General features: G+C 60.1%; 222 protein-coding genes, 5 tRNA genes and 1 pseudogene (2 of these 228 cut by a window edge). 128 read left to right on the forward strand and 100 right to left on the reverse strand.

The annotated features are described in order from the left end of the window. The 3 genes in view from P5689_RS07140 to P5689_RS07150 are tightly spaced (at most 18 nt apart) and all read right to left on the reverse strand, a layout consistent with a single transcriptional unit that may run on beyond the window. A protein-coding gene (locus tag P5689_RS07140; protein ID WP_023978843.1) for an NAD-dependent epimerase/dehydratase family protein crosses the window boundary here: on the reverse strand, positions 1–249 show its start. Its footprint begins 729 nt before the window's first position; 249 of the gene's 978 nt are visible here — the first part of the coding sequence; the start codon lies at positions 247–249; its stop codon lies off the left edge, out of view. Positions 250–254: 5 nt separating this feature from the next. Next, positions 255–782, reverse strand: coding sequence for a DUF192 domain-containing protein (locus P5689_RS07145; RefSeq protein WP_031240885.1), 528 nt, complete (start codon positions 780–782; stop codon positions 255–257). Between the two features lie 18 nt (positions 783–800). Next, on the reverse strand, positions 801–1,475 hold the full coding sequence (locus P5689_RS07150) for an MBL fold metallo-hydrolase (protein ID WP_023978845.1): 675 nt from the start codon (positions 1,473–1,475) through the stop codon (positions 801–803). 232 nt (positions 1,476–1,707) lie between these two features. Between P5689_RS07150 and P5689_RS07155 the strand changes: the two genes are divergently transcribed. Both P5689_RS07155 and P5689_RS07160 read left to right on the forward strand, forming a co-directional pair. Then, on the forward strand, positions 1,708–2,058 hold the full coding sequence (locus P5689_RS07155; RefSeq protein WP_023978846.1) for a RidA family protein: 351 nt from the start codon (positions 1,708–1,710) through the stop codon (positions 2,056–2,058). Positions 2,059–2,207: 149 nt separating this feature from the next. Next, positions 2,208–2,984: a CHAP domain-containing protein gene (locus tag P5689_RS07160; protein WP_369794235.1), complete on the forward strand. Its 777-nt coding sequence runs from the start codon at positions 2,208–2,210 to the stop codon at positions 2,982–2,984. A gap of 123 nt (positions 2,985–3,107) precedes the next feature. Here the strand turns inward: P5689_RS07160 and P5689_RS07165 are convergent, their stop codons facing one another. From P5689_RS07165 to P5689_RS07215, 11 genes are all read right to left on the reverse strand, one after another. Continuing rightward, positions 3,108–3,563: a 23S rRNA (pseudouridine(1915)-N(3))-methyltransferase RlmH gene (locus tag P5689_RS07165; RefSeq protein ID WP_023978848.1), complete on the reverse strand. Its 456-nt coding sequence runs from the start codon at positions 3,561–3,563 to the stop codon at positions 3,108–3,110. Between the two features lie 9 nt (positions 3,564–3,572). Continuing rightward, positions 3,573–4,028, reverse strand: coding sequence for a ribosome silencing factor (gene rsfS, locus P5689_RS07170; protein WP_023978849.1), 456 nt, complete (start codon positions 4,026–4,028; stop codon positions 3,573–3,575). A 128-nt stretch (positions 4,029–4,156) separates the two neighbouring features. Beyond that, on the reverse strand, positions 4,157–4,813 hold the full coding sequence (locus P5689_RS07175; RefSeq protein WP_051395885.1) for a nicotinate-nucleotide adenylyltransferase: 657 nt from the start codon (positions 4,811–4,813) through the stop codon (positions 4,157–4,159). Further along, on the reverse strand, positions 4,779–6,035 hold the full coding sequence (locus P5689_RS07180; protein WP_035439953.1) for a glutamate-5-semialdehyde dehydrogenase: 1,257 nt from the start codon (positions 6,033–6,035) through the stop codon (positions 4,779–4,781). The genes P5689_RS07175 and P5689_RS07180 overlap by 35 nt, the downstream gene beginning before the upstream one ends. Positions 6,036–6,112: 77 nt before the next feature. Further along, positions 6,113–7,267, reverse strand: a complete 1,155-nt coding sequence (locus P5689_RS07185) for a glycerate kinase (protein ID WP_023978852.1) — start codon at positions 7,265–7,267, stop codon at positions 6,113–6,115. 79 nt (positions 7,268–7,346) lie between these two features. Then, positions 7,347–8,441, reverse strand: a complete 1,095-nt coding sequence (gene ychF / locus P5689_RS07190; RefSeq protein ID WP_023978853.1) for a redox-regulated ATPase YchF — start codon at positions 8,439–8,441, stop codon at positions 7,347–7,349. Beyond that, complete coding sequence (gene pth / locus P5689_RS07195; protein WP_023978854.1) at positions 8,441–9,019, reverse strand: aminoacyl-tRNA hydrolase; 579 nt, start codon at positions 9,017–9,019, stop codon at positions 8,441–8,443. Before pth ends, ychF begins: the two co-directional genes overlap by 1 nt. A gap of 20 nt (positions 9,020–9,039) precedes the next feature. Then, positions 9,040–9,678, reverse strand: a complete 639-nt coding sequence (locus P5689_RS07200; RefSeq protein ID WP_023978855.1) for a 50S ribosomal protein L25/general stress protein Ctc — start codon at positions 9,676–9,678, stop codon at positions 9,040–9,042. A gap of 236 nt (positions 9,679–9,914) precedes the next feature. Then, complete coding sequence (locus P5689_RS07205) at positions 9,915–10,499, reverse strand: histidine phosphatase family protein (protein ID WP_031240890.1); 585 nt, start codon at positions 10,497–10,499, stop codon at positions 9,915–9,917. A gap of 12 nt (positions 10,500–10,511) precedes the next feature. Then, the gene (locus P5689_RS07210; protein WP_023978857.1) at positions 10,512–11,444 is read right to left on the reverse strand and encodes a ribose-phosphate pyrophosphokinase; all 933 of its coding nucleotides are present in this window, start codon (positions 11,442–11,444) and stop codon (positions 10,512–10,514) included. Between the two features lie 144 nt (positions 11,445–11,588). Further along, complete coding sequence (locus P5689_RS07215; protein WP_152530204.1) at positions 11,589–12,083, reverse strand: hypothetical protein; 495 nt, start codon at positions 12,081–12,083, stop codon at positions 11,589–11,591. Positions 12,084–12,338: 255 nt separating this feature from the next. On the opposite strand from P5689_RS07215, the gene P5689_RS07220 reads away from it, so the two are divergent. Further along, entirely contained in the window at positions 12,339–13,289 is a 951-nt protein-coding gene (locus P5689_RS07220) for a glycosyltransferase family 61 protein (RefSeq protein WP_285532636.1), read from the forward strand. A 36-nt stretch (positions 13,290–13,325) separates the two neighbouring features. Here the strand turns inward: P5689_RS07220 and P5689_RS07225 are convergent, their stop codons facing one another. From P5689_RS07225 to rfaD, 4 genes are read right to left on the reverse strand one after another with little or no spacing between them, the layout of a single operon-like run. Next, the gene (locus P5689_RS07225) at positions 13,326–14,306 is read right to left on the reverse strand and encodes a hypothetical protein (protein ID WP_285533857.1); all 981 of its coding nucleotides are present in this window, start codon (positions 14,304–14,306) and stop codon (positions 13,326–13,328) included. Continuing rightward, positions 14,306–15,112 carry a peptidoglycan editing factor PgeF gene (gene pgeF / locus P5689_RS07230; protein ID WP_285532637.1) on the reverse strand — a complete coding sequence of 269 codons (807 nt, stop codon included), beginning with the start codon at positions 15,110–15,112 and terminating at the stop codon, positions 14,306–14,308. The genes P5689_RS07225 and pgeF overlap by 1 nt, the downstream gene beginning before the upstream one ends. After that, entirely contained in the window at positions 15,105–15,938 is an 834-nt protein-coding gene (gene lgt, locus P5689_RS07235) for a prolipoprotein diacylglyceryl transferase (protein ID WP_285532638.1), read from the reverse strand. The genes pgeF and lgt overlap by 8 nt, the downstream gene beginning before the upstream one ends. A gap of 8 nt (positions 15,939–15,946) precedes the next feature. Continuing rightward, positions 15,947–16,927 carry an ADP-glyceromanno-heptose 6-epimerase gene (gene rfaD / locus P5689_RS07240; RefSeq protein WP_023978865.1) on the reverse strand — a complete coding sequence of 327 codons (981 nt, stop codon included), beginning with the start codon at positions 16,925–16,927 and terminating at the stop codon, positions 15,947–15,949. A 206-nt stretch (positions 16,928–17,133) separates the two neighbouring features. On the opposite strand from rfaD, the gene P5689_RS07245 reads away from it, so the two are divergent. From P5689_RS07245 to P5689_RS07265, 5 genes are all read left to right on the forward strand, one after another. Next, positions 17,134–17,418, forward strand: a complete 285-nt coding sequence (locus P5689_RS07245) for an accessory factor UbiK family protein (RefSeq protein ID WP_285533858.1) — start codon at positions 17,134–17,136, stop codon at positions 17,416–17,418. 159 nt (positions 17,419–17,577) lie between these two features. After that, on the forward strand, positions 17,578–18,084 hold the full coding sequence (locus tag P5689_RS07250; RefSeq protein WP_023978867.1) for a YbjN domain-containing protein: 507 nt from the start codon (positions 17,578–17,580) through the stop codon (positions 18,082–18,084). Further along, positions 18,081–18,875 (forward strand): pyrroline-5-carboxylate reductase, encoded by a 795-nt coding sequence (gene proC / locus P5689_RS07255; protein WP_285532639.1) that lies wholly within the window; start codon positions 18,081–18,083, stop codon positions 18,873–18,875. Before P5689_RS07250 ends, proC begins: the two co-directional genes overlap by 4 nt. 141 nt (positions 18,876–19,016) lie before the next feature. After that, a complete protein-coding gene (locus P5689_RS07260; RefSeq protein WP_408868568.1) occupies positions 19,017–19,646 on the forward strand; it encodes a TetR family transcriptional regulator in 630 nt (209 codons plus the stop codon). Positions 19,647–19,692: 46 nt separating this feature from the next. Beyond that, positions 19,693–19,767: transfer RNA gene (locus P5689_RS07265), tRNA-Gln, on the forward strand. Between the two features lie 356 nt (positions 19,768–20,123). Here the strand turns inward: P5689_RS07265 and P5689_RS07270 are convergent. From P5689_RS07270 to mnmE, 6 genes are all read right to left on the reverse strand, one after another. Further along, positions 20,124–20,199: transfer RNA gene (locus tag P5689_RS07270), tRNA-Lys, on the reverse strand. A 91-nt stretch (positions 20,200–20,290) separates the two neighbouring features. Continuing rightward, entirely contained in the window at positions 20,291–21,172 is an 882-nt protein-coding gene (locus P5689_RS07275) for a ParB/RepB/Spo0J family partition protein (protein WP_285532641.1), read from the reverse strand. Beyond that, the gene (locus tag P5689_RS07280; RefSeq protein ID WP_023978871.1) at positions 21,169–21,981 is read right to left on the reverse strand and encodes a ParA family protein; all 813 of its coding nucleotides are present in this window, start codon (positions 21,979–21,981) and stop codon (positions 21,169–21,171) included. The genes P5689_RS07275 and P5689_RS07280 overlap by 4 nt, the downstream gene beginning before the upstream one ends. Next, positions 21,971–22,552, reverse strand: a complete 582-nt coding sequence (gene rsmG, locus P5689_RS07285; protein ID WP_285532642.1) for a 16S rRNA (guanine(527)-N(7))-methyltransferase RsmG — start codon at positions 22,550–22,552, stop codon at positions 21,971–21,973. Before rsmG ends, P5689_RS07280 begins: the two co-directional genes overlap by 11 nt. Further along, positions 22,549–24,405: a tRNA uridine-5-carboxymethylaminomethyl(34) synthesis enzyme MnmG gene (gene mnmG / locus P5689_RS07290; RefSeq protein ID WP_285532643.1), complete on the reverse strand. Its 1,857-nt coding sequence runs from the start codon at positions 24,403–24,405 to the stop codon at positions 22,549–22,551. The genes rsmG and mnmG overlap by 4 nt, the downstream gene beginning before the upstream one ends. A 7-nt stretch (positions 24,406–24,412) precedes the next feature. Continuing rightward, the gene (gene mnmE / locus P5689_RS07295) at positions 24,413–25,717 is read right to left on the reverse strand and encodes a tRNA uridine-5-carboxymethylaminomethyl(34) synthesis GTPase MnmE (RefSeq protein WP_285532644.1); all 1,305 of its coding nucleotides are present in this window, start codon (positions 25,715–25,717) and stop codon (positions 24,413–24,415) included. 13 nt (positions 25,718–25,730) lie between these two features. On the opposite strand from mnmE, the gene P5689_RS07300 reads away from it, so the two are divergent. Beyond that, entirely contained in the window at positions 25,731–26,177 is a 447-nt protein-coding gene (locus P5689_RS07300) for a methylated-DNA--[protein]-cysteine S-methyltransferase (RefSeq protein ID WP_285532645.1), read from the forward strand. A 261-nt stretch (positions 26,178–26,438) separates the two neighbouring features. On the opposite strand, the gene rho is transcribed toward P5689_RS07300, so the two are convergent. From rho to P5689_RS07315, 3 genes are all read right to left on the reverse strand, one after another. Then, positions 26,439–27,734 carry a transcription termination factor Rho gene (gene rho / locus P5689_RS07305; RefSeq protein ID WP_023978877.1) on the reverse strand — a complete coding sequence of 432 codons (1,296 nt, stop codon included), beginning with the start codon at positions 27,732–27,734 and terminating at the stop codon, positions 26,439–26,441. Between the two features lie 222 nt (positions 27,735–27,956). Continuing rightward, on the reverse strand, positions 27,957–28,544 hold the full coding sequence (locus tag P5689_RS07310) for a hypothetical protein (protein ID WP_285532646.1): 588 nt from the start codon (positions 28,542–28,544) through the stop codon (positions 27,957–27,959). After that, entirely contained in the window at positions 28,520–29,506 is a 987-nt protein-coding gene (locus tag P5689_RS07315) for a magnesium transporter CorA family protein (RefSeq protein WP_285532647.1), read from the reverse strand. Before P5689_RS07315 ends, P5689_RS07310 begins: the two co-directional genes overlap by 25 nt. A 124-nt stretch (positions 29,507–29,630) precedes the next feature. Here P5689_RS07315 and trpB point away from each other — a divergent pair, with 124 nt between their 5' ends. Both trpB and trpA read left to right on the forward strand, forming a co-directional pair. Then, positions 29,631–30,857, forward strand: coding sequence for a tryptophan synthase subunit beta (trpB, locus tag P5689_RS07320; RefSeq protein ID WP_285532648.1), 1,227 nt, complete (start codon positions 29,631–29,633; stop codon positions 30,855–30,857). Beyond that, positions 30,854–31,669: a tryptophan synthase subunit alpha gene (trpA, locus tag P5689_RS07325; protein ID WP_285532649.1), complete on the forward strand. Its 816-nt coding sequence runs from the start codon at positions 30,854–30,856 to the stop codon at positions 31,667–31,669. The genes trpB and trpA overlap by 4 nt, the downstream gene beginning before the upstream one ends. Positions 31,670–31,758: 89 nt before the next feature. Here trpA and P5689_RS07330 read toward each other — a convergent pair whose 3' ends face one another. Next, positions 31,759–32,433, reverse strand: a complete 675-nt coding sequence (locus P5689_RS07330) for an HdeD family acid-resistance protein (RefSeq protein WP_285532650.1) — start codon at positions 32,431–32,433, stop codon at positions 31,759–31,761. A 365-nt stretch (positions 32,434–32,798) separates the two neighbouring features. Here P5689_RS07330 and P5689_RS07335 point away from each other — a divergent pair, with 365 nt between their 5' ends. Then, on the forward strand, positions 32,799–33,728 hold the full coding sequence (locus P5689_RS07335; RefSeq protein WP_285532651.1) for a lysophospholipid acyltransferase family protein: 930 nt from the start codon (positions 32,799–32,801) through the stop codon (positions 33,726–33,728). A gap of 40 nt (positions 33,729–33,768) precedes the next feature. On the opposite strand, the gene P5689_RS07340 is transcribed toward P5689_RS07335, so the two are convergent. Then, positions 33,769–35,970: a TonB-dependent siderophore receptor gene (locus P5689_RS07340; protein WP_285532652.1), complete on the reverse strand. Its 2,202-nt coding sequence runs from the start codon at positions 35,968–35,970 to the stop codon at positions 33,769–33,771. Positions 35,971–36,069: 99 nt separating this feature from the next. Here P5689_RS07340 and P5689_RS07345 point away from each other — a divergent pair, with 99 nt between their 5' ends. Together P5689_RS07345 and P5689_RS07350 are read left to right on the forward strand one after the other, a co-directional pair. Continuing rightward, positions 36,070–36,231, forward strand: coding sequence for a hypothetical protein (locus tag P5689_RS07345; RefSeq protein ID WP_155996833.1), 162 nt, complete (start codon positions 36,070–36,072; stop codon positions 36,229–36,231). 79 nt (positions 36,232–36,310) lie between these two features. Beyond that, entirely contained in the window at positions 36,311–36,949 is a 639-nt protein-coding gene (locus tag P5689_RS07350) for a hypothetical protein (RefSeq protein WP_035444365.1), read from the forward strand. A 136-nt stretch (positions 36,950–37,085) separates the two neighbouring features. Here the strand turns inward: P5689_RS07350 and P5689_RS07355 are convergent, their stop codons facing one another. Next, positions 37,086–37,256, reverse strand: coding sequence for a hypothetical protein (locus P5689_RS07355; protein ID WP_155996832.1), 171 nt, complete (start codon positions 37,254–37,256; stop codon positions 37,086–37,088). Next, positions 37,253–38,398: an Mrp/NBP35 family ATP-binding protein gene (locus tag P5689_RS07360; protein WP_062165534.1), complete on the reverse strand. Its 1,146-nt coding sequence runs from the start codon at positions 38,396–38,398 to the stop codon at positions 37,253–37,255. The genes P5689_RS07355 and P5689_RS07360 overlap by 4 nt, the downstream gene beginning before the upstream one ends. A 160-nt stretch (positions 38,399–38,558) precedes the next feature. Between P5689_RS07360 and P5689_RS07365 the strand changes: the two genes are divergently transcribed. The 6 genes from P5689_RS07365 (at position 38,559) to mdoH (ending at position 47,828) form a co-directional block, all read left to right on the forward strand. Then, positions 38,559–39,758 carry an OpgC family protein gene (locus P5689_RS07365; protein ID WP_240149234.1) on the forward strand — a complete coding sequence of 400 codons (1,200 nt, stop codon included), beginning with the start codon at positions 38,559–38,561 and terminating at the stop codon, positions 39,756–39,758. A 19-nt stretch (positions 39,759–39,777) separates the two neighbouring features. Further along, complete coding sequence (locus P5689_RS07370) at positions 39,778–41,316, forward strand: Do family serine endopeptidase (protein ID WP_285532653.1); 1,539 nt, start codon at positions 39,778–39,780, stop codon at positions 41,314–41,316. 3 nt (positions 41,317–41,319) lie between these two features. Continuing rightward, positions 41,320–42,375 carry an aromatic acid exporter family protein gene (locus P5689_RS07375; RefSeq protein WP_051757754.1) on the forward strand — a complete coding sequence of 352 codons (1,056 nt, stop codon included), beginning with the start codon at positions 41,320–41,322 and terminating at the stop codon, positions 42,373–42,375. Between the two features lie 177 nt (positions 42,376–42,552). After that, positions 42,553–44,016 carry a mannitol dehydrogenase family protein gene (locus P5689_RS07380; protein WP_285532654.1) on the forward strand — a complete coding sequence of 488 codons (1,464 nt, stop codon included), beginning with the start codon at positions 42,553–42,555 and terminating at the stop codon, positions 44,014–44,016. A gap of 135 nt (positions 44,017–44,151) precedes the next feature. Next, positions 44,152–45,675, forward strand: coding sequence for a glucan biosynthesis protein (locus P5689_RS07385; protein ID WP_035444360.1), 1,524 nt, complete (start codon positions 44,152–44,154; stop codon positions 45,673–45,675). After that, positions 45,651–47,828, forward strand: coding sequence for a glucans biosynthesis glucosyltransferase MdoH (gene mdoH, locus P5689_RS07390; RefSeq protein ID WP_285532655.1), 2,178 nt, complete (start codon positions 45,651–45,653; stop codon positions 47,826–47,828). Before P5689_RS07385 ends, mdoH begins: the two co-directional genes overlap by 25 nt. Positions 47,829–48,049: 221 nt before the next feature. Here mdoH and P5689_RS07395 read toward each other — a convergent pair whose 3' ends face one another. Beyond that, positions 48,050–48,580 carry a hypothetical protein gene (locus tag P5689_RS07395; RefSeq protein ID WP_023978230.1) on the reverse strand — a complete coding sequence of 177 codons (531 nt, stop codon included), beginning with the start codon at positions 48,578–48,580 and terminating at the stop codon, positions 48,050–48,052. A gap of 237 nt (positions 48,581–48,817) precedes the next feature. Between P5689_RS07395 and P5689_RS07400 the strand changes: the two genes are divergently transcribed. After that, positions 48,818–50,947: a S9 family peptidase gene (locus P5689_RS07400; protein ID WP_285532656.1), complete on the forward strand. Its 2,130-nt coding sequence runs from the start codon at positions 48,818–48,820 to the stop codon at positions 50,945–50,947. Positions 50,948–50,987: 40 nt separating this feature from the next. Here the strand turns inward: P5689_RS07400 and P5689_RS07405 are convergent, their stop codons facing one another. Beyond that, positions 50,988–51,380 (reverse strand): hypothetical protein, encoded by a 393-nt coding sequence (locus tag P5689_RS07405; protein ID WP_062165539.1) that lies wholly within the window; start codon positions 51,378–51,380, stop codon positions 50,988–50,990. A gap of 167 nt (positions 51,381–51,547) precedes the next feature. Here P5689_RS07405 and ykgO point away from each other — a divergent pair, with 167 nt between their 5' ends. From ykgO to P5689_RS07420, 3 genes are all read left to right on the forward strand, one after another. Next, positions 51,548–51,673, forward strand: coding sequence for a type B 50S ribosomal protein L36 (gene ykgO / locus P5689_RS07410; RefSeq protein ID WP_023978233.1), 126 nt, complete (start codon positions 51,548–51,550; stop codon positions 51,671–51,673). A gap of 37 nt (positions 51,674–51,710) precedes the next feature. Then, a complete protein-coding gene (locus P5689_RS07415) occupies positions 51,711–52,496 on the forward strand; it encodes a tetratricopeptide repeat protein (RefSeq protein WP_285532657.1) in 786 nt (261 codons plus the stop codon). A 70-nt stretch (positions 52,497–52,566) separates the two neighbouring features. Continuing rightward, positions 52,567–52,821, forward strand: coding sequence for a hypothetical protein (locus P5689_RS07420; protein ID WP_146926680.1), 255 nt, complete (start codon positions 52,567–52,569; stop codon positions 52,819–52,821). Positions 52,822–53,046: 225 nt separating this feature from the next. Here the strand turns inward: P5689_RS07420 and P5689_RS07425 are convergent, their stop codons facing one another. Further along, on the reverse strand, positions 53,047–55,281 hold the full coding sequence (locus P5689_RS07425) for a primosomal protein N' (RefSeq protein ID WP_285532658.1): 2,235 nt from the start codon (positions 55,279–55,281) through the stop codon (positions 53,047–53,049). Between the two features lie 56 nt (positions 55,282–55,337). Between P5689_RS07425 and P5689_RS07430 the strand changes: the two genes are divergently transcribed. Together P5689_RS07430 and P5689_RS07435 are read left to right on the forward strand one after the other, a co-directional pair. Beyond that, positions 55,338–56,273 carry a tyrosine recombinase XerC gene (locus tag P5689_RS07430; RefSeq protein ID WP_285532659.1) on the forward strand — a complete coding sequence of 312 codons (936 nt, stop codon included), beginning with the start codon at positions 55,338–55,340 and terminating at the stop codon, positions 56,271–56,273. 5 nt (positions 56,274–56,278) lie between these two features. After that, entirely contained in the window at positions 56,279–57,205 is a 927-nt protein-coding gene (locus P5689_RS07435) for a retroviral-like aspartic protease family protein (RefSeq protein WP_285532660.1), read from the forward strand. Positions 57,206–57,248: 43 nt separating this feature from the next. On the opposite strand, the gene P5689_RS07440 is transcribed toward P5689_RS07435, so the two are convergent. Next, positions 57,249–57,324: transfer RNA gene (locus P5689_RS07440), tRNA-Ala, on the reverse strand. A 163-nt stretch (positions 57,325–57,487) separates the two neighbouring features. Here P5689_RS07440 and P5689_RS07445 point away from each other — a divergent pair. Continuing rightward, positions 57,488–57,796: a YggT family protein gene (locus P5689_RS07445; RefSeq protein ID WP_307723612.1), complete on the forward strand. Its 309-nt coding sequence runs from the start codon at positions 57,488–57,490 to the stop codon at positions 57,794–57,796. 139 nt (positions 57,797–57,935) lie between these two features. Here P5689_RS07445 and P5689_RS07450 read toward each other — a convergent pair whose 3' ends face one another. The 3 genes from P5689_RS07450 to P5689_RS07460 all read right to left on the reverse strand — a co-directional run bounded on the left by P5689_RS07450 (position 57,936) and on the right by P5689_RS07460 (position 60,490). Further along, entirely contained in the window at positions 57,936–58,712 is a 777-nt protein-coding gene (locus P5689_RS07450) for an IclR family transcriptional regulator (protein ID WP_200863465.1), read from the reverse strand. 195 nt (positions 58,713–58,907) lie between these two features. Beyond that, positions 58,908–59,693 (reverse strand): glutaminyl-peptide cyclotransferase, encoded by a 786-nt coding sequence (locus P5689_RS07455; RefSeq protein ID WP_023978240.1) that lies wholly within the window; start codon positions 59,691–59,693, stop codon positions 58,908–58,910. A 134-nt stretch (positions 59,694–59,827) separates the two neighbouring features. Continuing rightward, on the reverse strand, positions 59,828–60,490 hold the full coding sequence (locus P5689_RS07460) for a TetR/AcrR family transcriptional regulator (protein WP_023978241.1): 663 nt from the start codon (positions 60,488–60,490) through the stop codon (positions 59,828–59,830). A 251-nt stretch (positions 60,491–60,741) separates the two neighbouring features. On the opposite strand from P5689_RS07460, the gene fbaA reads away from it, so the two are divergent. From fbaA to speE, 4 genes are all read left to right on the forward strand, one after another. Beyond that, a complete protein-coding gene (fbaA, locus tag P5689_RS07465; RefSeq protein ID WP_031240430.1) occupies positions 60,742–61,851 on the forward strand; it encodes a class II fructose-bisphosphate aldolase in 1,110 nt (369 codons plus the stop codon). 5 nt (positions 61,852–61,856) lie between these two features. Further along, entirely contained in the window at positions 61,857–62,168 is a 312-nt protein-coding gene (locus tag P5689_RS07470) for a hypothetical protein (protein WP_285532662.1), read from the forward strand. Between the two features lie 206 nt (positions 62,169–62,374). Continuing rightward, positions 62,375–62,851 carry an adenosylmethionine decarboxylase gene (gene speD, locus P5689_RS07475; RefSeq protein ID WP_023978244.1) on the forward strand — a complete coding sequence of 159 codons (477 nt, stop codon included), beginning with the start codon at positions 62,375–62,377 and terminating at the stop codon, positions 62,849–62,851. Positions 62,852–62,934: 83 nt separating this feature from the next. Next, complete coding sequence (gene speE, locus P5689_RS07480; protein WP_023978245.1) at positions 62,935–63,807, forward strand: polyamine aminopropyltransferase; 873 nt, start codon at positions 62,935–62,937, stop codon at positions 63,805–63,807. Positions 63,808–63,983: 176 nt separating this feature from the next. On the opposite strand, the gene P5689_RS07485 is transcribed toward speE, so the two are convergent. From P5689_RS07485 to P5689_RS07495, 3 genes are read right to left on the reverse strand one after another with little or no spacing between them, the layout of a single operon-like run. Further along, complete coding sequence (locus tag P5689_RS07485) at positions 63,984–64,292, reverse strand: hypothetical protein (RefSeq protein ID WP_231944596.1); 309 nt, start codon at positions 64,290–64,292, stop codon at positions 63,984–63,986. After that, positions 64,289–65,236 (reverse strand): SDR family oxidoreductase, encoded by a 948-nt coding sequence (locus P5689_RS07490; protein ID WP_285532663.1) that lies wholly within the window; start codon positions 65,234–65,236, stop codon positions 64,289–64,291. Before P5689_RS07490 ends, P5689_RS07485 begins: the two co-directional genes overlap by 4 nt. Beyond that, positions 65,233–65,817 carry a DedA family protein gene (locus tag P5689_RS07495; RefSeq protein WP_122048565.1) on the reverse strand — a complete coding sequence of 195 codons (585 nt, stop codon included), beginning with the start codon at positions 65,815–65,817 and terminating at the stop codon, positions 65,233–65,235. The genes P5689_RS07490 and P5689_RS07495 overlap by 4 nt, the downstream gene beginning before the upstream one ends. A gap of 168 nt (positions 65,818–65,985) precedes the next feature. Here P5689_RS07495 and P5689_RS07500 point away from each other — a divergent pair, with 168 nt between their 5' ends. Beyond that, positions 65,986–67,914 (forward strand): prolyl oligopeptidase family serine peptidase, encoded by a 1,929-nt coding sequence (locus P5689_RS07500; protein WP_285532664.1) that lies wholly within the window; start codon positions 65,986–65,988, stop codon positions 67,912–67,914. A 60-nt stretch (positions 67,915–67,974) separates the two neighbouring features. Here the strand turns inward: P5689_RS07500 and P5689_RS07505 are convergent, their stop codons facing one another. Continuing rightward, positions 67,975–68,922 carry a S1/P1 nuclease gene (locus tag P5689_RS07505; protein ID WP_285532665.1) on the reverse strand — a complete coding sequence of 316 codons (948 nt, stop codon included), beginning with the start codon at positions 68,920–68,922 and terminating at the stop codon, positions 67,975–67,977. Between the two features lie 157 nt (positions 68,923–69,079). Beyond that, entirely contained in the window at positions 69,080–69,949 is an 870-nt protein-coding gene (locus P5689_RS07510) for an aldose 1-epimerase family protein (RefSeq protein ID WP_285532666.1), read from the reverse strand. Positions 69,950–70,367: 418 nt separating this feature from the next. Between P5689_RS07510 and P5689_RS07515 the strand changes: the two genes are divergently transcribed. The 3 genes from P5689_RS07515 (at position 70,368) to P5689_RS07525 (ending at position 74,327) form a co-directional block, all read left to right on the forward strand. Beyond that, positions 70,368–72,716: a TonB-dependent receptor domain-containing protein gene (locus tag P5689_RS07515; RefSeq protein WP_285532667.1), complete on the forward strand. Its 2,349-nt coding sequence runs from the start codon at positions 70,368–70,370 to the stop codon at positions 72,714–72,716. 353 nt (positions 72,717–73,069) lie between these two features. Further along, positions 73,070–74,002, forward strand: coding sequence for a rhodanese-related sulfurtransferase (locus tag P5689_RS07520; RefSeq protein ID WP_285532668.1), 933 nt, complete (start codon positions 73,070–73,072; stop codon positions 74,000–74,002). A gap of 31 nt (positions 74,003–74,033) precedes the next feature. Beyond that, positions 74,034–74,327, forward strand: coding sequence for a hypothetical protein (locus P5689_RS07525; protein ID WP_285532669.1), 294 nt, complete (start codon positions 74,034–74,036; stop codon positions 74,325–74,327). A 114-nt stretch (positions 74,328–74,441) separates the two neighbouring features. Here P5689_RS07525 and P5689_RS07530 read toward each other — a convergent pair whose 3' ends face one another. Then, positions 74,442–75,527 (reverse strand): CorA family divalent cation transporter, encoded by a 1,086-nt coding sequence (locus P5689_RS07530; RefSeq protein WP_035444349.1) that lies wholly within the window; start codon positions 75,525–75,527, stop codon positions 74,442–74,444. Between the two features lie 209 nt (positions 75,528–75,736). Between P5689_RS07530 and P5689_RS07535 the strand changes: the two genes are divergently transcribed. The 3 genes from P5689_RS07535 to P5689_RS07545 all read left to right on the forward strand — a co-directional run bounded on the left by P5689_RS07535 (position 75,737) and on the right by P5689_RS07545 (position 78,354). Further along, positions 75,737–76,108, forward strand: a complete 372-nt coding sequence (locus tag P5689_RS07535; protein WP_285532670.1) for a hypothetical protein — start codon at positions 75,737–75,739, stop codon at positions 76,106–76,108. A 147-nt stretch (positions 76,109–76,255) separates the two neighbouring features. After that, a complete protein-coding gene (gene ahcY, locus P5689_RS07540; protein ID WP_062165552.1) occupies positions 76,256–77,545 on the forward strand; it encodes an adenosylhomocysteinase in 1,290 nt (429 codons plus the stop codon). Positions 77,546–77,682: 137 nt separating this feature from the next. Further along, positions 77,683–78,354 carry an SCO family protein gene (locus tag P5689_RS07545; RefSeq protein WP_285532671.1) on the forward strand — a complete coding sequence of 224 codons (672 nt, stop codon included), beginning with the start codon at positions 77,683–77,685 and terminating at the stop codon, positions 78,352–78,354. Here the strand turns inward: P5689_RS07545 and P5689_RS07550 are convergent. The 3 genes from P5689_RS07550 to P5689_RS07560 all read right to left on the reverse strand — a co-directional run bounded on the left by P5689_RS07550 (position 78,340) and on the right by P5689_RS07560 (position 82,600). Further along, positions 78,340–79,701, reverse strand: a complete 1,362-nt coding sequence (locus tag P5689_RS07550; protein WP_285532672.1) for a PepSY domain-containing protein — start codon at positions 79,699–79,701, stop codon at positions 78,340–78,342. The genes P5689_RS07545 and P5689_RS07550 overlap by 15 nt on opposite strands. A gap of 9 nt (positions 79,702–79,710) precedes the next feature. Further along, the gene (locus P5689_RS07555) at positions 79,711–81,882 is read right to left on the reverse strand and encodes a TonB-dependent receptor domain-containing protein (protein ID WP_244442080.1); all 2,172 of its coding nucleotides are present in this window, start codon (positions 81,880–81,882) and stop codon (positions 79,711–79,713) included. Between the two features lie 319 nt (positions 81,883–82,201). Next, positions 82,202–82,600: a hypothetical protein gene (locus P5689_RS07560; protein ID WP_035444345.1), complete on the reverse strand. Its 399-nt coding sequence runs from the start codon at positions 82,598–82,600 to the stop codon at positions 82,202–82,204. A 421-nt stretch (positions 82,601–83,021) separates the two neighbouring features. Here P5689_RS07560 and P5689_RS07565 point away from each other — a divergent pair, with 421 nt between their 5' ends. Together P5689_RS07565 and P5689_RS07570 are read left to right on the forward strand one after the other, a co-directional pair. Then, positions 83,022–84,254 carry a hypothetical protein gene (locus tag P5689_RS07565; protein ID WP_023978259.1) on the forward strand — a complete coding sequence of 411 codons (1,233 nt, stop codon included), beginning with the start codon at positions 83,022–83,024 and terminating at the stop codon, positions 84,252–84,254. Positions 84,255–84,469: 215 nt separating this feature from the next. Then, positions 84,470–86,509, forward strand: a complete 2,040-nt coding sequence (locus tag P5689_RS07570) for a M1 family metallopeptidase (protein ID WP_408868536.1) — start codon at positions 84,470–84,472, stop codon at positions 86,507–86,509. 116 nt (positions 86,510–86,625) lie between these two features. Here P5689_RS07570 and P5689_RS07575 read toward each other — a convergent pair whose 3' ends face one another. The 4 genes from P5689_RS07575 to P5689_RS07590 all read right to left on the reverse strand — a co-directional run bounded on the left by P5689_RS07575 (position 86,626) and on the right by P5689_RS07590 (position 90,470). Next, a complete protein-coding gene (locus tag P5689_RS07575) occupies positions 86,626–86,862 on the reverse strand; it encodes a hypothetical protein (RefSeq protein WP_166929388.1) in 237 nt (78 codons plus the stop codon). Positions 86,863–87,053: 191 nt separating this feature from the next. Continuing rightward, positions 87,054–88,223, reverse strand: coding sequence for a GNAT family N-acetyltransferase (locus tag P5689_RS07580; protein ID WP_285533860.1), 1,170 nt, complete (start codon positions 88,221–88,223; stop codon positions 87,054–87,056). A 181-nt stretch (positions 88,224–88,404) separates the two neighbouring features. Then, positions 88,405–88,881 (reverse strand): RidA family protein, encoded by a 477-nt coding sequence (locus P5689_RS07585; RefSeq protein WP_035444343.1) that lies wholly within the window; start codon positions 88,879–88,881, stop codon positions 88,405–88,407. A gap of 38 nt (positions 88,882–88,919) precedes the next feature. Beyond that, complete coding sequence (locus P5689_RS07590) at positions 88,920–90,470, reverse strand: vitamin B12-dependent ribonucleotide reductase (protein ID WP_285532674.1); 1,551 nt, start codon at positions 90,468–90,470, stop codon at positions 88,920–88,922. Between the two features lie 218 nt (positions 90,471–90,688). Between P5689_RS07590 and mlaD the strand changes: the two genes are divergently transcribed. From mlaD to P5689_RS07625, 7 genes are all read left to right on the forward strand, one after another. Next, the gene (mlaD, locus tag P5689_RS07595) at positions 90,689–91,189 is read left to right on the forward strand and encodes an outer membrane lipid asymmetry maintenance protein MlaD (protein WP_023978262.1); all 501 of its coding nucleotides are present in this window, start codon (positions 90,689–90,691) and stop codon (positions 91,187–91,189) included. After that, positions 91,186–91,392, forward strand: coding sequence for a hypothetical protein (locus tag P5689_RS07600; protein ID WP_062165560.1), 207 nt, complete (start codon positions 91,186–91,188; stop codon positions 91,390–91,392). The genes mlaD and P5689_RS07600 overlap by 4 nt, the downstream gene beginning before the upstream one ends. Positions 91,393–91,402: 10 nt before the next feature. Continuing rightward, a complete protein-coding gene (locus P5689_RS07605) occupies positions 91,403–92,305 on the forward strand; it encodes a DUF2155 domain-containing protein (protein WP_285532675.1) in 903 nt (300 codons plus the stop codon). Positions 92,306–92,498: 193 nt separating this feature from the next. Then, positions 92,499–93,242, forward strand: a complete 744-nt coding sequence (otsB, locus tag P5689_RS07610) for a trehalose-phosphatase (RefSeq protein WP_285532676.1) — start codon at positions 92,499–92,501, stop codon at positions 93,240–93,242. Continuing rightward, on the forward strand, positions 93,242–94,585 hold the full coding sequence (locus P5689_RS07615) for a trehalose-6-phosphate synthase (protein ID WP_023978266.1): 1,344 nt from the start codon (positions 93,242–93,244) through the stop codon (positions 94,583–94,585). Before otsB ends, P5689_RS07615 begins: the two co-directional genes overlap by 1 nt. Then, positions 94,582–95,082: a disulfide bond formation protein B gene (locus tag P5689_RS07620; protein ID WP_023978267.1), complete on the forward strand. Its 501-nt coding sequence runs from the start codon at positions 94,582–94,584 to the stop codon at positions 95,080–95,082. The genes P5689_RS07615 and P5689_RS07620 overlap by 4 nt, the downstream gene beginning before the upstream one ends. Positions 95,083–95,520: 438 nt before the next feature. Further along, the gene (locus P5689_RS07625; RefSeq protein WP_023978268.1) at positions 95,521–95,874 is read left to right on the forward strand and encodes a UrcA family protein; all 354 of its coding nucleotides are present in this window, start codon (positions 95,521–95,523) and stop codon (positions 95,872–95,874) included. A gap of 11 nt (positions 95,875–95,885) precedes the next feature. Here P5689_RS07625 and P5689_RS07630 read toward each other — a convergent pair whose 3' ends face one another. Then, complete coding sequence (locus tag P5689_RS07630) at positions 95,886–97,685, reverse strand: ATP-binding protein (protein ID WP_285532678.1); 1,800 nt, start codon at positions 97,683–97,685, stop codon at positions 95,886–95,888. Between the two features lie 6 nt (positions 97,686–97,691). Beyond that, positions 97,692–98,405 (reverse strand): response regulator transcription factor, encoded by a 714-nt coding sequence (locus P5689_RS07635; protein ID WP_023978270.1) that lies wholly within the window; start codon positions 98,403–98,405, stop codon positions 97,692–97,694. A gap of 261 nt (positions 98,406–98,666) precedes the next feature. Between P5689_RS07635 and P5689_RS07640 the strand changes: the two genes are divergently transcribed. The 11 genes from P5689_RS07640 (at position 98,667) to P5689_RS07690 (ending at position 111,691) form a co-directional block, all read left to right on the forward strand. After that, positions 98,667–99,254 carry a nucleotide exchange factor GrpE gene (locus tag P5689_RS07640; protein ID WP_062165566.1) on the forward strand — a complete coding sequence of 196 codons (588 nt, stop codon included), beginning with the start codon at positions 98,667–98,669 and terminating at the stop codon, positions 99,252–99,254. 129 nt (positions 99,255–99,383) lie between these two features. After that, positions 99,384–101,288 (forward strand): molecular chaperone DnaK, encoded by a 1,905-nt coding sequence (gene dnaK, locus P5689_RS07645; protein WP_122048582.1) that lies wholly within the window; start codon positions 99,384–99,386, stop codon positions 101,286–101,288. Between the two features lie 183 nt (positions 101,289–101,471). Then, positions 101,472–102,614 (forward strand): molecular chaperone DnaJ, encoded by a 1,143-nt coding sequence (gene dnaJ, locus P5689_RS07650; RefSeq protein ID WP_023978273.1) that lies wholly within the window; start codon positions 101,472–101,474, stop codon positions 102,612–102,614. A gap of 5 nt (positions 102,615–102,619) precedes the next feature. Continuing rightward, positions 102,620–103,363 carry a 4-hydroxy-tetrahydrodipicolinate reductase gene (dapB, locus tag P5689_RS07655; RefSeq protein ID WP_285532679.1) on the forward strand — a complete coding sequence of 248 codons (744 nt, stop codon included), beginning with the start codon at positions 102,620–102,622 and terminating at the stop codon, positions 103,361–103,363. A 146-nt stretch (positions 103,364–103,509) separates the two neighbouring features. After that, the gene (metK, locus tag P5689_RS07660) at positions 103,510–104,697 is read left to right on the forward strand and encodes a methionine adenosyltransferase (RefSeq protein ID WP_062165570.1); all 1,188 of its coding nucleotides are present in this window, start codon (positions 103,510–103,512) and stop codon (positions 104,695–104,697) included. A gap of 9 nt (positions 104,698–104,706) precedes the next feature. After that, positions 104,707–105,420: a tRNA (guanine(46)-N(7))-methyltransferase TrmB gene (locus P5689_RS07665; protein WP_285533861.1), complete on the forward strand. Its 714-nt coding sequence runs from the start codon at positions 104,707–104,709 to the stop codon at positions 105,418–105,420. 24 nt (positions 105,421–105,444) lie between these two features. Beyond that, the gene (locus P5689_RS07670) at positions 105,445–107,088 is read left to right on the forward strand and encodes an electron transfer flavoprotein-ubiquinone oxidoreductase (protein ID WP_285532682.1); all 1,644 of its coding nucleotides are present in this window, start codon (positions 105,445–105,447) and stop codon (positions 107,086–107,088) included. A gap of 59 nt (positions 107,089–107,147) precedes the next feature. Then, positions 107,148–107,897: an electron transfer flavoprotein subunit beta/FixA family protein gene (locus P5689_RS07675; protein ID WP_062165572.1), complete on the forward strand. Its 750-nt coding sequence runs from the start codon at positions 107,148–107,150 to the stop codon at positions 107,895–107,897. A 2-nt stretch (positions 107,898–107,899) separates the two neighbouring features. Further along, positions 107,900–108,814: an FAD-binding protein gene (locus tag P5689_RS07680; protein ID WP_023978279.1), complete on the forward strand. Its 915-nt coding sequence runs from the start codon at positions 107,900–107,902 to the stop codon at positions 108,812–108,814. Positions 108,815–109,271: 457 nt separating this feature from the next. Then, the gene (locus tag P5689_RS07685) at positions 109,272–110,522 is read left to right on the forward strand and encodes an allantoate amidohydrolase (protein ID WP_285532683.1); all 1,251 of its coding nucleotides are present in this window, start codon (positions 109,272–109,274) and stop codon (positions 110,520–110,522) included. A 41-nt stretch (positions 110,523–110,563) separates the two neighbouring features. Next, entirely contained in the window at positions 110,564–111,691 is a 1,128-nt protein-coding gene (locus tag P5689_RS07690; protein ID WP_285533862.1) for an alanine--glyoxylate aminotransferase family protein, read from the forward strand. Between the two features lie 77 nt (positions 111,692–111,768). On the opposite strand, the gene P5689_RS07695 is transcribed toward P5689_RS07690, so the two are convergent. The 7 genes from P5689_RS07695 to P5689_RS07725 form a co-directional block, all read right to left on the reverse strand. Further along, the gene (locus tag P5689_RS07695) at positions 111,769–112,215 is read right to left on the reverse strand and encodes a MarR family transcriptional regulator (RefSeq protein ID WP_285532684.1); all 447 of its coding nucleotides are present in this window, start codon (positions 112,213–112,215) and stop codon (positions 111,769–111,771) included. After that, positions 112,212–113,789 carry a TolC family protein gene (locus P5689_RS07700; protein WP_285532685.1) on the reverse strand — a complete coding sequence of 526 codons (1,578 nt, stop codon included), beginning with the start codon at positions 113,787–113,789 and terminating at the stop codon, positions 112,212–112,214. Before P5689_RS07700 ends, P5689_RS07695 begins: the two co-directional genes overlap by 4 nt. A 28-nt stretch (positions 113,790–113,817) precedes the next feature. Next, complete coding sequence (locus tag P5689_RS07705; protein ID WP_285532686.1) at positions 113,818–115,995, reverse strand: FUSC family protein; 2,178 nt, start codon at positions 115,993–115,995, stop codon at positions 113,818–113,820. 23 nt (positions 115,996–116,018) lie between these two features. Beyond that, complete coding sequence (locus tag P5689_RS07710; RefSeq protein ID WP_035439556.1) at positions 116,019–117,041, reverse strand: biotin/lipoyl-binding protein; 1,023 nt, start codon at positions 117,039–117,041, stop codon at positions 116,019–116,021. Positions 117,042–117,050: 9 nt separating this feature from the next. Next, entirely contained in the window at positions 117,051–117,344 is a 294-nt protein-coding gene (locus P5689_RS07715; RefSeq protein ID WP_023978287.1) for a YtcA family lipoprotein, read from the reverse strand. 171 nt (positions 117,345–117,515) lie between these two features. Continuing rightward, positions 117,516–117,591 (reverse strand) — tRNA-Ala (locus P5689_RS07720). A gap of 83 nt (positions 117,592–117,674) precedes the next feature. After that, positions 117,675–118,307, reverse strand: a complete 633-nt coding sequence (locus P5689_RS07725) for a nucleoside triphosphate pyrophosphatase (RefSeq protein WP_051757748.1) — start codon at positions 118,305–118,307, stop codon at positions 117,675–117,677. Positions 118,308–118,625: 318 nt separating this feature from the next. Between P5689_RS07725 and hemE the strand changes: the two genes are divergently transcribed. Genes hemE through hemJ form a run of 3 tightly spaced genes read left to right on the forward strand, consistent with a single transcriptional unit; the run spans position 118,626 to position 120,846 of the window. Beyond that, positions 118,626–119,681, forward strand: coding sequence for a uroporphyrinogen decarboxylase (gene hemE / locus P5689_RS07730; protein WP_023978288.1), 1,056 nt, complete (start codon positions 118,626–118,628; stop codon positions 119,679–119,681). 8 nt (positions 119,682–119,689) lie between these two features. Then, entirely contained in the window at positions 119,690–120,397 is a 708-nt protein-coding gene (locus P5689_RS07735) for an HAD family phosphatase (RefSeq protein ID WP_285532687.1), read from the forward strand. Further along, positions 120,394–120,846, forward strand: a complete 453-nt coding sequence (gene hemJ, locus P5689_RS07740; RefSeq protein ID WP_062165582.1) for a protoporphyrinogen oxidase HemJ — start codon at positions 120,394–120,396, stop codon at positions 120,844–120,846. The genes P5689_RS07735 and hemJ overlap by 4 nt, the downstream gene beginning before the upstream one ends. A 104-nt stretch (positions 120,847–120,950) precedes the next feature. Here the strand turns inward: hemJ and pqqE are convergent, their stop codons facing one another. The 5 genes from pqqE to pqqA form a co-directional block, all read right to left on the reverse strand. Further along, on the reverse strand, positions 120,951–122,033 hold the full coding sequence (gene pqqE / locus P5689_RS07745; RefSeq protein WP_285532690.1) for a pyrroloquinoline quinone biosynthesis protein PqqE: 1,083 nt from the start codon (positions 122,031–122,033) through the stop codon (positions 120,951–120,953). Next, positions 122,030–122,338 carry a pyrroloquinoline quinone biosynthesis peptide chaperone PqqD gene (pqqD, locus tag P5689_RS07750; RefSeq protein WP_285532691.1) on the reverse strand — a complete coding sequence of 103 codons (309 nt, stop codon included), beginning with the start codon at positions 122,336–122,338 and terminating at the stop codon, positions 122,030–122,032. Before pqqD ends, pqqE begins: the two co-directional genes overlap by 4 nt. Continuing rightward, the gene (gene pqqC / locus P5689_RS07755; RefSeq protein ID WP_285532693.1) at positions 122,335–123,081 is read right to left on the reverse strand and encodes a pyrroloquinoline-quinone synthase PqqC; all 747 of its coding nucleotides are present in this window, start codon (positions 123,079–123,081) and stop codon (positions 122,335–122,337) included. Before pqqC ends, pqqD begins: the two co-directional genes overlap by 4 nt. After that, positions 123,078–123,989, reverse strand: coding sequence for a pyrroloquinoline quinone biosynthesis protein PqqB (gene pqqB, locus P5689_RS07760; RefSeq protein WP_285532694.1), 912 nt, complete (start codon positions 123,987–123,989; stop codon positions 123,078–123,080). The genes pqqC and pqqB overlap by 4 nt, the downstream gene beginning before the upstream one ends. Positions 123,990–124,103: 114 nt before the next feature. Next, the gene (gene pqqA / locus P5689_RS07765; RefSeq protein ID WP_023978294.1) at positions 124,104–124,184 is read right to left on the reverse strand and encodes a pyrroloquinoline quinone precursor peptide PqqA; all 81 of its coding nucleotides are present in this window, start codon (positions 124,182–124,184) and stop codon (positions 124,104–124,106) included. Positions 124,185–124,551: 367 nt separating this feature from the next. On the opposite strand from pqqA, the gene P5689_RS07770 reads away from it, so the two are divergent. The 12 genes from P5689_RS07770 (at position 124,552) to P5689_RS07825 (ending at position 141,189) form a co-directional block, all read left to right on the forward strand. Then, a complete protein-coding gene (locus P5689_RS07770) occupies positions 124,552–125,712 on the forward strand; it encodes an AI-2E family transporter (protein WP_235075438.1) in 1,161 nt (386 codons plus the stop codon). Positions 125,713–125,963: 251 nt separating this feature from the next. Beyond that, positions 125,964–126,776, forward strand: coding sequence for an SDR family oxidoreductase (locus tag P5689_RS07775; RefSeq protein WP_285532695.1), 813 nt, complete (start codon positions 125,964–125,966; stop codon positions 126,774–126,776). Positions 126,777–127,059: 283 nt separating this feature from the next. Next, entirely contained in the window at positions 127,060–128,205 is a 1,146-nt protein-coding gene (locus tag P5689_RS07780; protein WP_023978297.1) for an efflux RND transporter periplasmic adaptor subunit, read from the forward strand. Positions 128,206–128,239: 34 nt separating this feature from the next. Next, entirely contained in the window at positions 128,240–131,332 is a 3,093-nt protein-coding gene (locus P5689_RS07785; protein ID WP_035444340.1) for an efflux RND transporter permease subunit, read from the forward strand. Next, positions 131,329–132,828 (forward strand): efflux transporter outer membrane subunit, encoded by a 1,500-nt coding sequence (locus P5689_RS07790; protein ID WP_023978299.1) that lies wholly within the window; start codon positions 131,329–131,331, stop codon positions 132,826–132,828. The genes P5689_RS07785 and P5689_RS07790 overlap by 4 nt, the downstream gene beginning before the upstream one ends. Positions 132,829–132,878: 50 nt before the next feature. Beyond that, positions 132,879–134,663 (forward strand): DUF885 family protein, encoded by a 1,785-nt coding sequence (locus P5689_RS07795; RefSeq protein WP_285532696.1) that lies wholly within the window; start codon positions 132,879–132,881, stop codon positions 134,661–134,663. Positions 134,664–134,984: 321 nt separating this feature from the next. Next, positions 134,985–136,262, forward strand: coding sequence for an MATE family efflux transporter (locus tag P5689_RS07800; RefSeq protein WP_035444374.1), 1,278 nt, complete (start codon positions 134,985–134,987; stop codon positions 136,260–136,262). Positions 136,263–136,733: 471 nt separating this feature from the next. Next, positions 136,734–137,789 (forward strand): dTDP-glucose 4,6-dehydratase, encoded by a 1,056-nt coding sequence (gene rfbB, locus P5689_RS07805; RefSeq protein WP_023978300.1) that lies wholly within the window; start codon positions 136,734–136,736, stop codon positions 137,787–137,789. After that, complete coding sequence (gene rfbA / locus P5689_RS07810) at positions 137,786–138,697, forward strand: glucose-1-phosphate thymidylyltransferase RfbA (protein WP_035444338.1); 912 nt, start codon at positions 137,786–137,788, stop codon at positions 138,695–138,697. The genes rfbB and rfbA overlap by 4 nt, the downstream gene beginning before the upstream one ends. Before the next feature lie 10 nt (positions 138,698–138,707). Next, positions 138,708–139,268 (forward strand): dTDP-4-dehydrorhamnose 3,5-epimerase, encoded by a 561-nt coding sequence (gene rfbC, locus P5689_RS07815; RefSeq protein WP_062163628.1) that lies wholly within the window; start codon positions 138,708–138,710, stop codon positions 139,266–139,268. Next, positions 139,265–140,167 carry a dTDP-4-dehydrorhamnose reductase gene (gene rfbD, locus P5689_RS07820; RefSeq protein WP_023978301.1) on the forward strand — a complete coding sequence of 301 codons (903 nt, stop codon included), beginning with the start codon at positions 139,265–139,267 and terminating at the stop codon, positions 140,165–140,167. Before rfbC ends, rfbD begins: the two co-directional genes overlap by 4 nt. A gap of 2 nt (positions 140,168–140,169) precedes the next feature. Further along, a complete protein-coding gene (locus P5689_RS07825) occupies positions 140,170–141,189 on the forward strand; it encodes a glycosyltransferase (RefSeq protein WP_023978302.1) in 1,020 nt (339 codons plus the stop codon). On the opposite strand, the gene P5689_RS07830 is transcribed toward P5689_RS07825, so the two are convergent. The 5 genes from P5689_RS07830 to P5689_RS07850 form a co-directional block, all read right to left on the reverse strand. Beyond that, positions 141,162–141,851: an RNA pseudouridine synthase gene (locus P5689_RS07830; RefSeq protein WP_285532698.1), complete on the reverse strand. Its 690-nt coding sequence runs from the start codon at positions 141,849–141,851 to the stop codon at positions 141,162–141,164. The genes P5689_RS07825 and P5689_RS07830 overlap by 28 nt on opposite strands. A 60-nt stretch (positions 141,852–141,911) precedes the next feature. Then, positions 141,912–144,575: a DNA translocase FtsK gene (locus P5689_RS07835; protein ID WP_023978304.1), complete on the reverse strand. Its 2,664-nt coding sequence runs from the start codon at positions 144,573–144,575 to the stop codon at positions 141,912–141,914. Between the two features lie 406 nt (positions 144,576–144,981). Beyond that, positions 144,982–145,536 (reverse strand): 16S rRNA (guanine(966)-N(2))-methyltransferase RsmD, encoded by a 555-nt coding sequence (rsmD, locus tag P5689_RS07840; RefSeq protein ID WP_035444334.1) that lies wholly within the window; start codon positions 145,534–145,536, stop codon positions 144,982–144,984. Further along, a complete protein-coding gene (locus P5689_RS07845) occupies positions 145,536–146,342 on the reverse strand; it encodes a pseudouridine synthase (protein ID WP_051757741.1) in 807 nt (268 codons plus the stop codon). Before P5689_RS07845 ends, rsmD begins: the two co-directional genes overlap by 1 nt. Then, positions 146,339–147,100 carry a gamma-glutamyl-gamma-aminobutyrate hydrolase family protein gene (locus P5689_RS07850; protein ID WP_023978307.1) on the reverse strand — a complete coding sequence of 254 codons (762 nt, stop codon included), beginning with the start codon at positions 147,098–147,100 and terminating at the stop codon, positions 146,339–146,341. The genes P5689_RS07845 and P5689_RS07850 overlap by 4 nt, the downstream gene beginning before the upstream one ends. A gap of 202 nt (positions 147,101–147,302) precedes the next feature. Here P5689_RS07850 and P5689_RS07855 point away from each other — a divergent pair, with 202 nt between their 5' ends. The 6 genes from P5689_RS07855 to P5689_RS07880 all read left to right on the forward strand — a co-directional run bounded on the left by P5689_RS07855 (position 147,303) and on the right by P5689_RS07880 (position 153,025). Continuing rightward, on the forward strand, positions 147,303–147,749 hold the full coding sequence (locus P5689_RS07855) for a nucleoside deaminase (protein WP_062165591.1): 447 nt from the start codon (positions 147,303–147,305) through the stop codon (positions 147,747–147,749). Positions 147,750–147,856: 107 nt separating this feature from the next. Next, a complete protein-coding gene (locus P5689_RS07860) occupies positions 147,857–149,419 on the forward strand; it encodes a Do family serine endopeptidase (RefSeq protein WP_051395842.1) in 1,563 nt (520 codons plus the stop codon). Positions 149,420–149,592: 173 nt separating this feature from the next. After that, a complete protein-coding gene (locus tag P5689_RS07865) occupies positions 149,593–150,072 on the forward strand; it encodes a YaiI/YqxD family protein (protein WP_023978310.1) in 480 nt (159 codons plus the stop codon). 102 nt (positions 150,073–150,174) lie between these two features. Then, positions 150,175–150,987, forward strand: a complete 813-nt coding sequence (locus tag P5689_RS07870; protein ID WP_285532700.1) for a hypothetical protein — start codon at positions 150,175–150,177, stop codon at positions 150,985–150,987. A gap of 150 nt (positions 150,988–151,137) precedes the next feature. Next, positions 151,138–151,953: a 2-keto-4-pentenoate hydratase gene (locus P5689_RS07875; RefSeq protein WP_285532701.1), complete on the forward strand. Its 816-nt coding sequence runs from the start codon at positions 151,138–151,140 to the stop codon at positions 151,951–151,953. A 136-nt stretch (positions 151,954–152,089) separates the two neighbouring features. Continuing rightward, positions 152,090–153,025: a 2-hydroxyacid dehydrogenase gene (locus P5689_RS07880; RefSeq protein ID WP_023978313.1), complete on the forward strand. Its 936-nt coding sequence runs from the start codon at positions 152,090–152,092 to the stop codon at positions 153,023–153,025. On the opposite strand, the gene P5689_RS07885 is transcribed toward P5689_RS07880, so the two are convergent. From P5689_RS07885 to P5689_RS07895, 3 genes are all read right to left on the reverse strand, one after another. Continuing rightward, entirely contained in the window at positions 152,992–154,107 is a 1,116-nt protein-coding gene (locus P5689_RS07885) for a hypothetical protein (protein WP_285532703.1), read from the reverse strand. The genes P5689_RS07880 and P5689_RS07885 overlap by 34 nt on opposite strands. Next, positions 154,104–154,367, reverse strand: coding sequence for a DksA/TraR family C4-type zinc finger protein (locus P5689_RS07890; RefSeq protein WP_062163636.1), 264 nt, complete (start codon positions 154,365–154,367; stop codon positions 154,104–154,106). Before P5689_RS07890 ends, P5689_RS07885 begins: the two co-directional genes overlap by 4 nt. 176 nt (positions 154,368–154,543) lie before the next feature. Beyond that, positions 154,544–155,590 carry a hypothetical protein gene (locus P5689_RS07895; protein WP_285532704.1) on the reverse strand — a complete coding sequence of 349 codons (1,047 nt, stop codon included), beginning with the start codon at positions 155,588–155,590 and terminating at the stop codon, positions 154,544–154,546. A 365-nt stretch (positions 155,591–155,955) separates the two neighbouring features. Here P5689_RS07895 and P5689_RS07900 point away from each other — a divergent pair, with 365 nt between their 5' ends. After that, a complete protein-coding gene (locus P5689_RS07900; RefSeq protein ID WP_023978317.1) occupies positions 155,956–156,390 on the forward strand; it encodes a hypothetical protein in 435 nt (144 codons plus the stop codon). A 55-nt stretch (positions 156,391–156,445) separates the two neighbouring features. Then, complete coding sequence (locus P5689_RS07905) at positions 156,446–156,886, forward strand: hypothetical protein (protein ID WP_031240483.1); 441 nt, start codon at positions 156,446–156,448, stop codon at positions 156,884–156,886. Between the two features lie 87 nt (positions 156,887–156,973). On the opposite strand, the gene tldD is transcribed toward P5689_RS07905, so the two are convergent. Beyond that, positions 156,974–158,437, reverse strand: a complete 1,464-nt coding sequence (tldD, locus tag P5689_RS07910) for a metalloprotease TldD (RefSeq protein WP_035444367.1) — start codon at positions 158,435–158,437, stop codon at positions 156,974–156,976. Positions 158,438–158,549: 112 nt separating this feature from the next. Then, positions 158,550–159,683, reverse strand: a complete 1,134-nt coding sequence (locus P5689_RS07915) for an MFS transporter (RefSeq protein ID WP_023978319.1) — start codon at positions 159,681–159,683, stop codon at positions 158,550–158,552. A gap of 216 nt (positions 159,684–159,899) precedes the next feature. Here P5689_RS07915 and treF point away from each other — a divergent pair, with 216 nt between their 5' ends. Next, positions 159,900–162,185, forward strand: a complete 2,286-nt coding sequence (gene treF / locus P5689_RS07920) for an alpha,alpha-trehalase TreF (RefSeq protein WP_051757739.1) — start codon at positions 159,900–159,902, stop codon at positions 162,183–162,185. Here treF and P5689_RS07925 read toward each other — a convergent pair. After that, positions 162,173–163,369 (reverse strand): aminotransferase, encoded by a 1,197-nt coding sequence (locus P5689_RS07925; RefSeq protein ID WP_023978321.1) that lies wholly within the window; start codon positions 163,367–163,369, stop codon positions 162,173–162,175. The two genes, treF and P5689_RS07925, sit on opposite strands and share 13 nt — an antisense overlap. 457 nt (positions 163,370–163,826) lie before the next feature. On the opposite strand from P5689_RS07925, the gene glnA reads away from it, so the two are divergent. Then, positions 163,827–165,314 (forward strand): type I glutamate--ammonia ligase, encoded by a 1,488-nt coding sequence (glnA, locus tag P5689_RS07930; protein WP_023978322.1) that lies wholly within the window; start codon positions 163,827–163,829, stop codon positions 165,312–165,314. Positions 165,315–165,371: 57 nt separating this feature from the next. Here the strand turns inward: glnA and P5689_RS07935 are convergent, their stop codons facing one another. Further along, the gene (locus tag P5689_RS07935) at positions 165,372–166,343 is read right to left on the reverse strand and encodes a LysR family transcriptional regulator (protein WP_023978323.1); all 972 of its coding nucleotides are present in this window, start codon (positions 166,341–166,343) and stop codon (positions 165,372–165,374) included. Positions 166,344–166,471: 128 nt separating this feature from the next. Here P5689_RS07935 and P5689_RS07940 point away from each other — a divergent pair, with 128 nt between their 5' ends. Further along, positions 166,472–167,002 carry an SRPBCC domain-containing protein gene (locus P5689_RS07940; protein ID WP_235075434.1) on the forward strand — a complete coding sequence of 177 codons (531 nt, stop codon included), beginning with the start codon at positions 166,472–166,474 and terminating at the stop codon, positions 167,000–167,002. 476 nt (positions 167,003–167,478) lie between these two features. Continuing rightward, a tRNA-Thr gene (locus P5689_RS07945) sits at positions 167,479–167,553 on the forward strand. 164 nt (positions 167,554–167,717) lie between these two features. On the opposite strand, the gene P5689_RS15540 is transcribed toward P5689_RS07945, so the two are convergent. The 6 genes and pseudogenes from P5689_RS15540 to P5689_RS07965 all read right to left on the reverse strand — a co-directional run bounded on the left by P5689_RS15540 (position 167,718) and on the right by P5689_RS07965 (position 170,235). Further along, positions 167,718–167,855: an HNH endonuclease gene (locus P5689_RS15540; RefSeq protein WP_352230624.1), complete on the reverse strand. Its 138-nt coding sequence runs from the start codon at positions 167,853–167,855 to the stop codon at positions 167,718–167,720. A 123-nt stretch (positions 167,856–167,978) separates the two neighbouring features. Further along, positions 167,979–168,974 carry a site-specific integrase gene (locus P5689_RS07950; RefSeq protein WP_285532705.1) on the reverse strand — a complete coding sequence of 332 codons (996 nt, stop codon included), beginning with the start codon at positions 168,972–168,974 and terminating at the stop codon, positions 167,979–167,981. Between the two features lie 29 nt (positions 168,975–169,003). After that, positions 169,004–169,150: pseudogene (locus P5689_RS15545) on the reverse strand (helix-turn-helix domain-containing protein); the annotation flags it as partial. Further along, positions 169,147–169,323 carry a hypothetical protein gene (locus P5689_RS07955; protein ID WP_158625463.1) on the reverse strand — a complete coding sequence of 59 codons (177 nt, stop codon included), beginning with the start codon at positions 169,321–169,323 and terminating at the stop codon, positions 169,147–169,149. The gene P5689_RS07955 and the pseudogene P5689_RS15545, both read right to left, overlap by 4 nt. Then, entirely contained in the window at positions 169,320–169,625 is a 306-nt protein-coding gene (locus tag P5689_RS07960; protein WP_285532707.1) for a hypothetical protein, read from the reverse strand. Before P5689_RS07960 ends, P5689_RS07955 begins: the two co-directional genes overlap by 4 nt. Before the next feature lie 85 nt (positions 169,626–169,710). Continuing rightward, positions 169,711–170,235 carry a helix-turn-helix domain-containing protein gene (locus P5689_RS07965; protein ID WP_285532708.1) on the reverse strand — a complete coding sequence of 175 codons (525 nt, stop codon included), beginning with the start codon at positions 170,233–170,235 and terminating at the stop codon, positions 169,711–169,713. 241 nt (positions 170,236–170,476) lie between these two features. On the opposite strand from P5689_RS07965, the gene P5689_RS07970 reads away from it, so the two are divergent. From P5689_RS07970 to P5689_RS08000, 7 genes are read left to right on the forward strand one after another with little or no spacing between them, the layout of a single operon-like run. Continuing rightward, positions 170,477–170,947 carry a hypothetical protein gene (locus P5689_RS07970; RefSeq protein WP_285532709.1) on the forward strand — a complete coding sequence of 157 codons (471 nt, stop codon included), beginning with the start codon at positions 170,477–170,479 and terminating at the stop codon, positions 170,945–170,947. Further along, positions 170,944–171,537, forward strand: coding sequence for a hypothetical protein (locus tag P5689_RS07975; RefSeq protein ID WP_285532710.1), 594 nt, complete (start codon positions 170,944–170,946; stop codon positions 171,535–171,537). Before P5689_RS07970 ends, P5689_RS07975 begins: the two co-directional genes overlap by 4 nt. Then, positions 171,537–171,731: a hypothetical protein gene (locus tag P5689_RS07980; protein ID WP_285532711.1), complete on the forward strand. Its 195-nt coding sequence runs from the start codon at positions 171,537–171,539 to the stop codon at positions 171,729–171,731. Before P5689_RS07975 ends, P5689_RS07980 begins: the two co-directional genes overlap by 1 nt. Further along, positions 171,724–173,256, forward strand: a complete 1,533-nt coding sequence (locus P5689_RS07985; RefSeq protein ID WP_285532713.1) for a DnaB-like helicase C-terminal domain-containing protein — start codon at positions 171,724–171,726, stop codon at positions 173,254–173,256. The genes P5689_RS07980 and P5689_RS07985 overlap by 8 nt, the downstream gene beginning before the upstream one ends. Continuing rightward, a complete protein-coding gene (locus P5689_RS07990) occupies positions 173,253–173,546 on the forward strand; it encodes a hypothetical protein (RefSeq protein ID WP_285532714.1) in 294 nt (97 codons plus the stop codon). Before P5689_RS07985 ends, P5689_RS07990 begins: the two co-directional genes overlap by 4 nt. A 1-nt stretch (position 173,547) precedes the next feature. Next, on the forward strand, positions 173,548–174,528 hold the full coding sequence (locus P5689_RS07995) for a hypothetical protein (protein ID WP_285532715.1): 981 nt from the start codon (positions 173,548–173,550) through the stop codon (positions 174,526–174,528). After that, positions 174,525–174,974 carry a DUF6362 family protein gene (locus P5689_RS08000; RefSeq protein WP_285532716.1) on the forward strand — a complete coding sequence of 150 codons (450 nt, stop codon included), beginning with the start codon at positions 174,525–174,527 and terminating at the stop codon, positions 174,972–174,974. The genes P5689_RS07995 and P5689_RS08000 overlap by 4 nt, the downstream gene beginning before the upstream one ends. Positions 174,975–175,035: 61 nt before the next feature. Here the strand turns inward: P5689_RS08000 and P5689_RS08005 are convergent, their stop codons facing one another. Beyond that, complete coding sequence (locus tag P5689_RS08005) at positions 175,036–175,503, reverse strand: hypothetical protein (protein ID WP_285532717.1); 468 nt, start codon at positions 175,501–175,503, stop codon at positions 175,036–175,038. Between the two features lie 262 nt (positions 175,504–175,765). Between P5689_RS08005 and P5689_RS08010 the strand changes: the two genes are divergently transcribed. Further along, complete coding sequence (locus P5689_RS08010; protein ID WP_285532718.1) at positions 175,766–176,086, forward strand: HNH endonuclease signature motif containing protein; 321 nt, start codon at positions 175,766–175,768, stop codon at positions 176,084–176,086. A gap of 8 nt (positions 176,087–176,094) precedes the next feature. Here P5689_RS08010 and P5689_RS08015 read toward each other — a convergent pair whose 3' ends face one another. Both P5689_RS08015 and proP read right to left on the reverse strand, forming a co-directional pair. Further along, positions 176,095–177,318 (reverse strand): AI-2E family transporter, encoded by a 1,224-nt coding sequence (locus P5689_RS08015; RefSeq protein WP_285532719.1) that lies wholly within the window; start codon positions 177,316–177,318, stop codon positions 176,095–176,097. A 55-nt stretch (positions 177,319–177,373) separates the two neighbouring features. Then, positions 177,374–178,828 (reverse strand): glycine betaine/L-proline transporter ProP, encoded by a 1,455-nt coding sequence (gene proP, locus P5689_RS08020; protein ID WP_285532720.1) that lies wholly within the window; start codon positions 178,826–178,828, stop codon positions 177,374–177,376. 331 nt (positions 178,829–179,159) lie between these two features. Between proP and P5689_RS08025 the strand changes: the two genes are divergently transcribed. From P5689_RS08025 to P5689_RS08040, 4 genes are read left to right on the forward strand one after another with little or no spacing between them, the layout of a single operon-like run. Next, the gene (locus P5689_RS08025; protein ID WP_285532721.1) at positions 179,160–179,510 is read left to right on the forward strand and encodes a hypothetical protein; all 351 of its coding nucleotides are present in this window, start codon (positions 179,160–179,162) and stop codon (positions 179,508–179,510) included. A 2-nt stretch (positions 179,511–179,512) separates the two neighbouring features. Continuing rightward, positions 179,513–181,213 (forward strand): terminase TerL endonuclease subunit, encoded by a 1,701-nt coding sequence (locus P5689_RS08030; RefSeq protein WP_285532722.1) that lies wholly within the window; start codon positions 179,513–179,515, stop codon positions 181,211–181,213. After that, positions 181,210–182,535, forward strand: a complete 1,326-nt coding sequence (locus tag P5689_RS08035) for a phage portal protein (RefSeq protein ID WP_285532724.1) — start codon at positions 181,210–181,212, stop codon at positions 182,533–182,535. The genes P5689_RS08030 and P5689_RS08035 overlap by 4 nt, the downstream gene beginning before the upstream one ends. Beyond that, complete coding sequence (locus tag P5689_RS08040; protein WP_285532725.1) at positions 182,528–183,136, forward strand: HK97 family phage prohead protease; 609 nt, start codon at positions 182,528–182,530, stop codon at positions 183,134–183,136. The genes P5689_RS08035 and P5689_RS08040 overlap by 8 nt, the downstream gene beginning before the upstream one ends. Before the next feature lie 31 nt (positions 183,137–183,167). Here the strand turns inward: P5689_RS08040 and P5689_RS08045 are convergent, their stop codons facing one another. Beyond that, positions 183,168–183,446, reverse strand: a complete 279-nt coding sequence (locus P5689_RS08045) for a YrhB domain-containing protein (RefSeq protein WP_285532726.1) — start codon at positions 183,444–183,446, stop codon at positions 183,168–183,170. A 137-nt stretch (positions 183,447–183,583) separates the two neighbouring features. On the opposite strand from P5689_RS08045, the gene P5689_RS08050 reads away from it, so the two are divergent. From P5689_RS08050 to P5689_RS08090, 9 genes are all read left to right on the forward strand, one after another. Further along, positions 183,584–184,789 (forward strand): phage major capsid protein, encoded by a 1,206-nt coding sequence (locus P5689_RS08050; protein WP_285532728.1) that lies wholly within the window; start codon positions 183,584–183,586, stop codon positions 184,787–184,789. Positions 184,790–184,802: 13 nt separating this feature from the next. After that, positions 184,803–185,462 (forward strand): hypothetical protein, encoded by a 660-nt coding sequence (locus P5689_RS08055; protein WP_285532730.1) that lies wholly within the window; start codon positions 184,803–184,805, stop codon positions 185,460–185,462. Continuing rightward, on the forward strand, positions 185,459–185,782 hold the full coding sequence (locus P5689_RS08060; protein ID WP_285532731.1) for a hypothetical protein: 324 nt from the start codon (positions 185,459–185,461) through the stop codon (positions 185,780–185,782). The genes P5689_RS08055 and P5689_RS08060 overlap by 4 nt, the downstream gene beginning before the upstream one ends. After that, complete coding sequence (locus P5689_RS08065) at positions 185,782–186,213, forward strand: hypothetical protein (RefSeq protein ID WP_285532732.1); 432 nt, start codon at positions 185,782–185,784, stop codon at positions 186,211–186,213. Before P5689_RS08060 ends, P5689_RS08065 begins: the two co-directional genes overlap by 1 nt. 21 nt (positions 186,214–186,234) lie before the next feature. Next, positions 186,235–186,780: a hypothetical protein gene (locus tag P5689_RS08070; protein ID WP_285532733.1), complete on the forward strand. Its 546-nt coding sequence runs from the start codon at positions 186,235–186,237 to the stop codon at positions 186,778–186,780. A gap of 1 nt (position 186,781) precedes the next feature. Continuing rightward, positions 186,782–187,981, forward strand: coding sequence for a phage tail tube protein (locus P5689_RS08075; RefSeq protein ID WP_285532734.1), 1,200 nt, complete (start codon positions 186,782–186,784; stop codon positions 187,979–187,981). An 81-nt stretch (positions 187,982–188,062) separates the two neighbouring features. Then, positions 188,063–188,500 carry a hypothetical protein gene (locus P5689_RS08080; protein ID WP_285532735.1) on the forward strand — a complete coding sequence of 146 codons (438 nt, stop codon included), beginning with the start codon at positions 188,063–188,065 and terminating at the stop codon, positions 188,498–188,500. Between the two features lie 53 nt (positions 188,501–188,553). Continuing rightward, positions 188,554–188,877: a hypothetical protein gene (locus P5689_RS08085; RefSeq protein ID WP_285532736.1), complete on the forward strand. Its 324-nt coding sequence runs from the start codon at positions 188,554–188,556 to the stop codon at positions 188,875–188,877. 3 nt (positions 188,878–188,880) lie between these two features. After that, positions 188,881–189,519 carry a hypothetical protein gene (locus P5689_RS08090; RefSeq protein ID WP_285532737.1) on the forward strand — a complete coding sequence of 213 codons (639 nt, stop codon included), beginning with the start codon at positions 188,881–188,883 and terminating at the stop codon, positions 189,517–189,519. An 18-nt stretch (positions 189,520–189,537) separates the two neighbouring features. Here P5689_RS08090 and P5689_RS08095 read toward each other — a convergent pair whose 3' ends face one another. After that, positions 189,538–189,906, reverse strand: a complete 369-nt coding sequence (locus P5689_RS08095) for an MliC family protein (protein WP_285533863.1) — start codon at positions 189,904–189,906, stop codon at positions 189,538–189,540. Positions 189,907–190,086: 180 nt separating this feature from the next. Here P5689_RS08095 and P5689_RS08100 point away from each other — a divergent pair, with 180 nt between their 5' ends. The 8 genes from P5689_RS08100 (at position 190,087) to P5689_RS08135 (ending at position 200,877) form a co-directional block, all read left to right on the forward strand. Beyond that, positions 190,087–193,746: a phage tail length tape measure family protein gene (locus P5689_RS08100; RefSeq protein WP_285532738.1), complete on the forward strand. Its 3,660-nt coding sequence runs from the start codon at positions 190,087–190,089 to the stop codon at positions 193,744–193,746. Then, the gene (locus tag P5689_RS08105) at positions 193,743–195,350 is read left to right on the forward strand and encodes a hypothetical protein (RefSeq protein ID WP_285532739.1); all 1,608 of its coding nucleotides are present in this window, start codon (positions 193,743–193,745) and stop codon (positions 195,348–195,350) included. Before P5689_RS08100 ends, P5689_RS08105 begins: the two co-directional genes overlap by 4 nt. 620 nt (positions 195,351–195,970) lie before the next feature. Next, positions 195,971–197,479: a Hint domain-containing protein gene (locus P5689_RS08110; RefSeq protein ID WP_285532740.1), complete on the forward strand. Its 1,509-nt coding sequence runs from the start codon at positions 195,971–195,973 to the stop codon at positions 197,477–197,479. Between the two features lie 333 nt (positions 197,480–197,812). Continuing rightward, entirely contained in the window at positions 197,813–198,583 is a 771-nt protein-coding gene (locus P5689_RS08115) for a hypothetical protein (RefSeq protein WP_285532741.1), read from the forward strand. Next, the gene (locus P5689_RS08120) at positions 198,583–199,305 is read left to right on the forward strand and encodes a hypothetical protein (RefSeq protein WP_285532742.1); all 723 of its coding nucleotides are present in this window, start codon (positions 198,583–198,585) and stop codon (positions 199,303–199,305) included. Before P5689_RS08115 ends, P5689_RS08120 begins: the two co-directional genes overlap by 1 nt. Beyond that, positions 199,290–199,691 (forward strand): hypothetical protein, encoded by a 402-nt coding sequence (locus P5689_RS08125; protein ID WP_285532743.1) that lies wholly within the window; start codon positions 199,290–199,292, stop codon positions 199,689–199,691. The genes P5689_RS08120 and P5689_RS08125 overlap by 16 nt, the downstream gene beginning before the upstream one ends. After that, positions 199,684–199,950 carry a hypothetical protein gene (locus tag P5689_RS08130; RefSeq protein ID WP_285532744.1) on the forward strand — a complete coding sequence of 89 codons (267 nt, stop codon included), beginning with the start codon at positions 199,684–199,686 and terminating at the stop codon, positions 199,948–199,950. The genes P5689_RS08125 and P5689_RS08130 overlap by 8 nt, the downstream gene beginning before the upstream one ends. A gap of 279 nt (positions 199,951–200,229) precedes the next feature. Next, complete coding sequence (locus P5689_RS08135) at positions 200,230–200,877, forward strand: hypothetical protein (RefSeq protein ID WP_285532745.1); 648 nt, start codon at positions 200,230–200,232, stop codon at positions 200,875–200,877. Positions 200,878–201,152: 275 nt separating this feature from the next. On the opposite strand, the gene P5689_RS08140 is transcribed toward P5689_RS08135, so the two are convergent. After that, on the reverse strand, positions 201,153–201,704 hold the full coding sequence (locus P5689_RS08140) for a TetR/AcrR family transcriptional regulator (RefSeq protein ID WP_285532747.1): 552 nt from the start codon (positions 201,702–201,704) through the stop codon (positions 201,153–201,155). Positions 201,705–201,867: 163 nt separating this feature from the next. Here P5689_RS08140 and P5689_RS15550 point away from each other — a divergent pair, with 163 nt between their 5' ends. From P5689_RS15550 to P5689_RS08160, 4 genes are all read left to right on the forward strand, one after another. Then, on the forward strand, positions 201,868–202,260 hold the full coding sequence (locus tag P5689_RS15550) for a phenylacetaldoxime dehydratase family protein (protein WP_352230630.1): 393 nt from the start codon (positions 201,868–201,870) through the stop codon (positions 202,258–202,260). 133 nt (positions 202,261–202,393) lie between these two features. After that, positions 202,394–202,888 carry a lysozyme gene (locus P5689_RS08150; RefSeq protein ID WP_285532749.1) on the forward strand — a complete coding sequence of 165 codons (495 nt, stop codon included), beginning with the start codon at positions 202,394–202,396 and terminating at the stop codon, positions 202,886–202,888. A 612-nt stretch (positions 202,889–203,500) separates the two neighbouring features. Next, complete coding sequence (locus P5689_RS08155) at positions 203,501–203,929, forward strand: hypothetical protein (protein WP_285532750.1); 429 nt, start codon at positions 203,501–203,503, stop codon at positions 203,927–203,929. Beyond that, positions 203,926–204,669, forward strand: a complete 744-nt coding sequence (locus P5689_RS08160) for a phage antirepressor (RefSeq protein ID WP_285532751.1) — start codon at positions 203,926–203,928, stop codon at positions 204,667–204,669. The genes P5689_RS08155 and P5689_RS08160 overlap by 4 nt, the downstream gene beginning before the upstream one ends. A 19-nt stretch (positions 204,670–204,688) precedes the next feature. Here the strand turns inward: P5689_RS08160 and namA are convergent, their stop codons facing one another. Continuing rightward, a complete protein-coding gene (gene namA / locus P5689_RS08165; RefSeq protein WP_285532752.1) occupies positions 204,689–205,765 on the reverse strand; it encodes an NADPH dehydrogenase NamA in 1,077 nt (358 codons plus the stop codon). 128 nt (positions 205,766–205,893) lie between these two features. On the opposite strand from namA, the gene P5689_RS08170 reads away from it, so the two are divergent. Then, on the forward strand, positions 205,894–206,271 hold the full coding sequence (locus tag P5689_RS08170) for a helix-turn-helix domain-containing protein (protein ID WP_285532753.1): 378 nt from the start codon (positions 205,894–205,896) through the stop codon (positions 206,269–206,271). An 830-nt stretch (positions 206,272–207,101) separates the two neighbouring features. Here the strand turns inward: P5689_RS08170 and P5689_RS08175 are convergent. Continuing rightward, the gene (locus tag P5689_RS08175; protein WP_023978215.1) at positions 207,102–207,866 is read right to left on the reverse strand and encodes an EAL domain-containing protein; all 765 of its coding nucleotides are present in this window, start codon (positions 207,864–207,866) and stop codon (positions 207,102–207,104) included. A 283-nt stretch (positions 207,867–208,149) separates the two neighbouring features. Between P5689_RS08175 and P5689_RS08180 the strand changes: the two genes are divergently transcribed. Next, positions 208,150–209,538: a glycosyltransferase 61 family protein gene (locus P5689_RS08180; RefSeq protein ID WP_285532754.1), complete on the forward strand. Its 1,389-nt coding sequence runs from the start codon at positions 208,150–208,152 to the stop codon at positions 209,536–209,538. Between the two features lie 30 nt (positions 209,539–209,568). On the opposite strand, the gene P5689_RS08185 is transcribed toward P5689_RS08180, so the two are convergent. Both P5689_RS08185 and P5689_RS08190 read right to left on the reverse strand, forming a co-directional pair. Then, on the reverse strand, positions 209,569–210,918 hold the full coding sequence (locus P5689_RS08185) for an inorganic phosphate transporter (RefSeq protein WP_285532755.1): 1,350 nt from the start codon (positions 210,916–210,918) through the stop codon (positions 209,569–209,571). 324 nt (positions 210,919–211,242) lie between these two features. After that, positions 211,243–212,361: a zinc-binding alcohol dehydrogenase family protein gene (locus P5689_RS08190; RefSeq protein ID WP_285532757.1), complete on the reverse strand. Its 1,119-nt coding sequence runs from the start codon at positions 212,359–212,361 to the stop codon at positions 211,243–211,245. Positions 212,362–212,421: 60 nt separating this feature from the next. Here P5689_RS08190 and P5689_RS08195 point away from each other — a divergent pair, with 60 nt between their 5' ends. Beyond that, positions 212,422–213,393, forward strand: coding sequence for an AraC family transcriptional regulator (locus tag P5689_RS08195; protein ID WP_285532758.1), 972 nt, complete (start codon positions 212,422–212,424; stop codon positions 213,391–213,393). A gap of 171 nt (positions 213,394–213,564) precedes the next feature. On the opposite strand, the gene P5689_RS08200 is transcribed toward P5689_RS08195, so the two are convergent. Genes P5689_RS08200 through P5689_RS08215 form a run of 4 tightly spaced genes read right to left on the reverse strand, consistent with a single transcriptional unit; the run spans position 213,565 to position 217,045 of the window. After that, positions 213,565–214,980 (reverse strand): sugar porter family MFS transporter, encoded by a 1,416-nt coding sequence (locus P5689_RS08200; protein WP_285532759.1) that lies wholly within the window; start codon positions 214,978–214,980, stop codon positions 213,565–213,567. Between the two features lie 9 nt (positions 214,981–214,989). Further along, positions 214,990–215,997 carry an asparaginase gene (locus tag P5689_RS08205; RefSeq protein WP_285532760.1) on the reverse strand — a complete coding sequence of 336 codons (1,008 nt, stop codon included), beginning with the start codon at positions 215,995–215,997 and terminating at the stop codon, positions 214,990–214,992. A 33-nt stretch (positions 215,998–216,030) separates the two neighbouring features. After that, a complete protein-coding gene (locus tag P5689_RS08210; RefSeq protein WP_285532761.1) occupies positions 216,031–216,525 on the reverse strand; it encodes a hypothetical protein in 495 nt (164 codons plus the stop codon). Between the two features lie 19 nt (positions 216,526–216,544). Further along, on the reverse strand, positions 216,545–217,045 hold the full coding sequence (locus tag P5689_RS08215) for a Fur family transcriptional regulator (RefSeq protein WP_023978207.1): 501 nt from the start codon (positions 217,043–217,045) through the stop codon (positions 216,545–216,547). Between the two features lie 90 nt (positions 217,046–217,135). On the opposite strand from P5689_RS08215, the gene P5689_RS08220 reads away from it, so the two are divergent. From P5689_RS08220 to P5689_RS08230, 3 genes are read left to right on the forward strand one after another with little or no spacing between them, the layout of a single operon-like run. Then, positions 217,136–218,044 carry a metal ABC transporter solute-binding protein, Zn/Mn family gene (locus tag P5689_RS08220; RefSeq protein WP_285532762.1) on the forward strand — a complete coding sequence of 303 codons (909 nt, stop codon included), beginning with the start codon at positions 217,136–217,138 and terminating at the stop codon, positions 218,042–218,044. Positions 218,045–218,050: 6 nt separating this feature from the next. After that, positions 218,051–218,728 (forward strand): metal ABC transporter ATP-binding protein, encoded by a 678-nt coding sequence (locus P5689_RS08225; RefSeq protein ID WP_285532763.1) that lies wholly within the window; start codon positions 218,051–218,053, stop codon positions 218,726–218,728. Then, entirely contained in the window at positions 218,712–219,548 is an 837-nt protein-coding gene (locus tag P5689_RS08230) for a metal ABC transporter permease (RefSeq protein ID WP_336717812.1), read from the forward strand. Before P5689_RS08225 ends, P5689_RS08230 begins: the two co-directional genes overlap by 17 nt. Positions 219,549–219,685: 137 nt before the next feature. Here the strand turns inward: P5689_RS08230 and P5689_RS08235 are convergent, their stop codons facing one another. Further along, entirely contained in the window at positions 219,686–219,811 is a 126-nt protein-coding gene (locus P5689_RS08235) for a hypothetical protein (RefSeq protein WP_023978203.1), read from the reverse strand. 67 nt (positions 219,812–219,878) lie between these two features. On the opposite strand from P5689_RS08235, the gene P5689_RS08240 reads away from it, so the two are divergent. The 3 genes from P5689_RS08240 (at position 219,879) to P5689_RS08250 (ending at position 223,813) form a co-directional block, all read left to right on the forward strand. Next, the gene (locus P5689_RS08240; RefSeq protein WP_285532764.1) at positions 219,879–221,360 is read left to right on the forward strand and encodes a sugar porter family MFS transporter; all 1,482 of its coding nucleotides are present in this window, start codon (positions 219,879–219,881) and stop codon (positions 221,358–221,360) included. A gap of 193 nt (positions 221,361–221,553) precedes the next feature. Next, positions 221,554–222,423, forward strand: coding sequence for an acetyl-CoA carboxylase, carboxyltransferase subunit beta (accD, locus tag P5689_RS08245; RefSeq protein WP_285532766.1), 870 nt, complete (start codon positions 221,554–221,556; stop codon positions 222,421–222,423). A 76-nt stretch (positions 222,424–222,499) separates the two neighbouring features. Then, complete coding sequence (locus P5689_RS08250; RefSeq protein WP_285532768.1) at positions 222,500–223,813, forward strand: folylpolyglutamate synthase/dihydrofolate synthase family protein; 1,314 nt, start codon at positions 222,500–222,502, stop codon at positions 223,811–223,813. Positions 223,814–223,831: 18 nt separating this feature from the next. On the opposite strand, the gene galE is transcribed toward P5689_RS08250, so the two are convergent. Both galE and hydA read right to left on the reverse strand, forming a co-directional pair. Then, positions 223,832–224,821: a UDP-glucose 4-epimerase GalE gene (gene galE / locus P5689_RS08255; protein WP_285532769.1), complete on the reverse strand. Its 990-nt coding sequence runs from the start codon at positions 224,819–224,821 to the stop codon at positions 223,832–223,834. Positions 224,822–225,028: 207 nt separating this feature from the next. Then, on the reverse strand, positions 225,029–226,408 hold the full coding sequence (gene hydA, locus P5689_RS08260; protein WP_285532770.1) for a dihydropyrimidinase: 1,380 nt from the start codon (positions 226,406–226,408) through the stop codon (positions 225,029–225,031). Between the two features lie 226 nt (positions 226,409–226,634). Here hydA and P5689_RS08265 point away from each other — a divergent pair, with 226 nt between their 5' ends. Beyond that, positions 226,635–228,007, forward strand: partial view of an NCS1 family nucleobase:cation symporter-1 gene (locus P5689_RS08265; RefSeq protein ID WP_285532771.1) — the 5' portion only. 82 nt of this gene lie beyond the right edge of the window; 1,373 of the gene's 1,455 nt are visible here — the first part of the coding sequence; the start codon lies at positions 226,635–226,637; its stop codon lies beyond the right edge, outside the window.

Here is a 228,007-nt window from a genome sequence, read left to right on the forward strand (position 1 = left end):
ATGCACGATATGCGTAATGCCCGGATGCGCCGCGAGGACCGCCTCAACATCCTCACGGCAACTGAGATCACCCTGATGGAAAGCAAAACCATCCTGACCAGCAAGCTGCGCCAGACGATCCTGCTTGAGCTGAACACTGTAATAAGCATTCAGCGAGTCGAACCCGATCACCTCGTGTCCCTGGCTCAAGAGCTGCGCGGCCACGTGATAGCCGACAAAGCCTGCTGCCCCGGTCAGGAAAACCCTCATGACGTTCAGTGCGCCACTGGAAGTGCCTTGGACGATACGAGATCGCCCACGACAATATTATTCTTTTCCATTGTGCCTGCCGCCACTTCAAGAACAGCGGCAGAGTCACCCTGCCCGACCAGACGACGTTCGCTGAACGGTACAGTCTTTTCAGTAATGGCCTGAATGCGGCCATCCGTCCCGATAAAGACAATATCGAGCGACGGTGCCGTATCACGCATCCACATGGCAGCCGCCTCGGGGGGGCTGAACAGGAAGAGCATTCCTGTATTTTCCGCGATACTCTGACGCGACGATTCCCCGGCTTCCTTCTGCTTTTCTGTCCGGGCGACCTCAACAGTGAAATCATGGCGGCCGCTATGGCGGTCGATGATTGTCAGGGGTTCCTTGTCGAGAGGCTTTTCGGCACCAGCCTGTGCTTCATGCTGATTGTCCCCCGCGACTGCACTGGACAAGGTTGGCGCGCCAGCCAGTGCCGTGGCAGCAAGGACCAGACCGGTCAGAAGCGCACGGCCCCGCAAATTCCTGTTCATGTCTGCGCTCCCGGTTGTTCAGGCGAGGTAAGGATTATTCTGCCGCTCTTCGCCAATCATCGTTGGCAAACCATGCCCGGGCAGAACAATGAAATCGTCAGGCAGGGAAAGCAATGTGCGCTTGATCCCTGCAATCAGACTCTCATGGTCGCCATAAGCGAAATCCGACCGACCAACAACACCACGGAACAACGTATCGCCCACAATGGCCAATTTGTCGGCTCGACTTATATAGATGACATGACCGGGCGTATGGCCTGGACAATGTGCGACTTCAAACCTGCCCGCCGGAAGGTCGATCACCTCGCCCTCCTCGACAAACCGGTCGGGATGAGCGTTTTGCAGGTCATACAACCCGAAGGCCTGGGCCTGATCCTCCACCGTTTCGAGCAGAAAGGCATCGCGCCGGTCAGGACCTATCATTGCAACCGGGGCTGATTGACGTTTTTCAAGGCCCGCACGCAGCGCATCAGCACCACCAACATGGTCGAAATGCCCGTGCGTCAGCAGAATGGCATCGACAGTCATGCCCTCAAGCAGCTGCAGGAGCTCAGACGCGTCACCTCCCGGATCGATAACAACCGCGCGGCCCGTATCGGGATCTTCGAGCACGGTACAGTTCTGACGCAGTGGCGTTACCTTGACGGTGCGGGCACGCAAATCCGGCTCTTCCTCTTCTTGATCGTGGCGCATTCCGGAAGAATGGGCAGCCCGAGAGGCAGAAAAATTCCGGAAGCGTTGCTGTGCAGACCATGATGCGCAAAGGCTTCATGGCCGCGATACCGCGCAGGGGCCATTCGTTCAAGCAATCATATGACGTGCATAGGGCGAGGCAGGATTGACCGGACCCTCTGGCCGCATCAGAGTCCGCCCAGTCCGGCGCAGCGTAACCTGCCCGGAATTACGAGGTTATCAGGAGACGATCATGAGCCGAATCATTCGCACAGAGCCTAATCCCGTCATGTCCAAAGCCGTCGAATATCACGGCTTCGTTTTCACGCAGGGCGTCGTGGCCCGTAATCTCGATGCCGATTTCGATGCCCAGACCGCCGATGTGCTTGAGCAGCTGGACGTCTTGCTTGAACAGCATGGCACGGATAACACCCGCATTCTGCAGGCGCAGATCTGGCTTAAGGACATCAGCGATCGCGATGCACTCAACAAGCAGTGGACGGCCTGGCTGCCTAAGGATTCAGCCCCGGCGCGGGCCTGCGTTCAGGCGATTCTGGCCGATCCGCGTATGCTCGTGGAAATCATGCTGATCACAACAAAGTAAGGCTTATTGAATTTTCCCCGGGTCGACACATTTTATCTCGGGGAAAGTTCATAAAATCGCCATGACTCCCCCTTACATGGGTTGCCAATCCAAGGTGAACACAGTTACCTAGATGCAACACACAACGGGCGGATATCGAATCAATGAACGTGGGACAGAAAAGTTGCCTCAGACTTCTCCGCAGGCCGTTTTTTTCGTCCCTGACCGCTCTATCCCTTCTAGTTGGGTCGGCGGTTCTGGCCCCAAAAGCTGAAGCGCGCCAGAAGGCTGGTCACAAGGCTGTTATGCATTCCGCGCATAGCGCCCGACACATTTCAGCGCGTCACGTCGCACTTCGCCAGACACGCTTCACAACGCGGCGCCACCATTCCGGTGCTCACGTTATCCAGTGTGTTGCCTATGCCAAAGCCGCTTCCGATGTTGTGTTGAGCGGTAATGCCCGTGACTGGTGGGATAACTCTCGCGGCGTTTATGCCCGTGGCTCTGCCCCCGAACCCGGCTCGGTGCTGAATTTCCGTGCTATCCGCCGTATGCCCTATGGCCACGTGGCGGTCGTCCGTGCTGTAGAAGACAACCGCACGATCGTGATCGATCAGTCTCACTGGGCGCAGAACGGTGTTGCCAAGAATGTGCGCGTCATCGATGTTTCTCCCAATAACGACTGGTCTGCTGTGCGCGTAGCGCTCAACAACAACTCCGGTACCTACGGCAGCATCTACCCGACCTACGGGTTCATCTATGGTCGCCCTGATGACGGGGTGATGATGGCTAATAATACGCCTGCGCCTGCTCATCGTTCCACGCGTTCGCATAACGTGACGACGGCGAGCTTCGCAGCTCTGCAACATCCGATGAACTCGACCGAAGTGGCAGAGGCCCCGGAAGATGCCTTCAGCGTGGAAGGCCCCAGCCGCAATCTGCGCTGATCAGACCCGATCATCTGATTTCCGCCAAGGCGGCCCGGAAACGGGTCGCTTTTTTTATGGCCTGTCGCCCGCCCTGCAATCGTCACTCGGGACGAAGCGCCTGAGCCTATTGGCAGACGGGATTCAGGGGCGTGCTGAACGATGGTAGGGATGGCCCGCGCTGATCGCGCGCGCGCGGTAGATCTGCTCTGCCAGAAGCAATCGCACAATCATGTGGGGCCAAGTCATACGCCCGAAGGAGATACGGGCATCGGCCCGCTCAATAACGCTGGCCTCCAGTCCTTCAGCCCCGCCAATGACAAAAGAAACCTGCTTGCCGGTTGCGAGCCACGAATCGAGCATGGTGGAGAATTGCTGGGAATCCGGTGAACTACCCCCCTCATCCAGCGCAATCACGATCGTACCTTCGGGACAGGCCGCCAGAATCGCCGCCGCGTCCTTGCGACGGATTTCCAGGGCACTGCCACGCGATTCGCCAATCTCGATCAGATCGACCCTGGGGCGGGTACGCTCGACATAACGGTCGAACAAGTCCCGCTCCGGCCCTCTCTTGAGGCGACCGACCGCCACAATCCTGATCATGCGTAATCAGAGATCCGTCGTGTCGGCTTCGTCACTGGCAGTATCGTCGAGATCCTTGCCCCACATACGCTCGAGCGCATAGAGCGCGCGGCTCTCGGGCTTGAACAGATGCACAACGATGTCACCGGTATCAAGCAGAACCCAATCGGTCCCGTTCGCACCTTCGATGGTGATGCGCTTGATGCCGATTTCGTTCAGCTTGTCTTCAATATGCGTGGCCATGGCGGCAATCTGCCTGTCGGCAATACCTGTAGCGACCACCATATGGTCAGCAAAGCTGGCACGCCCCCGCAGGTCGAGCGTCACGATGTCCTCGGCCTTGTCTTCATCAAGGCTTGCCGTGATGAGTGCCAGCGCCTTTTCAACCAGTTCCGGCTCAGCGCCGGTGCGCGGTGCAGCGGCGCGGGTCTTGCGCGGGCCTGCTGCGGCGGCCTTCTTGCGCGGCGTGCCGGCGGTCTTCATGGTGGCAGTGGCCTCGCCCGTGGTGGGCTGGGTCTTGGTCTCACCAGCGGACGCGCGGGTGCGACGGGCTGGGGTGGGCGTCTCGTCGGACGGTTTTCTGGCGATGGCTCGACACTCCGGTCAATACATTAGAGAGAGAGCGAGGCGGGATAATTGCCGGAATCCCTCAACGCTGTCGCTGATATACCGTTTTGCGGCGCCGGAAGAAAAGCCCAGACACCACCTTTAGAGCGCGACATAATCGGCCCGCGCCGCGGAGGCACGCGCATATGGCTCAACGCGTGGGTGGCTTGGCCCGACAACGCCGTGCGATTGCTGCCCGGTCTTGGCACAACTGCCATGGGAACATGCAGGGCAAGATCGCGCCAGCGACGCCATCGTGTGAGCGTCGCCAGACTGTCCGCTCCCATCAGCCAGACGAAGCGCGCCCTTGGAAAACGCAGCCGCAGCAGCGCAATCGTCTCAACAGTATAACGCTTGTTCAGACGCGCCTCGATGTCGGTGGCGATGATATGCCGCCCGTCAGCCAGGGCACGGGCCGAGTCGAGGCGATTTCCGAACGGCGCCATGCCCCGCCTTGGCTTGAGCGGATTGCCCGGCGAAACCATGAGCCAGACCTGATCAAGCCGCAGATGCGTCAGGGCATAGCGTGCGAGTTGCAGATGACCCGCATGGGCCGGATTGAACGACCCACCAAGCAGCCCGATCGACACCGCACGATTATCGCCATATTTTGGAATTTCCACCACGTCAGGGGCGGGTCTGCCCGGTGCCTCGGACCTCATAACGGAAGGTCGTAAGCTGTTCGAGGCCGACGGGGCCACGGGCATGGATCTTGCCTGTGGCAATACCGATCTCGGCCCCGAATCCGAATTCTCCGCCATCGCAGAACTGGGTCGAGGCGTTCCACATCACCACGGCGCTATCCGTCCCATTCAGAAAGCGTTCGGCGACCTCTGCATTTTCAGTGATGATCGCTTCCGTATGACCGCTGCCATAACGCGCGATATGGGCAAGTGCCGAATCGACATCCTCCACAACAGCGACAGAAAGACGGGCATCGAGCCATTCCGTCGCAAAGTCATCCGACATGGCGGGTTCAAGATCATGCACGATATGACGCGCTGTCTCGTCACCCAGAATGGCGCAGCCCAGCGCATGCAGGTCCTGCACCAGCGCAGGTAACAGGGCCTCGGCAATTGCGTGGTCGATCAGAAGGGTTTCGGTCGCACCGCAAATACCGGTACGCCGCATCTTGGCGTTGGCGAGAATCTCACGCGCCATCGCGAAGTCGGCGTCCTTGTGGATGTAGGTGTGACACAGCCCATCGGCATGAGCGAGAACCGGTACGCGGGCCTCGCGCTGCACCCGCTCGACAAGCGATTTGCCGCCACGTGGGATGATCATGTCGATTTCACCGGCGGCTGTCAGCATGGCGGCGACATGCGCCCGATCAGCATCGGGGACGATCTGCACACAATCACGCGGCAGACCCGCCTTCTCCAGTCCTTCCTGGATGCACGACTGAATGCACCGTGCTGATTGAAGGCTCTCGGAGCCGCCACGCAAGATGACGGCATTGCCGGATTTGATGCACAGGCCCGCAGCGTCAGCCCCCACATTGGGGCGGCTTTCATAGATCATGCCAATGACACCAAGCGGAGTCGCCACACGGCGGATGTTCAGGCCGTTGGGACGTGTCCAGTCACACAGCACCCTGCCAACCGGATCCGGCAGAAGCGCAATCGATTCGAGGCCCTTTGCCATGGACTCGATCCGTGCAGGCGTCAGCGTCAGCCGGTCGATGAAGGCAGCGCTTGCCTTGGAGGAGGCGACATCGCGTGCATTGGCCACAAGAATATCAGGTGCATGCTCACGCAGTGACGCTGCGGCGGCACGCAGGGCCTCGTTGCGCTGGCTTTCCGGGGCTATGGCGAGAAGGCGGGCCGCTGCGCGCGCTGGTCCGGTCAGGGCCTTGAAATCGGACACGGTCGTAGCAGCTTCCATCATTCATTCTCCTGTCTGCCCTGCGGCATCTGGCCCGGCCTAACCCGGGAGCGGCCCAAAGGGCGATCAGCTATGTATCATGCCTGCGCTGCTTGAAAAGATCGGCCCAGGGCAAGGGTCGCGGCAACGTTGCGCGCGCAGCGCCTCAACGCATGCTCTGCCTCGCCGAATGCCTCTTCCAGCGTGCAGGGGCGCTCAAGACAGCTGAAAACGGCGTCGAAGCCCGTTGCAAGCAGATCGTCATGTCCGACACCCAATGTACCCGCAAAGGCTATCACCGGTTTGCCTGCCTTTTTCGCCAGCGTGGCGATTGCTTGCGGTGCCTTGCCCTGCGCGGTCTGACGATCCAGCCGCCCCTCACCGGTGATAACCAGATCCATCTGGCTCACGAGCGTATCCAGACCCAGAAGCCCCGCCACCGCCTCAGCGCCCGGAACGAGCCTTGCCCCGCACAGCCCGACCAGCCCCAGAGCCGCGCCACCCGCAGCGCCCATACCTTCCACCGCCGTCAGATCGCGCCCGCAGCGCAGTTCCACCAGACTCGCAAGGCGCGCCAGCGAGGCCTCCAGAAGCGGGATCATGGCAGGTGTTGCCCCCTTCTGAGGCCCGAATACGGCAACAGCGCCGGTCTCTCCCAACAGAGGAGCCGTCACGTCGCACAAAATTTCGATACGGCACTCTGCCAGCCGCGGATCGAGCCGGTCGTCATCCAGAGAGAACACCGCCCCAAGCGGTCCTCCTCCGTGAGGAATTTCCTGGCCCTGCAGATCGCGCAGCGAAACACCCAGCGCCTGCAAAAGACCCGCCCCACCGTCGCAGGTGGCACTGCCGCCAAGCGCAAGAACCAGATGCCTGCACCCCATATCAAGGGCTGCGCTCATGAGTTCCCCCACGCCATAGGTGGTGGTGAAAAGAGGTGAGCGCGATTCGAGCGGGGTTTGGGCCAGACCGGCGGCCTCGGCCAGTTCGATCAGTGCTGTCCGGCCATGATCGAGAACAGCGAAACGCGCCGAAACAGGCACACCGAGCGGGCCGCACACATCGCGGGTTTCAAGTCGGCCGCCCAATGTGCGGGCCATGATGGCGGCAGTTCCCTCCCCGCCATCCGCCATAGGAAAGGCGTGATAGCGGGCATCCGGATAGATTTCCCTGAAACCGCCGATAATCGCCTGAACCACGGCCTCTGCCGTCAGGCTCTCCTTGAAGGAGTCACAGGCAACGAGAATGTCCATCAGCGCCTCCGGTAAGACGCCCTATCATTGCCTCAGGATCAGGCCGGTCAAGTCCTGATCCTGTCAAACCCGAATAGAGTCAGACGTTGAAGCGGAACAGCAGAACGTCACCATCCTGCACGACATATTCCTTGCCTTCGATACGCAGCTTGCCCGCTTCCTTGGCACCGGACTCGCCGCCACAGGCGATGTAATCGTCATAGGCCACTGTCTCGCAGGCAATGAAGCCGCGCTCGAAGTCGTTATGAATGACCGCAGCCGCCTGAGGGGCCTTTGTGCCCTTGGTGATGGTCCAGGCGCGCGTCTCTTTCGGACCGACCGTGAAGTAGGTGCTCAGACCCAGCAGGCCGTATCCGGCGGCAATCACACGATCCAGACCGGAATTGCTCAGCCCCAGCCCTTCGAGGAACTCGGCGCGCTCTTCCTGCGGCAGCTGGCTCACTTCGGCTTCGATCGCCGCAGACACCACCACCATGGCAGCGCCTTCGGCCTCTGCGCGCTTGCGCACCGCTTCGGAGTGGCTGTTGCCGGTCGAGGCAGAACCTTCTTCCACGTTGCAGACATAGAGCACCGGCTTGGTGGTCATGAGTTGCAGGCGGCGTGCTGTTTCTTCCTCACCCTTGGGTACGGCAGTACGGGCGGGCTTGCCCTCGCGCAGGGCAGCCATGATGGGATCCATGATGGCGAGCTGCTGCTGCGCCTCACGGTCATTGCTGCGGGCGCGCTTCTGCAAGGCCGTCTGACGTTTTTCGAGCGAGTCCAGATCGGCCAGCATCAGCTCGGTCTCGATGATCTCGGCATCGCGCACCGGGTCTACGCCACCTTCGACATGGGTGATGTCGTCATCCTCGAAGCAGCGCAGGACGTGGATGATGGCATCCACCTCACGGATATTGGCAAGGAACTGGTTGCCCAGACCTTCACCACGAGACGCTCCACGCACAAGACCGGCGATATCGACGAATTCGAGACTGGTCGGCAGGATCTTCTGCGACTTGCCGATACGCGCAAGATTGTCGAGGCGCGAATCAGGCACGGCGACGCGACCCACATTCGGCTCAATGGTGCAGAAGGGATAATTTGCTGCCTGAGCTGCCGCCGTTTCGGTCAGCGCGTTGAACAGGGTGGATTTGCCCACATTGGGAAGCCCCACGATGCCACAATTGAAGCCCATCAGCGTTTCTCCCCGCACAGCATGGCGATTTTTGTCATTGTCGCTTCCGGTTCCCCCTTGGCCAGCAGGGGCGACGCCGCAGCCACGGCGTCGAGAAGCGTTTCAAGTTCTGTCTGTTCGGCCTTGGCGAAATCGCCCAGCACATGGCCTGTCACACGGTCCTTGTGACCGGGATGCCCGATGCCGAGACGCACGCGCTGATAATTCTGGTCACCCAGCATACGGTCCATGGAGCGCAGGCCATTATGGCCCGCCGCACCGCCACCGCGCTTGACCCTCACCTTGCAGAACGCAAGATCGAGCTCGTCATGAAACGCCGTGATATCGGAAACCGGAATCTTGAAGAACCGCGCAGCCTGCTGCACGCTCTCGCCGGACAAATTCATATAGGTCATGGGCTTGAGCAGAAGAACCTTCTGTCCCTCGATGCTGCCCTCGGCCGTCTCTCCCTTGAAGCGCGAGCGCCAGGGAGAAAACCGGTAGTATTCGGCAATACGCTCGACAGCCATGAAGCCAATATTATGGCGCTGTCTGCGCATGCCGGGCTCGGGGTTACCGAGCCCAGTCCAGAGTAGCATTGCGGCCACCCTGAGCGGTCTTACTTCTTCTTCGCAGGAGCGGCGGCTTCAGCAGCGGCCTTCGCAGCGGCTTCAGCTTCCATCTCGGCATCGACCGTCGGCGGCGCGATGGTGGCGATGACGAAGTTCGGCAGCTGCAGAACCGGCGTCACGTTCTCGGTGCCGGTCAGGTCGTCCCAACGCACGTTGTCGTGGATGTCGAGTGCGCTCAGATCAACCGTGAAGCTGGACGGGATGTTGTCCACATCAGCCATGACGTCCACCGTGTGACGGACCAGGTTCAGCACGCCACCGCGCTTGATGCCAGGGGCCTTGTCTTCACCGGTCACGTGGATGGCGACGGTCACGTGGACCTTCTCGCCAGCAGCCAGACGCTGGAAATCGACATGGATCGGCGCATCGGTCACGGGGTGCAGCTGAACTTCACGCAGAAGGGCGCGCACGGTGCCACCTTCGAGCGGCAGTTCATACAGGCGCGAGCGCCAGCCACCACGGACCATTTCCTTGTGGATGATGCGCGGATCGATCTGGATCAGCGAGGCTTCCTGCTTGCCACCATACACAACACCCGGCACCAGACCGGCACGTCTCGTTGCGCGCGCTGCCCCCTTACCAGCCTTCGCGCGCGTAGAGACTTCGAGGGACGTCATATTTGTCACGGTATTCTCCCAAATTCATTGCACTCATGGCCTCCAGGGGTGCCTGAGTGATGGGGCGCCTTACCGGAATTGGGGGGGTAAAGCAATGTTCTTCGGGATTCGGGAGGGGGATTCTTCTCGGGGCTCTGCCCCGAAACCCGCAAAGGGGCACAGCCCCTTTGATCCCGACACTGTTTCAGTCAGGGATGAAAGGGATCCGTTCCGTTCACGGGGCGCGGGGGAGCGCCCCGCATCGCTCACTCGTAGGCGGTGAGCACCCAGCCATTATCTGTCGGGTCGCAGTAAAGCGGCACGGCATTGGCGAGGCGGACATTGATGGGCAGGCTCATGGCGGCGCGCAGGGCGCGGAACAGGGCCCCATGCGCGACAATCAGAGGGATACCGCCCTGTTCGAGCGCATGATTGACCGCCCCGGCAGCACGGGTCTTGAGGCCCTCGAATGTCTCGCAGCCTTCTGGCGTAAACTCGCCGGCGATCCACGGATCGTACCAGTCGCCCATAGGCTCACCCTCCATCACACCGAAGCAAACCTCTTCAAGGTCGCGATCCGTGCTGAGCGGCAGGGTGACGCCACTTGACGTTGCAATGGCCTGCTGGGCAGCCATCGCCGTGTCATGGGCGCGCGTGAGCGGAGAAGACACGATCTGGCTGATAGGCGCTGCACCATCGCGCCAATGCTGCGAGAGAGACGCGCCAGCCTTGACGGCCTGTTCGCGACCCGTGGCATTCAGTGGGATGTCCGTGCGGCCCTGGGAGAGGTTTTGGGCGTTCCAGTCGGTCTGACCGTGGCGCAGATACCAGAAGGGGCGACGAAGCAGCATGAAAACCAGTCCTTAATCGAAGAGCGAGGAGACAGAGCTTTCATCTGCCACAGCACTCATGGCACGCGCCAGCAGATTGGCGGTGCTGATCTGCCTGATATTGGGTGAGGCTTCCATCGCCTCGGTCGCCGGAATACTGTCGGTCAGGGTGAGCATCCGGATGGGTGATGCCGTGATGCGCTCCACGGCCTGACCGGTCAGGACGCCGTGGGTGACATAAGCCTCTACCCCGGCAGCACCGTGATTGATGAGGGCCTGGGCCGCATTGCACAGCGAACCGCCGCTATCGACGATGTCATCAACCAGAATACAGTAGCGACCGCTGACATCACCGATCACGTTCATGACCTCCGAGACGCCAGCGCGCTCACGCCGCTTGTCGATGATGGCAAGATCGGTGTTCAGACGCTGCGCCAGTTGACGCGCACGCACCACACCGCCGACATCGGGGGAGACGATCATCAGGTCTTCATTGGGATGGCGCGCATTGATATCGCGCTTGAAAAGCGGGGCCGCGTAGAGGTTATCGACCGGGATATCGAAGAAACCCTGTATCTGCATGGCGTGCAGATCCATGGTCAGGATACGGTTGGCACCGGCTTCGACCAGCAGATTGGCGACCAGTTTGGCGCTGATAGGGGTGCGCGGCCCCGATTTGCGATCCTGCCTTGCATAGCCGAAATAGGGCATGACAGCCGTGACACGACGGGCCGACCCGCGACGCAGGGCGTCGAGCATGATCAGCAATTCCATCAGATTGTCATTGGTGGGTGAGCAGGTGCTCTGGATCACGAACACGTCTTCACCGCGCACGTTTTCCTGGATTTCGACAAAGACCTCGGCATCGGCGAAGCGTCGTACAGACACCTTGCACAGCGGGAGACGCAATTCCTGAGCAACGGCACGCGCCAGTGGCAGGTTACTGTTACAGGCGACGATCTTCATCGGGAAACGACTCCGGTCCGGGGCGGCAGCAAACGCGGCCTTCTAACAACGTCGGGCAAGGCTGTCATTAACTCATGGGGGTCGAGGGTAGCCGATAGAGCGTTTTTTACAGGCCTAGCCCCGCCTCTGCCCATGTGCTGGGTATCAGCTCTCGAAATGCGATCCGAAGTCCTCGTAACCATCGAACACATGCACCCCGGTCTTCCTGCAATCGGGCCAGACTTGTTCGACATCCTCCAGACAGGCTTCTGAAGGAACATAGAGCATTGGATGATCTCCTCCTCCGCTTGGATCAATCAGAGATAAGCCATGTGTCTCGATGAGGTGCCACAAGGCGCGGATCGTGCCTTCACGGCCGAGAGGCCGGTCCCAGTCGAGGCCGTCGACCTGCCCGTCCCTGGCGCTAAAATGGAAACTATCGGTACGCCTCTCCGAATGTATCCTGCCATCGGGACCGATGTAAGTTTTCTCTTCCCCCGTCTCAATAGAGATCTCACCGTGTTCCTCTTCCGCATTCCATTCTCGGTAGAACGGATCACCAATCCCCTTAAGAGCACGGCGAACATCTTGGACCGGAAAACGGCCCAGGCCATTCTCGGCATTAGGATCGAATTTGTGAATGTAGATGTTTCTACTCAATGCTACCTTCCTAGAAGAGAAATATATAGACAAGAAAACTCATATGAATTAACATTGTGAATCTGGTAATAACAAGTTTTTTTACCAACAAATACAATATATTAGAACTATATTAATATTCTATACATAAATATTTTGAAGATCGCATGTGAACTCGCAACCAAACGCTGATCACCCTCACCAATGAGCCGGATAGACGTCCCGAGAGCCTGACTCAACACTTTTGGCAGGACGCATATCATTCAGACCAGGCCATTGCTGGCGCATCATGACGCTGCTCTTCTGCGCCACAATTCACTCTACACCCCGGCAGGCATCCTGATCACTGACTCGACTTATTGTTCGGGCGTTAATGTTCAGGGCAGTTTCGAACTTCAGATCCACGCGCCCCAAATCATCGCGATTGAGACAGAACAGGATCAATGCGAGCACAGCGAGGCATTCCACGATTGCTTCTGGATTGGCTATTTTCACGATCATTTCGGCCACTTTCTCACCAGCACCCTCGCGCGTCTATGGGCTCTCGATGCTCATGGCTCACGTGCACAATGGTATATCGCCCCGACCTACACGCAGTCTCGCGACCATGAGGGCTTCATCCTGCCTATACTGAATAGCCTGGGCATCGATCATTCACGCATCATCGCACCTCCGGAAAACACCTCAATTCGTGGGGTCAGGATTGCCGAACCGGCCTTCGTGGAGAATGCGCATTGCTACCGTGAGTGGGGTCGCTTCATGCAAGCAATCGGCCAATCGTTTCTCAATCGGCACCAGAGGCATTCCGCATCACGCCCCGTCTTTCTTGCACGCAGCAAGGCATCGGCCACGACAAGACGTTATGATGGCGAGCACGAGCTGAGCGTGTTCCTCGCCAGCCTTGGCATTGAGATTGTCCATCCGCAGGAACTGCCTTTTGCAGAGCAGCTTGATCTATGGGCGTCTCACAGCATCTTTGTCGGATTTTCCGGATCGGCGTTCATGAATGCCGCGTTCTTTCAGGGAAAGACAGTCATCATCCTGAACCACGATGGCTATATTTTCGGCACACAGCGCATGATCGATACAATAGGTGGCCATCATGCTGTCTATCTCGATGTCAGTGCCTTCCTGAGTGTCACTGACAATGAGCATCACCATTATCTCATCCGCGAACCCGCACGGCTTGCCGTCGAGATTGTACAAGCCTGCCGCCGAACTGTCTGAACACAGACGGCGCGCGTTGTCAGTCTCTGGGAAATCTTACGACTTTTCTGACGGCGGGCTGGCGCCGGTTGTCCCTCTTGGCGCCACAGGGGTCTTGTCAGCCCCACTCTGGTCAGGCGAGAGCGGCTGGTGATTGCGGCCTGAGTAATTTGTGATGATCTGATGCACGGCACCTGACGCCTCTGCGGCTACGACCATTGCGACATCACCCCATGCGCCATCAAGGGAATGGGCGTCGATATCGTGAAGCTGCGTGGCTGCGCCGGCTTCCTTGCCATCTGCCGCCACGGTGCGCCAGACGATCTCGATATGCTGTAGTGGGTGCCCAGTATTACCGGCAGGGCCATCGCTCAGGGTCACGATGCACTCCACACTGTAATCAGCGGCCTTGGCATCACGCTCCAGCTTGTCATGCTGGTCGGGAAAGCTGGCAACGAAGGCGCGGGCGAGTGCCACATTGCCATCGCCCGGAGCACCATGCACGCCCTTGAAGAACACCTTGGCCGGGCGGCGCTTGAGGCTATGCGGGTCAGCCTGCATCATCGAGGCCTGAATGCCCGTCAGCACATTGGCAATTTGTGGCGCAGAACCGGCAGCAAGGGCTGAGAGTTGATCAGCCTGTCCCTGGGCCCAGACCGAGGCCGCGACCGGAGCCGCGTCCCAATGCCCCCGAGCCTCGCCATTGGGCATCATGATTTCGTAGTGCGGCGTGACCTGATCACCCTGCATGGTTGCCGACAGCCTGAGCCACCAGTCACCCGGCTTAGCAGGCTGCGCCACAGCCGGAAGCGACTGGTCAACCAGTTGCGCCGCGACGTCCTTCGCCCAGAGGGCCGAGGCATTATTGTCCAGCAGTGACGCGGCAGGGGTGGGTACAGCCAGTCTCGGCGGTGGCGTAGTCAGGGCCAGACGGCGCCCTTCCGGCCCCGGATCACCGAAGGGATGTGGCATATCGACGCACCCGGCAAGCAGGGCCAGTGCTCCACACAGCCCGGAGAAACGTATAATCCGACCCATCATGCGACTGCCCCTGCCCTGATGGCCGAAATCTGATGTCCGATTGCACCGCCCCCCGCCAGCGTGCGGCGGCGGTGGCTGAAAAAGCGCAGCGCATCGTGCCGGGTGTCGAGCCCGATCATGGAAATATGGCGCAGCCCCGCCCGCCTGAGGCGATACAGACAGTATCCCGGCAGGTCGAACAGGTAGTGCCCTGCGCGGGGTGCCTCGACGAAAAAGCGCTCGGCACAGGGTGCGACAAGCGAAGAGCCATCCAGCACCTCCGCACGCATGTCGGCCCCAACCTCGTATCCCGCCTGGCGGATACAGGGCCCGACACAGGCAATGACATCCCCTGCGCCAAGAGCCTGCATTGCGTCCAATGTGGCCTCCAGCACGCCGCCCACTGCACCGCGCCAGCCTGCATGGGCGGCTCCCACAACGCTGCCATCAGCACTGGCAAACAGTACCGGTCCGCAATCGGCCGTGATGACACCCAGTGCGAGATCGTGACGATTGCTCACCAGGGCATCGGCTTTGGGGCCCTTTCCTGTGGGCCAGACCGGCGTATTTTGCGTAAGAACCACGACATCGGGGGAATGGGTCTGGGTCAGACCGAGCAGGGACGACGCCTCAACCCCCAGATATCCTGCCACACGCCCGCGATTGACCGCGACATTCGCCGCGAGATCGGCAGAAGCGAGCGAACAGTTGAGTGTGTCATAGGGCGCTGGTGACACACCCCCACGGCGCGTGAAAAAGCCGTGGCGGACATGCGACAGCGATGGCGCTGGCAAGACCCAGCCGCGCGGTGCCTGATCAGCCATAAGCCTTCTCTCCCTCAAGGGTATGGGGATGGCGCATACCGAATGCCATCAGCCAGAGCCCGGCGAGCGCCATCGGGATGCAGAGCACCTGCCCCATGGTCACGCCAAAAGGCAGAAACCCGATGAAGGAATCGGGTTCACGAAACAGTTCGCAGAAGCTGCGGGCCAGCGCATAGCCAAACAGGAACAGACCCGAGAGGGAACCATAGCGCACGCGCGTCCAGGGACGGCTTACCGCGGCAAGCATGACGCAAAGCAGGACAAGGCCCTCCATAAGGGCCTCGTAAAGCTGCGAAGGATGCCGTGCGATAGGGCCACCTGTCGGAAATACCATTGCCCAGGGCAGCCAGTCCGGCGCCGCACGGCCCCAGAGTTCACCATTGACGAAATTGGCGCAGCGCCCCAGCCCGAGCCCGAGCGGTACGATGACCGTAATACGGTCGGAAAAGGACAGGAAGCTCAGCCCGTTGCGCCATGTGAACCACGCCAGCGCCAGAATGACCCCAAGCGCACCTCCGTGAAACGACATACCGCCCTGCCAGACCTGCAGGATCGACAGGGGATGAGTCAGATAGAAGCCGGGTTTGTAGAACAGGATGTAACCCAGACGCCCGCCCAGCACGACGCCGAGCATGGCCCAGAAGGCAAAATCATCAACCTGTTCACGGGTGGCAGCGCGTGGCGCCAGCCCGCAGAGCCGGATAGCGATCTTCCAGCCAATCAGGATCGACAGGATATAGGCCAGCGCATACCAGTGCACGGCCAGCGGCCCAAGACGGAAGGCGATCGGGTCGAATTGCGGCAGGATGATCGGATGGGCGGACATGGGGTTCTTTACAGATAGGGGTCGGGCGTCGCGAGATAGTCGCGCACATAGCGGGTAATTCCCGCCTCAAGCGTCGTGAATGGGCGGTCATACCCGGCAGCACGCAGGCGCGACATGTCGGCGCAGGTATAGGATTGATACTGCCCCTGCAGTGCCTCGGGCATATCAATGAACTCGATGCGCCGCGGCACACCAGCCGCATCGCACACTGCATTGGCAAGGTCGACATAGCTGCGCGCCGTGCCGGTACCACAGTTGAACAGGCCGCTGACATCGGGGTGATCATACAGCCACAGCATCACATCGATCAGATCGCCCACCCAGATGAAGTCGCGCGACTGCGCGCCGTCAGCCAGATCGGGACGGTCGGAGCGGAACAGCCGGGCCGGCGCACCGCGCATCACCTCGTCATACTTCACCTTCACCACCGAGATCATGGATCCCTTGTGATATTCATTGGGTCCATAGACGTTGAAGAATTTCAGACCGGCCCACTGGCGCGGCATCACGCCACCCGAGGCCTGCCGGGCCAGAAGATGCTGGTCAAACACATGCTTGGACCAGCCATACAGATTCATGGGCCGCAGCGTCCCGAGCGATTCGGGCGCATCGGAAAAAAGTTCCGGCCGGTCGGCTGCGCCATAGGTGGCGGCAGATGACGCATAGAAGAACGGCACATCGCGCGAGGCGCACCAGTCGAGCAGCGTTTCGGACAGGGTGATATTGGTCTGCCAGACCAGATCGCCATCGCGTGCCGTGGTGCTGCTGATTGCGCCCATATGAAACACGGCCTTTATGCCAGTCGTGTTGATCAGGAAGGCATCGAGCTCCTCCGGGCTGATCAGCAGGTCCGGGGCATGTTTGGCAAGATTGCGCCATTTCCCCTGATCACGAAGGCGGTCCACGACCGCGACAGCCTCACCCCGCGCCTTGAGCGCTGCGACCAGGCACGAGCCAATAAATCCGGCGCCGCCGGTGACGATCATCATGGAACCTGTATAAGACGCCGCAACGCAACCTCCAAGCCACACCAGCCGGAGAAAAGCGCGGCCCTGGCATCCTGATCCTCCATGCCGCGTTGCAGCCGAACGATGTGGGGGCCAGTCTGGGCGGCATGACGCCCTGTGTTGGCTACACGGGGGCATTTTCACCGCCCGGTGACAAGGCCGGGCGACACGACAGCAAGGATACCGCCATGGCAGACCGGCCCCGTTTTTTCGATGATCTCGCAGGTGTTGCCGGAGGCGCCTTTTCGGCCCTGACCGGTCTGCGGGAAGAAATCCATGCCATGGTGCGCGCACGGATTGACGAGGTTCTGTCCTCGCTCGATCTCGTACGACGCGACGAGCTGGATGTGGCCCGCGAACTGGCCACACGGGCGCGCATGGCGCAGGAAGATGCCGATACCCGCATCGCCAAGCTGGAAGAGCGGCTGTCTGATCTGGAAAAGGCCGTAACCGCCCCACCGTCACACGGTTAAAGGCCCTGCGTACCTGCGATCTTGCAACAGGACGCAGGCATACGTAACGTGGCCTGATATGACGATTCGCAGCTTGCACAGCCCCGGATCTTCATATCGTTGCAGACATCCTGATGCGCATCGCCATGCCATGCGCATCACCGGCCCAGGGAGTCCCGAATGCCTGCTCTTTCCTTCTCCTCCTCCTCGCATCAGGATACGAATCCCCTCGACGTCATGGAGCAGATCGTCTGTGGCCATGACTGGGCGTTCGACCGCCGCACAGATTGCGAGATGGCCGCCGAAGCACCGGGAAAATGGTGCGATTACGGGCTGTATTTTTCATGGTCACGCGAGATCGCAGCTATGAACTTTACCTGCACGTTCGACCTGCGGGCTCCCGCCAACCGCCGCAAGGCGCTTTACGAACTGATTGCACTGGCCAATGAGCGCCTCTGGATCGGGCATTTCAGCCTCGACCTCGAAACCGGCACGCCGGTTTTCCGCCATTCGGTTCTGCTGCGCGGTGCCACGAGCCTTGCCGCAGAAAGCATGGAAGACATGATCGATATCGCCATCACGGAATGTGAGCGCTTTTACCCCGCTTTCCAGTTCACACTCTGGAGCGGCAAATCCCCCGCCGAAGCCCTCGAGGCGGCCATGCTCGATTGCGCAGGTGAAGCGTGAGCCTGCCTTCACTGCTTCTGGTCGGTTGCGGCAAGATGGGTGGGGCGCTCTGGCAGGGCTGGCTTGAGGAGGGTCTGGCACCCTCCGTCATTCTGGACCGACGCTGTGAAGCGCCTCCTGCCCCCCATCGGGTCGTGCGCAGCCCTTCGGAAATTCCCCAGGGCTTTAAACCCGATATCATCATCCTGGCCGTCAAACCGGCTGGCATGGAAGAAACCATGGCATCGCTCAGACCCGTTCTGGACGATACCATTGTCATCTCGATGCTGGCCGCCCGAACCATCGAGAGCCTGCGCGCTGCCTCTGATGGCGCCCGGACGAAAATCGTGCGCGCCATGCCCAATACACCCGCCTCAATCGGCAAGGGCGTAACGGGCGTTTGCAGCACCGATCTCAACGAGGGAGAGCGCAAGCTCTGCACGACCCTTCTTTCTGCCGTGGGTGAGGTCGCCTGGGTAGAAAGCGAAGCCCTGCTGGAGGCACTTACGCCCATATCGGGTTGCGGCCCGGCCTATGTGTTCCTGCTGGCGGAATTGCTGGAAAAGGAAGCTCTGCGCGTGGGCCTGCCACCTGACACGGCACGGTTGATTGCACGAGGGACGGTCGCAGGCGCCGGAGCGCTGCTTGAGGCCTCTCCGGAGGAAAGCGAGACATTGCGCAAGAATGTCACCAGCCCCAACGGTGTAACAGCCAAGGCACTCGAGGCGATGATGGCACCGGGAGCCTGGCCTGCCACCATGACCAGGGCGATTGATGCGGCCATGGCGCGAGCACGCGAAATGGCCTCCTGAGCGAAACACCGCGGAACGCCCTCTGAGCCATCACAGGGATGGCGTGTGGGCAAAACCGTTCATTTCCCTGTCATTCGATTGTCACGGCCTGACCATCTTGTATTATTGATGCTGAATGACAGGGACGGGTTCATGACGGAAATCGATCGCGAAGAATTTGATCTGGCGCTTCTGGAGGCGGGCTTCACCATTGCCGCTGAAAAAGGCTGGCCACGCTTCACGCTGGTCGAGGCCGCTCAGCGCGCCGGATTACCGATCGATGAAGTCCGTGCCCGCTTTCCTTTCCGGCACAGCCTGCTGTTCCGTCTGGGCCGCCTGGCTGACGAATCGGCCTTTCGCGATGACGGTTTGAGCGGATCCATCCGTGAACGTATCTTTGATCTGTTCATGCGGCGCTTCGATGTATTCCAGCAATACCGCGAGGGCATCCGGGCTGTTCTGCAGGCCCTGCCGACAGAGCCCGGCCTGACACTCATGCTTGGTGCTGCCACCCTCGACACGATGCGCTGGATGGCCGAGGTCGCTGGTGTGGAGTGCAGCGGACTTGGCGGGGTGATGCGTCTCAACGGGCTTGCTGGTGTCTGGGGCTTTGCTCTGCGTGCCTGGGAGAAGGATGAAAGCGCCGACCTCTCGCAGACCATGGCAGCGCTTGATCAGGGGCTCGACAAGGCAGAACGTTTTGGCGTGCTCAAGCCCTCCCCGGATCGCCTGATGGATCAGGCCAGCCAGCGCAGCGGCATTGCCGATCATCCGCTCGAACTCGAAACATAATGGCTTTACGTCTGCCATGAGGCAGATTAAAAGCCCTTCAACGCGATGGGATGTAGCCAAGCGGTAAGGCAGCGGATTTTGATTCCGCCATTCGGAGGTTCGATCCCTCCCATCCCAGCCAGCGCCATTTCCTCCTGAAAAACTGATTTACAGAACCAGCTCGCTGGCTTTCGGGCGTGGTGCGGCTTCATTGTGCTAAAATTTACGATGCAGGCTTATGCCGCAGATTTTCCGCATACACGGCGTTCTGCCTGATACAGGACGGAGCGAAGCTGCGCGGTCCTACGGCGCTCCGGTATGGCCGCAGACAAGCGCTGCGCGAGGCGTGACACGAACATGGCTTATCGCGATGACACCGCCAGATGATCGATGCTTCTTTTGAACGGCGAAATCCGTACGTCGAAGCAACGGCAGGCGCGAATCTCAGAACAGGTCTGGGAAGATCGATTTTTGCATAGGGAGGTACCGGCGGGGCGATGGTGGGCACACAAGGGCTCGAACCTTGGACCCGCTGATTAAGAGTCAGCTGCTCTACCAACTGAGCTATGTGCCCATAGCCCCGCTCCGGTGAGAGGGCTTCTAACAAAGGGCGGAACAGGCATCAAGAGAAAAAATACACTATTCCGCATTCGAAACTAAAATTCCTATTTCTCCGGTGAAAGCAGACGCATAAGCGTGTCGAACTGATCGAGGCTACGATAGTCCAGACGAAGCGAGCCGCCCTTGCCGTTGAATTCGATCTTCACCTTGAGGCCAAGACGCGTCGCAAGATCCCGCTCCAGACGGACCAGTTCGTTATCGCGCGGCGCCTTGATCGCTTCCTGTTCGGCTTTGGGGGGCAATCGCGCCAAGGCCTCGGTCTGACGCACGTTCAGCCCACGGGCAATCACGATATCAGCCGCTGCGCAGGGGTCAGGATGCGCCAGCAGGGCACGGGCATGGCCTGCACTCAGCAAGCCGTCACGCACCTTCTGGCGTACGGCTTCGGGCAGGTTCAGCAGGCGCAGGATATTGCCAATATGCGGGCGGGATTTGCCCACAGCCCCGGCGAGTTCCTCCTGCGTCAGGGCGTAGTCGGTCAGCAGGCGTTGCAGGCCTTCTGCCTCTTCAATCGCGTTGAGATCGGCGCGTTGGAGATTCTCGACCAGCGCGGCAGCCATGGCATCGGCATCATCGAGCAGACGCACATGCACCGGCACCTCATGCAGTCCTGCACGCTGCGAGGCGCGCCAGCGGCGCTCACCGGCGATGATCTGGTAATGCCCCTTCCGATCCGGGTCTGGCCGTACGAGAATAGGTTGCAGCACCCCGCGGCTTCGTATGGAGTCTGCGAGTTCGTTCAGCCTGCCCTCATCCATGTCCACACGTGGCTGGAAAGGACCCGGTGCGAGAAGGTCTACCCCCAACATGGCGGGGGTCGGCACAGCTTCATGCGCTGCCCCCTGCGTACGGGGCAGCTCGACCGCCTGGTCGCCAAGCAGGGCGGCTAGGCCGCGGCCGAGACGGGGAGCCGGTTTCTTGCTCATGAGGGAGCCCCTTGCTTTTGGGTGAGGCCCAGACGCTGGCCGATTTCCTGTGCCAAGGCGAGATAGGCCTGCGCCCCGCTGCTGCGACGGTCATATTCGAGCACCGAGCACCCGTGGCTCTGGGCTTCGGAAATCTTGATGTTCCGGGGGATCAGTGTTTCCAGAACCTGCTCGCCAAAGAAATTGCGGGCATCGGCCGCCACAAGCTCCGAGAGGTTGTTGCGCCGGTCATACATCGTCAGGATGATGCCCGCCACATGCAGGTCTGCATTGAAGGCCCGGCGCACACGGTCAACTGTCCGCACGATCTGGCTGATCCCTTCCAGAGCAAAGAACTCGCACTGGAGCGGAATCAGCACGGCATCGGACGCAACAAGAGCGTTGAGCGTCAGCAGACCCAGGCTTGGCGGACAATCGATCAGAATGACATCATAACGCCCTGACAGGGCCTCCAGAGCCTCGCGTATGCGGAACTCACGGCGATCACTGCCAATCAGTTCAAGCTCCGCACCCGCCAGATCGGTATTGGCAACGATGATGTCGAGATTGGGTGTTTCTGTCGGGCGGGGAAGCTTTTCGGGGGGCGCTTCCTGCATGAGCGCCGCATAGCTGCCGATCTGACGCGCATTATAATCGACACCCAGTCCGGTCGAGGCATTGCCCTGCGGATCGATATCGACCAGCAGCACGCGTTGCGTGCTGGCGAGTGCCGCGGCCAGATTGATTGCTGTTGTGGTCTTGCCCACACCACCCTTCTGGTTGGTGACGGCGAGAATACGGGCCTTCTTGCCCGTGTCGTTATTCGACACGTTTGATATCGCTTATCTCGATGATGGCGCCACCCGAGGCGGCGCGATTGTCCAGAATTCTGTGCTGCATGTGCCAGCACCGCTCGGCTTCGGTCAACTCGTCGGGAAGATTTTTACCCTTCAGAAACAGAGCTTTCCCTCCCGGCAGAAGAAATGGCGTGCTCCATTCAAGAAGCTGGGTCAAAGACGCCAGTGCGCGCGCGGTCACATAGGGGGCCGGGGGAAGTTCGGCCTGCTCGATGCGCTTGGACACGACCTGAGCCTTGACGCCGCAGGCCCGCGCCGCCTCGCGCAGGAAAGCGCATTTACGCTGGTCCGACTCCACCATCACCATCTCGGCGTCGCAGGCGATACCGATCATCAATGCCGGGAATCCACCCCCGGAGCCCAGATCGATCACGCGTGCGCCTCTGGTGATGAACGGCACCAGTCTGAGCGAATCTGCGATATGGCGCTTCCACAAATGGGGCATGTCACGCGGGCTCACCAGATTGATCCGGGCATTCCACTTCTCGAGGAGTGCCGCGAACACCTCGAGGCGTTCGCGTGTTTCACGTGAAACCTCAATCATGCCACGGCCCTCACATGGGCGAGGAGCGCAATCATGGCGGCGGGTGTGACACCCGGCACACGCTGGGCGGCGGCGAAATTGGCCGGGCGCGCGATAGAAAGGCGTTCCCTCATCTCGCTGCTCAGCCCACCGATACGTCCATAATCGAGATCATCAGGCAGCGCGATCTGGGCTTCATTGGCCAGCTGACGTATCTCACGCTCCTGTCGTTGCAGGTACCCCCCGTAACGCGCCTCGGTCTCGACATGGCGCCGTATGCGCAGAGGCAACGCACCAAACCACGGGGCCAGACGGATCGCCGCTTCCTCATCAGCCTGCCCTGACAGCACGTCGAGCAGGGAACGCCTGCGTCCATCCTGCGAAACAGCAATACCCTGTGCGGCCAGATCCTGCGGAGCATGGATCGGTGCCCTAGCCTGCTCCATTGCCCCGTCGATCGCCTCACGATCCTGCTTCAACCGCGCGGCTCGCTCTGCACCGACGCAGCCCATTTTCTCCCCAATTGCGGTCAGGCGGAGATCGGCGTTGTCTGCGCGCAGGCTGAGGCGATACTCGGCGCGTGAGGTGAACATACGATAGGGCTCTGAAACGCCCTGCAAGGTGAGATCGTCCAGCATCACACCCAGATAAGCCTGATCACGCCCCAGCACGAGCGGATCACTGCCTGCCACAAAGCGTGCGGCATTAAGCCCCGCAAGCAGGCCCTGGGCGCCCGCCTCCTCATAGCCTGTCGTTCCGTTGATCTGCCCTGCCAGATAAAGGCCGGTCATGGCCCTGAGGGCGAGACTGGGGGCGAGCTCACGCGGGTCGACATAATCATATTCAACGGCGTAGCCGGGGGTGACGATACGCGCCTTCTCGAGCCCCGGAATGGAGGCCATCATCAGCGCCTGAATATCGGCAGGCAAGCTCGTCGATATGCCATTAGGGTAAACCAGATCGCCACCCGGATTGCCGGGGAGCCCCTCGGGCTCGAGAAAGATCTGGTGCCCATCCTTTTCGCCAAACCGGACAATCTTGTCCTCGATTGACGGGCAATAGCGTGGCCCCTTGCCTGCAATCGCCCCGCCATAGAGTGCGGATTTCGCCAGATTATCGCGAATGATCTGATGGGTCTGTGGCGTCGTGCTGGTGATACGGCATGAAAGCTGGTCTGTGGTGATACGCTCGGTCAGCCTGCTGAACGGTTCAGGTACGTCATCACCCTTGTCCTCAGCCAAAGAGTCCCAGTCAATACTGTCGCGCGCAAGCCGTGCAGGAGTGCCGGTCTTGAGCCGCCCCATACGCAGCCCGAGGGCTTCAAGCCTTTCGCCAAGACGCGCTGCCGGACGCTCGCCGATGCGCCCTGCCTGCTCCTGCGTATGCCCGATATGAATGACCCCGCGCAGAAACGTGCCACTGGTCACCACAACAGCGCCGCAACGGACCACGCGCCCGTCTTCGCAAATGACACCTGTGACGCGCCCGTCACGCACCTCGAGATCGGCTGCCTCACCCTGCATGATGGTCAGATTTGGCGTAGCATTCAGCAGCGCCTGAATGGCATTGCGATACAGAAAACGATCGGCCTGCGCACGCGGTCCGTGCACGGCTGGTCCCTTGGAGCGATTGAGCAGCTTGAAATGGATGCCTGCCTGATCGGCTGCCCGTCCCATGAGGCCATCAAGCGCGTCAATTTCACGCACGAGATGCCCCTTGCCGATACCCCCAATGGCCGGGTTGCACGACATGGCGCCAATCATCTCGGGCTTCTGGGTCAGCAAAAGCGTCCGCGCACCGAAACGCGCTGAAGCCGCTGCGGCCTCACTTCCCGCATGACCTCCGCCTATGACGACAACATCAAACTCGCTCACACACGCCTCATTTACCAATGCAGAATTGTCCAAATATCACATCCAGAAGGGAGTCGACATCAACTTGTCCCGTCAGTCGCCCCAGGGCGCGCATGGCCAGACGCAGCGCCTCACCCCTCACTTCGGGCCAAAGCGCCTCATGAGCCTGATCGAGATAGAGCAGAGCTTCCTCGATTCCAGCCCTGTGACGCGCCCGTGTCAGTGGAGCGCCCACGCCAGCGGTCAGGGCCTTGATACGCACCCCGAGGGCCTGCTCGAAGCCCTCCATCCCCTCACCTGTCTGGACGCTTAGACCCAGCGTGTTATCCAGCGCCGGATACAGATCCACCTTGTTGCTGACCATCATGGCATCGGGACGCAACGGCATTTCGGCCATACCTGCCACGACGTGTAGCACCAGATCGGCATGTTCCACGTGAAACATTGCCCGGCGTATGCCTTCCGCCTCAATCTCATCCTCGGTCTCGCGCAGCCCCGCCGTATCGACCAGACGCAGCCTCACCCCCTGAAACAGCCAGTCAATTGCGATCACATCACGCGTCGTCCCTGCGCGGTGCGTGACGATCGCCGCGTCATATCCGGCAAGATGGTTCAGCAGGCTCGACTTGCCGACATTGGGAGCCCCTGCAATCACCACGGTCAGGCCACGACGAACGATCTCACCGCGCTTGTCGGAAAGATGCGCCTCCAGGGCAGAGCGAAGGTCGTTGAGGGTGCGCGACAGGGCAAGCTCGACCGCCTCGGGCAGATCCTCGTCAGGGAAATCAATCAATGCTTCCTGATGCGCCAGCAATGTTTTCAGACGCTCGCTCCAGCCTTCATAGAGGCGACTCAAAGCGCCGTCCGCCTGAGCAAGCGCCTGCTGACGCTGGCTCTGGCTTTCGGCCTCCACCAGGTCGGCTATCGCCTCAGCCTGAAGCAGATCGAGCCTGCCTGCCTGTACGGCGCGCCGGGTAAATTCGCCCGGTTCGGCCGGTCGGGCGCCAAGCGTTGTCAGGGCCATTGCCACGCGATCAATGACGGCCGGACCGGCATGGAGGTGCAGCTCAAAGCCGTCCTCGCCCGTATAGGAGCGCGGCCCCGGCAGCCAGAGCACCATTGCGTCATCCAGATGATCGCCCTCATGATGCAGCGCCCGCAGGCATGCATGACGCGGCTTGGGCAGCCTTCCGCCACATAACGACGCAAGCACCTCTTGAGCCCCGGCACCACTTGCGCGCATGATAGCGATTGCTGCCCGCCCGGTTCCTGTCGCCAGAGCGAAGATGACCTCGCCCTTGCGCGCTGCCGGGCGTTCCATCGCGTCAACCATGTGAATCCCTTCTATGCCCCAACTCTCGCTTCATTCCCCCATTGGCCCCCTCACCCTCAGCGAGGATGATGGCGCAATCGTTGCCCTCGACTGGGGTTGGGGGCGCGATCAGGAAAAGACGCCTCTTCTTACCCGCGCCCAGACCATGCTGGAACGCTATTTCGACGGCGAGCCCGAAAGTTTCGATCTCCCTCTTGCCCCTTGGGGGACCGCCTATCGCAAAGCCGTCTGGCAGGCTTTGCGCGACGTGCCTTATGGTGAGACCATCAGCTATGCCGAACTCGCCCTCAAGGCAGGAGGCTCGGCCCGGTCGGTCGGCGGCGCTATGGCGCATAACCCCCTCCCTATCCTGATCCCCTGCCACCGTGTTCTGGGGCGCAGCCATCTAGGTGGTTATTCCGGCGAGAATGGTCTGGACGACAAGCGCTATCTGCTGCGCCTGGAAGGCGTCCCGGTCTGACTTGCCAGCCCTGTAAAAACACTCCCCCGGCAGGCAAATCCTACCCTGCCGGATAAAGCATATGGCGCCATCAGTTGGGTACCTTGCCCCAACATGCTTCATGCAGGCCGCGTTCTACGGCACGATCATCCCTCCGCATGAGGCAAGGAAAACGCGACCAAACCGGGTGGCGTCCACGGCGAAACGCCCCTCGATATCGCCCACAAAAAAAACCGCCGGAAGCATGAGCCTCCGGCGGCTTTCCTTGACCTGCAGACCAGATCAGTTGTTCATGGCGTCGAAGAAATCCTGGTTCGTCTTGCTGTATTTCAGCTTGTCGAGCAGGAAGTCCATGGCATCCATCGTCCCCATGGGCGACAGGATACGACGCAGGACCCACATCTTCGAGAGCGACGCACGATCGACAAGGAGTTCTTCCTTACGCGTGCCCGACTTGGTGATGTCGATTGCCGGGAAGGTGCGCTTGTCGGCAAGCTTGCGATCGAGGATGAGTTCGGAGTTACCCGTACCCTTGAACTCCTCGAAGATCACTTCGTCCATACGGCTGCCCGTATCGATCAGCGCGGTAGCGATGATGGTGAGCGAACCACCCTCTTCGATGTTGCGCGCTGCGCCAAAGAAGCGCTTGGGGCGCTGCAGGGCGTTGGCATCCACACCACCGGTCAGCACCTTGCCCGATGAGGGGACAACGGTGTTGTAGGCGCGCGCAAGACGGGTGATCGAGTCGAGAAGAATAACGACATCGCGCTTGTGCTCAACCAGGCGCTTGGCCTTTTCGAGCACCATTTCGGTCACCTGCACGTGGCGGGTCGCGGGCTCGTCGAAGGTCGAGGACACGACTTCGCCACGCACCGAGCGGGCCATATCGGTCACTTCCTCAGGGCGCTCGTCGATCAACAGAACGATCAGGAACACATCGGGGTGGTTGGCGGAAATCGACGAGGCGATGCTCTGCAGCATCACGGTCTTGCCGGTGCGAGGCGGGGCCACAATCAGGGCGCGCTGGCCCATACCGATCGGGGCGACAAGGTCGATCACGCGCGGCGTATAGTCGCGCTGGTCTTTCTTGCCCTTTCCGGTGGGCTGAGGCTCGGGTGCACCGGCCTGCTCGACTTCCATACGCAGACGACGCTCGGGATAGAGCGGCGTCAGATTGTCGAAGTTGATGCGCTGGCGAACCGCGTCAGGCTCTTCGAAATTGATGGTGTTGACCTTGAGCAGCGAGAAGTAACGCTCGCCATCACGCGGGGCGCGGATCTGCCCCTCAACCGTATCACCGGGACGCAGGCTGAAGCGACGGACCTGGGCAGGCGAGATATAGATGTCGTCAGGGCCGGGCAGGTAATTGGCTTCAGGCGAGCGCAGGAAGCCGAACCCATCGGGCAGAATTTCCAGCGTGCCTTCGCCGTAGATGGCCTGATCATTATCCGCCAGGGTCTTGAGAATGGCGAACATGATGTCCTGCTTGCGCATCGAGGAGGCATTCTCGATTTGCAGCTCTTCAGCATAGGCCAGCAGATCGGCAGGTGTTTTTTTCTTGAGTTCAGCAAGATGCATGAAAAGCGCCTTAGATGGGCTATAGTCCACTGCCCGGACGATTTGGCATCGTGACCGTGACAGATGATCGATCGTGAAAGAATGCCCCGTCAGATGGGCCGCAGAACCGGGCCCGACGATGAGCGAAGACGAAAGGGTCTTGAAAAAGGCCGCATGAATCAAGACAGGCGGCTCTTGCGTCTCAATCTAGTGAGAAATAACGCTTTCTGTCAATAGTTCGGATCAGCCGCGCCACGGCTGCATCATGTATTGACCCGACCTTGCCTCCGATGCGGCCAACCCTGGAAGAATGAAGACCAGAGGAGAGGGATTCACCTTCTCGGCATAAGCACCGGAAATCATGGCTGGCGCGCATTGGCCGTCAAGATGCAGGGGCTTGGGCAGGGCAATATCGATCGTACAGGGAACCGGCCCGCTGAAGCCGGAAGCGGGCTGGTAATGAGCTTGCGTGACGTCCTGCGCGGTCAATGCGCCAGTGAGAGGCGCTGCCTGCAGGGGGCGGTTATCAGCATCAAGCGCGACGAATTCGCCCTGCAGACGGTTACCCTCGATGTGATACCCTACCAGAATCCGCGTCGGCTGACGGCCAGTATAGCCGGGGGCCTGACGAAAGCCGGGGGCCGTGGCGCTGTCGCCCTCATACTTCAGAGGCTCCTGGGCAAGCCGATCAAGCATCTGTTGCGCCTGCTGGGTGGTGGGCTGCAAGGGCCGCCCCGCCTCACCCGCCATGACAGGCTGGGCAACGAGGGTGATGCACATGATCGGAAGGGAAAGGGCAAGGCGCTTCACGTTGAGCGATCTCCAAACCATCCACGGCGCCAGAAAATGAAGAGAGGCAGCAGCACCGAGGCAAGCATAAGGCATAACGCATAATAATAGCCGTAATGCCATTCGAGTTCCGGCATGACCTTGAAATTCATCCCGTAAATACCCGCCAGCAGGGTTGGGGTGATGCCCACAAAGCTGACAACCGTAAGCAGCTTCATCCCGTCATTCTGGTCGATACTGATGAAGCCGAGCGTTGCATCCAGCAGAAACTGCACCTTGACGGTCATCTGCGCTACGTAATCGTTCAGTGAGGCCACGTCGCGCCCGAGAATACGCAGGCGGGTCTGAAGGGCCTCACGAAACTCGAAATACCGCGCATCACCCAGATACATGCCAATGCGGTCCACCCCCAGCAGGCTCTCCCTGATGGATGAGGTAAGGTCACCGCTCTCGCCAAGCTCACGCAGGGTCTGTCGCAATATATTGGCGTTACGGACATGGCGGTTCGGACGTTTGGGCGCAAAGACCGTCCGTGAAATCGTATCGAGCGTATGCCCGTCATTTTCCAGAATATCGGCCAGACGGTTCACGATCGTCTCAAGAAGGTGAATGGTCAGCTCCGGCACATCGGAGAGCGCAAAATCGGCGTCGTTGGACGCAAGGTCACGGCTCATGGTCTCGAAAGCGGTGTAGCTGGAATAGCGCAGGGTGATCAGCCGATCCGGCGAAACGATTATACCCACGGGCCATGCCGTCAGCCGCCCATCGATCACCCGCACCAGGGGCATGGAAAGATAGATCACATCCCCACGCCGGTAGTGGCGTGACGAACTTTCGATCTCTTCCAGTGCGGCCCTGCGCGGCAGGGTCAGCCTGGTCACGGCTTCCGCAAGGCGTATCTCATCCTCATTCGGCTCCACCAGATCGAGCCAGGACACGCCTTTCGCATCATCGGCTGCCAGAATTTCGTGAACCGGCTGCCCGACCGGGTGCGCTAGAAACATCTGGTTTTCCTCTCTGGTTCAGGCGCTTTCACCCAGCGGGTCGGGAATGGACGCAACGCCGCCCCTCTGGTATCGCAGAAACCCGCTCGCCATGTCGATCCATGCCCCGGACAGGATAATTTTCATGAGCTCTGAAGTTCCGCCCCGCCCCAACAGCCTGCGCAACGGCCCCGATCAACGGGGGCGCTTCGGTAGTTTTGGTGGCCAGTTCGTTGCAGAAACACTCATGCCTCTGGTGCAGGATCTGTCGGATGCCTACCAGACAGCCAAGGCAGACCCGGAATTCCGACGCGAGCTGGATTACTATTTCCGCGATTACGTTGGCCGCCCCAGTCCGCTCTGGCATGCAAAACGCCTGAGTGACGAACTCGGCGGCGCGAAAATCTATCTCAAGCGTGAAGAGCTCAACCATACCGGCTCACACAAGCTGAACAATGTGATGGGCCAGATCCTTCTGGCACGCCGCATGGGCAAGACGCGCATTGTGGCGGAAACCGGCGCTGGGCAGCATGGCGTGGCCACCGCCACGGTCTGCGCGTTGTTCGGTCTGAAATGCACGATCTATATGGGCGCCGTCGATGTCGAGCGACAAAAGCCCAACGTGTTTCGCATGCATCTGCTCGGTGCCGAGGTACGTCCGGTAACGGCAGGGTCAGGCACGCTCAAGGATGCCATGAACGAGGCCATGCGCGACTGGGTCGCCAATGTGCATGACACATACTTCCTTGTCGGCACGGTGGCAGGGCCGCATCCCTATCCGGAGATGGTGCGCGACTTCCAGTCAATCATCGGCATCGAAACGCGCGAGCAGATGATGGCCGTCGAGGGACGCCTGCCCGATGTGCTGGTGGCGGCAATTGGTGGTGGTTCCAACGCCATGGGCCTGTTCCATCCCTTCCTCGACGATGAATCCGTGCACCTGATCGGGGTCGAGGCCGCAGGTCATGGGCTGGATAGCGGCTTTACCGCAGCGTCCATCTCCCGCGGTCGCTCGGGCGTGCTGCATGGCAATCGCACCTATCTCCTGCAGGACGAATTCGGCCAGATTGCCGAAGCCCATTCGATCAGCGCCGGGCTGGACTATCCCGGCATCGGGCCGGAGCACTCCTGGCTGAACGATATCGGACGCGCCGAGTATGTGGGTGTGACTGACAAGGAGGCGCTGGAGGCCTTCCAGCTTCTGACGCGTACCGAAGGCATCATCCCGGCGCTCGAATGTGCGCATGGTCTGGCTCATGTCATGAAGATCGCCCCCTCAATGTCGCCGGACCAGATCATCGTCCTCAACCTGTCGGGCCGTGGCGACAAGGATATCTTCACCGTCGCCGAGCATCTGGGAGTTGCGCTGTGAGTCGTATCAAGGCCCGTTTTGAATCGCTCAAGGCAGCAGGGCGCGGCGCGCTCATTCCCTACCTTCAGGCCTATGACCCGGATCTGGAAACCTCTCTCGCCCTACTCAAGGGCATGCCCGCGGCAGGGGCCGATCTGATCGAGATCGGGGTGCCCTTCTCCGATCCATCCGCCGATGGCCCGACCATTCAGGCCGCCGCGCTGCGTGGCCTTAAGGCAGGCGCTACGCTGGCCGGGGTGCTCGATATGGTGCGCGCCTTCCGCGAGACAGATAATGAGACGCCGATCATCCTAATGGGCTATCTCAACCCCATCGACAGTTACGGCCCGGCACGCTTCTGCACCGATGCTGCCAAGGCGGGTGTTGATGGTCTGATCATTGTCGACCTTCCCAAGGAAGAGAGCGATCTTCTGTCAGGAGACGCGCAACGCTGCGGGCTGGATATCATCCAGCTGGTGGCGCCCAACACGCCCGACAGCCGTTTGCCCTATCTGCTCGATACCGCATCAGGCTTCATCTATTACGTGAGCATCACCGGCATTACGGGCACGCGCACTGCGAGCACCGATGAGCTCGCAGCCGCGCTCCCGCGCCTTCGTGCCGTCAGCCCCCTGCCGGTTGCCATTGGCTTTGGCATCCGCACCCCGGAGCAGGCCGCGCAGGCGGCTTCGGTGGGTGATGCTGCAGTCGTGGCCTCAGCCCTGATCGCGACACTCGCTGACACGCTGAAGGATGGAAAGGCAACCGCAGAGAGCGTTCCGTCTGTTCTGGGTCAGCTGGCAGACATCGCCAAGGCCGTTCGCCAGAACTGAGCGGCTCTTGCATAGCTGAACTGAAGTAAAAAAGGCTGCCCCGACACGATGTCGGGGCAGCCTCTTTCATGCGCCGTCATGGCGGGATATCACTGCCCGTCGCGCTTGAGCGACATGCCGAACGCCATTGCGGAGATACCGCCGAAGATCAGCTCGATGGCAATGAATGTGCCGATAAGCCAGAGCCCGGACCACGGCAGGGTAACGAAGATGAACACCCCGGTGAACAAGGCAACTGCCGCACTGAGAATCATTGTCCACCAATTGGCCACGTGACGATGGCCCAGCGCCCAGAGCCCCCTCATTACGCCTGAAGCCATGAAGCACCCGGCCAGGAAAGCTGTCAGAAACAGCGATCCCGTCTCGGGTTCCTGAATAAGAAGAATACCGCCAAGAACGTAGAGAAACCCCATCAGGGCAGTAATCCAGAACCGCGACCCCGGCACGTCACGATGGGCAAAACTCTGCGCCAGATAGGCGACCCCCGAGAAAATGAGCAACATGCCAATAACGACGATGCTCGCCAGCGTGGTCACAACAGTATCGAGAAAGGCAAACACACCAAGCAGGATGAGGGCGGCCCCAATGCCGATGAACCAGTTTGGTTTCAGCTTGGGCGTAAAGGGTGGCAAGCCAGGAATACCGCCTCCGGGAAAGCTCCCGCCTGTGAAGATCCCGCCAGGTAATTCATCGCTGCGCGAGATGTCGCCCGGATCATTGTCACCGGAGGGTTTGTTTTCTGGGGTGTTGCCAAAACCAGACATTACTTTTTACCTTTCTTTCTCATCATTACGCACGAGGCAGGCTGCAGACCGCAAGGCGACGCCCTAAAGAATACGTGACCACCAGCGCCACCTGCACCCATGGGACAAGACGATGTTTCACGTGGAACATTCCCAGGCTTCGCTGCACAAAACGTGATCGGCGCGTCCTGCTGCCATCAATACGTATTGACCAGTCATCATCCCCAGGATCGCAGGTCAGGAGATTGTCACATTTGCCTCCTGACAGTATTGAACACTGCATGAGTGCGAAAGACTTCCGAGCCCGGCTCGCCAAACTGCTATCAGGACGGGACAGCAAAGCACCGAACGGGAATCACGCACGTCATCACCCCCGCCCGATCTTGATGGAGCCTACGGCAGCCCGTGCGCCCAGCGTGCTGACCCGCCGTGTTGAGGCCCTTCGTGCTGGCATCCGCCTGGCCGGGGTCGTTATCTGGGTGCCGCTTTCAGTGGGATTTGAGGCTTTACTGCTCCCCATCCCCGGCGTCCTCAAGATACGCTGGACACGGGTCATCTGGGGCGTTCTATGCAAGTTGCTTGATCTGGATATCCAGGTTGTTGGCAGCCCCGTCGGCACAGTCGGCGGACAGAAAGGACGCGATCGGGGTGAGCGCCCCGTTATCTATGTCGCCAACCATTCGTCCTGGCTCGACATCCCTGTACTGGGAACCAAGATCTATTCCGTATTCGTCGCCAAAGGCGACATCGAACGCTGGCCCATCATGGGGTTGGTCTCCAAGATCGGACGCACCATTTTCGTGAGCCGCAACCGGAGCACAACCGGGCGTGAGCGAGACGAAATGATCACGCGTCTTGCGACGGGAGATAATCTGATCCTGTTCCCTGAAGGCACATCCTCGGACGGGTCACGCGTGCTGCCCTTCATGTCCACATTCTTCGCCATCGCGAAGCTGCCCCGCCTGCCCAAAAACGCACCGCCCGTGGATATGCCCTCCTACCCGCCCGGACTGACGCCACTCATACAACCTATCTCTCTGGTTTATGACCGGCTGGAGGGTTTACCCGTCACGCGCACCCGACGCGCCATTTTTGCCTGGTATGGCGATATGGATCTGGGGCCTCACGTCTGGCAATTCTTGAAAACACGCAATAAGCGTGCGACCGTCCTGCTTCACGCGCCTCTGGCACCAGAAGACTTCCCCAGCCGCAAGGCGCTGGCCAATGCCGCATGGTCTGCCGTCGCACGCGGCGCCGCAGAATTGCGCCAGAACCGGGATACCATGACGGGTTGGCAGCCTGATCTATCGCGCTGACACGCGCGACGGCCAGAACACAACGATCGAAACACACCAATCAGAAATCGATTTCTGTCGTCGCGTGATAGCTCCGGGGCAAGCCGGCAACTGCCGAATTCGTGGCATTGGTGCCGCCATCGACAGAACTCGGATAGACCGAAGCCCAGTATCGCGCATTGGTTACATTACTGACCCCGAAGCGAAGGACCATCGGCACGCGATATACGTGAAAGCCATAGCGCGCACCCAAATCGAGGGTCGTGAACGAGGCAACGAAACTGCGGTTTTCGTTGTCGGCTGCGCGTCTGCCAACAACATGCATACTGGCATTGACCGCGCCACCCCGCGCCCAGCCGGGGTGATAATCGAGCAGGATATTGGCCTGCACCGGAGCCACCCCCATAACCTGCTTGTGCGATGTCAGTGCAGAGCCTGTGTTGCCAACCTGCGCATCAAGCCACGTAACACCCCCTATGACACTCAGCCCTTCGCTGACCCGCCCTGCAACCTGCCCTTCGACGCCGTAATTGCGTTGTGTTCCCGCCTCGCGATACAGGCTGCTCACCGGATCGGTGAAGGCAAAATCACGTGTCATGCGAAAAGCCGCGGCACTCAGCATCACCCCCGACCAAGGGCGGTATTTTGCGCCCACCTCATATTCTTCCGAGCGCAGCGGTGCGAGCACGTCATTGGCATTCCGGCTCGACGCCGGGGCAACCGGCCCCGCCTGAACAGACCGCCCCCATGTGCCGTAAAAGCTCGTGTGCTCGTCGAGCCGATAGATCAGGCTCGTCATGGGGGTAAAAACACCAGAGGCGTTATAGGCGGCGGTCGTGACGCCATTGCGGTTGCGGCTCGTCGTGTCGAGCCAGCTCCAGCCAAGTGTCGCCATGATGGAAAAATGGCGGTTCAGCGCCATCGTATCCCCCAGGAGGAGGGATTGTGTCAGGATCGACGCGGATTGATAACGCCCCGAGAAATAAGGCTGCGTCCCTGCGAACACGGTCGGGGCCCCGATACGGGCTGTTCCCAGTATCGTGCTCGCCCCCGCGGTCGGATTGAAATTGCCCATGCTGTAACCGTTCGAGCCCAGCACCAGCTGATGCGCAAAACGCCCGGTGTGGAACCGGCCATTGACATAGGCGAGGTTCGACCAGACCCGGAAATCATTGGCGGTCGTTGCTGCCGTGATGGTGATGCGATATCGCCCCGTATCGTCAAGCAAGGCATTGGTGACACCAAAGACATTCCGCCAGGCATCCTGATACAGGCCGCCCAGCGTAAGCGACCAGTTCTCGTTGAATGTGTGAATGACCTTGGCCAGCGCCGTATTGGTTGACGCGTTATAACCCGCGAAATCCTGACCATATCCCTGCTGCGCAAGATCGGGCGCCTTGGGCAAGGAAAGCCCCGTGGCAAAGGTGAACCCTCCGGCATAACCACGCTGGGCATAGCTGTACTGGCTGGCGTCGATCTGGATCGTCGTCCGGTTGTCGAGCCTGAAATCAAACGCCCCGGCAATCAGCCCGCGTCGCAGATGCGTACCGGGGGCATAGGTCGTGCCAGACTGGTTGAGCATCGTCACACGGTATCCAAACCATCGCCCATGCCCCACCCGCCCCGATGCATCGAGTGACTCCAGGGGCGCACCCGCCGAGTCCACTCCGAACACCAGATGCTCGCGGGCGTGATCTGTCGGCCGGTTCAGCGTGTAGTCGAATGTTCCCGCCGGATTCTGCGGTCCATACAGCGCGCCCGACAACCCGTTGAGCACCTGAAGGGAATCGAACATTTCGGCAGCATAAGGCGTCGTGATCACCATATTGAGCCCGTCCATACGGGAATTCGCGATCACATCCGCTTCGAAGCCCCGCGATTGCGGACGGCTGGTATTGGGGTCTCCCCGCATTTCAAGCTGCACCGAAGGCAGGTACTGCACCAGATCATTCGCATTGCGCGCCTGCTGGTTCACAATCACATCCCGTGGGACCGCCATGATGGAAAAAGGCGTGTCCAGCAGCGAGCGCGTGCCCAACGGCCCAAGAGACGCATCATGACGGCCATAATCGGCCCCCATACCGGACGCCTGACGACCATGCACAATCACATGCTCGTCTCGTTGCCCGGTCTGCGGTGAGGGTTTGTCGGTGCCTTGCAGCGGCGCTGCTTTGCCCGAGCCTGTGACGATAGCGGTGCTCCCCCAAGTCAGCAGGAGCAACAGGCCATAACGCAGGGCAGAGTGGGTTGAGTGATTGGACATAACCCGTATTCATGCCGAAACGAACGCCCTCTTGCCAGACTGCCTTGCACTGCCTCGAAGGTTTTTGCGCCCGATCCTTGAGCGACATGCCGACGATCGTTGTCAGAAGCGCCCGCTTCTGGCCGGGAAAGCGGCTACCTGATCGGCATTGCTCAACCTATCGGTGAATTGCACATAAGGCTGATCACCCATGCCTCACGCCCCCTTTTCATGAAGCGCAACATGGGGCAGCCTGAGCCGGTCCGTCTCTCCCGCCGATGAGATGGAACAGTCGACCATTTCGCTCTGACTGACACCCAAGAAGGACAAGAACGCTCCCATGGTTTCGAGGACAACGCGCATGACCCGTCGTTTGCTGCGCCCCGCATTGACTGCCCTTCTTTTCGCTGCACCGGCTTCGACGCTCCATATCTCCCGAGCGGCTGCACAGGCCGTGATCACGGGCAACCAAAGCATGACCGCAACGGTCGAGACGATCGATCCGGAAACACGTACCGTTCTGCTGCGTGACAAGAAGGGCGGATTGCTCAACCTCACCATCCCCAAGGATGCGAAGAACCTTCCCCATCTTGAGGCTGGAGACCAGATTTCGGTCCGTTTCTTCCAGACGATGGCAGCCGATATCGCCGCACCCGGCACGCCCCTGCCGGAATCGACCGTGTCATCCGCCAAGGGTTATGCCCGTCGCCACCCGCATGGCACGCTCGTATCGTTCCAGCGTCAGCGCGTGAAGGTGGTGACCGTCGATGCGGCTGCCCATAAGGTAACGATCATCGATCATGCCGACATCACACGCACCATCACTGTGCGTCAGAAGGCGCTTCAGCCCCTGCTGAACAGCCTCAAGACCGGCGATGACGTTGATGTGACGACAATGGATGCCGTGTCATTTTCCGTACTCAACCGGACCGTCAATGGTGATGTCTCGGTTACCGAAAAAACCGGCGAACAGACTCCGGCAGTAACACCGGCTCACTGACTATTCGGGCAGGGTGCGGGGCTTTGCCCTGCACCCGCAGAGGGGCAAGCCCCACTAATCCCCGTTTCAAACCAGGCAGGTTTCCAAAGGACGACCGTCCTTTGGCGAGGCATGGGGCAGCGCCCCATACATCCGCTTACTGTGCAGGCTTGGCCGGCTGCCAGAGCGTATCTGGCGGCGGCAGATGAGGGGAATTATCAATCACCCCATAGCCATCGGCGGCGTAGCCATGATGGGCCACCTTGCGGGGGCCGCACCCCACAAGCACCAGACCACCGACCAGAAGGGCGAGAGACAGACGCCTCAAGCGCCTGGCTCCAGACGCAGACTGTCCGCCACGGCACGGGCCAGCCGGGTATAGGCCTGCGCGGCTTCGCTGTCGGGCGAGGAGAGGATGATCGGCGTGCCGGCATCAGCGCTCATGCGAATATCGGCCAGCAGCGGAATTTCGCCAAGGAACGGCACATTGGCCTTCTCGGCTTCGGCCCGCGCACCCCCATGACCGAACAGCTCGGTGCGATGGTTACAGTTGGGGCAGCAGAAATAGGACATGTTCTCGACCACACCGAGCAGCGGCACATTCATGCGCTCGAACATGGTCAGCCCGCGGCGGGCATCCAGCAGGGCAATGTCCTGAGGGGTGGAAACGATCACGGCACCGCGCAGACTGAGCTTCTGGGCGATGGTCAGCTGGGCGTCACCTGTACCCGGCGGCATGTCGATCACGAGCACATCGAGGGCGGGCCACGCCACGTCGCCCAGAAACTGGCCGATGGCCCCCATGACCATCGGGCCGCGCCAGATCATGGCCTGCTGTTCATCCACCAGAAACCCGATGGACATGGCGTGCATGCCCCAGGCTTCAACAGGAATGATCTTGCCATTTTCCAGTGCAGGCTTGGCGGAATGACCAAGCATGCGTGGCAGGGAGGGGCCATAGATATCGGCGTCCAGCATGCCGGTACGCAGCCCGAGCTTGGCCAGACCGGCTGCAAGGTTGACGGCAGTGGTCGATTTACCCACACCGCCCTTGCCGGAGGCAACGGCGATGATGGCGCGCACCTGGGGCAGGGCCTTGCCATCGGGGCGCATGGGCTGAGGATGGCCGGGGCTATTGGCGGGCTGCTCGAGCTGGAAGGGTCGGTGCCCCTGAGGCTGGGGCGCAGCCTTGCCCGGTGCACGATGGGCCGTCAGGATGATCGTTGCGCGCGAGATACCAGGGAGACGCGCAAGAGCGGCTTCAGCACGGGGACGCAGGGGTTCGATACGCGCCGCATCCTCGCGCGACGTGGCGAGAGAGACATGGGCGTGTCCATCACGCACCGCCACACCTTCAAGCGAGGCAAAGCTCAAGACATTGGATGTGCCGGCTTCATCCTGAACCAGGCGCAGGGTCTCGAGAATCCTGCGCTGGTCTTCCTCGTTGGCGGGTTTTTCAAAATCGGTCATGGTTGTCCTCTGGCGACGGGGCGCTTCTGGCGACGGGGCCGGGCCTTATCCCTTTCGTTTAACATGGCGGGAAGTGGATCGCGCAACCATCTGCGCGTATGAGCAGGTCAATACCGGGGCAGATGCACCCGGGTCGTCCGGGCAGGAGAGCATGACAGGCATGAGCGAGGCCACAACCGACGCCACCCCTAAACGCAAGAAGCGCGACCATCGCATTGATGCCCTGCGCGGCATCGCGCTGCTGATGATGCTGGCCGATCATGCGCCACAGGATGTGCTCAACCGCTTCACATTGCGCAATTTCGGCTTCGCCGACGCCGCCGAGATCTTTGTGCTGCTGGCGGGCTATGCCTCGTGGCTGGCCTATGGCCGCCTGATCCTGCGCGGACCGCCAACGGGTGGATGGGTCATGGGTATCGAGCGCATCGTGCGCCGATGCTGGCGCCTCTATCTGTTCCAGATGGTCATGTTGCTGGTGTCGGTTTTCACCATACGCCAGTGGCGGCATTATTACCCTGTGCCCGTGGATTTTCTGGAGCCCGAACTGGCCCATGGCCATGAGTGGATCTGGAGCGTCCTCAGCCTTCAGGCATTGCCGAACAATCTGAATATCCTGCCGCTCTATATCGTGCTGCTTCTGGCCTTTCCGCTGCTGGTCTTTCTGTGGAAGATCTCGCCATGGCTGCTGGGCGGGGTCAGTCTTGCGCTCTGGGGGCTGATCAACAGCGACCCCACGCTCAACCTGCCCAACTGGCTCGACCCCGATGGCTGGTATTTCAACCCGCTGGCCTGGCAGTTCATTTTCACCCTTGGCATGCTGGCCGCCATCATGGCGGGCAAGCGCGAGGGCAATCTACCGGGCCCCCTCTGGGCCAAATGCCTTGCCGGAGCCTATCTGCTGTTCGGCGCGCTTGAGTGCTTTCCCTATGAAAGCTGGAACCTGCCCAGCCTGAGGCCGCTCGCCGTCGTGCCGCAGGCCGACAAGTCCGATCTGGCCATCTGGCGCTGGACCGACGCTCTGGCCATCCTGCTGCTTGTCCAGTCCTCCGTAACGGCCACGCGCCTTTCGGAAACACGCATCGGGCAGGGTCTCGCGCTGCTGGGGCGTCATTCGCTTGAGGTATTCAGCTTCGGCACCATTCTCGACCTGTTTGCCCGACTGGTGATGAACAGTTTTGGCGATGGCTGGGTCATCCAGATTCTGGTCAATGTGCTCGGCTTCCTTGGGGTCTATGGATTGTCGGTCTGGCTTGATCGCCATCGCCGTCAGGCCGCTCTGATGGCGGGTGAAACACGTAAGGAAGCCCGGGCGGAAGAGAAGAAAGATCGCAGTGCGGAGATAGGTGACGCAAACCCCTGATTTGCGTTAGCCTAGCGCCATGAAACATCGCCTCGTTCTTGCCGCCCTGATGGGCGGCTGGGTTTCCGCCGCCTCCTCCGCCTTTGCCGACCCTGCCCCGGCACCGGCCGCACCCGCAGCAGCTGCGCCGGCGGCTCTTGCACGCAGCGTTCATGCGGCGCCGGACTCCCTGGCCGATCTGGCAGCCAGTCTGCTGCCAGCGGTGGTGAACATCTCGATTTCAGCCACGCTGAAGCCGGGTGAGGATGATGACGATGATGACGGTCCGGACGCCAGCCCCGATGACGGACCGCAGGTGCCGCAGTTTCCCCCCGGCTCGCCGATGGAGAAATTCTTTCACGATTACATGAATCGCTCCCCCTCGCCTTCCGATCCACCACGCAAGATGCAGGCGCTGGGCTCGGGCTTCATCATCTCGCCCGACGGATTCATCGTCACGAACAACCATGTCATCAAGGATGCGGACAAGGTTTCCGTAACACTTCAGGATGGCATGGTGCTTCCTGCAAAGATCGTGGGGCGCGACAGCCGGACTGATCTGGCCGTGATCAAGATCGAGAGCAAGACGCCCTTCCCGACAGTGCCCTTCGGCGATAGCGACAAGGCCCGCGTGGGCGACCGCGTTCTGGCCATCGGTAATCCGTTCGGCCTGTCCGGCACGGTCACCAGCGGCATCGTTTCATCGCGTGGTCGAGACATCAATCACGGGCTGTATGACGACTATATCCAGACCGATGCCTCCATCAACCGGGGCAATTCCGGCGGTCCGCTCTTCAATCTCGATGGGCAGGTGATCGGCATCAACACGGCCATCTACAGCTCCAGCGGCGGCTCCATCGGTATCGGCTTTGCCATCCCCGCCAATGATGCCCGTGGCGTGATCGACCAGCTGCGCCGTGATGGCCATGTGTCGCGCGGCTGGATTGGCGTGCGTGTGCAGAACGTGACACATGAAATTGCCGATAGCATCGGCCTCAAGCCCGAAAAGGGCGCAATGATTGCCGGTATCGACCCCAAGGGCCCGGCTTCTGCGGCAAAGCTGCAGACAGGCGATGTGATTACCGCGCTCAATGGCAAGCCCATTGATGGCCACGCCCTGCCACGCCTCGTGGCCGAAATCGCGCCCGGCACCAAGACGGTGTTCGGCATCTGGCGCAAGGGCAAGACGATGGATGTCACCCTGGTGGTCAAACCCTCACCTGAGGCGCCGGACATGCCGCCAAGCGATGCCAAGGTCAAAGGCCCCAGCAAGCTCGCCCTGGCCGATCTGGGCGTTACCTTCTCTGCCATCGATGACGAGACACGCGGCAAATACAGCCTTTCGGATTCACAGCGGGGCGTGGTGGTAACCGATGTGACGCGCGATGGTGCTGCTGATACGCGTGGCCTTCAGCCGGGCGACGTGGTGACGGAAGTGCAGCAGGTGGCGGTGAATTCGCCGGATGCCCTGTCAAAGGAACTGGCACGCGCACGCCAGCAGAAGAAACATACCGTGCTCCTGCTCGTTCAGGGACAGGACGGGCTGCGCTGGGTGCCGCTGCCGCTATCCGGAGACTGATCTATGCCCTTTGCCTCACTGCTCCGGGCGCGCGAGGATGGTGAGGCCCCGTGGCGGCAGATGGTCAGAACCCTCGTTGCGGTGGCCCTGTGCTGGATCATCGGTGAAGCCACCGGGCTGGACGAGACGATCTGGGCCCTGATCACGGCGCTGATTGTCACCCAGTCGAGCATAGACCAGACTTTTTCCACGGCGCGCGACCAGATCATCGGCACGCTGGTCGGTGCCGTTGTTGGCACACTGGCCATCACCGCACGGCTTATTCTGGGTTTCTACTGGCCTATCTTCTGTGTCGCCCTGCTACCGCTGGCCTATATGGCGGCCGTTCGCCCCTCGCTGCGCTTTGCCGGGGTGACACTGATGATCGTCTATCTTCTGCCCTCGCATGGCGCGAACCCGTACTGGCCGCTGACCGAGCGACTGACCGCCATTTTCCTTGGTGTGATCGTCGCGCTGGTTGTGAGCTTCGTGGTGCTTCATGCCAGTGCGCGGCGGCGCGGTTTCCTCACCGCAGGGCGCATGTTCCGCGAGATGGACGAACTGCTTCAGGCGGCCCTGCGACGGCAGGAAATGTGGAGCGAACTCGAAGCCCGCAACGACCATTGCGCTCGCAATCTGCTGGTGATCAATGAATGTGTGGCAGAGGCCTATCGCGAAAACTGGGGGCTGCTCGAAAAACGCCACCCGATCCTGACCGTGCTGCCCGCCCTGATGCGCCGTATGCTCAGTGATACCATGCTGGTGGCCCGTGCCATCAATGCGGGCAAGGACAGGGGCGGCTTTTCAGGCGTGGCCGGGCTGCATACCGGTCTGAGCCATGCCTATCGCTCTCTCGCCCGGCGCTGCGAAATCCATGCTGCGGGCAAGGCCCATGAGAAACCCTATCGCCCGGGACGGGAAGACGTTCTGAGCGCACTGCCGACGCTGGGGCAGGATGCGCTACCCGAAATGCATTTCGTCATTGCCCTGCTGCGCCAGGATATGCGCCGCGCCACAGACGTGCTGATGAGCACGCCCGAAAGCCGGGCGAAAGACCTGAGAGACATGATCGGCAAGTAAGCCCCAGACAGGGAGCGCCTGCACAGATCGCGTTGAACTTGTGCTCCCCCTGTAACGTTGCTTGGGGTGATTTGGGCCGGGTTGCGCCCTGCGCTTTTTGACGTGCAGGGCTGAATCTGGTCTTTTTGTGTCGTTCAGAAATGGCGCTCCTGAAGCAACAAAAAGGGATTTAAGCTTATGATCACCCGCGAGACCCTGAAGCACCTGCCGGCAGGCGTGGCCGCTCCGTCTTACGATCTCAAGGACATCAAGCCCGGAATCCTGCATTTTGGCGTCGGCAATTTCTTCCGTGCCCATGAGGCCTATTATGTCGACAAGGCCCTCGCGCTGCCCGGTCAGCAGGGCTGGGGCATTATCGGTGTCGGCCTGACCTCGGGCGACCGTTCCAAGAAGAAGGCCGAGGATTTCAAGCAGCAGGACTGCCTGTTCTCTCTGACCGAAACGGCCCCCTCGGGCGAGAGCAAGCGCACCGTTATTGGCGCCCTGCGCGACTATCTCCTTGCTCCTGAAAAGCAGGAAGCCGTTCTGGAATATCTCGCCGATCCGGCCATCAAGATCGTGTCGATGACGATTACCGAAGGTGGCTACAACATCGACGAGCACTCGGGTGAATTCGCGCTCGACAACGAGGCCGTCCAGCGCGATCTGGCCAATCCGGAAACACCGTCCACGATCTTTGGTTATGTGGTCGAGGGTCTGCGCCGCCGCCGCGACGCGGGCAATCGCGCCTTCACCATCATGTCCTGCGATAACCTGCGTCATAACGGCAACGTGGCACGCAAGGCATTCCTTGGTTATGCCCGCGCCCGTGACCCGGAGCTCGCAAGCTGGATCGAGGCCAACGCCACCTTCCCCAACGCCATGGTCGATCGCATCACACCGACGGTCTCGGCAGACATCGCTGCCCGCCTGAACAAGGAGAGCGGTCTGGATGATCTTCTGCCGCTGGTGGCGGAAGACTTCACCCAGTGGGTGATCGAAGATGAATTTGCCGATGGACGTCCCGCCCTTGAAAAGGTCGGCGTGCAGATGGTCGATGACGTGACCGATTATGAGTTCATGAAGATCCGTATGCTCAACGCATCGCATATCTTCCTGGCCTTCTCGGGCCTGCTCCTTGGCTATGATCATATCGACGAGTCGATCAATGACCCCGATCTGCGCAAGCTGGTCGAGACCTACCTCGACACGGATGTCATCCCGACCCTGAAGGCCGCACCGGGTGAAGACCTTGAGAAGTATAAGGAATCGGTCATCTCGCGCTTCTCCAACCCGGCCATGGCAGACCAGAACCTGCGTATCGGCAGTGATGGCGCATCGAAAGTGCAGGTGTTCTGGACCGCCACCATCCAGAACCTCCTGAAGGACAAGCGCGAGCTCGATCGTGTTGCCTATGGTCTGGCTGCCTATCTTGAAATGCTTCGCGGCAAGAACGAGAAGGGCGGCACATTCGAGCCGATCGAACCGACTTTCACCGATGACACATGGAAAATCGCCAGGAGCGACGATTACGAAGCCGGGTTTGCCCTCCCGGCCTTCGATGGCTGGCGCAAGCTTGACCATGCCGCACTTGACGAAAAAGTGACCGAACTACGCAAGGTTATCAGGGAAAAAGGCGTAAAGGCCGCTCTCTCCATCTGAAAAGGATGCGCGAAAGCCGCACTCATGACAGATTTCTAAGGCAGGCGAGTTTTCCTGTGTCCCAAAGTAACTTATGGGCGTTAGGAAAATCAGACATCACCCGGCATTTAGCCGGGTCTGCCGGAGATAGTCATAGTGCTGCGTCGCGATCTTGTTAAAATCGGTGCTGGCCTCTCGATACTGGGGGCCAGCAAAATTGCCCGGGCAGCGCCTGCTGCTGCTCCGAAGCCGACCCCGTTCGACAACAACACGGTACGGCAGATCGCGCAGAACCTGTCGAAATCCGCCTACAAGGCGCCGCAGCAGACTCTCCCCAGCGCCATCGACAATCTGAACTTCGATCAGTTCCGCGGCATCACCTACAAGGAAGAGCGTGCGCTCTGGCACGGCCAGAACCTTGCCTTTGACGTCGAGTTCTTCCCGCGTGGCTTCCTGTACCGCCCGCGTATCAACATGAATGAGGTTGTGGACGGACAGTCTAGCCCGATCGTCTATGACCCTGATATGTTCAGCTATCCTGATCCGATGCTGCGCGTGACCGATGATCTCGGCTTTTCCGGCCTGCGTCTGCGCAATGCCATCAACACCCCCAATGTGATGGAAGAATGTGCCGTATTTCTCGGCGCATCCTATTTCCGCGCTGTGGCGAAGGGACAAAATTACGGCCTGTCCGCCCGCGGCTTTGCCAATGGCACGGGCGACCCGAAGGGCGAGGAATTCGCCCTCTTCCGTGAATTCTGGCTCGAAAAGCCCAAGCCCGGCGTCGACTCGGTCGTTATTCATGCCCTGATGGACAGCCCCTCCGTTGTTGGTGCTTTCCGCTTCACCATTCGTCCGGGCGCCACAACGGTCTTTGATGTGCAGTCGAGCTTCTATCCGCGCACCGACATCACCGAAGGCGGCGTGGCAGCCCTGACCGGCATGTTCTATTTCGATGCCAACAACCGCAATCATGTCGATGACTGGCGCCCCGGCGCCCATGACAGCGAAGCGCTTCAGATGTGGACCGGCACGGGTGGGCAGCTCTATCGTCCGCTGAACAACCCTGTCGATCTCCAGTTCTCGGCCTTCCAGGATGCCAGCCCGCATGGCTTTGGCCTCATGCAGCGCCGCCGCGCGTTCCATGATTTCGAAGATCTCGCGCTAAACTACGAAAAGCGCCCCTCGCTCTGGATCGAACCCATCGGTGACTGGGGCGAAGGCGCTGTCGATCTGGTCGAGATTCCGACACCCAACGAGGTGAACGACAATATCGTGTCGTTCTGGCGCCCAAAACAGCCTATGCAGGCCGGGCACGAATACGGCTACACCTATCGCATGTACTGGGGCTGGGACACGCCCTGGCCGACCGATCTGGCCCGCATTGGCGCAACACGCGTCGGCGCCGTGACCGATCATGCCGATGGCCGCATGTTCGTGATCGATTTCACCGGCAAGCCATTCGAGAACCTGCCCGCCAATGCAGCCTTCCACCTCGTACCGCAGGCCTCGACCGGGACCATCAAGAACGTGGTGGTCGAACCCAATCCGAACATCAAGGGATGGCGTACGACGTTCGAATTCTATCCGGGCAGCGCCAAGCTGGCCGAACTGACGTGCCAGCTTGCCAATGAGCAGGGGCCGATTTCCGAAAAATGGATGTATCGTTGGACGCCGTGAGCACCCTTCCCACCTCTTTCACCCCCTTCGACGTGCTTCCGGCGGAATCGCCCCTTGAGATGCCGACGCAGAACCTGCGTCAGCGTCCCGAGACTTTCGGGCGTGACCGTCATCCCCCCACCACTCCCTCCCTGCTGTGGTTGCGCCGCCTGCTGGTCATTGGCGGTGCCATTGCCCTGACAGGCTGGGGGGCGTTCGAGATGAACCGCGTGCTCAACAGCATGGGCGTCTCGACGCTGGGCATCATCGTTCTGGCGCTGTTCGTGGTGCTTGGCGCCTGGATCTCGCTTTCCTTCACCTCCTCGCTGGCCGGCTTTGTCTCGGTGCTGCGTCACGGGGGTCTGGGTCTTGGCATCTCGCGCGATACCCCTCTACCCGCGCTGATGACCCGGACCGCAGTGCTCATGCCCACCTATAACGAGGACCCGGACCGTGTCCTCGTAGGTCTGCGTGCGATCCATGACAGTCTGGTGGCGACAGGCCGTATCGACGCCTTCGATTTCTTCATCCTCTCCGACACGACAGACCCTGATGTCTGGGTTCGCGAGGAGCGCGCCTATCTTGCCTTTGTGCAGGCGGTGAACGGGCAGGGGCGCATTTTCTATCGTCGCCGCCCCAAGAACATCGATCGTAAATCCGGCAATCTGGAAGAATGGGTCAAACGCTTCGGCGGTGCCTATCAGCAGATGCTCACCCTCGACGCCGATTCAGTGATGGATGGCGGCCTGATCGTGCGTACGGTCTCGGCCATGGAGCGTCACGAGAATGTGGCGCTCATCCAGACCCTGCCGGTCATCATCGGTGGCAAGACACTCTTTGCCCGCATGCAGCAATTTGCCGGGCGTGTTTACGGGCCGCTGATCGCTCACGGCATTGCCTGGTGGCATGGCTCGGAAGGCAATTACTGGGGGCATAACGCCGTCATTCGTACCCGTGCCTTTGCCGAACAGGCCGGATTGCCTCACCTGCCGGGCCGCAAGCCTTTCGGTGGCGGTATCCTCAGCCATGACTTTGTCGAAGCAGCCCTGATGCGTCGTGGCGGCTGGGCCATTCACATGGTGCCGGGTCTGTTCGGTTCCTATGAGGAAAGCCCGCCCTCGCTCACCGATGTCGCCATCCGTGACCGCCGCTGGTGTCAGGGCAATCTCCAGCATGGCAAGATCGTTCTGTCACGCGGTCTGCACTGGATGAGCCGCATGCACATGATGGTCGGCATCGGTGCCTATATCACCTCGCCGCTGTGGCTGCTGTTCCTCATGTTCGGTATCCTGATCTCGCTTCAGGCCCATTTCGACCGGCCCGAATATTTCGGTGATACCAAGACGCTCTATCCGCACTGGCCGCAGGTCGATCCGGTACAGGCCAAATACGTGTTCATCGGCACGATGGCCGTTCTGCTCGCCCCCAAGGCGCTCGCCCTGATCGCAGCGCTCTTTGATCGCGCCATGCTGCGCAGCTGTGGTGGCGTTCTCCGCCTGGTGGCCTCCATCCTGCTGGAAACGCTCATTGGCGGTCTCATCGCGCCGATTGCGATGCTGATCCACACCTCAGGCGTCATTTCGATCCTGCGCGGCCGCGACTCCGGCTGGAATGCTCAGAACCGTGATGACGGGCGCGTTTCCCTCAAGGAAGTGGCGCATGGCTACTGGATCTATACCGCCTATGGTCTGGTCATGGCCGCTGCGGCCTGGTCGGTCTCGTTCTCGCTCTTCCTGTGGATGACGCCGGTTCTGCTTGGTCTGGCGCTGGCCATTCCTCTGGCCGCCATGACCGCAAGCCGTGATGTCGGTCTGTGGCTCAGAAGCTGGGGACTCCTGCTCATTCCCGAAGAGACCAACCTGCCGCCCATCCTGAAGCTCGCCGCCGAGAACGATCTGCGTCGCACCCAGGCCGAAGCCATGCCTGATCGTCCCCCGGCCGAGGCCTTCGCGGCCCTGCGCAGCAATCCGGCCCTCGCCGCCGAGCATCGTCGCGCTCTGCCCGCCGCCCGCCAACCCGGTGCCGCTATCGACGCCAATCTGCTGGTCGGTCTGCTGAAACTGCGTGAAGCTGCTTCCGTGGACAACGCTCTCGCGACGTTGTCCCGGCAGGAGAAAGCCTCGGTCCTGTGCAGCGCAGAAGGCTTGGACCTCATTCTCGGCCTTCCTGCCTGAACAGGGTTCATGGGAATAATGCCTGTTCCGGTATTATTCCCACGGGGCTCGGCCCCGCATCCATGAAGGGATAAACCCCTTTAATCCCCCACCAAATTTCCCGGAATCGCGGAAGCTCCCTGCCTGCAGGCATGGTCTCGGGTAGCGCTCCATAACGGCAGGCCACAAAAAAAGGCCAGCCTTGCGGCTGACCCCTTTTGTCGTTCGATCGTAGCAGGCGCTTACTTGAAATCCTGCCCGCGCTGACGGACCTGGGCGCAAAGCTGCGTACGATGGCTCAGATCGAGGGTCGAGACATCAAAGGGAACGTTGGTGTTGCTCTGCAGCAGGCCCTGACCACCCAGCGAGTAGTACTGGTCGTTCTGCACATCGGGACGCTTGGCCAGCTTGCGGCCTACAACGCGCAGCGTGTTGCCGTGCACCAGGTGGTTACGCACACAATAGCTGGCGAGGCCAGCGAGATTCCCGGCCTTGGCCGCATCGAGCGAGGGCAGACCATAATTATCGAGAACACCCGGCGTGCTGGCGGTCGCTACCGTGTTGCTCACGCCGCTGCCACCAACGGCCTGCATGACGTGACTGGCTGCATCCGGAGCGCCATCACGATGAACAGGAATGGACCCGGCAGGCATCACGGTGGACTGCGTTCCTGGTGCGACGGACGGCACGGGAGCCTGCTGCGCATGCGCAGAGGCGCCAGCGAAAGTAAGGCCAGCAACGGCGGTCAGACCGAGACAAAGACGAGACAACATGAAAGCGATCCTTTTTTTCTGCTCTTTTTCAGACCCGTCTCTTGCAAGCGGAGCCTGTTAAAACGCGCTTTCCCGAAAGTATATCGGGATGAAGGACGTGTGCTTTCCTAACATGTGAGGCGCTAAGTGGTTTATTCCCCTATCGAAACTTCGGCGCTTCATCATGGGGACGTTGAGGTGCGCTCCATTCTGCCGCACTCTGGTACAGGTTTTGTTTTTCCAGACTGAGGTCCTGCCATGATTCCTCCCTCGCCACGGCGCGTACCGCACACCATTACCCAGCTCGAACGGGTCAGGCAGGATGACTACGCCTGGATGAAGGACGAGAACTGGCAGAAAGTCCTGCGTGATCCGTCCCTGCTCCGCACGGATATCGCCGAAGCCCTGCGCGAGGAAAACAGCTATACCGAGCACTGCCTGGCCAATGTGGCGCCAGAGCGCGCCGCGCTGCTTCAGGAGTTGATCGGCCGTATCCCTCCAGCAGAAGATTCCGTTCCCTGGCCCGATGGGACATGGCTCTATTTTTCCCGCTTCGCCAAAGATGCACAGCATCCGGTCTATCTGCGCCGCCCCCGGTCCGGCGGTGAGGATCAGGTTTTGCTCGATGTCGAGGCGCTGGCCAAAAGCCACGCCTATTTCGCCCTGGCTGGCGTCCGTCATTCCGATGACCACCGGGTCTTTGTCTATGCCGCCGATACGCAGGGGTCAGAGGTCTATCGCCTGCACAGCATCGATACGACCACCGGTGATACCTTTGCTCCTCCTGTCGAGAGTGCCGCGGGCAGCTTCGTGATCTCGCCCGACAGTGCCTGGCTGTTCTGGATCTACCGTGATGACCACGGACGGCCCTCGCGCGTCTATCGTCGTCCGCTTGCAGGCGGCGAGGATGTTCTTGTGTTCGATGAGCCCGATTCAGGCTTTTTCCTGAGCCTGTCGGTCACAGCGTCACGCCAATGGATCCTGATCGAACGTGGCGATCATGACACGAACGAGACGCTGCTGATCCCTGCCAGCGACCCGACACAGCCCCCCCGCATCGCCTCGCCCCTCAAGCGGGGCGAGCGTTATACCCTCACGCACTGGAATGACCGTTTCATCATTCTCACCAATGCGGAAGGGGCAGTCGATTTCCAGTTCATGCAGGCGCCGGACCAGTCGCCATCGAGAGAAAACTGGACGCCTTTCCTCGCGCATGAGCCAGGGCGCTTCCTGCTGGGTGCCGCAGCGTGTCGGGGCTATCTCGCCTGGGCGGAACGGGTGAACGGCAATATCGAGATTCATGTCGTGTCAGAGAGCGCTGCGGGGGACCGTGCCGGGAACGATACCGATCAGGGCGATATCCGCACGAAGGTCCGCACGATCGGCATGAAGGAACCCGCTTTCGACCTCACCCTGCTGGGCTTTCTCGAATATGAAGACAGCATCCTGCGCTATATCTACGAATCACCGACCACGCCCGCGCACTGGTACGATCTCGATATGCGCACAGGCGAGCAGAGCCTGAAGAAAATTCGTGAAATCCCTTCGGGTCATGATCCGTCCCTTTACGAGACCCATCGCCTGTTCGCCATCGCCTCTGATGGCGCAGAGGTGCCCGTCACCGTTCTCAAGCGCCGGGACACCCCATGCGACGGAACGGCTCCCCTCCTGCTCTACGGGTACGGGTCTTACGGCATCTCGATGGAGTCCGGGTTCAGCACCTCGGTGTTCAGCCTTGTCGATCGTGGCTGGGTCTATGCCGTTGCGCATATCCGTGGCGGCTCGGAAAAGGGCTGGAACTGGTTTCTTGAGGGTCGCGGCAAACACAAACCCAACAGCTTTACCGATTTCGTGGCCTGCGCCCATCATCTGGTTGGGCAGGGCTACGGACAGGCCGGGCGTATCGTGGCGCATGGCGGTTCTGCGGGCGGGTTGCTCATGGGGGCGGTTGCCAATCTTGCCCCGGAGTTGTTCGCCGGCATTGCTGCCCAGGTACCGTTTGTTGATGTGCTGAACACGATGTCAGATGACACCCTGCCACTTACCCCGCCGGAATGGCCCGAATGGGGGAACCCGCTGGAAGACCGCGACGCGTATGATCTGATTGCCAGCTATTCGCCTTATGACAATATCCGACCCGTGGCCTATCCCCCGGTTCTGGCGATGGGTGGATTGTCAGACCCCCGTGTGACCTACTGGGAGCCGGCAAAATGGATCGCGAAACTGCGTGAAGTTGCCACGGGCGGGCCCTTCCTGTGCCGCATCAACATGGATGCCGGGCACGGGGGCTCATCGGGTCGGTTCAAGCGGCTGGAAGAAGTGGCCTATGTCTATGGCTTCGCACTCTGGGCCATGGCCCGTCGCCCGCTGCCGGGTCAGACTCCCTGATCTGGAACCCGGCCCCTTTCATACGGGGCCGGGACGATAATCAGTCGTCGCTATCGGCCTGGGGGCGTGGCCTTATGGCGGCACACATGGCCGGGAGCTTGGGATCGGCCTCACCCTTGGTGCGGCACAACGTCCGGGCATCCGTGCCACAAACCTCGATCGTCTCCTCAAAATCGGATTCGAGCACATCGCGCGCTACAGCCGCATCCTGATTGTTGCTGTCCGAGTCCTGGTTCGCCACGATCTTCTGCGTCTTGTGCAGCTCCTTGAGCGCCTCCACACAGCTGTCGCTGGCCGAGTCCGGGTCGGTCTGGAGAACGGCCAGAATCCGGTTGAGCACGGAGGCAGGATCGTTCTTGGGCTTGGGCGCAGCCTGCGCCGAGAGGGGCAGACCCACCATGAGGGCGGCTAGAACAGGCAGAGCTTTCTTCATGGAATCAGGATAATTGGGTTTTCATCCTTTGAAAACGCCCAAAATAAAGGGTTTCATGGGGTTGAGGCTCAGTCGGGAGTTGACTCTGACCGGAGCCATGAGTATTCCGACCACCTCTCGCGGGCGCGACGCCCGTTCGTCTTGCATGGCCCGGGAAGCAAATTATCATGAAGATTCGTAACAGCCTCAAATCTGCCAAGCTCCGCGACAAGGACTGCCGCGTCGTTCGCCGTCGTGGCCGCGTCTATGTCATCAACAAGAAGAACCCGCGCATGAAGGCTCGCCAGGGCTAATTCCCTGCTGATGCCGAAACGGAGCTTCCGCCCCGTTTTGACGCGTCACACGGCCCTTCGCGGGGCCGTCGTCAGGCCGTGTCTGCTCTTGGGCAGCGCGGCTTTTGTCGTTCTGGCCCTCTCCCCGGCCAGGGGATCGCCTGACGGCCACCCGGCGCCCGGCCATAAACCCGGCCTGCACAGGGCTGCTACCGATCGGGCAATCCCTGACAAGACGAGCACGAGCAGCGCAGACAAAGGGCGGCCAAACGGTTCTGTAGGCACGCCCCCCGCGATGCGAGATAACGGCAAGCCGGATGCCGCCAAGCCCTCTCCCGGTGCCAAGCCCCCCAACGCGCCAAAGCCTGACCCCCTTCAGGAAACGAGCAAGGCCCTGCGTATCGCGCATAAGCCCGCAGAAGCCCGCGCTCTGGAACGACGCGCCGAGACGCTGCGCCAGAAGAACCTCTCTGCCAGCACGCGCCTGTTGCTGGAAAATGCGGATTCGAGCCTCAAGGCCCATGATTATCGCAAGGCCGAGGCGGCACTCGACAACGCCCTTGTGCTTCAGCCTGACAAGCCATTCATCCGGCGCGGCCGTGCGCGGGTGCGCTATGCAGCAGGCGATTTCGAAGGGGCGATCAGCGATCTGGGCGTTGCCTTGCAGAAAGACCCTGACGACCCGCTTTCGTGGCAGTTGCTCTCGCAGGTCGAGGAGGAACGCCACGATCTCAAGGCGGCCCTGCAGGCGGCCCGACAGCTTCTCGTGGTCGATCCGCTGGCCAGCGGCGGTGCCAAACGTGTGAAGGCGCTGCAGGCCCAACTGGATGGACGCGCCATTTAAAGCGCATCACGATCTCAACTCTGCCTTGATTATGCAGTTTGATGAGATGTCGAAGTCAAAGGAGAACATCATGTTCAAGAAGAACAAGGCTCAGGTTACCGAACTGACGGCCCCCGAGGCCCAGAAAAAGGGCTGCTGCATCAGCAAGATGTGCGGCTCGGCCAAGCCGCAGACCAAGGAAGCCATCCTGGGTGGCCTGACCTTTCTCAGCATGTTCGGCCCCAAGAAGCTGCGTCCCCATCTGCAGCACCTCCTCGCCGTGATCGCCATCGTGACCTTTGTCGTCAAGGCCATCAAGCCCAAGCGCGAAGACAAGTCCGCCTGATTTTTACTCCTTCCCTCGCCCTCGCCCGGGGGTGACAAGTCTTCTCACCGGGCGAGGGCGATGCCGGGGGTGCCCGGCCTCAGCAGGGCGCTGCCCTGCACCCGCGAAGGGGCACACCCCTTCAACCCCCGCTTCGAAGTAAGCAGGTTTCCAAAGGACAATTGTCCTTTGGCGGGGTTTGGGGCAGCGCCCCAATGCCGATAAGTCCGTCGAAACGCTTTCTTTCTAAAGAAACGAAATCGGGTCGATATCGATATCGATGCGCTCATGGCTCGTCAGTTTCACGCCATCGAGCCATGCCCGCAGGATGGGCTGAACCGCCACATTGCGTCGGGTACGCAGCAGGAGGCGACGCCGATGGCGACCCCGCAGAATAGCGAGAGGGGCCGGTGCAGGGCCAAGCACCTGGATACCGGCGCCTTCCGGGGCACGTGCGCCCAGAAGATTGGCAACCTTATCAGCGGCCTCGGCTGAATCCGCACTGACTATGACCGCAGCCAGACGCCCGTAGGGCGGCCAGAAACCGGGCTTTCGCTGCGCCGATTCCTGCTCCATGAACGCCAGATAATCGTTCGAGACGAGCGCCTTCATGACGGGATGATCCCCCAGATAGCTCTGAAGCAGAACCGTCCCGGGCTTTTCCGCACGGCCAGCGCGACCCGCCACCTGATGAAGAAGCTGGACCGTGCGCTCGGCGGCACGCAGGTCGCCACCGCCAAGACCGAGATCGGCATCAACCACACCCACAAGAGTGAGGTCAGGGAAATGCCAGCCCTTGGCAACAATCTGGGTACCGATCACAAGGTCGATCTCGCGATCGCTGATGCGCCTGACTGCGTCGGCCGTCGCTGAGGGCGAGCCCAGCGTATCGGAGGCCATGACCAGAATACGCGCATCGGGAAAATGCAGCCGCGCTTCCTCATGCACGCGCTCGATACCCGGCCCGACGGCCACGAGGCTGGATTCGGCAGCGCAGGACGGGCAGGTATCGGGCAAGGGCTCATGATGCCCGCAATGATGGCAGGTCAGGATCTGCCGGGCCCGATGCTCGACCAGCCAGGCCGAGCAATTGGGGCACTCCATACGATGACCGCAGGCACGGCATAGGGTGAGGGGCGCATAGCCACGACGGTTGAGGAACAGCATGGCCTGTTCCTCACGCGCAAAGGTCGCGCTGATGGCGTCTGTCAGGGCAGGCGACAGAAACTGGCCGCGCTCGGGCGGCGCCCGGCGCATATCGACAAGGCGCACATCGGGCAACGTGGCGTTGCCGTGGCGGCTATGCAGCACCACGTGCTGGTAGCGCCCGTGCTCCACATTGGTGAGCGTCTCAAGGCTGGGCGTGGCAGAAACAAGAATGGCCGGCACATCTGACAGGCGCGCCCGGACAATGGCCATATCGCGCCCGTGATAGGTTACTCCCTCTTCCTGCTTGAAGGCTGTCTCATGCTCCTCATCCACCACGATCAGACCGAGATCGGGGAAGGGCAGAAACAGGGCCGATCGTGCGCCCACCACAACCGGGGCCTGACCTTTGACAATGGCATGCCATGTCTCGCGACGTTTCTTGCCGCCCAGTTCGGAATGCCAGAGCGCAGGCTGCACACCAAAGCGTCTGGCAAAGCGATCTGTCCACTGCGTGGAAAGCGCAATTTCGGGCAGCAGCACGAGACATTGCCGGTTGGCCGCAAGACAGGCGCCGATGGCCTCGAAATAGACTTCGGTCTTGCCCGAGCCGGTCACCCCCTCAAGCAGGGTGACGCCAAAGCTGTGCCCCTGCACCGCACTGGCCAGTACATGCGCGGCCGCCTGCTGTTCATCTGAAAGATGGGGAGGATGAAAAGCAGGGTCCGGCGTGGCAAATAGCGGTGCCGAAACCAGAGGGACCTCCTGCAGCAATCCGGCTGCCGCCAGCCCCCGCAGGACAGATGACGAGACGCCGGTCTTTTCCGTCAGGCTTGCGGTAGAGAGGGGAACCTCACTGACGGCCTCCAGCACCGACTGGCGCGCCTGCGTCATGCGCAGCCCTGCCGGGTCGGCCTGCCCCCTGACCCAACCGAGTTGAACCTTTGTGGGCATGGTGTGACGGGCGCGAATGGCCATGGCAAGCACAAGGCCGGGCGGCGTCAGGGTATAAGCGGCCAGCCAGTCGATAAACCGCCTGAGATCACCCGGTATGGCAGGCATATCGAGGCGCCCCAGCACCGGCTTGAGGCGTGTGAGCGCAATGGGGCGTGCAGCGGCGGGTGCAAAATCAGCGGGAACGTCGCTTTGCGTGTCCCACACGCAGCCGGTCTCCTGACGTCGCCCGAGCGGCACACTGACCAGGTCACCCGGCGCAACTGTGCCTTCAGGCGCGAGATAATCAAGGGCTGTGGGAAAAGGCAGCGGCAGCAGAACGCTGATGCGCACAGCTCTCTCGCCATCTGCCTTCAGCTTCACTAAGCTCGGTTCTGTCATGCTGCCCAAGCGCCCCCTTCTGCCCTGCCCTCTTAGCCGAGACGAGGTCCGCCGTCATGCTGATGCATGAATGTCTCGATTCATGGCTCGACTGGCTGACCCATGAAAAGCGGGCGCGCCCCAACACTGTTCTGGCCTATCGCAACGATGTCGCAACCGCTCTGGCATTTCTGAGCGAGCATCTGGGGCAGGAGCCCGATCTCTCCGCCTTTGCCTCCTTGCGCACGAGCGATTTCAGGGCATGGCTGGCCTATGACACGAACCGAGCCGAGAGTGGAAAAGGCACGCCCGATGGTCGTGCCCGCTCCCGCGCCCGAAGGGTCTCGGCATTACGGTCATTCTATCACTATCTCCATATCAGGCACGGGGTCAGCGCCAGCGCCCTGCGCCAGCTCAAGGCACCAAAGACACGCAAGCGTCTGCCGCGCCCGCTCTCGCGCGACATGGCACGCAGTGCGGCCTCCGATATTGCGGCCCTTGAGCAGCACCCGCTTTGCGCCGCGCGCGACGAAGCCCTGTTCACCCTGCTTTATGGCGCGGGCCTGCGTATCGGCGAAGCATTGGCGCTCGATCTGCGTGACTGCGACCGCGCTGCGGAGTCCGGGTTGCGCGTTACCGGCAAGGGCGGCCGGGAGCGACTTGTGCCGCTTCTGCCAAATGTCCTCAAGGCACTGGCCCGGTGGCGCAGCCAGCACCCTTGCCCGGCCCCGGAGGCGCCGCTCTTCGTGGGGTTACGCGGCAAGCGTCTGCAACCCGCCGTGGCGCGCCGTGTCATGCAGGTCTGGCGCGAGCAGAGCGGTCTGGACAACAGCGCCACCCCTCATGCACTGCGTCACTCCTTCGCCACCCATCTGCTGGAGGGCGGTGCGGATCTGCGCGCCATCCAGGAACTCCTGGGTCACGCCAGCCTTTCTACGACGCAGGCCTATACGCTGGCCGATGAACGCCACCTCCTTGCCGTCTGGCAGGCCCATCCACGCGCAAGGAAATAACGAGAATGATGCGCCCTGTTGCCTTTCTCCTCGCCATCATGCTGGCGGGCTCAGGCCTGTCTCGTGCCCATGCCGGCCCCTGCACGCCCGAACGTATTGCCGACATCCCGCTTCATAATGACGGGCTGTTCCTGAATGCCCCTGTTGTGCTCGATGGACGTCAGGCGCGATTCATTGTCGATACGGGTTCTGAAGGCAGCCTGATCACGCCAGAGGCCGCCTCGGCTCTCAAGCTCGCAGCCGATCCGGCGCATCTGACCGTCATACAGGGGCCAAACGGGCGTGGTCAGCTCGCCCCCAACATGATGATACGCGCTCTGTCCATCGGGCTGCTCCCTCTTGGCTCGCGCTCGATACCGCTCGGTGCCCTGCCGGGGCTTCCGGCTCTGACACCCCCGATTGCCGGTCTCATGGGCGTCGATCTGCTGCGCGGGATGGATGTCGAGTTCAACGTCCCGCAAAAACGCCTCACGCTGTGGCGTTCACCCTCACGCGACGCACGCTGCCCCATCGCGCCTTCATGGCCTGCCGGTTACACCACCTTGCGGGCCAGGCGCGAAGGGGCCCGTCTGGCGCTGTCCTTCACACTGGACGGTCATGAGGGGCTTGCCTTGCTCGATAGCGGCGCACGCTCTCACATACTCTCACGGCGCTTTGCTCACGCCATGGGCATCAGCGACGATATCCTGCGCCGGGATCAGGGCGGCGTGACAAGCGGTGTGGATCTCAATGCACGCTGGTATCACTGGCATCATTTTCATGAACTGCATCTGCAGGAAGAAAAGCCCGGTACCGGCAATCCGGTGTGGAAAGACCCGGTACTGACAGTGTCCGACATGCGAGACAATGCCGACATGCTGCTGGGGGCCGACTGGTTTGCCCAGCATGATATCTGGATTTCGTTCAGCGCCGGACAGGTCTGGGTGCGTTAACCCACTGCACATCGGGACATATCGAAAGTCGGGGAGTGTTCCGTGGTGGAGCTGAGGGGAATCGAACCCCTGACCTCCTCATTGCGAACGAGGCGCTCTCCCATCTGAGCTACAGCCCCACGGAACGCGTCGGAAGCTACACGGTCCTGTCCCAAAGTCAAGATTCGCCTGCTTTATGGTCGCTCCCGCCACCGGCCAGAGCGCTTGCGCAGCTCACATGTTGTCTCATGGCCCTGCCAAACGCTAAGCTAGGCATTCCATCGTTTTTCAAAGAGACCGGATTTGCTGATCATCACCGTTTACAACATCATCATGATGCTGATTCAGCTCTTCACATGGGCGCTGCTGCTATACTGCGTGATGAGCATGCTGGTGGGTTTCCGGATTCTCGATCCAGGCAACCGCTTCGTTTACAATGTCGTGATTTTCCTTGGTCGCATTGTCGAGCCAGTGCTGAACCCCGTACGCTCGATCCTGCCGCAATTCGGAGCCCTTGATCTGAGCCCGCTCGCCGTCCTGCTGGGGCTCCAGTATCTTGTCGTGCCAGTGCTCAACCGACTGGTTTTTGCCTCACTGCATGGCAGTTTCTAAGGCGCATCGCCAGCGCACCTTGCAATAGCCGGCCACGCAGACGGGCGTATCAGTCACGACCGACCATCGTCGACTGACCGGCCTCCCCGAACCGGAAACTGGCCGGATATTCTGATCCGGCCAATATTGAGCGACAAACCTAGTCGGCAACGTCACTGAGTTCGTGCCAACCGAGCTTGGCCGACAGCAATGATGCCGTGTGGCGCACCTGAGGGGCCAGAGCCTTCATGCGCAGAAGTGGCATCTCGCTAGCCCCACCCGTCACACTGATCGACGCCACAATGCTGCCCGAAGCATCTCGCACCGGCGATGCGACGCAGTGGATACCAATCTCATCATCTTCCAGATCGAACACGCAATCGGTCGAGCGATAGAAGCGCATGCGATTGATCCAGCTCGACAGACCGGCAGGCATATGACGATAACTGGTGCGATACAGACGCGCCCATTCTGTTTCCGACTCATCCAGAATCAGCGCGCGCCCCGTACCCGTGCGTGCAAGGGGGAGGTGCTGGCCTGTCCGGCTACGGACTTCAAGAGGCATACGCCCTTCCAGACGCATCAGATAGATCACGGCGCTGTCTGCACGAACGCCCAGATGGACCATGCGACCGGTTGTCTCACTGAGCGTATGGAGCAGAGGGGTGGCAAGCCCCAGCAGGGGCGTGGCGGCCTGTGCCTGCGTGGTGAGCGAGGTCAGTTTCTCACCCAGACCGTAACGCCCCATGGATTTCAGGCGTAACCAGCCCTGCTGTAACAGGGCTGCTGTCAGGCGCTGGGTTGTGCTGCGTGTGCAGCCAATTTCCAGCGCCAATTCGGAAAGCGTATCGACGCCAGCCTTGACGGCCAGAATGATCGACAGGCCACGCCCCAATGTCTGGGTACCCTGGGGCCAGTCTTTATCCGAATATGCCACATGCCGCTCCATGTTCTTTGAACGGTGCCTTGGACTTTGAAAGGGCTTCTCGTTCGCTTTTGAGACTTTTTATTGCTCCGCAAGGGAGGCATAGAAGCATCTCATAGCGTTATTCACGGGCGAATAAACACTTATCTTCGTTTTCTGGTCACATCTATGTAATCAAGACGAAGACAGTTCCGATTTTCTCTTAAATCAATGTTTATAGGGAGGAAGCTTTATCTGGTAAAGTGTTGGCCAGTATTTTCCGGTGACGAATAATCTATCATTCTCGTGATCGTAGGCGATGCCATTGGGCACAGCATCCGGATCATCCAGACCAACTTCTTCTTCGAGATTCGTCAGATCGACCCATGACTTCACTTGACCCGTTTCGGGATCGATCCTCGCGATTTCCGGAGTCATCCATATATTCGCCCAGATTTCTCCATGAATATATTCGAGTTCATTCAGTCTGTTTACTGGAATACCATCGGCGGTTACACACAACTTCCCGACGACATGTAATGACACAGGGTCAAGATGCTTCAGACAAGATGTTCCGTCTGAGAGAATCAGTGTCTTGTCATCATGGGTCAGGCCCCAGCCTTCCCCCGTATAATGGAATCGCCCCCGCAGCGTCAGTGACGGGAAACTCCAGATGTAGCCGCTCCCACTACGCCATGTGACGCTGATCAGCCGATCCTGCCAGTCCACAATGCCCTCACCGAAATGCCCATCCGGCACAGTAGCCTGTGCGAGGGTCTTGCCTGTCTCCAGCGAGACCCGTCGTATGACCGATCGGCCTGAAAGCCCTGTGCTTTCGAACAGCGCACCATCGCGATAGAACAATCCCTCGGTAAACGCCGAAGGGTCATGGGGAAAACGGGCGATAATCTGCGCTGGTTCGACAGGCGGACTGGCAAGGCCAGCAGGCGCGAACAGACAGGCTGTCATTGCCAGGCCGGAAAACGAGGCAATACAGACAAGTAACAGGCGCATGGGAGGGCTTTTCGCTGGCGGTTTCACCCGAACGCTATACGCCCGCCCCTCATTTTCCCACAATCACCCTCTCTCGATCCGGAACCGGGGCAGGAGGGGTCAACCCAGAGGGCGGAAGAACCGGTACGACGATCTCAGGACGGGCGACCGTTGATCGCCATGAAGGCCTTGCCCACACGCCTTGCGACGTCATGGATCTGTTCCTCGCTACAATCGACTGGCAGCTCGAAACGCTTGCGCTGGACAAGGCGTGTCTGACACAGCGCCATGAACTGCTCAGCGGCAAAAAGCGGGTCATCGGTCACTATGTCCCCTCGTTCGACCCAATGCCCGATCCACTCCGTCATGGTCTTGAGCGTACGTCCGAAGCCGTGACGCCAGAATGTATCGGCCAGAACCGGAAAATGCGGCGCTTCGGACACGATGATACGATAGAGACGCAGCGGACCAGGCTGAAGCAGAACGGTGATGAACCGCTCGGCCAGCTTGGTGGCTGATTCCTCACATGTCATGGCCGTCAGGTGACTCTGACAAATGGCGGGCGCGAGTTTACCCCGGCTCAGATCTTCGATGACAGCGCCAAACAGCGCTGCCTTGTTCTCGAAATGGTTGTAGAGGGTCCCTTTCGACACACCGGCGCGACAGGCGATCTGGGACATGGAAGCCCCTTCATAGCCGGATTCGAGAAAGATCGCCTCAGCCCCATCGAGAATCTGGCGGCGCTTGGCGTTGCAAGCCGCACTGTCTCGAGCGGAGTCTTCATTGTCGGGCGAGGCGATAGTGTCGTTCTTGTTCAACCGGTCCATCCGTCTGACGCATTGGTCTGGTGCCGGTGGGCAACGCACAAAACTTGAGGGCGGCCCGATGGCAGACCCTCAGAACTGACCGAACGGGTCGATCAGCGCAAGCCAAAACTGCCCGATGCGCGCCAATCCTTCAGAACTGCAACGAGAATGACTTCAATGTGTCCATGAAAGGTCTAGGCATTGCGCCTGCGGATCGCGATAAATTGGTTGAGACGACCCGTTTTCAGAGACATGAGATCCTTATGACCCCTACAAACCCGAATGCGTCGCGCCCCAGCCGAGCCCTGCCCCCGGGAGTTGTCACAGGTGATGACTATCTCACCCTGATCGAGGCCTGCAAGCAGGGCGGATATGCTCTTCCTGCCGTCAATGTTGTGGGCACCGACAGCGTCAATGCCGTGCTCGAAGCCGCAGCGAAAAACAATTCCGATGTTATCGTTCAGTGCTCCAATGGCGGTGCACGTTTCTACGCCGGCGAGGGTCTGGCTGATCAGCACAGGGCCCGCGTGCTGGGCGCTGCCTCGATGGCCCGCCACGTCCATCTTCTGGCCAAGGAATACGGCATCTGCGTGATCCTTCACACAGACCACGCCGATCGCAAGCTCATCCCCTGGGTGGAAGGTCTGCTCGATCTGAGTGAGGCTGAGGTTGCCGCCGGACGCCCGCCTCTTTTCTCCTCGCATATGATCGATCTCTCCGCAGAGCCGCTTGAGGACAACCTGGCCGAATGTGCGCGCCTTCTGCCCCGCATGGCCAAGCTCGGGATCAGCCTGGAAATCGAACTGGGTGTTACAGGTGGTGAAGAAGACGGTGTGGGCCATGATCTCGAAGATCATGAGGATAATGCCCATCTCTATACGCAGCCCGAGGACGTCCTGACCGCCTGGAACCGTCTCTCGCCGCTCGGTCACGTCACTGTGGCGGCGTCCTTCGGCAATGTGCATGGTGTCTACAAGCCCGGCAACGTGCAGCTTCGGCCCGAGATCCTGCTCCACTCACAAGAGCACGTCGCTGAAAAAACCGGCCTTGGCCCCAAGCCGCTCGCACTCGTCTTTCATGGCGGATCGGGTTCGGAAAAGGACAAGATCACCGCTGCCGTGTCCTATGGTGTGTTCAAGATGAACATTGACACCGATGTGCAGTTTGCGTTTGCCAATGGCATTGGCCAATACGTGCTCGATCACTCCAAGGCCTTCCTGCACCAGATCGACCCCGAGACCGACGCCCCCTACAAGAAGTTCTACGACCCGCGCAAATGGCTGCGCGTTGGTGAAAAGAGCATCGTCGACCGTCTGGAGGAGGCATTTGCCGATCTCGGGTCGAAAGGCAGATCCATCGCTACCAGGGACTGAAGGACGTGACCTGCGAGATCGTCAGGGCGTTCAGCGTCGTGCCAAGCCAGACCGCGTTGTTCGAATCCACTTACGGGCCGGAAGGCCCGTGGGTACGGCTCTACCGCAATGTCCGCGAGTATCTCGGCACGCGCCTCATTGCCGATCTCGACAAGCCAGGCGACTATATCGCTATTGATGAATGGACGTCGCACGGGGCCTATCTGGATTTCCAGAAAGACCATCCCGATGCCTTTGCAGCCCTCAATGAGGCCTGCTCGCCCCTGATTCAGGACTGGCATTTCATCGGGGCATTTCAGGTCGTGACAACGGCCTGAAGCCATCTCCCGACTTACAGGGCAGACAACCGCCCTGCGTCTTGTCGCTGCGACACAGCCGTGGCCGGGTCAAGTAACACTATGAAGAAAATCGGATGAATCGGACAGAAAGTCCTTGCATCCGGGGGTCATGACCTTTAATCGGGCGGCCTTGGCCCAAGGGGGCATGTTGCCCAACAGGCTGTCTACTGGTTTAGAGGTACGTGATGAACGCACTTGCTCAACTGGGGATGGTATCGGGACTCCCGAGAGATAACCAGACTGTCACATCGAACACATCTCATGAAGAGGTGTGCAAGGATTACTTCATTGAGCGTGATGGTGAACGCTTCGCCGGTCATCACCTGCTGATCGATTTCTGGGACGCCACGAATCTGGACGATCCCGCAGCGATCGACGCCACGCTTTGCGAGGCAGCGGTTACCGCAGGGGCAACAATCCTGCACAGCCACTTCCATCACTTCACGCCCAATGGCGGCGTGTCGGGCGTGATCGTGCTGGCCGAAAGCCACATCTCGATCCACACATGGCCCGAGCGCAATTTTGCCGCCGTTGACGTGTTCATGTGCGGCGCCTGCGACCCGAATCTGACGATTCCGGTCATGCAGCGTCTTTTCCAGGCTGGTCGCGTCGTCTCTGACGAAGTGCGTCGTGGTCGTGAAAAGATCTCGCCTGCAGGCTGAGCGCGTTACGCTGCGCTCAAAAGCAGATAAGGCCGGGCCCGTTGCCCGGCCTTTTTTTTGATAAAATTGGGAGAGACCGCCTCATGTCTGAATCCTGGATCAACGAAACCCTCTACCCCGACTGGGGCCAGCGTTTTCGCGTCACGCGCGAGCTCGCACGTGTCAAGAGCGACTTTCAGGACATCGTCGTCTTTGAAAGCGACTTCCACGGCCGCGTGCTTGTTCTCGATGGCGTCATCCAGATCACCGAGCGCGATGAATTCGTCTATCAGGAAATGCTCACGCATGTCCCGCTTCTGACCCACCCCGATGCCAAGCGCGTGCTGATCATCGGCGCAGGCGATGGTGGCGTGCTCCGTCGCGTGCTTCAGCACAAGACCGTTGAAAAGGCCGTCATGGTCGAGATCGACGGGGCGGTTATCGAGCTTTCCAAGCAGCATCTCCCCAATATCGCTGGCGACGCCTGGAATGACCCGCGCGCCGATGTCATCGTCGGCGATGGTATCGACTATGTCGCCAAGGCAGCGGACGGCTCGTTCGATGTCATCATCGTCGACTCGACCGATCCGATCGGCGTGGGCGAAGTGCTCTTCACCGATGCCTTCTACAAGGATTGCGCCCGCATCCTCTCCGCTCAGGGTCTGATCGTGAACCAGTGCGGCGTGCCATTCATGCAGGCGGATGAACTGCGTGAAACCAGCCTGCGCCGTGCCAATTTCTTCCCGCATGTCTCGGCCTATGTTGCCGCCGTGCCGACCTATGTCGGTGGTTTCATGACGCTTGGCGTTGCTGCCAAGGGCGTGAACCCGACAAAGCAGACCGTCGAGGACGTGCGTACTCGCGCAGAGGCCGCAGGTATCCTGGGCACGACACGTTACTGGACCCCGGAAATCCATGTCGGCAGCTTCAATCTGCCGCCCTATATCGCTGAGAACCTGCCCAAGCAGGAAGGCTGATCGGCGTCCCCGGACAGACATCTGTATGTCCGGGGTATGCAGGGCTCTGCCCTGCACCCGCGGAGGGATTTTCCCCTTCGAGCCCCGCTTCGACTTTCGATGAGGTTTGCAAAGGACGACTGTCCTTTGGCGGGGCATGGGGCAGCGCCTCCTGTCAGGACGGCTTTGACCGGGCTCTAGTAGCCCGAACCGCTCAGCAGGCGAATGACGATAGCCTGCCATTCTTCCATCAGATCACCATGGCCCATCGCGTGACCGGCGCGCCGGTACCAGTAGCGGGCATTGTCAGTGTCACCTTCGACGCGATGAAGCCAGCCATGAACCCAGTTACATTCCGGGTCACGCTCATTGGCCTGCACGATCTCATGGGCGGCCGCCCAGTCCTCCCGTTTGGCCCACCACAGTGCAAGCAGCGCGGGTGACACAGGATCGGGCGGAATACCGTCTTGCAGGCTTTCCTTGAATACGGACAGGGTCATGCTCATCGGACAACCTCCCAGTCATACCGGACTCCGGTCATATTCTCGGAAGCCTGCCAGAGCTTAGACGCAAGGGGAAGCCCCGTGGCCCTAGGTGGAATAACGGCAAGCCCCGGTGGCCCGCGTCGTTCCCCACGACCGATCGGCCCGTAATAGCCCCCATCACGCGCCTTGGGAGACAAGGCCGCATGGAGAATAGGCTCGGCACCTGCAGTGACGTCCTGCCCCAGCAGGCGGAACAGGGCATTGCCGACACGATCCTGCCCATAAGCCAGCAGGCGTGAAACGGGCGTCTGCGCCGCACTCAGCGCGGCGCTGTTGGAAATGATGGAGCTGGTGGACCAGCCAGGATGAGCGGTGCGAACATGCAAAGGCGCCCCCGCCTCGTGAGCACGCCGGTTGAGCTCAAGGCTGAACATCAGGTTGGCCAGCTTGCTCTGGCTGTACCTGTCGAAGCGGCGATAACGCCCGGCAGCGTTCAGATCATCGAGTGGAATATCGCCCCGCCATGCAGCAAGAGACGCCACCGTGACAATATGGGCCTGACCGGCAATGAGCGAGGGCAGAAGCCGGCCCGTAAGCGCAAAGTGCCCAAGATGGTTGGTGCCGAACTGAAGTTCGAATCCGTCCTGTGTGGCGCGACGCTGCGCCGGAGCCATGACACCGGCATTGTTGATGAGCACATGCACAGGTTGGTCGGCCATGCGCTCGGCAAAGCGTGCAATGGATGCCAGCGAGGCAAGGTCGAGCCCCTCAAACCGCAGGATGGCATCAGGGAGAACTGCCTGGATCGTCGCCAGCGCCGCTCGTCCCTTTTCGGCATTGCGCCCTGTCACGATCACCTCGGCACCGGCCCGGGCCAGGCCAAGCGCCGTCGCAAGGCCAAGTCCGCCTGTTGCACCTGTGACAATTGCCGTTTTACCCCGGCAGGATGGATAAGCGTCACTCATGCCCTGGCCTTTCCTGAGCGTTCTTCGGCCTTCGCTTCCTTCAAGGCCTCATCAGTCAGACGCTTTTCATTTTTCTTGAGGAAATAGAGACAGACGCCAAGAAAGATCACGACGAGTGAGCCGATACCGATGGCCAGAGGCCCGGATAGACTAAGGATTTCCTTGCCGAGGAAATAGGTCGCGATGGCGTACCCACCGGCCCACACCACGCCACCAAGCGCATTGTGCCAGAGAAAGGAGCGCCAGGGCATATGGTTTGCCCCAGCAAGCAGGGCCACGAATACGCGCAGAATCGCGACAAAGCGCCCGACAAAAACAACGGTCCCGCCATGACGCTTGAACAGGTAGCGACCCAGCAGCAGGCGCTCATGGGTCAGGCCAACCTTGCCGCCATGCTTTTGCAGGATCTTGAACCCGATCGAACGTCCGATCAGATAGCCGAAATTATCGCCCATGATGGCACCCGTCACGGCCGCAACGGCAACCCATCGGATTTCAAGATGATGCGTGGTCGCGGCATAGAGGGCCGCCCCGATGATCAGGCTCTCGGCTGGTAAAGGCAGGCCCATGCTCTCGAGCATGACGACGACGCCGACAATGCCGTAGCCATATTCCTTGAGCAGATGTTCCAGATAATGCAGCAGGGCTCTGATCCTTGCAGGCGTAGCGATAAAGAGGTCGACTTGATGCCTGAAAGCCGCTCCCAGGAAAACTCGTCAGATGGTTTCTCCCGGATTATCCTGAATCCCATGACGAATCCATCTTCGATCCCTTCCGGTTCCTGGCCTTCCTGGGTGTCATCCGACCTCGTTGCAGGGCGTAGCGTGTCCCTTTCCGAGCTTCAGGCACAGGGAGACAGGTTATACTGGCTCGAAGGCAGACCGCAGGAAGGGGGGCGCACGGCCCTTGTCAGCCTCAAACGCGGCGAAACGCCACGGGATTTGCTCCCCGTCGATTACCAGATCGGCACGAATGTTCATGAATATGGTGGCGGCGCCTATGAGGTGTCGTCATGTCAGAAAGTCGTTTTCAGCGATCGCAAGACCGGGGCTGTCTCGCTCTATCATCCCGATGGCAGCATCACCCCCATGGCCTGCACAGCAGGCTGCGCTTATGCAGATTTCAGTTTCGATGCCACTGGCAGCGGCGTTTTCTGCGTCCGGGAAGATCATCGCGGGGAAGGCGAACCCCGAGCCGCTATTGTCTGGCTCGACAGGCAGGACGAAATCGTTCTGGTCGAAGGCGATGATTTCTACGCCGCACCGCGCCCCGCACCCGGCAACGGGCATCTGGTATGGATAAGCTGGTCACACCCCGACATGCCCTGGGATGCCACGAGACTCCTCATCGCACCGCTATCATGGCAGGCACGGCGCCCGCATATTGGCGCAACACGCATACTCGCAGGCGATGGTACGCGGTGCAGTTGTGTCGATCCTGTCTGGGAAAGCGCTGACACGCTTCTGGTCAGTCTGGACGCGCAGGGCAGCTGGCGGCCTTGCCGCTTTTTCATCCCGAATGAGACAGACACACCGGTCGGCCCCGACTATCTGCCAGATCCGGGAGGAGAGACAGGCTTTCCGCACTGGGTTTTCGGTCAGCGCAGCCTGTCGCCCATCGGGCAGGGGCGTGTCATGGCCCAAGTCATTACAGAGGGTCTGAGCCGTACCGCCCTGTTTGAAAATGGGGTGTGGACGACATGGCCGCATATCGATGCTGCTCAAGTACCCGTCTGGTTTGGTGACGAGCCTGCCTGGATCGAGACTGCCCCCGATGCACCCCCCGCCATCGTCATTGGCCACCCGCAGCGGATCATAAGACGCGCTTTCGATTTTCCACAGGGCATCGATGCGCAGGATTGTGCGATAGCCCGACCGATCACTTTCCCTGTCGACGCTGATGCATCCGGCGGGAAGAGCACCCTCTCTCACGCGCTTTTCTATGCCCCTGTAAACCGGCATCACAGTCTTGCTGACAACGAAAAGCCGCCTCTGGTGGTCATGGCGCATGGTGGCCCCACGGGGCGAGCCAGCACAGCTTTTTCCTTCAAGGTGCAGTGGTGGACCAGTCGCGGCTTTGCCGTACTCGATGTCAATTACCGGGGATCGACCGGGTTCGGGCGTACCTACCGAGAAGCCCTTGAGGGGCAGTGGGGTGTCGTCGATGTGCAGGATTGCATAGCAGCCGTGCGCCATGTCGTCGCAAAGGAGCTAGTCGATCCCGCACGCTGCGTCATACGAGGCAGCAGTGCAGGAGGGCTGACCGTGCTCATGGCGCTGGCGATGTCTGATGTCTTTGCGGCGGGTTGTTCGCTTTACGGTGTGACCGATCTGCGCGCCCTGGCAGAGGAGACACATAAATTCGAGTCCCACTATCTTGATCGGTTGATTGGCCCCTACCCCGAGCAGGCCGACCTCTATCTGCGACGCTCACCGATCAGCCATGTCGAGACGATCAGATCTCCCACACTGTTTCTGCACGGAGACCAGGACAAGGTCGTGCCTCTGGCACAGGCCCAGGCCATGCATGATGCGCTTGTAGCGCGGGGACGGCAGTCCGCCCTGCACATCTACCCCGGTGAGGGTCACGGTTTTCGTCAGCAACAGACCCTGCAGGACAGCTTCACGCGCGAACTGGCCTTTTACCAGCAGATCTTTGGGTCATCGCAAAACGCCTGACAGGAACGAATACGGCCCGGTCGAGGCGCATCGCAGAACGCGCCTCGATCCTGAAAACGATCAGGGTGTTGCGGAAGAAGGGGCACCCATTGCGCTGACAGGCGCAGAAAGCGCCGTATTCAGGACATCTGCGAGCCTCACCCCCGCCTGCTGCAGGCGCGTCTCGATCACGGGAAAAGCAATATCCGTGTAGGCCGCGCCGAGATCCTTCCTGTTGCCGCCGGGCAGCGCGCCATAGGCAATGGAACGGGCCAGACCGTGGCTTTCATCGGTCCACTGCACAACAGCCTCATGCATGGTGTCGGGAGAAAGCGCGCCGGACCAGAATGCAGCCTGGCCAGGGGTGATCTGGCTGTTCAGCCGGTCGGCCTCCTCACGGGCTTTCGCAAAATCGATCGTATAATGCGGCCCCACGACCAGATGCCGCTCATGGTCCATAATCCCCTCATCCCACAATGAATGAAGGTTCTCATGGCCGTTCCGGTCCTGACCGAAATAAGAGACCTTCACCATGTTGCCGCCCTTGTCATGGTCGCGCTCGGCAGCGTGAAGGGGCTGATGCAGATCGCCCACCAGATGCACCACCCATTTCAGGGCAGCAAGACGCGCTTCGGGCGCCGCATTCGGGTCTGCCAGCACGTGTTCCATTTCAGGCAGTTTTTCGGTGACGCAGATATCGTTGCCGCAATCGCGTGCCTTGTCATAGGTCGCAAAAGAAGCATCGGTATCGACATAGTGCCACGGCAGCGTCTGGGGCAGGCCGCCTTTTTCCGGCGGCACATGCCCGATCGTATCGGGCCATGACGCCACCTGATCGAGGCTCTGATGATGCTCAAGCGCTAGAAGCTGCGTCACGGCACTGGCAGCCTGCGGCGTAAGGCGGCTCTGTGCGATATCAGCGACGATGGCATGCCCATAGGGACCCCAGGCCTGGGCAGGTTTTGAGGCAAGGGTCAGCGCGGCAACGGAAAGCAGTGCCGGCAGGGCGAAAAGCGAGCGACGTGTCATGAGGCCTCGGAAACGAAAGTGGCAGGAAGTGCGACTACCGTTTCACTCCCGGACCGAGGATGCAAGGGATGTTATGATGACACCCCCCTCTCTCGCCCCTTGCTGACAGCGCGGGTGACGGACCACCCGGAAAGCCCTCGTTTGGCCGCCCGGACGATCAGGCGCCTAGTCGAACCGACCAGCCAGCCGACCAGCTTTCACCGGGCTTGAGATGCAGCAATCCCGGTTTTTCCTCGAAAGCCCCGTCGAAATCGACCGGGCTGGAATATCCCATCCAGGGTTCGAGGCAGAGGAAATCGGAGCCCGGCTTCATCCAGATGCCAAGCTGCTCGAAACCATGCCACGAGAAAACCAGCGCCTCGCCCGTACGCGCATGAAAACGCAGCTCGCGGCTGACCGGATGCAGGAAGATCAGCGCGTCATGGTCGAACAGGCTGTCATCGAGCGGCAGAATTCCATCCTTGACCGGGTTGGGACGCGCCCCCGGAGCAATCAGCCCTTCCTCAAGAACAGCGAGAGGCTCTGGCTCGGGAGCCTCGAATTCGAGCACATGGTCCGTCTTGGCTGTTCCCGGCACAAGCGGCCAGATGAAGGCCGGATGAGCCCCGAGCGACGCATGGAGAAGGCTCCGGCTGTCCGGATTGCCCAGCGTATAGGCAAGGTGCAGGCCATCTTCATCGAGCGTATATTGCAGCGTGAGCCGGAAGGCGAAAGGAAAGATCGCCCGGCTTGTCGGATCATCCTCAAGCACCAGCGTGCAACCCGTCTCATGACGTTCGACCCAGCGAAAGACGCGGTCACGGGCAAAACCATGCTGCGTAAGGGTATAGTCGAGACCATCGATCAGGGCATGATTGTCACGCAGACGCCCTACAATCGGGAACAGGACGGGAGAATGGCGTGGCCAAGCGCCCCCGGTCCAGATGAGCTCGCGCCCCGTTTCGTCACAAAGTGAACAAAGCTCGGCACCGTGGGCAGCAACGCGCGCCTTGAATCGCCCATTGCTGAAGACATGGCTGTCGGACATCACTCATCGCGCTCCTGTTTCCGGCCTGCGGCAGCGATCACCCGGCAAGAGGCGATCTGGCTAAAGGTCCAACGACCTTCCCCAAAAACCATCGCAGATCAAGAGACTGTTTCGTGAGGGAGCGGTAACCCGACCTGGGGTCAAGGCCGGGGAGATACTGTCTGACCCGATGACGCATCACTTGCTTTGCCCCGGCCCGAACTGCCCAGGTCGCATGTAAGCCCACCGTGCGCGACATGGGAGCCTGTCAGACGATGGGCGGAACGACCTGACAAGGAGTGCTTCGATATTTCACCGGAACATTTCAAACATTTCGCAAAAAAACCACACATATTTCGCAACAATTCAATTGAGACTTAGTCGCGCTTTCATTATGGAGTTGCGAAACCCTCGCAACTGAAATGGAGCGTCGCGCCCGATGCGATCCCTCTCGCGCACATCCCTGTCCCTGCTACCGATGCTCACCGGGATCATTCTCGGTGCAACTCAAACCCACGCCGCTGACGACAGTTCGGCGGACCGCAAGGACAGGAAACCGCAGCGTCAGCGGAAGCTCGAAAAGCAGAAATCTGAGGAGAAGTCAGACGAGCATATCACCGTGCTCGGCAACGGCTTCAACACACTCAAAGACCCGATCGGCCTGTCGCGCATGCCGCAGGACGCGCTTCATACGCCGCAGCAGATCAATATCGTACCGCAGATGCTGATGAAGCAGCAGAACGTGAAATCGGTGGATGAAGCCCTGCGGAACGTGCCGGGTGTGACCTCCTCGATTGGCGAGGGTGCGGGCGGCATGAATGGCGACCAATTCCTGATCCGCGGCTTTCAGGCCCAGAACGATATCTATCAGGACGGGCTGCGCGATTTTGGCGTCTATAGCCGCGATGCGTTCAATCTCGAGACGATCTCGGTCATCAAGGGCCCTTCATCCGAGGTGTTCGGCAACGGGACGACGGGCGGCGCCATCAATATGGTGACCAAGACCCCCACCCTGCGCGACCATTATGCCGCCGAGTTCAATGGCGGGTCGGGCTCCTATTATCGGGGCGTCCTCGACGTGAACAAGAAGCTGGATGACCACACGGCATTGCGCATCACCGGCATGGGCAACGAGAACAATATTGTCGGGCGCGATTTCCTCTATTCGCATCGCTGGGGCATTGCACCCTCCATCGCCTTCGGTCTGGGCAGCAAGGCCACACTGGTGCTGCAATACATGCACCAGCAGGAGAACTCGATCCCGGATTTCGGTGTGCCTGTCGTCACACCGCCCGGTGCGAAAACCGGCGGTCCGATCACGGAATACGGCATTCGCCGCACCAATTTCTATGGCACGAACAACGATCAGAACGCCACCAACGACAACATGGAAACAGCGCGTTTCTCGTACAAGCTCAACGACCATATCAAGTTCTTCGATGATCTGCGCGGTGGCCAGTTCTACCGGACTTTCGCTGCCTCCAAAGCCACGTGCGACACGACCTGCGTAAACAATTACTTCCTCGGTCATGCCGGTTCGGCGCTTGTTGCCCGCTCAGGCCCCAACGGCGCCGGAAACGGCAAGGGACTAGGCACCACCATGGCGCCTCTGCCCTATCAGCAGACAAGCTGGTCGGTGCAGAATGTCGGCTCGATGGTGGCCGATTTCCATACGGGTTTTCTCAAGCATCAGATCGTGACAGGTTTCGATCTCGAGCGCGTCAATGATGTGCGCTCGCAATCGACCTATCTCAAAGCAAAGCCCTATGCCTCGCTGGTCAACCCCAACCCCTATGTCGGCAATCTGCTTCTCGTGCCTGGCGATCTGAATCCGGGTGGGCTGGTCAGCCTCGGTGCTCTCGGGGCCAAATCACATTCAAACGGCTATGGCTTTGATACCGGCCTGTTCTTCTATGACCAGATCTGGTTCACTGACTGGCTGTCGGTAAAGGGTGGTTTCCGTTGGGACCGCTGGCAGACCAGCTATAATCTGACGGGCGGCAATGTCGCGACCAATCCTGATATTCACTATCATCAAGTCAGCAGCGTCTTTAACCCCAATGTCAGCCTCGTCGCGACGCCCGATGCGCATCAGACCTATTATTTCACCTGGGCGACCTCGACCACGCCAAGCGGCATGTATGTCACCAACGGCTCCGTGCCGATACGCCCCGGCACAAACAGCTTCGCCAGCCCGGAGAAAGCCAGTCTCTACGAGATCGGCGCGAAATACAGCGCCTTTCATGACCGCATGGGGTTCACGGCCTCGCTGTTCCGACTGGAGAAGAACAACGCCATCAACGCCGACCCGGTTACCGGGCAGGTTGAGGGATCGAGCGACCGGCAGCGTAATCAGGGGCTCGAGCTTTCCGTCGGTGGCATGATCACACGCCACTGGAACATCTCAGCCACTTACGCCCTTTATGACAGCGATACCCTGGCTTCCGATACGGCTGCTGCAGTGGGCAAGCAGGTGCAGTATGTGCCCCATAACCAGGCGACTCTCTGGTCGGTCTACGAGGCCTTCCCGAATACGCCGTACAATCTCTCATTCGGTGGCGGCATGACATGGCGCCAGCATGTCTGGCTCAACACGACCAACACGTTGAAGGTCCCGGCCAATCTGGACTTCGATGCCGTGATTTCCCATCGTCTGGGCCAGCACTGGAAAATTGCGCTGAATGGCTACAACCTGGCCAATCGCCTGAACTACCAGAGCCTGTTTTCCAATCGCGCCACCCCTTCGGCCGGCCGCTCCTTCCTTGGCCAGATCAGCATGAGCTACTGATCCGGTGAGGTCTCAGCCCTTCTCATGTCAGGCCGGCGTTGGGAGGGCGGTGTCACAGGCTCGGAACGTTTAGGGCCGTAGATCAGGCGTAGAGACGCGCGGAATGCGCCTCATGTGCGAGGGCTGAATTCCTGTCTTTTGACCAGCCCCCTCCCTGTGATCGCATCCAGGAAAAGACTTGGTGACCATATTTTTTCCGGGTGCCTCGCTGCAATCGAATGCAATCCGATGAAGATGCCATGACACCAAGCCCGACCTGGACGGGCTGGCTCGGCCATTCTTGATAGGCGTTGCGGCCCGACCTGCGCTATGCAACCGGCAACGTCATTTTCAAGGTTTCAGGGACAGTCATCATGTCGCAGCCGCCGGTCTGCATCGCCGCCCTTTATCGCTTTACCCCCTTTGCCGATCCTGCCGCTCTGCAGGCATCGCTGCTTGAGGCCTGCCTGCAGCACGGCATCAGGGGGACGCTGCTTCTGGCACGCGAAGGGATAAACGGCACCATTGCAGGCAGCGCCGAAGGCATCGAGTCCATTCTGGCCCATATTCGCGGTCTTCCCGGCTGCGATGCGCTGGAGTGGAAACTCTCCTGGGACGACGCCATGCCGTTCAACCGCATGAAGGTACGCCTCAAGCGCGAAATCGTCACAATGGGCCAGCCCGATATCGACCCTCTGGCCGGTGTGGGGCGCTACGTCCCTGCCGCCGAGTGGAACGCGCTGATTTCCGATCCCGATACCATCCTCATCGACACGCGAAACGACTATGAAGTGGCGGTAGGCACCTTCAAGGGCGCCATCGATCCCGACATTCAGAGCTTTCGTGAATTTCCCGACTGGTTTCGTGCCCGCCGCGCTGCGCTGAAAGCCGAGGGGCGCAAGCCTAAAATCGCCATGTTCTGCACAGGTGGCATACGCTGCGAAAAATCGACTGCCTTCGCCCTCTCCGAAGGGGTTGAGGATGTCTATCACCTCAAAGGCGGCATCCTGAAATATCTGGAAGATGTGCCCGAAGCTGAAAGCCTGTGGGAAGGCGAGTGTTTCGTGTTCGACCAGCGCGTGACCGTGCGCCACGGGCTGGAACCCGGTGCCTATGATCTGTGCCACGCCTGCCGTCGCCCGGTATCGGCACAGGACAAGACATCACCGCTGTTCATTGACGGAATCCAGTGTCCTGCCTGCGCGGCCGAACGTACCGATGAACAGCGCGCGCGTTATGCTGCGCGCCAGCATCAGGAAGATCTTGCCCGTGCCCGCGGTACCCATCACATCGGCGGTGATGCCTGAACGGGCAGAACAACGCCTGAGGGAGATCATCATGATTGACGAGCCATCCGGGTATCACTGGGCCTCCGATCCATGGTTCACCGATGCCCTCGACCGCTTCATCGAGGAACGCGACAAGGGGCGCGCAACCCTCACCCTGGATCTGGAGGCCATCGAGGCCAGTATCTTCAACGGTGACGGCGCCGCCTATCGTCTGATGGAGGCTATGGCGAGCGTCATACGTGAGGAGGGCCATGACGGCTGTCGCGGCGCACCACGCGTTCTTTTGGCGCCTGAGCGAGCTCAAGGGCAGGGAAACACCGTAATCAACAGGCGCTCGGAATAGTGTGTATGGGGCGTCGCCCCACACCCCACCAAAGGACGGTCGTCCTTTGGAAACCTGTCTGCGAGGGAAGGACGCGGGAGTAACGCCGTCTTTCAGAATTGCGAGGCGAGGCTATCAGAGCAAGCGGGCGAGTTTCAGGAACACCCAGGTCAGGATCATGGCGATAAAGCACACCGCTCCGGCTTCAAGCGTGCCATAGGCGCCGCCCGCGAGATACATCCCACCAGTGTTCATGCCAAAGAACCCGGTCACCAGAGTTGCCGGGAACATGAGGATGGTGGCCGCCGTCAGGATATATAGACGCCTGTTGGTTTCTTCCGCCTGTGACGACCCGAGTTCATCCTGCAGCGAGCGGGCACGATCGAGAAGGGCGATCATGTCATCGAGCGCGGCATGGACCTGACGCTCGGTACGGTCACGCAATTCATCCTCGGCCCATTCGGGCAATTCGAGATCTTCGTCGCGCAATACGCGATCAATGGGGGTAACCACACGACGCAATTCGGTGGCACGGCGTCGGCCCTTACCCACAATACCGCCAAGATGACCCAGATCGGTGCGGCGCTCGATCAGCAGCAGCGCGTCCTCGGCGCGGTCCAGTTCGTCATCCAGCTTGCCGATCTGGCGGCGCACACTGCCGGTAAACTCACGAAGGGCGCGGTCGATCACACCCGCAGGGCTGCGGGGAATGGAGTCCGCACGAAGGGTGCGAAAAGCCGCACCGAGCACGGGGATGGGGTTACGCCGCGTGGTGATGAGAAGATCGGGGCGCATGGCAAAGCGCCAGGCGCAGATATCGCGATCTTCCTCCGAAACGGCATCGTCGAACGCAGGCAAGGCCCCCCAGACAAGGCCGGGCATGGCTTCCAGCATGACGCCATATTCTGTCTCGGCCAGCATGGCACTGACATCCTCGGGCAGGCAGGGCAGGGTCGCTACATGCTGTCTGGCCGAGCTGTGCACCGTATCGAAATGGAGCCACGCCCAGCTTTCCGAGGGTTTGGGATAATTCGAAGGCGGCGTGCGGTCGTTGAGCAGGCTCTCGATTTCATGCGGCTCAAGCGGCGAGGGGTCCTCACCCGGCCGGGCCCTGACGGCCCATACCAGCCCGTTGGCAATGCCATGGGGCAGCGCGCCTGACGGCTTCATATCCTGGCCCGCCACAACGGAGAACGGCATCTGTGAGCGTGTGTTGGACATGCCATCCTCCATCCTGAGGAAATCTTTGTTCTGGGCGAACGCTGTTCGCTGTCTCGCATGGGTGAGGAGCCCAGGCAACCGCTTTCAAAGCTTAATGTAGCCGCAAGGAAACCGGAACGACGCCGGTTTGTTACCAGTTCATCAAGATGTCCCGCAAAACAAACAATCAAGCCTGACATCGTTACCCCGTTTTTCGACAGGAGCCTGTCATGAAACACGTATTCAAAGCCGCTCTGGCTGTCTCTACCCTGCTTGCCGCCCCCGCTCTGAGCCCGGCCCCTGCCTTCGCGCAGGCCACCACGGCTACTGACAGCGAGCATGCGCCTTCGGCCCAGAAGGCTGAAACGCTCAAGAACCAGTCGACCCAGATCCACAACCCGACCGAGCAGAACAAGACGTTCAAGAACCAGATGAACGAGCAGCCCGACCCCAAGGCACCGAGTGCGCCCACGGGTACGGCAGCGCCGACGGGTCAGACCTCGGAGAAAATGCCCATCTCATCGCCTCAGCATGAGAAGGCCTCCAAACACAAGCACAGCATGAAAAGCATGAAGATGTCAGACAAATCGGCCCAGCAGTAAGGTTTGTCCCCAACGGCACTGCCGTTGGCGCATCAGCAAAAGGCGTCTGATCCTGAGCGGATCGGGCGCCTTTTTTCATGCGCGCTGGCCCAAAGCCGGAACTCGCTCTATACAAATGCCCCTCACCAGAGAAACAAGGGTTTCAGAATGACCGATTACAAGGTGCGCGACATCGCCCTGGCCGAATGGGGCCGCAAGGAAATCTCCATTGCCGAGGGCGAAATGCCCGGCCTGATGGCGCTCCGCGAGGAATACGGCGCCAGCCAGCCGCTCAAGGGCGCGCGCATTGCGGGCTGTCTGCACATGACCATCCAGACCGCCGTGCTGATCGAGACGCTGACGGCTCTGGGCGCGACCGTGCGCTGGTCGTCCTGCAACATCTTCTCGACCCAGGACCAGGCTGCTGCCGCCATCGCCGCAACCGGCGTGCCGGTTTTCGCCTGGAAGGGCCTGAGCGAAGAAGAATTCTGGTGGTGCATCGAGCAGACCATCAAGGGTCCTGATGGCTGGACACCGAACATGATCCTCGATGACGGCGGCGACCTGACCGTGCTCATGCACGACAAGTACCCCGAGATGCTGAACGACGTGCGCGGCCTGTCCGAAGAGACGACCACGGGCGTGCATCGCCTGTGGGAAATGGCGAAGAAGGGCACGCTGAAGGTTCCGGCCATCAACGTGAATGACAGCGTCACCAAGTCGAAATTCGACAATCTCTATGGCTGCCGCGAGAGCCTGGTAGACGCCATCCGCCGTGGCACCGACGTCATGATGGCGGGCAAGGTTGCCGTGGTTGCCGGTTATGGCGACGTGGGCAAGGGCTCGGCCGCCTCGCTGCGCAATGCAGGCTGCCGCGTGCTCGTGACCGAAGTCGATCCGATCTGCGCCCTGCAGGCCGCGATGGAAGGCTATGAGGTCGTGACGATGGAAGCCGCCGCACCGCGTGGCGATATCTTCGTGACCTGCACAGGCAATGTCGACATCATCACCGTCGAGCATATGCGCGAGATGAAGCACCGCGCCATCGTGTGCAATATCGGGCATTTCGACAGCGAAATTCAGGTCGAGGCCCTGCGCAACTACAAGTGGGACAACGTCAAGCCGCAGGTGGACGAGATCGAGTTCCCCGACGGCAAGCGCATCATCCTGCTGTCTGAAGGCCGCCTCGTGAACCTCGGCAACGCCACGGGTCACCCCTCCTTCGTGATGTCGGCCTCCTTCACCAATCAGACGCTTGCACAGATCGAACTCTGGACGGCAAAGCCGGGCCAGTACGACGTCAAGGTCTACACCCTGCCGAAGAAGCTGGACGAGAAGGTGGCTGCGCTGCATCTCGCCAAGGTCGGCGCCGAGCTGAGCAAGATGAGCGACAAGCAGGCCGATTACATCGGCGTGCCAGTTGCCGGTCCGTTCAAGCACGAAGAATACCGCTACTAAGAGGGTTACGCAGGGCTGAGCCCTGCAAATCACCGGAGGGCTGGACCCTCTGGTTCCCCTCTTGTAGGGATGAAAGGGGCTTCGCCCCTTTCCGGGGAGCGGGGCAGAGCCCCGCCTCTTCCACAAGGGAGACGCGCATGGCCCGAAAACGCTCCGCCCCCAGACCTGCCCGATCAAAACAACTTGGCTCCCGGCGGGCGGCATTACGCCTCTGGGCCATGCCCACGCTGATCATTGCCGGGCTGTTTGCCGGGGCCATCGGGTGGCAGGCCCTGACCGCCCATCGGCACACAACACAAATGGGCGGGCCCTATAGCCTGATCGACAGCGCCAATCACCCAACCACCCAGGCGCGTTTCGCCGGGCGTCAGACCCTCATCTATTTCGGCTATACACACTGCCTCGACGTCTGCCCGTTGACGCTCGCAACAGTGGCGCAGGCCTATACGCTGCTCCCGCCCGGAACACAGCGCCCCGTCCCGCTTTTCATCACACTCGATCCGGAGCGCGACCGCCCCGAGGATATCGGGGTCTATACGCGGCGCTTCTCACCCGAGATCATCGGCCTGACGGGCACAGCCGCCCAGATCGATGCTGTCGCCAAGGCTTTTCATGTGACGTCCCATGTGACCGTGGACCCCATGGCAGGCCATGACAGGGGCGATGAGGGAATGGGGGATTACCGGATCGACCATTCCTCCGTGCTCTATCTCATGGATGGCCAGAATCACCTGCAGGCCATCCTGCCAGCTGATTCGAGCCCCGCCACGGTGGCCCATAATCTCGCGCCCTATCTAGCGAAGCGCTGAAAACCGCCCGCCCAGAAACCGCCCCGCCAATGCCAGCAGCAGCAACGAGGCCCCAAGCTCGGGTAGAAGAATTCCCATAACCCCCATGACCGCCAACGCACCCCAGCCAATGGGTCGCGGCGAATTCTGCGGGGCATCGAGATGGCCCGGCCGGCGGCGTCTGAGCCAGAGCATGAGCGCTGCCACCGAGGCAAGGGTGAGCAAGAGCGCGACAATGAGGTTCAGGAGCAGATTCAGGACCCCGAACAGATGCCCCTCGTGGAAGGCAACGCCGTAGCCGATCAACCGGTCGGACAGCCTTTTATCGGCAAAACGGGTGACATGAGTGACCTCCCCTTGCGCTGTCACGCTGGCCTCGACCCGCTTCGGGCGGTTCTGGGCATCGGAGCGTATGTGCCATACGTCCTTGGCACTGGCTGGCGGGGTGATGAGGGTTGGCGCAGGGAAAGCAAGCTGGCGCGCCGTTTCATACACAGCGTCCAGCCCCCCCTGCGGCGACATGGGCTGAGGCGCGGCGTCCATTGCCATGCCCGCCATTTCGGCGTCCGACATGCCAGGCATGGTGGCATGGCCTGAAAGTGTCGCAGCGATAGGTACCGCCCCGATCTCCCAGTCCTGGACGGCAACCAGCCTGCCGATACGGCTTTCGACCGCAGCGAAGGCCGAGCCCCAGACAAAGGACCAAGGCAGACCGGACACCAGAAACAGCACAAGAACGAGCGAGATCCACATCCCCCCGACAGCATGGAGGTCGCGCCAGAACAGGCGATTTTTCGCGCTCAGCCTCGGCAGGATGGTACCGCCCGCACCCGCTTTTCGCGGCCACCAGAGCAGGAGTCCGGTTACAATCAGGACCAGTGTCCAGGACGCGACCATTTCCATGATGACGGAACCCCAGTTGCCGATCAGCAATTGCCCGTGCAGCCGGAACACCAGCCGTTCGAAACGCGTCTGCTCGTCGCGCTGGGCCAGAACCCTGAGCGTGACAGGGTCGATATAGACACGCGCCACATCTGCCCCATGAGCCACTAGAACACGTGTGGCCTGAGTTTTGCGGAACGGCATCTCCAGTGCGAGGAAATGCCCTCCCGGCACGGCGGCCAGTGCGGCGTCACGCTGGGCGCTCACGGTTTGCGGCGATCCTTGCGTAACGGCATGATCGATATGGCGGTCGAGCCAGGTCTCGATCTGGGGTTTGAACAGATAGAGCGATCCGGTCACGCAGAGCATGATCACGAAGGGCAGGCAAAACAGCCCGGCGAAGAAATGCCAGCGCCAGAGCATGGCCCGATCGGGCCAGACCGGACGGGAATAAACAGAGCGAGGGGTGCGGGAATTCTGTGTCATGGTCATTCCTCAGAACCGTACCCTCACACCGCCAAAAAAGGCGCGTGGGCTACCCGCATAGATCGAGCCTGTCTTTGCAGCCAATACGGAGGCTCCAGCCTGCTGCCCATTGGCGAGAAGGCTGTCACTGATGGTCGTCGCCCCTGCGGCATAGACAGTATTGGCGACATTCTGCACCTCGACATAGCTGTGCAGACGATGCACCCAACCCAGCCTTGCGGGCGGGTCGTAATGCACCTCCAGATTAAGCAGACCATATCCGGGGACTTTGAGCAGATTGGCGTTGTCGATAAAAAAGGCGCTGCGCCATGTCACTTCGGCAAATCCGCCAAGCCCCTCAAAGGACCCAGAAGGCTGGTCATAGAGCACACGCCCATTCAGGAAATGCGGCATGACCCCGGGGATCAGATTCCCGTTGCGTGAAAAGCTGCGTGACAGCGTGCTGTTTGACAGGATCTCGGTGTAATTCGCGTAGATCTGGTTGTCATAGGTATAGGACAGGCGCAGCTTCGCCCCCGGCAGGCTATGCGGAAGGGCCTGCCACGTAGCGGCAAGTTCCACGCCACGATGCTGCGAGGCCGGCGCATTGAAGGTGTAGCTGCCTGCCTGGGTATTCACCCCAGCCGACTGGCTGACCAGTTCGTTCCTGTAGAATTCATAAAATCCGGTCGCCTGGATATCCACAACCGGCGACGGGTGCCATGCCGTGCCCAGATCGATCCCGAGGCTGCTCTGGCTCTTGAGCTGGGTGTTGTTGCCGTAATTGCCCTGCGGTGTGACGAAAAAGCTGGAATAGCCCGGCGTGGCATAGGCCGTGCCGAGCCGCGCATGCCAGGTCCAGGCCTTGTCAGGGGTGAAGACGACCGAGGCCTCAGGGGCAAGGTTGAAAAAGCGCCGGTTGGCCGTGATGTATTGCGCCCGCGTGGCGGTGGCGCTGCGGCTATAGACGGTCTGCACCGCTCCAATATCGGATTGCGTGCCACCAAGCCCGATCACCGCATGCCATCTGGGCGCAAACTGCCAGTCTTCCTCAAAACGCAGGCCGATATTCCACTGATGGCCATAAGAGGTCGATGTCTCGCTGCCCCGCATGGCCCCCGCCTGCGGCAACAGGGCATAAACCTGATAGCCGTAATCCATGTAGTCGAAATTCGCCCCGACAAAGCTGGTAAGGGGCGTTTTACCGAGCGTGTCGCGACGGGTGAGATCCGTCTGGACATTGTAGGAGTTGAAAGGCCCCACAAAGGCTGTGGTCGAAGTCGGCTGCTCGACATGGCGCTGGTCATAGGTGAACTGGGTGCGCCAGACCATACGCGGCGTGAAATCGTGCTCCCATCGCAGCCCAACGATACTGCGCCTATCGAAGCGACCCAGATTGGCCTGCTGCGGTGTCACGGCGGTCTGTGCGCCATAGGCGCCGTTGCGATAGAGCGAAACCGTGCCGCATCCGGCAGCGGCCCCGGAAGCCGTAGCGCATCCCCGCTGATAGGGATTGAGTCGATACTGGTTCAGTGACAGCCGCAGCGGCAGGAACGCATCGGTCACGTTATTGATGAATTTCAGAACAAGACGGTCGCTGGGGGAGAGCGATACACGCAGGCGCATGTTCTCGGTCGAGGTTGCATACTGACTATTGGCAATAAATCCGTCGCTGCGCACATCGCTGGCAAAAAGCATGAAGTCATAGACTCGATTGCCTGCGCCCAGCGTCATGTAATTGTTGAACATGCCAAAGCTGCCGAAATCCGAGCCGAGTTCGAGCCCGTGGATCGACGCGCCGCTGCGCGTGCGGAAATTGATTGCGCCATTGATGGCGTAGTTTCCGTAAAGCGTGGAGGCCGGCCCCTGAAACACATCGACCCCCTCATAGGCATGAGGATCGATCAGATCGGCACGCGCCGTGCCATCGGGCTGGGTGACGGGAAATCCGTCCTCGGATACTTGCAGGTTGCGCAGCCCGTAGGATTGACGGGCGCCTGACCCGCGGATGGAGACCACGGTATCACGCGGGCCGTTCCCCTGAAGGAAGCTCGCCCCCGGCACCGTCACCAGCATGTCCGCCACGTTCTGGGCCACATGACTGGCAAAATCCGTGCGCTCGGCGCTGTAGGTGGTCTGGCCCACAGGCGAGAGGGTGACAGGCCCGCGCGCCTGTCCCCTGACGAGGATGGACTCAGGCACGGGTTTTGCTTCCCCATGCGCGGTCGGATTCACAGATCGGGGGGCTGCCAGCCGGTCAGGTCTGTGGGGCGACCCGGCTGAAGGGGTATGTGCGGACGGGGCGCGCACCGGATGATGCGCCGGCCATTCCGGGTTGGTAGCCGGAACGGTGGACGCGAAAGAGGATGCGCAGCCCCATGCAAACAGGGCCGGGACTGTGCTGCCGCATAGCAGAGCAGCGCGATGAATAAGGGGCATTGACCATAAACCTGACAGGGAACGGAGGTCATGAGTCATCGGACGCGGAACAGCGCCCTGGGACATCATGAGTCGAAAGGGGTCAGGTGATGGCGGGTGGCCCCTGGGCCGAGCGGGTCACAAACCCGTCGCAGGGTGGCCCGCGTATCGGTGGGAAGCGCCAGAAGCAACGGTACAAGCCCGGTCCAGCCAGAACAGAAGCAAGGACAAGCGCAGTCAGGAGAGGCGCATGGGACTCCATCGCGCTGACAAGACAGGCCGTGTCATCGGCACACACGGTGTCGTGATGCTTTCCACCAGAGCTGGCGGGCGCGGTGCTGTCGCACAAGACTTCAAGCGCACTCAACATACCCTGAGGGTCGTCCGATGAGAGCGTGAAGGCCGGGACTGGTGATCCGGCGACAAGACGCATTGCGACGGCAAACAGGCTCAGAAGCCAGAAAACTGCCCTTACCCTGTTGTTTTGCCGCGCAGATGCCATGACTTCTCTCACTAGGCGATCAGTCGGGCTTTGCCCACTGCCTTGATGTTGCGCCGACCATAGGCGCTCGCAGAATTGCCGAGCGACGGGCTTAAAAGCCACATGGATGCCCGCGTCTTGCGGGGGGCAAAGACAAAGAGCAATAATATACTGATAATGAACAGGAAACATCGAGCCTTTATTTGGCTTTTACAAGACAAGGACATATCGGTCCAATTAACCATCCGCAGACGGCCGCATATCGAGAAGGCAGGTTTTCATTTCCCAATATTTCAGCATCATTGTTAAACACATATATTATAAAGATAGAAATAAATTGATAATATGTTCCATTACTGTCGAAATCTATGAATGGACATATGGATACAGATGTGAGATAGGTCGCTGAAGCATTTGTCACAGAAGCGGGAATTCAAGGGCAATGGACAGCAAGAATCCGGGATCAGACCCTGCATCGGCCGATATCGACGCTTGGGATGAACTCAGGTCCGAGGAGACCCCTGTGGCCGAAGCCGAAATGCACAGCGCCCCTTCGCCAGCCACGCTGGCAGGGTTGGACGCACTGACCGATGAGGACTTCGCTCATGACGGGCAGGCCATCGGTTTCTATCACCAGAATGGCTGCAAGACCGTCATGCATGCCTTCACCCTGGCCAATATCCTGCATACGAGCTTTCGCGTACAGGAGGCGTCGCGCTTTTATCGTGTGGCGTTCGACATGCATTCCAAAAGCCATGGTGAATATCCTCTGGCCCAGTCGCTGCTTCAGGCGCGACTGCTTTGCCTGCTGAAATCCGGTAACGATCTGCCCGCCCATGAAGTGGCCGAACTGCGCGCCCTGTGCATTCCCCATGCCAATTTCATCGAGAGTGTCTATAAAGCCTGGCGTGAAGGCGACCCCACAGGGGCCATGCGTCTGACGGCCAATGCCTTCGAGGAATTTCATACAGGTGAGGAAATCGACTCCCTGTATCTGGGCTTCGCGCTCCAGGCGAACTTCCCCTTTACCAAAGGATGCGCCGATCATCGCGTGATCCCGAACAAGCTTTTCCTCTACTGGGACAAGAACCCACCCGAAGAGATTCAGCGCAATTTCGAGTTCCATCGCCAGATTTCCGGACTCGACGTCAAGATTTTCGACAAGCCCGAGGCCGAACAGTGGCTCTATGATGTCTATGGCGTCGAGGCCCGTTCGCTTTTCCTCGGTGCGCGTCATCCGGCGGAAGCAGCCGATATCCTGCGCGTCCATGTCATTCAGGCGCTTGGCGGCTGGTGGCTCGATGCCGACATCCGCATCCGTGACGAGCAGGCCCTGCAATTCATGCTGGACCGCCACGAGCAGAACGTCCTGTTCCTGACACATAACAACGTTGTTCATAACGATTTCTTCGGTGCCGTGGCCCAGAGCCCGCTGCTGAACGAAGCCCTGCTGAACATCTACCGTAACTGCTATCTCCATCCTGGCCTGTTCATCGCCTACAAGACCGGTCCGGGCGTGTTCAACCGTGCGTTGAACCGCCTGATCCATCGCGACGTGTCGGGTCTCGCGCCTCTGGCACCGACCAGCGTGCATGACCACCATGTGTTCAGCCGCCTGATCGAGGAATTCGACACGCCCTACAAGCACCACACCCCGCACTGGCAGGCAGTCTGATCTGACTCCTGAGGGGCGCTTTCACTGGCTGTATGGCGGTACCCACCTCTGGTACTGGCGTATACTCTGAGAAAGCGCCCTTTCTGCGTCTGACGCGCCGGAAACCCATCCGGCATTACTGGCTGCACAGAGCCAGATAAAACCGTCTTGTCTAATGAGATCGGAAGTGAAACGATTAGGGAACGGGTATCCCCAGTCGACAAGGTCTCTTTCCGATGCGCTTGCTTATCCCTCTTATTGGTGTGGCGTCCTGTCTGGGCACCTCGCTGGCGGCGCGACCTGCGCCCAGCCAGTCCATGCCCCTCTCCATGCGGCCTGTCTTTGATACGCTGGTCCTTCCCGATGCTCCGGGTTTGTGGAACCGCACCGGCTCCGGTCATCCTGGTCCCGGCTACTGGCAGAACCGCGCCGATTATCGCATCGACTCACGCATCGATACGGGCAGCCAGACCCTGAGCGGCGCGGAGACCATCACCTATACGAATAACAGCCCCGATGCCCTTGAGGTGTTGTGGCTGCAACTCGACCAGAACATGTATCGCAAGGATTCCCGCTCATGGGTGGCCTATCCGGACTGGCATCCTGCCAGCTCGGATGGCTTCGTGATCGAGCATGTTGCTATTGAGGAAAACGGCCATGAGAAGCCGGTCTCCTTTCGTATTTCAGACACGCGCATGCAGATCACCCTACCTGCCCCTCTTGCCGCGGGCGGAAAGCAGCTCAGGCTGCATGTTACGTGGCATCACACCATTCCCGGCCTCTGGGGCGGTCGTACTGCCGTCACCCCGGTCAAGGACGGGAAGATTTACGAGATTGCCCAATGGTATCCTCGCATGAGCGTTTATGACGATCTGCGCGGCTGGGACACGCTCCCTTATCTGGGGCAGGAATTCTATCTGGAATATGGCACCATCGACTACGCCGTGACCGTGCCGTGGAATTTTACGGTTGTCGGCTCAGGCGCACTCACCAACCCGCAGGATGTGCTGACCCCGACAGAGCGGGCGCGTCTGGCTGAAGCCGCCAAAAGTGACAAGCGCGTTCTCATCCGCACGGCACAGGATGTGCTTGACCCTGCCAGCCACCTCGCCCGCTCGGGCGAGAAAACCTGGCGCTTTCATATGGAAAATACGCGCGACGTGGCCTTTGCGGCCTCGCCTGTTTTCATCTGGGATGCTGCCAGACTCGACCTGCCTGCCCTGCCCGCAGCCAAAGGCCAGAAACCGCAGCCGCGTCTGGCCATGTCCGTCTATCCACGTGAAGGCGCAGGGCCGCAGGCATGGGACCGCTCGACGGAATATGTCAAACACGCGATCGAGTATTTCTCGTCACAATGGTATCCCTACCCCTGGCCCAACGCCGTCAATCTTGGCGGCCATGGTGCGGGAATGGAATATCCGGGCATCGTGTTCGATGGCTGGCAGGACAGGAACGATGTACTGTTCTGGATCACCACCCATGAGCTGGGCCACGGCTGGTTCCCCATGATCGTCGGCAGCAATGAGCGCCGCCATGCCTTCATGGATGAGGGGTTCAATACCTTCATCGACGCCTATGCCTCACAGCATTTCAACCACGGTGAATACGCGCCCAAGAAAGACGCGGAATTCGCCCCGGAAACAGGTGACCCGGCGAAGGACATCGTGCCGGTGCTCACCGCCACCGATGCGCCAACCCTGATGATGCCCTCTGAGCTCGTGCCGGAGAAATACCGCCACAAGGTCACCTATTTCAAAGGTGCCTACGGGCTGATGCTGCTTCGGGAGAAAATCCTCGGGCCAGAGCGCTTCGATGAGGCTTTCAGGGCCTATATCCGGGCCTGGGCCTTCAAACACCCCACGCCGTCGGACTTCTTCCGCTTCATGTCCAGCGCAGCGGGAGAGGATCTGACCTGGTTCTGGCGCGGCTGGTATTTCGAGAACTGGTGGCCGCAATACCGTCTGGATGGCATGACCACCCAGCCCGCTAAGGAAGGGCAGCCCGGCAGCATCGCCATTGGCGTGCGCAATGAGGGCAAGCTTCTTCTGCCTGTGCTGCTGCGTGTAACCTGGCAGGATGGGTCACATCAGGAGCGTCTCATCCCGACAGAGGCCTGGGCGCTTCATGACCGGCTGAGCCTCAGCTTTCCCGATCACGGTGCAGTCAAGACGATTGCGCTCGACCCTGATCAGGGTCTGCCCATTCCCGATCGCAGCGGCCTGAGCCTGTCGCCCCAGGCAACGATAACCGCCCCGCAGGAACCCGCTCACCCCTGAAATCCCTATCCCTGAATCCATCCTGCCGGTTTCCGGCAGGCCAGTGCGAAAGTCAGGGACGGGAATTCATCATTCTGGCAGGGCCGATCGTTTCGGTACCTGCCAGAATAGCGCGTTCAGATGGCGAGGCCTTCCGTGCGCTCGCTCCAGTGGGTCGAGCCCCCCGAAGCAGATGCCTCGCTGCGCTCAGCACTGTCGAAGCCGAAAAACATCTGAGCCTCGGCCCAGACGAGTGAGGACTGGGCCATATGGCCGTGTGTTGCGGCACCCTGCGGCCCACGGCCCCGGCTGCCATGGCTTTGCGCCAGCAAGCGGGCAAGATCGGCGGCGCCGGTCGAAAGATATCTGATCATTCAGTCTGACCCTCGCGACTGCGCCCCCAACCGGAGCATTTCCCCCAGCCAGACAAAGGCGCATGGAAAAAAGGCCCGAAGGATTGTCGTCGCGGGGGTTCTCTCCCGGGATTTCAATCCGCCGGAGGGGCATGGGAAAAACCGCATTACCCCGGAAACAGGGTCAGCCTATATGATAGTGAGAGTCGTTCTCAACAACTATTTTCATGGCGATAGGGCGAAAGAGCGGCGAGTGCATCTTTCTCTTCGAGAATGGCCCGTCTCTCCTCGGCAAGATAGGGCCGCACAGCCCGCGCCAGAGCCGGATCTCGGATATAGTGGGACGAATAGGTCAGGCTTGGCAGGTAGCCACGCTGGATCTTGTGCTCACCCTGCGCCCCTGCCTCGACACGAGACAGGCCATGCGTGATGGCAAAATCAATGGCACGGTAATAACACAGCTCGAAATGCAGGAAGGGCCACTCGCCCTCGCATCCCCAGTTGCGCCCATAGAGAGTATCGCGCCCTGCCAGATTCAACGCTGCTGCCACGGGCTCGCCCTCGTGCAAAGCTTGCATCAGCACGATTTTCTCACCCAGACGCTCTGACAGACCCGAGAAGAAAGCGCGGGTCAGATAGGCCTGTCCCCATTTGCGGTCGATGGTCGCCTGATAGAATCCATAAAACCGATCCCAGTCGCGGCCGGTGATTTCCGGCCCGCGCAAGGTGCGAAATTCCAGCCCGCATCCCTGTGCATCACGCCGCTCACGACGGATCGCCTTGCGTTTGCGCGAGGCCAGGGCTTCGAGAAACTGCTCGAAATCCTGATAACCATTGTTATGCCAGTGATATTGCAGGCCTAGCCGCTCCATCCAACCATGTGAGGCCAGAGCCTCCTGCTCCTGACCGGTGCAGAATGTCATGTGAATGGAGGACAGACCCAGCTCCTGACAGGCCTGACGCAGCGCCTCGCCAAAGACCCCGCGTACTGTCCCTTCCGTCAGGTGATCATGGATCAGCCCGACTGGATCGATGAGCAGACGCGGCCCGCTGACGGGAGAAAACGGGACGGCGATCTGAAGCTTGGGATAATAATCCCCTCCCGCCTGCTCATAGGCGCGCGCCCAGCTCTGGTCGAAAACATATTCTCCGTAGGAGTGACCCTTGAGAAACAGGGGGGCTACGGCAACCAGCGCCTCGCCGTTCCTGAGCGCCGCATAACGCGGCAGCCACCCTGTTCTGGCCCCGACAGAGCCACTCTCCTCAAGCGTCAGGAAGAAACCGTGGGACATAAAGGGGTTATCGTCCCCGGCACAGCGATCCCAGAGAGCGGCGTCAATTTCGGCAATGGACGCATGAAGCGTCAGGGACCAGTCTGTCATGGGCAGCATGTGGTCCGGGCCTGAAGGCAAAACAACCTTGTCCGGCATAGTCAGGCTGCAAAACGTGGCTTTGCGCATCCTGCGCGTCTGTCAGCTGTGATTGACGAGCGCAGGGCAGTCCTGAAAAGCGCTGTCAGGCGCGGCAGCAGAAATGCCACGCCCGCAGGGCTTTCGGGGGTGATCAGGCGATTTCGATCAGCGCCTCAACCTCGACCGGCGCATCCAAAGGCAAGGAGGGTACACCAATGGTGGAACGGGCATGGCGCCCGGCGTCACCGAACACGGCAACAGCCAGATCGGAGGCGCCATTCATGACGGTGGCGTGCTGTGTGAAATCAGGCGTGCAGGCAATGAACCCACCAAGACGCACAATGCGCTTCACGCGGGCCAGATCGCCCAGTTCGGCCTGCACCTGTGCGAGAATGTTGAGAAAGCAGAGCTCGGCACATTCACGCCCCAGCTCGGCCGCAACATCCTCACCCAGCTTGCCCGTGGCCTTGAGCGTACCGCCTGAAAGCGGTAGCTGGCCCGAAACGACAAGAAGCGAGCCCGTGCGTGCCACAGGCACATAGGTTGCCACCGGGGCTGCGGCCTTGGGCAGTGCAAGCCCAAGAGCGGTTAAACGGGCGGTCGGGGTTTCGTCAGGGGTCTGTGACATCGGCTTGTCTCCTTGCAGAGGGGCTGAGGGGATCTCCCTCAGCTGACCAATCGCAGCCTGCCACGCTCATGCGGCGGAAGATCACCCGGAATATCGAGCGGCAACATCGGATCCTCCTCGATCACGTGAGGATCTTCGGGTGCGCTGTCGGGCAGACGCTTCCCCAGATAACTATCTGACAACGCCCTGAAGGCATAATCAAGCAGCGATGAGGCATAAGCCGCCACAGGATCGCCTTCGACCGTACCGGCAGGCCCGAAGCGCGTATGGGCAAACTGCTCGACATACGCCGCCAGCGGGGCACCGTGCTGAAGGCCGATGGTCACGGCCTGTCCGACGCTTTCAAGCAGGCCACGCACCATCGCGCTCTCACGACCGGGCGTAAGCGAGATCTCGCCCAGCGAGCCATCTTCATATTCACCCGTCCTCAGATAGAGCCGATGGCCGCCAATCGCGCTGCGCTGCGTGAACCCGCCGTGACGTGCCGGCAGGGGGCGACGCACACCGCGCTCCAGACGCGCACGCAAAGGCAGGGGCGACGCCGGGTCAGGACGCGCCGGCATACGATCAACAAACCCGGTCAGGGCGCGATGCATCAGCAGATGGGCATCGGGTCCGGGCTGAGGCAGGGGGGTTTCGCCCAGTACCGCACGGGCGAACGCGCCTTCCAGCGTCAACCCGCGATGCGCCAACCGTGACAGGGCACTTGCACGCAGCGTCCCATCGGCACGCAACGGCGAGAAGATGGGAGCCAGACCACACGCTTCAACGCCCAGCAGGGCATCGACAGGGCCGGGCTGGGAGAAGCCGGTCTCGATCAGCACCCTGTTGGGCAGATCGGGCAGCGTATCCTCCATCTCGTCGCGTATCTGGCGCCCTGTAACCTCAAGTCCCGGGATCGGGCAGGAGACGGGAGGCAGCGGCACAGGCCCTGCACCCTGACGCGCAAGGGAGGTGGCAAGCCAGCACAGATAGCAGGCCGCATCGCGCCCGGTCTCACTGTCATAATCGAGCCCCATAAGGGCGAGACAGCTATCCAGATTGGTCAGAAGCAGCGTCCCTGCGGGGCCACCCTGAGCCTCCTGCTCGGGTGTTGCGGTGGCAGGACCGTCGAAAAGCGGCAACTCACCGTTGAGCATGGGGCCATTGACCGCATGGAGGCGGCGCAGGGCGCTACAGGCCAGGCGAATGAGCGTGACAAAGGCCTCGCCGTTGAAATCACCCTCCTGAACAAAAGCCGCCAGATTGACTACGAACCCGCTGCGACGATCGACCTGCCCCTGCCAGAGTGGCGCCATCGGCGCCATCTGTCGTTCCAGCAACGCAGCTGCCAGCGCAGCACCAAGACCGGCACTGCCCACTGTATCACCCGGCAGGGCAGGCAGGCTGGTCAGCCGGTCGAGCCAGCGTGCGGCCTCGCTCGAAAGGCGCAAGGCGCCAGTCGATGCCGAAAGCTGCAAAAGCGCTATCGCCGCTTCGTCTTCCCAGCTTGCAGGAAGGGTTACGGCGCGCAGGGCGAGATCGTCCGGATCGGCAGCGACATGCGTTGTGCGCATACGCACCCCGTTCCAATGGAGAAGCGTTGTCATAGCCTTGAATCTAGGCATCGACTCGGGCCGGGAAAAGGGTGTTTCGGCACCGCCCACAGGGGATAATGGTCCGCAAAATGGGGATATGGTGGATAACATTCCCGCCCCCCGCCAGGGCAGGGTGATAGACGCTTGCGAGCGAAGCCTGTAGGACTGGCAGGGTTGTCTTTCAACAGCGCACCCTTTCCGGGGTCCAAGCCTGCGAGTTGCCAAATCCCATGAGTTCACTGTCTGGCGTGCGCCCCCGTCGCGATCTTCTCGAACTGACGACCGGCTTCGTGGTTCTTGCGATCCTGGCGGCCCTGCTTGCCCTTGCCGTTCTGGGCCGTCATCAGGGTGGCAGCGACGGCTATATGCTCAAGGCCGTTTTCAACCAGATCGATGGTCTTTCGGTCGGGTCGGATGTCCGTCTGGCCGGCATCACGGTGGGCCATGTCACCTCCGAGCAGGTCGATCCGAAAAGCTATCGTGCGCAGGTCAGCTTCACGGTACGCAATGGCATCAATCTGCCAACCGACAGCGCCGCCATCGTGACGTCTGACAGCCTGCTTGGAGGGAAGTATATTGCTCTCTCCCCCGGCGGCGATGAAAAGAACCTGACACCCGGCTCCGTTGTAGGGCAGACCCAGGGGGCCATCAGCCTCGAACAGCTTCTGAGCAAGTTCATTTTCTCGGTGACGGATTCGCTCGACAAGAGCCGCAAGGCCGCCACCCCATGAGCGAGGCGACGCCCTGGACCGACCGCAATGGCACTCCCATTGCCTGCGTAGAGAAACTCAAGGTCCTGCGTGAGAACGACACCGAGCTGCGCCAGACGCTGCAGGACGTGTTCGAGGATGCCTTGCTGATGGGTGTCGCCCCCGATGTCATGCGCCGCCATCTGGCTGGCATGATCGACGCGCTGGAAGAACTCAATCCATGAAATGCGCCCTATGAAACGCACCGGGATACACGCTCTTGTTCATACACAGGGCCACAAGCGCGTCCTGCGTTTGTCCGGCCTCACGCCTGTGACTGTCATTGCCCTTATGACCGCCTCTTCCATGCCCGCTCTGGCGGCGGAAGCTGTGGCGCCTCCGGTGATGTATCCGGCTGGTCTGTGGCAAGGTCGCGGTGAGGCTGTGATCCGCGTTCTCAACCGAACCGACTCCCATATCGAGACAATGACCATTCCGGTTGGGGGGCAGGCGCAATATCGCAGCCTGCATCTTGGCGTTACGCGCTGCGTCGAACGTCCCGAAACCCTGCCGAGCAATGCGGCAGCCCTCATTACAACCAGCGACGACACGGACCCCGGTGCCCATTACACGGGCTGGATTCTGGCGCAGGAACCTTCGCTCGGCACCTACAAGAGCGCGCTCTACGGCATTTCAGTGGTTGCATGCTCTGGCCCGAAGGCCGACCCCACACTCGCCCCACTGCCGCAGCCGGTCGTGCCTGTTCTGGGCGCGAATACGCCTGATAGCGCGCAGAGCCAGCCGGGCGATCTGAACGATCCGTCGCAGGGTTCTGCTGCGTTGCCTGTGCGCTCCGGCACACTTCCGGCAAATGGTGGCAACCCGGCCAGTGGCGCTTCGGCCGGGCCGACCCGCCTCACGCCGCTCGGTGACCCTGCAAACAGCTCACACCCCATGGGAGGGGCTTACAATCAGCCCACCCGCAACGAGACGAGCCAGGGACAATCACTCCCTCGTACCCCCCAGTCTCCTTCGTCCAGCGCCGATCAGGGTGGTCCCATGCAACTAGCGCCCCTTTCGGGCGGGCCGGTATCAAACAGCGCGCCATCGAATGGCAGTGGTCAGCCCCTTCCGCCCCCGCAGCCCTACGGACAGTAACATCGCAGGCCTGCCCATTGACGGCCTGGCGTCCGGTCGCCACGCCGTCCGACAAGCCCGATCCAGTGTCGCGGATCGAGTGCAAAGCAACAAAATGACATGACGACCATATTCTGATCAGATTTGTGGCTGATAACGCAGCTGTGCCTGTATTTCGGTGCAACCGCGTATCAATGAGGAAGTTATCAAACCCATGACAACCCCCTCTCCCACGGCGACTCCGTCATCTGGCCCAATCGCGCCCTCTGCGGATCACGCAGCCTTTCTGCTCGATTTCGACGGGACTTTGGTCGATATTGCCCCAACCCCGGCTTCTGTTCAGGTCGAGCCCGGCCTGATCGAGACATTGCTGCGCCTCAGAGACCGTTGCGGCGGTGCGCTTGCCATCGTTACCGGGCGTCCGATCGAACAGATCGACCATTTTCTGCCTGGTATTCCGACCGCTGTTGCAGGCGAGCATGGGCTTACCCTGCGCCGCAGCCTCGATGGACAGGAAGAACCTGTTGTCACAACGCCCCTGCCCCCGGAATGGCAAAGCCGTGCCGAAGCCCTGATAGGGCGTTTCCCAAATACGGCGCTCGAACGCAAGAAGGCGGGGCTCGTGCTGCATTATCGCGGCAATCCCGACGCTGGCATCATTTTCGAGCAGGAAATCACCGCATGGCTGGCGGGTCAGGATGATTTTGAAATCCATCCGTCCAAGATGGCCTGGGAAATCCGCCTTGCCGGTATTCACAAAGGCAATGCCGTCGAGGCTCTGATGGCGCAGCCTCCTTTCGCCGGACGCGTGCCGGTTTTTGTCGGTGACGACGTGACTGACATGGACGGCGTTCGGGCCGCCAAGGCCCTTGGCGGGTTCGGTTATCTCATTCCTGATGACTTCCCGACCGCCCATGAATTCAGGGCATGGCTTGCCCGTTATGTGGAGACTGCCTGATGGGTCGCCTCGTCGTTGTTTCCAACCGTGTCCCTGCTCCGCGCGAACGCAGCCAGCCCGCAGGCGGTCTGGCCGTGGGCGTACGCGATGCCGTGCGTGGCACGGAGAGCCTCTGGTTTGGCTGGTCAGGCCGCCACACCACGCAATCTCGCGAGCAGACGCCCAAGCTCGACACCCATGAGAGCTGCACCTATGCCACGATCGATCTGACGCGCAGCGAGTACGAGCATTTCTACGAGAAATTCTCCAACGGGCTGCTCTGGCCGCTCTGCCATTATCGCATCGGGATCATCGACTACAAACGGATCGATTATCAGGTCTATCGCGAGGTCAATGCCCTCTTTGCCGATCAACTCGTTCCTCTCTTGCGCGAGGACGATACGCTCTGGGTGCATGACTACCATCTCTTCCCGCTGGGCGCGAAGCTGCGTCGGCGTGGCGTAAAGGCCAAGATCGGCTTTTTCCTGCACATTCCGTTCCCGCCCTGGAGCGTGACACGTGTGCTTCCCTGCGCCGAGGAAATGCTGCGTGAGATGGCTGCCTATGACCTCATCGGTGTGCAGACCGAGGAAGATGCCCGCAACATGAACGGGTGCTTCGAAGCCAATAATCTGCCCAACCGCGCCGTTCATTTCCCGATCGGCATCGACCCGGTCGAATTCAGCGAGCAGGCCGAACAGAATGTCATGGCCGAGGAGGTGCAGCGCCTTCATGCGTCCCTTCGTGGCCGCAAGCTCATCCTTGGCGTGGATCGCCTCGACTATTCCAAGGGGATCCCGGAACGCATCCACGGCTACGAGACTTTTCTCAACCGCTACCCCGAGCATAAGGGTGAGACGGTTCTCCTGCAGATCACACCCGTCTCACGCGCCGGTGTCGCCAGCTATCGTGCGCTGCGTCGTGAGCTTGATGAGATGGCAGGGCATATCAATGCCATGCACGGTAACTTCGACTGGTCACCCATTCGCTACCTCACCCAGTCTGTCCCGCGCGAGGTTCTGGCCGGTTTCCACCGCATCGCCGATGTGGCACTGGTCACCCCGTTGCGCGATGGCATGAATCTCGTGGCCAAGGAATTTGTCGCTGCGCAAAGCGCCGACAATCCAGGCGCCCTCATCCTGTCATCGCTCGCCGGCGCTGCACCTGAAATGGAGCAGGCCCTCATGGTGAACCCGTATGATCACGAAGGCATTGCCGATGCGATCCATGCCGGGATCACAATGAGCCTTGAAGAGCGGCAAAGACGCTGGCAGGCTCTACACTACGACGTCACCCAGAATACCGCAGCAAACTGGGCCGATCGTTTTCTTGAAATGCTCAGAGAGACCGAAAGACAGGAATGATTGCTCGACTGACCGGTGGATTACTGTTTTTCGCCGGTATGGCCGCAATTGGCGTCGCCTGGTGGGCCGAGCACGTGCTCGGCTATGCCCCATGCGAGCTTTGCCTTATCGAGCGGGCGCCGTGGCGCATCGTCGCCTTTCTTGGCGTTCTGGCCCTGCTCATCCCGGGTATGGTCGGGTTCTGGGCCACGGTCCTAAGTCTGCCAGCCCTCGCAGCAGCCGTCATGCTGGCCGGGCTCCATAATGGTGTTGAGCAGAAATGGTGGGAAAGCCCGCTTCCTGCCTGTCACGCACCCGTATTTCATACAGGTGCCAGCTTTCGCGAGCGTATGGCCAGTATGCCTCTTCGCCCCGCCAAACCCTGCGATGACCCGACCTATCTCTTTCATCTGCCTGTTTCGATGACGGTCCTTGGCGGTATTGCCGCCGCGCTGCTGTTCATCCTTGTCAGCTATAGCGTCGTGCTTCAGGCCCGGCGCTGGCACGCGGCACGCTGAACCGGTCGCGGTTTCCGCCTGATACGCCCAATCCCTGTCGAAACAGATAGATGCTGGCAGGGCTCAGGGGATTATCCGGTTCCGAGGCCACGCAAGAAAAGTGTCAACCTCTATCCACAACGGGTCCTGCGCCTGCAATCCCCGCCCTGATCGTCGGAGCTGTAGCATTTGGCACCTCGCTGTCTATGCTTGCTATCGTGGAAAATTCTCATACGAGGTGGGTGAGAGTCTTATCTCCCGATTGCACTCGCAAGAATTCTGGGAGCTTTCGCCATATCATGACCTATGTTGCCATTTATCGGTAATTTATCTCACACAGATCGGCATAATAATAAAAAACTCCCGGAATAAAGCCCGTAAATCGAGTTTGGCACGGTGCTTGCATGAAAGAAATCAGACCATCAGGCAAAGGGCCTGAGGCACATAGGGATTTCAATCATGTTCGCATTCACCAAGTCTTTCATCGCCGCTGCCAGCCTTGTCGCTCTTGCTGCCCAGCCTGCTCTGGCGAAAGACATTGTGGTCGAGAACGTGCAGGCCGCAGCAAACCAGACGGCTCAGATTGATGTTTCCAACACCGACCTGAAATCTGACCGCGACTGGAATCGCGTTGCCGATACCATTCGTGTCAAGGCAGCCGATATCTGTGAACGTACGGTAGGCGCCAGCGATCGCCGCGAAGCCGATATCGAGGAATGCACGCAGGCCGCCTACGAAAACGGCGTACAGCAGATGCGCAATATCTATGCCCGCCGCACCCTGGCCGGCCAGACGCGTCTGGCCCGTTCGTGAGCGAAAAGGCGCTACAGCGCGCGTGGCAACAGGATGACGAAACGAGCGCCTATAATCCGACCCGTTTCGTCATAACGGTTCTCGGCATGGAGCGTCCCGTGAAGGGCCTCGATAATCTGGCGGCTGATCGCCAGCCCCAGGCCTGAATGCTGGCCGAAATTCTCGGTCTGGGGTCGCTCCGAATAGAAGCGGTCAAAAATATCCTCGAGTTTGAGAGGCGGAATGCCCGGCCCCTCATCACTCACCGTTATACGGATCTGCCTGTCCTCGGGGCGCATGAAGAGCGTTATGTGCCCGCGCGGGGGAGAGAATGAAATGGCATTGCCAATGAGATTGCGCAGGACCTGAACAAGACGGTCCTCGACAGCCAGTACACGCAGCGGATGATTGGCATCGTCGTGTGAGTCATCAAGAATGATGATCGCGTCTTCGGGCTTGCGCGTTGTCTGATGCATCTCCGTCAGGATGGAGAGCAGCATACCGACCGCCACGGGTTCAGAGCGCGTTCGTGACAGCTCTGCGTCGATACGGCTTGCATCCGCAATATCGGTAATCAGCCGGTCCAGACGGCGGACATCGTTGTTGATGATCGCCAGCAGGCGCGTCTGTCGTTCACGGTTCTCGATACGCGGCAACGTCTCGATGGCCGAGCGGATGGATGAAAGCGGATTCTTGATTTCATGGCTCACATCGGCCGCAAAGCGCTCGATCGCGTCCATGCGGGCCCATAGTGCCAGCACGCTGCCACGCAGGGCTCGCGCAAGCACGCCAATTTCGTCACGGCGTACCAGCAGGGATTCCGGCACGCTGTCAGCGCGCCCGGCCACATCGCGCATGTCATGCGACGCCACCGCAAGACGCAGCAGCGGGCGGGCGATGGTGATCGAGAGATACCATGACAGCAGGACCGTCACAGCCATTGCGGCCAGAAACAGCGAGAGTATGGAGGACCGGACAGCAAACAGCGAACGATCGACTTCCTGGGCCTGGCGTGTAAGCTGGATGATCCCCACGGTCTGACCGTCATGGATGACCGGCTCTGCTACCGTGATCACCAGCTCATGCTCGGGGGTGCGCCGGATATAGGGCGCAGCTTCGGCACCCCGATATTCGCCTGCCGAGCGCAGAGGCGGCGGCGCGTCCTGCGTTTCCAGCATGACAATCCCCTCGCGGGAGGAGAGCGGCAGCAGGGAAAGCAGCCATTCATAGGCAATTTCGATGCCGTTATTGCGTGGCGGCTGCCAGCGTGGCGGCGGCGCAGGCTCGCCCGCCCCCGACTGCCCCTTGCGATCGCGGCGCACAAGGGCGGCTTCGTTCAGACTGTCGGCCACCAGCGTGCCATCCGGCCCGACAAGGCGCGCGCGCACATTGGGGCTGGGTTCGGTCAGCCGAAGCAACAAGGGCCGCGCCTGCGCCCCGTCGAGCATGAATTCGGCACCGGGAAAGGGATGACGGGCCGGGTCGCGCACCACGGCAATCTGCCCCATGGCCGCCGCGTAGATATGGGCCTGCTCGCGCAGGGCATTCACATCGGTTTCAAGCAGGCTGTTCTGGAAGTCGTTCAGGAAGAGCAGCGTGACGGCCAGAATGGCCAGAGGCAGCGTGTTGAGCAGGAAGATGCGCCGCATGAGCGGCGAGGCGAAACGCGGCAGACGGAAGCGACGTGTCGTCCGGCGGCTCTCGCGTCCGGCCTCCAGCGCCAGCGTGTCACCATGGCGAAACGAGCGCCGACGCAGGCGTCTGAAGGCCTGTGACATACCGCCCGGCGCACCGCGCCGCGACCGCCTGCCGAATGATTCACGCTGCGGCATTCTGGCTCAGTCTTCCTTGTAGCGATATCCTATGCCGTACAGGGTCTCGATCTGGTTGAAGTTGTCATCGATCTGCCTGAACTTCTTGCGGACACGCTTGATGTGGCTGTCGATGGTGCGGTCATCCACATAGATATTTTCGCCGTAAGCCGCATCGATCAGCTGGTCGCGTGATTTCACCATGCCCGGACGAAGAGCCAGCGCCTTGACCAGCAGGAATTCTGTGACGGTCAGCATGATATCCTGCCCCGCCCAGAGGCACTGATGGCGCGTCTCATCAAGGGTGAGGCTGCCACGCACGATAGCGGCGCCTGCGCCTGACGTGCCGCTGCCCTCGGCGCGGCTGGCGTCCTGCCGGCGCAGCAGGGCGCGGATGCGCTCCAGCAGCAGGCGCTGCGAGAAAGGCTTGGTGATGTAGTCATCCGCCCCAAGGCGCAGGCCCATGAGCTGGTCCAGTTCCTCATCCTTGGAGGAGAGGAAGATGACCGGCAGGGATGAGCGCGCCCGCAGGCGCTGCAACAGTTCCATACCATCCATGCGCGGCATCTTGATATCCAGCACTGCCAGACTGACAGGGCGCGCCAATATGCCCTGCAGGGCGGCTTCGCCATCGGTATAGGCGTGCACAACAAACCCTTCGGCCTCCAGCGTCATCTGGACCGAAGTGAGGATGTTACGGTCATCATCCACCAGGGCGATGGTGTGCTTTGTCGTCTCCATGCGCGATGTATCCGCCTTCAATTTCTGCCTGTTGCCAATCCAAGGGGGGTTGGCATATGGCTTGTCACAGCCACCTATATCTTACCACGCGGCTGCGCCCAAGACGGGGCTGCCGAAAACGGTCGGACATCGCTGGATGGTCGACCCGAGTGTTTCCGTGGCTTCTGGCGGTCATGCTCGCCCCGTTGCGGGGGAGTACGCTGAAGCCGACCTTTTGCTGCCCGGCCTAACCGGGCCCGATTTTTCGAGGTTGCGACCACGATGACGACTGAGAACACGCTGCACGACGCGCAGAACGACGCCCCGGCACCCGAGACCGCCGAAGCGGCAGAGGCCACCACCGATACGGCAGGCCAGACGCCTGAATCCCGTATTGCCGAGCTGGAAGCCCAGGTTGAGGAATTCCGCGACAAGTGGATGCGCTCCGAAGCCGAGATGCAGAATTACCGCACCCGCGCCAAGCGCGAAGTGGAAGATGCCCGCCAGTATGCGGTGCAAAAATTCGCCAAGGATGTGGTCGAAGCGGCTGAAAACCTGCAGCGTGGCCTTGCCTCCCTGCCGCCCAAGGCCGAGGGTGAAGAAGGGCTCGTCGCCAAGCTGCGCGAGGGCTTCGAGAGCACGGAACGCTCTTTCCTTGGCATTCTGGAACGCAATGGCATTACCTGCCAGCATCCGGTGGGCGAGGTGTTCGATGCCAATCTGCATCAGGCGATGGCCGAGCAGCCGAGCGACGAACACGCGGATGGTACGGTAATGCAGGCCTGGACCCCCACCTGGACGCTTAATGGCCGTCTGCTCAAGCCCGCCATGGTCGTTGTGGCGAAGGGCGGCAACAAAGCCGCAGAATGAGGCTTGAAACCCTCGTCATGCGCTCCTAGATTTTATCTGTAACCCGCCCCTGCCGAGGCAGGGAGACGAAAACAAGGGCGTTGCCCGGTGCCTGAATGGGCCGGATGACGCCGCTGAAAGGACTGAAATATGAGCAAAGTCATTGGTATTGACCTTGGCACCACGAACTCTTGCGTCGCGATCCGCGAAGGCGATGAGACCAAGGTCATCGAGAACAGCGAAGGCGCACGCACCACGCCGTCCATGGTCGCTTTCACCGCCAACGGTGAGCGTTTGGTTGGACAGGCTGCCAAGCGCCAGGCTGTCACCAACCCTTCCGATACACTGTATGCCGTCAAGCGTCTGATCGGCCGTCGCTACGACGACCCGACCGTCGCCAAGGACAAGGAAATGGTCCCGTACGAAATCGTACGTGGCGATAACGGCGATGCATGGGTCCGCGCCCGTGGCGAGAACTACGCACCGTCGCAGATCTCCGCCTTCGTGCTGGGCAAGATGAAGGAAACCGCCGAGGCCTATCTCGGTGAGACCGTTTCCCAGGCCGTCATCACGGTTCCGGCCTACTTCAATGACGCCCAGCGTCAGGCAACGCGCGATGCCGGTCGTATCGCCGGTCTTGAAGTGCTGCGTATCATCAACGAGCCGACCGCTGCCGCTCTGGCCTATGGCCTTGGCAAGCGCGATTCCGGCACGGTGGCCGTTTATGACCTTGGTGGTGGCACGTTCGACGTGTCGATCCTCGAGATCTCTGATGGCGTGATCGAAGTGAAGTCCACCAACGGTGACACGTTCCTTGGTGGTGAAGACTTCGACAACCGCATCATTGGCTACCTTGCAGACGAGTTCAAGCGCGACCAGGGCATCGACCTGCGCGGCGACAAGCTGGCTCTGCAGCGCCTGAAGGAAGCCGCCGAGAAGGCCAAGATCGAGCTTTCCTCCTCCAAGGAAACCGAGATCAACCTGCCCTTCATCACGGCTGATGCCTCGGGCCCGAAGCATCTCGTGGTCAAGCTGAGCCGCGCCAAGCTGGAAAGCCTGGTCGAGGATCTGGTGCAGCGTACGCTCGGCCCGTGCCGTGCAGCGCTCAAGGATGCCTCGGTTACCCCGGCTGAAATCGACGAAGTCATTCTCGTTGGTGGCATGACGCGTATGCCGAAGGTCATCGAGACCGTGAAGCAGTTCTTCGGCAAGGAACCCGCCCGCAACGTCAACCCTGACGAAGTGGTGGCGATCGGTGCCGCAGTTCAGGGCGCCGTGCTCAAGGGCGACGTGAAGGATGTTCTGCTTCTCGACGTGACCCCGCTTTCGCTGGGCATCGAGACGCTGGGCGGTGTCTTCACCCGTCTGATCGATCGCAACACGACGATCCCGACCAAGAAGAGCCAGACCTTCTCGACGGCTGATGACAACCAGAGCGCCGTGACCATCAAGGTCTATCAGGGCGAGCGCGAAATGGCGGCAGACAACAAGCTGCTCGGTAATTTCGACCTCACCGGGATTGCTCCGGCTCCGCGTGGTGTGCCGCAGATCGAAGTCACGTTCGACATCGATGCCAACGGTATCGTCAACGTGTCGGCCAAGGACAAGGCGACCAACAAGGAACAGCAGATCAAGATCCAGGCTTCTGGTGGTCTGAACGATGCCGATATCGACCGTATGGTGAAGGAAGCCGAGGCCAATGCCACGGCAGACAAGGCCAAGCGCGAGATGGTCGAGCAGCGCAACAGCGCCGAGGCCCTGATCCATCAGACTGAAAAGTCGCTGACCGAAGCTGGCGACAAGGTTCCGGCAGCTGACAAGGCTGAGGCGGAATCGGCAGTGGCTGCGACCCGCGAAGCCATGAACGGTACGGATCTTGAGGCCCTGAAATCGGCGACCGAGCGTCTGACCCAGGCTGCCATGAAGATCGGTCAGGCTGTCTATGCCCAGTCTCAGGCTGAAGAGGGTGCCGCCGGTGGCGAAGCCCATTCTGCCAAGGACGAAAACGTCGTCGATGCCGATTTCGAGGACGTGGACGACAGCAAGAAGCACTGATCTCCCCGAGGAGGGGTTCGCCCCTCCAGAGGCTCGATGCTTTTGACGCCCGTCCTTCCTGAGGGAAGGGCGGGCGTTTCGCCGTTCAGCCCGGCGCGGTTTTTATCCGCGTTGCTTTGATTGCCCCCGCTGGTCATTACAGGCCGCATATTCTGATCCCTGGATCTCCTGACGAGGACTCCCATGGCCACCAAGATCGATTTCTACGCTGTTCTTGAAGTCTCCCGCACAGCCTCTGCCGATGAGCTCAAAAAGGCCTATCGCAAGCAGGCCATGCGCTTTCATCCCGACCGTAATCCGGGCGATGAAACGGCCGAGCACAAGTTCAAGGAAATCAACGAAGCCTATGATGTTCTGAAAGACGAACAGAAGCGTGCTGCCTATGACCGCTTCGGTCATGCTGCCTTTGAAAATGGCGGTATGGGCGGCGGTGGTTTTGGGGGCGGATTCGGCGGCGGTGGCCTCGATGACATCTTCGAGATGTTTGGCGACATGATGGGAGGCCGTCGTGGTGGCGGCCGTCGTCGCACCGGCAACGACATTCAGGTTCAGGTCGAAATCTCGCTTTCCGAGGCCTATGAAGGCGTCAAGAAGCCGGTCGAAATCCGTACCCGCGTCGCCTGCGAAAGCTGCCACGGTACGGGATCGGCTGACAGCAACCCCGGCGATGTTACCTGCCCGACCTGTCATGGCGCTGGTGCCGTGCGTGCACAGCAGGGCTTTTTTCTGGTCGAGCGTCCCTGCCCCACCTGCAAGGGCTCGGGCAAGGTCGTGCGTAATCCCTGCAAAAGCTGCAAGGGAAGCGGCACAACCGAGCAGACGCGTTCGATCGAGGTTCCCATTCCCGCCGGCGTGGAAGATGGCACACGCATCCGCCTGACGGGCGAGGGCGAAGCCGGTGGCAGCGGTATCCAGCCGGGCGATCTCTATGTGCATGTCGCAGTGGGTGGCAGCGATATCTTCCAGCGCGATGGCGCCAACATCTATTGCCGCGTGCCGCTTCGCATGACGCAGGCGGCGCTCGGTACGGAAATCGAGGTGCCTGTCATCGATGGCAGCCGCGCCAAGGTGAAAATTCCCGCCGGCACGCAATCGGGCGAGAATTTCCGCCTGCGTGGCAAGGGCTTCTCGGTGCTGCGTTCCAGCGCACGGGGTGATATGTATATCCAGGTTGCCGTGGAGACGCCGCATCACCTCAACGCCCGCCAGAAGGAACTTCTCGAGGCTTTCGAGGCCGAGGCTGGTGAGGCTCAGGAGCAGGAAAAGGCCAATCCCGAGCACACGGGGTTCTTCGCCAAGGTCAAGGACTTCTTCGAAGGGAAGTAAGAGCCATGCGTATCGGCATTGCAGGTATCACCGGTCGCCTCGGGGCGCTTTGCGTCGAGGAAGTCGCGGCATCCGGGCTTGAGCTGTCCGGTGGGCTGGCACGCAAGGCCGATCCGCAGAAGCGTATCATGACAGATCCGGCTCAGCTGGCGGCGTGCAGCGATGTTGTGATCGATGTCAGCAGCCCGGCTGCAATACTGGCCAATGCCGAAGCCTTCGCGCAGGCTGGCTGCGGCTGGGTGATCGGGACAACAGGGTTCGGCGCTGCGGAAGAACTGGCCATTCGCGCAGCCGCAACGCGGATCCCGGTGCTGCGAGCTGCCAATTTCGCACCCGGCCTGACCATGTTGCTCGATCTGGCACGTCAACTCGGCGCCAGACTTCCGGCCCACGAATATGATGCTGAAATCCTGGAAACGCATCACCGTCAGAAGCGCGACGCCCCTTCCGGCACGGCCCTCGCCATTGGTGAGCGCCTTGCCGAGGGCCGTGGTGTCGCACTGAATGACGTCATGGAAGTCAATCGCTCAGGCGTACGGGGTGAGGAGGCTATCGGTTTTGCCTCACTGCGGGCCGGGCAGATTGTGGGCGAGCACAGCCTGATCCTGACTTCGAGTACGGAACAGATCACCCTGTCACATCGTGCCTTCGACCGACGGGTCTTTGCCCAGGGTGCTGTAAAGGCTGCCCGCTTTGTGGCAGGTAAACCAGCCGGGTTGTACGAGATGACGGAAATATTCGGCGGCTGAAACGGGCCTGCCTTGCGTCTGAAACATAACAAACGCTTGACCCCTGCGGCTGTATGCCTCTAAGGACAGCCCTCTCTTGCGGGTCGGGCGCAGGTTGTCGCACGTCCGTACTCCTTTCTTTCACTCATTCCCTGCGAGGTCCCTGAGTGCGTAACTACGGCGAATTTCTCTTCACATCGGAATCCGTTTCTGAAGGTCATCCGGACAAGGTCTCTGACCGTATCAGCGATACCGTTCTGGACGCTTATCTGGAAGCAGACCCGGAAGCCCGCGTTGCGTGCGAAACCCTCTGCACCACCAACCGTGTCGTTCTGGCCGGTGAAGTTCGTGGTCCGGCTTCGATCACCAGCGAATTGCTGATCGAGCGTGCGCGTCACGCCATCAAGGATATCGGTTACGATCAGGAAGGCTTTTCCTGGAAGAACGCCGAAATCACCTCGCTGCTCCACGCGCAGTCCGCCGACATCGCTGTTGGCGTCGATAGCGCTGGCGAAAAGGATGAGGGCGCAGGCGACCAGGGCATCATGTTCGGCTTCGCCACCCGCGAGACCGAGCACCTGATGCCGGCCCCGCTCTATTACGCGCAGTCGATCCTCGAAAAGGTTCGTGACTACCGCAAGAGCGGCCATGCTCTGGGCGTCGGCCTGCTGCCGGATGCCAAGAGCCAGGTCACGCTGCGCTATGTCGATGGCAAGCCCGTTGGCGCGACCTCGGTCGTGATCTCGACGCAGCATATCGAAGGCATGCGCCAGAACACCATTCGCGAAATGCTGCGCGAAGTGGTCCGTGAAGTCCTGCCGGAAGGCTGGATGTGCCCGGAAGAAGAATTCTACGTCAATCCGACGGGCAACTTCGTGATCGGTGGTCCCGATGGCGATGCCGGCCTGACGGGTCGCAAGATCATTGTCGACACCTATGGTGGTGCAGCCCCCCATGGCGGCGGCGCCTTCTCGGGCAAGGACCCCACCAAGGTTGACCGTTCGGCTGCCTATGCCGCGCGCTACCTGGCCAAGAACGTGGTTGCTGCCGGTCTTTCCGATCGCTGCACCATCCAGCTCAGCTACGCCATTGGCGTGTCCAAGCCGCTCTCGGTCTATGTGGATCTCGATGGCACGGGCAAGGATATCGACGAAGCCCGTCTCGGCAAGCTGCTGAACGAAATGGTCGATCTCTCGCCGCGCGGCATCCGCAAGCATCTGCGCCTGAACCGTCCGATCTATGTGCCGACCTCGGCCTATGGCCATTTCGGTCGCGTGCCCGATCCGGTACTGGACAACTTCACGTGGGAGCAGACCGATCTGGTCAGCTCGCTGCGCGGTGCCCTCAACCGCTGAGGTCCCCAACTGTCTGATACCTCTCTCAAGTCCCAGCCTGAGCGGCTTTATGGCCGCCAGCGCGGGCACCCGCTCCGCGCCCGCCAGCAGCGCCTTCTCGATGAGGCTCTGCCCAGGCTCCGTCTGAACCCCGATCAGGCCGCCGCTCCGCAGGCCGCCTTCACTGGCGCTCCTGTTCAGGGCGTCTGGCTTGAAATCGGGTTCGGCGGCGGCGAACATGCGCTCGATCAGTCACAGCGCAATCCGGATGTCGGCTATATTGCCGCCGAGGTTTTCGAGAACGGGCTGTGCTCGCTCATGTCCCGCATCGTACCGGAAGGCGAAGAGGACACGATCACCCCGCCGGATCATTTCCGTATCTGGCCCGATGATGCGCGTCAGCTGCTGAAATCCCTGCCCGATAACTGCCTCGACCGCGCCTATCTGATGTTCCCCGATCCGTGGCCCAAGGCACGCCATGCCAAGCGTCGCTTCATCCACCCGGAGAATATTTGCGAACTGGCCCGCCTGCTGAAGCCCGGCGCCGTCTGGCGCGTTGCGAGCGATCATCCCGTCTATCAGGACTGGGTGTTCGAGATCATGGGCGCGCAGGATCTGTTCGATGCGCCCCCGCCTGCCAAAGGCGAGCGCCCCGAAGGCTGGTCACCCACACGCTATGAAGCCAAGGCCTACCGCGAAGGCCGCGTGCCGTTCTACTGGACGTTCACGCGCCGCGGTGCCTGATACCGAGTTGGATCGGAACACCGCATGAGCACGCAAATCGAACGCGAGGAAATGGAATTCGACGTGGTGATCGTCGGCGGAGGGCCCGCCGGCCTTTCCGCCGCCATCCGACTGCGTCAACTCATGCCGGAAGCCACGATCTGCCTTGTTGAAAAAGGCAGCGAAATCGGGGCGCATATCGTCTCGGGTGCGGTGATCGAACCCCGCGCCCTGGCCGAGCTCTTCCCTGACTGGCAGGAACGCGGTGCACCGCTGAAAACGCCGGTGACGGAAGAAAAAGTGCTTTTCCTGACCGAAAAGCGCGGCTTCGCCATACCCTTTATCGACAAGCTCATGCCCGCCATGGCCAATCACGGCAATTATGTCGTGTCGCTGGGCGAGGTCTGCCGCTGGCTCGGCGCCCAGGCCGAGGAGATGGGCGTCGAGATCTACCCCGGCTTTGCCGCCGCCGAACCCTATATCGAGGATGGCCGCCTGTGCGGTGTCATCACCGGCGATATGGGCATCACGCGTGAGGGCGAGCAGGGGCCGAACTTTGCACCCGGCATGATCCTTCGGGCAAGACAGACTATCCTGACCGAAGGCGTGCGCGGCTCGATCAGCCAGCGCGTGATGAAGCGGTTCAATCTGCGTCAGGGTGTGGACCCGCAGACCTATGGGCTGGGCATCAAGGAAGTTTGGGAAATTCCCGCCGAAAAACACAAGCCCGGCTTCGTGCAGCACAGCTTTGGCTGGCCGATGGATGACGGCACCTATGGCGGCGCCTGGCTCTATCATTTCGGCGAAAACTTCGTCTCCTACGGCTTCGTTACCGGGCTGGATTACAGCAATACCTGGCTCTCTCCCTTTCAGGAGATGCAGCGCCTCAAGACCCATCCCGAATTCGCGAAGCATCTCGAAGGCGGTCGCCGTCTGATCTATGGCGCGCGAGCGCTGTCCGAAGGCGGCTTTCAATCCCTGCCGCGCCTGTCCTTTCCGGGTGGCGTTCTGGCGGGTGACTCCGCAGGCTTCCTGAACATGCCCAAGATCAAGGGCACGCATACAGCGATGAAATCCGGCATGCTGGCCGCCGAAGCCGTGGCCGAGGCGCTGGGGAGCGAAGGCCCCTGCGAGGCCACAAGCTATACGCGTCGTTTCAAGAGTTCATGGCTGTTCAAGGAGTTGTTTGAGGCCCGCAATGTGCGCCCCGCCTTTGCCCGCTGGGGCAATCGCCTTGGCGCGCTCTATGCCGGGATCGACAGCCTGATTTTCCGTGGCCGCGCGCCCTGGACGCTGCATTTCCGTCATACGGATCATGAAGCGCTCAAGCCTGCCGAGCAGTGCAAGCCCATTGCCTATCCGAAGCCGGATGGCACGCTGACCTTCGACCTCACCTCATCGGTGTTCCTGTCGGGCACCAATCATGAGGAGGACCAGCCGGACCATCTGAAGCTGCGTGACCCGTCGAAATGGCTGCCGGTCAACTGGGGCATTTTCCGCTCACCTGAAAGCCGCTACTGCCCGGCCGGTGTGTATGAGGCGCTGGAGGAAAACAGCACCATGCGCCTGCAGATCAACGCGCAGAACTGCGTGCACTGCAAGACCTGCGACATCAAGGATCCGACGCAGAATATCGACTGGTGTGTGCCCGAAGGGGCCGGTGGACCGAATTATCCTGTCGGTATGTGATTTTGAGTCGCAATAAGGTATGAACCCTGACGACAAATTCCAGGATCGGCGAGAAACAGATGAAGATAGTGGTCCCGGTCAAGCGGGTGGTGGATTACAACATCAAGCCCCGCGTCAAGGCCGATAACAGCGGCGTCGACACGCAAGGCGTGAAGATGTCGATGAATCCCTTCGATGAAATTGCTGTCGAGGAAGCCGTCAGGCTTCGCGAAAAAGGCGCTGCCTCCGAAATCGTGGTGGTGACCATCGGCGTGGCCGAGGCTCAGCCCGTTCTGCGTACGGCCATGGCCATGGGTGCCGATCGTGCCATTCTGGTGCAGACCGATGCCGAACTGGAGCCGCTGGCTGTCGCCAAGCTACTCAAGGCCATCGTGGATCGCGAAAATCCCGGTCTGGTCATCATGGGCAAGCAGGCCATTGATGACGACATGAATGCGACCGGCCAGATCCTGGCAGCACGCCTCAACTGGCCGCAGGGCACGTTTGCCAGCTCGGTTGCCGTCGAGGACGGGCGCATCACTGTGGTGCGTGAAGCCGATGGCGGGCTCGAAACAGTGCGTCTGGCACTCCCGGCCGTGGTCACCACCGATCTGCGCCTCAACGAGCCGCGCTACGCCACCATGCCCAACATCATGAAGGCCAAGAAAAAGCCGCTCGAGACCATCGCTGCCGATACGCTGGGCGTGGACATCACGCCGCGTCTGGAAACAGTGAAGGTGGTCGAGCCGCCCGTGCGTCAGGCCGGTATCAAGGTATCGAGCGTTGCCGAGCTGGTTGGCAAGCTGCGTGACGAAGCGAAGGTGATCTGATCATGACAACTCTGGTTCTGATCGAAGCCGAAGGCAACGCCATCAAGAAGGCAAGCCTTTCTGCCGTTGCCGCAGCCCGCCATTTCGGCGCTGTCGATGTGCTGCTGATCGGCGCAGAAGGCGCACAGGAAGCCGCGAAGATCGAGGGGATCACCCGCGTTCTTCATGCGGACTCCACACCGCATCTGGCCGAGTGCATTGCCGCCCTGATTGCCGATCGCGCCAAGGATTACGATCATATCGTTTCCGCCGCGACGGCTTATGGCAAGAACACCCTGCCCCGCGTGGCTGGTCTGCTGGATGTGCAGCCGATCACTGAAGTGGTCGAGATCATCGACGCCGATACCTTCGTGCGTCCGATCTATGCCGGTAGCGCACTCTCCACCGTGCGGTCGCGCGATGCGATTAAGGTGCTGACCGTGCGTAACGCCAATTTCGAAGCCGCCAAGCTGGGCGACGCCTCGGCGCCGATCGAAGCCGTCTCTGCTGCGGTCGAGGTGCCAGACGCCGAATATGTTGGCATCGAGCTGACTCATTCCGACCGCCCCGAGCTGGAATCGGCTCGTGTGGTGATCTCGGGTGGGCGCGGCCTGAAGGATGCAGCCAATTTCAAGCTGCTCGAGCCTGTGGCCGACAAGCTGGGCGCTGCCATTGGTGCGTCGCGCGCGGCGGTGGATGCCGGGTTTGCCCCGAACGAGATGCAGGTCGGTCAGACCGGCAAGATCGTGGCCCCTGATCTCTATATCGCTGTCGGTCTTTCAGGCGCCATCCAGCATCTGGCAGGCATGAAGGACAGCCGGGTAATCGTGGCGATCAACATGGACCCCGAAGCCCCGATCTTCAACGTGGCCGATTACGGCCTCGTGGGCGATCTGTTCGAGATCCTGCCCCAGCTCAAGGCCGAACTGGGCGCCTGAATACTTCCCGAACCTGCCTCTTGTTCAGCAAGGCAGGTTCGGTTTCCTACGGCCAGATCATTCTGGCTCGTAGTCTGGCGCCAGAGCGCCGCATTACCCCTCTCCGGTGGGATGCACTACGCAGGGGAAGGCTTTTCCCCCAGTCTCGCAACTACCCGTTCCAGCCATCGCGATACGCGGCAACGGCGCGACCTGCTCGCGCCAATATAGTCCGGGGAATTGACCGGTTATACCGACGATACGCAGCTTGCCATCGCTCTTCCGCAAGACGGTATCAAACCGATCTGATTTTAGGCGGCCGCAAACCGCATCAAGGTCGCGCGCGCTCATAACCCCACCATGATTGCCTCCATATTCAAGCGCCTCGCAACGCCGATGGGGCCGCGACGAAACGGAATCTTTCCTGTGGGACAGCTTTCCATTGTTTTTCGTCGCCGCATGGGACATGCTTGTATACATGACCCAGATCATGGACATTCAGGCAGGCGGCGCCCGTGCCCGGGCGCGTTGCGACGAACTCGGTATCGCTCCCTATAGCGACCAGAGTGACGGACTCTTTCGCCCCTATCTCGGCCCGGCGCACAGGGCCACGATTGGCAGACTGGCCCAGTGGATGGACCAGGCGGGCATGAGTGTTGAAAGCGATGCCGTGGGAAACCTCGTCGGGCATTATGCGGGTGTGACACCCGACGCACCCGTTCTGCTGATCGGCTCGCATGTGGACAGCGTGCGTGATGGTGGGCGCTATGACGGCATGCTGGGTGTGTTGCTCGGCATCGAGACCGTGGCCTATTTCAACGAGCGCGGCCTCAGACTGCCTTTTGCGCTTGAGGTCATCGGTTTTGGAGATGAGGAAGGCTCCCGTTTTCCCACCTATATGATGGGCTCGCGCTCTGCTGCCGGCATGAAGCAGCAGATCGATGACAGCATCACCGATCGCGATGGCGTGTCACTGCGTCAGGCCCTTGCGGATTGGGGGCTGGATGTCTCGCGCTTTCATACCGCCAGACGGCAGAACGTCTTCGCCTATATCGAAGCGCATATCGAGCAGGCCCCCCATCTGGAGCGCGCCAGTCTGCCGCTCGGCCTGGTGCGGGGCATCGCCTCTCAATATCGCTTTCGCGTCACGCTGACAGGCGAAGCCGACCACGCCGGAACGGCCATGCACGAACGTCGCGATGCCCTGGCCGCCGCCGCCGAAGCAATTTCGGCCATCGAGCGCATCGGCGCACAGGACCCGGTCGATCTCGTGACGACAGTGGGCTGGCTGACTGTCGAGAACGGCGCCCCCAATATCGTGCCGGGCAAGGTCGCTCTGACCATCGATATCAGGGCGGTGACACCCGGTGTGCGTGAAAGCGCTGCCCAGGAAGTCAGTGACACGCTGCAGGCCATCTGCACACGCAGGCGCATCCGTCTCGATATCGAGCGCATACAGGATCTGGCTGGCGCGCTTTGCGATGAACGCCTGACATCCCTGCTTGGCCGCGCCGTGGAAGAACGGCAGGGCACCACGCCCCCCATGCTGCTCAGCCAGGCCGGGCATGATGCCATGATCATGGCCAATCTCGCACCCATGACCATGCTGTTCATCCGCTGTAAGGGCGGGATCAGCCACAACCCCGCAGAATCTGTCGATGACGCCGATGTCGAGGCGGCGCATCAGGCCCTGGTGACCTTCGTCACGCGACTTGGAGAAACGATGTGAGCAGTTTTTTCGGTGAGATCAACCCGCCGCAGCGCCTTCTGATGGGGCCGGGCCCCATCAATGTGCATCCGCGCGTGCTGCGAGCCATGGGGGCGGACATGCTCGGGCAGTTCGATCCTGAGATGACCGATTACATGAACCAGACAATGGCGCTCTATCGTCAGGTGTTCATGACCGAAAACCGCTGGACGTTCCTGATCGATGGCTCAGCCCGCGCCGGTATCGAGGCCGCCCTGACCTCACTGATCGAGCCGGGCGCCAAGGTTCTGCTCATCCGCTCCGGGCGTTTTGGCATGTTGCTGGGCGAGATTGCCGAGCGCCTTGGTGCCGAGATTGCCACGATCGATCTGGAATGGGGTCAGGTAGCCACGCTCGATCAGATCGAGGCCGCTTTGGCCGAGCATCGTCCCGCCGTGTTTGCCGCCATTCATGGCGACACCTCCACCACCACAGCGCAGCCGCTTGAAGGTGTCGGTGCACTCTGCCGCCGCTATGGTGCTCTTTCCTATGTCGATGCCACAGCGACGCTCGGTGGTATGCCGGTTCGCACCGATGAATGGCAGATCGACGTGGTCTCGGCCGGCCTGCAGAAATGCATGGGCGGGCCGCCAGGCAGCTCGCCCATCACGATCTCTGACCGGGCAGCCGAGTTCATTTTCTCACGCCGCAAGGTCGAGAGCGGTATTCGCCGTGATGACATCAGCGATGGCACGCGACCGTTCATCCGCTCGAACTATTTCGACCTCGCCATGGTCATGGATTACTGGTCGGAAAAGCGCCTGAACCACCATACCGAAGCCACGTCGATGCTTTACGCAGCACGCGAATGTGCCCGCCTGGTGCTTGAAGAGGGGCTTGAGAACCGCTTCGCCCGTCATGTGGCTGCTGGCAAGGCGATGTCTGGAGGACTGCGGGGTCTTGGCCTGACGCTCTACGGTCAGGATGCATATCGCATGAGCAATGTCACCGGGGTTTATATCCCTGAAGGCATTGATGGCGAGCGTGTGCGGGCCCGTATGCGCGACGAATACCAGATTGAGATCGGCACCGCATTTGGTCCGCTGGTGGGCAAGATCTGGCGTCTGGGCGCGATGGGCTACAATGCCGAGCAGCACAAGGTGCGTCTGACCCTGGCCGCTCTCAAGGCTGTTCTGGAAAGCGAGGCCTGACCACTCTCGCAGGCCAGGCGAGACCCGAGCCATTCGATCAGGGCTCGGCCGACCCGGCCCGGTTGATCCTGGCCGGACTAATCCAGACCGGGGCCGTTCAGCCGGCTGTGAATCCGGGCGATTACTTTGCGGGTAATCGCCAGTTCCTCGGCATCGATCCCTTCGGTGACGGTCTGCTCGATGGCCCGCGAGAAGCGCAGGACTTCATCGAGGCGCCTGGCACCTTCCGGGGTGATCTGCACGTAAAAGGCCCGTCGGTCTGCCTCATCGGGCTCACGGGTTATGAAGCCCTTTTCCTCAAGCGTGCGGAGGATGCGCACCATGGAGGATTTGTCGAGCAGAAGGGCTTCGGCAATTTCCTTGGGGTGCATGGGCCGACCATATCGCTGCAATTCCAGCAGGGGCTGCCACGTCGCATCGGTCAGATCATGCGGGCGTAGCCTGACATCGAGGATCTGCCGCCAGCGCCGGGCAATCAGCCCCATCATGCGTCCCAGGGTCAGGCTCTCTTCCACTGTGCTCACCGGGGCGCTGCCGTATTCATGTCGTCGGGCATGTTGTTCGCCAGATCAAGCTGCCCGGTTGCATGGGCCAGCGCTGCCGCCTTGGTAAATGCCTGAGCAACACTCACGGCAAGCGATGCCTGCGCCTCGAACAGGGCCGCAGCTGCTGTAGACGCATCCGTCATGGTGCCAACCCCATGCGCATAGGCCTGACTGGCTCCTTCATTGGCCGTGCGGGCGGCATCGTTCAGAACACGGGCAGATTTTACCTGGGCAAGTGCCGTTTCGAGCGCATCCTGACTATCAGCCACCTGTCGCTCGATGCTCAGACGATCCTTGAGAAGGGTCGCCTCGGCTGCATCATGCTGCGACTGCGCCATGTGGATGGCATTGGCTCGCAAGCCCCCCTGATAGATTGGCCAGCTGACCTGAAGAAAAGCCCCGGCTTCCGGCTGTGCAATGGCCGAGGCCGGCGCCGAGCGACCCGTTCCATAGGTCTTGAGCGCCCCCAGATAGCCCGACATTGTTCCGGCAAAGGCAACACGCGGCATCAGCGCTGCCTTCGATTCCGCAATGGCTTCGTCAGACGCGCGCAATCTGGCAATATCGGCCAGAAGATCGGGCCGCGACGCCAGAGCCTGATCCACAAGTTGCCTGATCTGACCCGGAGAACTCTGGGGCAAAGCCTGTACAGGCATCGGTTCTATCTCGAGCGGCAGGGTGGCAGGCAGGCCGGTCACCTCCAACAGGGCATGATGGGCGCCATGCTCGGCATCGACCGCCTTGTCCAGATCGAAACGTGCCTGAGCCAGATTACGCTGCGCCGTAGCCACATCGACGATCGTTGCTTCGCCATGCTCATGACGCGACTGCGCAGCACGCAGCAAAAGCGCCATATTATCCACGGCATGATGAGAGGCCGCGACAATGGCCTGCGCCGCCTGCTGGCTGTGATACGCACTGATCACATCCAGAATGAGTTGCTGATGAACCGCCGAAAACCCGAAATTGGCGGCAAGCGTCTGGAATTTCGCTTCATTGATTCTGGCCCGCGTGCGGCCAAAATCGAGAAGCAGATAATCAAGCTCAAGCTTGGGGAACGCCGCTGCGCCATTCGATGTCAGATAGCCGCGGCTCGACAGATAATTGGGCAGGGGGAGTGCCATGCGCTGGAAACCGCCCATAGCCGAGAAAGTAAGCTGGGGCAGCATGGCGGCACGCGACATGCCGACACCGATGGCCGCCTGCCGCGCGCTCTCCCACGCAATGCGCGTGCGCGGGTTGTTGCGCTCAGCCAGATCGATCAGCTGCGGCAGTGACAACACATGATCCTGTCCCTCCGGCAAGGCATGCTGCGCATGGCCGGCGCCGGACGATGCCGCTCCAACACCCTTACCTATTGGCCAGTCGGGAGAAGGATTGCGTATGTCGGGCGGCAGGGTGAGACCTGTCGCCCCATGCGGGTGCCACGCGTGATCGGCACTCTGCGGCGCCAGATCACGCGTGTCATTGCATCCGGCCAGCATCGCACCGAGCATCAGAAGAGGAAGACCGCGCAACAGGAGGGTGCGGTGTGAGACGAGGTTTGGGGTCATCGGAAAAATCCGTGCTGCATGGCGGGCATCAGGCCTGTTCTGTCATGGCGCCCTGTCCGGGCCGTGCTTCAGCGTCAGGGTCATAGCGCTGGATAATCAGTCTCAGCCCCTCATCGAGCAGGCCGAACCACACCATGCGCTGGGGGTCATGAGGCAACAGGGGCAGGGGTGGCAGACGCATTTGAAGGGCAAGACCGTCGCGGCCGTCCTCCAGCCATTGCGCCAGTTCGCTGAACCATCCCGCAAGCTGGTCGACCTGCGCCTGTGCCATGTCGTCAGGCGCGCGCCTCACATCCGAGATGACGGCCACGGGGATGGAGAGAAGCTGGATGTCACGCACAAGCGGCAGGGTGATATCGGGAATGAAGGCGTTGCCCTTCAGACGCTCTTCCTCGAAGGGCGCATTGCGCAGGGCCATACGCGTCGCAGCAATGGCGCGACCGAATTTCTCGCGTTCCATTTCCTGCCCGATATCGACAGCCTGCTCAGGATGCTTGCGCCGCAAGGCTATCAGCCCGCCCAGCTGACGCACCGCTCCGACCAGATGGCTGCGCGCCACATTGGTCGCACTCACCGGCCATAGTGCCGCAGCCATCAGATACACGACGACATTACCGATCAGGATACCCACAACGCGGTTGCGCGCCGTCTCCATGTCCAGCGTCGGGCCATAGCCCTGCAGGATGGTCATGAAATAGGCCATCGCGATCTGCACGCCGGCATAGGAGATGCGCTCGCTGCCGCTCTTGATCCAGCCTGCGAAGGCAGCCACCGGGATCACCACCAGAACGAGATCGAGAACATCGGTGAGGGATGGCATGAGGGTAAGGATGGTGCCAATACCGCATATCGCCCCGATCATGGCACCCGTGACACGCAGGAGCATCTTGTGAACGGAGTCACCCACTGTGCCGAGCGAGACAAGAAAGCACGTCACGACGCAGGTCTGGATACCCGGCCAGGAGGTAAAACGCGTGATGGCGTAACAGATAACCACGGAAAGCGCGATCCGTATGGCCGCCTGCGGATAGGCCGGGTTCGTAAAGGCATCAGGCTTGAAAAAACTGCGGGCCGCCGCCTTGATTTCAGGCGCAAACTGGGCGGCAGTCGTCTCGGGGCGGACAAGCAGGCCATGAATGATGGTGACCGAACGAATGAATTCACTGGCCAGCGGGTAGAGCTTCGAATCATCGCTGAATTCATCGGCAAGGCGTTGGAGCGCAGCCTCATCAAAATCGATCACGGCCACGTTGTCGCGTCCTTGTCTATAGACAGCACCGCACTGCTCCACGATCAGCCCCATACGGTGCAGGAAGGCCGTGCCTCGCCCGGTTGTATCGAGCCGACTCCAGGCCAGCAGGATCATGACAAGACGGGCCGTATTGCGGATGATCGCAATCCCGACATGACGGCTTGTGATTTCAGGATGAAGCTTGATGCTCAGGTCATGAAACTGGCGCAGCGAGGCCACGCCCTGATCGGCCAGTGAGGCAATCTGGCGCATCTGGGCCATCTCAGGTCTTGCCCCGGTTTCGCACCCCTGCGCCACGGCACGAAAGCGCTGTGCGAGCCCTGCACGCAGCATGGTGAGCGGATCATGTCCGGCCAGGCGATTGACCACCGCAATGATCGACAGCGCGATGACAAATACCACGCCGACCCATAGCAGGGTATGCAGCATGGCCTCTTCGGGCGGCATGAAGGCCGCGTCGGGCACGGCACTATCGGTCGTGTTGCCAATGAACCCGTCCAGCGAATAGCCGACATTCTGCAGCATATCCGCGCTCATGGTCATGTAGACGATCCAGAAGAGCAGGATATTGGCCAGAGACCCCATGGTCATGGCCTGTGACAGAAACCCTGCCGCAAGAGTCAGCAGAAGCATCAGGGGCAGGCGTAGTCCGGGCTCGGACAGGCTGAGCATCAGGAAAAGGATTGTCAGCCCCGTGCCCGCCACAATCACCGCCCCGCCCATCAGCGCCGTGCTGGTATTGGAGGCTGCATCATTGCCGGACAGGAAGAAGCAGATGAAGACCAGAACCGGCAGATCGGGGATGCGGAATGTCTCGCCAATCAGGATCGTGACAATCACCTGAAACACGAGCAGGGCCGTATTGCGCGCCCGACCGGGAGTTGGCGCCATTTCCTTTCTGAGGAAGGCGAAGGTCGATGGCGTTTCCTCGCGCCAGATCCTTCGCCTTAGCAACACCACCTCCTGCCCGGCGGTGTTCATCGCATCACGACCACAACCAGAGTGCCTCCGATGCGCATCAGGTCAGTCGGCGGATTATCAAGCCGGATACGAACCGGAAAACGCTGTGCGATGCGCACCCAGTTCAGGGTACGCGGCACCTTGGGCAGACCATTGGCGCTCATCCCCTCATCAGGCACCACACCGGCATTGAGACTCTCGAGTGTGCCACTGATGGGTGTGCCAGGCTGCGCCATGGCATACACCGTCACCTTCTGGCCCGGCGCCAGCCCGGCGAGCTGCGTCTCGCGGAAATTCGCGATGGCCCACCATTTCTCGTCATCGACCAGTGTAAAGACTGGCTTGCCTGTCGTGGCGTATTCACCCGCGGCCACATTCAGGTCTGTCACGATGCCATCGCAGGGTGCCCTGACCGTGGTCAGACGCAGGTCACGCTCTGCCTCACGCAGGGCCGCCTGGGCTGCTGCCAGATCGGCCCGCAGGGGTGCCACGCTGCGCACGGCCTGGCGGGCGGCCAGGGCGGATTGCAGGGCAGATTGCAGGCTTGCCTCGGCACTGCGTGTTTCAGCCCGTGCCTGATCCAGCGCCTCGCGGGTCACAAAACCCTGCTTCTCCAGAGGGGACAGGCGGGCCTGTGTGGCCTGGGCAAGGGTCAGCCGCGCCCGCGCACTGGTTACCGAGCTGGCCTCGGCACCGGCATGGGATATCTGGGAACTGACCTGGCTGGTCTGCACGTCAATCTGGGCCTGCAGACCATCGACCTGCGCCTGCGCCTGCTGCACCCGGTAGGTATATGGCTCAGGATCAATCACATACAGGATGTCGCCACGCCTGACCTTCTGGTTGTCATGAACGGGCAGGGAAACAATGCGTCCACTCACTTCAGGTGCGAGGTGGACGATATTGGCCGCGATATAGGCGTCTTCGGTTCGGGGCCGGCTGTGCAGGCGATCCAGCACCAGAAATCCCAGAATCACACAGGCCGCCAGCGACAGGATAAGGAGCGAGATACCGCCGATGCGGGAGGGAAGAGAGCGCATGGACACCACCTAGTGACCGAAAAACACAAGCCAGACCATGAAGGTGATGGCGACCATGAAAGCGAGATAGGTCAGCATCGGGGCAGGCACAGCCTGCTGCAGACCGACAACCCCGATGACAGCGCGCAGGAGGGCAGCTGCTACGGCACCGATCGTGGCACACAGCATCCATGACGGGAAAAACGATCCCAGCACATCCTGCAACGGCGCCCGTGTACAGCCCCCAAGGCCAAGCGCCATGAAAAACGGGAGTGACCGCCACAGGGCCGAACCTGGTCGGCTGGGATATGGGGTGAGGCGCATGGTTGGCTCGTCAATCCTGTTGATAAGACATGAACCATGGCACAGATATGGTTTACATATCAACCATATTGATAATACGATAATCTCATACCATTGGTTCGCATGAGAAAGCACGCGCGTCTACATTCTTGCCTAGCGCAACATCGTAAGTCGAATTTTGAGGAAAGATGATGGTGGAGCCAATCGGAATCGAACCGACGACCTCCTGAATGCCATTCAGGCGCTCTCCCAACTGAGCTATGGCCCCGCCGTATCAGAACCGGCCCCTTGGGTCAGGCCAGTGGCGCGGGTATAGCGGGGGGCTCTGCCTCTGGCAACCCCCCCCGGACACTATTTTTTCGCGATACCGAAATCGCGCAGTACAGCCAGCAAGGGCAGGAGGGGCAAACCTAGAATGGCGTCGTGATCACCCCTGATCGTACTGAAAAGCTGTACACCTGGCCCCTCAAGCCGGTACGCACCAACACAGGATAGAAGTACGTCTCCCTCAGCCTCCATATAGGCTTCCAGAAAGCCATCGCTGAAATCGCGCATGGTGAGTTCGGGTGTCGCCAGATGCTCCCAGAGCTTCTCTCCACCTTTGTACAGCACGACAGCCGTCTGAAGCCGGTGCGTACGCCCACGCAGGGTGATAAGCTGTTCCCTGACCGCCTGCCTGTTTTCCGGCTTGTCGAAACCGACGCCATCGCACTCCAGAATCTGGTCTGCCGCGATCACGAAATCGGCGCTCATAAATTGCGGATTCGTTGAAAACTCTAGGGCCTTGGCATTTGCGAGCGCCAGTGCGATGGCGTTCTGACCCGCGTTTTCCGCCCGCATCCTGTCACGCAGTACAGACTCATCCAGCGCTACCGGACAGGACACCACATCGAGACCGGCACCGCGCAGCAAACCAAGCCGGGCCGTTGATCCACTGGCCAGTATTAGCCTTGGCGTTCCGGGATTCGCACGCTTCGACTCCATCTCGAGTCTCCTTTGAAATCAGGGGTGAATGAGTACCGTCAGTACTGGGGTACATGGGGATTGTACGAGCCTGGGAGAGAGGGCGTACCGAGTACCGTGGATTGTACTTTCTTCGGCAGAACCAGTGGGTTGTACACAGGCCTTCTGTGGGTATTTCGGGATAACCTGCGCAAATGCCTCAAACCAAAGGGTTTATCGTTTGTACACAGTGTTGGTAAGTCGGGGTACGTTTTGGGAAAGTTGGGTACCCCGTCATCCACAGGGATCAACCTATCCGACAGGATATCTATCTTTTTTCTTTTATGGTTATTGGTCGGTATGGATAGCGAAAATTCACCCCAGTCAGCGCCTGCAAAACCGCTCCTGCGTGTCCTCCACGGTGAGGCCGTCTGGCCGCCTCCGGTATGGCTCATGCGTCAGGCCGGACGCTATCTGCCCGAATTCCGCGCCGAGCGTGCCAAGGCAGACTTCCTGACGCGCTGTACCACCCCGGACATTGCAGCCGAACTGACCCTTCAGCCAATCCGGCGCTTTGCCATGGATGGCGCCATCCTGTTTTCCGATATCCTCGTCCTGCCCTGGGCCATGGGTCAGGATCTCAAATTCATCGAAGGGCGCGGCCCCGTTATGGAGCCGATCCGCAACAGGGCTGCGCTTGAGGCCCTGTCTCCTGCCCGCGTAGCCGAAACCGTGGCACCAATCCAGGAAACATTGCGGATTCTGGCTCGCGAACTGCCTCAATCCACCACGCTTCTGGGCTTTGCCGGCAGCCCCTTCACCGTATCCTGCTACATGGTCGATGGCGGCAGCTCGCGGGAGTTCGGTGTCACCCGTGCCATGGCGTTGCAGGACCCGGAGCTTTATCGCGATCTCATCGCCCTGCTGACTAGGACAACGACCGACATGCTGATCGGCCAGATCGATGCCGGTGCCGAGGCTGTCATGCTGTTCGACAGCTGGGCCGGTCTGCTGCCTCCTTCCCAGTTCCGCCAGCATGTGATCGCCCCGACACGCGCCATCGTGCAGGGCATCCGCGCCGCCCGACCCGGTGTGAAGATCATCGGGTTCCCCCGTCTCGCTGGGTTGATGGCCCTCGAATATGCCCGTGAGACCGGTGTCGATGCGCTGGCCTGTGATACGTCGGTCGATCTGGCGCAGATGGCGACGCTCTGCCCTGACACGCTGGCCCTTCAGGGGAATCTCGACCCGATCATTCTGCGCAATGGCGGAAAGGGTCTGATTGACGAGGCACGCACCATCCGCGATGCCCTCAAGGGGCGGCCGCATGTGTTCAATCTCGGTCACGGTGTCATGCCCGATACCCCACCCGAGCATGTTGGTGCGCTGGTCGATGCCGTGCGCGATATCGGCTGACGCTCATCATGTCCGATACGCGCCCTTCAGCCCTTTGTGCCTCCGGTCAGCTTCGTCTCGTCATCTTCGATTGTGATGGCGTGCTGATCGACAGTGAGGGGCCTTCCTGCCGTCTGGTGGCCAGTGCTGCCCGCGATCATGGCATTGCCCTGAGCGATGATGAGGCCCTGCACCGCTTTGCAGGCAAGGCACTGGGTCAGGTCAAGCGCGAACTCGAAGCCGAGACCGGCCTCGATCTGGGTGATGACTACGTCGCCATCATGCAGAACCGGCTGGTCGATCTGATGCGCGATGAAGCCGCACCGATCGAAGGCGCTGCTGCCATGCTGTCAGCCGTGCAGGCACTCGGTCTGCCTTTTCGCGTTGGTTCGAATTCCTCATGGCCCGAGATGGAGGTCAAATTTGCCCGTGTCGGATTTGAGCCCTTCTTTCCGAAAGAGAGGGTTCATTCGGCTCGTGACATGATGCGGCCCAAGCCAGACCCCTATGTGTTCCTCCATGCCGCAGAGCAGGAAGGCGTTGCCCCCTCTGCCTGCGTGGTGATCGAGGATTCCGATACCGGCGTGCAGGCGGCACATGATGCCGGTATGGCCTGCATCCTGCTGCGTGCCGAAGGGCCATCGCCCGCGCTCGACTGGCCAGGGTTACGCCGTATCGCCCATCTCGATGAACTTGCCCCCATGCTGGCCAGCGTTATGGAAGAGCAAAACCGATGAGCGCCCTCCTCCCCTGGTTTCCCTGGCTCAAGGTGCTGCATATCCTCGCCTTCACCTCATGGATGGCAGGTAATTTCTATCTGCCACGGCTTTTCGTTTATCATTCACAGGTTCAGCCCGGCACGCCTGAAAGCGAACGCTTCCAGATCATGGAGCGCCGTCTGCTCCGTGCCATCATGACACCGGCCATGATCGCCACCCTGATCTCTGGCGGTCTCCTCGCCTCGCTTCCCGGTGTGATCGACTGGTCCGCCCCATGGTGGTGGATCAAGCTGGTCACGGTTCTGCTGCTTTGCGGTTTCCACGGCTTCTGTGCCCGGTGGCGCCGCGAGTTTTCCCATGACCTGCGGCTTCATCCCGAGCGCTATTACCGTATTGCCAATGAGGTGCCGACCCTTCTGATGATCGTTATCGTCATCATGATCGTGGCGCGGCCTTTCTCGGGATAAAAGGCAAGGCCCTGCACTCGCGGAGGGGTCAGCCCCGTTGAGTCCATCAGGGTCCAGAAGGACGACTATCCTCTGGTGGGGTATAGAGCCGCACCCCGCGTATCTTACGCCTTGGAAAATCGCCGATAGGTGAAATCACCATCATGTCCGGCCCCTGCGGCTTCCATGACCAGCGCATGACGGTCTGAGCGGGCACAGACGGGGTCGGTGGCCGCTGCATCGCCTGTCAGGGCGAGGGCCTGACAACGGCAACCGCCCCAGTCGACTTCCTTCAGGCTGCAACCACGGCAGGGTTCGGGCATCCAGTCCGTGCCACGAAACAGGTTGAACAGGGGGGAGTCCTGCCATATCGCGCCCAGAGAGTCGGTTGTGACACTGGGAAAGGTAATATTCGGAATGGTCTCGGCGGCATGGCAGGGCAGCACCTTGCCGGAGGGGGTGATGTTGACGAAGCGCTGGCCCCACCCTCCCATGCAGGGCTTGGGTTGGTCAGCATGATAATCCGGGGTGACATAATCGATGGCGAGGCTGTTGCCAAAGCGGGCACGGGCTTTCACCACCGCTTCCGTCGAGGCTTCGAGCTGCGCGGCCGATGGCATGAGCAGATCGCGGTTCTTCAGGCCCCAGCCATAATACTGGGTATGAGCAATCTCCACGCGTCCGGCACCGAGCTCATGGGCAAGATTGAGCATGTCAGGCACACGCGCTACATTCTCGCGATGCACGACGAAATTGAGCGTGAGGGGAATACCGCGTGACTTGATCAGGCGGGCGGCTTCGAGCTTCTTGGCCTGCGCACCACGTAGGCCGCCGATACGCTCTGCGCCCGCTTCCTCGACATCCTGAAAGGAGAGCTGGACATGATCGAGGCCAGCCTCATCAAGGGCGGAGAGGGTCGCCTCGTTGATGAGCACGCCTGAGGTAATGAGATTGGTATAGAGATTGAGCGCACTGGCGTGACGCACCAGTTCGGGCAGATCATGCCGCGCCATGGGTTCACCGCCTGAGAAGTGAACCTGCAACACCCCGAGTGCCGCAGCTTCGTCCAGCACGCGCAGCCAGTCGGCCGTGGTCATTTCAGACGCACGTCGCTCCAGATCGATTGGATTGGAGCAATAGGGGCAGGCGAGCGGGCAACGATGGGTCAGCTCGGCCAGCAGGCTCATGGGAGGCGGGGTAAAGCTCATGATGCGGGAGTTTGCCCGTTCTGAGGGCTTTGTTCGACCAGAACTTTCTGATCCATCAGCGAAGCAAGCAGAACCTGCACATCGGCTGCGATGATTTCGCGGGGGGCATGATAGGTTGCAGCGAGGTCTTCGATGATGGCGCTCAAGGGGCGGGCGCCATCGACGAGGCGCAGGATGGCAGCGGCAATGGGATCAGCAATAAAGGCCTTTTCAGGAGCCTGAACGAGCCAGACATCGCGCACGCGGTCATGCTGAAGGCGATGACCGCGGGTAAATTTCAGAATGCTGTCTTCCGAAACGCTCACGCGCTGAAAGCCTCCGGGGTATGGGCACCGGCAAAGGCGCCGGGGGCGGGATGGCCTTCCATATACACATGCTGCAGCGCATCGAGCATGGTCCAGAGCACGTTGCATTTGAAGATCAGCGCGTCGATGACCTCTTTCTGCTGCTCGGCAGTGCGGGCGTGTTCCTTCACATAGGCCAGCGCAAAATCGGAATCACGTGGCGCCTGGGTGAGGCGTGGGGCGAAATAGGCCAGTGTCTCTTCCGAAATGAAATCGTAGTGGCGCAGCATGCCGGAGACGCGCTCACTGATGATGGTGGGCGAGAAAAGTTCGGTAAGCGATGACGCGATGGCCGCCAGAACGGAGCGGTCGCGCACACAATGCACATAGGCTTCCACGGCGAAGCCGGTCGCGGGCAGCATGCCTTGCAGGTTCTCGACATAGTCACGCGACAGACCGAGCCCGTCTGTCAGTTTCAGCCAGCGCGCAATGCCGCCCGTGCCGGGTTCGTTGCCATCATGGTCCTCAAGACGGCGTCGCCATTCGCGGCGCAGCTCGGCTGTAGGAAGGCGGGCGAGCAATGTGGCGTCCTTCACCGGAATGGACGCCTGATAATAGTAGCGGTTGAGGGCCCAGGCCTGAACCTGTGTGCGGTTCAGCTTGCCGTCATGCAGGGCACGATGGAAGGCATGACGGTTGTGATAGCGCTCGGCACCGATTTCACGCAGGCGGGCTTCGAGGGCATCGGGGGATAGAACCGTCATGATCTTTCTCCAAGGGTCAGGCGCAGGCCATCTTGACCGATGATCCAGCCTGCTTCTTCCGCCATCCGGCGTTCCGGCGAGTCCGGTACGAGGACGGGGTTCGAGTTGTTGATGTGAATGAAGACGCGATGGGAGGGCGCATCATGCAAGGTCTCGATGATGCCTTGCGGGCCGGACATCGAGATATGCCCCATGCGCAGACCGGTTTTCGGGCTGAGCCCGGCACGGATCATCTCGTCATCACGCCAGAGTGTTCCTTCCATGAACAGCGCATCGGCCGCGCGAATGCGTGTGCGTATGGAAGGGGTGAGATCGGCACAAGCTGGCAGGAAGACCATCGTGTGCTTTCCGTCGGTAATTTCGAGCCCGATTGTCTCGCCCTTCTGGCTTGGCAGATGCTCGGCGTAAAGCGGTGCCTTGCCAGGCACATCAAAGGCGGTGAGCGTCAGACCTGAGGCTGTGCCGTCCTTGTTGGGCAGGGTGAGGGGTGTTTCGTCATCGAGCGGCAGGCGTGGCACGATCTCGCGGTTTACGGCCTCGAAAATCGGATTGGCATCCAGCTGGGCCAGCGTGGCGGACGTGCCATAAAGCCGGAAGGGCTCGCGCTCGCGCAAAGTCAGCAGCCCGGTGATGGAATCGATTTCGCCATTGGTCAGAATAACGCCCTGTATCGGCGTGGAACGCAGTGCATCCTGCGCATGCAGTTCTGGCGTTGCCAGGATCTGGGCTCTGAGATCAGGCGAGGCATTGAGCAGAAACCAGTGCTTGCCATCGCCGCTGACGGCGAGGGAGGCCTGGCTGCGTGAGGGAATTCGGCCCTCTCTTGCGGCACGGCAAGCCGGGGCGTTCGAATTCCATTGAGGAAACCCACCACCGGCGCCGCTGCCAAGAACGATGATATCGAGCATGGTCAGGGTCGGTCTGTTCGTGATCGGCTGGCAGAGGGCGGTTCAGCCCGGCCAGAAACGACAACAGCCGCACAAGGGGTGCGGCTGTTGAAGGTAAACGGTCCTGCGAAGAACTTACTTCTTCTGGCCGCAGACATAGGAGTTGATTTCGGCGCCGAGCGGAATTTCGGTAACCTTCGGGGTGTTCCAGGCCATGACGATATCCTTCAATGAAACAATGTGCTGTATCAGCCTAAAGATAGAACCCGAAAATGGGTTGCAAGCCAACGTGATTCAACCCAATAAAATGTAACGTGCATCACGTTGATGGCAACGTTTGTGGTCCCGGGCGGTTGATCGACGTTCATGACAGCGCCTTTTCCCGCGCAGCAACCCGTCTTTCAGGAAAGAAACGCCCGCCATGTCAGGCCCGTCGCTGACTTCGGACATGCCCCAGCCTGAAACCGGGTCCGAGGGGGGCGTGCCACGCCTCGGTCAAACCGGCGCAGGGGCAAAAATCATGCCCGATGCCCCGTCCGATACGGATAATTCCGAAGTGCGGAATGACGTGCATCAGGCCGGGATGATCCGCAAGGCCATGATGCGTCACAGCCTCGGCCTGCGTGATGTCGGCATTCTCATCCTGTCGCTTCTGGCGGTGTTCTACACCCTCTATTTTGCCGCCGATATCGTGCTGCCGTTCGTTTTTGCGATGGTCGTCAATCTGCTGATGATCGGGCCGATGCGCTTTCTGCATGGGCGGCTGCGTATCCCGAAGCCCATCTCGGCGCTGTTGCTGATCATCGCCATGTTCCTGCTGGTCGTCTGCATTGGCACCGCCATTTCGGTGCCGGCTGCGGCGTGGTTGACCAAAGTGCCGCAGAGCCTTCCTGCGCTTCAGCAGAAACTCGCCTTTCTTCAGGGGCCGATTGACTCGGTCCAGCGCGGCTACCTGCGAGTGATCGCCCTGATGTCCAGTGGCGGGCATCATCATGTGACCGCTGCCTCGGCGGCGGCGTCATCGGCCTCGAATGGCGCTGAGACGCTGCGCGTCTGGGGGTCCTCCTTTCTGATCGGGACGCGGGCATTCATGGGTGAGTTCTTCACCATGCTGCTGATGCTGTTCTTCCTGATGACGGAAGGCGACAGCCTGCTGCGTCGTATCGTCGAGATCATGCCGACCTACTCCGACAAGAGACGGCTGGTGCAGATCACGACGCAGATTGAGCGCAATGTCTCGCTCTATCTTGCCACCATTACCATCATGAACATTCTCGTTGGGCTGCTGAACCTGCTGCAATGCTGGCTGACCGGTATGCCCAATCCGCTGCTCTGGGGTGTTCTGGCCTTCCTGCTGAATTACGTACCGATCATCGGGCCGCTGACTGGCGTGGTCGTCTATTTCTGTGTGGCGCTGATCAGTTTTCCGTCTTTCCTGATGTCGCTCCTGCCACCCGCCATTTATCTGTGCATCCATATCCTCGAAGGTGAGACGATCACCCCAATGCTTCTGGCCAAGCGCTTCACGCTCAACCCGGTGCTGGTCATGGCTTCCCTTCTGTTCTGGGACTGGATGTGGGGGATTGGCGGAGCGTTCCTGTCCGTGCCCATGCTCGCCGTGTTCAAGATCTTCTGCGACCATATCGAGGGGCTTTCACCCATCGGGCATGTGCTGGGCGGACCTGTAAGACCACGATCGCTTCGTACGCTTGGCCCTGAGGTCAAGCCCGAGGCTACACCCTAACAGAGATGGTTTGGCGCGCTACCCGGTGGGAGCAGATCGGGCAGAAATGAGATCGGCACAATCCTGATCACTGTTGTGACTGGAATACGAGCAGTCCGGGGGGCTTACGAGGCCGGTTTCATGAACCTGATGCATAAGGCCATGTCCCGAACGGGCACTAATGGACGGCACACGGGCTTTGTATCATCTGATCGGAACCACCCGCTGCATTTGCAGGGTGGGTGCAGGGTTTCTGCAATCAGGGAGAGCGCATGAAGGACGTTACCGTCGTTGTCGGGGCTGGGTCGATTGGTCAGGCGATTGCACGCCGTATAAGCAGTGGACGTCACGTCGTGCTCGCTGATCTGCACCTGGAAAATGCAGAGAAGGCGGCCGGTATTCTCGAACTGGCAGGATTCGAGACAAGTGTGATCACTGTCGATGTCTCGGAAAGACGGTCTGTCCGGGCCCTTGTCGAGGCGGCCAGTAAGATCGGCCCGCTCATGTCTCTCGTTCAGGCAGCCGGTGTATCGCCATCACAGGCGCCAGTAGAGACCATCCTCAAGGTTGACCTCTACGGAACAGCCATGCTGCTCGAAGAGTTTGGGCAGGCTGTCGCAAAAGGGGGATCGGGGATCGTGATCTCATCCCAGTCGGGCCATCGAATGCCGGCTCTCAGTGCCGAGCAGGACAGGCAGCTGGCCACGACGCCCGCCGATAGGCTCCTTGCTCTTCCCTTTGTGCGGGAGATTACGGACACGCTTCTTGCCTATCAGATGTCCAAGCGCTGCAACTCATTGCGGGTGAGGGGAGAAGCGCCACGTTGGGGAACACGCGGCGCGCGCATCAATGCAATCAGTCCCGGGATCATCATCACGCCGCTTGCCTATGACGAGTTGCATGGTGAGCGGGCAGCGTTTTATCGCCAGATGCTTGCCGATGCCCCGGCAGGCCGCGCAGGAACACCCGATGAGGTGGCCGCACTCGCGGCACTAATTACCGGTGCTGAAGGCGGCTATATAACGGGAAGTGACTTCCTCATCGACGGTGGTGCAACCGCCCAGTTTTTCTACGGCACGACATAGCGCTGCCGGGCTGGCAATCGGACGGGTAGGGTGCCCCAAGGGGGTGCCTGATGCGCTGTCCGACGCCGCACGCTTTCGCTCGAATTCAGTACGAAATTCCCCCGGTCCGGCGTATGACATGAAATTATCATGCGCCTTCAACCGACCTGTCCTATTAGAACATCGTTCTGAGGCTGGAGACCGCTTGGCGAAGCATGGTTGAACGGCTATCAACCGCGACAAACTATTTCAAAACATCCTGAGCCGAGGTTCTGATGCGCTCCCATGACGGCCTTGCCTGACCATGCAGGCACCTTTCCTACGCCGCCTTGGTCTGGCAGCGCTCATCGCCATTGTCCTTCTCGGGATCGTTATCACGATCATCCATGAACATGGGGCATCGCATTCCGATCGGCCGAGAGCCCAGCTCGCCCGTGAGAACGGTATGGTTATCGTAACCGATGACTCCCCGCTCATGAAGCGTTTGCATGTCGAGCCTGTGACAACGAGCAGGCTGGCCCATGGGTTGCGTGTGCCCGGCATGATTCAGGCACAGCCGACACGCAGCATCAATATCCTGACGCCGGTTACGGGCCATGTAACGGCAACCAGCCTTCAGCCCGGTCAGATCGTGCACAAGGGGGATGTTCTGGCGGTTCTGGCCTCTGGCGATCTCGATCAGGCCTATGCCGATCTGCTCAAGGCGCGGGCGCAGGAGACCTATCAGGCGCAGGTGGTCAAACGCGCCCAGGAGGTTCTCTCCATCGGGGGCAATGCCCGCAAGGATCTGGACTCTGCCAGCAACGATCTGGCTCAGGCCCGCGCCGAGCGTCAGCGTGCCGAGCGTCGTCTTGAATCCCTCAACAGTCGCACTGACCAGGATGGCGAGGGTCTGGTGAGACTGGTGGCACCGATAGACGGGCTGGTGGCCAGCACCACGCTGGCACCGGGTGTGAACATCACGGATGCCACAGCCGTTCAGGCGGTTCTGCTCGATATCTCCCAGGTGCAGATCGACGCTGAAATTCCTGAGGAGTCCGCGGGTATGGTGTCCGTTGGCCAGCCGATGAATGCTGCCATCAGTGCCCTGCCCCGCCGGCACTGCGTAGCGCCCGTCCAGTCGATCGACCCTGCCCTGCACAGCGATACGCGCCGGGTCATCGCACATATCCTGTGCGATAATCCTGATGGAGCCCTGCGCCCCAACATGTTTGCCGATGTCGAGATTGCGGTTCAGCAGCCGGACATGGTGATCATCCCCAAGACCGCCCTTCTGATGAACAACGACCGCCTTACGGTCTTCGTGCAGGATGGTGCTCCCATGCATTTCCGCCGTCGCGCCGTAACGGTCAGCTATGATGAGGGGGAGAGCGTCCGCGTTCTCTCGGGCTTGCAGGGTGGTGAGCATATCGTCACGCGTGGCGCCATTCTTCTCAACGATAACGACTGATTTGTCAGCGCCGCAGATGAGAGCTTCCTAATCCGTGATTGCGACCCTGATTTCCTGGTGCTTTGCGCGCCGCCATATCGTTTTCATCTGCGCCGTGTTTCTGGCTCTTGCGGGCGGTTATGCCTGGCGTGTGTTGCCCGTCGAGGCCTATCCCGATCTTGGGGCGGTCAATGTGCAGGTCACGACCCAGGTTTCCGGCCTGGCCGCCGAGGAAATGGAACAGCAGGTTACCGTGCCGCTGGAACGGGCTCTGGCAGCCGTGCCGGGCGTAACCGAGAGCCGTTCGAGCAGCACGTTCGGCCTGTCGCTGATCACCCTGATCTTTCATGACGGCATCGATGTGTTCACGGCGCGCCAGCTGGTGCTGGAACTGCTCGGCACGGCGAGCATGCCCGATGGCGTGACCCCGCAGCTTGGCCCGATCACCGGACCTGCCGGCGAGATTTTCCGCTACACGCTGGAATCGGATTCGATGGATCTGATGCAGCTTTCGGACGTGCAGCGCTGGATTGTCATCCCTACGCTTCAGCGTGTGCCGGGCATCGTCAACGTCAATAATTTCGGCGGTCTGACGCGCGAGTATCAGCTCGTGCTCAAGCCGGACGCCCTGCTGCGTTACGGGCTGAGCACCGATGACGTGGTCAACGCCATCAAGAACAACAACGCCAATGCGGCGGGCGGGCGTATCACGCGCGGTGAGCAGTCCTATATCGTGCGTGGTGTGGGCATGATCCACACGCTGGACGACATGAAGCGCATCGTCGTGGCGCAGCATAACGGCACGCCGGTGCTGCTAAGCGATCTGGGGCAGGTGCAGTTCGGGCATCAGATCCGCGAAGGTATTCTGGGCAAGGACAATAATCCCGATACCATCGAGGGCATCGTGACCATGCTGTCAGGTGCCAACCCCTCGCTCGTTCTGGACAACGTGCATCACGTGGTGGACGGGCTTCAGGAGCGCCTGAAGCCGCTCGATGTACGGCTCGTTCCCTATATCGACCGCGATAATCTGGTGAAGGCCACCACCCATAAGGTTGGCGAGACCATGGTCGAGGGTATCGGCCTCGTTCTGGTCATTCTGACTCTCTTCCTCGGCAGCCCCCGCAGTGCGGTCGTTACTGCCGTCACCATTCCGCTCGCGCTTTCCACCGTTTTCGTGCTCATGCATTTCTTTGGCATGGCGGCCAATCTGTTCTCGCTCGGGGCCATCGATTTCGGTGTGATCGTGGACGGGGCCATCGTGATTACCGAGGCGATCCTGCGCCTGCGCGAGGAATCACCCAAGGCCACCCTGACCAGCACCGAAGTCCTGAGCGTAGCGCGTATCGCGGGACGCTCGATCTTCTCCTCCACGCTCATCATCATCGTGGCCTATTCGCCGCTCTTCGCGTTCGAGGGGAGCGAGGGCAAGCTGTTCCGGCCCATGGCCTATACGGTGAGCTTTGCGCTCATGGGGGCGCTGGCCTGTGCCCTCTGCCTGATCCCGACGCTGAGCTATCTGGCTTTGTACAAGCCAAGACGCATCTGGCATAACCGCCCGCTCGAAGCCCTGCATCATGCCTATGAGCGTGGGCTCAATCATATGCTGGCCCGCCCGCTCGTGACCTATATCGGGGGTGGTGCTGCGCTGCTTTCGGTGGTCATTCTGGGGGCCACGGTCGGGCGCGAATTCCTGCCCGATCTGGACGAAGGCGCGCTCTGGCTTCAGGTGCAGTTGCCCACCGGCATTTCGCTGGATGAAGGCAGCCGTATTGCAAGCGAGGTTCGCTCTGCGGTCCGCGAATTTCCCGAGACTTCCTACGCCATCACCCAGCTTGGTCGTAACGATGACGGCACCGATCCGTGGACGTTCTCGCACATCGAAATGCCGGTCGGTCTCAAGCCCTATGACCAGTGGGCCAGCGGCGAGACCAAGGCCCAGTTCATCGCCCGCCTGCGCGAGCGTCTCTATCAGATCCCCGGTATCAGCTTCGGGATCAGCCAGCCGATTCAGGATGGCATGAACGATCTGGTGGGCGGTGCCCATTCGCCGCTCGTGCTGCGTGTCTATGGCAATGATTTCCACGAACTGCGCCGCATTGGCCGTCAGATCGTGAATATCCTGCATGAGGTGCCTGGCACGACCGATGCCTCGATCTTTCAGGAGCCGCAGATTCCGCAGCTGATGGTGACGCCACGCCGCGAGCAGGCGGCACGTTATGGCATCAACGTGTCCGACATCAGTACTGTCGTGCAGAACGCGATTGGCGATGGCGCCATCACACAGGTCTATGTGGAAGATCGCGTGTATAACGCGACGCTGCATGTAGGCTCGCATGATCTGACCGATCTGGCTTCCATACGCGCGCTTCCCCTGCGCTCGACCGAAGGCGCCCCGGTGACACTGGCCGAGGTGGCCGATGTCGGGCTGCATATGGGTGAGAGCAATATCGCCCATGAGATGGGGGAGCGTCAGATCACCATTCGCGTCGATAATGGTGTGCGCCCGCTCTCGCAATATCTGGAGGACGCGCAAAAGCGCATTGCCTCAGAGGTGCATTTCGACCCCCGCAAATATCGCCTGCAATGGGCTGGCAGCTTCGAGCAGGAGCAGCGTGCGCAGGCCCGTCTGGGCGTGGCGTTGCTCGTGATGTTCTCGATCATGCTGTTGCTGCTTTTCATGGAGTTCGGGACGTTCCGTCATGCTGTGCTGGTGCTCAGTGTTGTGCCGCTGGCCACGCTGGGCGGGCTCATTGCGCTGCATCTGCGCGGAGAGACACTCAATATCGCGACGGCTGTGGGCTTCATCGCGCTGTTTGGTGTGGCGGTGCAGAACGGCATCATCATGATTGCGGCCATCAACCGCCATCATCGCGCGGGGCTGAGCATCCATGATTCCGTGCTGGCCGGTGCAGCTGAGCGTTTCCGCCCCGTGCTGATGACGGCTACGGTTGCCAGCGCAGGCATGCTGCCCGCAGCACTCGCAACAGGCGTCGGCACCGACGTGCAGCGTGGTCTGGCGACGGTTGTCGTGGGCGGGCTCGGCATTGCAACCCTGCTCACCCTTTTTGTTCTGCCGGTCTTCTTTTTCGAGCTGGAGCATTACATCGAACGCCGCAAGGCGCGCCGTTCGGGAGGTGTGTCATGAAACGCCGTGTGCTTTTGACCTGCGCCGCCAGTCTGGCGCTCTCGGGCTGCGCCATTGGCCCGAATTTCCATCGTCCTGACATGCTCAGAACGGGTGGTTACCAGAGTAAGGCCCTCCCGGCCTCCATTCATGGCACGACCGGAACCGGCTCAGCGGGAGCCGCTCAGACCCTGACAGCCGGGGCCGATCTGTCGGGCGCCTGGTGGCAGGCGCTGGGTGTGCCGCAACTCGATGCCCTGGTCACGCGGGCATTGCAGAACAACCCGTCACTCAGATCAGCACAGGCGACGCTCAAGGCTGCCTATGAACAAACCAAGGTCGCGGGCGCACCCTTGCTGCCCAGCATCTCGGCCTCATTCAACCCGACACGCAACAAGACGTCCAAGGCGCTGTCACCTGTGCCGGGCAATAATGACTATTTGTATAACCTGCACACGCTTCAGCTGAACATTTCCTATCAGCCCGATCTGTGGGGCGGGTTACGCCGGCAGGTGGAATCCCAGGCGGCGCAGGCGGAAATGCAGCGCTTCCAGCTGATTGCCACCACCAATACGCTGATCAATACGCTGATTGTCTCGCTCATCACGCAGTCGAGCCTCAACGCCCAGATCAACGCCACGAGCGACATCATTGCCAACCAGCAGAAGCTTCTTGGTGTGATGGAAAAGCAGTTCAGGCTTGGGGATATTTCGGAAGCCCAGCTTCTGGCCCAGAAAGCCGCGGTGACCCAGGCGCAAGCGACCTTGCCCCCTTTGCATCTGCAGGCCGAGCAGGCTCACGATCAGATTGCTGCGCTGGTCGGCACGACGCCCGACGAGGTGTTGCCCGAGATTCCGCTTGAGGCCTATCGCCTGCCCGCGACCCTGCCGGTCAGCCTGCCCAGCGCGCTTCTGACCCAGCGCCCCGACATACGCGCTGCAGAATCGCAGATGCACAGCGCCAGCGCGCAGGTGGGCGTCGCCATTGCCAACCGTCTGCCTAATGTGCAGCTTTCCGCGACGCCGGGTCAGGCCATCAATGCCATGAGCCAGTTCTTCACCCCCGGCTATGGCAACTGGTCGATCGGCGCGATGGTGGCCCAGCCGATCTTTCAGGGTTTTGAGCTGATGCATCTGGAGCGTCAGGCGCGCGCCAATCTTCTGGCGGCCACCGAGCAGTACAAGAACACCGTGCTGACCTCGATGCAGAACGTGGCCGATACACTGCATGCCCTTCAGGATGATTCCGACGCGCTTACCATCAGCGCAGCCAATGAGGATGCGGCTGTGCGCAGTCTGCGCATTTCACAAAGCCAGATGTCCTATGGCGATATCAGCCCGGTGCTGCTCCAGGCGGCGGTGCAGATCGAACTTGAGGCGCGGCTCAACCTGATTCAGGCCAGAGCCACGCGCTTTACCGATAGCGTCGCCCTGTTTCAGGCTCTCGGGGGAGGGTGGTGGCATCGTAACGATACCGCTATGAAGGTTCCCTCGACAGACTGGCACGCGGCGTTCTGACCCGGTTCGGATTTCCGTGCGCCCGGCGCGCTTCAGGAGATCCGACGCTTATGAGATTCCCCCGCTCCTCACGCCTCGCCCTGATGGGGCTTGGCTGCCTTCTTGCCTCGACAACGACTCTCGCGGCCCCTGCTCCGTCGGACAACAAAGCTGCGGCCGCGTTCGATCGCCTTCTGAATGAGGAGTGGCAGTACCAGCTCAAAAACGCGCCTGAACTGGCGACATCGATTGGTGATTACCGTTACAATGACCGCTGGAGCGATCTGTCCCTCGCCCATATCAAGGGGTCCGTGCCTGTTCTGACAGGCTTTCTGAAGAAGTTCGAGGCTATCGCGCCAGCGTCACTCGATGACCAGCGACAGATCAGCCGCGCGATGATCATTCAGCAGATCCAGGACACGCTCGAAGGGATCCGTCTCAAGACCTATGAGATGCCGATCGACCAGATGAATGGTGCCCAGCTGGAATATCCGGGTTTCGTTTCGAGCATCCCCTTCGACACCACGAAGCAGTATGAGGATTATCTTGCTCGCCTGCGCGCCATCCCCAAGGCGATCGATCAGGTGATCGCCCTGGCGCGTCTTGGCGAGAAAGACGGATTGATGCCGCCGCGCTTCCTCCTTGAGAAGGCCGAGCAGCAGGTGGAGCAGATTGCGGCACCGGCTGGCGAAAAGAGCCCGTTTGGCGAACCCGTCACGAAATTCCCGGTCGCTGTGCCCGCTGCCGATCAGGCGCGACTCCGCAAGGCTATTCTGACGGCTATCGATCATGATGTGCGCCCGGCCTATCAGCGCCTCGCGACCTTCATGAAGCAGGGCTACACAGCGCATGGCCGCGCTCAGGATGGTGTATGGGCCCTCCCCGGTGGTGATGCGCTTTATCGCTACGACATCCGCACCCTGACCACCACCACCATGTCCCCCAAGGAAATCCATCAGCTCGGGCTCGATCAGGTTGCCAGGATCGAGGGTGAAATGGGCGAGATCGCTCATAAGCTCGGCTTTGCCGACCTTGCAGCCCTGCGCGCTTCGGTAGCCAAGGATCCCAAGCTCTACGCAACGTCGCGCGAGCAGATCATCGATCTGTACCGCAAGTATATCGCGCAGATGGAGCCCGCCCTTACCCGCGATTTCGACAAGATCCCGACCACGAAGCTGGAAGTACGCCCCGTCGAGCGCTATCGCGAGGCTGAGGCTGCCGGTGCCGAATACCATCAGGGAACGCCCGATGGTTCACGCCCCGGCATCGTGTTCGTCAACACCGGCGATTTCGCCAAGCGCGATATCTACACGATCGAGGATACCGCCTATCATGAGGGTGTTCCGGGTCATCACTTCCAGATCTCCACCGCTCAATCCCTGCCGCTGCCGCCTTTTCGCCAGCAGGGTTTCTATAATGCCTATATCGAGGGCTGGGCGCTGTACGCCGAGGGTCTTGGCAAGGAGCTGGGCTTTTACAAGGATCTCTACAGCGATTATGGCCGCCTGAATGGCGAGCTGCTGCGTGCCGATCGTCTGGTGCTCGATACCGGTGTGCATGACCTGCACTGGACCCGCGCCCAGATGCTGGAATTCTTCCATGCCCATCCGCCCACCAGCGAGCCGGACATGCAGGCCGAGACCGACCGTTATATTGCCTGGCCCGGTCAGGCACTGGGTTACATGCTGGGCCAGCAGACCATTCTTCGCCTGCGCGAAAAGGCAAAGACGGAACTGGGACCGAAATTTGACATCCGCAAGTTCCACGATGTCGTTCTCTCCGGTGGCGCCCTGCCGCTTAACCTTCTTACCGACCGGGTGGATGCCTGGATCAAGACAGTGAAAAGCGAAAAGTAAGACCCTGGAGGCGCGGGCACTCGCCTCGATAGTGGATGGTCGCTCTTGTAAAAGCGACGCTTCATGAGCAGGGATGAGGGCAGGGCAAAGCCTCGCACTCGTTCCTGAGCGCTCTGATCCATAGGGCGGCTTTCAAAAAAAAGATCTTTCGGGATTTCTGTCGTTTCCAGAAGGGCGGGAAACGGGCAGGATCGGGAGGATATGTCGCTGACTGCTCCTTCCCCCGCCAAGATATCTCCTGATGCATCAACGGTTCAGGATTCGGAACCTGCGGTTGATCTGAAGGCCACCCGACCCGCGCGTTTCGTTCATGGCAGCATCATGCGTCATGTCATCGTGATGGCGGGCACAGGGGCTATTGGACTGATGGCCGTCTTTGCGGTCGATCTGCTCAATTTCTGGTATATCTCGCATCTGCATGACCCGGCCCTGACTGCGGCAATCGGTTTTGCCGCTGCGCTGGGCTATGTTCAGGTAGCGGTGTCGATTGGCATGACCATCGGGCTCGGGGCAGTCATTGGCCGGCTCATCGGTGCGCGTCGGATCATCAGGGCGCGGCGGTTTGCCTCGGCGTTCATGGTCGTCATGATCGCGGTGACGGCCGTGCTGGGCTGTCTGACAGCGGTTTTCGCCTCGGCGTTTCTGGCCCTGCTGGGTGCGCGAGGAGAGGCTCTGGCGCAGGCAACCGGGTTCCTGCATCTGGTTTCACCATTCCTGCCCCTGGTCTGTTACGGCATGGCGCAATCAGCGTTGCTGCGCTGTGTGGGGGATGCCCGTCGCTCCATGCAGGTGACGCTGGTGGGCGCTTTTGTCTCGGCGATTCTCGACCCTATTCTGATTTTCGGGTTCCATATGGGGCTGACCGGGGCGGCGATCAGCACAATTCTCTCCCGCAGCGCTGTGGTGCTGTTTGGCTTCGTGAGCCTGCGTGAGCACCGTATGCTCGAATGGCCACGCCTATGGGCCATTGCTCCTGCAACGCGTCAGATCGGTGCTGTGGCCTTGCCTGCCATTGCGACAAATCTGGCAACCCCTGTTGGTGGATTGTTCACCACCCATTTTATGTCCGGGTTCGGGTTGGAGGCAATATCCGGGCAGGCGACGATCGATCGCATCGTGCCGGTCGCCTTTGCTTTCGTTTTTGCCCTGACCGGATCGGTCGGGCCGATCATGTCGCAGAATCTTGGGGCAGGGAAGAAAGACCGGGTACGCGAGACGCTCTATGCCTCGCTCAAGCTGACCGGACTTTGTGTTTTGCTCACCTGGGCCATTCTGGCTGCATTTCACACCCCTATCCTGCACCTGTTCGCCTCCAAGGGGGTGGCAATCCGGATCGTCACGCTGTTCTGCTGCTGGCTGGTGGCGAGTTATTTCTTTGTGGGGCTGCTGTTCGTCTCGAATACGGCCTTCAATAATCTGGGCCATCCGCTCTATTCGACCGCGTTCAATTGGGGCCGGGCCACGCTGGGAACGATCCCGTTTGTCTGGATCGGATCACATTATGGTCCGATAGGCATTCTGGTCGGGCAGTCGCTGGGTGTGGTTCTGTTTGGCAGCTTTGCTGCGCTGACCGCCTTTAGGGTGATCAAAAGGATATGAATGCTGAATGGCAATCACGCGCTGTTGACCTCTGTGGGGGTAACCTCACGCGGGTTATTTTGATTGCCACAAGCGAAAACTGGAGGCGGTCCCAGCAAGGATGATCCAAGACTAAAGTATTGGATTTATTAACCGCAGAGAAATCCAGTAAAAATCATATGATCATCTATATATTGATTTATAAAATATAGGTAAATCCATATATAATCCATCATTCAAATATATAAATAAAAAATCTGAGAATAAATATGGGAAATTTCTAAATATATAGCCACATTTATTTTAATATATATTTTACTATGACTTGTGGCATACATTTGTTATAGATAAGCAATATGATGCCACTCTAGCGCATTTTGTTATATATATCATCTTTCCACACTGCCCCCTCAGATTGTAATCAGTAACCCTCGGCGTGGGGCAGATTGGCCCGAATGCTGCCTGTATTGAATGCTGTGACTGAGAGTAGCAATGCGTATATTATTGACAGGTGGGTGTGGTTTTATTGGATCTGCCGTGGTCAGGCATCTGATCCGTCAAACCTCACATGAAGTCCTCAACGTGGATTGCATGACCTATGCGGCCTCGGAAGAGACCGTGGGCGAGGTCGCGGCGGACCCGCGTTATCGTCATGCGGCTGTCAATATCGTCAATGGTGTCGAGCTCCAGAAGCTGTTCGACGAGTATCGTCCTGATGCCGTCATGCATCTGGCAGCCGAAAGCCATGTCGATCGCTCCATCGACGGACCTGGCGTTTTTGTCGAGACCAATGTAACCGGCACCTATGCGCTGCTCGAAGCTGCCCGTCGCTACTGGCAGACCCTTGATGCCGCAGCGCAGAAGGCCTTTCGCTTTCATCACATCTCGACCGACGAAGTCTTTGGGCATCTCGAGCTCGATGATCCGCCGTTCACCGAGACGACCCCCTACGATCCGCGCAGCCCGTATTCGGCATCCAAGGCTGCTTCGGACCATCTCGTGCGCGCATGGTATCACACCTATGGGCTGCCGACCTTCGTGACGAACACCACGAATAACTACGGCGTCTGGCATTTTCCCGAGAAGCTCATCCCGCTGGTGACGATCAACGCGCTCGAGGGCAAGGAATTGCCCGTGTATGGCAAGGGCGAGAACATTCGTGACTGGTTGTTTGTCGAGGATCACGCCGAGGCACTGGTCAAGGCCGTTGAACAGGGCCAGCCGGGCGAGACCTATGCCATTGGTGCCCGTCAGCCGCGCACCAATCTCGATGTCGTCAAGACCATTTGCGCCGTACTCGACGAGTTGTCGCCCGATCCGGCAGGTCCGCGCGAGCGTCTGATCCGTTTTGTGACGGATCGACCCGGCCATGATTTCCGCTACGAAATCGACCCCAGCCACGCCGAGAAGGCTCTGGACTGGAAGGCCAAGCACGATTTCGAAACGGGTATCCGCCGCACGGTTCAATGGTATCTTGATAACCGCAACTGGTGGGAAGGCATTCGCGCCCGCCGCTACACCGGACAGAGACTGGGAACAAAAGCATGAACGCCATCGCTGCATCCAAGCCGATGAAGGGCATTCTTCTGGCCGGTGGATCAGGCACACGCCTGCATCCCATGACGCTGGCAACCTCGAAGCAGCTCCTGCCGGTTTACGACAAGCCGATGATCTATTATCCGCTGACCACGCTCATGCTGGCTGGCATTCAGGATATCATGATCATCTCCACGCCCCATGACCTGCCGCAGTTCAAGCGCCTGCTTGGCGACGGATCGCAGTTCGGCGTGCGTTTCGAGTATCGCGAGCAGCCTTCTCCCGATGGTCTGGCCCAGGCCTTCCTCATTGCAGAAGACTGGATCGATGGCTCGCCCTGCGCTCTGGCGTTGGGTGACAACCTGATCTTTGCCGACCATCTGGGCGTGCTGCTGCGCGCAGCAGCGTCCCGTCCCGAAGGGGCAACGGTTTTCGCCTATCAGGTGCGCGACCCCGAGCGTTATGGCGTGGTCAGCTTCGATGAGAGCGGCCGTGCCCTTGGTATTGTCGAGAAGCCCACAGAGCCTGAGTCGAACTGGGCTGTGACCGGTCTCTATTTCTACGACCATCGCGTTGTGGAATTTGCCAAGAAGGTCAAGCCGAGCCCGCGCGGTGAACTCGAGATTACCGATCTGAACCAGATGTATCTGGAAGAAGGCACATTGCAGGTCGATCGTCTGGGTCGTGGCTGTGCATGGCTTGATGCCGGTATGCCGGACAGCCTGATGCAGGCAGGTCTGTTCGTTCAGACAATCCAGTCCCGTCAGGGCATGCTGGTTGGCTCACCGACCGAAGTCGCCTATCGCATGGGCTTCATTGATCGCGAACAGCTCATGATTCAGGGCAACGCGAAGAAGAAGACCGAGCTGGGCCGCATGCTGCTCGAGCTGGCAAACCAGTCTCATTCTGGCCGCAACTAGGAGCAGGTTCATGAAAGTCGAACGTCTCGCCATTCCTGACGTCATCCTCGTCACGCCGCAGCGCTTCAGCGACTCACGCGGGTTCTTCTCGGAAACCTACAACCATCAGAAGATGGTCGAGGCCGGGATCGATCTGACCTTTGTGCAGGACAATCAGAGCCTTTCCGTTCAGAAGGGCGTCGTGCGCGGCCTGCATTGCCAGGTTGCGCCTTATGTTCAGGGCAAGCTCGTGCGTTGCACCAAGGGCGCGATCTGGGATGTGGCAATTGATGCCCGCACCGGCTCGCCCACCTACGGCAAGTGGGTTGCAGCGGAATTGTCAGAGGAAAACTGGTCGCAGCTCTGGGTCCCGCCGGGCTTCCTGCATGGGTTCGTGACCCTGCAGGAAAACACCGAGGTTCAGTACAAGTGCACGTCGCTTTACGACAAGGCGTCGGAACGCGCGGTTATCTGGAACTGCCCGCATCTGGGCATTGACTGGCCAATCAGCGCAGATGAGGTTGTTCTGTCCGACAAGGATCAGGTTGCGCCCCATTTCACTGAAGCCAAGGGATGGTTCCAGTATTCATGAGCACGGCATCTGAAAAAACGATCCTTGTCACGGGTGGGCAAGGTCAGCTCGCCACGTCGCTGAAGACCCTTGGCGGAGATCGTGTGATCGTTGTCGGTCGTCCCGAATTCGATCTCGCCAACCCGGAGACCATGGCAGCGACGCTGGCGCGTTACACGCCCGCTCTGGTGGTGAATGCGGCCGCCTGGACGGCTGTGGATCTGGCGGAAAGCGAGATCGCGGGCGCAGAAGCCGCCAACGAGACCGGTCCGGCCGAGCTGGCACGTCTCTGCGCGGCGCAGGACATTCCGCTCATTCATGTCTCGACCGATTATGTGTATGCCGGTGACAAGGCCTCGCCCTATGTCGAAACCGACCCTGTCACGCCACAGACGGTTTACGGTCGCACCAAGGCGGCAGGTGAGCAGGCCGTGCTGAAGGCGCAGCCGAAGAGCGTGATCCTGCGTACGGCCTGGGTTTATTCCGGGCATTGCAAGAACTTCGTGCGTACCATGGTCAATGCCGGGGCGAAGAACACGCATCTGAAGGTTGTGGGCGATCAGTATGGTTGCCCCACCAATGCCGATGATCTGGCCAAGGCCATTCTGGGCATTGCGGACCAGATCAAGGCCGGTTGGCAGGACAGGTTTGCCGGCATCTATCATGCCTGTGGCACAGGTGAAACAAGCTGGCACGGACTGGCGGTGGCTGCTCTTGAAGAGGCCGTGCGTCATGGTCAGACGATGCCGGTCGAGGTGACCGCCATCCGCACGCAGGACTGGCCTACCCCGGCCAAGCGCCCGCAGGATTCACGCCTCGATTGCAGCAAGCTCGAACAGGTCTTCGGTATCCGCTTGCCTGAATGGCGCAATGGCGTTGCCCGCGCTGTTGACGAGCATTTTGCGGCGCAGTCGGCCTGAGCGTGGCGCGGGGCAATAGTGTTCTGACCTCACCACCGCATCTTTATGCGGTGGGGGGGCGTGATACGGAGCGGGCGGCCTCGGTGCCGCCCGTTGCGATTCTGTTGTCTGTCTATAATGGTGAGGCGTTTCTCAACCAGCAACTCGACAGCTTCCTGGCACAGACAGAACGCAACTGGTGCCTCTACTGGCGTGACGATGGCTCGCATGATGCCTCACGCGCCATCATGCTCTCCTTTCAGGAGCATCGTGGTCAGGGGCGCTGCGTCGAAATTGACGCCGAACCCTGCAATATCGGTGTTGCCCTTTCCTATGCGCTTCTGCTCGATGCGGCACCTCCGGATGCGCTGATCGCATTTGCAGATCAGGACGACGTCTGGGTTCCCGAGAAACTGCAATGGGGCCGTCAGGCCCTGAGCGGCTGCGAGGGACCTGCCCTTTATTGTGCGCGTCAGTTTCTGACCGATGAGTCTCTTACGGTTTTGGGACCTTCGCTACCGCTTCGCCGTCAGCCTGATTTTCGTACGGCTCTCATCCAGAACCTGGCCACGGGCCATACTGTCCTGCTCAACTCGGCGGCGGCTGCGCTGATACGTTCCACCCTGCCACCCATGGGTATACTCCATGACTGGTGGAGCTACGCCCTCGTTCTGGGTATGGGGGGACAATTCATCTTCGATGAGCGCTGTGTGGCGCTTTACCGGCAGCATCGTCGCAATGCAGTCGGGGTCGAACGCTCAATCCTGACCCGTGGCCTGCGTGCCATACGGCGCGGCCCCAAATCGTTCATGGCCCTTCATGTCGCGCTGATGACGCATCTTCTGCAACCCGATCTCTCGGTACATCTCAAGCCGGAATCACGGGCATTTCTTCTGCGTTTGCGCGAGGCGCTGGGCGGCGGCATCAGGGAGCGACTGCGTTTTTTGATCAAGGAACGCGGCTTTGTGCGCCAGCGTATGGCCGAGACGTGGCTGTTCCGGCTGTGGTTCCTGCTTTACGGCAATTCCAGTCCGAAAGCCTGACAGCTCTCGCGCATGAAACCAGGAGGGGTTGCCCGCGCACTCACCTGATCATCGCGCAAAGACAGATCGAGCGAGCGGCTCATGAGGTGCAGGGCACCCTGTCCGCCGCCATAGCGTTCATCACCCAGAATGGGGCAACCCAGCAGCGCACAATGGACGCGCGCCTGGTGAGTGCGCCCTGTCAGCAGGGTCAGTTCAAGAAGGGCATGCGTCCTGCCACGGGACAGAACCCGCCATGAGGTGCGGGCGCTTTGTCCTTCGGGGTGCGTTTCCATATGCCAGCCAGCCTGCGTACTTACCTTGCGCAGGGGAGCGTCGATCAGACCTTCATTCTCCGTCGGACCGCGATGGACGACCGCCCAGTAGGTCTTGCGGACGTTGCCTGAGGCAAAGAGCGCCTGTGCCTCCACAAGGGCCTGCTTGCGCAGGGCAATCATCAGACAGCCGGAGGTGTCTGTATCGAGGCGGTGAACCAGCCACGGGCCATCCTTGCGACGCGACAGCAGGGGAAAAAGCGCCTCGACAGAATGGCGTGCCTTGGGCCCTGGATGGACTGGAAGCCCGGCAGGTTTGTCGATCACGACCAGGCGCGGGCTCTCATAAAGAACCGGATAGGGAAAGCGGTCGCTTATCGCATGGTCGGTCATCGGGCGGTCAGGCATTGGGGCGGTCAGTCATCGTACAGGCTGGGCATGAAACGGCGTCAGGGCAGGGGAGGGGGGTCAGTCCTCGTCGCGCTGACGGCGGGCGAGGACTTCACGCTTGCCCACATGATTGGCAGCGCTCACGATCCCTTCCTTCTCCATCTGCTCGATGATCTTGGCCGCGCGATTATAGCCGATCGACAGGTGACGCTGGATGAATGAGGTCGAGGCCTTGCCCTCACGCGTTACCAGATCGACAGCCTGATCGAACAGGCTGGATTCGGCATCGTAATTGCCGCCACCCATACCGTTTCCGCTCGACGAGGCGCTTCCACCTTCATCCTCGAGGCTGGAAATCACCTCGTCGTTATAGACAGGCTCGCCCTTGCTGCGCAGATCGGCCACCACATCCTCGACCTCGCTATCGGCTACGAAAGGCCCATGCACACGGGTGATACGGGCCGCGCCCTGCATGTAGAGCATGTCACCCTGACCCAGAAGCTGCTCGGCACCCTGTTCACCCAGAATGGTGCGGCTGTCGAATTTGCTGATCACCTGGAAGGAGATACGCGTCGGGAAATTGGCCTTGATGGTACCGGTAATCACATCGACCGAGGGGCGCTGCGTGGCCATGATCACATGGATGCCGGCCGCACGGGCCTTCTGCGCCAGACGCTGCACCGCAGCTTCGATTTCCTTGCCTGCCACCATCATCAGATCGGCCATTTCGTCGATCACGACCACGATATGCGGCATTGTCTCGAGCGCAAGCTGCTGTTCGTCGAAAACCGGCTGGCCGGTCTCGGGGTCGAAACCGGTCTGCACGCGACGCGTCACCAGTTCTCCCGTCGAACGGACCTGACGCACGCGCTGGTTATAGCCCGTGATGTTGCGCACCTGCAGATGCGCCATGGAGCGGTAGCGCTTGTCCATCTCGCGCACGGTCCATTTGAGCGCAGCCACCGCCTTGTTCGGCTCGGTGACGACAGGCGTCAGCAGATGCGGAATCCCGTCATAGATCGAGAGTTCGAGAATTTTCGGGTCGATCATGATCAGGCGGCACTCTTCCGGCGTGAGCCGGTAGAGCAGCGACAGGATCATGGCATTGACGCCCACCGATTTGCCCGAACCTGTGGTACCGGCAATCAGCAGATGCGGCATCTTGGCCAGATCGGCATAAACCGGATTGCCCGCAATGTCCTTGCCAAGCGCCAGACGCAGCTGCGCCCCCGGTTCATGGAATTCAGGTGTATCCAGTAGCTCCGAAAAATACACCGTCTCGCGCGAGGCATTGGGGACTTCGATACCAATGACATTGCGCCCCGGCACGGTGGCTATACGCACACTCAGCACCGAAAGCGAGCGCGCAATATCATCCGCCAGACCAATCACGCGGGCCGAGCGAATACCGGGTGCCGGTTCGAGCTCGTAAAGCGTGACCACCGGGCCGGCGTGGATATCGCCAATCTGACCCTGCACACCGTAATCGGACAGAACCTGCTCCAGCAGGCGGGCATTGGCCTGCAAGACCTCATTGGACGGGCCATTGCCGCCATGAGCGGGCGCCTTGCGCAACAGACCCAGCGATGGCGGCTGCCAGCCTGTATTCTCCCAACCCTGACGGGCGGCGGGTGCAGGCTGGGGCTGAGCGCTACGCTCGGAGCGTGCGCGACCAAAACCGAAAAACCCGCGCCTTGGCTCTTCCTCCTGCTGGGGTGGCGGGGCGTGATCTTCGGTGAACGGGGCCGCGTCCTCGATTTCAGCATAGCGCGTGACGGCAGCAGGCCGTGGCGCGCTGTCCTGATCACGGGCGATCTGGGCCAGCTGCATGGCATAGGGATTGGAAGGGGCGGGTTCGGGAGCCGGTGCCGGTTGCGGGTTTGTCGCCTGCTGGCGCAGGGCCGGAACCGGCTCTTCTATCTTGTCAGGGGGTTGCAACCATCCGGTATTGGCCGGGATGAACGGTGCGCGCGCGGTGTCCTGGCTCCGTCTTGGTGTAGGGTAGGGGTGCTCGTGGCGATAGGCGTTGGCCTCGACCGGCTCATAGCTGCTCCAGTCCGGCGGTGCAGAGTGGCGGGCCTTGTTGCCCATGCGCCGCGCCAGATTTTCGGAGCTGCGGCCAACGGAACGGGCACCGCGGAACAGTGCGCGCCATTCGCTGCGACGCAATCCGACAGCCAAAGGAACAAGCAGGATCGTCAGCAGCAGACCGAGCAGCGAAAACACTACGCCGCCGGCTCGCCCCAGCGCTGCATGGCCAGTCGCGACCAGATGATCAGCAAGAACGAGCCCGAGTTGCCCCCCCAGCCCCGCGCGAGACGGCCAGCTTGTGGTCAAGGCCGGTATCAGGACCTGCAAGGTGGCAATCAGCGCGGCCGCAACAGGCAAAAGACAGAAAAAGGCGATGAACCGCAGGATCGGCACGCTCAGCGCATGGTGGCGTACGATCTGCCAGGCCCAGCACAGCATGACGATAATGGGCAATGCACTGGCTAGACCCAGCCATTGCACCAGGGCATCGGCCAGCGTCGCGCCGGGCTGACCCAGCAGGTTTGTCGGTACCGCTGTCGTGGCTGTGTCGAATGAGGGATCCTGCGGATTGTAGCTCCACAGGGCCACGCCCAGCGCCAGGGCAAGGGCCAGCAATATGAACCCGCCAAGCTCCGTCAGCCTGTCCTGAAACGGGCCGCGCTGCCGTGGCGCTGTCGTGCCTGATGAAAAGAAGCGGCTGAACGAGGCCAAATTCGCGTCTTCCTGTTTTTGCGCAATACGTCATACCCCGCGCATGGGGCATCGAGCATCGTCTGGATCTATACGTGTCGTGTGGCAGAACTATAGCGGAACGTCATGGAGAGACGAGAGCAAAAAAGGCGGCAATCTGCCGTTATTCGGGGTGCATGATATCTCGGATGGCCCTCCCCCATAACGCGCTCGGGGAGAGTCCTTCGTCGGTCCTGTCTTGATCGGCGCAGGGGCTCATATGCTTGCATGCGGGACGTGCCCCATTATGCGCGCTTCGTGACAGGCACTCCCCTCAGCCGCCCCGCCAGAGGCAGTTATCCTTCGGAAACCTGTCTGATGTCAGGTAATCGGTGCCGTTCGTGCCCTGCGATAACGAGCGGGTAAAGTCATCCCAGCGGGGCCGGCGTCAGGATGCGCGCCAGATCCTGACCTGGGCCACACCGAAGCGCCGTTCGGTCAACAAGGGAAGGTCGATGGCGAGTTCGTCCTTCACTGCGGTTTCAGCCACGATAATGGCTTCAGGGGCAATCCAGCCGGAGCGGGCCAGAGCCTTGAGGGCAGACGGGACAAGGTCCTTGCCATAAGGCGGGTCCAGAAAGACGAGCGTGCAGGGGCGCGGCGCGCGTGGTGCACGCGTGACATCGCAGGTCAGCACGGACAGGTCGCGGTCCTCGAAGCGGCAGGCGCGGATATTGGCCGAAATCACGGCGCGGGCGCTGCGGTCCTGCTCCATGAAAACGGCGGAAGCGGCGCCGCGTGACAGGGCTTCGAGCCCAAGCGCGCCAGTGCCCGCAAAGGCATCGAGCACATGGGTGCTGCTCAGGAAGTCCGAACCGGCCCAGGGGGCGTGGGCCAGCATGTCGAACACGGCCTGACGGGCGCGATCGGAAGTGGGGCGGGTGGTCTCGCCCCGTGGCGCCTGAAGGGCGACGCCTTTGCGTTCACCGCCGACGATACGCATTATTCTTCTTCGGCATCCGGGCTGGTCGTGTCGGGGGTCGTATCCCTGACCACCCGGCGCACGCGACGTGGGGCTGCTGCAAGGCCGGGGATCTGCTCGCGCAGGATCTTGCCCTGCACCTCTTCAATCTCGCGCTTTTGCAGCGTGCCAAGCTGGAAGGGGCCATAGGAGACGCGGATCAGACGGCTGACATGCAGGTTGAGACCCATCATGACGCGCCGGATTTCACGGTTCTTGCCTTCCTGAAGGCTGACGGTCAGCCAGGCGTTATCGCCCTTCTGCGAGTCCAGACCGGCTTCAATGGGACCATAGCGCACACCATCGAATTCCGAGCCATGAGCCAGAGCGGCCAGCTTGCGCTCGTCCACAACGCCGAACACGCGCACACGATAGCGGCGTATCCAGGCATTGGAAGGCAGCTCAAGGCGGCGGGCAAGCTCACCGTCATTGGTGAGCAGAAGCAGCCCTTCGGAATTGATGTCCAGACGCCCGACGCTGACGACGCGCGGCATGCCCTCAGGCAGGGAGTCGAACACGGTGGGTCGTCCCTGCGGGTCACGATGGGTGGTCATGAGCCCGTCCGGCTTGTGATAGCGCCAGACACGGGTGTGTTCCTTGCCCCCGATCACCTTGCCATCAAGCTGAATGATGTCGCCATCCTGTACGAAGGTGGCGGGATGCTCGACCGAAGAGCCGTTCATGCGGATGCGACCGGCCTCGATCATGCGTTCGATGTCGCGTCGGCTGCCCACACCTGCGCGGGCCATCCATTTGGCGATGCGTTCGCCCTTCTGTTCTTCGGTCATGCTCGTCTGTCCTGTGGTGTCGCGTGTCGGGCCGCGTCGATGAAACCAGCCAATAGACGCGCGTCACCCGGATCGATAGCGAATTCCGGATGCCACTGCACCCCCAGATAAAAAATTCCGTTGCCAGTGTCGTTGTCGGTACCGGGGGCTTCGATGGCCTCGATCAGGCCATCAGGGGCACGGGCACTTACCAATAGCCCCCCGGGGTCGCGCACGCCCTGATGATGGGAGGAATTGACCCGCATGGTCGTGCATCCGGTGTAGTGGGCCAGACGCGATCCGGGAACGAGGATCACATCGTGACCGGCTTCGTCGCGCGGGTTCGGCTGTTCATGGGCAATAGGCCCCGGCGCATGATCGGGAAGATGCTGGTGCAGTGTCCCACCCCAGGCAATGGCCATCAGCTGCATGCCGCCGCAGATGCCGAGTACCGGCAGGGTAAGACGGCGGGCGGCTGCAATATAGGCCAGTTCGGCGTCCGTGCGTCCCGGTTTGAGGGTTGTCTGCGGGTGCGGGGCTTCACCGTAAAGTGCAGGGTCAGGGTCGAACGCGCCCCCGGTGACAACCAGCCCGTCCAGACGCTCCATATAGGCCTGCGCCAGATCAGGCTCATGGGGCAGCCCAACCGGCAGGCCGCCTGCGTTGCGGATGGCATCGAAATAGTGTTGCCGCAGGGCGTGATAGGGCCAGCGGGAAAAATCCTGTGGGCCACCCGGCTCGATATCGAGGGTGAGGCCGATGAGGGGCGCGCGTGTCATGAGGTGGATGTAAGCAGGGTTTTCCGGCAAACAGAAGGCAGGCGTGCAGGATAGCACGACGAACGATGGGAGGGGGTCATCCGGCATGAGGCAGAAGAACAGTCATCATCCCTCCTCTCTCACCCGGACGGGGGATAAAAGCGCCCCCCCTGACAGGCGTGACAATGGCATCGCCCCGCCGTGTCTGGACCCGTCCGAGGCCATGAGCTGTGCTCTCGAGGCCGCCCGCGAAGCGGCCTTGCGGGGGGAGGTGCCTGTGGGTGCGATCGTACTTGGGGCAGATGGACAGGTTCTGGCCTGTGCCTCGAATGAGGTTGAACAAAGGGTCGACCCCAGTGCCCACGCGGAAATTCTCGCAATGAGGGAAGCGGCGCGGGTGCTCGGGTCGCGGTCGCTCGCCTCGTGCACCCTGGTCGTGACGCTGGAGCCCTGCCCCATGTGTGCAAGCGCCATGACGCATTTTCGCCTTGGACGGGTGATTTATGGTGCCTACGACCCGAAGGGGGGCGGGGTCGATCACGGACCACGCATTTTTGAGCAACCGGCCTGTCTGCACCGGCCAGAAGTGATTGGCGGGGTACGCGAGCACGAAAATGCTGAATTGCTGAAGAAGTTTTTCATGACATTGCGGGAATCGCGCGCGTCCTGAAACGGATTACCACGTTTTTACGCGCCCCTATTCTGGACGAACCGAAGGACGGTTCATAAGTTCTCTTGATCACACCGCACCCTGATGGTGCCAAAGCTGGAAAGATCATGACTGACGCCATGCCTGTTCGTTTGACGCCTTCACGCAAATTCCGTTCACTGGCTCTGGTTGCAGCCACTGCGCTGTCCATCGGGGTTGGTGCCTCGTCTCCCGCCTGGGCAGAAGGGCCGATCACGCCCCAGACCCAGCTTCAGACGCTGCCGAATTTCGTCAATCTGGTGAAGCAGGTGAAGCCTGCTGTCGTTTCCATCACCTCCCACATCCGCGCCGATGTGGCCGAGCAGGAAGAAGGCGGCGGCGGTGGCGGCCAGCAGATGCCGCAGGGCGCGCCCTTCCCGTTCCCCTTCCCGTTCCAGATGATGCCGCAGCAGCAGCAGCCCCGTCGCACTGTCGAGGCCCGCGGCTCGGGCTTCATCATCTCCAATGATGGTTATATCGTCACGAACAACCACGTGGTGAACGGTGCCACAAAGGTTTCGGTCACGCTGGACGATGGCACGACCCTGCCTGCCAAGATCGTGGGTCGTGATCCCAAGACCGATGTGGCCCTGCTCAAGATCAAGCCCAACGGCAAGCTGCCGTTCATCGAGCTGGGCGATTCAGACAATGTGCAGCCCGGTGAGTGGGTCGTGGCCGTGGGTAACCCGTTCGGGCTCGGTGGTACGGTCACGGCGGGTATCGTCTCGGCGCGCGGTCGCGATCTGAATGCCGGACCGTATGACGATTTCATCCAGATCGATGCGCCAATCAATCATGGCAACTCGGGTGGTCCGCTTTTCAGCCAGAACGGCAAGGTGATTGGTGTGAACGCGGCCATCATCTCGCCCTCAGGCGGGTCGATCGGCATTGGCTTTGCCATTCCGTCCAACACGGTCAAGAGTGTGGTGGACCAGCTCCGCACCTCCGGTCACGTCACGCGTGGCTATCTGGGTGTGCTGATGCAGCGCATTTCGCCCACGCTGGCGCAGGCTCTCGGGCTGAAGCCGAGCGAGCCGGGGGCGCCGCCTGAAGGGGCTCTTGTGGCGCAGGTCACCAAGGGCGGCCCGGCCGACAAGGCTGGCCTGAAGAGCGGTGACGTCGTAACAGCGCTGAACGGGGCCAAGATCAAGAGCGTTCACGATCTGGTCGTGCATACCGTCTCGATGAAACCCGGCACGGATGCGACGCTGACCATCCTGCGTGACGGCAAGAGCCAGACCATCACCGCCAAGATTGGCAATATGCCCAAGGATGGTGAGGGAGCGGATTCCAGCGCCGGAGACGATAACGGCCAGACCAATGGCGGCAAGATCGGTATTTCCCTCGCACCGCTTTCGCGTGACATGCGCCAGCAGCTTGGTGTGGATGACACCGTCAAGGGGGCGGTGATCAGCCAGATTGTCCCTGGGTCACCTGCCGAACAGGCTGGTGTGCGTCCGGGTGACATCATTCAGGGTGTTGGCAACACGGCCGTCGACAACCCCCGCGCTGTGCTGACCGCTGTGCGTGGTGTGCTCAAGAACAAGCAGCCCGTTCTGCTGCGCGTGCTGCGCGATGGTCAGCAGATCTTCATTGCCATCGCCCCGGGCGGAAGTGACAGCGATGACGACAGCAATGATGACGGCAATTGATTGCGTCAGGTTTCCCATGCCGGAGCGGCATGGGGAAAACAGCCCTCGTGAGGCTGTGAGAGACTGAAAAGGGGGGGGGGGTAAGCAAACCCTGCCCCTTTTTTCATAGCGGCAGGGTCAAGGCCGGTCGCGCAGGATTTGCGACGATGACCGGGCTGCGGCACAGTAGCGGCATGACCCGTATCTTCATTGACTCCGATGCCTGTCCGGTCAAGGACGAGGTCTATCGCGTGGCCGGGCGCTACGGCCTGCATACGCTGGTTGTGGCTAATCGCATGATTGCCCTGCCTGACTCCCCCCTGATCGAACGTGTTGTGGTTGAGGCCGGCCCTGATGTGGCCGATGACTGGATTGCCGAGCGTTCAGTCGAGAATGATATCGTGATCACCGCCGATATCCCGCTCGCCGCACGTTGTGTCGAAAAAGGTGTGCATGTTCTCGACCCCAAGGGGCGTGTGCTCGATGGCGATGCCATCGGCATGGCGCTGGCCATGCGTAACCTCATGACCGATCTGCGTTCGGCAGGGATGATGACGCCGGGTGGTGCTGCTTTTGGCAAGGCCGACCGATCGCGCTTCCTCTCCGCGCTGGATACGCTGGTCAACAAGGCGCGCAAACCGCGCCTGCGCCCCATGACCCTGCCGCCCGGTTAGTGTCCGGGCGAAATTATCTCCCTCGTGAAAAAGTGTTGAGCGATCTTCGTTCGTGACTCCCTCTCCCCGTTACCGGGCCCTTCAGAAACAGGATCTGCGGGAATGAAAAAGATCTCCTTTTCGGACGCTGGCCGACTCATGCGCGAGAGTTTCCGACTGGGCTTCCTCAACCGCACGGATGTCCTGACGCTGTCAGGCGGTCTGATCATCGCAAGTTGTCTGTTTGCGGCGATCAGACAGATGAACTGGCCGGACGGGATATCAGGTCATGGCATCTCGGCGCATTTCGAGCCGCTGATGCTAGGTGGTCTCGACACGATCGTGATGTGGTTTCTGACGCTCACCATCACCCGGGCCAGTCTGACACCCTGGCAAGGTGTCGCCCTTTGGCGGCTGGACCGGGGCGCATTGCAGTCACTGGGCGTCAACGTGATCGTTCAGGGCCTTCCGACCGTACTGACCCTGCTGGCGGCCTCCAGCCTCAGTGATTATGTCAACGGAAACGCGGGTTTTTCGGCGAAGGCAGGGAGTATGCTTTTCCTGTGTCTGCTGGGCGCTTTCTGGATCTGGCTGATCGTGCGCTGCCTCATGATGAGCTATGTGGCGTGGGAAAGCGGGCATGCAGGTTTTCGGATCAGGCGCAGCTTCGAGGCGATGAAAGGGCATGTATGGAGCTACGTGTTCTGGAATGTCGTTATGGCCATCCCTTTCGCTCTGGCGACCGTTCTGGTGGAGAAAATCACCGCCAGTTCTCCCCCTGGCACGTATCTGATAGCGGGATGTCTTGTGGTCGCGACCCTGATTGCTGCAGCGCATCATGTCGTCTCCCGCAGCTTCGATCTGCGCTTTTTTCAGGCCCTCGCGCTCGACCGACCCGAACAGACCGGGACAAGCAATCTTTTCGGGCATTCATGAACTCAAAACCAAAGATGGCCAAATTCTTACATTTGTGTCATCTTGATCCTGTGGTCAGATTGTCCCCCATTCGGCTGGCTGAACGGAAGGATGGTGCATGACGACCTATGCCTTCTTGCTGACGACCTTGTTCTGGAAATGACCGATTTCATGACCGCTTCGATACAGGATACCGCCCGGGAAACAGCGCCGGATGAACATCTGGCCTCGCTCCTTCTCGATGCCCGGCGCACAAACAAGCCGCTGCATACCGTCCCCGAGACCATCGTTCCCATCAATCCCAAGGCCGCCTATGCGGTGCAGGACGTTGTGGCACGCGCACTGAGCGCGTCGGGCAAAGGGGAAATCGTGGGATGGAAGGTGGGCGCAGCCACACCCACAGCGACTCCAGCCTGTGCACCGCTGCACCGGGCAACGGTGTTCGAAAGCGGGCATGATCTATCTCCGTCCTTCTGCCGCTTTCATGGCGTTGAGGCAGAGATTGCCTATTCCTTCGCGAAAGATCTGCCTGCGCGTGATACGCCCTGGACAGTGGAAGAGGTGGCCGACGCCATTGGCGCCATCCACGCTGCCATCGAATTGCTCGATACGCGTTTCGTCGCGCCCGATACACAGCACAATCTGTCGCATCTGGCCGATCAGGGCAGCCATGGCGTGCTGGTGGTTGGGCGTGGCGTTACCGAGTGGCGCGACTTCACACCCACCACCCTGCCCATGACCATGTTGGTGAATGGCGAGAAGCGCTACGATCAGAAAGGGGGCAACAAGGCGGGTGACCCGCTTCGTCTGCTCACTTGGCTGGCCAATCACGCTATCGAACGCGGACGCCCGCTCAAGGCTGGCGATGTGGTCACGACAGGCTCGACCATGGGCACGCTGTTTCTCGAAGATCCGGCCGAAATCTGTGTTGCCTTCGAGGGGCTTTTCCCGGTCGAAACCCGCATCGGTGCGCCTTTTCGCAGCTGAGCGCGTTGGCATGGATCGTACCGGCCACGTGTGGACTCATCATCGGCGTATTCTTTGCGTCACGCCAAGGTGATGCACAAAGTGGTCGGGTTCTTCCTAGGGTTGCAGGATCTGCAACCCGCATGACGGACGTATCATGGCCACCAAGACAGATATTCTGATGATCGACCCGATGCCTGCCAGCTTCAACGAGCAGCTTGGGTCGCCTTTTCATCTGCATCAGTTCACCACGCTGGAGGCGCTCGGGCCGCTGTCTGAGCGGATAGAGGGCGTGACAACTGGTGGAGGCAGTGGCCTGCCGCGCGCCATCATGGATGCCTTGCCCAATCTTAAAGTCATCTCGGTCAATGGCGTGGGTTACGACAGGATCGACCTGGATGAATGTCGCCGCCGACAGATCCGTCTGGCCACGGCACAAGGCATGTTGACTGAAGATGTTGCCGATATGGCCATGGGTCTGATGCTCGATACGATGCGGGGCATCACCACCAGTGATCGTTTCGTCCGCGCCGGGCGCTGGGGCCATGAGACCGTACCAAATTCCTGGACGCTCAAGGGGCGCAAGCTGGGCATTGCCGGGTTTGGAGCCATCGGCAAGGCCGTGGCCAAGCGCGCTGCCGCCTTTGACATGACCATCGCCTATTTCAGTTCGCGCGAGCAGAGTGACACACCCCAATACCCGTTCTATCCAGATTTGCGCGTTCTGGCCGAATGGGCCGATGTGCTGGTGCTGTGTGTCTCGGGCGGCGCGCGCTCTTTCCATATGATTGATCGTGAGATGCTCGAGGCGCTTGGGCCGACCGGCTTCCTCATCAATGTGGCACGCGGCAGCGTGGTGGATGAGGCCGCATTGCTCGAGGCCTTGCAGACCGGGGCCATTCGTGGTGCCGGGCTGGATGTTTTCGAGCAGGAGCCCAGGATGGATGAAGCATTCTGGGCACTGGATAACGTGGTGCTTCAGGCCCATCGGGCGAGTTCGACCCTCGAGACGCGAGCTGCGATGGGGCGTCTGGTATTCGACAACCTTGCCGCATTCTTTCAGGGCAAGCCGCTTCTGACGCCTGTGCTCTGACCGGCCCGGTTTTTACGATCGATACGACGCGCCCTGCCTGAGAGATCCTCCACGCTCGTTCGACCGGTGCGAAACCGGTCGAAATGGAGGTTTTCCCCCGGTTTTTGAGGCAGCGGTGCGCTGGGCAGCAGATAGACCCGGTCATCCGGATCATCAAAAAGGACGATGTGATTCTGGAAGAAATCGGTTCCGAGCAACCCCATGCCGAGATCGTCCTGAGCATAGACCGACATGTGATCAAGTGATATCGCCCCCATACGCATCGACTTCACGGTTGTGCGCTTGAGGTGCGAGTGAATGGTGCCGTAAAGCGCGACGCCGGAATTTCCTGCCGGGTCAGCAGGATCGTCCTTTACCGGGTCGAGCCATATCGCCGGTATCGTCGTGACCGGTGTATCGGCATCGAGCACGAAATCACGGGCCACCCCATCAATGCTGACCGGAATCAGCCCTTTTCCATGTAAAGGCAGGGCCTGTGCCCCAGCGCCGATCAGAGCGGCGGGCGCGGAGCGGCACGCCGCATCACGGCTGAACCGGATCAGTGCGAAGGCGCTATGGGGCATATCCACCAGCACGGCGAGGTGTGAGAAAGCCTCGCGCCCAATCACCCCGATCAAAGGCCGTGAGCCGATCTTCTGGGTTGGATAATCCTCAAGCTGGATCATGTCCGGCGTTCCCATATCGAGGGGGCCTATGGCCAGCCGTCCTGCCTGAATGATGGGCTGAGGGTCAGTGTAGATCCCGTTTGTCGTGATCATGCCGGATCGGTGGGTGTCGTAAGTGTCGAACCCGTCCATGTTCCCGACATAAAGCTTGTCGAAGCCATGAGAGAAATACAGAGCGATGGGGCGGCCATTCAGCGTGGCAGGGATGATCGGTGAATCGCCCGATCCACCCAGAAGCGGCAAGGTGACCGCGCCTTCGATGCAATCGGGCGGTGCCGGTTGCCCCTGGGCTAAAGCCTCTCCGGCAAGACAGGAGACAACGCAGATCAGGAGGACAAGGCAGAAGGTCCCACGCGTTACATGACGAATGAAGGAACACCGCGCCAGTGAATGCAGTATGGCGCCTGCCACGCTCATCTGAGCTGGCTGTCCTTGCTTCCGCGGCGATTGATTCCTGTAAAAACCGGCCTTCTGTCGCGCTCGGACTGGCAATCGATGCAAAGCCGCACGCCGGGTAAGGCCTTTTGCCTGGCGGCAGGAATGTCCTCTCCGCAATTCACACATTCGGCGCAGCTCTCGCCATGCGGCATGGCCGCACGTGCACGGCTTACCGCATCAGCAATCGTATCATCGATCTGATCCTGAACGGCTCCATCGGGAGCCCAACCCGTTGCCATCAGCCTGATCCTTTTGTTCTGAACAAGACAGATGTTGGTATTCTATCCCCCGCTCTCAAGGCCCTTGCACAATGAGCCTTTCAGGCTTTCAGCACGCGTGCAGCCCCGTGTCGTTTGCTGGGCCATGCCTCGATAGAGGTCACAAGGCCATCATGTGCCCTCTGGTTGGTATCTGCTCAATTCAAGCCGGGTTGGATCCCTGCACCAGAATACGTGGGTGTGAGCGGCCATGTCCCTGAAGGGGGACGGATCATGAGGTCCTCCCCCTCGTTTCTCAGTGTATGAGGAAAGCGCAGCGCGCTTCCTTCCCCTGATCTCTGATGACGTGAGGGCAGGAAGTGGACCACATGGTTTGGATAATCGAAAAGAACGACGTGGTGCTCGAAGAATACCTGCCCAAGAACGCCCCTGCTGTCGTCACCAGATGAACCGGAGCCTGCGCTGCCCTGCAGATGAAAAGCTGTCCCGGCGATTTCGGGAATTGCCGGCAGGGTGATCGTTTCATCACGGGGGGATGGTGGCGCAGGCCAGTCGCCCGAAACGTTGCGATCCTTCTTCATGTCAGGTGTCGTCATCCAGGTGGCAGGCAGTGTGTTGAATGCTGCGTTTGGGTCCAGTGCCAGAGACCGCCTTACCCCGTGCAGGGTAATCTGCGCGCGATGCTCTGCGTCGAGCGGCAGATGCGTTTCACCGGGGCCGGGAAATCTTGCGGCAGCTCCTTCGCAGGATTTGTCTGCACTGAAGCGAATAAATGCGAACGCGCTATGCGGAATGTCCATAAGGACCGCCAGACCATCGAATTGATGTGCGCCGATCACCCCAACCACCGGGCGCAAACCGACGGAGCGCATGGGGAATTGCGGCAACCTGACCATGGAAACTGTTCCCAGATCGAGTGTGCCGAGCTTGAGCTCTCCGGTCTTCATGAGGGGGGCATCGCTGATTTGCGCACCATCCTGCACAATCGTCGTATATGTGCCGGTGTCACGACCGCTGTAAGCCGCGATATCGCCGCCATAAAGCCCATCGACGGTTGTCGAGTAATAGAGAGCGACAGGTTTCCCCTGCATCGTTGCCGGGAGAACAGGCGCGTCGCCCGGCCCACCAAGAATCGGCAGGGTGAATGCGCCCAGAATACATGAGTCAGGCTGGGCACGGGGATGGCTTGTCAAAACAAGCAGGCTGAGTATTGCGCAGAAAAAAGCAGATAGAACCCGTTTCATCGCTGCCTATCGTCCTCGCGGCTGCGATCGCTGATCCAGGCCGTCGACAGATCTGACAACGGCAAGTGGATCAGTGCATCTGTGCCAATCCTCTGTCCGGAGGCGCTTCCCGGGCAAGCCACATTGTCGTGCGGGATCATCGAGCCGCATGACAATGCGGCGTTGGACCCGGCCGGGTCATTAAGCGCCCATATGGTTCCGGCTGCTGCGTTCTTCTCACCGCGGTTTGGCTCGTATGTTCGGCAGGTCTCCTCTCTGGTTCCTATGGACCGCCGCGTTGAGGAGCGCGACTTGTCACGGCGCCGGAAATAAGCCGAACCCGTCTCCTTGGCTTTCGTTCACGACGCTGAGAGGGAGGGAAGAGCGTGGAACGTCTCGATCAGGGGAATGACGCTTCGGTGGTCCGGGCGCTTCCAAAGCAAGAACTGCTCGATTCAGTTCAGGCAGCAGCCCATCTTGGGCTCACGCATGGTCTGTTCAGAACGTTGCATTTCTTCCGCTGTGGCCCGGGTGTGCTGACAATCCGCTCCAAGCGCCTCTATCGACGCAGTGAACTGGACAGGCTGCGAGAGCAATGGTGCGTATCCGTTCTGGTCCGCGCCGAGGACAGGCTGAGCCCCGCCGCCGACATGGAGGACAGCCATGCCCCCCGGTCACCTTACACTTCCCGCCCTCTGCCCTATCGGCTCGATCCCCTGATGCGCATGCTGGCGCTGCGCGCCATACGGCATCAGATCGTTATTTCAACGTTCTGGGTGATGGGGATCATTGGTGGGGCAATCTGCCTTATCCTCTATTGAACGGTCAGAGGACCGAAAAATCCCGATATTCAACGGTTTTCAAGGACTGATGCTCATGCGCTCCCGTCTGCCTGCCATCACGCTTTACGGCTCCCTTGCCTGCAATGCAGCACTTCTGGCACTTGGCAAGGCCAGAACCGGCAGGGCGGTCAGAGGGGTCAATTGCACCGCTCACTGGTTGAAGGGAGATGATGCCGCCTCGTATGACGAGGTGGATCTGATTCATTCCGGCACCGGTGCCGCCACCAATGTGGCAGCCGTGCTGTTCTGGGCCGTGCTGTACGATCGGGCCCTTGGAAAGCTGCCGGGTCTGCTCAGGGCGCTGTTGGTGACGCTGGCTCTTGGTCCGGTTTCAGCCCTGGTCGATTACAAGGCGACCCCAAAGCGTTTCACCCCCGGCTGGGAACTGGTCTTTTCAAAGCGGGATATGGCGCTGGTCTATGCGGCCATGGTGACGGGCATGGCTTTTGGCGCCACACGCCGCCGTAAGAGCTGAACCCGCGCCCCTCAGAACGTCCCCGCCTCGCCTGCAATCAAGAGGGGGGCGAGAACATGAGGGGGGCGTACCTGCCAAAGGCTTTTGTCAGGCTGTTCCGCCAACTGTCAGCCCGGCCAGTTTCAGTGTGGGCTGACCCACACCCACGGGCACGCCCTGACCTGCCTTGCCACATGTGCCGATACCGGGGTCCAGCGCCACGTCCTGACCGATCATGGAAATCTTGTTCATGGCATCGAACCCGTTGCCGATTAGGGTTGCGCCCTTGACGGGGCGTGTCACCTTGCCCTCCTCGATCAGATAGGCCTCCGACATGGCAAAGACGAATTTTCCCGAGGTGATATCGACTTGCCCGCCGCCAAAATCGACCGCATAGAGGCCCTTTCTGGTCGAGCGGATCATCTCTTCTGTTGTGGCATCACCGCCCAGCATGAGGGTGTTGGTCATGCGTGGCAGTGGCGCATGGGCATAGGATTGGCGACGCCCATTGCCGGTTGGCGCCACACCCATCAGTCGGGCATTCAGCCGGTCCTGAATGAAGCCGCGCAGGATGCCATCCTCGATCATGACCGTGCGACCCGAGGGAGTACCTTCATCATCGATAGTCAGTGAGCCGCGCCCTTCAGCCAGCGTTCCGTCATCCACCACGGTCACGCCGGGGGCGGCCACGCGCTTGCCGACCATATTGCTGAAGCTCGACGTGCCCTTGCGGTTGAAATCACCCTCCAGCCCGTGCCCGACCGCTTCATGCAGCAGGATGCCGGGCCAGCCCGGGCCGAGCACGACATCCATTTCGCCAGCGGGTGCCGGGCCGGCCTCGAGACTTACCTTGGCGCGGCGTACCGCTTCGTCCACCGCTTCCTGCCATGTTTCGCGCCCCAGCAGGCGTGACAGGCTGTAGCGTCCGCCCATACCGCGGCTGCCACTCTCGCGACGTCCATCGCGCTCAAGCACCACCGACACATTGAGCCTGACGAGGGGGCGCAGATCGGCGGTGCGAAAACCTGAATCGCGCATGATCTGTACCGCTTGCCACTCTGTCGCGATGCTGGCCGAGACCTGCACCACTTCGGGCCCGAGACCACGCGCATAGGTGTCGATCTCACCCAGTACGGCGGCGCGCGCGGCAAAATCCGTATCGCTCAGGGGGCTTTCAGGTGCGTAAAGACGGCGGTTCGTGGCCTGCGGCGGCGCGGCAGGTGTGCCGCTGCGCCCCTGACGCACGACCGAGACCGCACCTGCTGCACGCTCCAGAGCGCTTTTGCTGATCTCGTCGGAATGCGCAAAGCCGGTTTCGGGACCGATGACGGAACGCAGACCGAACCCCGATGACGTATCGAAGCTGGCGGAGCGTATCACGCCGTCATCAAGCACAATGGACTCGCTTTCGCGATATTCGAGGAAGAGCTCGCCATCCTCGATGCCCTCAAGCGACCGGCTGACGATTTTCTCCGCCTCATCCCGCGTCAGGGTGCTGTCTGCCCGTTCGAAAAACAGGCGATCGGTCACAGCAAGGGCAGAAAGGGGCGTGGCGTCGGCGTGAGAGGTCATGATTCCCAAAAGCTCCTTCTTGAACCCAGACACATGGCCTCTCCGCCCTTCAAATGCGAGGGGAAACCCGACACAGGGATAAAAAACATCCCCGATGGCCGGGTTGGTGGCGTCAGCTCTGGCGGGCCAGACGACAGAATCCGGCCACAACAATCATCAGGGCTGCCAGCATGAGGAAAGCGCTGGAGAGGCTGGTGGCATGAGCGACCGCGCCCACAAGGGCCGGTCCAGCCAGAATCCCGGCATAGCCTAGGGTGGTGATGGCTGCGACGGCGGTCGAGGCTTTCATGACCCGCTGTCGCCCGGCGCAATTATACAGCACAGGCACGATATTGGCGCAGCCAAGCCCGATCAGGAAGAACCCCGCCAGTGCGAGCGGGGCGTTAGGGGCCATCACGACCAGCGCAAATCCGCTCCCCGCGCAGAGCCCGCCCAGACCCATGATGAGCGGACGCCCGCATAGTGCAATGACGCGGTCGCCACTCAGTCGCCCAAGGGTCATGGCCGCCGCAAACACGGCGTAGCCCCAGCCCGGCTGTATGCCGAACGAGGATCGCCCCTGCAGAAACACAGCCCCCCAGTCGAGCACCGCGCCCTCGGCCAGAAAGGCAATGCCCGTCAGGAGTCCCAGCACCCAGACCAGCCCACGGGGCAGCGCGAAACCTTCGCCACCGCCCGGTTCGGGCTGATGCAGCAGTCCGGGCCACACACGAAGGGCCAGAACAAACACAAGGATCTGTCCTGACAGGATGATGGACCAGAGCGGCATACCGGTCAGGGTGAGCACAGGAGAAGCCGCAGCGCCTGCGGCCCCTCCAATGCTGAACCAGGCATGAAACCCCGAAAGCAGGGGCGTGTCGCTGCGCTGCTCGACCTCGACAGCTTGGATGTTGATGGCTGTCTCCACCGCACCGAGCCCGACGCCCAGCAGGAAAATGCCCAATGCCAGCCCCGGCAGAAAACTCAGCCATGACAGGGGCAGCAGTACCGCGCCGGCAAGGCCCAGCCCGCCAAGGGCGACGGGACGACAGCCCCAGCGGCCCACCCATAATCCGGCGAGAGGCATGCCCAGCACGGACCCGCAGCCGAGACAAAGCAGAAGCAGGCCCAGGCTGCCATCATTGAGCCCTGCATGATGTTTCACGACGGGGACAAGGCATGACCAGAGGGCAAATATGGCCCCCGTCAGAAAGAAGACGGTTCGTGTGCTGTTTTGCAACCTCTTCAGCTCTGGCCTGTTCATCATCAAAACCCGTCCTTCAGTGGCATGCATCGTCCATGTCTCAACAGGACTCTCCAATGCCATCGGACAGCGCGGGTGCGCATGACAAAACAATGCCATGCCGTCCGGGCGAGATTGCGAAGAGCCTGCTGCCCGGTCAGGCCGGGAGCCTGATACGGAGAAGGCAAACCAGCCCCTGAAGGATCGTGTTCACTGAAGAACCGCGCTCAAGGAGAGTTCATGACGCAGTCGGGCCATTCCCTTGCTTTCTCGCCACAACGCCAGCCCGGAAACGCTGGGCAATGGACGCGTCAGCGTAAATTATCGGCGTCGAAACTGCTTTGTCTGGGTGTGTCCCTGCTCGTTCTGGGCGGAGGTTGGGCGCAGGCTCAGGACAATAGCGCCGTAGCTAAGGCGTCTGCCTCCAGCGCAATGAATCCCCAGACTCCAGCGCATATCGATGCAACGGGCACGGAAAAAGAAACCCAAAATCCGGAAAAGGCGAGCAAGGCGAGTGACTCCCCGGCTGCGTCACCAGCGACGCAGCCCGAGAGCACAGGCTCGCAGGCACCATCACGCCGCGTTACGGTAGCAAGCGAAGCCGCACAGTCGCTGCATGTCGCCTCCGTGCCGCAGGATCTGCGTTCGCCTTCCATCGCGCTGGGTGGGCTTTTCGCCGCCATCGGCGGTGCGCATCTGGCGCCCGACTTCAAGAATGTCGCTGATTCGCGCCCGGACGAGGCCCCAGCCGATCTCCTGAACGACTGGGAAACGCAGCGGCATCATCCGGATTTCAATCTGCGTGATTTCTATCAGCAGCACTTCTCGCCGCCGATCAGGCGTGATGTGTCCTATCGACGCAAGGCGGATGAGAACATCTACGATTACATCCAGGGCATGTGGGGCGTTCTGACACGTCAGCCTGACAAGCCCATGTCCTACTCCTCGCTTCTACCCCTGCCTCATCCCTATGTGGTGCCCGGAGGCCGTTTTTCGGAGCTGTATTACTGGGACACGTATTTCACCATGATCGGTCTGTATGAGACCGGGCAATGGGATCTGCTGCGCGGGATGATCGGCGATATGGCATCGCTGATCGATCGCTATGACCATATTCCCAATGGCACACGCACCTATTATCTCAGCCGTTCAGAGCCGCCTTTCTTCTCGCTGATGGTCGATCTTCTGGCGCAGCATGACGGGCAGGGGGCCTATAAACGCTACCTCCCCCAATTGCAGAAAGAGTACGCCTACTGGATGGAAGGGGCGGACACGCTCAAGCCGGGTCAGGCCTATCGCCATGTGGTGCGCCTGAATGACGGAACCCTGCTGCTGCGCCATTGGGATGATCTCGATACGCCCCGTGATGAGAGTTATCCTGAAGACGTTGCAACGGCTGCCCGCGCGCCATCGCGCGCGCCTGCAGATGTCTATCGTGATCTGCGGGCCGGGTCGGAAACCGGTTGGGATTTCTCGTCACGCTGGCTGGCCGATGGCCATACACTGGCGACCATTCATACGACCGATCTGGCACCCATCGAGGTGAACGCGCTGATGGTGCATCTGGAGCAGACACTCGAACACGCTTACGCCCTGACAGGGCAACGCAAGCTGGCCAGGCTTTATGGTCAGCGCGCTGATGAGCGTGTTGCCGTCATGCGGCGTGTGTTCTGGGACGATGATCGTCAGGCCTTTTACGACTATGACTGGCGCAAGGGTCGCCTGACCGATGTGCTCTCAGCGGCGACAGCCATGCCCCTTTTCCTGCGTATTGCGTCGCAGGATCAGGCGATGGCGGTTGCGGAAACGATCCGGGACAAGCTTCTGCGGCCCGGTGGCATCATGGCGACCGACCATGAGAGCGGGCAGCAATGGGACGCGCCGAATGGCTGGGCACCTGAGGAGTGGATGGCCATCAAGGGGCTCAACAACTACGGCGATACGGAACTGGCCGAGACCATTGCCCGGCGCTGGATGGCGCGTGTGATCGGCACCTATGAAAAATCAGGTGTGCTGCTCGAGAAATACGATGTCGAATCCCCGACGATCAGTGCCACCGGAGGCAAGGGTGGGGGTGAATATCCCATGCAGATCGGCTTTGGCTGGACCAATGGCACCCTGCTTGGGCTGATGCGTCGCTATCCCGGCGACACGAGCACAATACTTCAGCGTAACCCGCTTTCGAGCCAACCACCGATCGATGTTCTGCCCCCAAGTGACCCCTATAGCGCGGTTGGTCCGGAGGCTAATGATCCAGTGATGGCCCCTGCGAAACCGGCAGGAGATGTCGAGACGGGTGCTCAGGAAAAAACCGCTCATGCGAGCGCCATAGATAGCGACGCGCAGCAGGTCGCACCCAAGGCGGCCTCTACTGACGGGACCACAGCCGATCCGGCCGCGAAGCCCGGTGAAGCACCGGATGGTGCTGCGGGCAGTGGGGGGGGCAACGGGGCAAGCGGTGTGGAACCCACCCCGCTCGATCAGCGTGTGTCGACCCGCAAGATGACAGCCTATCAACCTTCCTGAGCAAGTTCTCCGTGTGGGGTCGGTGTGTAGCAGAGAGCCAGACGCCTGAGCGCTTCGTGAAGCACAGCTTCTGTCTTGCAGAACGCAAAGCGTATCAGGTGGCGCGGTGGGGGCGCACCCTCGGGGTCATAAAATGCCGAGACCGGGATAGCGGCGACTCCGGCCTCGGTCACGAGATCGCGGCAGAACGTCACGTCATCGCGTCCCCGGGCATGGGCGGTAATGTCGGCAACGACGAAATAACTTCCGTCAGCGGGTAGGGTAGGAAAGCCGAGCGCATGAAGCCCATTGGCAAACAGGTCGCGTCGCGCGCGCAGGCTGTCGGATAGTTCGGTGAAGAACGCCTCTCCCAGATCCAGCCCCTTCGCGACAGCGCGCTGAAGGTTCGGTGCGCTGGAAAACGCGACGATCTGATGAGCCTTTGCGATGACGGCGGCGAGATCAGGGCAGGCAGTAATGTAACCGATTTTCCACCCGGTCACCGAGAAGCTCTTTCCGGCACTGCCAATGCGAATGGCGCGTTCGCGCATGCCGGGCCGTGTCATGAGCGGGATATGTTTCACCCCGAATGTCAGATGCTCGTAAACCTCGTCGCACAGGGCATAGCAATCATGCTCGAGCACAAGCGAGGCGATAAGATCGAGCTCGTCCGTGGTGAAGACCTTGCCGCTGGGGTTCATGGGCGAGTTGAGCAGAACGAGCTTCGTTCTGGCCGAAAAGGCAGCCCGCAGATCGGCTCCAGGCAGGTGCCAGTCAGGGGCTTCCACCCGCACACAGCGCGGCACGGCACCAAGCATACGCAGCATGGGCAGATAGGTGTCGTAAAGCGGCTCGATCAGCACGACCTCATCACCCGGCTCGATGAGTGCCATCATGCTGACGGCAAGCGCCTCCGTGGCGCCTGAGGTCACAATCACTTCCTGCGCCGGATCGACCTGCAGGCCATAGTCACGGGTATTGGCCCGCGCCACCGCCTCACGCAGTTCAGGCAGGCCGGTCAGGGGAGCATACTGGTTGCGCTGGTCTTTCAGCGCCTCCGCAGCCGCATCAATCAGCGCAGCGGGGCCTTCCGTATCGGGAAAGCCCTGCCCCAGATTCACCGCCCCATGTGCAGCGGCAAGCTGGGACATGGTGGTGAAAATGGTGGTTGGCAAAGAGCTGAGAAAGGCGTTTGGTTTTTTCATGCCGGGCCTGCGCTGGAAAGGGACAGGGCATGATACCGGCTTAATGCGGGGTGTAAAATCGGCCCGATCCCGCATGCTGTCGCACCTTCATGGTGTCGATGGCGGCCTGACACGGTTCCGGTCGTGTGAAAGGGGCGTGGCCTCGCAGTCCTGCCGGCTGTCAGCCCGGTTGAAACCGGGACTCCACCGGTCAAGGCACATCACAGTCGCGTGCGAGGCAGAAAAAAACAACGATAAGGGAGCGAAACGCTCCGATATGCTATTTTTGTTGGTCAGTCATGCGTCGTTTTGCTTCCGGAAAGGGATATGGGGGGTCGGATGGGGCTCGAAGAGGGTCTTTTTCGTTATGTCAGACGCGTAAAAAACCTTTGGAATACTCGACAGTTCGCGAATCCTGTCCTAATCGTTTTGCAGCCGATCAGTGCGGCCCCTTGAGGCAGAAACAGGTAGTTGACAAATGGCGAAAAAAGCTCCAGCCGCGGCGTCCAAGGCTGCGTCCTCCACGATTGCAGCGCCCAAGCCGGGCAAGCCGGACAGCGCCGCTGTAAAGCGCGTTTTCGAGCTGATGCAGGAACACTCCGTCGAGCTGGTTGACCTGCGCTTCACCGACCCGAAGGGCAAGTGGCATCACACGACCCAGTGGCACACCACCATCGAGGAAGACACCTTCGTTGAAGGCTTCATGTTCGATGGTTCGTCGATTGCTGGCTGGAAGGCCATCAACGAATCCGACATGGTGCTCCTGCCTGACCCGACCACAGCCGTCATGGACCCGTTCTCGGCCAAGCCGCAGCTGATCCTGATCTGCGATATCGTCGAGCCCCGCACCGGCAATTTCTATGCCCGCGACCCGCGCGCGACGGCCAAGGCTGCTGAAGCCTATCTGAAGACCACAGGCCTGGGTGACACCGCCTTCTTTGGTCCTGAAGCCGAGTTCTTCATTTTCGACAACGTCAAGTTCGGCACGGGCCCGAACTACGGCACGTATCAGCTCGACAGCATCGAAGGCCCCGACGCCTCGATGAAGGACTACCCGGAAGGCAATATGGGCCATCGTCCGGTGGTCAAGGGCGGTTACTTCCCGGTCGCTCCGGTCGATAGCGAAGGCGACCTGCGCGCCGAGATGCTCTCCACCATGGGTGAGATGGGCCTGCCGATCGAAAAGCACCACCACGAAGTGGCACAGTCGCAGCACGAGCTGGGCACGAAGTTTGCCACGCTGGTGCAGTCGGCCGACTTCATGCAGATCTACAAGTACTGCGTGCACAACGTCGCCCATTCCTATGGCAAGACGGCCACCTTCATGCCGAAGCCCATCGCTGGCGATAACGGCTCGGGCATGCACGTGCATCAGTCGATCTGGCGCGATGGCAAGCCGCTCTTTGCAGGTGACCAGTATGCTGGCCTGTCGGAAGATGCGCTGTTCTACATTGGCGGCATCATCAAGCATGCCAAGGCGCTGAACGCCTTCACCAACCCGTCGACCAACTCCTACAAGCGTCTGATCCCGGGCTTTGAAGCCCCCGTTCTGCTCGCTTACTCGGCTGCCAACCGTTCGGCCTCATGCCGTATTCCGTACTCGGTAGGCCCGAAGGCAAAGCGCATTGAGGTCCGCTTCCCGGATCCGACCGCCAACCCCTACCTTGCCTTCGCCGCCATGCTGATGGCTGGCCTCGACGGCATCCGTAACAAGATCCATCCGGGCGAAGCCATGGACAAGGACCTGTACGAACTGCCGAAGGAAGAGCTGGCCCAGATCCCGACGGTCTGCGGTTCGCTCCGTGAAGCCCTTCAGGCCCTTGAAGCCGATTTCGCGTTCCTGCTCGAAGGCGATGTCTTCACCAAGGACCAGATCGAGAGCTACATCGAGCTGAAGTGGAAAGAAGTCTACAAGTTCGAGCACACGCCGCACCCGGCCGAGTTCGAAATGTACTACTCGGTCTGATCCGAGGAAAAAGCCCGGCTTTCGCGCCGGGCTTTTTTTATGTCTGCACCATTTTTCTCACCCCGCGCGGATTGGCATGATTTCGGTTGTCAGGCTGTGGTCGTGCTGGTTGGGAGAGGGAAGTGCCAGGTCATGGCACGTATCGGATAGCAGCTTACGCAAGGCGCGGTAGGCAGGATCCAGATGGGTGCGCTCTCCCCAGACAAGATATTTGTCAAACCCCGGCAGGACGAGCGGCGCAGGTGGCGCGAAAACCGCCAGATCATGACGTGTCGCCAGAAGGCGTGAGGGCAGCACGGCGACAAGATCTGTGCGGGTCAGAAGATCAGGCACCATGAGGAAGCCCGAGGTCGAAACGGCCACGTGGCGTTTCAGGCTCAAACGGCGCAGCGCAGCGTCGGTCATGGCCTCGAAGCCGCCTCCGTCTGGCGATACCACCACATGATCAGCCTTGCAGAACCGGTCGAGTGTCATGCCTCCGGAGAGAGCGGGATGCCCAAGACGGGTCGCACAGAGCCATGTCTCATGGAAAAGCTTTTGTGCATGCAGCGCTGGCGTGCAGGCTTCGCTGGCAAGCAACGCCCAGTCGAGAACCCCACGTTCAAGATGGTCCTGCGCTGTCTCCCCGTTCAGGTCATGCAGGGCAATGCGTATGCCAGGCGCCACGACCCGCAATCGGGCGATAAAGGGGAGGAGAACCGTGTGGATCGCATAATCGGTGGCGGCAACAGACAGGATAAGAGAGGCGGTTGCCGGATCGAAAATGACAGGCTCTGCCAGACTATCGAGCTGAGTCAGAATCGCACGTAATGGCTGGGCCAAGGCAAGGGCACGGGGGGTGCAGACGAGTGACCGCCCCTGACGTACAAGGAGCGGATCGTCAAAGGTCTCACGCAGCCGGGCAAGCATGTTGCTTATGGCAGGTTGTGTGACGCTCATGAGGGATGCGGTACGGGTGACGCTTTGTGTGGTGACGAGCATGTCGAGTGCACGCAGCTGTGTGAGATCGAGCCTTCCGAGCCTGTCCATAAGAGCTTTTCCCCTCCATGAAGGATGTTCGATTCATCACATCAAGTGATGGATCAGATCATCAATCATGATTTTTCATGATGGGACAAATCTGACAGTTCAGGGAGTAGTGAAGAGGAGATACCCCCATGACCCCCTATCCTGTGATGAACGCCATTCTCTGGCCTCAGGGGTACCTACCTGGCCTGGCGGATAATTTCGTTTCCAATGAATGCATCGTGGCTGACGTGCCGTTGCTCAGCGTGTGGGCACTTCTGACCCATCCGGATGAATGGCCCCGCTACTACGCGAACGCCGCCAACCCGCGTATTCACAACGACGATGGCCCGCAATTATCGGCAGGATGTCACTTTGCCTTCGAAACCTTCGGTTTCCCTGTTGAGGCCCGCGTCACGGAATATGTGGCACCCGAACACGGGAAACCCGGCAGATTGGCCTGGCATGGCTGGGCAGGAGAGAAGGGCACCGAGACACGGCTTGACGTGCATCATGCCTGGCTTGCTGAGATGCTGCCTGGCAACCGTTTGCGTGTCCTGACGCAGGAGACCCAGAACGGAGCACCCGTCAAGGCCCTGGCCACGACCCGGCCCAACCCGATGCTCAATGGCCATCAGGACTGGCTGGATGGGCTGATAAGACAAGCGCAGGGCTTTCTCTGACATCAGTATCCAGGCCAGGGCCGCCGATTAGCAATGGCGCAGTTGAGACAGGCCCGAGAGATGCCTGTTATTGGCTTGGCGGCGTGGTCGATCTGTCGGCAAGTCTGGTGCAGGTTCAGTTCTGGGCGTTGCCGCGCTGAGGGGCATAACGGTTCCGCCGAGAGCCGAGAGCGTTGCGGTGCTCGCGTCCGGATCGTGTGCGGCTGTACCCTCCGCGGTCTGATACGTTCCGACCATGCGCGTGTGGAACCGGCATGTGAGGACCGGAGAAAGGCAGCTTGCGCTAGCATCGAGATACATATCGAGCTCAAATTTGCCTTGTTCTTAGGCCCGAACACTCATCGAAAGGAATGACCCTGCACAAGCGAACGTGCCGCCGAGAGGCGAGGGGCTGCGCAGTTCGTCATCATCGTTGCGCGGGAAAGATCTTGACGAATCCGCGATTAGCGACGAAAAGCAACCCGTTCATGCGCCATGCCGGGTTAGCACAGTGGTAGTGCAGCGGTTTTGTAAACCGAAGGTCGGGGGTTCAAATCCCTCACCCGGCACCAGAACTCCTTATAAATCAAGCATTCTGGAAAGCGCATTGTGCGAACGAATAGAGCACAGCGCATGGCATGTCGGATAAAAAGCCGGATATGAATTACGCGGACTTTTGAACGTCCGAATCAAAAAATCGTCCAAGAAGTTAAAGTTTCGCGCTCGGAATTCCCTGTCACCGGGGGGTAATGATCTGACGCAACTCGTCCAAGCTGAGCCAAGGCCGACGCGCGTGAATCATGCGGTGACAATTGGCACATAGAAGTGCCAGGTCGGACAATTTGGTCTTCGTCCCAGGCTCAATGAGGTGCAATGGTTTGATGTGATAAGCGCAAATAAGAGGGGCGCGATTTTATCGGGATGATGTTTACTTGAGGCGAGCGGCCAAGGTCCTGTCGCCGCCGATATCGCCGTCCGTTGCTTAAAGCTTCCTCAATCACCGTATCCGACGCGATAACCAGGCCGCATAGATTTCGGTGGTTTTGACCGAGCTGTGGCCGAGTTGCTGGGACACCTCATAGATCGAGGCGCCTTGTTGCAGGGCACGGATGGCGTAGGTGTGTCTCAGGTCGTGGCAGCGGAAGTGGCGGGCTTTGTCCGGTATGGCGCTGGCTAGTAGCACGCGGAAGCGGCCCGGGACGTTGGTGTAGCGCTGTCCTGACGGGTTGCGGAAGACGTAGCCGCTCGCGTTTTCCGGGCGGCTGCGTTGCAGCTCTCGGGCCTGTCTGGTCGAGAGCCTGACCACGCGGGGCGATCTCGTCTTCGTTCTGGCAAAGGTCACGGTGGGGCAGGGGGCTTTGAGGTCCAGCTGCTCCCATGAAAGCGAGGCGGCCTCTTCCTGCCGGCAGCCGGTCCGGGCCAGAAAGCGAATCATGTCGCGCATGCCGGGTGGGGCGCGGCGCGTCAGGCGCGCGAGGTCGCGCAAGGCCACGGGCCGAATGGGTTCGCGGCGTTCCTTGATCTCTTCCATTTCGTCCGGCACCGGATTGGCGGTAATCCAGCCGGCACGACGCGCTACGCGCATGATGCGGCCCATCACCATCAGGTCGCGGCGTATGGTGGCACCAGATGTCTTGGTGCGTCGTCTCGCCGCCACGAATTCATGCACGTCGCGGGAGGTAATCAGGCTGATATCCCGCCCCGCGAAATAGGGGTGGAGCTGCCGCAGGCTCGTGCGGTATCGCGTCTGGGTGCTGGGGCGCAGATCGGCAAATTGCAGCTCCTCCCACCGCACCACGGCGTCTTCCCAGTTCCTGACCTCAGGGGGCTTTATGCCGGCGCGCTGGTCTTCCGCCTTTTCGAGCAGCTCTTTGAGTCGCTGCCGGGCTGTACGCCGATCAGTCGTGCGTAGCGATCGGCGGATGTCGCGCCCTTTGATCTGGATCCGAGCGTAATAGGTGCCGTTTGCGGCCTGGTAGAGATTGCTGGACACGACGGCCTTCTGGCCTCCTGATCGAGATAGTCGTCAATCGCTGACGTCGTTATGCGCCAGACAGAACCGATCTTGGCGGCGCGTAGAGCGCCCGTGGCGCAAAGCTTCTGGATGAGGCGCGGCGATACGCGCAGCTCGTTCGCTACCTCTGCCGCCGTCTTGCGTATGTGGGTCATGAGTCCTCATCAAAGTCGGAAGTCTTCAGGGCATCGAGCGTCCGAAGTTGTGTCTCCAGATCGCGGCAGCGCAGCCAGATACGGGCAGAACTCACGATCTGATGCAGGAGAAACAGGATCAGGCATGCCGTGATCGGATTTCGCGCGATCGCGCTCCAGAGCATTTTGGTCATGACCGTCCCAGACGCCCGTGACGGGCCAGTAGGGCTAGAACGGGATTGGCATTAGGGGCGTCAGGAATGATGCTGCGCCCTTGGGCGGCACGTTCCATCTGCTCGGCCTCGTGGCGCTTGTCGGCCGCAGCGTTTCGCCACAGGCGTTCGGCTGCGGTGCGCCCGGCAAAGCCTGCCTGCTCGGCTAGGCTATCCATATAGGATGCCATGGCCCGCTTGGCCCTGATGGTATCGCGCCCGGTGAGCGGTGGTGTGGTTGGTCTGTCGGGGAGAAAAACGGTTTGAACCGGCGATGCTGACATCGGCTTGCGCTCCATCGTGGACGAACGATGAAACTATTACCGGCGGTAATTATAGCGAGCAAGAATTTTCTTACCGGCGGTAAGATTAATTTTTGAGGGCGGAGATCATCTTAAGGAGGATATCTTGCTGCTCTGGAGGGAGGTCGCGAGCCTGTATAAGAATCTCACGCTCCTTTTTGGTCTGAGCTTTCACTTCTTCTTCGGGCTCGTCTCCGGTCAAAAGCCAGCCAATCGATCTGCCCAAAGCGTCTAAAAGCGCTGGAACGCGCTCCCTCCTAGGCGAAGAACGCCCAGTTTCATATTGGGCGATCGCGTTTTCTGTAACGCCGATCATGCCGCCAAGTTGAGCTTGGGTAAAGCCCAAATGTTCGCGTTGTGTTCTTATCCTGATTCCCATCGCTATAGCGGCTGGTGTCGGGGGATTCTTCCTGGATTTCGCACTGCTCATATCCAATTTGATGGCAGATTCCTGACAAGGTCCCACCTTAATTGTCTTGCTTACCATACTTACCGCCGGTAATGTATCGACATGCGTGATCCTATCCTTTCGGACATTCTCAGTCGCAAAGGCGCCGTTAAGCAAATTGCAGCGGCCTGCAAAATTTCTCATGCGGCAGTTTCGCAATGGGAAAGAGTGCCCAAACGACACCTTCACGCCGTGTCTCGTGAGGCGGGCGTTCCCCCCGAGACACTCCGGCCTGATCTCTTCAATTCTGTCGCACAAAGGAATGCAGCATGAGAATCCATCATGCTCTGCAGGCTATTGGCTGCATGCCGCGCCGTCATCCGAAGGGTGTCCGGGCAAGGTCGCCTTACTCCTCGCCGGGTTCCGTCGGATCGAGGGCCCAGCCATGACCACGCATGCTATCAAGACGGCCACGCAGTCTGTCATTCGCGCTGTGGGCGGTGTCGATGCAGCGGCGAGTTTCGTCCGCGTCGGGCGGTCGCAGCTTTCAGACTACCAAAACCGCCATTCGCAATCGGTCGTGCCGGTCGATGTCGCGCTCGAGATGGATCGCTGTGCGCAGGAGCCGATCGTTCTGGCCGCCATGGCGTTGGCTGAAGGGTATATCCTCACGCCGCTCAAGGTGGGCGAGGGCGATCTTGCTACCGATATCGAGAAGGTATCGCACAGCTTCAATGAAACGATCGCCACGACGCTTCGCGTGCTGGCGGATGGTGTTGTTGAGACGCATGAAGTCACGGCCATGCGGGCCACGCTTTCAAGCCTGCATCGCGCCGTAGGGCATGCCCTGCATAATCTGCGCGCCACTGAGAAGGCGATGGAAGAACCCGTTGCAGCGCTGCGGGGTGTGTCATGAGCGGCGCTCTTGCCTCCGCCCGTGGCCCCGGTTTGCGCGGCAAATCGGCCAGTTCGGGCGAGCAGGCTCACGCAAATGCCGTATTCAACAGGCTGTGCCGGACCCGTATTGCACGGATTGCCCTCGCCGGGCTGATCGGTCGCCAGCCTGACACGGTGGTTAAATGGCATCATGTGCCCTCGAACCATGTGCGTCCTTTCCTGCGAGCCTATGAAAGCGGCAGGCTGGAGCGGGCAATTCGGGCGCTGTCACCTGTCGTGACACCCGCCGAATGCCGCCAGGCGCGCGATATCGTGCGCAAGATACGCGCCCGGCGTGGCGGCAAGAAAACCCTGGGTGAGGCGCTCAAGGTCGCGCCTGACAGTGTGAAGTCCTGGAATGAAATCCCGCTGCGTCATGTGCGTGCCGTACTCGCTTGTTTCGGGGCCGACCGCGACTTGGCTGAGAGCGATGTGCCGCCTGTCAAACCCTCGGCCAGCACGGCGCAGGTGTCGGGCGTGTGGCATCGCAAGTGCCTCTATTGCGGCGCAGACTTTTCGGTGAACTCGCCATTCATCCGCCGGTGCGAAACGCATAGGGGGCAAGGCTGATGGCTCGTCCTGCGCTCGATCGCACCCGCCTCGCGCCTGCCGTGCAGGGCTATCACCGCAGGGGCTTCCCGGCACGGCTCATTGCCACGCGCCTTGGCATTTCCGAGCGCACCACGCGCGGCATGCTTAAGGCGCTGGGGCTGACCGCAACACGCCCCCAAAGCCGACAGATCATGGAGATACGTCATGGGTGACGTTCAACCGCTCGGGCATCTGGCCTCGGTCAATGAGCCCGAAAACATGCAGGCCGAGGCGGCGCTACTGGGGGCCATCCTGACCAATGGCCGTCGTGCCCTACCTATGGTCGAGGAATATCTGCGGGCCGAGCATTTCTATGAGCCGCTCAATGGCGTGATTTACGCTGCCGCGCTCCGCATGCACATGGCGGGTGTCGAGCCTAATGTGATCCTGATCCGCAACGAGATCGGCGATTCCGAAGTGCTCATGGGGCGTGACGTGGCGGAATATCTTGGCCAGATCATGATGGCCACGGTTGGCATTCTCAATGCCGGCGATTATGGGCGCGCCATCTTCGACGCCTGGACGCGCCGCCAGCTACGCAACCACTGCATTGATGTCGCCCGGCTTTGCCTCACCCCCGGTGGCCAGACGGGCGAGGATCTGGTCGAGCAGATGGAAGCCGGGCTGCTCGATATTGCCCAGAACATGCGCGAAAGCCTGCCGAACGTGACGATCTCCGAAGCGATCCGCGAGGCGATTGCCTGCGGGCAGGAGAACCTGCTGCGGGGCTCGGCATTGGCCGGGCTTTCATGGGGCTATCCCGCCATGGACCGGATGACAGGCGGCCTACTCGATGAGGCGCTTTATGTGATCGGCGCTCGCCCGGCCATGGGTAAGACCGCTTGGGCGCTCGGCGTGGCCATGCGTGTTGCCGCCAACGGGCAGCGCGTTCTGTTCTGGTCGGGCGAGATGGCCGCGCGGCAGATTGGCGCGCGCGCCGGTGCGGCCTATGCCGGGCTCTCGACGCTCTCGGTCTTTGCAGGACGGCGGTACGATATTCCCGAAGATATCGAGACGGGGCTGCGTGTCCCGCTCGAGGGGTGGCAGTGGCAGGATCTCCAGGCGGGAGAAAAAGCCGCCGAGGCCGTGTCGCTCGAGCTGGATGTGCGCTCCGGGCTGACCGTGGCTGGGCTGCGTTCGCGCGCGCGCCGCATGAAGCGCAGCAAGCGCGGACTTGGCCTCATCGTACTCGATTATGTCGGGCTCATGCATGGCAGCGATGCCGCGCGTCGTCGCGGCCGCTATGAGGAAATGACCGAGATCAGCGCCGGGCTCAAATCCCTCGCCAAGGAACTCGGCATTCCCATCATCGCGCTCGCCCAGCTCAACCGTGAGGTAGAGAAGCGCGAGGACAAGCGCCCGACCGAGGCCGATCTGCGCGATAGCGGCGGGCTGGAGCAGGACGCCGATCTCGTCGCGTTTCTTTATCGCGACCACTATTATCTCAAGAAAGAGGCCAGTGGTGACGGGCTACAGAGGCGCGACAAGGAAACGGCCGAGCAGTTCGCCAATCGCTGCTCTGAATTCCAGTTCCGCCTGCAGGAGTCGGTCGGCAAGGCGCAGATCCTGATCCGCAAGAACCGCCATGGCGGGACCGGATCGGTACGCATGCGCTTCGATGATGACAGCACCTGGTTTCGCGATGAGTGCGAAGACCCGCGCAGCCCGGCCTGGGTTTGTCGGGACGGTGCAGCATGACGCGCCCCGCTTCGCGCCGCCGCTACGGCATCCACGCCCGCGCCATCATGGCCGACCCGCGCTGGTCTGTGCTGCCGCTCGCCGCACGCGGCATGTGGCTGCATCTGGCCGATATCGCCGATGTCGTCACCGAGCTGCGTGCGCCTGCACGCGGCCAGGCGCTGACTGTGCCTGACCTTGCGCGCCTGCTGGCAGCAGACCCGGCCGAGGTGATCGGCGCCGTGTCGCATCTGGTCAATCGAGACATTATCGAGCCCGTCGCGGACGGGTATCGTCTGAAAGCGTACTGAGATGACCAAATCTTCGATCGAAAGACGGGCGCTCGCGATGGTCGCCAGTGACCTGCGCCTGTTCACGTTGGCCGCCGAGGCGGTGGTGGTGTGGGTGCGTCTGATTGCGGCCATTCTGGAATACGGTGCTGATGGCATTCTGCACGCCGGCAAGGACGGTGCGCCCGACCTCGCGACGCTTGCACGCTTCCGGTTTCATGTGACGGAAACCCAGCTCGAAACCTACATGGAAACCTACGCCAGAATCCGGCTGATAACCTATGACGCGGCAAGCGGGCTGGTCGGATTGCCTGAAACGCTCCAGCCGACACGACGCGCCATTGCGTCGCGATTGAACGGCAAAAAGGGCGGAAGACCGCCGAAAAACGCTAATCCCATGCCGCAGCACGACCCGCGCCAACGCACCGCCATGATGCCGATCTCAGGAGGGAAAAAAGTGTCGCAGGAAACCCAGAGCAAAACCCAAGCCTCCTACGCGCGCGACAAGCTTAGCTTAGCTTGTAATATAAGCTTAGAAGATAAAGCTAAGCTTGGGGCGCAGGTGAGTGATGCGCAAATCGACACGGCCTATCAGCGCATCGGCCCTATGGCGTTCGAAGCGGCCGGGTTCGACCCAGCGCGTGACATGGGTAATTACCGCATCGTGCGCCAATGGGTAGCCGATGCCCTGCATGACGGATTGAGCGCCGAGGAAACCGAACGGCTGATCCTGGGCGTGGTGGAATCCGTGTCCGAGCGGCAGCGCAGCAAGGGCGCTTCGATCAGCCATCTGGGCTATTTCGGCAAGGCGATCGGCACAGCCATTGCAAATCGCGACGTGCCCGAAGCGCCACTGAACGAGGCCGAGATCGAAGCCGATCGCGCCTGGAAACAGGACATGGACACATGGCGCGAGCGTGTGGCGTCCGGCATTGCGGGTGCAGTCAATGAGCCGATTCCGAACCGTGCCGACTACCTCGAACGCGCAAGGCTGGCCGCATGAGCAGGATGTCCGTGCATTTCGACCCTGAGCGCAGCCTGCCGGAGCAGGTAGGCGAATGGCTGGACGAGGCGGCCCTTACGCTTGCGGCCCTTCCCGCCACTGGTCTGCGCCCAGCCGGTGCGAGAAGCACATGGCCGGACTATCTGCGCGATCTGGAAGATCTTGGTTGGGATCGTGAGAGCGATGAGTTCCTGCCCAGGCCGACCGCTGAACAGATCGACCGACTGGATATCGTGCTGACCTGGATACCGCTGATCGAGGACCGGCAGCAAAAGATGGTCGTGCATATGCGCATGATCCGACATCCGATCTCGGGCGATAACAGGTGGAAATGGGAGCAGATCGGGAAACGGCTTGGTGTATCCAACCATACAGCGAAAGCGCGCTTCGATGGTGCCTGTGCGGTAATTGCGAGACGGCTACGCCTTCCAAAAACGTGGTCTTAAAAGGTGCCGTAGGTAATTTGAAAACAACCGGATCTCACACCGACGTTTCTGATAAATACTATCAGAGACTTGCTTTTTCTTTTTCGGCATTAACACTCATTCTTTGGTATACTCCCATGGTCAACACGACTGCAGAGGCTACCAATATTAGAAATGCCGGATAAAGAATATTGCTAGGAGCCTTGTCCGAGGCTTCAAACACTCCAACCAACCCTTCGACAAATAATGCGATGGAAATTGAGCTCACAAATTTCATCAGACTGACCCTGGCTTCGTTCAGAGTCTGATTGCCGGTGGGTTTGGAAAACTCCTCCTCGAGGAAATATTTTGCCACATCGAAAACTGCGAGTGCTATCACTACGATGCTGATTGCTTTTAATAGCTTTGTTTTCGCATCAGTAAATGAAATCAGAAAAGAGCCGACCAGATCGAAGCACGAAAAGACTATCATAAATATAGCTAACGTAATTAGAAATATTCCTGCAAAACCGAAAAAACATTTAGATATTATGCGTCTACCGTATTTCATTTGTGCCTCCATAAGATTTTATTATTATTTTCGAATTATTGAAGAAATAAATAATCGGCATGCTCGCGCGTGAGAGATGTTTTATATCGTCGCGGCTTATATGAGATGATAGCACAGATAGAGCGCAGGATTAAAAAAGATCGCGGTCCATTTTTTTCTTCCATATTTTCCATTTTTGCAGTTATGTGTTTGTCATACTTACGAGACGCTTGCCTGATTGGGCAGGCGTCTTTTTTGTGCCTGTTTTACGGAGCGGTGACCCATGGCAGCCCGCAAACTGCAATGCATTGCGCCAGCGGTTCGCAGCATCCAGGTTGGCATTGCAATGGCGCTGCCCAAGCAAACAAAAGCCATCTACCTCTCGCCCGAATGGCGCGGCCTCATGTCCCGCCTTCTCGCCCAGCGCGGCCGACGCTGCGAGGCCTGCGGCCGCACAGGCTGCCGCATCTTCGGCGATCATATCCATGAGCTGAAAGACAGCGGCGCACCGCTCGATCCAAGTAATGTCCAGCTGCTTTGCGGCTCCTGCCACAGCATAAAGACCGCCCGCGTTCGGGCGATCCGTTGCCGTGAAACGGTTTGAGATGAGCGTCAAGCAGTTTGTTTTGAACTCTCCTGGCCTCGGCGTGAGCCATCGAGTTCGCACCACAGCATGTGAGCGGCAGCCACAATGGCCGGCCCGATGAAGAGGCCTACCAGGCCGAGCATGTGCAGGCCCCCCAGGATGGCAATCATCGTGTGCAGGAACGGCAGGCGGGTCTCGTCGGAGATGAACTTCGGACGGGCGAAATGCTCACCGCAGAACAGAACGAAGAGCCCCCAGCCAGCAACGGCAATGCCCATGTTCATCGACCCTGAAGCTGCGACGATACCGCCTACGAGAATTGCCGCCGGATAGCCGCAGAACGGGATCGACGCAGCAATGGCCAGAAGGATCGTCAGGATGACCGCATGGCTGGCATCCGCAATGAAGATCAAAGGCGAGCAGACAAGCGCCTCGCCGATACCAACGAGAACCAGTCCGTTGACGGCACCACGAATGCTGCGAACGATGTGCAGAAGAATGTCGTCACGCTGGGTGAGCTCAACACTGACCCTGCGAAGAGATGAAGTGACCCGCCCGTAGGAAAGAAGGCAGCATGCTGCGGTCAGCATGGCGATGAAAAAGGCTTCCAGGAGATGCGGGATGCTTTTGAGGATCTTGAAAGCTGCGAGCCCTGCGATCTTGGAGATCGACTTGGTCTGGGCCTTGGCCATCTTCATGATTTGTTGCGGGTCAATTTTGTTTGCGAGGCTTGCTGGAAGCACGCTTTTGACCTTGTCGATCCGAGTTGAGACGGCAGGCGGCAGGGCTGGCGTCGCACTGTCGCCAGAGCCTGCTTCTTCCCCATTATGATCTGTCGGCTCGGGCTTCCCCGCACTCTCGTGGTTCCGCGGCGATACGGCACGATCTTGCGTGGCTGCGTCAGGACCGTTTGCCGGGGCCGATGTCGGGTGAGGAGCGATGAGATGGTGGGCTTTTTCCGAAAGCGATCCGATTTCGGTTACCGCGCCATAACCCGCTATGCCAGCCATGATCGTGAAGAGCACGCAGGTCAGCCCGATAAGGCTGATGGCCGCCATCTTTGCACCGATAAGCTGTCCGAGTTTGCGCTGTATCGGCCGTACAGCAATGGCGATGACCGCGCCCCATGCCAGAGCGACAATAAGCGAGAACGAGATCCAGATTGCCCCGGCATAGATCGCAACGCCCATGCTGATGAGTGCGAGATACTTTACCCAGGGATGACGTTCAGAAATGAGACGAGAGGCCATCTGACCATGTGTTCCTTTTATCGGTTGGTGTGCGGTCGGAGTCGGGAGCGCAATGTTAAGTGGCCGCGGGAGGGACAGGATCGACCGTAACCGCCACCCCGCTTTGCAACAGGTCTTTTGCCTCTTCCATACTGCCTACCGCTGGCGGTGATCCTCGCAAAGGCATTCCTGCCGTTTCACGAACGGTCAGCATTGTAACGATGCCGATGAACGCTGCGCCCATCAGGTACCAGGCGGGCATGTCCAGATATGTTGTCTTCTTTACCAGCCAGGCCATCAGAAGCGGTGTCGTCCCGCCGAAGAGAGAAACGGACAAGTTGAATGCTACCGAGAGGGCCGTATAGCGAATCGGGGTGTAGAACAATGCTGGCAGTGTAGATGGCATGGAGCTCGTGAACCCGGCCAGGGCAATGCCGAGCAGCATCAATCCCAGAAAGATCAAGCTATCGGAATGACTCTGGATCAGATGGAAACACGGGATTGCAAGAAGTAGTAAGGCAGCTGACGCGCCCAGGATCATTGGTCGGCGCCCGATGCTATCGCTCAGGAAACCGCCAATAATATTGATCGGCATCATGAGGATCATCACGACGATGATGAGGATCAGGCCCTTGCTCTCTGCGTAGCCAAGAGAAACGGTCATATAGCTCGGGATGTAGGCGAGCAGCATATAATCAGTGACATTAAAAACGAGAACGAGGCCCACGCACTTCGCGAGTTGCCGCCAGTGCACGGCAAACAGGTGGCGCCAGCCCGGACGGGCATTCTCGCGCTTTTCAGCTTCGAGCGCATACGCTTTGAATGAGGGTGTCTCTTCCAGTCTTGTGCGTGCGTACAGGCCCAAAAGCCCCAGAGGTGCCGCGAGAAGAAAAGGAATACGCCATCCCCACGCGAGCATCGTCTCTTCGCTCAGACTCACCTGCAACAGCGTCACGAGACCAGCGCCGGCGACATATCCTGCAAGAGTGCCGAACTCGAGCCAGCTTCCCATCAAGCCTCTACGACGATCGGTCGAGTATTCGGCGATGAACGTTGCGGCGCCTCCGTATTCTCCACCGGTCGAAAAGCCCTGAACGAGGCGCGCTGCAAGCAGGGCTATCGGGGCCCAAATACCGATAGTGGCGTAGGACGGAATCAAACCGATCGCAAAAGTCCCAAGCGCCATGGCAATCATCGTGGCGGCCAGCACTCGCTGCCGACCGTATTTATCACCGAGCGGACCGAAAATGACTCCACCGATAGGCCGTATGAGGAAGGCGATCGAGAACGTGGCGAGCGTGGCAATCAGGCTTATCGAGGCGTCGGTGTCTGGGAAAAAGACCTTGCCCAATGTCACGGCGATATAGCCGTAGACCCCGAAATCGAACCACTCCATGGCATTACCCAATGCCGCGGCACCGACGGCACGCCTGAGCATGTCAGAGTCGACTACGGTGATATCCTGATGGTTGAGCTGGCGCCTGTGTTTGAACCATCCGAGATGTGGATGAGAACTTGGATCTTTCGTCATTGAGCAGGCTCCCTCTCTGGTTTGAGGGAGCGGTTTTTGCTGCAGGGTACGAACCCCGCATTCACTGACATCAAGGAAATCATGCAGTTACAATATCAGGAACCCCTTAAGATGTCGAAAATGTAATCTGTCCCGATTTGTGGGCAGACACTTTCGGCAGCTCCAAGACGGCCCGCGTCCGGGCCATCCGGACCCGCGAAACCCCGACCTGCTGACCCCGAGGGGGCGGGTCGAAAGTCCGGCCGGATCCTGCCCCCGCAACCGCGCAAGGCTCAGCGGCAGATTTTCCGGTCTATCAAGGAAATCAAGTTATCAAGGAAAGGGACCAGAAATGGCTCATGGTGGCGCACGTCCTGGCGCCGGACGTAAAAAGGGCAGCCGGAACAGGAAGCAGGTGGACTGGAACGGCCCGCTCGTGGTCGATCCCTCAGCACTTGCGCCCGGCCTCGATGCCCTGAGCGGCATGAGCCCGCAGGATCTGTCGACCTGCTCGCCGCTCGCCTTCCTCACGCATATCTACCGCAATCGCAGTCTGGCCGCCGCCATACGCGCTGACGCTGCCAAGGCCGCTCTCCCCTACGCCCATGCCCGCCTCGCAGCCCCACGCGAGGATCAGCCCGCTTTGCCCGGCCTCGATAGCGGCTGGGGCGACGATCTGCCCCCGATCAACAGAAGGAACTGACCATGCTGGATCTGAGCCGGAAGGACTGGGAGGCGCGCCTGCGTGCCGGCCGGTCCCTCCTGCCGGATCTGGAGCCGCTCAATCCCGCTCTCGCGGCGCGGGCCGTGCGCTGCTTCGATCGTCTGCGCATCCCTGACGTACCCGGCACGCCCGCCATGGCCGAGGCCTGCGGCGACTGGTTTCGCGAGATCGTCTCGGCGTTGTTCGGCGCGCTCGATCCCGACACAGGCATGCGCGCCATCCAGGAGCTGTTTCTTCTGGTGCCGAAGAAGAACAGCAAGACCACGAACGGCGCTGGGCTGATGCTGACGGCTGTAATCGTCAATGAGCGCCCGAACGCCGAGTTCCTGATCGTCGCGCCCACCAAGGAAATTGCCGATCTCGCCTTCAGCCAAGCGCTCGGCATGGTGCAGAACGACCGCACGCTGATGCGCTGCTTTCAGGTGCAGCAGCATCTCAAGCGCCTCAGGCTTCACGCGACAGGCGCAACCCTGCAGGTCAAGGCCTTCAGCCCTGACGTCATGACTGGCGTAAAGCCCGCAGGCGTACTGGTGGATGAGCAGCACGTCATTGCCATGCGCAACGATGCGGGCAGCGTCATGCGCCAGATACGCGGTGGCATGATCTCCCAGCCCGAGGCGTTCCTGGCCATCATCACCACACAGAGCGACGGCCCGCCTCGGGGCGTGTTCGCGCAGGATCTGATCCGTGCCCGCGAGATACGCGACGGCAAACGCTTCCAGCCGGTTCTGCCGGTCCTGTACGAATTGCCGCCCGATATCCAGCAGCCCTCCAAACTGCCCGGCGAGGCCGCGCCCTGGGAGGATCCCGCGTACTGGCCGATGGTGCTGCCCAATCTCGGCCGGTCGATCACGCTGGACCGCCTGAAGCGCGAGTATGAGGACGCACGCGAGAAAGGCGTGGGCGAACTGGCCAGCTGGGCCTCGCAGCATCTCAATGTCGAGATCGGCCTTGCCCTGCGTTCCGATCGCTGGGTGGGGGCCGATTACTGGCAGGGCGCAGGCGATGACACGCTGACCCTCGAAGCCCTGATCGAACGCTGCGAGGTCATCGTGGCGGGCATCGACGGCGGCGGCCTCGACGATCTGCTTTCGCTGGCAGTTCTCGGGCGCGACACCATCACGGGCCAATGGCTGCACTGGCAGAAAAGCTGGGTGTTCGAGGGCGTGCTGGCGCTTCGCAAGCGTGAGGCCAGCCAGCTGTGCGACTTCGAGGCGCAGGGCGATCTGATCATCACCGCCGAGCCCGGCACCGATATCGATCAGCTGGTGGCGGTCCTCGGCACGATCGACCGGAGCAACAAGCTCGCGATCGTGGGGCTCGACCCGATGGGCGTGGGCGCCATTGTCGATGCGCTGGCCCAGATCGGTATCGCGCATGAGCGCGTGGTGGGCATCTCGCAGGGCTGGACGCTCTCGGGTGCCATCAAGACGGCCGAGCGCAAGCTGGCGGATGGCACGCTCTGCCATGGTGCGCGGCCCATCATGGGCTGGGCCGTCTCGAATGCGAAGGTCGAGCCGCGGGGCAATGCCATCATCATCACCAAACAGGCGGCGGGCTATCTCAAGATCGACCCGCTGATGGCGCTGCTCAATGCGGTGACGCTGATGAGCCGCAACCCCGAGCCGCCCGGTGGCGGCCGGATGGATGATTTTCTCTCAACCGGGATCATTGCCGTATGAGCATCGCCACGAGACTGCGCGGCATGGCCTACAAGGCCGCAAGCACGGCTTTCCAGTCCGTCACGGGCGTATCCCTCACCGATCTGCGCCTCGGCGCTTTCATGGCGAGCGGGCCGAGCATTTCCGGCCAGCGTGTCTCGGTCGATACCGCGCTCCAACTCGACACGGTCTGGGCCTGTATCCGGCTCCTGTCCGAAACAATCGGCGCCATGCCGCTCAAGCTGCATGAGCAGCAGGGTGATGGGCAATCGTCCCTGGCCCGCGATCACCCGCTTTACCGGGTGCTGGCCCGCGCGCCGAATGCCGATATGACGCCCATCGAGTTCTGGTCGTGCATGGCCGCGTGCTGCCTCGCCTGGGGCAATGGCTTCGCCCAGATCATGCGGCGCGGTGACGGACAGATCGTGGCCCTCAACCCGCTGCGCCCTGACCGGATGACGGTGCAGCGCGATCCCAGCACCGGGGCGGTGGTCTATCGCTACAGCTATCAGGGCAAGACACTCGCGCTCGATGAGGGCGACATCTTCCACATCAAGGGCTTCTGTTTTGACGGGCTCATGGGCATTTCGCCGATCACGGCGGGACGGCAATCCATCGGGGCCGCGCTCGCCGCCGAGGAAACGGCGGGGCGCATGTTCCGCAACGGCCTGCTCTCGCAGACCTATATTTCCGCTCCGACCTATCTGAGCGCAGCGCAAAAGGAACAGGCGAAGGCAATCCTCGCCGATTACTCGGGCGCGATGAACGCGGGCAAGACGCCCCTGCTCGAGGGCGGGTGGAAGGTCGAGAGTATCGGGCTCAAGGCCGAGGATCTGCAACTCCTGCAAACCCGTCAGCTGGGCGTCGCCACGCTTTGCCGGTGGTTCGGGGTGCAGCCGGTCATGATCGGGGCGATGGAAAAATCCACGGCCTGGGGCACCGGGCTGGAACAAATGAATCTCTGGTTCCTGCAATATGCCCTCATGCCCTGGCTGCAACGCATCGAGCAGGCTGTTTCACGCTGTCTGCTCTCGCCTGTCGAGCGTGACCGGTATTTCGCCCGGTTCAATGTCGATGCCCTCCTGCGTGGCGATAGCACGGCGCGTGCGGGCTACATGCAAACCGCGCTGCGCTCGGGCTGGATGACCGTCAACGAGGCCCGAGCGAATGACAACCTGCCCCCCATGCCGGGCGGCGATGTGCTCATGGTGCAGGCCCAGATGATCCCGCTTGCCGATATCGGCAAGCCCCGCAACCTGACCGCCACAAGCGGGCAAGACCCGCCTGCCAGTAACCGACTGCCCGGCACGCAATCCGGCATCACGGGAGATGACAATGAATGACTATCTGGCCGCTGCTTTCGAGTGGAAGTTTGCACCCGACGCGAAAGAGGGCAGCTTCGAGGGCTATGGCAGCGTGTTCGGCCACCAGGACGCGCACGGCGATATCGTCCTGCCCGGTGCTTTTGCCGAGACCCTGGCCGAGCGCAAGGCGCAGGGGCGCAACATTCCGATGCACGTCATGCACGGAATCCTTGGCGGTGACGGCCTGCCGGTCGGCATCTGGGAGGATGCCAGCGAAGATGCGCACGGTCTGCATCTGCGCGGGCGTTTGTCTGGCATGGATACCGATTACGGGCGCAGGCTTTACGGCCTGGTCAAGGATGGCGCGCTCGGCGGCCTTTCCATTGGCTTTTCCGTGCGCAAGGACGGCGCAACCCCCGGCACCGCTCCAGGCGGCCCGCGCCGACAGATCAGGGCCGTGAACCTGCATGAGGTCAGCCTGGTGGATGACCCGTCAAACGCGCTCGCCCGCGTGACCGAAATGCGCAGGCGGTTTTACCCGGTGGGGCCGCAACTGCCCGATCTGGCGGCAGAGCTTCGCGCCGCCAGCCGTAGTCTCGTCGAAGCGGTCAGATCGCAGTCATATGCGAGCCTCCGCTGATCCGGTTCGGGCTGCTCGGTTACGAAGCGCGTCATTTGCGCAGGAACGACCCGGTCCGCGCGTAATAAGCAAGATTATCTTCCAGGGGGCTGTCGGTCGGACAGACGCGTATCTTGCCTGTCTTTCGGTCGACAATGAGCGGCACGCTGCCGGTAAGCTGATCATCGGGATCGTGTGTCTTGAGGAAGCGTTCCGACTGATAACGAAAACACCACCCGCTCTCGAATTCCTGTTCGAAAACGATCTGGAGAGGTTTGTCAGATCTGCTCAAATAAAACTCTACGGCAGCTCTGGCATCGTCGAACGTCATGACTGATCCTTTTATCAAATTCTTCTAGCCCGCCTTGCTCTGACGCTACGCGATCCGGACCAAATCGTCGATACGAACATCAATCATCTATCTCTCGAGGGCGCATGTTGGCGCCCTTTTTTTATGAGGATTACCCTATGTCTGATTACGAACAGGCCGCCCGCGAACTCAAGGCCGCGACCGATGAGGTCAAGCGTTTTGCCGAAGCCTCAACCACGGAATTGCGCAACCTCGGCAAGGTCACGGAAGAAACCAAGGCCAGTGCAGACAAGGCCCTGGCCGAAATGAACGGGCTCTCTACCCGCCTGACCGATCTGGAACAGAAAGCCGCCCGTCACCACGAACCGTCCAGGGACGCTACCCGGTCGCTTGGCGAAGAGTTCATGGCCAGCGATGCGGCACGTGACCTCAAATCGTCTTTTCAGGGACGGGTCAGGACCGAGATGGAGCGAAAGGCACTGACGACAGGGCCTGCCACCATGGGCGCGACGACGTCTGCCGGAACATCTCTCATCCCCGCAATGCGCCTGCCGGGTATCGATATGATCCGCCTGCCGCAACCCACCTTGCGCAACCTCATCCCCTCCGGAGCGACCTCGTCACCCATTATCGAATTCGTCCGACAGAAAAGCTTCATCAATAAGGCTGCACCGGTCGCCGAAGGTGCGGCCAAGCCGTATTCGGATGTTAGTTTCGAGCTTAGCCGGGCAAATGTCGCGGTGATCGCCCATCTGTTCAAGGCGTCCAAGCAGGCACTCGACGATGCCCCCGAGCTCGTCTCGATCATCAATGCGCAGGGCGTCGCAGGGCTCGAGCAGGTCGAGGAATACCAGTTCATGTACGGTGACGGGACGGGAGCGAATATCCTCGGTCTCATGAAGCAGGCGACCGCTTTTGCGGCGCCGGCCGGTCTTACGGTTCCAGATGCCGCTCTCGATACGATCCGAATGGCCATGCTGCAGGCATCGCTCTCGCTCTACCCGGCAACTGGCATCGTCCTGCACGAGATCGACTGGTTTCGTATTACCTCCGTCAAGGACGGCATTGGCCGCTATGTCCTCGGCGACCCGCAATCCGTCGCGACGCGCTCCCTGTGGGGTCTGCCTGTTGTCGTCAGCAACACGATCCGACAGGGCGATTTTCTGGTGGGTGCCTTTGCCTCCGGTGCGCAGATTTTCGACCGGCAGTCCGTCGCAGTCGAGGTGGCCACTGTGGGCGACGATTTCGAGAAAAACATGGTTACCGTTCGCATTGAGGAACGCACCGGCCTCGTCGTTTATCGTCAACAATCCTTCATTACCGGCACCCTGCCGCCCGATGCGACGGCTGCAAAGAAATCCTGATCGGGAGCAGGTCATGACGCTCACCATTCTCGAAGCGCCAGACAAAAACCTTACCCTGGTCTCGCTCGACGCCCTGCGCGATCAGCTGGCGGGCGAGCCAGCCGGGCAGAACAATGACCCGGCCCTGAACGAGTATCTGGCCCAGGCCACGGCGCTCGTACAGGCCACGCTGGGCCGTCCGGTTCTTGCGGGTCTGTATCGCCAGACCCTGCGCGTCGGGGATGGCGAGCGCCGCCTTTCGCTCGCTCTCACGGCCTCACCTGTGGTCGAGATCGTCACCGTCACGCAGGATGGTTTCACCCTCGACCCCGGCCCCGAGGGCTGGGAGTGCGCGGCCTGGTCCGGCCTGCTTTATCCCTCTCACCTGCAGGGTGCATGGTGGTGGCCGGGGTGCTATCGCGTGACCTATCGGGGCGGCTGGATCCTGCCGGGCATGAAAGACGATCAGGGCGAGCCCCTGGCCCCGACCGTGCCCGCCGATATCCGCGCCGCCACGCTCTCGACCGCCCGGGCCCTGTTCTTCACTGCCCAGCGCGGCGACCCGCTCCTGCGTTCCGAGAGCGAGCAGGGCGTGGGCGCAAGCAGCTGGGCCATGCCCGATGCAAGCCTTGGCGGTCTGCCCCCCGATGCGGCATCCATCATCGCCCGCTATGCGCAGGCGGGTCTGTCATGAGCGTAGGCGCCAGCCGACGCAGGCGGCAAATCCTGCGTGCCGGGCGTCTCATGGTGCTGAGCCGGGCCGATCTGAGTGAGAGCCTGACTGTTCTGGGTTACGCCCCGCCACCTCAGGCCGCCCAGCTCGACGAAGGGGTTGGCAAAGCACCGTTCATCGCCCAGATCACCGCCGATGAAACCTCGCGCAGTGGCTATAGGCCCCGCCTGCGAGACACCCTGCGCGACGGGCCGAAGACCTACACCCTGACCGATGCCAGCCCGGTTTACGATCGGGGTACGTTGTGCGGCTGGACCCTGATCGCCTCGGGAGGTTCGTGATGCTGTCCGATATCGTCTGGAACGATGCCTATGCCCGGGCCTCACGGGTGGCGGATCAGCAGTCTCTGCCGCTGGTCGACGTACTGATGCAGCCCGCAGAAGACCGGCCCGATATCCACTGGCGCATGGAAACACAGACCAGCCGATCCGACAGGCTCGGTCTGGGCGAGAGTGCCATGGAAGAAGAAGGCGAGATCGCGCTGCATCTGACCATGCGTGTGGGCAGGATCTCGACGCCTGACGCGCTGACCCTGTGCAAGACGATGAGCACCATGTTTCGCGCGCAAATGCGCGAGGATACCCCTTGGCCTGACGGGCTCTTTTACGACGGGCAAAGTCTCTATCCGCCCGATCCCGACATAACGGGAAACTGGATCAGCATGAGTCTCATGATCCGCTACCGATACCAGGACTGCCTCGCCGCACCCTGATTATTCTCCGAAAGGTTTGCGATGAAATTCTTTCCCCTCGTGGAGACCGCTGACAACAGCGGTCTTTTCGTGCTGACCGGTGCTGTCTTTGACGCATCCGGCGCGTCGATCGCCCTCGACAAGGTGGCGGCCAATGTCGCAACCGGCCTGCGTGTGGCCGTGTCGCCCTATCGGGCTATGGGCGGCATTCCATCCCCCATCACGCCCTCGCGTGCTGAAGAAGGGGCAAGCTACGAGCTTCTGGTCGAACAGGAGGACGAGCCCGGCACATTCGCGTCTGACGGGCAGTATCTGACAAGTCAAAGCAGCGATGCCGCCCCGCTCGCACTCACCCTGCAGCTTTGCTATGGCCGCCGCGTCGCGCTCATGCGTCATCAGCCTGAAGATGGTTCCGGCGCGACGACATCTCTCGAAAAGGCGTCATCGACCAACAATGCTTCCGGATCGACCGGCCCCAGCTCCGTTACCTCGGCGGGCTCCAGTTCGAATTCAGGGGCATCGGCCAACGCGGGCAGTGCCGTCAACTCCGGCGGCTCCTCTGCCACGCCTGCCGTGAAGGGAGCGTGATATGGCCTTTTCAGGTGCAACAGCAGGATTTCAGGCCGGGGTACAGGCCAATGACACCATTCTCGCCTACGCACGCGAGGTCACATATGGGGTAGCGCCGAGTGGCCCCTATCAGCGCCTGCGCCTGACCGGTGAGAGTTTCCGCAGACAGAATACGAGGCAGCGCCCTGAGGAAATCAATCCCAACTGGGAGGCCTCCCAGGCCGTCACGACGCAACAGGCCGTCGGCGGCACATTGTCCGGAGCTCTGTCATTCGGCTCTTATGATGTGCTTTTGGCCTGTGCGTGTTCGGGCACGCAAAACGATCGATCCGTTTCCATCCCCGAGGGCGTGAAGATGGATCTCAGTGCCTTTTCCTGGACGGGCGGCAGGGTGGTCCTCGCAACCACAGGGCAGCAGATCTGGAACGTGCTGCCGTCGGTCGGTTTTGTGCGCCTGCGCTCGCCTGTCGATAAGATCGATGCCATTTTCCCGTATGAGGCGCGCGGCGATTTCCTCGATCCTGCCGATGGGGTTTTCACCATAGGCAAAGGTCTGCTCGATGCCGGGGCCTCTGTGCAATGTCCACGCATCGTCAACGGAGCCACGTTCAACAGCCTCACCTTTATCGAGCAGCTGGGCGATGAAATGCTGGTGCGCACGGGCGGATTTGTAAAGCAGATCCAGATCTCGATTGCCCAGGGCCAGTTTGCGACGATCTCTGCCGATCTCGATTTTCGCGACGAGCAGCGCGTGACGTCATCGCCTGCGAGTGACCTTTTGCCGCCGACCGACAGTTTCGTCCTCGACCCGGTCAAGGGATGGGGATCGCTCTGGCTGGATCGCAAACGGGTCACGGCACCGATCCGTCAGTTTCAGCTGACGATCACGCGCGACGGCGCAGGGCAGGATTTCGCCATGGGCAGCGTGGCAGCTGTCGGGCAGCGGCCCGGCAGTTTCATGGTGTCGGGCCAGATCCAGCTCTTTTTCCGTGACAGCACCGAATACCAGAAATTCCAGGACGACTGGCAGGGAGCGGTTCAGGTTCTGCTCAAGGACAAAAAGGGTAATGGCTACGGCCTGACTTTCTATAACGCCTCGCTGCAGAACCCGCAGATCAATGCAGGATCGAAGAACAGCACGATCGTTGCGACCTTCGACATCGAGGGCAACCCGCGACCGGGGGGCGGCACCTTCGCCCTGAGCATTTTCCCGGCCTGATCGCCTGGTCTTCGCTCGCAACATCACAGGCGGTGCCCCCGCTCTGAAACGACCTATCTCAAAAACAGAAAGACTGACGCAATGGCAAAACTCTCTGCCTTTTCCCGCGATGCTGGCCGTGTGCAGGAGGGCGAAACGATCGAGGTCAGGCCGCCCGGCAACACGTTCCTCATCACCACACGCGGCTTCACGCCGCGTTATCGCGACGCGCTCTATATCCTCAAGAATACGGTGGCGAGCCGTCTCAACCGCGCATTGCAGCCAGGTGCCACGCGCTACACTGCCGAGAGCCTGCCGCCGACCGAAGATGACAGGGCACAGGGTCAGGCCATTGCCGAACATTGCGTGCTTGATGTGGATGGCTTGCAGAATGACGACGGCTCCGAAATCGGGATTGACGCCTTTCGCCAGCTGCTTGCAAGCGGTGAGCATCCGATGCTGATCGCCCTTGCCATATCGGCTGCAGCCAAGGTGGGCGAACAGCGTGCCGACGAACATCGGGACGCGGTGGGAAACTGACAGCGGCGCTGGCTTGGGAACTCGAATACGGCCCATTCACGGGGCCTGACGAGGTGCCAGAGATCCGCGAAGCCATACTCGCCAGCAAGCCTGCCCTCCCACCCTCACTCGAACGCCCATGGCGTGGCTGGCATGATTTGCAACACGATCGTGCCTGGCTAACCGATCTGGTCGGGGCTGCCATGGGCAAGATTCGGGGCGTATCGCGCCCAGGCGGGATCTCCTGGCAGGCGCTGGCACGGTGGTGTGAGGCCAATGCGGTTTCGGAAGACGACCGGCCATGGATCGAGGACCAGATCCGCGCCATGGATAGCGTCTTCATGGCGTATCGAAACCGCAGGATCACCGAGGATATCGAACAGTTCATGAAGGGATGAACTATGGCGAGAGCCGCAACCTTCAGCCGGTCACTGCGCCTCTTTGTCGATCGCAATCTTTCCCCCGATGCCCTTCGGGCTAAAATGGCAATACAGGCCATTGTGGCGCGTGACGCGGTGATCGCACGCGGCGAGGCTCCGCCCAGCTGGCGGCGCTATGTGGACGGTAAAGCCGATGCGCCAGAAACAAGCGTGCGACTGGATGGAGCCATTCTCTATCGCTTCAATCTCACGGGCGAGGCGGCAGAGGCGGCGCTCGCTCTGTGTCGGTCAACATCGCCCGTACGCAGCGGACGCTTTCGCGATGCCTGGGTGCTGATCTGTGACGGCAAGCCCTGGAAACAGCCGCTCAAGGATCTGCCCGCTGACAGCACGATTTTGATCGTCAATCCGATGCCTTATGCCCGCAAGATCGAGACGGGGGCGCTTGAGCCCCGCATACGGCGCAACCAGATCGAGCACGTGCGTCAAACCCTCATGCGGCGTTTTCCGACGCTTACTTTCGGCAAGATTTTCGTCCGCCTGGGTAGCGGCATCGCACCCTCTGCCCCCTACATCCTGCGCGGCGCTTCGGGCGAGCGCAGGACACGGGCTGGCACGGTCATGACCTATCCGGCGCTGCAGATCACCCTGCGGTCATGAAAACTGGACCGGCAACAATCAGCCCTTGATTTCGTGGCAGGTGAGCATGGCGCTGGCATCCATTTCGCTTGAGAACATGGCATCGTCGCCCTTGCTCCACCAGACGTATTCAGCCGCCGCGTATTTGGCGCCGCTCGCGGCAATCACGTCGGTAAATATCTGCGTTTTTCCGTCGACCGGAAGCACAGCGAGGCTGATATCGCCCGCGTTGATATAGCTTACCTTGACGATTTTCTCGGGCAGGACAGCACGCAGCTTAGCTGAACTCGCGCCCTTTTTTGCCTTGCAGTCGTAGGACACAGTCTGACGGTGGATGTCGGTCGACGACGACAGTGGAATTGAGAGTGAATCGCCAGTCTCTGCGTGCGCGGATGCAACAGCGGTCATGGCTGTCAAAGCAATTGCGGCTCCCGTCAATCTACGAATCATAGTCCTGCTCCACTTTCTGTTGCGCTTGCCTGCGCGTTTCGCGGCATGCGCGCACCTTCCTATCAGATGACGGCAATATTTCGGCTCATCCGCATTTCACAAATGCGCGGTCCGATGCTGCACGCATGGAGCGTAACGATGCCCACCACGATCTCCGAGCTTTACATTGCTTTTGCGAGCAATCTGGCCAAGGCGCAGGAAGATGCGCAATCCCTGACCAGGCTTGGCGATGCGGCAGAGGTGGCCGATACGAAAGTGACCAGGCTGGGCCGCTCCGGTGCGTCGGTCGCGCGGCAGTTCGATGAAACGACGCGGGCCGAGGCCAAACTCGGCAGCGAAATCCGCCAGCGCACGGCCAATATCGAGGCGCTGCAGAAATCCCTGGCTGCCGGCGAGATCACCCAGGAGCAATATGCGGGGTCGCTGGCCGGTATCGCCAAATCGGCCGCAGCGCAGAAAGAGAAATTCGACGCGGCCACGGGTGCCAGCAGGCAACACGCTGTCGCCCTAGCCGAGGGCACGGCCGCCGCCAAACTGTCCAGCTATCAGCTCGGCATCCTGGCCGGTGAGGCGCATAAATTCGCTGACCAGGTGCTGGCCGGTGGCGGGGCCATGAAGGCCGCGTTTTACCAGGTGCCGAACATGGTCACGGTCATGGGCGGTTTCGGCAAGGCTACGCAGATCGTGACCGGCCTGCTTATGGGCCCAGCCGGTCTGGCGCTCGCAGCCGTTGCTGCCGGTGCGGCCATCTACAAGATGGGCAGCGCCGCCAACACCGAGGAATCGCACCTCGCAGCCCTCGGCCAGACCCTTCGCGCCACGCGCAGCGACTACGCGGCTATGGCGGGCGCTGCCGAGGACGCGGCACGGCGCGTCGCTGGCAAGAGCGGCTTGTCACTGACCGATAGCCGCGCCATCACCACCACCTTTGCCGCCATGCCGTCGACCAGTGGCAGCAGCCTCGATGCGCTGGCCACGACAGCGCGTAACCTCGCCACCGTGCTCGGCAAGGACGTGCCGGACGCCGCGAAAGACATGGCCGCAGCCTTCGATGATCCGGCAAAAGCCGCTGAGGATTTCGCGCAGAAAGGCCTGCTGGGTGTTCATGAAGGCCTGGTGCAGCACATACGTGATTTGCAGAATAGCGGCGGTCGTATGGGGGCCTGGTCCCTGCTCATGGGCCAGGCGCACGCAACGGCCACGCAGCTGGCAGAAGCCGAGGCACGACAGCAGGCCATTCTGACGGGGCAATTCAATCAGTCCGTTGCGGCCATAAACGAGCACACCCAGGCCGAGCAGGATATGCTGGCGGGCTATGATGCCTCGAAAGGCTCGCTGACACAGTACAAACAGGCGATGGAGGCCGCCGAGAAAGTGCGGGCCACCTCGATCGACGGCACGGCCGAACAGGCCCGCCAACTCGATATCCTGACGGGTGCCATGAAATCGGCCACGGCCTCGCAGGTCGATATGGCCAATGCGGGCAAGCTCTACGGGCAATCTCTGGATCTGGAAGTCATCAAGGCGCAGACGGCGGCGATCGGCCAGAACAGCGATGCCGTATCGGTACAGATTGCGGTGATGAAAGAGCGCAACCGCATTCTGGAGGCGGGCGGCGATATCAACTCGAAAACAAGCCAGGCCTATCTCGACAATGTGGCAGCCATCCAGATGGCAACCAACGCTTATCAGCATCAGAAATCGGCGCTCGACGATCTGACAGGGAGCCTGAGCAGCATGTTCGACACGCTGACGAACAGCGTCACGCAGGCCTTTGTGCAGAGCGGCAAGGGCGCGGTCGATTTCGGCTCGATCCTGTCCGGCCTGCAAACGCAGATTGTCGGGCTGGTGGCCAAGATGGCGCTGATCAACCCGGCCCTGAACGCGCTGGATGGCGGCTCACGCAACACGTTTACAAGCATCTCTGATGCGCTGGCCTCGGGTGGCTCGGTCGGCAACAAGGCGGCCAGTGTCTCGATTGCCGGGGCCGGTTCGCCCGCATCGAGTGTCGCGAGTTCGAGCAGCTGGCTTTCGGGCGCGATGGGCACGAAGCTGACCGGCACGGCCACGATCGGCAACACCCTGGCCGGTATCGGTGGCGGTTTTGGAATCGGCTCGGCGCTCGGCAATGTCGGCGGCGGGACATATGGCCTGCTCGGTTCGGGTGTCGGTGCTGTCATCGGGGCCGGGCTTGGTACCGCGTTCCCGGTAGTGGGCATGGTCATGGGCGGGGTTCTTGGCGGTGGCCTTGGCGGCCTACTGGGCGGTCTGTTTGGGCACAAGAAAAACCCTTACACGATCGACCAGGTGGTGATGGAGGGCGATCAGCTGAGCATGGGGCAAAGCTGGAACCAGAAGCAGACCGACACCATTACGGCGCAACTCAAGGCCGATATGGCCAGCGTCAACGCCACCATGAAAAGCCTCGGGCTGAAGGCTGAAAATCTCTATCTCGGGACGGTACGCGATGACCCGAACAACAAGGATCCGTCGCAACGTTCTGTCAGCCTGACCGATTTGCTGGGCAAGCTGCAACTGCGCAGCGATGACAGCGCCACATTCAGCCAGGCGCTGTCGCAGGGGATGCCCGCGAGTTTCGATAGCGTGGCCTCATTCCAAGGCGCAGTAACGCAGCTGAAGAGCATGGCCGACACGGTGGATGCGCTGGGCGTGGCGGTGTCGAAATTCAACAGTGACGGCACCGTGACTGTCTCGGGCTTTACCGAGGCCACGGGCGATCTGCGCACGGCGCTCGATCATATGCTCAACGGCAAGACACTCGCGACAAGCGATCTGCAAAGCCAGGTGGCCACCATCACCGAGTTTGTGTCCAACACCATGCCCAATCTCATGAAAGCCACGGTGAACGGGCAGCAAAGCTGGGTCGAGCAGATGGAGGCGCTCAAGAAAACCTATGAGGCCGCCGCAACACAGGCGAGCGGCTACGGGCTCGACGGTGACGCGCTGAATGACAAATTCGGCACGCTCTACGAGCAGGGCTATGCGAAGAACATGCAAAGCCTTGCCGAGAGTACCCAGGCCTTCCGGGTGCGGTATCTCACCGCAACCGGCGATGATCAGGGCGCGGCGCTCATGAGTTTCGATCTGTCTGCCACCCAACAGAAACGCCAGCTTGCCGAGAGCTGGCGCGATTTCCTGGGGGATGCCTACAGTTCGAACCAGACCTATCTGCAACAGGCATCGGATCTGGAAAGGACGCTGGGGGCCGAACGTCTGGCTATCCAGAAGGAGTATGCGGACAAGGCAGCGGATGCCGCAAAACAGGCCGCAGACGCCGCCGCAGCCCAGGCCAAACAGGACGCCGAGCGGGCGGCTGAACAGGCAAAGCAGCAACGCGATCAGGCGGAAGGCTCGGCGGCATCGGTCATCAGCAACCTGCTCGACTTTGCCAAGGGGCTGAACCTCTCGGGCTATTCACCGCTCTCGGCGGAAGCGCAATATCGTGCGGCGAATGACAACTTCACCAGTATCGCCGCGCAGGCCCAGCGTGGCGACTATGAGGCCCTGCAATCGCTGCGCAGCGCGTCCGAGACCTTTCTGGCGCAAAGCCAGAGCTACAATGGGTCGGGGCGTGATTTCGTCTCGGACTATACCCGCGTGCAGCAGCTGCTGCAGTCGATCGGGACCATCAAACCGAACACGATCACTGAATCGGCGCTCAAGGCCATGCTGGCGAGCAACAATCAGACCCTGGCGGAATTGCTGCAACGTCTGCTTGATACGGCAAACAAGCAGCTTGCCGAGCAGCGCCACCAGGCACAAGGCAGGGCAGCATGAGCGGCATTCTGTTCCATCTTGTCGAAATCGACATGGAGCGTGCGGTGGATGTCACCTTCGTCCGTGGTCTGGGTACAGCGGCGGCAGGCACGATCACGCAGCTGCCGTTCCGTATCAGCATCATCGACACCCTGCGCCTGTCAGATGCGGGATATGTCGATGAGGCGAGTCGGCCCTATCCGCCTTGGCTGACCGATGCCTTCGCGATTGATCGCAGGCTCGATCTGTCGCCAGCTTCACCTTCGGTGCGCGAAAGCTGGGGGGCGATTACCATCGCCAATCCAGACGGACGTTTCGACGCGCTAATTCGCGAGCGCGTGATCGACCGGATGCCGGTGCGTATCCAAGCCGGTTTCAAGTCGCGGGATTCAGTGCGTCAGATCGATCTCGACCCGGTGAGCGGCGCTCTCATGCCCATCTTCACTGGCCTGGGCAGTTCATGGCAACCTGACCGGCTCACCGTGCAGATTGCACTGCGCGAGGTATCCGGCTGGCTTGATGAGGTCATCATGCCGGTCGGCTCCTATGCCGGTTCGGGGCGCTTTGGCGGAGATGCCAACGTTAAGGGCCGCTCGATGCCGCGCCTGCGTGGCACGGCGCTCAATCTGACGCCGGTGCTGATCGATGCCGTCAATCTCGTTTACCAGATCAGCGACGGGCCGGGCTCTGTGGCGACGCTCTACGAGGGCGGGTTTGCCGGTGGCATCGCCTATGGCGGAGCCGTGGGCGATCTCTACAGGGCGGCGCCTGCGCCCGGCACCTGGCAGATGCAAAGCAGTTCGGGCGGGTTGTTCATCCGTCTCGGCGCGAAGCCCGTCTATGCGATCACGGTGGATGCCACAGGCGATTTTCCTTCGGGGGCAGCGCCGCGCACTCTGCTGCCGCTCCTCCGCCAGATGCTGATCGAGGATCTGACCATGCCCGCGCAATGGCTTGCAGGATCATGGGAGGATACGCGCCAGGCGGGCTGGTACTGGGACGGGAGCCAGACGGTCACGGGGCGGCAGATCGTCAATACCTGGCTCTCGGGGCTCGGCATCCGGCTCGTGCCCAGCCATGAGGGCACGCTCACGCCCCTGCGCCTGCAAATGCCCGGCGGCACGCCCTCGCGGGTGCTGACGGCAGACCAGGTCACGGCGCTGTCGGGAATTGCGCTCGATAGCGGGCTGTCGCCACCGCCTTTCCGGTGGCGCATCGGCTATGCGCATAATCAGACGGTGCAACAGGGCGGCAATGCGCTGCATCCGCGTATCACGGCCGAGCGGCAGAGTTATGTGCTGCAGGAGGACCGTGTCGCAGCCTGGTATCTGCCCACCATCAAGCTGCGCTATCGCCAGCCCGGCGATCTGCCGGTGATCCCGACCGCGCTGATCGATGAGGGCGATGCCCAGAACGCCGCCAACAGCCATGGCGATCTCTGGGGGGCCGAGCGTCATCTCTGGAGCCTGACCCTGCCGCGCTCTGTCGCGGGCGGCATCGATCTCGGCCAGGCGCTGCGGCTCGATCTGCCAGCGCCGGGTCTGCGCGGTGGCGTGACCGGGCTTGTGATTGGCGAGCAGATCCGCTCTGACGAGGCGAGCGTGACCTTGACCGTTCTGGTCTAGGTACTGAGGTAAGGGCTTCCTGACTCTCTCGTTTCCATGTGTGGCCGTTTGTCTCCGAGTATACTCATGAGACCGTGATGACGACGAAAGACCACTCTTCTCGCGGACTCTTCTACCGTGAGGGTCAGTGTCAGGGAGCGAATAACGCGGCGAGCGACGCAACATCCGATTTAATACCGCTGCAGGTTTGTTATCTGAACGATACGAATATTGTTTTTTTAAAAAAAACATCGTGTTAAAGTGGTGCAAATTTATTAGGGCTAACGCGGTCTGCATTCTTGTATACCTAAGAGTTTTGTGATGTTTGCAGATCGCTAACTACAATGTGATTATCTGCAAGTAGTAATCATCAAATATACATCTATCACAAAATCGTGATTACAAGTATATGGAAAAAACAAAATCATCAACTTATTTAACGTCCGATCGCGTCGACTCAGGTCGCGCTAAGGTCTTGGATATAGAGGAGTCGCAAGACTCTGCATACCGCGGTATATCTAAATATTAATCGAATTTTGTTCGATTATATATTTATATATGTTCCGTGATTACCCACCACAGAAGTGGGCGATATCTAAAACGCTTTTGGGTTCGATATTAAAACTTCGTGGGTGAACGTTATGACCGTAAACTGGAATGGAAAATCAGCCAACTACAATGTCGATGACGATGTATTCTACATAGATGCAAAGAACGCGCCGGTTGGAGCGTGGTATACGAGTCACACTTATAGTGTGAAGGCTTCTGGCGATAGTATTGTTCTATGGACTTACCTGCCTCAGAATGCGTATCAGGGAAACAGCTACAGATTCAACATCGATGCGCCGACCGGAGCGAATGTTACTTTTTATCTCGACAATAAGAGCGCGAGAGAAAAGCTTGTGAAATATATATACGTTCAAGTTACAAATAAAACCATAATTACAGTAGAACTCGGAATAACGAATGCAGGGACATTTACATATGAGATACCAGGAAACCCATTCAATCTGAATCCGAACGCTGTAACTCAAGTCACCATTCCCAAAGGGGGATCTCTGAACTTGAACGGTTTGGTATGCTATCTTCCAGGTACGCTAATCCGAACAGACGGCGGGGACATTCCAGTCGAACACCTGCAAGTCGGCTGTCTTGTCGAAGTTTGGGATCCAGTCAACTTGGAGAAAAAACTTGAGCCTATTACCTGGATTGGTAAGGGAACGGCTACCCCGGCCGATAGTGAACCGAGTGACATTACCCATCATCCGATAAGAATAACCAAAGACGCCATTGCCCCGAACGAGCCTTACCAGGACTTGCTCGTCACAGCTGATCATTGTCTTTTTATAGATGGATCATTCGTTTTAGCTCGTATGCTCGTCAACGGCGCAACGATTTCCTATGAAAATATAAAAGGCTCATATGAATATTATCATATCGAGACAGCTGATCATTCGATAATATGGGCAAATGGTACAAAAGCCGAGAGCTATCTGGATACAGGTAATCGACACGGCTTTAGAAAAAACGGCCATCTGGATCTCAGCGGGAGTAAAAAAGAAAAAAGCGAAAAGGACAGTACCCATTGCTTCCGGGTTGATGAGGGTTTCGTGCGCCCTATCTATGATCGCTTACTAGAGCGAGCGATCGCTTTGAATCATTTCCCGACTCCCAAGACTCATATCTTGAGTAAGGATCCCGGTATTTTTCTTGAGACTGATTTAGGACAGGAAATTTTTCCCATTCGGGTTCGTAATGGCCTAGCTACCTTTATGATACCCGGTAGCACCGCGAGCCTCTGGATACGATCCCGCGTCGCCAGACCATGCGACACTTTGGGACCGTTCGTCGATGATCGTCGTCAGCTTGGTGTGCTCATAGGCGAGATCAGCCTTTACACGAGTACGGGCGTTATTTTTCTAGATCAGCATCTGAAGGACGAGGAGGTGACCGGTTGGCGTGAGTTTGAAGGTGATGCTCAAACTCGATGGACGATGGGAAGAGCATTTCTCGATTTACAAGAGTCTCTTTCTCGCTTGCCAGACGAGCCCTGCCTTCTCGGGATAAAAATTATCGCAGGAGGTCCCTATTTGAGTTCAGAGGAAGAGCAGAAGAATACGTGCTTATCTGAAAATTTCAGTTTTTCCTGAATCGGAAAATCTTGTTTTGGGAACTCTGTAAGGCTGCAAATTCAAAATCATTGCTGATTGTTATCTGATCTAATCCGTAGCAGCGCGCAACCCTCGTACGATCATGCGAAGGAAGCGCGCTGCTACGATTATTCAATTCGAAACCGAAGACAGGCTATTCGGACGCTCGGGCAGTACGAGAGATAAAAGCGCTTTCTTGCTCCGGACGAGTGGAAAACACTTTTAATAAAAAAAATAACACAAAAAATATAGAATAGATACTTGCTCGAAAATTTCGGGTGAATCCGAAAAGATAGTCGTTATCCCACGATAATATATCAGAAAGGAACGGCCATGGCCGAGGCCTGGACCTGCGCGTTCGGCGCAGAGAACGCGCTCATGGAGGCGCGGCTGGAGGGCAATGCGCAGGTTGCTGAACTGCCCCTGATCAATCTGCAAAACGATCAGGGGGCGCCTTCGACCGCCTGGCGCGTGCCGGGAAAGGAAGCCTATCTCATCGCGCATCTGCCCCGGCCCATCCTGTGCCGGGGCTTTTCATTTCACCGCACCAATCTCACGGCGGGAGCGCGCTATTCCCTCATTGCCCGCAACGGGGCGGGCGTCGTTTACGCTTCGGGTGGCCAGCAGACGCAAACCGTCTCGGGCCAGTTTCTCGTTGTGTTTCCGAACGACCAGACAATCACGCAGCTCGATATCTCGATCAGCGATCAGGGTAATCCTGACGGCTTCCTGTCTTTCCCGCTCGCCTATCTCGGGCCGCTCTGGCAGCCCGAGCGCAATATGAGCTGGCAAGGCAATGAGAGTCAGCAGGCCACCATTGACGAGGCCACCAGCCTCTCGGGAGTGGAATATCCGACCCTGCGCTATCGCCAGCGCGCAATCGCGATCGATCACCAGTCCCTGGGCATCGCCGAGCTGCCGAAGATCCGCAGCATCGAGAACACGGCTGCGACGGGGCGGAATATCCTTTTCGTGCCCGATCTCTCTGCCCCCGATCGCAACAGCGCGATGATCTTCGGGCGCCTGACACCGGGTGACATCACCTGCCCGGCAGGCGCTGCCGATCGGCGGGCCACGACCATGACCGTCAAGGAGCGTCTCTGATGCCGAAATTCGCCCCGTTCGTGCTCGAGCGGTCCAACAACCCCGGCACAGGCCCCTTTGCCCTGAGCGGAGCGCCCCCTGGCCGACGCGGCTGGAGCGGCGTTTTTGAGGATGGCGAGGTTTACTACTTCGCCGATGACGGCACGAAGGCCGAATGGGGCATCGGTCGCTTGACGCACGGCCAGCCCGCCACGATTTCGCGCGATCAGGTGCTGGGCAACACGTTCGACCGGCAGGACAGGCTCAACTTCACAGGGCTGGTCTATGTCTATTCCGACATTCCCGTTGAAGCCATAACCCCGCCTGCCACGCAGGGGCGCGTATCGATCCCCGGTGCCGAACTGGACGATCAGCGCCGGGATTTTTTCAGCCAGGATATCCGGGCCAGCGGCATCACGCTGAAAGCGGAGTTTGCGGGCATAATCCAGCTCAAGGACTGGGGCGGCGTTATGACGACCGACTGGGGGTTCCTGCAGATCGTTTGCAGCCTGTACCGCCTAGGTTCTGATGGATCGGCCGCGCCTTACACGGCGGAGCAAAGGCGCCTGCGCGTCGACCGCAATGGACCTATGCCCATCATCGTCAACGCTATGGCCGTCAATCTCAATCAGGGTGAAACGGTCCGGGCGGTGATCACGATCGTGACGCTGAAGAAGAGTCGTCAGGATTTCACTTTCACGCCGGCCCTGTCCGATGCCGCCCTCACATGGCTTTCGGTCTGAACGAACAGGAGGATAACACCATGCGGATGCAGGAGTTCTGCCTGGGTGCGGCACTTGCCCTTTGGGCCTGTCTGCTTCTGGCGCTACCGCGGACGGATGTGACATGGCCTGGCATAGGGCAGCTTCTCGCCATTCTGCCCCGCGCCGATCATCCAACGCTGGTCTATGCCCTGCTTGCCTGGCTGACGGGCGGTGCGCAGATCGTGGGGGCGGTGTGCAATCATCCCGCCCTGCGTCGCGCCTCGGCGATCGCGGCTTTCACGGCCTGGGCATTCATCGCTTTCGGACTGATCGCCCCGAGCGCACTTGTGCCTGCGATCGCAGCCTATGGCGCACTTGCCCTGCTCCATATCCGGGCTGCGCTGGGGAGAATGGGCAATGCCTGAGAACCTTACCCCGCAGCCCTGGTGGGTCGCGGTGATCGGAGGGCTGCTTTTCACCATCCGCTGGCTGATTGGTTTCGGCGCATCAAGTTCGAAAGCCACGATTGCGTCGCAGCAGGAGGAGATCGATCGGCTGAATGCACGGGTGGATAATCTAGAGGCAAGGGAGAAGGTCAATCTCGAGTTGATCGAGGAATTGCGAGAGCAGAATGGGCTGCTGCGAGAGGCCCTCGCTAGAGGGACGCCAAAGGCAACTAGCTAGGCTGGGATTGGGAGAAAGTTGACTATCAGATTCAGGAAAGAAAAATCAAATAGCTGACATAAGTATACCAACGGCAGAAATAAGAAACTCAAGCCGCGCCAGATATGCCCTGGCCATATCTACAAAAAATATTTATCTTACAACTATAAAGTAGATTTAATTATTTCTTTTTGGGATGTATAAGTCGGAAGAAAGTGTTATCTTGATAAGACACTGTCGTGCCTGCAGAATTATTATAGAAAGTAGAATACCTCAAATTTCTTATTTCTAATGGGAATAATGGTTTTGGATAAAATTTTTAATCTTATAATAGAGATATTTCGTTGGCCAATTTTGACTATTAAATCTTTATTTTATTATTCAATGCGTGAATTGTATAAAGAAACTCCGAAAGATTTTTTTATTATGCGCATTTTATTGAAAAATGCCGTAGGATGGACGGCGATTATATTGATAATTAGGTATATAATGGGGATAGATGATGAATCAAGGTGGTCGATAAATGACATAAAGCCAATTTTACACGATAGAGAACTGTTATTAGTTTTTATAATAATCACAAATACACTTCCGTTGCTTATCGGTGGATGGTATCTGCTGGGATGGCGTCATCTACGAGCACGCGCCCTTAGGTTAGCGGCCTTACGCGATGCAACGCTTTTAGCGTGGTCAGCTTATATAAGCTCGATCTTGATTCCTCTACCATATCTCATGACATCGGCCACAAATCAGGGATCTATTTTTCTCAAACGGCTGACAGAATTATCAGTTCCAATTATTATTGTTGTATCTACGTATAGGGTTATTATTATAGTTTGCAAAAAATATGGTGGGAAATTAAATAGAGTAAGCTACTTATTTGTTATACTATTTTTTACTCTTGTCGTAAATTGCTTGATTAATTTATTTGCAAGTAAAATCTTTTGAGAAGATCATAATATTTTTTATTTTACAAACAAAAAAAGTTCTTGCCACTTATATTGGGCAATCAATTCCTACATGCCATCAGTCCGAGGGTGATATTTGTACACAAGACGATCCGTCCGCAAAACCCAGATAAAACCTACCATTAGGGAAAAAAGCCTTTGCTGACATCGGCAGCAGCGGTCAAGCAGCTTCGTCAGTTATGTCCGCTTCGCAGTAGCTTACTGAATGCCGGAAGCTACCGAAATGAGGCGGAAGTTGACGATTTATGCGTCCTCTCACCCAACAGCACGATCCCTACACAACCCTCTGATCACAACCATAATGGCTGCACGTTCGCAGGATGATCCAGCAGACGGTAGTCCACCATCGAGAGCCAACGTGGCAAGGCCGTGAACGGCGGCCCAGCAGGCAAGTGTCGCGGCCTCCAGGTTATCGGGCGCGACCTGCTGGACCCGTCGGACCATGACGCCATATGCATTGTCTTCAACAGGTGGTGGCCCGCCATCGTGCCCGGCGAACATCAGGCGAAAAAGCTTAGGCTGATTCCGGGCAAAAGCGACATAGGCCTCGCCCTGTGCAAGCAGGGCCTTTTGGGCATCCGGCTGTTGATCTGCCGCCAGTAATACTTCGCGAAGCATCTCGAAGCCATGCAGGGCTACAGCGGCCAGAAGAGCCTCCTTGTCTCGAAAATGTCGGTAGGGCGCCATAGCTGACACGCCTGCTTCGCGAGCTACGGCGCGCAGCCCCACTGCTTCTCCTCGCTCGAGAGACGCCAAAGCTGCGGCGAAAAGGCGTGTCCGCAGATCGCTGGAAACGGAATCATTCATGTTTACAATGTACACCAAACTCAATACGCTTACATTGTAAACTCCATGGAGCTGCATCATGCAAGCCGCAATCAACCGCCAATCCGTCGACCTTTCTGCGTATCCCGATCTCGTGATGATCATGCTCGGTTTTCGGATGCGGAGCTGGCGCAGCCTGCTTGCCATGCGACGGATCGGGCAGGGATTGGCGCAAATCGCTCGTGATCGCCCAGATGGCCTGCTTGCTGACGAGGGCCTGAGGTTCAGTTTGACGCATATCGGCTTTCGTCAATACTGGCGTGATATGGATGCGCTCGAGCGTTTTACGCGCAGCGAACCGCATGCTGACTGGTGGCGCCGTATACGAGAAATGACGGCGGGTGCGGGTTTTTGGCATGAAACCTATCACGCCCGTGGTGGTATCGAGGCCGTATACGTCGGGATGGATCAACCTGTTGGCTTGCAGCATTTCGCTCCTGAGAGAAGCCCGACGGGGCCTTTCGCGTCGGCTCGGTCGAGAATTCAGGGGGGCGCTGCAAACACGCCAACGCAGCACGCGCCTGAACCAGTGGAATGAATGCGCCCTGACATCCCTAATATAGACCTGAATATGTTCGGCTAACCGTAATAGCCGACGATACTTTTGCCCCAAATCCGACACCCAAGCCGCCCCAACCCGGGCGGCTTTTTTCGTTTTGGAGACATGATTGATGATCGCTTCATTGGAAATCGCTCTGGCGCTTCTGCGTCGGGACGATATCGAGGGGCTGCGTCTTGCGCCCTATCTCTGCCCGGCCGGGTATTGGACCATCGGGATTGGCAATCGCTTCCTCGGTGATGGCTCGCCCGTCACGGCTGTCACGAAACCCGTTACAGAAACCGAGGCGCTCGATCTCGCAGGCAAAATGCTGGCCGGGCTGCGCCAGACATTGCTCGAAGCGGTGCATGTTTCGCTGGCTCCGTGGCAGGAGGGGGCGCTTCTGTCGTGGCAGTTCAATGTGGGCAGTGCCGCCATGCGTAGCTCTACGCTTGTCTCGCTTCTGAACAGGGGCCTCTACGCGGCGGCGGGACAACAGCTTTTACGCTGGGACAAAGCCACGGTGAATGGCCGCCTTATCGTGCTGCCTGGCCTTCAGCGCCGCCGTCGTATCGAGCTTTCTGTTTATCAGGGCCGCCCTGTTGCGGGTGTTCCTTTCACGGTCTGACCGACCGTCTCTCTTCTTTCCTACAATTGAATATGAGGACACACTGCCATGACACTGGATTGGCAAAGCCTTTACGCGTCCATTCTCCCATTCATTCCGGCCGAGATCTCGGCCGATATGACATTGGTTGGGACGTTTCTCGTCTCGCTTTGCGCGGTAATCGCCCGATTCTGGCCTCGCCCTGCTACAGGATCGAGATGGTTGATTGTCTATCGCCTGGTAAACTGCATCGGGATGAACGGAAGACACGCCGCGAATGCAGATGACAGCCGGAGAGGTTCTTAAGCCTTGCTGCGTTCAGTTCGCGGGAGAGGACGCATGATCTGTTTCAAGCCCCAATATGGTCAGCCGGCGTATCGCTTCCGATCTTGACGGAAGATCAGGCTGTAAACGCCGCCATTCGTCCACCGAAGATATAAAACTCTTCGAGGCGACAAGCTGGATACGCTGATCTTGCTTCTCATCATTCATATTCGAGCGATAGCGTAAAACTTCATATGCGCAAAGTGTGTAAGATATATTGCGTAGCTGAGTAAGGTGTGTAAGTTGAGTGTTCGGACCTGAGGATTGCAGCCTCAGGCCCGAACTAACCTCCAGCAGGGATCACCCCCCATGCCACAGGCTGATGCCTCTTCTAGCACGTCTCGACGTGCCGTTCTCTCTCAACTTGCTGCTGTGCCACTTGTCGGCTCAATCGCCGCCTTCATTCCAGCCGCGCAGGCAATAGGCGAGGCCGATGCCACGCTACTGGGGCATATCGCTCGCGCTATCGAAACGCATCGGGTCATGAATGACCGAACGCATAAGTCTTCCGACGAGGAATACCTCGCTCTCTTGGACGAGTTTGACAGTCAGCTGGATGATCTGGCCGAGATCCGGGCCGTCACGCCCACGGGGCTCGGGGCCAAAGCATGCCTCATCCAGCTGTACCTCCCCTCCTATTTCCATGCGTTCGAGGTGGACGAGCGCAGCCCGGAAATCCGTCTCCTCTTCAGTTTCATCCAAGACGCCACCTTCTTCGCACAAAGGAATGCCGTATGAATGAGATGCTTATCCCCCTCAGCTTCGAGGGCGGGAAAATCCGCGTGCTAACGATCGACGCCGAGCCATTTTTTGTCGGCAAGGACGTGGCCGAGCGGCTCGGCTATGCTGACCCTGCCGGTGCGATAGCCAAACACTGCAAGGGGTCGCCAAAACGGCACCCCCTTTCTACACCGGGAGGGATACAGGATGTCCGCGTTCTGTCAGAGCCCGACGTGTTGCGGCTGATCGTGCGTAGCAAGCGCCCCGAGGCCGAACGGTTCGAGCGCTGGGTGTTCGAGGAAGTCCTGCCCGCCATACGCAAGACCGGCGGCTACATGACGGCCACCCCGGAGGAAACACCCGAGGCCCTCGCTGCCCGCGCTCTGGCCGTGTTGCAGGCCACAGTGGCCCGGCAGAAAGCGGCCCTGGCAGAAACCTTGCCCAAGGCGGAGGTGTATGACCGGCTGGTGAATGCCGAGGGCAGTCTGTGCATCACCGCCGCCGCCAAGAACCTCCATACGCGCCCCAAGGCCCTGTTCGACTGGCTGGCGCATAATGGCTGGATCTACCGTCGCCCCGGCGCCGATCACTGGCTGGGCTATCAGGCCCACACCTCCAACGGCGATCTGGACCACAAGATCACCACCGTTACCCGTCCCGACGGCTCGGAAAAGGTGACAGAGCAGGTGCGCATCACCGCGAAGGGCCTCGCCAGACTGGAAAAGCTCATGCCCGAGCGGCTGCATAGCGTGGCGTGAGGGGTGTGGCCCGCGCCAATCAGTATTCGCCGGCCGTTGACGCCATCGGGGCAGGTTCAGGACGAGGCTGGTTGTCGAGCCACCAGGCGCCATAGCGCGTGTACTGGTCTGGTGGCTCGATCGACAGGCGGAGCTGATCTGCCGCGCTGCGCGGCCAGAACGGATCACGCAGCATGGCGCGCCCGATCAGCACGAGATCGGCCCTGTTATTGCCGATAATATCGGCGGCGAGATCGCCGGTCTCGATCAGTCCGACGGCGCCGGTCATAATGCCCAACTCAGTTTTGAGTCTTGTTGCCGCAGGTACCTGATAGCCCGGGAAACTGGGTACTTTAACAGGGGCAATGCCCCCCGATGAGCAGTCAATCAGATCGACGCCCTGATCTTTCATCCAGCGGCCATAAATCAGGAAATCATCGCTGGTATTGCCGCCATCAGCATAATCGGTGGCTGAAATACGCACGAAAAGCGGGCCGCTCCAGTCACGGCGAATTTCGTCAATAATCAGACGTACGATGCGATAACGATTTTCATGGCTACCACCCCAGGCATCGTCTCGCTTGTTTGCCAGGGGTGAAAGAAACTCATTGAGCAGATAGCCATGCGCCGTATGAAGCTCGATAACGTCAAACCCCGCCTGCCCCGCCCTTTTGGCCGCTACACCGAATGCCTGGATCACAGCTTGGATTTCGGCCTCAGTCAGGGCATGGGGAACCCGGGCGTCTGTCGCAAAGGGTATAGCAGATGGTGCTATGGCGCTTTGATCGACGAAGCCGAGCATGCGGCCGGCATGGCCTATTTGCGCGCCGGCCTTTGCTCCCATTTTATGCACCACATCGACCAGGCGCGTGAGCCCAGAGAGATGGTCGTCACTCCAAATGCCGAGATCACCGGGGCCAATCATTCCGTTTTCCATGACGGCCAGCGTCTCGGGAAAAATCAGCCCGGCGCCTCCAAGCGCGCGCGCACCGTAATGCACAAGGTGAAAGTCACTCACGAAGCCGCCTGGTGCAGCCGAATGCATGCACATGGGTGACATCGCAATCCGGTTTCGTAGCGTCACATTGCGAATGGTGAGTGGATCGAAAAGCGTCATTGTCTTGCCTCTTCTCAGTCACGGGACAGGTTTCAAGTTCCCTTGCATCTGAGGTAGGATGTGATGCCAAAATCGAAAATACTGTAAAGTTTTCAATACAGTATACATTTTTATAGTGTTGGAGTCCTATGAAGAAGCTCAAGCGTTGGGAGAAAACACCGGGATGTTCTCTGGAAGCGACGCTCGATGTGATTGGAGGAAAGTGGAAGGGCGTTTTTCTCTATCACCTGCTTGATGGGACAATGCGTTTCAACGCGTTGAGCAGGCTGGCCAAAGGTGCATCACCGAGACTGGTCGTGAAACAGCTACGCGAACTTGAGTGTGATGGCCTGGTTATCCGGACCGTATATCCGGTCATTCCGCCGAGGGTTGAATATTCACTTACCGTTGAGGGCGAAACTCTGCGTCCGTTGCTGACGGCTCTGAGCGCCTGGGGGGATGCTTGGTTAGAGAAGCGCCCAGCGCTTCGGCCGCGCATCGTGGGCGCTTCGGATGTCGAAAAGTGATCTTATCATATCGAATTCGTCGTACAAAACGCCGCTAACCCCTTGATTTGAAGCCACGGTTCGGAGTGGTTTCACAAGGTCAAGTTATTGTCATCACTACAAAAACGCATTCCCGCCCGGAAAACACCAACCTGCAGTCGCTTGCGGGCAAGGCAAAATTTGAGGTCGGCTTTATCGAGTAGCCATGGCGATGCGAAAGATCCTCGATCTGGGGGTCTTTCTCCATCTTGGTATATGGGCCGGTTATAGAACCGTGGCAACTACCCGGATAGAAAGCCGGATAAGTCATCGCAAGTCTCAGGTTTTATCGTAATTATATCAATGGCATGTTGGAAAAACGAACAGGTTTTGTAAACCGAAGGTCGGGGGTTCAAATCCCTCACCCGGCACCATGATACTGCGGAAAAATAAACGCCGGGTGAGACGCATCTCATTGGCGGCTGGGATGGGCAATTTCCCGCTGTTTCCGGGCCAGTTGCAGACAATGGCCCACCATCCTCCGTCTGAAGCGTAAAACGTCCATACCCGCATCAATGCCCATAGCTGACGATGATCAGCGCTGGATAAGTTTTGGTGATCAACGGCCCCGTTCTTCGGGTCGCATTGTGTGGGCATAGAAAAAAGGGCTTTCTGGCGGAAGACTGATAACGATTTTCGGATCACGCAGATAGTGATCCAGGCCCACCTTATCCTACTCAAGTGCGGGGGCGCGCTGCCGGTGCCGATTGCAAGGCTATGGCAGGTCGGCAGTCAGAATGAAGAAAAACAGAAACGCCCTATGTGAGTAGGGCAACACGGATGACATCTCACAGGATGCACCTCGCGCCTTTTCAGTGCAGCATCGGCAACTCAGCCAGGGCCGGTTTGGCGTAGATATAGCCTTGTTGAAGCGAAATACCGAGATCCGACAGGACTTTGGCTTCCTCAGGGGTTTCGACACCCTCGCAGATTGGCGTGACGTTGAGCCCTTCCAGCATGGCGATGGTATGGCGCATCATGACCTGCTTGACCGGGGTGGTATCGATGGAACGTGACAGGCCCATATCGAGCTTCACGTAGTCCGGCTGGAAGCGCGAAAGCAGGCTCAATCCGGCATAGCCAGCACCAAAATCGTCAATGGCTGTCTTGAAGCCCATGCGATCATAGGTCTGGAGAATGTGCAGAAGATGCTCTGTATCCAGCGTTTCGTTCTCGCAGAACTCGAACAGGATGCGATCGGTTGGAAAACTGACGCGCTCCGCCGCTTCAAGCGTCGCGCCGATACAGGTCGTCGGATCATAGACAGCATTGGGCAGGAAGTTGATGGAGAGGAGCGCACCCTGCTCAACCAGTCCGAGTTCTGAAGCGAGAGTGATGGCCGTCACCCGGCATGTCTGGTCGAAGGCATAGCGGTTTTCAGGCGTGACGCGTGAGAGGATTTCCTGCGCACTGGCGCCATTCTTTCCACGAACCAATGCCTCATAAGCGAAGATCTGCCGTGTTGAGAGATCGACGATTGGCTGGAAAGCCATGGTGATAGGGACATCAAAGCCCGTGCCGTCGCTGCAGCCAACGCATGCCTTGCGTTTTCCACCACCCCAGAATGATGCCATCATCGCGCTACCCTCCCGCATCGACTTCGCGCCATCCCGAACGCAAGTGATGCTCACAAGTTGGTGAATCTGAATCAGGGAGAGCGATTATTTTTGTTACAGCAGACGAGAGGGGGATGGGCTCGTCATTGCAGCTGATAGGCCAGGCAACGTGTGATCACGGTGAAAAATATAAGATGGATAATTCCTTTGCTTGGATTGTATAAGATCAAGTTTTTTCAATAAACGTCCTTGATGATAGAATTCTTATAAATATAGTTTTCGTATGTACGAAAATGCAGTTTGTATGGATGCGGGATTGAAGGTGTTCGACCGGGATCCTCCGGTCGAAACCCGCTTTGACGCCCTTTATATCCCCCGTATCCCGGGGCATTACGATGCCGAATTCGGACTTTATGATCCCTACGGACGTTTGATCCAGACCGCTGGTCCGCGCCGTGGCTGGCCCAATGCCAGTTTGGGGCAAAGTCAGAGCTGCTGTGTCAGCCCCTCATCGGCCTTCCCCACCGCACCCGACCTGCTCTATTTTTATGGCGGCAATATCACCGATCATTTTGGTCATTTCCTCACTGAAACCCTGCCGCGTTACTGGGTTGGGCGGCAGAGCTACCAAGGGTTGAGGATCTTGGTCCATGCCGAAAGATCTCTTGATGAGCTCTTTTCTTTTACGTGGATAAGGGAGCTTTTCGACCTCCTCGGTTTGTGCCGCGATGATTTTGTCGTGTTCGACCGGCCCACGCGCCTGACTGCGGTCATCGTTGCCGGTTCGGCTTTTGAAGAAAATCATTTTGCCCATCATGCGCTGGCGCGGTTCTGCAATGACCTTGGGGAACGCTATGGCAAGAAGATGACGGACTCGGCTCCGCTCTACCTCACACGCTCGGGGTTCCAGAGCCAGATGCGTATCATCCTGGGCGAAGATGAGGTTGCGACCCGGCTTCACCATGCAGGCTTTATGGTGATCTCACCGGAGGCCTTGTCGATCAGGCAGCAGATCGGGCTGTTCTCATCCCATCGTCCGACAGCAGGATTTGTCGGGTCGGCTTTTCACAACAGCATTTTCTGCGCTCGACCCATCGGAGTTGCCCTGTGCTGCGATGGGCTGGTGTCTTCCAACTACGTGCTCATGGACAAGGTCAATCGTGCCAGGATGGCCTATGCCCAGACCCCCGGTATCAGGACGGAAAAATTCGTCATTGGAGAGCCTGCAATCTACCGCCTCACCGATCCCCCAAGGGTCGCGCGCCATTTCTGCGATCTGGTGCAGCAAGGTGCATGGGCTCAGATAAAAGATGAGGATCCCCCGATCAGGGTTGACCGCATGCCTGATCGCGTCTTGCGTACGGCTCATGACACCTGCCTTCAGATTGACCGGCAGACAGGGTTGCTGCGGCATGGATCCGGCGGCGGAGCGCGTATCGAGAAGGTGCTCGTCAGTCTGGACGATCACGGCTGGGCAGCCCTGACGACGTCGACGGGGGATTGTCTGTCAGTGGAACAGAACACGCAGCAGGGTGCGGTTGTCTTCTTTCGCTACCAGCGCATTGCACATGACAGGGTCGCCCTGAAAATTCATGCCACCGGGCGCTTCCTGTGCGCCTTGCCCGATGGGCGTGTCTGCTGCGATCGTCTTGTGCCAGACGGATGGGAGCAATTCACGCTGTTTGTGCCCTGATCCCATTCGGGCCGGTACCTGGTCACGCAGTCAGTTCAAAAGGTAAAAGGCGCAGGCCGAAACCGTGATTGTGACGGGCAGGGTCAGCAGCCATGCCAGGGCGATTTTCGCGAGCATACGCATATTGATGCCCGATCCGGCGGCAACCATCGTACCTGCTACACCTGACGTGATGATATGTGTGGTTGAAACCGGCAATCCGGTATAGCCCGCTGAGGCAATGAGGCCAGCGCCGACAAGTTCCGAGGCAGCCCCCTGTGCGGGGGTCAGATGCTGCTTGCCTATGCCCTCTCCCAGCGTCTTGACGATGCGGCGGTACCCCACCATCGTGCCGACACCAAGACACAGGGCGCTGAGCACACGGACCCAGTAGGGTGCATATTCGACAGTCGGGCGAAGCGCCTTGGCAAGCCGGGTGCTCGTCTGTTTCTCCTGCGACGAGGAGGCCGGATTGGCACTCACATCCCGCAGTCCCGAGAGAATTTCATAGACGTCGCCGCGGATCTGGGCCGGTGTTGCGGGTGTGGTAACCATCTTCAGGCGGTCGATGGAGGCCAGTGCGTCCGGCTTGAAGCTGTAGCGGTCATATTGGGCGATCAGGGGCCTTGCCTCCTGCGCCATCTGGGCCAGAGCCGCGCGATCGGTCGGGTGATCCGGGTTCATGGCGTAACTGGCGGGCATCAGGCCGATGATTGTCAGCATGATAAGCCCGATGCTCTTTTGTCCATCGTTGCTGCCATGCGAGAAGCTGACGGAAGTGCAGGTCAGGATCAGCAGTGCCCGGACAATCGGGTTTGGGCTCTCATCGGGTTTTGGGGGAGTGAAAAGGGCTGGCATCCGCACAGCGAAGCGAATGAGCAGATAGAGCAGTCCGGCCAGAAAGAAACCAAGCAGAGGCGAGATGGCAAGCGCACGCAGGACCTTCCAGATCTGCCCCCAATCCACGCTATGACCCAGATCACGCGCATGCAGAAATGAATCCCCGATGGCGATGCCGATCAGCGCCCCGATCGTGCAATGCGAGGATGAGTTTGGAATCCCGAACCACCAGGTGCAGAGATTCCAGGCCAGTGCCGTGCCGAAAAGCGCCACCAGCATCGGCACCGCCGGGTTACCATTGGGGGGTGTCAGCACATCGGGCGGGAGCAGTTCGACCAGCGCATACGCCACGGCAATGCCGCCCAGCAGCACACCCAGCAGGTTCATGAGCCCCGACCAGATGACAGCCACACGGGGCTTGAGCGAGTTGGTGTAGATCACCGTTGCAACCGCGTTGGCCGTATCATGAAAGCCATTGGCAAATTCGAAGAGACAGACAAGCAGGAAGCAGATCGCGAGCATGATCAGCGATCCCGTGGAGGAAGGAGCAAAGTGAAGCATCGATCAGGAAGCCCTTGCAGCAGGATGCTCCCAATCTCTGTCAGCGTTGACGTTTATGAAAGACTTTGACGCAGGGTTTCTCTGAAACTTCATGATTGCAGGGGAGAGGGAAGCGATCTCGCCAGAGTTCGAGCCTGTTCTCCACCAGGGGGCGCAGCCGCAAAGGAGCTCTTGCTTCTGCCTGCGCCCGTTCCGGGTCATGTCTCTCCCGCCAGCGGGGGGATATTATGCGAAGGTTTCTCTTGTTCGGTTGGCCGTCTGAACCTGTTTTGCGGCTTTCAAGGGAGTGAAACAGCTTTTGGTGACCGATATCCGGGCGCCGTCTCACAAGGTCACCACGAGCTTGCGCGCAGAGACACCACGGCGCTGTTGTTCCATGGCTTCTGGAACATGGCCAAGACCATGTCCGACAACATGGGCGGGCGGCATGGCTCTATAAGCATCCTGTGCGAGCGCTTTGGGCAGGTAAGTCTCGTAAATCATCGGCCCGACGTCGTTGTGGATAAGAGAGCCGGCCCAGATCATCCTGGTGGCGGCCCCAAGGCGGTAGGATCGTAGCGTCAGGGCAAGATTGCCCATGATCATTCTGGCGACGGAAGGCACCAGTTTGCGCCATCGTCCCTTTCCAGCCGGAACACTGTCGAACGATGTAGGTGGTGTGGCCTGAGCCACGAAGCGACGACCTGTGCTCTGGGCGAGGATATCCATACAGGCCTTCGCCGATCCCTGGCCGATTGCGATGGCACCGGTCATCTTTCGCCCACGCAACGCCCCGATTATCGCGCGTTTGACGTCAGGGCTGTTATAATCGAACGCCTCGCTTGCGCCGAGCGACCGGACATAGCCGAAATTATGAGGGCTGCATGTGGTGATGACCTCATAACCCGAAGCACGGGCAAGCTGTATGGCGTTGCTGCCTACGCTGGTTGAACCACCCCAGACGAGCAGGGTCTCTCCGGTCGGGACCGGGTTGATCTGCGGTGCAGCGAGGTCAAGGAAGTCCTTCTGGTACATGCCACATGCTGCTGTGGACAGCCCCAGAGGAAGGACGGCCGCCTGTTCATAGGAGAGGTGCGCCGGTATGGGCGCGGTCATATGCGCGAGCAGCAGCACTTTTTCCTGAAAAGCCCCTTCAGCAGACCGGTTGCGGCTTTTTTCAAGCCCTGCGGCATGCCCGACTACGCGATCTCCCGGGGCGAAGCGCGTCACGCCTGCGCCAATAGCGAGAACCTCGCCAGCCACATCGGTACCCGGCACAGCGGGGTAGGTCAGATAGGACGTTATCACGTCGCCCATCGTCTGGATGTAGCGATCGAACGGATTAACCGCGACCGCATGGGCGCGAATGACGATCTCGCCCGGGCCCGGCGCAACAGCGGTCGCAGGACCCACAATCAGCCCACGACGTTTTGCGGGCAGCCACAGGGCAGCATGTTCAACCATGAGGTGCGTCCTTTCTGATAGCGCTGACCATGATCTAGGCGTAGTCAATATGGACCCTCCATGCTCGATGGTCGGTATTTTCGTCGCGATCGTCTGAGACTGATGGACCCTCTTTCCGATATCCTCACGCTGATGCGCCCGGGTGGCTATGGCTTTCGTGGTCTGGCAGCCGGGGGCGACTGGGCGCTGTCCTTCCCGGCAGCAGAGGGGCTGCGCTGCTTTGCAATCGAGGCGGGAAGCTGCTGGTTCCGCTTCGCGGGAGATGCAGCGCCTGTGTGTCTGCAAGAGGGTGATCTCGTGCTGATGGCTGCAAGGCGGGAGGTTTTTCTCTTTTCGTCTGCGGCGGTTGATCCTGTCGATGCCATAGCCTTCCTGACGACCGTGCCACCGGGCGCACTGGCGACACTCAACGGGGGCGAGGCCTGTCGGGGTATCGGTGGATTTTTCGGGTTCGAGGGGGTGGCGCTTGATAGCCTGCTCGACGCCGTGCCACCGCTTTTGCATATCCATGCTGATGCCACCAAGGCTGTGCTTCGCGATGGTATTAGGCGCCTTATGCGCGAACTTGGGACACCGCGTCCGGGTGGTGCGCTTCTTGCCAGTCATCTGGCTCAGGCGCTTCTGGTGGAAGCCTTGCGCGCTCATCTGGAGGAGGGCCCGGCGCAACAGGGGTGGCTCGCAGCGTTGGCTGTTCCGGCCATGAGCCGAGCGCTTGGCGCCATGCATGCAGATGTCGCCCGGCGCTGGACCGTGCGCGAACTCGCCGGTGTGGCGGGCATGTCCCGAGCAAGCTTTAGCGCGCATTTCCAGTGCGTCACGGGTGAAACGCCCATCGCTTATCTGACCCGCTGGCGCATGATGCTTGCAGCGGATCGAATCCGGCATTCGCCCCTCACACTGGGCGAGGTGGCTCTTTCGGTTGGCTATGAATCTGAGAGCGCATTTGGCGCGGCGTTCAAGCGGGCAATGGGCCAATCGCCCCGCGCCTATGGTCAGGATTCGGGGACGGGACGCCCGAAAGAAAGCCGATGACTGTCTGAAGATGAAAAAGGCGCTTCCGGCTCTGCATGGGAACGTGGATGGCTCACCTTAAACCGATCAGGAGCGGGTCACATGGCCAAGGAAAAGACACTACCTCGGGCCTTGAGGGCACGGTTGGGCCCATGAACTGCCGGGGGGCATGGTGGCCCCCCGGTGGAAAATTCAGCGTCCGAGTTTGCGCAGCTTCTCGCCGCTCATCAGGCGCTTTTCAATCACTTCAAGCGACATACCCTTCGTCTCGGGCACAAAGGCGAAGGTAAGCACGATGAACGAGGCATTCAGTCCGGCGAACAGCCAGAACGTGCCGGAGGTTCCGAACGTGTTCATGAGCGTCAGGAAGCTCGCACCCACCACCATGTTGGTAATCCAGTTGGTGAGCGTCGAAAGCGAGATACCCAGATTGCGTCCCTGCATCGGCTGGATTTCGGAGCAGAGCACCCACATGAGCGGACCTGCTGACATCGCAAAACCCGTGCAGAACAGCAGCAGCAGGAAAATGGCGATGAATTTCGATGTTTCACCGGACATGTCGGTGTTGAGCAGCACGGCAAGCGCAGCCATACCCAGCGCCATGACGGAAAAGCCAATATAGAGAATGGGCTTGCGGCCCCATTTATCGACGAGACCAACTGCGATGAACGTCGCGAGCATGTTCACCAGACCGATAATGGCCGTGCACCACATCTGCGAGGTCGCATCGAATCCGGCGCTCGAGAGGATCTTCGGCGCGTAATACATGATGATATTGATGCCGGCGAGCTGCTGCATGGCCTGCAGCATGATGCCGAGTGCGATCGAGCGACGAAAATTCGAGTTCGTCTTGAGCAGTTCAAAGCCGTGCTGCTTGATTTCAAGCTGCTCGCGAATGGCCTTGATTTCCTTCGCGGCCTCAAGCGGGTCCTCACGCAAGGAGAGCAGCACTTCCCGCGCTTCCTTGTGGCGTCCCTGCATGATCAGCCAGCGCGGGCTGTAGGGCAGGAAAAGCACACCGATCAGGAAGAGACCAGCCGGGATGGCAGCCACACCGAACATCCAGCGCCAGTTGCCGCTATAGGAGAAATAGGTGTTGGACAGGAAGGCGAGGAAAATACCGACTGTCACCATCAGCTGGTAGGTCGATACCATTGCACCGCGTGTTGCCTCACTGGCGATTTCCGACAGGTAGAGCGGTGCGGTGAAGGCTGAGATACCGACAGCCAGCCCCATGACCACGCGAAAGGTGATCATGGAGGGAATGGACCAGCTCAGCGCACAACCGATGGAGCCGATGACAAAAATCGACGCACCCGCGATGAGTGAGCGCTTGCGGCCGAGCGCGTGAGACATCCAGCCCGCGGCAAGCGCGCCTACGGCAGCACCCGCCATCATGGAACTTACCACCCATTCCTGGGCAAAGGTTGAGGCATTGAACTGCTTGGCGAAGAAATCGAGCGCACCGGCAACCACGCCGATATCGAGACCTGACATCAAACCCGCAAGCGCGGCGAGTACCCCGATTACGATGATCTTGAACTTGGTTGCATCGAAAACCGACGCCAGCACGCCATCTGAGTTTCCGGCATCTGTATCTATCGCCATCTTTAGGTCTTATCCTTTACCGGCGGCACGCAGTGTGCCGACTTCTCGTCCATTCCAGTTTCTCATGACCTGATGCGACAATCCGGCGAGCACCTCGCGGTCTTGGTCAGACCAGTGCGCGTCCCTCAGGTCGAGCAGAAGGGCGGCAAGCGCCACTTCGGCTGCCCGGTTTGCCCCGTCATCGGTCTTGATCGCAATTCCCAGCCCCAGCTCGGGCAGAGACGCGACCATGACCCCTTCTGCACCCATCTTGCAGAAGATTCGGTTACCGAAATGCGTCATCAATGTCGTATCGAAACGTCCGCTCCCTGCCACCATGAAGGGATTGGACGCGACTGCTGAACGCAGGCGTGACGCTGCCGACGCATTGCTTTGTGAAAAATTTTTGCCTGTGCCAAATCGGGCGAAACCCGTGGCCAGAGCCGCCAGAGGAATGGCGTAGGTTGGCATGGAACACCCATCCAGCCCGCGGTTTTCGTCATCATGCGGGGTCGAGGTCGCTATAACGAGCGCCTCGGTTACCTGACGCTGCGCCGCGTGGGACGGATCGATATACCCCTTCGGATCGAGCGACTGGTCAATGGCGAGGCAGATCAGCCCGGCATGTTTGCCAGAGCAGTTGTTGTGCAGCGCGTTTGGCACGCCGCCCGAGGCCGCAAGTGCCTGAGCTGCCTTGTCATAGGTGGGCCAGTGCGCCCCACATTCCAGACAGGTCAGACCCTGACCCGCCTTGCCGAGCATGGCAGCCGCCGTCTCGGCATGGCGGGGCTCGCCATTATGCGAGGCACAGGCCAGAGCAAGCTCGGCGTCAGTCAGGCCAAGACGATCGGCCGCGCCTGTGGCGACAAGCGGCAGGGCCAGCAGAGCCTTGACCGTCGAGCGTGGAAAGACGGGTTTGTCGATGGCACCCAGACCATGAACGACGCGACCGGCATCGTCCATGACAGCAATGCGCCCGAGGTGGCGTGATTCAACGCGGCCGCCGCGTGTGACTTCGGCGATAGCGATATCGTCCATGACGGTTTCCTTGAAAGCTGGAAGGGCCCGGGCTCAGCCGAGCGGTATCTGTCTCGACAGCAGATAGCAGGATGCGCCCAGACGCGCACTCATGTCGGGGTCATTTTCGAGCCATGGCGCAACATGGGCATGGCGCACCCGCAGAAGAACGGGCTGCACCCCATCTCCTGTTTGCGCGTGGTCGATCAGCAACGCCAGCACGGCGGGGCGGGCGCATAGCAGGAGGGGGTAGCGCGCATCGAGGGGAAGCCCGTCCCGAAGCAATGCCTCGCCAGCTTCAGCGCTCGTCAGGCAGTAAAGCCAGCCATCGTCTTTTTCACGGTCGGAAAAGGCCCTTGTCGTGACCAGCAGAAGGGGAGCCTCCTCGGGGTCGAGACGGGTACGTCTGACGGGCGGTACATAATCGAAAAGGTCGGGCTGGGTGCTGTCAGGTGACACCAGGCCGGGTGGCGTCCTGCGTGTGTGGCGAGCGGCAGGGCGCGAGCGGCTTTCGCCATCGGTAAAGGGGAGCTTTCCCGAGGAGGCCATCAGAAGCGGCTTTGACCAATCAGCCTTTCTGACACGTTGCGCACAGCCCTTCGATCTCGACCGTGGACTGGTGCGGCCTGAATCCGATCTTTGCGGCAGCACGCGCAATGGCGTGGGAGATCTCGCTATCCTCAACCTCGCTCACCGTGCCGCAGCCACTACAGATCAGAAACTGGGCGCGATGGCCACACCCGTGACCATGATGACACTCCAGACGATGCGCGCAGCCAATGAAGGCGCTCATACGCTCGATACGATGGATCAGCCCTTGTGCAAGCAGGAAGTCGAGTGCCCGATAGACAGTGGGTGGGGCGGCATTGCGCTGATACTGCCTGAGATGGTCGAGTATCTCATAGGCGCCTACCGGCTTGCTGCTTTCCAGAATAAGGCCGAGCACCAGCCGTCTGGTTTCTGTCAGGCGGCTGGCACGCGTCGCGCAGAAAGACGCTGCACGGTCCAGCAGGGCCTGTGTGTCTGCCGAAAACGCGGGCTGATCTGTCGTTGCCGTAAGGGTGAGCATCTGGAAATTCCTTTTCCGGCTTGTCCTGACCAGAGTTCCGCCTCTATATCGCGTATCCCAGTCGTTATAATATAACTAAAGGCGACTTTTTTGCGCCAGCTTCTGCTCATCATACTCTGTGCCCTCGCCCTGCACGGCCTTGCCGGAACCAGCTGGGCGCAGTCTGCTGCCGGTACGCCGGTGTCAACGCAGCCGCCCAAGGCCCAGATTTTCTGTGCCGAAGCGCTCTGGTGCGATCTCGCCACAGGGCTAGGGGGGGATTCTGTCAGCCCTGCCAGTGTCCTGACCTCACCGCGCATCGACCCGCATGATTTTCAGGTCACGCCTGATATGGCGCTTACTCTGGCGCAATCCAGTCTCGTGGTGATGACGGGCGGTCATTATGATGACTGGATGACCCCGCTGCTGGATGCCCAGCCCAATGCGGCGCGTCGTGTCATATCGGCATTCGATCTTGCCGGGCTGAAGCCGGGTGACAACCCGCATCTCTTCGATGACCCCGAGGCTGTCGGTCGGGTGGTGGATGCCCTTGCCCGTGACCTTGCTGCGCTGCTTCCCCACAAGGCAGACGATATTGCCGCCGCACAGATGCGGTTTCACCGGATGCTCGATGGCTTCAATGCCCGGCTGAAGATCCTGCGCCCCCGCACGCAAGGCATGAGGATTGCCGTTACAGAGCCCGTTGGGGGACCTGTTTTTGCTGCGCTTGGTCTGGAGATTATCAATCCGGACTTTGCGCTGGCGGTCATGAATCATGTTGATCCTGCGCCGCGCGATGTGGCGCGGCTGGAAGAGGCCATTCAGCAGAAGGCCGTCAAGGCGCTTGTCATCAACCCGGCGGTCGAGACGCCATCCATCTCACGCCTGATCGCGCTGGCCCATCGCTCCGGCATTGCTGTCGTGGCCTTTGACGAGTTTCCAGCCCCCCCTCTGCTGTGGCAGGACTGGATGACGGTGCGGCTCAACCGGCTTGCAGCCGCGCTGGACATTCGTAACTGATTGGCCATGACTGAACTGCCCGATGCCCTGACCCTGCATGATGTGACCCTGGCTCATGGCAGCCGGGTCCTGTTTGCGCAGGCAAATCTCACCTTGCCGGCCGGAAGCTTCACCGTGCTGGACGGGGCGAACGGTCATGGCAAGACGACGTTGCTGCGCACGTTGCTTGGTCTGCATCGCCCTCAGCAGGGGCGAATTGAGGTGCTGGGCCGCAATCCTGCTGCCATAAGAGGGCAGATCGGTTACATGCCTCAGGATCGTCGTCTGCCTGCGCCGCAGATGACCGGCCATGCGCTCTTGGCGGCCTCATGGCGGGGGACCTCTTTCGGCCTGCCGGGCTGGGGCGGGAAACTGAATGCCCGTATCGGGGCTGCTTTGACTCTCACAGGAGCCGAGGCCCTGGCCCGGCAACCGCTCAGCCAGCTTTCAGGTGGGGAGCGGCAACGGCTTTTCCTTGCCGAGGCCCTGCTGGATAGCCCGTCCTTTCTTGTTCTGGACGAGCCATTGAGCGGTATGGATACGCAATGGCAGACGCGGATTTTATCCATGCTGCACAAACGATGCCGCGACACCGGCATGTCGGTTCTCATGTCTTGCCACGGGCTCGACGCCGTCCGGCCCTATGCCGATCATCTGCTCCGGATCAGTGATCATAAACTGGAGCTCCATGATGCTGCATTATGAGTTTATGCAGAATGCCTTCATGGCGTCGGGCGTGGTGGCGCTTCTGTGCGGGCTGGTGGGGTGGTTTCTGGTGTTGCGCGGCCAGAGTTTTGCGGGGCATGCGCTCTCGCATATCGGCTTCGCAGGGGCAACCGGTGCCGTACTCATCGGCATGACGCCTTTGACAGGCATGGTGCTCTCTGCTCTGGCGGCAGGGCTGGTGCTCGGCTGGGAGCCGCAGGGCGATCTGCGGGCCAATGCGGCGAGCACCAGTCAGCGGGACAGTGTGATCGGCCTCGTGCTGGCTGCCAGCCTCGGGCTTGGTCTGCTGTTCCTGCAAATGGCTCATACACCTGCCAGCAGCACCACGGCCCTGCTTTTTGGCAATGTGCTTGGTGTGGACCGGGCGACCCTGCGTATGTTGCTGTTGCTTGGTGGTGTGTCTCTGGCCGGGCTTTGCGTGCTGGGTCGGCCCTTGCTGTTTGCCAGCCTCGACCCGGACCTTGCAGCAGCCAAGGGCGTGCGGCTGCGCGTTGTGGCCTGCGGCTTCATGATGCTTGTTGCGCTGGCCACGGCCATAGGCTCGCGCACGATTGGGATTCTGCTGGTGTTCAGCCTGCTGGTCGGGCCAGCCTCATGCACACTGCGCCTTGGTCTCTCACCCTGGGTAGGGTTATTGGTTTCCGCACTTCTGGCCCTGGCCTTGTCCTGGGGCGGACTTGTCGTGGCATGGTATACCGGGGTGCCGGTCTCGTTCTGCATCAGTGCGGGGGCGGCGCTTTGCTATCTGCTGGCGCGGGCGATCGCCAGCCGCGGGCTTATCACAGCTGCGCGTTCATGATCCGACCGGCGCGGTTATAGCTGACACAACGGTAAAAGCACGTCCTCTCGGACGAAGCATACCGTCTCCTGAAATTGCCGCTCTGAAAGCGTGACGGAGCGTCTGCCGTTTCCTTGGTCGGCGAAGTTCTCGACGGCTCAGTTCAGATGCCAGTCGAGCAGCATGATGCCGACTACGAACAGCGCAAGGACGATATGCATGATGATCAGCTCACGCACGTTGATTGTCGGCACATCCTGCCGGGGCTTCTGCGGCTTTGCCATGACTGGCTCCTTCTTGTTTTTTGCCCGACGATCTTAAACCAGTTTGCTGGTCTTCAGTTATATCGTCATGAAAAATAATTCAGAGACAACTGACGCCGGGGCGCGCCCTCATGACGATCATCCGATCGAGGTCTCTCCCTATGCACGATATATCCTGATTCTGGCGGCCGTGGTCGCTGCAATCTGTGGCGGTCTGTATGGCTATGATACCGGGATCATCTCCGGTGCGCTGCTGCTGATCTCCGATGATTTTCATCTCAGCAGCACCATGCAGGAGATGGTGGCCTCTGCCATTCTGGCAGGCGCCATTCTCGGCGCCCTGGCGGCCGGGTCCTTTTCCGAGAAATACGGACGGCGCGCCTGCGTGACGCTGGTCAGCGGGGTATTCGTGCTTGGGGCGCTGGCCTGCGCCTTTTCGCCCGATGTCTGGCTGCTGATTATCTCACGCGTGTTCCTCGGCTTCGCCGTGGGCGGGTCCACGCAGGTCGTGCCGATGTATATTTCGGAGCTCGCACCGGCGGAGAAGCGCGGCACACTGGTCACGATGTTCAATGTGGCCATCGGGCTTGGCATCCTTCTGGCCAACATCATCGGCTATACCGAACGTGAGGCTTGGGGTTGGCGCCCGATGGTGGGCCTTGCCGCCGTGCCTGCTGCCATTGTCTTTGTCTCCATGTTCTTCATGCCCAAGAGCCCACGCTGGACTGCTGAAAATGAAGGCATGAAGCGCGCTATCATCGAGCTCGGGCGCATCCGGACATCGAAGAAGGTGATCCGCAAGGAAGTGCGCGAGATGCGCGAGAACGCGGAATCCGCCGATCCGCGCAATCGTGGCTGGAAGGGACTGTTCCGGCCCTGGGTGCGTCCGGCCCTTGTTGCCGCTCTGGGCGTGGCCTTCTTTACCCAGTGCGGCGGTCTGGAAATGATGATCTATTACGCGCCGACCTTTCTGCGCGATGCGGGATTCGGCGCTTCATCGGCGCTTATGGCCTCGCTGGGTGTGGCCATCACCTATTGCATCATGACCTTCATCGGCTGTCTGATTGTCGACCGGGTCGGCCGTCGTCGCCTCATGCTGATCATGGGACCGGGTTCCATTGTCAGTCTGATTGGTCTGGGTATTGTCTTTGCCATGCACCCTGCCGCAGGCAACGTGGGCTCCTATCTGGTGATCGTGTTCCTGCTGCTGTTCATGGCGTTCAATTCGGGCGGCATCCAGGTCTGTGGCTGGCTGCTTGGCGCCGAGATGTTCCCGCTTTCCATGCGTGGTCAGGCCACCAGCCTTCATGCTGCGACGCTCTGGGGCTCTGACCTGCTGGTGACGGGCACGGCGCTCACGCTGGTGCAGCTCATCACGCTGGGTGGCACCATGTGGTTCTATGCGGCGGTCAATTTAGCCTCGGTGGCGTTCATCTTCTTCTTCGTGCCAGAAACAGCCGGCGCCACGCTTGAGGATATCGAGCTTGCCCTGCACGAAAAGCGCTTTCGTCCTAGCAAGGGGCAGACACGCATCGTTTCCGAGGACGTGCAGGAAGAGGGTGCTGCCTGAGCCATACAGATCCAGGGGGCAGTTCGCGTGACGACGGGGGTGGCCTTTCAGGGAGGGGCCACCCCTTTTTCGTGAAACTGGCATTGCGCCGCAGAAATCGCTAAAAGCGGGCTCTGAATGACGATTGCCCATTCGACCGCAACGCCTGCACGCCAGGGAAATCCATGCGGATCGGGCGAGAAGTAGGATCAAGATGAGCTGGCTGACCGAATACGTTCGACCGAAAATCCGTGGCCTTCTGCAGCGCGAAGTGCCGGAGAATTTGTGGACCAGCTGTGAGTCCTGCTCGCAGATGATCCTGATCAAGGATCTCGAGAAGGCCCAGCGCGTCTGCCCCCATTGCGGCCATCATGGCAAGGCACTGGCCAATGAGCGCCTTCAGTGGACCTTCGATGACGGCAAATACACAAAGATCGAGCTGCCCAAGGTTCCCAGCGATCCGCTCGGCTTTCGTGACCAGAAGAAATATGCCGACCGCCTGAAGGACGCCAAGACCAAGACCCATCTTGATGAGTCCCTGGCTGTGGCCCACGGCAAGATCGGTGGTCATGATGCGGTTGTGGCCGTCATGGCCTATGAATTCATGGCAGGCACCATGGGCACGGCTCTTGGCGAAGCCTTCATTGCGGCCTGCCGTCTGGCCGTGCTGCAAAAGGCAGCGCTGGTGATCTATACCGCCTCGGGTGGTGCCCGCATGCAGGAGGGCGTTCTGTCGCTCATGCAGATGCCGCGCACGACCATTGGCGTCGAAATGCTCAAGGATGCCGGTCTGCCCTATATCGTTGTGCTGACCAACCCGACCACGGGCGGTGTCTCGGCTTCGTTCGCTATGCTGGGCGATGTGCAGATTGCCGAACCTGAGGCGCTGATTGCCTTTACCGGCCCGCGCGTCATTCAGGATACGGTGCGCGAGAAGCTGCCCGAGGGCTTCCAGCGTTCCGAGTATCTGCGTGACCACGGCATGGTGGACATGGTTGTGGCGCGTCCAGAACTTCAGACCATGCTCGGCCGTCTGATTGGCATGATGATGAACAAGCCTGCTGCTGCCTCTGTAGCTGCCTGACGGGCTCTGCTCCCTGCTGGCCCCGTCCTGCGCAACAGGGCGGGGTTTTTTCTTTCGCTCCCACACGGATTGACCCATGACGACCCAAGCCGCCCCGGCCAGACTCAGCGATGAATATGAGGGCCGGACGGGTGTCGTGCTGGCCCGTGTGCAGGCGCTTTATCCCAAGCTGATCGATCTCTCCCTTACGCGGCTGCACGCCCTGCTCGACAAGCTGGGCAACCCTGAACGTGCGCTGCCGCCCGTCATTCACGTGGCCGGGACGAATGGCAAGGGCAGTACCTGCGCGAACCTGCGCGCCATAGCCGAAGAGGCCGGGCTGCGCGTTCATGTCATGACCAGCCCGCATCTCGTGGACGTGACGGAGCGGTTTCGTGTCGCGGGCACATTGGTGACCGAAGAGGCGCTGGTTGCGACACTCGAGGAAATCGAGCGCATCAATAATGGCGCGCCTATTACCGTGTTCGAGGTTCTGACGGCTGCGGGTCTGCTGCTGTTTGCACGAACACCTGCGGATCTGACGATTCTTGAAGTCGGTCTGGGTGGTCGTCTGGATGCGACCAATGTTGTTGCGCGCCCGATTGTGTGTGTGATCACGCCGGTCGATCTAGACCATCAGGCCTTTCTGGGTGAAACACTCGGTCTGATCGCTGCCGAAAAGGCTGGTATCATCAAGCCGGGTGTGCCGGCTGTATGCGCTCTCCAGCATGATGAGGCACGACAGGTGATCGAGGCCCAGTCCGCGTCCTGCAAGGCCCCGCTGTGGGAGGTCGGACGCGACGTAACCTGCCATTGTGATCATGATGGCACCCTGACCTATCGGGATCCGCTCGGGGTGCTGTCACTGCCGGCACCGGGGCTGAAGGGTGTGCATCAGGTTGCGAATGCCACTCTGGCTGTGGCTGCCCTGCGGGCCAGCGGGTTCCCCCTGCCAGAGCAGGCCTGGGCCGGAATTGCGCATACGCAATGGCCCGCCCGATTGCAGCGTCTGGAGGGCAGGCTTGCCGCCCTTTTGCCCGCAGGGTGGGAGTTGTGGCTCGATGGCGGGCACAACCCCAACGCTGGCGAAGCGCTCTCGGCCACGTTGGCTGACTGGTCCGACCGTCCTTTGCATGTCATTGTCGGCATGAAGCAGAGCAAGGATGCTGCGGGTTTTCTCCGTCCCGTACAGCGTCATGCGACGACACTTCATGCTGTGGCAGAAGAGGGTCAGCACCTTGCTTTGCCCGTGGAAGCCATCATCGAGGCCTCAGGTGGCCATGCTGTTGCCGGGCCGACAATCGCAGCGATCCTTCCCCGCTTCGAGGGGCCACCATCACGGGTGCTGATCTGCGGCAGTCTCTATCTGGCAGGTGTGGTTCTGAAGCAGGATGGCACATTGCCTCGCTGAAAATCATGCCACGCCCCTTCAGTCACTCGCATAACCATTAGGATGGCGAACTCGCCACGCAAGCGCTGTGGCAACGATCGAGTCGATATCTGAAAATTCCGGATTCCATCCAGTTTCTTCTCTGATTCTGGTCGAGTCAGCGATCAATATCGCGGGGTCACCTTCGCGTCGGTCATCCCACTGCCACGGGACGCTCTTTCCTGATACTCGTTCAACACTGCGAATTACTTCAAGATTGCTGAACCCTGACCCATTTCCAAGATTATAGCTTACGGATCCGCTATCTAATCTGGATATCGCCCGGATATGCGCATCCGCAAGATCAGCAACATGTACGTAGTCACGGATGCAGGTGCCGTCGGGTGTGGGATAATTCTGCCCGAAAAGCCGTAGAGCGGGGCGTCTTCCCAGCATAGCGTCAATTGTCAGCGGTATCAGATGGGTTTCGGGATGATGGTCCTCCCCCAGACGCCCCATGCGATCTGCACCAGCTGCGTTGAAGTAGCGCAAGCACGCGTAGCGCATACCGTGAATACGGTCGGCCCAGCGCAGTGCCCGCTCGATGATAAATTTGCTTTCACCGTAAGGTGAGCCGGGATCGATCAATGCTGAGTCACTAATCGGTATCGTACGCTCACTCCCGCCGAAAAGCGCGGCGGTAGATGAGAATATGAATTTCTCTATTCCATTTCTTGTACAGGCTTCGATTAGATTTAATGATGTTATCGTGTTTTGGCGGAGATAGGTATAAGGCTCCGCCATGGAGGCACCCACAAGAGAGAGGGCTGCGAAGTGCAGCACAGCATCCCAACGCCCTTCGCTGACGAGACTGTTGGTATCTTCAGCATTTGCGAGATCGATTATCTCAAAACGTGCGCCGGTTGGGATAGCCTTTCTGTGTCCGGTGCTTAGATTATCGAGGATGACAACCTCATGCCCTGCATCAAGAAGGCTTATAGCGACATGACTACCGACAAAGCCGGCTCCGCCAGTAATTAGAAAACGCATAAGGCATCCTGTAGAATTTCTTTCGGCTTATCAAAAACTTTGAGAGATAGAAACACTAAATTTGTCGCGTTTGTCTACTATGTTGGTATGTAAATATTAATAGAAATATTATCTATATAATAATCGGAAATGATATAGTCTTGCCTGATATATAACATGAACTTATCAAATAAACAAAATGAAACAATAAGTAACCTTTCCATGTTCTCAAGCGAGAGAGGGTCTGGGTACGTAACGGCCTTTGCCGCGTACGGTGCGAAGGGTTCCATCGTCCCAGACGACCACGCCCTGGCTGATGGTTTTTCTCGCAAGACCGGTCAGGGTCATGCCTTCATAGAGCGTGTAATCGACGTTCTGATGCAGGGTGGCGGCAGAGAGGGTGCGCGAGGCAGTTGGGTCCCACAACACCAGATCGGCATCTGCCCCCGGTGCAATACAGCCCTTTCTGGGGAAGATATTGAAGATACGGGCCGTGTTGGTCGACGTGATGGCCACGAACTGCTCCGGTGTCAGGCGACCACTGACAACCCCGTGATGCCACAGCACGCTCATGCGTTCCTCGATCCCCGGCACGCCATTGGGGATTTTCGTGAAATCATCGCGGCCGCGTTCCTTCTGGTCGCGACAGAAGCAGCAATGATCCGTGGCGGTTGTCTGTAGCTGTCCCGAAACCAGCCCGCCCCACAGGGCCTGCTGATGGGATCTGGCGCGAAAGGGCGGGCTCATGACATGGCGGGCAGCGGAGAGCCAGTCCTCATTATGATAGACGCTCTCATCGAAAACGAGATGCTGCGGAAGTACCTCGCCATAAACCTTCATGCCCTTGAGACGGGCTGCAGCGATGGCTTCCGTGGCCTCGCGGGTCGAGACATGCACGATATAAAGCGGTGTGTTCTGAAGTGTCGCCAGGGTAATGGCGCGCTGGGCTGCCTCGCCTTCGACCTCGGCGGGGCGTGACAGAGGATGGGCGTGGGGGCCGGTTTCGCCCGCGGCGAGAAGCTGCGCCTGAAGGAAAGACACGGCGTCACCGTTTTCGGCGTGGACGGTGCAAAGGGCACCCAGCGCGCCCGCACGGCTCATGGAGCGCAGAAAAACGGTATCGTCGATCATCAGGGCGTTTTTATAAGCCATGAAGTGCTTGAAGGAGTTGACGCCGCCTTCCTGCACCAGGCGACCCATGTCCTCGTGTACCTGCTCGTCCCAATGCGTGACCGCGACATGGAATCCGTAATCGGCGGCGGCTTTCTCGGCCTTGCCTCGCCAGTCCTGCCACGCCTCGAACAGCCGCTGCCCGGCTGCGGGTATGACAAAATCAATGATGCTGGTCGTACCACCCGCCAGCCCTGCCGCCGTGCCGGTGTAGAAATCGTCGCTCGCGGTCGTACCCATGAACGGCATTTCCATATGGGTATGGGGGTCGATTCCACCCGGCATGACCAGCAGCCCAGTGGCATCGACCAGCGTACAATCTGTTGGCTGTTCCAGATCGGGACCTGTGGCGGCAATCCGGCCTTCATCGTCACACAGGACATCCCCGCGCATACTGCGCTCGGCTGTGACGATCGTTCCACCCTTGATGAGCAGCATGACACTGTTCTCCTGTGAGAAAGCCCGGATAAAGGAACCAGCCATAATATCGTTGTAATACCGAAATCATAAGACTAGCCTGACCAGATGGTCAATCTATTGCTGGTACGCCAAGGGTCCAGCATGGATCATGCAGGATGGCCATGCCGTAAGGGTCGTGACAAGCTCGGCAGGGCGGGGCAGTCATGACAGGGTGATCATGACGGGACGACCGGAAAGGATGGCGATGACGCAGGCACACGTGAATATGCTCTCTGGGCCGTTATCGAATGAGGATCTCGCTCCCGTGTCGGAGCGGCACTGGGCCTGGAAAGATTATCTGTTCCTGTGGATGTCCAATGTTCACAGCGTTGCGGGTTACATGACCATTGGCAGCTTTTTCACCATGGGGCTGCCGGTCAGCGCTGTCCTGTCCGGGCTTCTGACGGCGGTAATCATCGTGCATGTGCTGTGCAATCTGGTGGCGGTCCCCAGCCTGCGCGCTGGCGTGCCGTTTCCGGTGGTCATACGGGGAGCCTTCGGTGTGTATGGCGCGGTCGTTCCCGCGCTGGTGCGTGGCGTCATCGCGGTCGGCTGGTACGGCATACAGACCTGGCTCGCCTCGAACGCGATCGTTCTGTTCATCCTGCACATGGACCCCGGTGTGATGGGCTATGCGGATTCGCATCTGCATGGTGCTCTGGGGCTGTCCCTGCTGGGCTGGGGTGCCTTCCTTTTTGTCTGGCTGTTGCAGATTGCCGTGTTCTGGCGAGGGATGGAGTCCATCAGGCATTTCATCGACTGGGCAGGGCCTGCCATTTATCTTGTCATTTTCGGGCTCGATATCGCGCTTTTATGGCGCACGCACGGTGCCTTCCATCTCTCGGTTCTGCCCCAGTCGGTCGTCAGCTGGCCGGTCGCCCTTGCCGGGGTTTTCAGCGTGGCCTCCCTGACATTGGCCTATTTCTCGCCGATCATTCTCAATTTTGGTGATTTTGCCCGTTACGGCACGAGCATGTCTGACGTGCGTCGGGGCAATTTCTGGGGATTACCCGTCAATTTCATGGCGTTTGTCATGCTGGTTCTGACCACACTCGTTCTGGCGCGTTCTGCACTGGGGCGGCTGATCCTGGATCCTGCCGGAACCATCATGATGTTCGACAGCCCGACCATCATGCTTGTCGGGACGATCACCCTTGTCTCCGCCACGATCGGGATCAATATCTCGGCCAATTTCGTCTCGGCCGCGTTCGATTTTTCCAATATTGCCCCTGCCAGCATCTCATGGCGCAAAGGGGGGCTGATTGCCTCAATCGGGGCGATCCTGCTGACACCATGGAATCTCTACGCTCATCCCGAGCTTATTCATCTGACACTCGATATTCTCGGACTGTTCATTGCACCAGTCACGGGCATCCTGCTGGTTGATTATTATCACGTGCAAAAAGCCAGTCTCGATTTGCCTGGTCTTTATTCCACAGCGCCTGATGGCCCGTACTGGTACCGGGGCGGCGTCAATCGGCGCGCTGTTCTGGCATTGGCGCTATCGGTGGTGCTGGGGCTCATGGTGGTCTTCGTCCCCGCCCTGAATGGTGCGCAGAACTACGCCTGGGTGATCGG

Source organism: Asaia sp. HumB (assembly GCF_030263835.1).
Classification (GTDB): Bacteria; Pseudomonadota; Alphaproteobacteria; order Acetobacterales; family Acetobacteraceae; genus Asaia; species Asaia bogorensis.

Excerpts from the sequence above, each read along its gene's own strand:
- otsB (WP_285532676.1), top strand. The coding sequence starts at position 92,499 with ATGACAACCCCCTCTCCCACGGCGACTCCGTCATCTGGCCCAATCGCG.
- dapB (WP_285532679.1), top strand. The coding sequence starts at position 102,620 with ATGCGTATCGGCATTGCAGGTATCACCGGTCGCCTCGGGGCGCTTTGC.
- dnaK (WP_122048582.1), top strand. The coding sequence starts at position 99,384 with ATGAGCAAAGTCATTGGTATTGACCTTGGCACCACGAACTCTTGCGTC.
- P5689_RS08090 (WP_285532737.1), top strand. The coding sequence starts at position 188,881 with ATGGCGAGAGCCGCAACCTTCAGCCGGTCACTGCGCCTCTTTGTCGAT.
- rho (WP_023978877.1), bottom strand. The coding sequence starts at position 27,734 with ATGCATCTTGCTGAACTCAAGAAAAAAACACCTGCCGATCTGCTGGCC.
- P5689_RS07395 (WP_023978230.1), bottom strand. The coding sequence starts at position 48,580 with ATGTTGTCTCGTCTTTGTCTCGGTCTGACCGCCGTTGCTGGCCTTACT.
- P5689_RS08045 (WP_285532726.1), bottom strand. The coding sequence starts at position 183,446 with ATGACGTTCGACGATGCCAGAGCTGCCGTAGAGTTTTATTTGAGCAGA.
- P5689_RS08135 (WP_285532745.1), top strand. The coding sequence starts at position 200,230 with ATGGTTTTGGATAAAATTTTTAATCTTATAATAGAGATATTTCGTTGG.
- P5689_RS07435 (WP_285532660.1), top strand. The coding sequence starts at position 56,279 with ATGATGCGCCCTGTTGCCTTTCTCCTCGCCATCATGCTGGCGGGCTCA.
- P5689_RS08060 (WP_285532731.1), top strand. The coding sequence starts at position 185,459 with ATGAGCGTAGGCGCCAGCCGACGCAGGCGGCAAATCCTGCGTGCCGGG.
- P5689_RS08210 (WP_285532761.1), bottom strand. The coding sequence starts at position 216,525 with ATGGCCTCCTCGGGAAAGCTCCCCTTTACCGATGGCGAAAGCCGCTCG.
- P5689_RS07525 (WP_285532669.1), top strand. The coding sequence starts at position 74,034 with ATGATTGACGAGCCATCCGGGTATCACTGGGCCTCCGATCCATGGTTC.
- P5689_RS07880 (WP_023978313.1), top strand. The coding sequence starts at position 152,090 with ATGGCCACCAAGACAGATATTCTGATGATCGACCCGATGCCTGCCAGC.
- P5689_RS07690 (WP_285533862.1), top strand. The coding sequence starts at position 110,564 with ATGGGGCCGGGCCCCATCAATGTGCATCCGCGCGTGCTGCGAGCCATG.
- rsfS (WP_023978849.1), bottom strand. The coding sequence starts at position 4,028 with ATGAAGACCGCCGGCACGCCGCGCAAGAAGGCCGCCGCAGCAGGCCCG.
- P5689_RS07150 (WP_023978845.1), bottom strand. The coding sequence starts at position 1,475 with ATGCGCCACGATCAAGAAGAGGAAGAGCCGGATTTGCGTGCCCGCACC.
- P5689_RS08130 (WP_285532744.1), top strand. The coding sequence starts at position 199,684 with ATGCCTGAGAACCTTACCCCGCAGCCCTGGTGGGTCGCGGTGATCGGA.
- P5689_RS07350 (WP_035444365.1), top strand. The coding sequence starts at position 36,311 with ATGACCCGTCGTTTGCTGCGCCCCGCATTGACTGCCCTTCTTTTCGCT.
- P5689_RS08235 (WP_023978203.1), bottom strand. The coding sequence starts at position 219,811 with ATGGCAAAGCCGCAGAAGCCCCGGCAGGATGTGCCGACAATCAACGTG.
- P5689_RS07795 (WP_285532696.1), top strand. The coding sequence starts at position 132,879 with ATGAGATTCCCCCGCTCCTCACGCCTCGCCCTGATGGGGCTTGGCTGC.
- rfaD (WP_023978865.1), bottom strand. The coding sequence starts at position 16,927 with ATGATGATCGTCACCGGCGGCGCCGGATTTATTGGCTCGTGCCTGGTC.
- P5689_RS07315 (WP_285532647.1), bottom strand. The coding sequence starts at position 29,506 with ATGTTTCTAGCGCACCCGGTCGGGCAGCCGGTTCACGAAATTCTGGCA.
- P5689_RS07855 (WP_062165591.1), top strand. The coding sequence starts at position 147,303 with ATGAGCTGTGCTCTCGAGGCCGCCCGCGAAGCGGCCTTGCGGGGGGAG.
- pqqE (WP_285532690.1), bottom strand. The coding sequence starts at position 122,033 with ATGAGCTTTACCCCGCCTCCCATGAGCCTGCTGGCCGAGCTGACCCAT.
- P5689_RS07790 (WP_023978299.1), top strand. The coding sequence starts at position 131,329 with ATGAAACGCCGTGTGCTTTTGACCTGCGCCGCCAGTCTGGCGCTCTCG.
- P5689_RS07970 (WP_285532709.1), top strand. The coding sequence starts at position 170,477 with ATGACCACGCATGCTATCAAGACGGCCACGCAGTCTGTCATTCGCGCT.
- P5689_RS07250 (WP_023978867.1), top strand. The coding sequence starts at position 17,578 with ATGCCTGCTCTTTCCTTCTCCTCCTCCTCGCATCAGGATACGAATCCC.
- P5689_RS07430 (WP_285532659.1), top strand. The coding sequence starts at position 55,338 with ATGCTGATGCATGAATGTCTCGATTCATGGCTCGACTGGCTGACCCAT.
- P5689_RS08015 (WP_285532719.1), bottom strand. The coding sequence starts at position 177,318 with ATGGCCTCTCGTCTCATTTCTGAACGTCATCCCTGGGTAAAGTATCTC.
- P5689_RS07965 (WP_285532708.1), bottom strand. The coding sequence starts at position 170,235 with ATGAGAAATTTTGCAGGCCGCTGCAATTTGCTTAACGGCGCCTTTGCG.
- P5689_RS07935 (WP_023978323.1), bottom strand. The coding sequence starts at position 166,343 with ATGGACAGGCTCGGAAGGCTCGATCTCACACAGCTGCGTGCACTCGAC.
- P5689_RS08120 (WP_285532742.1), top strand. The coding sequence starts at position 198,583 with ATGCCGAAATTCGCCCCGTTCGTGCTCGAGCGGTCCAACAACCCCGGC.
- P5689_RS08240 (WP_285532764.1), top strand. The coding sequence starts at position 219,879 with ATGAAAAATAATTCAGAGACAACTGACGCCGGGGCGCGCCCTCATGAC.
- P5689_RS08035 (WP_285532724.1), top strand. The coding sequence starts at position 181,210 with ATGAGCATCGCCACGAGACTGCGCGGCATGGCCTACAAGGCCGCAAGC.
- P5689_RS07330 (WP_285532650.1), bottom strand. The coding sequence starts at position 32,433 with ATGTCTGGTTTTGGCAACACCCCAGAAAACAAACCCTCCGGTGACAAT.
- P5689_RS07360 (WP_062165534.1), bottom strand. The coding sequence starts at position 38,398 with ATGACCGATTTTGAAAAACCCGCCAACGAGGAAGACCAGCGCAGGATT.
- P5689_RS07340 (WP_285532652.1), bottom strand. The coding sequence starts at position 35,970 with ATGTCCAATCACTCAACCCACTCTGCCCTGCGTTATGGCCTGTTGCTC.
- P5689_RS08155 (WP_285532750.1), top strand. The coding sequence starts at position 203,501 with ATGCCACAGGCTGATGCCTCTTCTAGCACGTCTCGACGTGCCGTTCTC.
- P5689_RS08110 (WP_285532740.1), top strand. The coding sequence starts at position 195,971 with ATGACCGTAAACTGGAATGGAAAATCAGCCAACTACAATGTCGATGAC.
- P5689_RS07530 (WP_035444349.1), bottom strand. The coding sequence starts at position 75,527 with ATGTCCAACACACGCTCACAGATGCCGTTCTCCGTTGTGGCGGGCCAG.
- P5689_RS07400 (WP_285532656.1), top strand. The coding sequence starts at position 48,818 with ATGATTCCTCCCTCGCCACGGCGCGTACCGCACACCATTACCCAGCTC.
- P5689_RS07335 (WP_285532651.1), top strand. The coding sequence starts at position 32,799 with ATGGAGCCTACGGCAGCCCGTGCGCCCAGCGTGCTGACCCGCCGTGTT.
- P5689_RS08080 (WP_285532735.1), top strand. The coding sequence starts at position 188,063 with ATGGCAAAACTCTCTGCCTTTTCCCGCGATGCTGGCCGTGTGCAGGAG.
- speD (WP_023978244.1), top strand. The coding sequence starts at position 62,375 with ATGAACGCACTTGCTCAACTGGGGATGGTATCGGGACTCCCGAGAGAT.
- P5689_RS07995 (WP_285532715.1), top strand. The coding sequence starts at position 173,548 with ATGACCAAATCTTCGATCGAAAGACGGGCGCTCGCGATGGTCGCCAGT.
- P5689_RS07850 (WP_023978307.1), bottom strand. The coding sequence starts at position 147,100 with ATGACACGCGCGCCCCTCATCGGCCTCACCCTCGATATCGAGCCGGGT.
- P5689_RS08095 (WP_285533863.1), bottom strand. The coding sequence starts at position 189,906 with ATGACCGCTGTTGCATCCGCGCACGCAGAGACTGGCGATTCACTCTCA.
- P5689_RS08030 (WP_285532722.1), top strand. The coding sequence starts at position 179,513 with ATGCTGGATCTGAGCCGGAAGGACTGGGAGGCGCGCCTGCGTGCCGGC.
- P5689_RS08195 (WP_285532758.1), top strand. The coding sequence starts at position 212,422 with ATGCTCGATGGTCGGTATTTTCGTCGCGATCGTCTGAGACTGATGGAC.
- rfbA (WP_035444338.1), top strand. The coding sequence starts at position 137,786 with ATGAACGCCATCGCTGCATCCAAGCCGATGAAGGGCATTCTTCTGGCC.
- P5689_RS07625 (WP_023978268.1), top strand. The coding sequence starts at position 95,521 with ATGTTCGCATTCACCAAGTCTTTCATCGCCGCTGCCAGCCTTGTCGCT.
- P5689_RS08010 (WP_285532718.1), top strand. The coding sequence starts at position 175,766 with ATGGCAGCCCGCAAACTGCAATGCATTGCGCCAGCGGTTCGCAGCATC.
- P5689_RS07490 (WP_285532663.1), bottom strand. The coding sequence starts at position 65,236 with ATGAGTGACGCTTATCCATCCTGCCGGGGTAAAACGGCAATTGTCACA.
- P5689_RS07310 (WP_285532646.1), bottom strand. The coding sequence starts at position 28,544 with ATGGTTTGGAGATCGCTCAACGTGAAGCGCCTTGCCCTTTCCCTTCCG.
- P5689_RS07300 (WP_285532645.1), top strand. The coding sequence starts at position 25,731 with ATGCCCCAACTCTCGCTTCATTCCCCCATTGGCCCCCTCACCCTCAGC.
- P5689_RS07185 (WP_023978852.1), bottom strand. The coding sequence starts at position 7,267 with ATGGACATTCTCGTTGCCTGTGACTCCTTCAAGGAGAGCCTGACGGCA.
- P5689_RS07405 (WP_062165539.1), bottom strand. The coding sequence starts at position 51,380 with ATGAAGAAAGCTCTGCCTGTTCTAGCCGCCCTCATGGTGGGTCTGCCC.
- P5689_RS07905 (WP_031240483.1), top strand. The coding sequence starts at position 156,446 with ATGCGCTCCCGTCTGCCTGCCATCACGCTTTACGGCTCCCTTGCCTGC.
- P5689_RS07590 (WP_285532674.1), bottom strand. The coding sequence starts at position 90,470 with ATGACAACGCTTCTCCATTGGAACGGGGTGCGTATGCGCACAACGCAT.
- pqqA (WP_023978294.1), bottom strand. The coding sequence starts at position 124,184 with ATGGCCTGGAACACCCCGAAGGTTACCGAAATTCCGCTCGGCGCCGAA.
- speE (WP_023978245.1), top strand. The coding sequence starts at position 62,935 with ATGTCTGAATCCTGGATCAACGAAACCCTCTACCCCGACTGGGGCCAG.
- P5689_RS08075 (WP_285532734.1), top strand. The coding sequence starts at position 186,782 with ATGGCCTTTTCAGGTGCAACAGCAGGATTTCAGGCCGGGGTACAGGCC.
- P5689_RS08055 (WP_285532730.1), top strand. The coding sequence starts at position 184,803 with ATGACGCTCACCATTCTCGAAGCGCCAGACAAAAACCTTACCCTGGTC.
- hemJ (WP_062165582.1), top strand. The coding sequence starts at position 120,394 with ATGAGCGCCCTCCTCCCCTGGTTTCCCTGGCTCAAGGTGCTGCATATC.
- P5689_RS08125 (WP_285532743.1), top strand. The coding sequence starts at position 199,290 with ATGGCTTTCGGTCTGAACGAACAGGAGGATAACACCATGCGGATGCAG.
- P5689_RS07620 (WP_023978267.1), top strand. The coding sequence starts at position 94,582 with ATGATTGCTCGACTGACCGGTGGATTACTGTTTTTCGCCGGTATGGCC.
- P5689_RS07635 (WP_023978270.1), bottom strand. The coding sequence starts at position 98,405 with ATGGAGACGACAAAGCACACCATCGCCCTGGTGGATGATGACCGTAAC.
- P5689_RS07175 (WP_051395885.1), bottom strand. The coding sequence starts at position 4,813 with ATGAGGTCCGAGGCACCGGGCAGACCCGCCCCTGACGTGGTGGAAATT.
- P5689_RS07870 (WP_285532700.1), top strand. The coding sequence starts at position 150,175 with ATGAAAAAGATCTCCTTTTCGGACGCTGGCCGACTCATGCGCGAGAGT.
- P5689_RS08205 (WP_285532760.1), bottom strand. The coding sequence starts at position 215,997 with ATGGACGATATCGCTATCGCCGAAGTCACACGCGGCGGCCGCGTTGAA.
- P5689_RS08190 (WP_285532757.1), bottom strand. The coding sequence starts at position 212,361 with ATGGTTGAACATGCTGCCCTGTGGCTGCCCGCAAAACGTCGTGGGCTG.
- P5689_RS08065 (WP_285532732.1), top strand. The coding sequence starts at position 185,782 with ATGCTGTCCGATATCGTCTGGAACGATGCCTATGCCCGGGCCTCACGG.
- pgeF (WP_285532637.1), bottom strand. The coding sequence starts at position 15,112 with ATGGCTGATCAGGCACCGCGCGGCTGGGTCTTGCCAGCGCCATCGCTG.
- P5689_RS07365 (WP_240149234.1), top strand. The coding sequence starts at position 38,559 with ATGAGCGAGGCCACAACCGACGCCACCCCTAAACGCAAGAAGCGCGAC.
- P5689_RS08175 (WP_023978215.1), bottom strand. The coding sequence starts at position 207,866 with ATGATGGCATCATTCTGGGGTGGTGGAAAACGCAAGGCATGCGTTGGC.
- P5689_RS07245 (WP_285533858.1), top strand. The coding sequence starts at position 17,134 with ATGGCAGACCGGCCCCGTTTTTTCGATGATCTCGCAGGTGTTGCCGGA.
- P5689_RS07155 (WP_023978846.1), top strand. The coding sequence starts at position 1,708 with ATGAGCCGAATCATTCGCACAGAGCCTAATCCCGTCATGTCCAAAGCC.
- lgt (WP_285532638.1), bottom strand. The coding sequence starts at position 15,938 with ATGTCCGCCCATCCGATCATCCTGCCGCAATTCGACCCGATCGCCTTC.
- P5689_RS07980 (WP_285532711.1), top strand. The coding sequence starts at position 171,537 with ATGGCTCGTCCTGCGCTCGATCGCACCCGCCTCGCGCCTGCCGTGCAG.
- P5689_RS07770 (WP_235075438.1), top strand. The coding sequence starts at position 124,552 with ATGATCCGCAAGGCCATGATGCGTCACAGCCTCGGCCTGCGTGATGTC.
- P5689_RS08070 (WP_285532733.1), top strand. The coding sequence starts at position 186,235 with ATGAAATTCTTTCCCCTCGTGGAGACCGCTGACAACAGCGGTCTTTTC.
- hydA (WP_285532770.1), bottom strand. The coding sequence starts at position 226,408 with ATGCTGCTCATCAAGGGTGGAACGATCGTCACAGCCGAGCGCAGTATG.
- P5689_RS07370 (WP_285532653.1), top strand. The coding sequence starts at position 39,778 with ATGAAACATCGCCTCGTTCTTGCCGCCCTGATGGGCGGCTGGGTTTCC.
- P5689_RS07715 (WP_023978287.1), bottom strand. The coding sequence starts at position 117,344 with ATGCGCCTCACCCCATATCCCAGCCGACCAGGTTCGGCCCTGTGGCGG.
- P5689_RS07575 (WP_166929388.1), bottom strand. The coding sequence starts at position 86,862 with ATGATCAGATATCTTTCGACCGGCGCCGCCGATCTTGCCCGCTTGCTG.
- P5689_RS07380 (WP_285532654.1), top strand. The coding sequence starts at position 42,553 with ATGATCACCCGCGAGACCCTGAAGCACCTGCCGGCAGGCGTGGCCGCT.
- P5689_RS07520 (WP_285532668.1), top strand. The coding sequence starts at position 73,070 with ATGTCGCAGCCGCCGGTCTGCATCGCCGCCCTTTATCGCTTTACCCCC.
- P5689_RS08100 (WP_285532738.1), top strand. The coding sequence starts at position 190,087 with ATGCCCACCACGATCTCCGAGCTTTACATTGCTTTTGCGAGCAATCTG.
- P5689_RS15550 (WP_352230630.1), top strand. The coding sequence starts at position 201,868 with ATGCGACGGATCGGGCAGGGATTGGCGCAAATCGCTCGTGATCGCCCA.
- P5689_RS07675 (WP_062165572.1), top strand. The coding sequence starts at position 107,148 with ATGAAGATAGTGGTCCCGGTCAAGCGGGTGGTGGATTACAACATCAAG.
- P5689_RS07630 (WP_285532678.1), bottom strand. The coding sequence starts at position 97,685 with ATGCCGCAGCGTGAATCATTCGGCAGGCGGTCGCGGCGCGGTGCGCCG.
- P5689_RS07875 (WP_285532701.1), top strand. The coding sequence starts at position 151,138 with ATGACCGCTTCGATACAGGATACCGCCCGGGAAACAGCGCCGGATGAA.
- glnA (WP_023978322.1), top strand. The coding sequence starts at position 163,827 with ATGGCGAAAAAAGCTCCAGCCGCGGCGTCCAAGGCTGCGTCCTCCACG.
- P5689_RS08025 (WP_285532721.1), top strand. The coding sequence starts at position 179,160 with ATGGCTCATGGTGGCGCACGTCCTGGCGCCGGACGTAAAAAGGGCAGC.
- P5689_RS07550 (WP_285532672.1), bottom strand. The coding sequence starts at position 79,701 with ATGACACAGAATTCCCGCACCCCTCGCTCTGTTTATTCCCGTCCGGTC.
- pth (WP_023978854.1), bottom strand. The coding sequence starts at position 9,019 with ATGCTACTCTGGACTGGGCTCGGTAACCCCGAGCCCGGCATGCGCAGA.
- P5689_RS07500 (WP_285532664.1), top strand. The coding sequence starts at position 65,986 with ATGACGAATCCATCTTCGATCCCTTCCGGTTCCTGGCCTTCCTGGGTG.
- P5689_RS07145 (WP_031240885.1), bottom strand. The coding sequence starts at position 782 with ATGAACAGGAATTTGCGGGGCCGTGCGCTTCTGACCGGTCTGGTCCTT.
- P5689_RS08140 (WP_285532747.1), bottom strand. The coding sequence starts at position 201,704 with ATGAATGATTCCGTTTCCAGCGATCTGCGGACACGCCTTTTCGCCGCA.
- P5689_RS07180 (WP_035439953.1), bottom strand. The coding sequence starts at position 6,035 with ATGGAAGCTGCTACGACCGTGTCCGATTTCAAGGCCCTGACCGGACCA.
- trpB (WP_285532648.1), top strand. The coding sequence starts at position 29,631 with ATGAGCTCTGAAGTTCCGCCCCGCCCCAACAGCCTGCGCAACGGCCCC.
- P5689_RS07275 (WP_285532641.1), bottom strand. The coding sequence starts at position 21,172 with ATGAGCAAGAAACCGGCTCCCCGTCTCGGCCGCGGCCTAGCCGCCCTG.
- P5689_RS07830 (WP_285532698.1), bottom strand. The coding sequence starts at position 141,851 with ATGCCTGACCGCCCGATGACCGACCATGCGATAAGCGACCGCTTTCCC.
- P5689_RS07700 (WP_285532685.1), bottom strand. The coding sequence starts at position 113,789 with ATGACCCCAAACCTCGTCTCACACCGCACCCTCCTGTTGCGCGGTCTT.
- P5689_RS08160 (WP_285532751.1), top strand. The coding sequence starts at position 203,926 with ATGAATGAGATGCTTATCCCCCTCAGCTTCGAGGGCGGGAAAATCCGC.
- P5689_RS07585 (WP_035444343.1), bottom strand. The coding sequence starts at position 88,881 with ATGTCACAGACCCCTGACGAAACCCCGACCGCCCGTTTAACCGCTCTT.
- P5689_RS07205 (WP_031240890.1), bottom strand. The coding sequence starts at position 10,499 with ATGCTGCTTCGTCGCCCCTTCTGGTATCTGCGCCACGGTCAGACCGAC.
- rfbD (WP_023978301.1), top strand. The coding sequence starts at position 139,265 with ATGAGCACGGCATCTGAAAAAACGATCCTTGTCACGGGTGGGCAAGGT.
- mnmE (WP_285532644.1), bottom strand. The coding sequence starts at position 25,717 with ATGGTTGACGCGATGGAACGCCCGGCAGCGCGCAAGGGCGAGGTCATC.
- P5689_RS07570 (WP_408868536.1), top strand. The coding sequence starts at position 84,470 with ATGCGCTTGCTTATCCCTCTTATTGGTGTGGCGTCCTGTCTGGGCACC.
- P5689_RS07685 (WP_285532683.1), top strand. The coding sequence starts at position 109,272 with ATGACCCAGATCATGGACATTCAGGCAGGCGGCGCCCGTGCCCGGGCG.
- proP (WP_285532720.1), bottom strand. The coding sequence starts at position 178,828 with ATGACGAAAGATCCAAGTTCTCATCCACATCTCGGATGGTTCAAACAC.
- tldD (WP_035444367.1), bottom strand. The coding sequence starts at position 158,437 with ATGACCTCTCACGCCGACGCCACGCCCCTTTCTGCCCTTGCTGTGACC.
- P5689_RS07780 (WP_023978297.1), top strand. The coding sequence starts at position 127,060 with ATGCAGGCACCTTTCCTACGCCGCCTTGGTCTGGCAGCGCTCATCGCC.
- P5689_RS08185 (WP_285532755.1), bottom strand. The coding sequence starts at position 210,918 with ATGCTTCACTTTGCTCCTTCCTCCACGGGATCGCTGATCATGCTCGCG.
- pqqC (WP_285532693.1), bottom strand. The coding sequence starts at position 123,081 with ATGACGGTTCTATCCCCCGATGCCCTCGAAGCCCGCCTGCGTGAAATC.
- P5689_RS08050 (WP_285532728.1), top strand. The coding sequence starts at position 183,584 with ATGTCTGATTACGAACAGGCCGCCCGCGAACTCAAGGCCGCGACCGAT.
- P5689_RS07510 (WP_285532666.1), bottom strand. The coding sequence starts at position 69,949 with ATGTCCGACAGCCATGTCTTCAGCAATGGGCGATTCAAGGCGCGCGTT.
- P5689_RS07990 (WP_285532714.1), top strand. The coding sequence starts at position 173,253 with ATGACGCGCCCCGCTTCGCGCCGCCGCTACGGCATCCACGCCCGCGCC.
- P5689_RS08225 (WP_285532763.1), top strand. The coding sequence starts at position 218,051 with ATGACTGAACTGCCCGATGCCCTGACCCTGCATGATGTGACCCTGGCT.
- rsmG (WP_285532642.1), bottom strand. The coding sequence starts at position 22,552 with ATGATTGAGGTTTCACGTGAAACACGCGAACGCCTCGAGGTGTTCGCG.
- P5689_RS08170 (WP_285532753.1), top strand. The coding sequence starts at position 205,894 with ATGAAGAAGCTCAAGCGTTGGGAGAAAACACCGGGATGTTCTCTGGAA.
- rfbB (WP_023978300.1), top strand. The coding sequence starts at position 136,734 with ATGCGTATATTATTGACAGGTGGGTGTGGTTTTATTGGATCTGCCGTG.
- accD (WP_285532766.1), top strand. The coding sequence starts at position 221,554 with ATGAGCTGGCTGACCGAATACGTTCGACCGAAAATCCGTGGCCTTCTG.
- P5689_RS08005 (WP_285532717.1), bottom strand. The coding sequence starts at position 175,503 with ATGAAATACGGTAGACGCATAATATCTAAATGTTTTTTCGGTTTTGCA.
- treF (WP_051757739.1), top strand. The coding sequence starts at position 159,900 with ATGACGCAGTCGGGCCATTCCCTTGCTTTCTCGCCACAACGCCAGCCC.
- P5689_RS07495 (WP_122048565.1), bottom strand. The coding sequence starts at position 65,817 with ATGCTCGAGAGCATGGGCCTGCCTTTACCAGCCGAGAGCCTGATCATC.
- P5689_RS07960 (WP_285532707.1), bottom strand. The coding sequence starts at position 169,625 with ATGTCAGCATCGCCGGTTCAAACCGTTTTTCTCCCCGACAGACCAACC.
- namA (WP_285532752.1), bottom strand. The coding sequence starts at position 205,765 with ATGACGCTTTTCGATCCACTCACCATTCGCAATGTGACGCTACGAAAC.
- P5689_RS07885 (WP_285532703.1), bottom strand. The coding sequence starts at position 154,107 with ATGAGCGTGGCAGGCGCCATACTGCATTCACTGGCGCGGTGTTCCTTC.
- P5689_RS07505 (WP_285532665.1), bottom strand. The coding sequence starts at position 68,922 with ATGACACGTCGCTCGCTTTTCGCCCTGCCGGCACTGCTTTCCGTTGCC.
- P5689_RS07985 (WP_285532713.1), top strand. The coding sequence starts at position 171,724 with ATGGGTGACGTTCAACCGCTCGGGCATCTGGCCTCGGTCAATGAGCCC.
- P5689_RS07535 (WP_285532670.1), top strand. The coding sequence starts at position 75,737 with ATGAAACACGTATTCAAAGCCGCTCTGGCTGTCTCTACCCTGCTTGCC.
- P5689_RS07735 (WP_285532687.1), top strand. The coding sequence starts at position 119,690 with ATGTCCGATACGCGCCCTTCAGCCCTTTGTGCCTCCGGTCAGCTTCGT.
- dnaJ (WP_023978273.1), top strand. The coding sequence starts at position 101,472 with ATGGCCACCAAGATCGATTTCTACGCTGTTCTTGAAGTCTCCCGCACA.
- P5689_RS07940 (WP_235075434.1), top strand. The coding sequence starts at position 166,472 with ATGACCCCCTATCCTGTGATGAACGCCATTCTCTGGCCTCAGGGGTAC.
- P5689_RS07615 (WP_023978266.1), top strand. The coding sequence starts at position 93,242 with ATGGGTCGCCTCGTCGTTGTTTCCAACCGTGTCCCTGCTCCGCGCGAA.
- rfbC (WP_062163628.1), top strand. The coding sequence starts at position 138,708 with ATGAAAGTCGAACGTCTCGCCATTCCTGACGTCATCCTCGTCACGCCG.
- fbaA (WP_031240430.1), top strand. The coding sequence starts at position 60,742 with ATGACCCCTACAAACCCGAATGCGTCGCGCCCCAGCCGAGCCCTGCCC.
- P5689_RS08150 (WP_285532749.1), top strand. The coding sequence starts at position 202,394 with ATGATCGCTTCATTGGAAATCGCTCTGGCGCTTCTGCGTCGGGACGAT.
- P5689_RS07860 (WP_051395842.1), top strand. The coding sequence starts at position 147,857 with ATGACTGACGCCATGCCTGTTCGTTTGACGCCTTCACGCAAATTCCGT.
- P5689_RS07565 (WP_023978259.1), top strand. The coding sequence starts at position 83,022 with ATGGACAGCAAGAATCCGGGATCAGACCCTGCATCGGCCGATATCGAC.
- P5689_RS07955 (WP_158625463.1), bottom strand. The coding sequence starts at position 169,323 with ATGACCAAAATGCTCTGGAGCGCGATCGCGCGAAATCCGATCACGGCA.
- P5689_RS07375 (WP_051757754.1), top strand. The coding sequence starts at position 41,320 with ATGCCCTTTGCCTCACTGCTCCGGGCGCGCGAGGATGGTGAGGCCCCG.
- mdoH (WP_285532655.1), top strand. The coding sequence starts at position 45,651 with ATGGATGTATCGTTGGACGCCGTGAGCACCCTTCCCACCTCTTTCACC.
- P5689_RS08115 (WP_285532741.1), top strand. The coding sequence starts at position 197,813 with ATGGCCGAGGCCTGGACCTGCGCGTTCGGCGCAGAGAACGCGCTCATG.
- pqqB (WP_285532694.1), bottom strand. The coding sequence starts at position 123,989 with ATGCTCGATATCATCGTTCTTGGCAGCGGCGCCGGTGGTGGGTTTCCT.
- P5689_RS08215 (WP_023978207.1), bottom strand. The coding sequence starts at position 217,045 with ATGCTCACCCTTACGGCAACGACAGATCAGCCCGCGTTTTCGGCAGAC.
- P5689_RS07485 (WP_231944596.1), bottom strand. The coding sequence starts at position 64,292 with ATGAGCATGACCCTGTCCGTATTCAAGGAAAGCCTGCAAGACGGTATT.
- P5689_RS07560 (WP_035444345.1), bottom strand. The coding sequence starts at position 82,600 with ATGGCATCTGCGCGGCAAAACAACAGGGTAAGGGCAGTTTTCTGGCTT.
- P5689_RS07845 (WP_051757741.1), bottom strand. The coding sequence starts at position 146,342 with ATGACCGAAGAACAGAAGGGCGAACGCATCGCCAAATGGATGGCCCGC.
- P5689_RS08000 (WP_285532716.1), top strand. The coding sequence starts at position 174,525 with ATGAGCAGGATGTCCGTGCATTTCGACCCTGAGCGCAGCCTGCCGGAG.
- P5689_RS07420 (WP_146926680.1), top strand. The coding sequence starts at position 52,567 with ATGTTCAAGAAGAACAAGGCTCAGGTTACCGAACTGACGGCCCCCGAG.
- P5689_RS07680 (WP_023978279.1), top strand. The coding sequence starts at position 107,900 with ATGACAACTCTGGTTCTGATCGAAGCCGAAGGCAACGCCATCAAGAAG.
- P5689_RS07455 (WP_023978240.1), bottom strand. The coding sequence starts at position 59,693 with ATGCGCCTGTTACTTGTCTGTATTGCCTCGTTTTCCGGCCTGGCAATG.
- P5689_RS07515 (WP_285532667.1), top strand. The coding sequence starts at position 70,368 with ATGCGATCCCTCTCGCGCACATCCCTGTCCCTGCTACCGATGCTCACC.
- P5689_RS07210 (WP_023978857.1), bottom strand. The coding sequence starts at position 11,444 with ATGAAGATCGTCGCCTGTAACAGTAACCTGCCACTGGCGCGTGCCGTT.
- ychF (WP_023978853.1), bottom strand. The coding sequence starts at position 8,441 with ATGGGCTTCAATTGTGGCATCGTGGGGCTTCCCAATGTGGGCAAATCC.
- P5689_RS07545 (WP_285532671.1), top strand. The coding sequence starts at position 77,683 with ATGGCCCGAAAACGCTCCGCCCCCAGACCTGCCCGATCAAAACAACTT.
- galE (WP_285532769.1), bottom strand. The coding sequence starts at position 224,821 with ATGCGTTTTCTAATTACTGGCGGAGCCGGCTTTGTCGGTAGTCATGTC.
- P5689_RS07800 (WP_035444374.1), top strand. The coding sequence starts at position 134,985 with ATGCGTCATGTCATCGTGATGGCGGGCACAGGGGCTATTGGACTGATG.
- P5689_RS08180 (WP_285532754.1), top strand. The coding sequence starts at position 208,150 with ATGGATGCGGGATTGAAGGTGTTCGACCGGGATCCTCCGGTCGAAACC.
- ahcY (WP_062165552.1), top strand. The coding sequence starts at position 76,256 with ATGACCGATTACAAGGTGCGCGACATCGCCCTGGCCGAATGGGGCCGC.
- rsmD (WP_035444334.1), bottom strand. The coding sequence starts at position 145,536 with ATGCGTATCGTCGGCGGTGAACGCAAAGGCGTCGCCCTTCAGGCGCCA.
- P5689_RS07915 (WP_023978319.1), bottom strand. The coding sequence starts at position 159,683 with ATGATGAACAGGCCAGAGCTGAAGAGGTTGCAAAACAGCACACGAACC.
- P5689_RS07725 (WP_051757748.1), bottom strand. The coding sequence starts at position 118,307 with ATGGAGTCGAAGCGTGCGAATCCCGGAACGCCAAGGCTAATACTGGCC.
- P5689_RS07225 (WP_285533857.1), bottom strand. The coding sequence starts at position 14,306 with ATGGGTCGGATTATACGTTTCTCCGGGCTGTGTGGAGCACTGGCCCTG.
- P5689_RS07580 (WP_285533860.1), bottom strand. The coding sequence starts at position 88,223 with ATGACAGACTGGTCCCTGACGCTTCATGCGTCCATTGCCGAAATTGAC.
- P5689_RS07865 (WP_023978310.1), top strand. The coding sequence starts at position 149,593 with ATGACCCGTATCTTCATTGACTCCGATGCCTGTCCGGTCAAGGACGAG.
- hemE (WP_023978288.1), top strand. The coding sequence starts at position 118,626 with ATGGATAGCGAAAATTCACCCCAGTCAGCGCCTGCAAAACCGCTCCTG.
- P5689_RS07710 (WP_035439556.1), bottom strand. The coding sequence starts at position 117,041 with ATGCGCTCTCTTCCCTCCCGCATCGGCGGTATCTCGCTCCTTATCCTG.
- P5689_RS07925 (WP_023978321.1), bottom strand. The coding sequence starts at position 163,369 with ATGAAAAAACCAAACGCCTTTCTCAGCTCTTTGCCAACCACCATTTTC.
- P5689_RS08105 (WP_285532739.1), top strand. The coding sequence starts at position 193,743 with ATGAGCGGCATTCTGTTCCATCTTGTCGAAATCGACATGGAGCGTGCG.
- ykgO (WP_023978233.1), top strand. The coding sequence starts at position 51,548 with ATGAAGATTCGTAACAGCCTCAAATCTGCCAAGCTCCGCGACAAGGAC.
- P5689_RS07775 (WP_285532695.1), top strand. The coding sequence starts at position 125,964 with ATGAAGGACGTTACCGTCGTTGTCGGGGCTGGGTCGATTGGTCAGGCG.
- P5689_RS07600 (WP_062165560.1), top strand. The coding sequence starts at position 91,186 with ATGAGCGAGGCGACGCCCTGGACCGACCGCAATGGCACTCCCATTGCC.
- P5689_RS07425 (WP_285532658.1), bottom strand. The coding sequence starts at position 55,281 with ATGACAGAACCGAGCTTAGTGAAGCTGAAGGCAGATGGCGAGAGAGCT.
- P5689_RS07975 (WP_285532710.1), top strand. The coding sequence starts at position 170,944 with ATGAGCGGCGCTCTTGCCTCCGCCCGTGGCCCCGGTTTGCGCGGCAAA.
- P5689_RS07605 (WP_285532675.1), top strand. The coding sequence starts at position 91,403 with ATGAAACGCACCGGGATACACGCTCTTGTTCATACACAGGGCCACAAG.
- mlaD (WP_023978262.1), top strand. The coding sequence starts at position 90,689 with ATGAGTTCACTGTCTGGCGTGCGCCCCCGTCGCGATCTTCTCGAACTG.
- P5689_RS08200 (WP_285532759.1), bottom strand. The coding sequence starts at position 214,980 with ATGGCGATAGATACAGATGCCGGAAACTCAGATGGCGTGCTGGCGTCG.
- P5689_RS07890 (WP_062163636.1), bottom strand. The coding sequence starts at position 154,367 with ATGGCAACGGGTTGGGCTCCCGATGGAGCCGTTCAGGATCAGATCGAT.
- P5689_RS08250 (WP_285532768.1), top strand. The coding sequence starts at position 222,500 with ATGACGACCCAAGCCGCCCCGGCCAGACTCAGCGATGAATATGAGGGC.
- P5689_RS07640 (WP_062165566.1), top strand. The coding sequence starts at position 98,667 with ATGACGACTGAGAACACGCTGCACGACGCGCAGAACGACGCCCCGGCA.
- P5689_RS08230 (WP_336717812.1), top strand. The coding sequence starts at position 218,712 with ATGATGCTGCATTATGAGTTTATGCAGAATGCCTTCATGGCGTCGGGC.
- P5689_RS08040 (WP_285532725.1), top strand. The coding sequence starts at position 182,528 with ATGAATGACTATCTGGCCGCTGCTTTCGAGTGGAAGTTTGCACCCGAC.
- P5689_RS07670 (WP_285532682.1), top strand. The coding sequence starts at position 105,445 with ATGAGCACGCAAATCGAACGCGAGGAAATGGAATTCGACGTGGTGATC.
- P5689_RS07895 (WP_285532704.1), bottom strand. The coding sequence starts at position 155,590 with ATGAAACGGGTTCTATCTGCTTTTTTCTGCGCAATACTCAGCCTGCTT.